The 230,686-nt window shown below is 37.1% G+C and carries 186 protein-coding genes, 2 tRNA genes, 1 other RNA gene and 3 pseudogenes (1 of these 192 running past the window's edge); 98 read left to right on the plus strand and 94 right to left on the minus strand.

The window, feature by feature from the left end; translation table 11 throughout:
• Window positions 1-209 precede the first annotated feature (209 nt).
• The 3 genes from dxs to xseB form a co-directional block, all read right to left on the minus strand.
• Window positions 210-2,075: a 1-deoxy-D-xylulose-5-phosphate synthase gene (gene dxs / locus GWI59_RS16065; protein WP_006535111.1), complete on the minus strand. Its 1,866-nt coding sequence runs from the start codon at window positions 2,073-2,075 to the stop codon at window positions 210-212.
• A gap of 66 nt (window positions 2,076-2,141) precedes the next feature.
• Window positions 2,142-3,065 (minus strand): (2E,6E)-farnesyl diphosphate synthase, encoded by a 924-nt coding sequence (gene ispA / locus GWI59_RS16070; protein WP_109847881.1) that lies wholly within the window; start codon window positions 3,063-3,065, stop codon window positions 2,142-2,144.
• A complete protein-coding gene (xseB, locus tag GWI59_RS16075; protein WP_006535109.1) occupies window positions 3,066-3,329 on the minus strand; it encodes an exodeoxyribonuclease VII small subunit in 264 nt (87 codons plus the stop codon).
• Between the two features lie 201 nt (window positions 3,330-3,530).
• On the opposite strand from xseB, the gene thiI reads away from it, so the two are divergent.
• The gene (thiI, locus tag GWI59_RS16080; RefSeq protein ID WP_006535108.1) at window positions 3,531-4,982 is read left to right on the plus strand and encodes a tRNA uracil 4-sulfurtransferase ThiI; all 1,452 of its coding nucleotides are present in this window, start codon (window positions 3,531-3,533) and stop codon (window positions 4,980-4,982) included.
• Window positions 4,983-5,073: 91 nt separating this feature from the next.
• Here thiI and yajL read toward each other — a convergent pair whose 3' ends face one another.
• Window positions 5,074-5,691 (minus strand): protein deglycase YajL, encoded by a 618-nt coding sequence (gene yajL / locus GWI59_RS16085; RefSeq protein WP_006535107.1) that lies wholly within the window; start codon window positions 5,689-5,691, stop codon window positions 5,074-5,076.
• On the minus strand, window positions 5,660-6,580 hold the full coding sequence (gene panE, locus GWI59_RS16090; RefSeq protein ID WP_072063677.1) for a 2-dehydropantoate 2-reductase: 921 nt from the start codon (window positions 6,578-6,580) through the stop codon (window positions 5,660-5,662). Before panE ends, yajL begins: the two co-directional genes overlap by 32 nt.
• Before the next feature lie 225 nt (window positions 6,581-6,805).
• On the opposite strand from panE, the gene GWI59_RS16095 reads away from it, so the two are divergent.
• Window positions 6,806-7,297 carry a YajQ family cyclic di-GMP-binding protein gene (locus GWI59_RS16095; protein ID WP_072063676.1) on the plus strand — a complete coding sequence of 164 codons (492 nt, stop codon included), beginning with the start codon at window positions 6,806-6,808 and terminating at the stop codon, window positions 7,295-7,297.
• A 78-nt stretch (window positions 7,298-7,375) separates the two neighbouring features.
• Here GWI59_RS16095 and GWI59_RS16100 read toward each other — a convergent pair whose 3' ends face one another.
• The 7 genes from GWI59_RS16100 to GWI59_RS16130 form a co-directional block, all read right to left on the minus strand.
• Entirely contained in the window at window positions 7,376-8,746 is a 1,371-nt protein-coding gene (locus GWI59_RS16100; RefSeq protein ID WP_072063675.1) for an MFS transporter, read from the minus strand.
• Between the two features lie 173 nt (window positions 8,747-8,919).
• Window positions 8,920-9,804, minus strand: a complete 885-nt coding sequence (cyoE, locus tag GWI59_RS16105) for a heme o synthase (RefSeq protein WP_072069392.1) — start codon at window positions 9,802-9,804, stop codon at window positions 8,920-8,922.
• An 11-nt stretch (window positions 9,805-9,815) separates the two neighbouring features.
• Window positions 9,816-10,148 carry a cytochrome o ubiquinol oxidase subunit IV gene (locus GWI59_RS16110; protein ID WP_006535101.1) on the minus strand — a complete coding sequence of 111 codons (333 nt, stop codon included), beginning with the start codon at window positions 10,146-10,148 and terminating at the stop codon, window positions 9,816-9,818.
• Window positions 10,148-10,759, minus strand: coding sequence for a cytochrome o ubiquinol oxidase subunit III (locus GWI59_RS16115; protein ID WP_036932890.1), 612 nt, complete (start codon window positions 10,757-10,759; stop codon window positions 10,148-10,150). The genes GWI59_RS16110 and GWI59_RS16115 overlap by 1 nt, the downstream gene beginning before the upstream one ends.
• Window positions 10,759-12,741, minus strand: coding sequence for a cytochrome o ubiquinol oxidase subunit I (gene cyoB / locus GWI59_RS16120; RefSeq protein WP_072063672.1), 1,983 nt, complete (start codon window positions 12,739-12,741; stop codon window positions 10,759-10,761). Before cyoB ends, GWI59_RS16115 begins: the two co-directional genes overlap by 1 nt.
• Before the next feature lie 4 nt (window positions 12,742-12,745).
• On the minus strand, window positions 12,746-13,696 hold the full coding sequence (gene cyoA, locus GWI59_RS16125; protein ID WP_006535098.1) for a cytochrome o ubiquinol oxidase subunit II: 951 nt from the start codon (window positions 13,694-13,696) through the stop codon (window positions 12,746-12,748).
• Between the two features lie 496 nt (window positions 13,697-14,192).
• A complete protein-coding gene (locus GWI59_RS16130; RefSeq protein WP_161725096.1) occupies window positions 14,193-14,954 on the minus strand; it encodes a nucleoside-specific channel-forming Tsx family protein in 762 nt (253 codons plus the stop codon).
• Window positions 14,955-15,313: 359 nt separating this feature from the next.
• Between GWI59_RS16130 and dbpA the strand changes: the two genes are divergently transcribed.
• Complete coding sequence (dbpA, locus tag GWI59_RS16135) at window positions 15,314-16,687, plus strand: ATP-dependent RNA helicase DbpA (protein WP_072063670.1); 1,374 nt, start codon at window positions 15,314-15,316, stop codon at window positions 16,685-16,687.
• Window positions 16,688-16,771: 84 nt separating this feature from the next.
• On the opposite strand, the gene ampG is transcribed toward dbpA, so the two are convergent.
• Window positions 16,772-18,292, minus strand: coding sequence for a muropeptide MFS transporter AmpG (ampG, locus tag GWI59_RS16140; RefSeq protein ID WP_109847877.1), 1,521 nt, complete (start codon window positions 18,290-18,292; stop codon window positions 16,772-16,774).
• 55 nt (window positions 18,293-18,347) lie between these two features.
• The gene (locus GWI59_RS16145; protein WP_161671077.1) at window positions 18,348-18,926 is read right to left on the minus strand and encodes a YajG family lipoprotein; all 579 of its coding nucleotides are present in this window, start codon (window positions 18,924-18,926) and stop codon (window positions 18,348-18,350) included.
• A 340-nt stretch (window positions 18,927-19,266) separates the two neighbouring features.
• On the opposite strand from GWI59_RS16145, the gene bolA reads away from it, so the two are divergent.
• The 9 genes from bolA to GWI59_RS16190 all read left to right on the plus strand — a co-directional run bounded on the left by bolA (window position 19,267) and on the right by GWI59_RS16190 (window position 30,274).
• Window positions 19,267-19,581 (plus strand): transcriptional regulator BolA, encoded by a 315-nt coding sequence (gene bolA / locus GWI59_RS16150; RefSeq protein ID WP_115065101.1) that lies wholly within the window; start codon window positions 19,267-19,269, stop codon window positions 19,579-19,581.
• Between the two features lie 321 nt (window positions 19,582-19,902).
• Window positions 19,903-21,207, plus strand: a complete 1,305-nt coding sequence (gene tig / locus GWI59_RS16155; RefSeq protein WP_115065102.1) for a trigger factor — start codon at window positions 19,903-19,905, stop codon at window positions 21,205-21,207.
• Between the two features lie 256 nt (window positions 21,208-21,463).
• The gene (gene clpP, locus GWI59_RS16160; protein ID WP_004245088.1) at window positions 21,464-22,087 is read left to right on the plus strand and encodes an ATP-dependent Clp endopeptidase proteolytic subunit ClpP; all 624 of its coding nucleotides are present in this window, start codon (window positions 21,464-21,466) and stop codon (window positions 22,085-22,087) included.
• A gap of 140 nt (window positions 22,088-22,227) precedes the next feature.
• Window positions 22,228-23,499, plus strand: a complete 1,272-nt coding sequence (gene clpX, locus GWI59_RS16165; RefSeq protein ID WP_161669325.1) for an ATP-dependent protease ATP-binding subunit ClpX — start codon at window positions 22,228-22,230, stop codon at window positions 23,497-23,499.
• A gap of 260 nt (window positions 23,500-23,759) precedes the next feature.
• A complete protein-coding gene (gene lon / locus GWI59_RS16170; protein WP_072063666.1) occupies window positions 23,760-26,120 on the plus strand; it encodes an endopeptidase La in 2,361 nt (786 codons plus the stop codon).
• A gap of 214 nt (window positions 26,121-26,334) precedes the next feature.
• Window positions 26,335-26,610 carry a nucleoid-associated protein HU-beta gene (gene hupB / locus GWI59_RS16175; RefSeq protein WP_036911695.1) on the plus strand — a complete coding sequence of 92 codons (276 nt, stop codon included), beginning with the start codon at window positions 26,335-26,337 and terminating at the stop codon, window positions 26,608-26,610.
• A 473-nt stretch (window positions 26,611-27,083) separates the two neighbouring features.
• A complete protein-coding gene (gene ppiD / locus GWI59_RS16180; RefSeq protein WP_072063665.1) occupies window positions 27,084-28,961 on the plus strand; it encodes a peptidylprolyl isomerase in 1,878 nt (625 codons plus the stop codon).
• Between the two features lie 287 nt (window positions 28,962-29,248).
• Window positions 29,249-29,623 (plus strand): ComEA family DNA-binding protein, encoded by a 375-nt coding sequence (locus tag GWI59_RS16185; RefSeq protein WP_167426099.1) that lies wholly within the window; start codon window positions 29,249-29,251, stop codon window positions 29,621-29,623.
• 246 nt (window positions 29,624-29,869) lie between these two features.
• Complete coding sequence (locus GWI59_RS16190) at window positions 29,870-30,274, plus strand: acyl-CoA thioesterase (protein WP_072063664.1); 405 nt, start codon at window positions 29,870-29,872, stop codon at window positions 30,272-30,274.
• 149 nt (window positions 30,275-30,423) lie between these two features.
• On the opposite strand, the gene queC is transcribed toward GWI59_RS16190, so the two are convergent.
• Window positions 30,424-31,122 carry a 7-cyano-7-deazaguanine synthase QueC gene (gene queC, locus GWI59_RS16195; protein ID WP_072063663.1) on the minus strand — a complete coding sequence of 233 codons (699 nt, stop codon included), beginning with the start codon at window positions 31,120-31,122 and terminating at the stop codon, window positions 30,424-30,426.
• Between the two features lie 158 nt (window positions 31,123-31,280).
• Between queC and GWI59_RS16200 the strand changes: the two genes are divergently transcribed.
• The 5 genes from GWI59_RS16200 to amtB all read left to right on the plus strand — a co-directional run bounded on the left by GWI59_RS16200 (window position 31,281) and on the right by amtB (window position 37,206).
• Window positions 31,281-31,742, plus strand: a complete 462-nt coding sequence (locus GWI59_RS16200; RefSeq protein WP_072063662.1) for an Lrp/AsnC family transcriptional regulator — start codon at window positions 31,281-31,283, stop codon at window positions 31,740-31,742.
• 57 nt (window positions 31,743-31,799) lie between these two features.
• Window positions 31,800-33,545: a SmdA family multidrug ABC transporter permease/ATP-binding protein gene (locus tag GWI59_RS16205; protein ID WP_109847875.1), complete on the plus strand. Its 1,746-nt coding sequence runs from the start codon at window positions 31,800-31,802 to the stop codon at window positions 33,543-33,545.
• Complete coding sequence (locus GWI59_RS16210) at window positions 33,532-35,319, plus strand: SmdB family multidrug efflux ABC transporter permease/ATP-binding protein (RefSeq protein WP_109847874.1); 1,788 nt, start codon at window positions 33,532-33,534, stop codon at window positions 35,317-35,319. The genes GWI59_RS16205 and GWI59_RS16210 overlap by 14 nt, the downstream gene beginning before the upstream one ends.
• A 243-nt stretch (window positions 35,320-35,562) precedes the next feature.
• On the plus strand, window positions 35,563-35,901 hold the full coding sequence (gene glnK, locus GWI59_RS16215; protein WP_072063659.1) for a P-II family nitrogen regulator: 339 nt from the start codon (window positions 35,563-35,565) through the stop codon (window positions 35,899-35,901).
• Window positions 35,902-35,913: 12 nt separating this feature from the next.
• The gene (gene amtB / locus GWI59_RS16220; RefSeq protein WP_161669327.1) at window positions 35,914-37,206 is read left to right on the plus strand and encodes an ammonium transporter AmtB; all 1,293 of its coding nucleotides are present in this window, start codon (window positions 35,914-35,916) and stop codon (window positions 37,204-37,206) included.
• 42 nt (window positions 37,207-37,248) lie between these two features.
• Here the strand turns inward: amtB and tesB are convergent, their stop codons facing one another.
• The gene (gene tesB, locus GWI59_RS16225; protein ID WP_072063657.1) at window positions 37,249-38,124 is read right to left on the minus strand and encodes an acyl-CoA thioesterase II; all 876 of its coding nucleotides are present in this window, start codon (window positions 38,122-38,124) and stop codon (window positions 37,249-37,251) included.
• Between the two features lie 309 nt (window positions 38,125-38,433).
• On the opposite strand from tesB, the gene ffs reads away from it, so the two are divergent.
• Window positions 38,434-38,530, plus strand: an RNA gene (ffs, locus tag GWI59_RS16230) — signal recognition particle sRNA small type.
• Window positions 38,531-38,937: 407 nt separating this feature from the next.
• Here the strand turns inward: ffs and GWI59_RS16235 are convergent.
• The 4 genes from GWI59_RS16235 to GWI59_RS16250 all read right to left on the minus strand — a co-directional run bounded on the left by GWI59_RS16235 (window position 38,938) and on the right by GWI59_RS16250 (window position 44,542).
• Entirely contained in the window at window positions 38,938-39,141 is a 204-nt protein-coding gene (locus GWI59_RS16235; protein ID WP_006535062.1) for an HHA domain-containing protein, read from the minus strand.
• A 45-nt stretch (window positions 39,142-39,186) separates the two neighbouring features.
• Entirely contained in the window at window positions 39,187-39,549 is a 363-nt protein-coding gene (tomB, locus tag GWI59_RS16240) for an Hha toxicity modulator TomB (RefSeq protein WP_072063656.1), read from the minus strand.
• A gap of 635 nt (window positions 39,550-40,184) precedes the next feature.
• Window positions 40,185-43,334, minus strand: a complete 3,150-nt coding sequence (locus GWI59_RS16245; protein WP_109847872.1) for an efflux RND transporter permease subunit — start codon at window positions 43,332-43,334, stop codon at window positions 40,185-40,187.
• Between the two features lie 14 nt (window positions 43,335-43,348).
• Window positions 43,349-44,542 carry an efflux RND transporter periplasmic adaptor subunit gene (locus GWI59_RS16250; protein ID WP_072063654.1) on the minus strand — a complete coding sequence of 398 codons (1,194 nt, stop codon included), beginning with the start codon at window positions 44,540-44,542 and terminating at the stop codon, window positions 43,349-43,351.
• A gap of 124 nt (window positions 44,543-44,666) precedes the next feature.
• Here GWI59_RS16250 and acrR point away from each other — a divergent pair, with 124 nt between their 5' ends.
• The 3 genes from acrR (at window position 44,667) to mscK (ending at window position 49,242) form a co-directional block, all read left to right on the plus strand.
• A complete protein-coding gene (acrR, locus tag GWI59_RS16255) occupies window positions 44,667-45,311 on the plus strand; it encodes a multidrug efflux transporter transcriptional repressor AcrR (protein ID WP_006535057.1) in 645 nt (214 codons plus the stop codon).
• Between the two features lie 28 nt (window positions 45,312-45,339).
• Window positions 45,340-45,693: a DsrE/DsrF/TusD sulfur relay family protein gene (locus GWI59_RS16260; protein WP_006535056.1), complete on the plus strand. Its 354-nt coding sequence runs from the start codon at window positions 45,340-45,342 to the stop codon at window positions 45,691-45,693.
• A gap of 126 nt (window positions 45,694-45,819) precedes the next feature.
• The gene (mscK, locus tag GWI59_RS16265) at window positions 45,820-49,242 is read left to right on the plus strand and encodes a mechanosensitive channel MscK (RefSeq protein ID WP_229096504.1); all 3,423 of its coding nucleotides are present in this window, start codon (window positions 45,820-45,822) and stop codon (window positions 49,240-49,242) included.
• On the opposite strand, the gene rsmS is transcribed toward mscK, so the two are convergent.
• Both rsmS and priC read right to left on the minus strand, forming a co-directional pair.
• Window positions 49,243-49,407: a pleiotropic regulatory protein RsmS gene (gene rsmS, locus GWI59_RS16270; protein WP_072063650.1), complete on the minus strand. Its 165-nt coding sequence runs from the start codon at window positions 49,405-49,407 to the stop codon at window positions 49,243-49,245.
• 11 nt (window positions 49,408-49,418) lie between these two features.
• A complete protein-coding gene (priC, locus tag GWI59_RS16275; protein WP_072063649.1) occupies window positions 49,419-49,961 on the minus strand; it encodes a primosomal replication protein PriC in 543 nt (180 codons plus the stop codon).
• Between the two features lie 137 nt (window positions 49,962-50,098).
• On the opposite strand from priC, the gene apt reads away from it, so the two are divergent.
• The 11 genes from apt to yjiA all read left to right on the plus strand — a co-directional run bounded on the left by apt (window position 50,099) and on the right by yjiA (window position 63,284).
• Window positions 50,099-50,650, plus strand: coding sequence for an adenine phosphoribosyltransferase (apt, locus tag GWI59_RS16280; RefSeq protein WP_161725098.1), 552 nt, complete (start codon window positions 50,099-50,101; stop codon window positions 50,648-50,650).
• A gap of 254 nt (window positions 50,651-50,904) precedes the next feature.
• Window positions 50,905-52,878, plus strand: coding sequence for a DNA polymerase III subunit gamma/tau (dnaX, locus tag GWI59_RS16285; RefSeq protein WP_072063647.1), 1,974 nt, complete (start codon window positions 50,905-50,907; stop codon window positions 52,876-52,878).
• Window positions 52,879-52,932: 54 nt separating this feature from the next.
• Window positions 52,933-53,262 carry a YbaB/EbfC family nucleoid-associated protein gene (locus GWI59_RS16290; RefSeq protein WP_072063646.1) on the plus strand — a complete coding sequence of 110 codons (330 nt, stop codon included), beginning with the start codon at window positions 52,933-52,935 and terminating at the stop codon, window positions 53,260-53,262.
• Complete coding sequence (gene recR / locus GWI59_RS16295) at window positions 53,262-53,867, plus strand: recombination mediator RecR (RefSeq protein WP_069368552.1); 606 nt, start codon at window positions 53,262-53,264, stop codon at window positions 53,865-53,867. Before GWI59_RS16290 ends, recR begins: the two co-directional genes overlap by 1 nt.
• A gap of 243 nt (window positions 53,868-54,110) precedes the next feature.
• Complete coding sequence (locus tag GWI59_RS16300) at window positions 54,111-54,779, plus strand: vWA domain-containing protein (protein ID WP_196543904.1); 669 nt, start codon at window positions 54,111-54,113, stop codon at window positions 54,777-54,779.
• Window positions 54,779-55,534: a PP2C family serine/threonine-protein phosphatase gene (locus GWI59_RS16305; RefSeq protein ID WP_161725100.1), complete on the plus strand. Its 756-nt coding sequence runs from the start codon at window positions 54,779-54,781 to the stop codon at window positions 55,532-55,534. The genes GWI59_RS16300 and GWI59_RS16305 overlap by 1 nt, the downstream gene beginning before the upstream one ends.
• Window positions 55,528-57,003, plus strand: coding sequence for a DNA-binding protein (locus tag GWI59_RS16310; protein ID WP_161725102.1), 1,476 nt, complete (start codon window positions 55,528-55,530; stop codon window positions 57,001-57,003). The genes GWI59_RS16305 and GWI59_RS16310 overlap by 7 nt, the downstream gene beginning before the upstream one ends.
• A gap of 15 nt (window positions 57,004-57,018) precedes the next feature.
• Window positions 57,019-59,526, plus strand: a complete 2,508-nt coding sequence (locus GWI59_RS16315) for an energy transducer TonB family protein (protein WP_161671070.1) — start codon at window positions 57,019-57,021, stop codon at window positions 59,524-59,526.
• 337 nt (window positions 59,527-59,863) lie between these two features.
• A complete protein-coding gene (locus GWI59_RS16320; protein WP_006535035.1) occupies window positions 59,864-62,014 on the plus strand; it encodes a carbon starvation CstA family protein in 2,151 nt (716 codons plus the stop codon).
• Window positions 62,015-62,074: 60 nt separating this feature from the next.
• Window positions 62,075-62,281, plus strand: coding sequence for a YbdD/YjiX family protein (locus GWI59_RS16325; protein ID WP_004245057.1), 207 nt, complete (start codon window positions 62,075-62,077; stop codon window positions 62,279-62,281).
• 22 nt (window positions 62,282-62,303) lie between these two features.
• Window positions 62,304-63,284, plus strand: coding sequence for a GTPase (gene yjiA / locus GWI59_RS16330; protein ID WP_109399275.1), 981 nt, complete (start codon window positions 62,304-62,306; stop codon window positions 63,282-63,284).
• Window positions 63,285-63,469: 185 nt separating this feature from the next.
• Here the strand turns inward: yjiA and GWI59_RS16335 are convergent, their stop codons facing one another.
• The 3 genes from GWI59_RS16335 to pepT form a co-directional block, all read right to left on the minus strand.
• The gene (locus tag GWI59_RS16335) at window positions 63,470-64,792 is read right to left on the minus strand and encodes an L-cysteine desulfidase family protein (protein ID WP_161671069.1); all 1,323 of its coding nucleotides are present in this window, start codon (window positions 64,790-64,792) and stop codon (window positions 63,470-63,472) included.
• A 677-nt stretch (window positions 64,793-65,469) separates the two neighbouring features.
• Entirely contained in the window at window positions 65,470-66,837 is a 1,368-nt protein-coding gene (gene dcuC, locus GWI59_RS16340) for a C4-dicarboxylate transporter DcuC (protein WP_072063640.1), read from the minus strand.
• On the minus strand, window positions 66,834-68,087 hold the full coding sequence (gene pepT, locus GWI59_RS16345) for a peptidase T (RefSeq protein ID WP_109847866.1): 1,254 nt from the start codon (window positions 68,085-68,087) through the stop codon (window positions 66,834-66,836). The genes dcuC and pepT overlap by 4 nt, the downstream gene beginning before the upstream one ends.
• A 437-nt stretch (window positions 68,088-68,524) precedes the next feature.
• Here pepT and GWI59_RS16350 point away from each other — a divergent pair, with 437 nt between their 5' ends.
• On the plus strand, window positions 68,525-69,796 hold the full coding sequence (locus GWI59_RS16350; RefSeq protein WP_161725104.1) for a hypothetical protein: 1,272 nt from the start codon (window positions 68,525-68,527) through the stop codon (window positions 69,794-69,796).
• Window positions 69,797-69,984: 188 nt separating this feature from the next.
• On the opposite strand, the gene GWI59_RS16355 is transcribed toward GWI59_RS16350, so the two are convergent.
• Window positions 69,985-71,325, minus strand: coding sequence for an MATE family efflux transporter (locus GWI59_RS16355; RefSeq protein WP_109399270.1), 1,341 nt, complete (start codon window positions 71,323-71,325; stop codon window positions 69,985-69,987).
• Between the two features lie 200 nt (window positions 71,326-71,525).
• On the opposite strand from GWI59_RS16355, the gene GWI59_RS16360 reads away from it, so the two are divergent.
• Window positions 71,526-72,425 (plus strand): diaminopimelate dehydrogenase, encoded by a 900-nt coding sequence (locus tag GWI59_RS16360; protein WP_161671067.1) that lies wholly within the window; start codon window positions 71,526-71,528, stop codon window positions 72,423-72,425.
• Window positions 72,426-72,511: 86 nt separating this feature from the next.
• On the opposite strand, the gene GWI59_RS16365 is transcribed toward GWI59_RS16360, so the two are convergent.
• The gene (locus tag GWI59_RS16365) at window positions 72,512-73,339 is read right to left on the minus strand and encodes a phosphoenolpyruvate hydrolase family protein (RefSeq protein ID WP_072063635.1); all 828 of its coding nucleotides are present in this window, start codon (window positions 73,337-73,339) and stop codon (window positions 72,512-72,514) included.
• A gap of 16 nt (window positions 73,340-73,355) precedes the next feature.
• Entirely contained in the window at window positions 73,356-74,567 is a 1,212-nt protein-coding gene (locus GWI59_RS16370; RefSeq protein ID WP_109847863.1) for a Tm-1-like ATP-binding domain-containing protein, read from the minus strand.
• A gap of 232 nt (window positions 74,568-74,799) precedes the next feature.
• On the opposite strand from GWI59_RS16370, the gene GWI59_RS16375 reads away from it, so the two are divergent.
• From GWI59_RS16375 to GWI59_RS16390, 4 genes are all read left to right on the plus strand, one after another.
• The gene (locus GWI59_RS16375) at window positions 74,800-75,432 is read left to right on the plus strand and encodes a TetR/AcrR family transcriptional regulator (RefSeq protein WP_072063633.1); all 633 of its coding nucleotides are present in this window, start codon (window positions 74,800-74,802) and stop codon (window positions 75,430-75,432) included.
• Window positions 75,433-75,496: 64 nt separating this feature from the next.
• Window positions 75,497-76,129, plus strand: a complete 633-nt coding sequence (locus tag GWI59_RS16380) for a helix-turn-helix transcriptional regulator (protein WP_006535016.1) — start codon at window positions 75,497-75,499, stop codon at window positions 76,127-76,129.
• A gap of 224 nt (window positions 76,130-76,353) precedes the next feature.
• A complete protein-coding gene (locus GWI59_RS16385; RefSeq protein WP_161671066.1) occupies window positions 76,354-77,898 on the plus strand; it encodes a hypothetical protein in 1,545 nt (514 codons plus the stop codon).
• A gap of 74 nt (window positions 77,899-77,972) precedes the next feature.
• Window positions 77,973-80,744, plus strand: coding sequence for a hypothetical protein (locus GWI59_RS16390; RefSeq protein ID WP_161725106.1), 2,772 nt, complete (start codon window positions 77,973-77,975; stop codon window positions 80,742-80,744).
• Window positions 80,745-80,751: 7 nt separating this feature from the next.
• On the opposite strand, the gene GWI59_RS16395 is transcribed toward GWI59_RS16390, so the two are convergent.
• Entirely contained in the window at window positions 80,752-81,162 is a 411-nt protein-coding gene (locus GWI59_RS16395) for a GNAT family N-acetyltransferase (protein ID WP_161725108.1), read from the minus strand.
• Window positions 81,163-81,275: 113 nt separating this feature from the next.
• Here GWI59_RS16395 and GWI59_RS16400 point away from each other — a divergent pair, with 113 nt between their 5' ends.
• Window positions 81,276-82,313 carry an AbrB family transcriptional regulator gene (locus GWI59_RS16400; RefSeq protein WP_161725110.1) on the plus strand — a complete coding sequence of 346 codons (1,038 nt, stop codon included), beginning with the start codon at window positions 81,276-81,278 and terminating at the stop codon, window positions 82,311-82,313.
• Window positions 82,314-82,428: 115 nt separating this feature from the next.
• On the opposite strand, the gene GWI59_RS16405 is transcribed toward GWI59_RS16400, so the two are convergent.
• Window positions 82,429-82,779 carry a YacC family pilotin-like protein gene (locus tag GWI59_RS16405; RefSeq protein ID WP_072063629.1) on the minus strand — a complete coding sequence of 117 codons (351 nt, stop codon included), beginning with the start codon at window positions 82,777-82,779 and terminating at the stop codon, window positions 82,429-82,431.
• Between the two features lie 213 nt (window positions 82,780-82,992).
• Here GWI59_RS16405 and cueO point away from each other — a divergent pair, with 213 nt between their 5' ends.
• Both cueO and hpt read left to right on the plus strand, forming a co-directional pair.
• Window positions 82,993-84,573: a multicopper oxidase CueO gene (gene cueO / locus GWI59_RS16410; protein WP_109847858.1), complete on the plus strand. Its 1,581-nt coding sequence runs from the start codon at window positions 82,993-82,995 to the stop codon at window positions 84,571-84,573.
• 159 nt (window positions 84,574-84,732) lie between these two features.
• Window positions 84,733-85,275: a hypoxanthine phosphoribosyltransferase gene (hpt, locus tag GWI59_RS16415; RefSeq protein WP_036932823.1), complete on the plus strand. Its 543-nt coding sequence runs from the start codon at window positions 84,733-84,735 to the stop codon at window positions 85,273-85,275.
• Window positions 85,276-85,348: 73 nt separating this feature from the next.
• Here the strand turns inward: hpt and can are convergent, their stop codons facing one another.
• Entirely contained in the window at window positions 85,349-86,002 is a 654-nt protein-coding gene (gene can, locus GWI59_RS16420) for a carbonate dehydratase (protein WP_006534997.1), read from the minus strand.
• Between the two features lie 786 nt (window positions 86,003-86,788).
• Here can and GWI59_RS16425 point away from each other — a divergent pair.
• The 4 genes from GWI59_RS16425 to GWI59_RS16440 all read left to right on the plus strand — a co-directional run bounded on the left by GWI59_RS16425 (window position 86,789) and on the right by GWI59_RS16440 (window position 90,179).
• Window positions 86,789-87,724 (plus strand): ABC transporter ATP-binding protein, encoded by a 936-nt coding sequence (locus GWI59_RS16425; RefSeq protein WP_072063626.1) that lies wholly within the window; start codon window positions 86,789-86,791, stop codon window positions 87,722-87,724.
• Window positions 87,721-88,491 carry an ABC transporter permease gene (locus tag GWI59_RS16430; protein WP_006534994.1) on the plus strand — a complete coding sequence of 257 codons (771 nt, stop codon included), beginning with the start codon at window positions 87,721-87,723 and terminating at the stop codon, window positions 88,489-88,491. Before GWI59_RS16425 ends, GWI59_RS16430 begins: the two co-directional genes overlap by 4 nt.
• Before the next feature lie 185 nt (window positions 88,492-88,676).
• The gene (locus GWI59_RS16435; protein WP_109847857.1) at window positions 88,677-89,909 is read left to right on the plus strand and encodes an MFS transporter; all 1,233 of its coding nucleotides are present in this window, start codon (window positions 88,677-88,679) and stop codon (window positions 89,907-89,909) included.
• Window positions 89,910-89,996: 87 nt separating this feature from the next.
• Window positions 89,997-90,179 (plus strand): DUF2526 family protein, encoded by a 183-nt coding sequence (locus tag GWI59_RS16440; RefSeq protein WP_006534992.1) that lies wholly within the window; start codon window positions 89,997-89,999, stop codon window positions 90,177-90,179.
• Window positions 90,180-90,279: 100 nt separating this feature from the next.
• On the opposite strand, the gene htpX is transcribed toward GWI59_RS16440, so the two are convergent.
• The 5 genes from htpX to GWI59_RS16465 all read right to left on the minus strand — a co-directional run bounded on the left by htpX (window position 90,280) and on the right by GWI59_RS16465 (window position 95,882).
• Window positions 90,280-91,245 carry a zinc metalloprotease HtpX gene (gene htpX / locus GWI59_RS16445; protein WP_161671062.1) on the minus strand — a complete coding sequence of 322 codons (966 nt, stop codon included), beginning with the start codon at window positions 91,243-91,245 and terminating at the stop codon, window positions 90,280-90,282.
• A gap of 76 nt (window positions 91,246-91,321) precedes the next feature.
• Window positions 91,322-91,882, minus strand: coding sequence for a LemA family protein (locus tag GWI59_RS16450; protein WP_072063622.1), 561 nt, complete (start codon window positions 91,880-91,882; stop codon window positions 91,322-91,324).
• A 288-nt stretch (window positions 91,883-92,170) separates the two neighbouring features.
• The gene (locus GWI59_RS16455; RefSeq protein WP_006534989.1) at window positions 92,171-92,989 is read right to left on the minus strand and encodes a dimethyl sulfoxide reductase anchor subunit family protein; all 819 of its coding nucleotides are present in this window, start codon (window positions 92,987-92,989) and stop codon (window positions 92,171-92,173) included.
• Window positions 92,990-92,991: 2 nt separating this feature from the next.
• Complete coding sequence (locus tag GWI59_RS16460; RefSeq protein ID WP_109847855.1) at window positions 92,992-93,543, minus strand: 4Fe-4S dicluster domain-containing protein; 552 nt, start codon at window positions 93,541-93,543, stop codon at window positions 92,992-92,994.
• A gap of 2 nt (window positions 93,544-93,545) precedes the next feature.
• A complete protein-coding gene (locus tag GWI59_RS16465) occupies window positions 93,546-95,882 on the minus strand; it encodes a molybdopterin-containing oxidoreductase family protein (protein ID WP_115065116.1) in 2,337 nt (778 codons plus the stop codon).
• Window positions 95,883-96,113: 231 nt separating this feature from the next.
• Between GWI59_RS16465 and GWI59_RS16470 the strand changes: the two genes are divergently transcribed.
• Window positions 96,114-96,803 carry an IclR family transcriptional regulator gene (locus GWI59_RS16470; RefSeq protein ID WP_109399257.1) on the plus strand — a complete coding sequence of 230 codons (690 nt, stop codon included), beginning with the start codon at window positions 96,114-96,116 and terminating at the stop codon, window positions 96,801-96,803.
• A 64-nt stretch (window positions 96,804-96,867) separates the two neighbouring features.
• Here the strand turns inward: GWI59_RS16470 and efeB are convergent, their stop codons facing one another.
• From efeB to GWI59_RS16500, 6 genes are all read right to left on the minus strand, one after another.
• Entirely contained in the window at window positions 96,868-98,133 is a 1,266-nt protein-coding gene (efeB, locus tag GWI59_RS16475; RefSeq protein ID WP_170110788.1) for an iron uptake transporter deferrochelatase/peroxidase subunit, read from the minus strand.
• Entirely contained in the window at window positions 98,123-99,046 is a 924-nt protein-coding gene (locus tag GWI59_RS16480; protein ID WP_161725112.1) for an EfeM/EfeO family lipoprotein, read from the minus strand. The genes efeB and GWI59_RS16480 overlap by 11 nt, the downstream gene beginning before the upstream one ends.
• Complete coding sequence (locus GWI59_RS16485) at window positions 99,036-99,872, minus strand: FTR1 family iron permease (protein ID WP_006534979.1); 837 nt, start codon at window positions 99,870-99,872, stop codon at window positions 99,036-99,038. Before GWI59_RS16485 ends, GWI59_RS16480 begins: the two co-directional genes overlap by 11 nt.
• 2 nt (window positions 99,873-99,874) lie before the next feature.
• Complete coding sequence (locus GWI59_RS16490) at window positions 99,875-100,222, minus strand: cupredoxin domain-containing protein (protein ID WP_072063614.1); 348 nt, start codon at window positions 100,220-100,222, stop codon at window positions 99,875-99,877.
• A gap of 69 nt (window positions 100,223-100,291) precedes the next feature.
• Entirely contained in the window at window positions 100,292-100,849 is a 558-nt protein-coding gene (locus tag GWI59_RS16495) for an iron transporter (RefSeq protein ID WP_006534977.1), read from the minus strand.
• Between the two features lie 303 nt (window positions 100,850-101,152).
• Window positions 101,153-101,440 (minus strand): helix-turn-helix domain-containing protein, encoded by a 288-nt coding sequence (locus tag GWI59_RS16500; protein WP_072063612.1) that lies wholly within the window; start codon window positions 101,438-101,440, stop codon window positions 101,153-101,155.
• Between the two features lie 602 nt (window positions 101,441-102,042).
• Here GWI59_RS16500 and gss point away from each other — a divergent pair.
• On the plus strand, window positions 102,043-103,920 hold the full coding sequence (gene gss / locus GWI59_RS16505) for a bifunctional glutathionylspermidine amidase/synthase (RefSeq protein ID WP_109847851.1): 1,878 nt from the start codon (window positions 102,043-102,045) through the stop codon (window positions 103,918-103,920).
• 229 nt (window positions 103,921-104,149) lie between these two features.
• Here the strand turns inward: gss and dsdC are convergent, their stop codons facing one another.
• Complete coding sequence (gene dsdC / locus GWI59_RS16510) at window positions 104,150-105,094, minus strand: DNA-binding transcriptional regulator DsdC (protein ID WP_006534973.1); 945 nt, start codon at window positions 105,092-105,094, stop codon at window positions 104,150-104,152.
• A gap of 223 nt (window positions 105,095-105,317) precedes the next feature.
• Between dsdC and dsdX the strand changes: the two genes are divergently transcribed.
• Together dsdX and GWI59_RS16520 are read left to right on the plus strand one after the other, a co-directional pair.
• Window positions 105,318-106,655 carry a D-serine transporter DsdX gene (gene dsdX, locus GWI59_RS16515; protein WP_072063609.1) on the plus strand — a complete coding sequence of 446 codons (1,338 nt, stop codon included), beginning with the start codon at window positions 105,318-105,320 and terminating at the stop codon, window positions 106,653-106,655.
• Window positions 106,656-106,667: 12 nt separating this feature from the next.
• Window positions 106,668-107,996, plus strand: coding sequence for a D-serine ammonia-lyase (locus tag GWI59_RS16520; RefSeq protein WP_161725114.1), 1,329 nt, complete (start codon window positions 106,668-106,670; stop codon window positions 107,994-107,996).
• 240 nt (window positions 107,997-108,236) lie between these two features.
• Here GWI59_RS16520 and GWI59_RS16525 read toward each other — a convergent pair whose 3' ends face one another.
• From GWI59_RS16525 to sfsA, 16 genes are all read right to left on the minus strand, one after another.
• On the minus strand, window positions 108,237-110,606 hold the full coding sequence (locus GWI59_RS16525) for a TonB-dependent receptor domain-containing protein (protein WP_161725116.1): 2,370 nt from the start codon (window positions 110,604-110,606) through the stop codon (window positions 108,237-108,239).
• Between the two features lie 10 nt (window positions 110,607-110,616).
• Window positions 110,617-112,698 (minus strand): TonB-dependent receptor domain-containing protein, encoded by a 2,082-nt coding sequence (locus tag GWI59_RS16530; protein WP_161725119.1) that lies wholly within the window; start codon window positions 112,696-112,698, stop codon window positions 110,617-110,619.
• A 222-nt stretch (window positions 112,699-112,920) separates the two neighbouring features.
• The gene (gene fbpC, locus GWI59_RS16535) at window positions 112,921-113,961 is read right to left on the minus strand and encodes a ferric ABC transporter ATP-binding protein (RefSeq protein ID WP_115065120.1); all 1,041 of its coding nucleotides are present in this window, start codon (window positions 113,959-113,961) and stop codon (window positions 112,921-112,923) included.
• A 15-nt stretch (window positions 113,962-113,976) separates the two neighbouring features.
• The gene (locus tag GWI59_RS16540; protein WP_072063605.1) at window positions 113,977-116,055 is read right to left on the minus strand and encodes an ABC transporter permease; all 2,079 of its coding nucleotides are present in this window, start codon (window positions 116,053-116,055) and stop codon (window positions 113,977-113,979) included.
• 74 nt (window positions 116,056-116,129) lie between these two features.
• Window positions 116,130-117,161: an ABC transporter substrate-binding protein gene (locus GWI59_RS16545; protein WP_006534965.1), complete on the minus strand. Its 1,032-nt coding sequence runs from the start codon at window positions 117,159-117,161 to the stop codon at window positions 116,130-116,132.
• Between the two features lie 2 nt (window positions 117,162-117,163).
• Window positions 117,164-118,516 carry an MFS transporter family glucose-6-phosphate receptor UhpC gene (gene uhpC, locus GWI59_RS16550; RefSeq protein WP_337247390.1) on the minus strand — a complete coding sequence of 451 codons (1,353 nt, stop codon included), beginning with the start codon at window positions 118,514-118,516 and terminating at the stop codon, window positions 117,164-117,166.
• A 67-nt stretch (window positions 118,517-118,583) separates the two neighbouring features.
• On the minus strand, window positions 118,584-120,140 hold the full coding sequence (locus GWI59_RS16555) for an MASE1 domain-containing sensor histidine kinase (protein WP_115065121.1): 1,557 nt from the start codon (window positions 120,138-120,140) through the stop codon (window positions 118,584-118,586).
• A gap of 1 nt (window position 120,141) precedes the next feature.
• Entirely contained in the window at window positions 120,142-120,774 is a 633-nt protein-coding gene (locus GWI59_RS16560; RefSeq protein WP_161669626.1) for a response regulator transcription factor, read from the minus strand.
• Window positions 120,775-120,999: 225 nt separating this feature from the next.
• Entirely contained in the window at window positions 121,000-121,380 is a 381-nt protein-coding gene (gene panD / locus GWI59_RS16565; RefSeq protein WP_036932765.1) for an aspartate 1-decarboxylase, read from the minus strand.
• A 32-nt stretch (window positions 121,381-121,412) separates the two neighbouring features.
• Window positions 121,413-122,264 carry a pantoate--beta-alanine ligase gene (panC, locus tag GWI59_RS16570; protein ID WP_006534958.1) on the minus strand — a complete coding sequence of 284 codons (852 nt, stop codon included), beginning with the start codon at window positions 122,262-122,264 and terminating at the stop codon, window positions 121,413-121,415.
• Between the two features lie 43 nt (window positions 122,265-122,307).
• Window positions 122,308-123,099, minus strand: a complete 792-nt coding sequence (gene panB / locus GWI59_RS16575; protein ID WP_161725125.1) for a 3-methyl-2-oxobutanoate hydroxymethyltransferase — start codon at window positions 123,097-123,099, stop codon at window positions 122,308-122,310.
• 357 nt (window positions 123,100-123,456) lie between these two features.
• Complete coding sequence (gene folK, locus GWI59_RS16580; RefSeq protein WP_006534956.1) at window positions 123,457-123,951, minus strand: 2-amino-4-hydroxy-6-hydroxymethyldihydropteridine diphosphokinase; 495 nt, start codon at window positions 123,949-123,951, stop codon at window positions 123,457-123,459.
• Complete coding sequence (gene pcnB, locus GWI59_RS16585; RefSeq protein WP_109399245.1) at window positions 123,944-125,551, minus strand: polynucleotide adenylyltransferase PcnB; 1,608 nt, start codon at window positions 125,549-125,551, stop codon at window positions 123,944-123,946. The genes folK and pcnB overlap by 8 nt, the downstream gene beginning before the upstream one ends.
• 37 nt (window positions 125,552-125,588) lie before the next feature.
• Window positions 125,589-126,500, minus strand: coding sequence for a tRNA glutamyl-Q(34) synthetase GluQRS (gene gluQRS, locus GWI59_RS16590; RefSeq protein ID WP_115065122.1), 912 nt, complete (start codon window positions 126,498-126,500; stop codon window positions 125,589-125,591).
• A gap of 53 nt (window positions 126,501-126,553) precedes the next feature.
• Window positions 126,554-127,009, minus strand: coding sequence for an RNA polymerase-binding protein DksA (gene dksA, locus GWI59_RS16595; RefSeq protein ID WP_023580786.1), 456 nt, complete (start codon window positions 127,007-127,009; stop codon window positions 126,554-126,556).
• 196 nt (window positions 127,010-127,205) lie between these two features.
• Window positions 127,206-127,916, minus strand: coding sequence for a DNA/RNA nuclease SfsA (sfsA, locus tag GWI59_RS16600; RefSeq protein WP_006534951.1), 711 nt, complete (start codon window positions 127,914-127,916; stop codon window positions 127,206-127,208).
• A gap of 85 nt (window positions 127,917-128,001) precedes the next feature.
• On the opposite strand from sfsA, the gene hrpB reads away from it, so the two are divergent.
• On the plus strand, window positions 128,002-130,434 hold the full coding sequence (gene hrpB / locus GWI59_RS16605; RefSeq protein ID WP_115065123.1) for an ATP-dependent helicase HrpB: 2,433 nt from the start codon (window positions 128,002-128,004) through the stop codon (window positions 130,432-130,434).
• A 128-nt stretch (window positions 130,435-130,562) separates the two neighbouring features.
• Window positions 130,563-132,869: pseudogene (mrcB, locus tag GWI59_RS16610) on the plus strand (bifunctional glycosyl transferase/transpeptidase); the annotation flags it as partial.
• 72 nt (window positions 132,870-132,941) lie between these two features.
• Here mrcB and hemL read toward each other — a convergent pair.
• Window positions 132,942-134,228 (minus strand): glutamate-1-semialdehyde 2,1-aminomutase, encoded by a 1,287-nt coding sequence (hemL, locus tag GWI59_RS16615; RefSeq protein WP_109847843.1) that lies wholly within the window; start codon window positions 134,226-134,228, stop codon window positions 132,942-132,944.
• Window positions 134,229-134,502: 274 nt separating this feature from the next.
• Here hemL and erpA point away from each other — a divergent pair, with 274 nt between their 5' ends.
• Complete coding sequence (erpA, locus tag GWI59_RS16620; RefSeq protein ID WP_006534944.1) at window positions 134,503-134,847, plus strand: iron-sulfur cluster insertion protein ErpA; 345 nt, start codon at window positions 134,503-134,505, stop codon at window positions 134,845-134,847.
• Window positions 134,848-135,110: 263 nt separating this feature from the next.
• Here erpA and btuF read toward each other — a convergent pair whose 3' ends face one another.
• Together btuF and mtnN are read right to left on the minus strand one after the other, a co-directional pair.
• Entirely contained in the window at window positions 135,111-135,935 is an 825-nt protein-coding gene (btuF, locus tag GWI59_RS16625; RefSeq protein ID WP_006534943.1) for a vitamin B12 ABC transporter substrate-binding protein BtuF, read from the minus strand.
• Window positions 135,936-136,040: 105 nt separating this feature from the next.
• Window positions 136,041-136,736: a 5'-methylthioadenosine/S-adenosylhomocysteine nucleosidase gene (gene mtnN / locus GWI59_RS16630; RefSeq protein WP_072063593.1), complete on the minus strand. Its 696-nt coding sequence runs from the start codon at window positions 136,734-136,736 to the stop codon at window positions 136,041-136,043.
• Between the two features lie 126 nt (window positions 136,737-136,862).
• On the opposite strand from mtnN, the gene dgt reads away from it, so the two are divergent.
• The 4 genes from dgt (at window position 136,863) to GWI59_RS16650 (ending at window position 142,889) form a co-directional block, all read left to right on the plus strand.
• Entirely contained in the window at window positions 136,863-138,371 is a 1,509-nt protein-coding gene (gene dgt, locus GWI59_RS16635) for a dGTPase (RefSeq protein WP_161725127.1), read from the plus strand.
• A gap of 389 nt (window positions 138,372-138,760) precedes the next feature.
• Window positions 138,761-140,086 carry a 23S rRNA (uracil(1939)-C(5))-methyltransferase RlmD gene (gene rlmD / locus GWI59_RS16640; protein ID WP_161669632.1) on the plus strand — a complete coding sequence of 442 codons (1,326 nt, stop codon included), beginning with the start codon at window positions 138,761-138,763 and terminating at the stop codon, window positions 140,084-140,086.
• Between the two features lie 71 nt (window positions 140,087-140,157).
• Window positions 140,158-142,395 carry a GTP diphosphokinase gene (gene relA, locus GWI59_RS16645; protein ID WP_006534939.1) on the plus strand — a complete coding sequence of 746 codons (2,238 nt, stop codon included), beginning with the start codon at window positions 140,158-140,160 and terminating at the stop codon, window positions 142,393-142,395.
• Window positions 142,396-142,544: 149 nt separating this feature from the next.
• A complete protein-coding gene (locus tag GWI59_RS16650) occupies window positions 142,545-142,889 on the plus strand; it encodes a colicin E1 family microcin immunity protein (RefSeq protein ID WP_115065125.1) in 345 nt (114 codons plus the stop codon).
• Window positions 142,890-142,906: 17 nt separating this feature from the next.
• Here GWI59_RS16650 and GWI59_RS16655 read toward each other — a convergent pair whose 3' ends face one another.
• A complete protein-coding gene (locus GWI59_RS16655; RefSeq protein WP_237584691.1) occupies window positions 142,907-144,181 on the minus strand; it encodes a colicin-like pore-forming protein in 1,275 nt (424 codons plus the stop codon).
• A 243-nt stretch (window positions 144,182-144,424) separates the two neighbouring features.
• On the opposite strand from GWI59_RS16655, the gene mazG reads away from it, so the two are divergent.
• The 4 genes from mazG to GWI59_RS16675 all read left to right on the plus strand — a co-directional run bounded on the left by mazG (window position 144,425) and on the right by GWI59_RS16675 (window position 150,438).
• The gene (gene mazG, locus GWI59_RS16660; protein WP_161725130.1) at window positions 144,425-145,222 is read left to right on the plus strand and encodes a nucleoside triphosphate pyrophosphohydrolase; all 798 of its coding nucleotides are present in this window, start codon (window positions 144,425-144,427) and stop codon (window positions 145,220-145,222) included.
• Between the two features lie 510 nt (window positions 145,223-145,732).
• Window positions 145,733-147,370: a glutamine hydrolyzing CTP synthase gene (gene pyrG, locus GWI59_RS16665; RefSeq protein ID WP_072063587.1), complete on the plus strand. Its 1,638-nt coding sequence runs from the start codon at window positions 145,733-145,735 to the stop codon at window positions 147,368-147,370.
• Window positions 147,371-147,432: 62 nt separating this feature from the next.
• Entirely contained in the window at window positions 147,433-148,734 is a 1,302-nt protein-coding gene (eno, locus tag GWI59_RS16670; protein WP_036911952.1) for a phosphopyruvate hydratase, read from the plus strand.
• Between the two features lie 321 nt (window positions 148,735-149,055).
• Window positions 149,056-150,438: an SLC13 family permease gene (locus tag GWI59_RS16675; RefSeq protein ID WP_004247295.1), complete on the plus strand. Its 1,383-nt coding sequence runs from the start codon at window positions 149,056-149,058 to the stop codon at window positions 150,436-150,438.
• Window positions 150,439-150,672: 234 nt separating this feature from the next.
• Here the strand turns inward: GWI59_RS16675 and mltD are convergent, their stop codons facing one another.
• Entirely contained in the window at window positions 150,673-152,007 is a 1,335-nt protein-coding gene (gene mltD / locus GWI59_RS16680) for a murein transglycosylase D (RefSeq protein WP_109399234.1), read from the minus strand.
• A 75-nt stretch (window positions 152,008-152,082) separates the two neighbouring features.
• Window positions 152,083-152,838, minus strand: coding sequence for a hydroxyacylglutathione hydrolase (gene gloB, locus GWI59_RS16685; RefSeq protein WP_109399233.1), 756 nt, complete (start codon window positions 152,836-152,838; stop codon window positions 152,083-152,085).
• 38 nt (window positions 152,839-152,876) lie between these two features.
• Here gloB and GWI59_RS16690 point away from each other — a divergent pair, with 38 nt between their 5' ends.
• Entirely contained in the window at window positions 152,877-153,593 is a 717-nt protein-coding gene (locus GWI59_RS16690; protein WP_006534926.1) for a methyltransferase domain-containing protein, read from the plus strand.
• Window positions 153,594-153,599: 6 nt separating this feature from the next.
• Here GWI59_RS16690 and rnhA read toward each other — a convergent pair whose 3' ends face one another.
• Entirely contained in the window at window positions 153,600-154,085 is a 486-nt protein-coding gene (rnhA, locus tag GWI59_RS16695; protein ID WP_072063582.1) for a ribonuclease HI, read from the minus strand.
• A gap of 65 nt (window positions 154,086-154,150) precedes the next feature.
• On the opposite strand from rnhA, the gene dnaQ reads away from it, so the two are divergent.
• From dnaQ to fbaA, 7 genes are all read left to right on the plus strand, one after another.
• On the plus strand, window positions 154,151-154,903 hold the full coding sequence (gene dnaQ / locus GWI59_RS16700; RefSeq protein WP_006534924.1) for a DNA polymerase III subunit epsilon: 753 nt from the start codon (window positions 154,151-154,153) through the stop codon (window positions 154,901-154,903).
• Between the two features lie 123 nt (window positions 154,904-155,026).
• Window positions 155,027-155,103, plus strand: a tRNA-Asp gene (locus GWI59_RS16705).
• A 1,044-nt stretch (window positions 155,104-156,147) separates the two neighbouring features.
• A complete protein-coding gene (locus GWI59_RS16710) occupies window positions 156,148-157,371 on the plus strand; it encodes a hypothetical protein (RefSeq protein WP_109847836.1) in 1,224 nt (407 codons plus the stop codon).
• 786 nt (window positions 157,372-158,157) lie between these two features.
• A complete protein-coding gene (tkt, locus tag GWI59_RS16715; protein WP_072063579.1) occupies window positions 158,158-160,152 on the plus strand; it encodes a transketolase in 1,995 nt (664 codons plus the stop codon).
• A gap of 257 nt (window positions 160,153-160,409) precedes the next feature.
• The gene (gene epd / locus GWI59_RS16720) at window positions 160,410-161,429 is read left to right on the plus strand and encodes an erythrose-4-phosphate dehydrogenase (protein ID WP_161706577.1); all 1,020 of its coding nucleotides are present in this window, start codon (window positions 160,410-160,412) and stop codon (window positions 161,427-161,429) included.
• An 86-nt stretch (window positions 161,430-161,515) separates the two neighbouring features.
• Window positions 161,516-162,679 (plus strand): phosphoglycerate kinase, encoded by a 1,164-nt coding sequence (gene pgk, locus GWI59_RS16725; RefSeq protein WP_072063577.1) that lies wholly within the window; start codon window positions 161,516-161,518, stop codon window positions 162,677-162,679.
• Window positions 162,680-162,742: 63 nt separating this feature from the next.
• A complete protein-coding gene (fbaA, locus tag GWI59_RS16730; protein WP_006534914.1) occupies window positions 162,743-163,822 on the plus strand; it encodes a class II fructose-bisphosphate aldolase in 1,080 nt (359 codons plus the stop codon).
• A gap of 167 nt (window positions 163,823-163,989) precedes the next feature.
• Here the strand turns inward: fbaA and dtpB are convergent, their stop codons facing one another.
• Together dtpB and hpaC are read right to left on the minus strand one after the other, a co-directional pair.
• Window positions 163,990-165,474: a dipeptide/tripeptide permease DtpB gene (gene dtpB, locus GWI59_RS16735; protein ID WP_006534913.1), complete on the minus strand. Its 1,485-nt coding sequence runs from the start codon at window positions 165,472-165,474 to the stop codon at window positions 163,990-163,992.
• A gap of 596 nt (window positions 165,475-166,070) precedes the next feature.
• A complete protein-coding gene (gene hpaC, locus GWI59_RS16740; protein WP_072063575.1) occupies window positions 166,071-166,589 on the minus strand; it encodes a 4-hydroxyphenylacetate 3-monooxygenase, reductase component in 519 nt (172 codons plus the stop codon).
• A gap of 591 nt (window positions 166,590-167,180) precedes the next feature.
• Here hpaC and hpaR point away from each other — a divergent pair.
• A complete protein-coding gene (gene hpaR, locus GWI59_RS16745) occupies window positions 167,181-167,618 on the plus strand; it encodes a homoprotocatechuate degradation operon regulator HpaR (protein WP_006534911.1) in 438 nt (145 codons plus the stop codon).
• 65 nt (window positions 167,619-167,683) lie between these two features.
• Here hpaR and betT read toward each other — a convergent pair whose 3' ends face one another.
• Together betT and GWI59_RS16755 are read right to left on the minus strand one after the other, a co-directional pair.
• A complete protein-coding gene (gene betT / locus GWI59_RS16750) occupies window positions 167,684-169,690 on the minus strand; it encodes a choline BCCT transporter BetT (protein WP_072063574.1) in 2,007 nt (668 codons plus the stop codon).
• A gap of 365 nt (window positions 169,691-170,055) precedes the next feature.
• Window positions 170,056-170,625 (minus strand): hypothetical protein, encoded by a 570-nt coding sequence (locus GWI59_RS16755; protein WP_006534909.1) that lies wholly within the window; start codon window positions 170,623-170,625, stop codon window positions 170,056-170,058.
• Between the two features lie 270 nt (window positions 170,626-170,895).
• Here GWI59_RS16755 and GWI59_RS16760 point away from each other — a divergent pair, with 270 nt between their 5' ends.
• Window positions 170,896-171,570: a DUF421 domain-containing protein gene (locus GWI59_RS16760; protein WP_072063573.1), complete on the plus strand. Its 675-nt coding sequence runs from the start codon at window positions 170,896-170,898 to the stop codon at window positions 171,568-171,570.
• An 85-nt stretch (window positions 171,571-171,655) separates the two neighbouring features.
• Here the strand turns inward: GWI59_RS16760 and rnz are convergent, their stop codons facing one another.
• Together rnz and rtcR are read right to left on the minus strand one after the other, a co-directional pair.
• Window positions 171,656-172,573: a ribonuclease Z gene (gene rnz, locus GWI59_RS16765; RefSeq protein WP_109847834.1), complete on the minus strand. Its 918-nt coding sequence runs from the start codon at window positions 172,571-172,573 to the stop codon at window positions 171,656-171,658.
• Window positions 172,574-172,582: 9 nt separating this feature from the next.
• Window positions 172,583-174,172 (minus strand): RNA repair transcriptional activator RtcR, encoded by a 1,590-nt coding sequence (gene rtcR, locus GWI59_RS16770; RefSeq protein WP_109847833.1) that lies wholly within the window; start codon window positions 174,170-174,172, stop codon window positions 172,583-172,585.
• 550 nt (window positions 174,173-174,722) lie between these two features.
• On the opposite strand from rtcR, the gene GWI59_RS16775 reads away from it, so the two are divergent.
• Together GWI59_RS16775 and GWI59_RS16780 are read left to right on the plus strand one after the other, a co-directional pair.
• Window positions 174,723-175,856 (plus strand): slipin family protein, encoded by a 1,134-nt coding sequence (locus GWI59_RS16775; RefSeq protein ID WP_167426101.1) that lies wholly within the window; start codon window positions 174,723-174,725, stop codon window positions 175,854-175,856.
• Window positions 175,857-175,858: 2 nt separating this feature from the next.
• A complete protein-coding gene (locus GWI59_RS16780) occupies window positions 175,859-177,082 on the plus strand; it encodes an RtcB family protein (RefSeq protein ID WP_161725132.1) in 1,224 nt (407 codons plus the stop codon).
• A gap of 433 nt (window positions 177,083-177,515) precedes the next feature.
• Here GWI59_RS16780 and mrpI read toward each other — a convergent pair whose 3' ends face one another.
• Complete coding sequence (gene mrpI, locus GWI59_RS16785; RefSeq protein ID WP_006534900.1) at window positions 177,516-178,076, minus strand: phase variation DNA invertase MrpI; 561 nt, start codon at window positions 178,074-178,076, stop codon at window positions 177,516-177,518.
• A gap of 679 nt (window positions 178,077-178,755) precedes the next feature.
• Here mrpI and GWI59_RS16790 point away from each other — a divergent pair.
• From GWI59_RS16790 to GWI59_RS16835, 10 genes are all read left to right on the plus strand, one after another.
• Window positions 178,756-179,283: a fimbrial protein gene (locus GWI59_RS16790; protein WP_006534899.1), complete on the plus strand. Its 528-nt coding sequence runs from the start codon at window positions 178,756-178,758 to the stop codon at window positions 179,281-179,283.
• Window positions 179,284-179,366: 83 nt separating this feature from the next.
• Window positions 179,367-179,927 carry a fimbrial protein gene (locus tag GWI59_RS16795; protein WP_109399223.1) on the plus strand — a complete coding sequence of 187 codons (561 nt, stop codon included), beginning with the start codon at window positions 179,367-179,369 and terminating at the stop codon, window positions 179,925-179,927.
• Window positions 179,928-179,948: 21 nt separating this feature from the next.
• Window positions 179,949-182,564: an outer membrane usher protein gene (locus tag GWI59_RS16800; protein ID WP_161671318.1), complete on the plus strand. Its 2,616-nt coding sequence runs from the start codon at window positions 179,949-179,951 to the stop codon at window positions 182,562-182,564.
• Window positions 182,565-182,619: 55 nt separating this feature from the next.
• Window positions 182,620-183,378: a fimbria/pilus periplasmic chaperone gene (locus GWI59_RS16805; RefSeq protein ID WP_036911923.1), complete on the plus strand. Its 759-nt coding sequence runs from the start codon at window positions 182,620-182,622 to the stop codon at window positions 183,376-183,378.
• A 12-nt stretch (window positions 183,379-183,390) separates the two neighbouring features.
• A complete protein-coding gene (locus tag GWI59_RS16810; protein ID WP_006534894.1) occupies window positions 183,391-183,936 on the plus strand; it encodes a fimbrial protein in 546 nt (181 codons plus the stop codon).
• An 11-nt stretch (window positions 183,937-183,947) separates the two neighbouring features.
• Complete coding sequence (locus GWI59_RS16815; RefSeq protein ID WP_072063565.1) at window positions 183,948-184,433, plus strand: fimbrial protein; 486 nt, start codon at window positions 183,948-183,950, stop codon at window positions 184,431-184,433.
• A 10-nt stretch (window positions 184,434-184,443) separates the two neighbouring features.
• On the plus strand, window positions 184,444-184,992 hold the full coding sequence (locus GWI59_RS16820; RefSeq protein WP_006534892.1) for a fimbrial protein: 549 nt from the start codon (window positions 184,444-184,446) through the stop codon (window positions 184,990-184,992).
• A gap of 21 nt (window positions 184,993-185,013) precedes the next feature.
• The gene (locus tag GWI59_RS16825; protein ID WP_072063564.1) at window positions 185,014-185,841 is read left to right on the plus strand and encodes an MrpH family fimbial adhesin; all 828 of its coding nucleotides are present in this window, start codon (window positions 185,014-185,016) and stop codon (window positions 185,839-185,841) included.
• Between the two features lie 20 nt (window positions 185,842-185,861).
• Window positions 185,862-186,182 carry a helix-turn-helix domain-containing protein gene (locus tag GWI59_RS16830; protein WP_109399221.1) on the plus strand — a complete coding sequence of 107 codons (321 nt, stop codon included), beginning with the start codon at window positions 185,862-185,864 and terminating at the stop codon, window positions 186,180-186,182.
• 850 nt (window positions 186,183-187,032) lie between these two features.
• The gene (locus tag GWI59_RS16835) at window positions 187,033-188,607 is read left to right on the plus strand and encodes an AbgT family transporter (RefSeq protein ID WP_072063562.1); all 1,575 of its coding nucleotides are present in this window, start codon (window positions 187,033-187,035) and stop codon (window positions 188,605-188,607) included.
• A 61-nt stretch (window positions 188,608-188,668) separates the two neighbouring features.
• Here the strand turns inward: GWI59_RS16835 and GWI59_RS16840 are convergent, their stop codons facing one another.
• Window positions 188,669-189,058 carry a DUF1992 domain-containing protein gene (locus GWI59_RS16840; protein WP_072063561.1) on the minus strand — a complete coding sequence of 130 codons (390 nt, stop codon included), beginning with the start codon at window positions 189,056-189,058 and terminating at the stop codon, window positions 188,669-188,671.
• 132 nt (window positions 189,059-189,190) lie between these two features.
• Between GWI59_RS16840 and GWI59_RS16845 the strand changes: the two genes are divergently transcribed.
• Complete coding sequence (locus GWI59_RS16845; RefSeq protein ID WP_006534886.1) at window positions 189,191-189,529, plus strand: carboxymuconolactone decarboxylase family protein; 339 nt, start codon at window positions 189,191-189,193, stop codon at window positions 189,527-189,529.
• A 387-nt stretch (window positions 189,530-189,916) separates the two neighbouring features.
• Window positions 189,917-191,563 carry a lipid IV(A) 4-amino-4-deoxy-L-arabinosyltransferase gene (gene arnT, locus GWI59_RS16850; RefSeq protein ID WP_161725135.1) on the plus strand — a complete coding sequence of 549 codons (1,647 nt, stop codon included), beginning with the start codon at window positions 189,917-189,919 and terminating at the stop codon, window positions 191,561-191,563.
• A 489-nt stretch (window positions 191,564-192,052) separates the two neighbouring features.
• Here the strand turns inward: arnT and GWI59_RS16855 are convergent, their stop codons facing one another.
• The 5 genes from GWI59_RS16855 to GWI59_RS16875 form a co-directional block, all read right to left on the minus strand.
• Complete coding sequence (locus GWI59_RS16855; protein ID WP_202608858.1) at window positions 192,053-193,402, minus strand: TolC family outer membrane protein; 1,350 nt, start codon at window positions 193,400-193,402, stop codon at window positions 192,053-192,055.
• Between the two features lie 2 nt (window positions 193,403-193,404).
• Window positions 193,405-194,730: an HlyD family type I secretion periplasmic adaptor subunit gene (locus tag GWI59_RS16860; protein WP_161725137.1), complete on the minus strand. Its 1,326-nt coding sequence runs from the start codon at window positions 194,728-194,730 to the stop codon at window positions 193,405-193,407.
• 16 nt (window positions 194,731-194,746) lie between these two features.
• On the minus strand, window positions 194,747-196,480 hold the full coding sequence (locus GWI59_RS16865; RefSeq protein WP_161725140.1) for a type I secretion system permease/ATPase: 1,734 nt from the start codon (window positions 196,478-196,480) through the stop codon (window positions 194,747-194,749).
• Between the two features lie 167 nt (window positions 196,481-196,647).
• Window positions 196,648-198,072, minus strand: coding sequence for a serralysin family metalloprotease (locus GWI59_RS16870; protein WP_161725142.1), 1,425 nt, complete (start codon window positions 198,070-198,072; stop codon window positions 196,648-196,650).
• A gap of 369 nt (window positions 198,073-198,441) precedes the next feature.
• Window positions 198,442-200,238 (minus strand): M10 family metallopeptidase C-terminal domain-containing protein, encoded by a 1,797-nt coding sequence (locus GWI59_RS16875; protein ID WP_161725144.1) that lies wholly within the window; start codon window positions 200,236-200,238, stop codon window positions 198,442-198,444.
• 524 nt (window positions 200,239-200,762) lie between these two features.
• Here GWI59_RS16875 and GWI59_RS16880 point away from each other — a divergent pair.
• A complete protein-coding gene (locus GWI59_RS16880; RefSeq protein ID WP_161725147.1) occupies window positions 200,763-201,647 on the plus strand; it encodes a helix-turn-helix domain-containing protein in 885 nt (294 codons plus the stop codon).
• On the opposite strand, the gene GWI59_RS16885 is transcribed toward GWI59_RS16880, so the two are convergent.
• The 5 genes from GWI59_RS16885 to GWI59_RS16905 form a co-directional block, all read right to left on the minus strand.
• Complete coding sequence (locus GWI59_RS16885) at window positions 201,641-202,897, minus strand: Zn-dependent hydrolase (RefSeq protein WP_072063553.1); 1,257 nt, start codon at window positions 202,895-202,897, stop codon at window positions 201,641-201,643. The genes GWI59_RS16880 and GWI59_RS16885 overlap by 7 nt on opposite strands.
• Window positions 202,898-203,323: 426 nt before the next feature.
• Window positions 203,324-204,760, minus strand: coding sequence for an HlyD family type I secretion periplasmic adaptor subunit (locus tag GWI59_RS16890; protein WP_161671446.1), 1,437 nt, complete (start codon window positions 204,758-204,760; stop codon window positions 203,324-203,326).
• 18 nt (window positions 204,761-204,778) lie between these two features.
• The gene (locus GWI59_RS16895; RefSeq protein ID WP_161671445.1) at window positions 204,779-206,902 is read right to left on the minus strand and encodes a type I secretion system permease/ATPase; all 2,124 of its coding nucleotides are present in this window, start codon (window positions 206,900-206,902) and stop codon (window positions 204,779-204,781) included.
• A gap of 68 nt (window positions 206,903-206,970) precedes the next feature.
• Window positions 206,971-210,045 (minus strand): RTX family hemolysin, encoded by a 3,075-nt coding sequence (locus GWI59_RS16900; protein ID WP_161671444.1) that lies wholly within the window; start codon window positions 210,043-210,045, stop codon window positions 206,971-206,973.
• 12 nt (window positions 210,046-210,057) lie between these two features.
• Window positions 210,058-210,570: a toxin-activating lysine-acyltransferase gene (locus tag GWI59_RS16905; protein ID WP_006534857.1), complete on the minus strand. Its 513-nt coding sequence runs from the start codon at window positions 210,568-210,570 to the stop codon at window positions 210,058-210,060.
• 531 nt (window positions 210,571-211,101) lie between these two features.
• On the opposite strand from GWI59_RS16905, the gene GWI59_RS16910 reads away from it, so the two are divergent.
• The 4 genes from GWI59_RS16910 (at window position 211,102) to guaD (ending at window position 215,473) form a co-directional block, all read left to right on the plus strand.
• Window positions 211,102-211,662, plus strand: a complete 561-nt coding sequence (locus tag GWI59_RS16910; RefSeq protein ID WP_202608859.1) for a TetR/AcrR family transcriptional regulator — start codon at window positions 211,102-211,104, stop codon at window positions 211,660-211,662.
• 45 nt (window positions 211,663-211,707) lie between these two features.
• Window positions 211,708-212,133 carry a DUF417 family protein gene (locus GWI59_RS16915; RefSeq protein WP_161671443.1) on the plus strand — a complete coding sequence of 142 codons (426 nt, stop codon included), beginning with the start codon at window positions 211,708-211,710 and terminating at the stop codon, window positions 212,131-212,133.
• 300 nt (window positions 212,134-212,433) lie between these two features.
• Window positions 212,434-213,810: a YadA-like family protein gene (locus GWI59_RS16920; RefSeq protein WP_161671442.1), complete on the plus strand. Its 1,377-nt coding sequence runs from the start codon at window positions 212,434-212,436 to the stop codon at window positions 213,808-213,810.
• 289 nt (window positions 213,811-214,099) lie between these two features.
• Window positions 214,100-215,473, plus strand: coding sequence for a guanine deaminase (guaD, locus tag GWI59_RS16925; protein WP_161671441.1), 1,374 nt, complete (start codon window positions 214,100-214,102; stop codon window positions 215,471-215,473).
• Window positions 215,474-215,674: 201 nt separating this feature from the next.
• On the opposite strand, the gene rclR is transcribed toward guaD, so the two are convergent.
• Window positions 215,675-216,532, minus strand: coding sequence for a reactive chlorine-specific transcriptional regulator RclR (gene rclR / locus GWI59_RS16930; RefSeq protein WP_161725150.1), 858 nt, complete (start codon window positions 216,530-216,532; stop codon window positions 215,675-215,677).
• Window positions 216,533-216,760: 228 nt separating this feature from the next.
• Here rclR and rclA point away from each other — a divergent pair, with 228 nt between their 5' ends.
• The 3 genes and pseudogenes from rclA to GWI59_RS16945 all read left to right on the plus strand — a co-directional run.
• A complete protein-coding gene (rclA, locus tag GWI59_RS16935) occupies window positions 216,761-218,086 on the plus strand; it encodes a reactive chlorine resistance oxidoreductase RclA (RefSeq protein WP_161671440.1) in 1,326 nt (441 codons plus the stop codon).
• 410 nt (window positions 218,087-218,496) lie between these two features.
• Window positions 218,497-218,592, plus strand: a pseudogene (locus GWI59_RS17735) (ParA family protein); the annotation flags it as partial.
• Window positions 218,593-218,665: 73 nt separating this feature from the next.
• A pseudogene (locus GWI59_RS16945) lies at window positions 218,666-218,866 on the plus strand (phage integrase N-terminal domain-containing protein); the annotation flags it as partial.
• Window positions 218,867-219,127: 261 nt separating this feature from the next.
• Here the strand turns inward: GWI59_RS16945 and GWI59_RS16950 are convergent.
• The 4 genes from GWI59_RS16950 to mutY form a co-directional block, all read right to left on the minus strand.
• A tRNA-Phe gene (locus GWI59_RS16950) sits at window positions 219,128-219,203 on the minus strand.
• Window positions 219,204-219,463: 260 nt separating this feature from the next.
• Window positions 219,464-220,534 carry a membrane-bound lytic murein transglycosylase MltC gene (gene mltC, locus GWI59_RS16955; RefSeq protein WP_006534841.1) on the minus strand — a complete coding sequence of 357 codons (1,071 nt, stop codon included), beginning with the start codon at window positions 220,532-220,534 and terminating at the stop codon, window positions 219,464-219,466.
• A gap of 63 nt (window positions 220,535-220,597) precedes the next feature.
• Window positions 220,598-220,870 (minus strand): oxidative damage protection protein, encoded by a 273-nt coding sequence (locus GWI59_RS16960; RefSeq protein WP_161671439.1) that lies wholly within the window; start codon window positions 220,868-220,870, stop codon window positions 220,598-220,600.
• A gap of 29 nt (window positions 220,871-220,899) precedes the next feature.
• Entirely contained in the window at window positions 220,900-221,940 is a 1,041-nt protein-coding gene (gene mutY / locus GWI59_RS16965; RefSeq protein ID WP_115065137.1) for an A/G-specific adenine glycosylase, read from the minus strand.
• 216 nt (window positions 221,941-222,156) lie between these two features.
• Here mutY and trmB point away from each other — a divergent pair, with 216 nt between their 5' ends.
• The 5 genes from trmB (at window position 222,157) to GWI59_RS16990 (ending at window position 226,088) form a co-directional block, all read left to right on the plus strand.
• Window positions 222,157-222,876 (plus strand): tRNA (guanosine(46)-N7)-methyltransferase TrmB, encoded by a 720-nt coding sequence (gene trmB / locus GWI59_RS16970; RefSeq protein ID WP_161725152.1) that lies wholly within the window; start codon window positions 222,157-222,159, stop codon window positions 222,874-222,876.
• Window positions 222,876-223,202, plus strand: a complete 327-nt coding sequence (locus GWI59_RS16975) for a YggL family protein (RefSeq protein ID WP_161725154.1) — start codon at window positions 222,876-222,878, stop codon at window positions 223,200-223,202. Before trmB ends, GWI59_RS16975 begins: the two co-directional genes overlap by 1 nt.
• Window positions 223,203-223,276: 74 nt before the next feature.
• Window positions 223,277-224,203: a glutaminase B gene (gene glsB / locus GWI59_RS16980; protein ID WP_072063548.1), complete on the plus strand. Its 927-nt coding sequence runs from the start codon at window positions 223,277-223,279 to the stop codon at window positions 224,201-224,203.
• A 22-nt stretch (window positions 224,204-224,225) separates the two neighbouring features.
• Window positions 224,226-224,963: a DUF2884 family protein gene (locus GWI59_RS16985; RefSeq protein ID WP_006534833.1), complete on the plus strand. Its 738-nt coding sequence runs from the start codon at window positions 224,226-224,228 to the stop codon at window positions 224,961-224,963.
• 174 nt (window positions 224,964-225,137) lie between these two features.
• A complete protein-coding gene (locus GWI59_RS16990) occupies window positions 225,138-226,088 on the plus strand; it encodes a siderophore ABC transporter substrate-binding protein (protein WP_161725157.1) in 951 nt (316 codons plus the stop codon).
• 95 nt (window positions 226,089-226,183) lie between these two features.
• Here GWI59_RS16990 and hemW read toward each other — a convergent pair whose 3' ends face one another.
• The 5 genes from hemW to GWI59_RS17015 are packed head-to-tail and all read right to left on the minus strand — an operon-like array spanning window position 226,184 to window position 230,019.
• Entirely contained in the window at window positions 226,184-227,314 is a 1,131-nt protein-coding gene (gene hemW, locus GWI59_RS16995) for a radical SAM family heme chaperone HemW (RefSeq protein WP_109848516.1), read from the minus strand.
• A complete protein-coding gene (locus tag GWI59_RS17000; RefSeq protein ID WP_072063545.1) occupies window positions 227,307-227,900 on the minus strand; it encodes an XTP/dITP diphosphatase in 594 nt (197 codons plus the stop codon). Before GWI59_RS17000 ends, hemW begins: the two co-directional genes overlap by 8 nt.
• An 11-nt stretch (window positions 227,901-227,911) precedes the next feature.
• Window positions 227,912-228,469 (minus strand): YggT family protein, encoded by a 558-nt coding sequence (locus tag GWI59_RS17005; RefSeq protein ID WP_006534828.1) that lies wholly within the window; start codon window positions 228,467-228,469, stop codon window positions 227,912-227,914.
• A gap of 18 nt (window positions 228,470-228,487) precedes the next feature.
• Window positions 228,488-229,306, minus strand: a complete 819-nt coding sequence (gene proC / locus GWI59_RS17010) for a pyrroline-5-carboxylate reductase (protein ID WP_072063544.1) — start codon at window positions 229,304-229,306, stop codon at window positions 228,488-228,490.
• Window positions 229,307-229,320: 14 nt separating this feature from the next.
• Window positions 229,321-230,019, minus strand: coding sequence for a YggS family pyridoxal phosphate-dependent enzyme (locus GWI59_RS17015; RefSeq protein ID WP_109848515.1), 699 nt, complete (start codon window positions 230,017-230,019; stop codon window positions 229,321-229,323).
• Window positions 230,020-230,040: 21 nt separating this feature from the next.
• Here GWI59_RS17015 and GWI59_RS17020 point away from each other — a divergent pair, with 21 nt between their 5' ends.
• Window positions 230,041-230,686, plus strand: partial view of a type IV pilus twitching motility protein PilT gene (locus GWI59_RS17020; protein ID WP_072063542.1) — the 5' portion only. Its footprint extends 359 nt past the window's final position; the window shows 646 of its 1,005 coding nt (coding positions 1-646); it begins with the start codon at window positions 230,041-230,043; the stop codon falls past the right edge of the window.

Below are 230,686 nucleotides of genomic sequence, written 5' to 3' on the forward strand. Positions count from 1 at the left end.
GAATAAATTAACGCTGAATTGATTCAAGAGATGAAGTGGTTGTTTTCAGTGAATTTCATAAAAATGTGACATTCAACAAAGCTTGAAAAGAATGAAATATAGAATGCAAGCAAGGATAATTTTTTAAATAAAGTAAGATAAGAAGTGGCGAGTCTTTTTAATAATCGCTCCAACTCAGGAAAGTCGGAGCGATTTAAATGATAATAGAATTATTTAGCTTGATAAGCGTTAATTGATTTCTCAATACCTTCTGCATCTAATCCTAAGTCAGCTCTGATCTCTTCTTGTCCACCTTGTGGCACAAACAGATCAGGTATACCTAAGTTTAAGACAGGTACTAAGCAACGCTCTTGCATGAGTAACTCATTAACACCACTGCCAGCCCCACCCATAATGGCATTCTCTTCTAGTGTTACCAACATGTCATGCTGTTCTGCCAGAGAAAGGATAAGTGATTTATCAAGAGGCTTGATAAAACGCATATCCGCCACAGTTGCATCAAGTTTTTCAGCGACTTCTAATGCTTCTGGTAGTAATGTACCAAAGTTTAGGATCGCAATACCTTTGCCTTGGCGACGAATAATACCTTTACCCATAGGTAGTGGACTAAGTGGTTGCAATTGCGCACCAACACCAGAGCCTCTTGGATAGCGTACAGCAACAGGGCCATCCTGATAGTGATAACCAGTATGAAGCATTTGGCGACACTCATTTTCATCACTTGGCGCCATAATGACCATATTAGGAAGACAGCGTAAGAATGAGAGATCAAAAGCACCTTGGTGAGTTTGGCCATCTGCTCCCACAATACCGCCACGATCAATAGCAAATAAAACAGGCAGTTTTTGAATGGCAATATCATGGATAACTTGGTCGTAAGCGCGTTGTAAGAATGTTGAGTAGATAGCGACAATCGGCTTATAACCACCAATAGCTAAACCAGCCGCAAAGGTAACGGCATGTTGTTCTGCGATCGCAACATCAAAATATTGTGATGGGTATTCTTTTGAGAAGCGCACCATACCAGAGCCTTCACGCATAGCTGGGGTAATTGCCATCAGTTTTGGATCGGTTAAGGCTTCTTCACATAACCAGTCACCAAAAATTTTGGAAAATGTAGGTCGTGCATTAGGGCTTTTAGGTAATGTACCTGCTTGTGGATCAAATTTAGGTACAGCGTGCCAGCTAATAGGATCACGTTCAGCAGGTGCATATCCTCGACCTTTTTTAGTCATAATATGCAGAAGCTGAGGGCCTTTTAGATCACGCATATTTGCGAGTGTTTGTACTAGCGCAATAACATCATGACCATCAACTGGGCCGATATAGTTAAATCCTAATTCTTCAAACATGGTGCCAGGAACGACCATGCCTTTGATATGTTCTTCTGTCTTTTTCAGTAATTCTTTAATTGGTGGAAGGCCAGAGAAAACCTTTTTTCCGCCTTCACGCAAGGTAGTATACAGTTTGCCAGACAACAATTGTGCAAGGTGATTATTCAACGCACCAACGTTTTCTGAAATCGACATCTCGTTATCATTAAGAACAACGAGCATATCTGGTTCAATATCACCTGCGTGGTTCATTGCTTCAAAAGCCATACCCGCAGTAATTGCACCATCACCAATGACACAAACTGTTTTTCTATTCAGTTTTTCTTGTTCAGCGGCAACAGCCATACCTAAACCTGCACTGATAGAGGTTGAAGAGTGACCGACACAAAGTTTGTCGTATTCGCTCTCTTCACGCCAAGGGAAAGGATGTAATCCATTTTTTTGGCGAATTGTATCAATGCGGTCACGGCGACCTGTTAAGATTTTATGAGGATATGCCTGATGACCCACATCCCATATAAGGTTATCAAAAGGGGTTTTATAGACGTAATGAAGAGCAACTGTTAACTCAATAGCACCTAAACCTGAGGCGAAGTGACCACTTGAGCGGCTGACACTGTTAAGAAGAAATAGCCTTAGCTCATCACAGAGTTTAGGTAAACTCTCTTTTGGTAATAGGCGCAAATCTTCTGGTGTTTCAACCAACGCCAATGTGGGATATTTTTCGATATCAATGCTCATGTGATGCCTATTAATTAATCACTTGTAATAGGGAAAGAACAGGTAAGCTGCTCTCTTTATTTGTTATTAGTTTTTCCGTTCGACGATAAAACTCGCTAATTGTTTAAGCGTGGTTGTATCGTACTCGTATTGCTCAAGAAACGCTAAGGCATCCAGTGCTTCGTTATACAATTCCTGTGCTTTCTTTTGAGCTTGCTCTAACCCAAGGAGTGCAGGATAGGTGCTTTTTCCTGATTCTTGGTCGCTACCTTGACGTTTTCCTGTTTCTTCAGTACTGCCAATGACATCTAAAATGTCATCTTGCACTTGAAAGGCAAGGCCAATGGAATGAGCATATTTATCTAATGCAGGTAATACATCATGGCCTTTAGAGCCTGCACTAAAGGCGCCTAAACGAACAGCCGCACGAATTAACGCACCTGTTTTGTGTAAATGGATTTTTTCAAGAGATGCGAGATCAATCGATTTATCTTCTGCTTCAAGATCAAGAGCTTGACCACCACACATACCTGCAAGCCCGCTAGCTGTTGCTAATTCAGCAATCATTGCAACGCGATCAGTTATTGCAACATCAGGCATTGGATTTTTTGCTAAGATCTCAAAAGCCAGAGCTTGTAGTGCATCACCTGCTAAAATAGCGTTGGCTTCACCGAATTCAATATGACATGTTGGTTTACCGCGGCGCAAATCATCATCATCCATCGCAGGTAAATCGTCATGAATAAGGGAATATGCGTGAATACATTCTATTGCGGCAGCGGGTGCATCAAGGTTTAGTGCAGGGACTTTAAACATTTCGCCAACAGCATAAACAAGAAAAGGGCGTAAGCGCTTGCCACCTAAAAGAGCGCCATAATGCATGGCTTTACCTAGAGGCATGTCAGTGAATGGTAAAGCTGATAGCGCTTGGTTTAATGCATCATCAACACGCTGGTGGGCGGAATCTAATTTATGACGGAACGCATCCGTACTTGAAGTTGCGTTACTCAATTATTCTGCCTCTTGGATAAAATCATCAGGAGTTGCATTATCGTCTTCTTTTAGAAGAATACGAACACGCTGTTCAGCGTCTTGTAATGTTTTTTGTCCAACACGGGCTAGACGAACGCCATGTTCAAACTCATTAAGCGCTTCTTCTAAAGGGAGTTCACCGGATTCTAAACGGTTTACGATTTGCTCAAGTTCTTGCATGGATGCTTCGAAACTTGGTGCTTGTGAGATGTCTTCGTTAATTGGAGTCGTTTTCTTAGCCATAATATTTTTGATAATAAAGCATGTTAGCGCTGAATAATAGTCATCATCTTACTACAAGTAAGATGAAAATTTCTTATTCAGTCGATGATTTTTGCGGGTGAGCCCTAAATATTGGTGATATACTTTGTGACTTTTATAAACTCCAGTCAATTTACATCACTGTAGTTTATGTTTCTACTTAATAACCTATGACCATTGACTATGAAGTTTATTATTAAATTATTCCCCGAAATTACGATCAAAAGCCAATCAGTTCGTATACGTTTTATCAAAATTCTCACTAGCAATATCCGTAATGTATTAAATTCAATCGGCGATGAAATCACAGTTGTCCGTAATTGGGATAACATTGTGGTTGTGAGTAAAGACGAAAGTAAAAGTGAAGCAGTATGTGATGCATTAACACGCATTCCTGGTATTCATCACATTTTACAAGTCGAAGAACATCCTTATACCGACTTACATAATATTTTTGAGCAAACTTTTGCGGCATTTAAGCATTTAGTTGAAAACAAAACATTTTGTGTTCGTGCCAAACGTCGTGGTAAGCACAGTTTTACTTCAAATGAAGTTGAGCGTTATGTTGGTGGTGGTTTTAACCAACATGTTGAAAGTGCAAAAGTGAAATTAACGCGTCCAGATGTCACCATTAATTTAGAAATTGAAGATGATAAACTTATTTTAGTCAATGCGCGCTATGAAGGTATTGGTGGTTTTCCAATTGGTACGCAAGAAGATGTCTTATCACTGATCTCTGGTGGCTATGACTCAGGTGTATCAAGCTATATGTTAATGCGTCGTGGTAGCCGAGTTCACTATTGTTTCTTTAACTTAGGCGGTTCTGCACACGAAATTGGCGTTAAACAAGTTGCGCATTATTTATGGAACCGTTTTGGTCGTTCACATAAAGTGCATTTCGTTGCTGTTGATTTTGAACCTGTTGTCGCAGAAATCTTAGAAAAAGTCGATGATGGTCAAATGGGTGTTGTATTAAAACGTATGATGGTACGTGCAGCATCAAGAGTGGCAGAGCGTTATGGTGTTCAAGCAATTGTGACTGGCGAAGCATTAGGCCAAGTTTCTAGCCAGACCTTAACTAATTTGCGTTTAATTGATAATGCGACAGATACGTTAATTTTACGTCCTCTTATCACGCATGATAAAGAGAACATTATCAATATTGCTCGCCAAATTGGCACAGAAGATTTTGCTCGCACAATGCCAGAATTTTGTGGGGTAATTTCAAAAAGCCCAACAGTGAAAGCCGTCAAAGCGAAGATCGAAGCGGAAGAAGAGAAATTTGATTTTTCTATTCTTGATAACGTTGTTGAAAATGCCAAGAATATGGATATTCGCCGTATAGCCGAAGAAACTGTACAACAAGTGACAGAAGTTGAAATGGTCTCTGAGTTCGGTGCAAATGACGTTATTCTTGATATTCGCTCCCCTGAAGAACAAGAAACATCACCATTAAAAATGGATGGCATTGATGTTAAAGAATTACCTTTCTATAAATTAAGCACTCAGTTTGGTGATTTAGATAAAACTAAAACCTATTTACTGTATTGTGATCGCGGTATGATGAGCCGTTTACAAGCGCTTTATTTACGTGAGCAAGGTTTTGAAAACGTAAAAGTGTATCGTAAAAAGTAGTGCGATAATCTTTAGTTATCAGGAATAAAAAAAGCCACTATATTGAGCAGTCTAATATGTTAGAACAGTTCAATATAGTGGCTTTTATTATCTATCTATCCCCGAACCCAGTAAATTCATCTTGGTAATTATAAATACCGGGTGGTAATACGAGTTGTTTGGCGACATCAGCAGCAGCTTCTTTACCTTTTAAGCGTTCGATAATTTTTAGTGCAAAATCGATAGATGTTGCGGGTGCTTGGCTAGTAATTAAATTGACTCTTTCATCAAAATAGACTCGATAATCAACCCATTTTTTCGGTGATATTTTATCTTTTAATGCAGGAAAACCTGTCATGTTGCCGATGGGAAAAATATTATGAGACTCAAGGATCATTGCCGGTGCTGCACAGATGGCTGCGACAAGTTTATTTTCACTGTGCATGCGACGTACTTTTTCGACCACTAAAGGGCTATCTCTCAATGTTTCAGTACCTTGTAATCCACCGGGGAGAATAATAACGTCATAGTGATGATCAACAACACGAACTAGAGGCGCATCGGCGACAAGTTTAATACCACGAGAACAAGTGATAATAAGATCATCAACATCATTTTCTGCACTTGCAAGTACGACATTAATCCCAGCCCTTACCAGTAAATCTACGGTAGTGACGACTTCGGTCTCTTCGCTTCCATTAGCTAGGCAGATGAGCGCTGATATGGTCATAATTGCCTTCCTGTTGTTTAATAAATTGAAAAAGGCGGTTATTTTCTGGCAATACAAGCCCTTGTTCTGAAGCTCGACGTAATAAATAACCCGTAATATAGTCAATCTCTGTATGGCGTTGATATTTCACATCTTGATACATAGAAGAATAATTATTTGCAGTTTGTTCTATGGTATCAATAATATAGCCATGAAGGTGAGCTTGAGACGTTGGTACGACTCCCTCACGTTCCATCACTTGATAAACTTCGTCGCATACTTTTTGAATATGCTCAGGATAACGCAATAAATCACCATTACGGCATTGATAATAAACGGTAAGAGGATTGATAACACAATTAACTGCAAGTTTTAGCCAACTAATGGTATGGATATCATTATGCCAAGCGACATCAGGCAATGCATGATGCAAGGTTTCTGCTAAATAGCTATATTGTTGAGCCGCATGATTTAATGGACCTATATGTGTTATTCCTGTTGCTGTATGAATAACATCTTGCCCTTGTTGATAAGCACCATGAGTAATAATGCCTTGTAATATAGGTCTGATAATGGGGTGTTGTGTTGCTGTTAATTCATCGGCAGTACCCATACCATTATGAATGAGTAAAATCGGACATTGTGCAGAAAGATAAGGTAATAGTGCATTAACAGCATCTGATACTTGCCAAGATTTTAAGCAAACAATTAATAATTCGCTCTGCTTTAACCATTCAAGTTGATTTGCAGTAATACGCTGATAAAAAGGCTCACCATTAATGTTATCAACACTTACGTCTAAAAAAGGCTGTGGCACTCTTAGCCAACCTTGTACTTCATGAGACTGAAGTGTTAAAGCGGCAACCCAAAGTTTACCAATCGAACCACATCCTAAAACGGTAATTTTCATTGTGCCTCTTTTTGCAAATCGTAATAGCGCAAGATGGCTACTGACGCTTATTAGACTATTAAGTTAAAATTATAACATTGATTACACTTTCCTGTTTAATGTATGTTTGCGCTTTACTATAAGAGGAAATAAAAGGGATAAATTTGTTATTGAATGTGCAATGCTTTTTTGCAACTCTAAAAGAAGCTATTATTCGGGTTGTATTTATTTATTGAGGAAGAAAGAATGCCATCTTTTGATATCGTATCTGAAGTTGACTTACATGAAGTGCGTAATGCAGTAGAAAACGCGCAACGTGAACTGACTACTCGCTGGGATTTTCGTAACGTTGAAGCAAGCTTTGAATTAAACGAAAAAGCAGAGTCAGTGAAAACGACCAGTGTATCTGAATTTCAGGTTCAACAATTATTAGATATTCTGCGTGAGAAAATGGCAAAAAGAGGGATTGATGGTGCGGTATTAAATATCCCTGAAGAGATGACTCACAGTGGAAAAATGTACAGCGTAGAAGCCACGTTGAAACAAGGTATTGATACAGCCTTAGCAAAAAAAATTGTTAAGTTGATCAAAGACAGTAAATTAAAAGTTCAGGCTCAAATTCAAGGTGAGCAAGTCCGTGTTACAGGTAAATCACGTGATGATTTACAAGCCGTAATGAAATTAGTCAGAGAAGGTGAGTTAGGGCAGCCATTCCAATTTAATAACTTCCGTGACTAATTGTTTATCTATTGAGTCATATAAAAATGCGCTGTTAAACCAGCGCATTTTTATTTTATCCCGTCAATTTATCGACCTTTAAACTAAAGAGATTAGCGACTCTAATGTTGCTCTCGGTGTCTGTTTAGTATCAACCTTGATATAAGCACTTTGTTCATCAGCCATAATCACAACTTCATTAACCCCCGGTTGTTGATTAAATAATTGTTGTAGTCTCTGTTGTTGGCTTGAAGATAGGTTTTTAGGTAATTCAACGCGTAAGCTACTGACATAAGCGGGTTGGCGTAATGTTAAGCTAATCAAAAACCAAATAATGCCGATCACTAAACAGCCCAGAAATACGATTTGTGCATCATAATGCTGATAAAGCCATCCCCCTAAAATACCGCCTAATGCCACACCTAAAAATTGGCTGGTGGAATAAATTCCCATTGCTGTACCTTTATAGCCAGCAGGTGCTTCTTTACTGATTAATGAAGGTAGTAGTGCTTCCATAATATTAAAGCCAATAAAAAAGACCTGAATACCAGCAATAATTAGCCATAAACTAGAGCCAGAGCTTATTAAAATAACTTGAGCGATAATTAGTAAAAAGATACAGAATAAGAAAACCTGTTTCATTTTACGTTTTTTTTCTGCATAGATAATAAAAGGGAGTACAGTAATAAAGGCAATTAGCATGGTGACTAGATAAACAATCCAATGCTTTTCTTTTGCTAAACCAGCGCTACTCATAACTAGAGGAAGGGCAACAAATGCAGCCATTAATAAAGTATGTAGTGAAAAAATACCCGTATTCAACTTAAGAAGCTGTGCATCAAATAAGACTTTTTTTACACTGCCACGGACAAAACCAGATTCTCGATTAAGAATAGGGTGTTCGCTATTTGGCACAGTAAAAAGCGTAATAACAATGCCACCCAAGGCGAGTAGAGCAATTCCCCAAAACAGGCCATGTAAACCAAAAATATGCGTTAAAATAGGGCCTAAAACTAAGGCTAAAGCAAAGGTTATCCCAAAGCTAATACCAATAAAGGCCATTGCTTTTGTTCTATTTTGTTCTCGAGTTAGATCGGAGAGTAAAGCCATAACTGCGGCTGATATAGCGCCAGCACCTTGTAGTGCCCGACCAATAATAATGCCGTAAATATTGTCGCTAAGAGCTGCAATAAGGCTCCCGACAATAAAAATAATTAAGCCAAAAACAATCATAGGTTTTCGACCAAATTTATCAGAGAAAATACCAAAAGGAATTTGGAATATAGCCTGTGTTAATCCATAAATACCGATGGCTAATCCAATGAGAGATTCTGTTGCGTGTTGTAGCTGAAGCCCATAGGTGGTTAAAACTGGGAGTACCATAAACATGCCAAGCATGCGAAGAGAAAAGACAGTGCCTAGTCCCCATGTAGCTTTGCGCTCTAATGGGGTCATTTTATTATCATTCATGGATTACCTCGTATTACTGATACCCCATTGTAATGACATTTTATAACGAGGTTAATCAATAAATGGGATGTAAAAAAGTCAAAACTGTACTGATATCTTCTTTAGTCGCGAAACAGGATAAAAAAAGACCAGTCAGAAGGCTGACTGGTCTTTCGGTTACTTTAGTAAATACATTATCTTAAATAAGCAAAAACAGTTTCTGTTGAGCTTGTTGGATCAACCGACATCATTACACTTAATGAAGTGATTGCCACAATAGAGAAAATAAATAATTTTCGTGCCCACACTTTATCATTGGTTGCTTTATAACCGGATAAAGCCATGCCCAACCACCAAATACTGACGGCAGAAGCAACTATTAGATATTTATAGCCCGCATATCCAACTAATGTCAGCATTAAGGTTGCAATCATAAATGCCAGAATATAAAGAATGATATGGCGTTTAGCGACTGAGATCCCTTTAATAACGGGTAATACCGGAATATTAGCTGCTTGGTAGTCTTTAAAACGGAAAATAGCAATGGCATAAGAGTGAGGCATCTGCCATAAACTAAAGATAAGTAATAGGATTGCCGCGCCTGCATCAAACTCACCGCTAACGGCACAATAACCGATAACAGGGGGAGCAGAGCCAGATAAACTTCCAATCAGTGTGCCATAAACAGATTTACGCTTCATATAGAGGCTATAAACCCCAACATAAATAATAAAACCAAATACAGCGATAAACATTGCAAGCGGGTTGGCTGCTACATAGAGCAGCACAACACCTGCAATACCTAATACTGAGGCATAAATCAGGCTAATTCGAGGGTCAATTAATCCTTTAACTAATGGGCGGTTCTTCGTTCTTTCCATGATACGGTCAATATCACGGTCAATATAGTTGTTAAAAACACAACCAGAAGCAACGACCAGAGACACCCCAAGTAGAGTCGCGACAAATAGGGGGTAGTCAATCTCACCTTTAGAGGCGAGAAGGAAACCACCTATTACAGAAATTAAGTTTCCGAAAATAATTCCTGGTTTGGTGACTTGTAGGTATTGCTTAATCATAGCGACAACTCTTAATCCATCATCATATTGATGTTCAGGTTGTACATAATCCACAACGAGCCTACGACAACAATGCCGATAATAAGCAGTGTGAACAGGAATGCGACGACGTTCCAGCGCTCTTCTGATGACGTATTCATATGCAAGAAGCAGACTAAGTGAACCACAATCTGCACAACTGCCATACCGACAACAGTCCAGAGAATTGTTGCTGGTGTCGCTGTTCCTTCCATCACCATCCAAAATGGAATAACGGTGAGGATAACAGACAGAATAAAGCCGATTAGGTAAGACTTCATACTGCCGTGGCTTGCGCCTGAAGGAGAAGTATTTGGATGACTCATTACATCGCTCCCATCAGATAAACTACGGTGAACACACAGATCCAGACAACGTCAAGGAAGTGCCAGAACAGACTTAAACAGCTTAAACGAGTACGGTTAACTTCAGTTAAACCACGGCGTGATACTTGGATCATCATAATTACAATCCAAATTAAACCCGCAGTGACGTGAAGACCGTGCGTTGAAACTAATGCGAAGAATGCAGATAAGAATGCACTGCGATCTGGGCCATAACCTTCTGCGATTAGCTCATGGAATTCGTAAACTTCCATGATGACGAAACCTAAGCCGAATAAGAAAGTAACAAATAACCACAGATTAACTTGGCTAACGCTACCTTTATTCATGCTCAGCATAGCGAAACCAAAAGTGATACTACTAAATAGCAGTAAGAAGGTTTCAACTAAAACAAACGGTAAGCTAAAAATCTCTTTACCTGAAGGACCATCTGCAATCCCGTTAACAAGCACCGCATAAGTGGCGAATAAGCTGGCAAACAGGATAAGGTCGCTCATTAGATAGATCCAGAAGCCGAAAACTTTCGTCGCTCCTGCATCGTGGTGCCCATGATGTTCATGGGCGTTTGTGTTATTTACAGTTTGAGTAGACATTATTTCACACCTGCTTTTTTCAGTTCTTCATAATGCTTATTCTCGATAGCTTCAATTTCAGGTACTTGGACATAGTAATCCACATCTGTATCAAAGCTTTTCACGATCCAAGTGACAATCATGCCAGCGAAACCAACAATAGCTAACCACCAGATATGCCAGATCATGGCAAAACCAAGGACTAAGCTGAATGCTGAAATAATCACACCTGCGCCAGTATTTTTAGGCATATGGATCGGTTCGTATTTGGTTGGACGCTGATAGGCTGTGCCTTTTTCTTTCTGATCCCACCACTCATCACGAGTTTGAACATTAGGTTCAACGGCAAAGTTATAGAAAGGAGCCGGTGAGGAAATTGACCATTCCAGCGTACGTCCGCCCCATGGATCGCCCGTTAAGTCACGGTTTTGATCACGGTCACGGATACTTACGTAGATCTGGATAACTTGACAAGCGATACCGATAGCAATCAATGCAGCGCCACCCGCAGCAACCATTAACATTGGATGGAATTCAGGGTTGATATTTTGGCTGATACGACGAGTCATACCCATAAAGCCAAGAATGTACAGTGGCATAAAGGCCATAAAGAAGCCGATAAACCAGAACCAGAATGCACGGATACCCCATTTCTCATTCAGTGTGAAACCGAATGCTTTAGGGAACCAGTAAGTCATCCCTGCGAAACAGCCAAATACCACACCACCGATAATAACGTTATGGAAGTGGGCAATTAAGAATAGGCTGTTATGTAAAACAAAGTTTGCACCCGGAACGGCTAACAGAACCCCAGTCATCCCCCCAACAGAGAAGGTGATAAGGAAACCGATAGTCCACAACATTGGGCTTTTATATTCGATACGACCTTGATACATCGTAAACAGCCAGTTAAAGATTTTAACTCCTGTTGGTATAGCGATGATCATCGTGGCGATACCGAAGAAGGCGTTTACGTTAGCCCCCGAACCCATAGTAAAGAAGTGGTGTAACCAAACGATAAATGACAATACGGTAATAACGACAGTCGCACCAACTAAAGAGGTATAACCGAATAACCGTTTTTTAGAGAATGTTGCTGTAACTTCAGAGAACACACCAAATACAGGCAGAACAAGGATATAAACTTCTGGATGACCCCAAGCCCATACAAGGTTGATGTACATCATCATGTTACCGCCCATATCATTGGTAAAGAAGTGCGTACCAAGATAGCGGTCTAAAGTTAATAGCGTAATAGTAACTGTTAAAATTGGGAATGCAGCAATAATCAGGACGTTAGTACATAAAGCAGCCCAAGAGAATACTGGCATTTTCATCATGCTCATACCCGGCGCACGCATACGCAGAATAGTCGCGAAGAAGTTAACCCCAGTTAGAAGCGTACCAATACCGGATATCTGTAAGCTCCATATCCAATAATCTACCCCGACTCCTGGGTTATACTCCAAACCAGAAAGTGGTGGATAAGCTAACCAACCTGTTTGTGCGAATTCACCAATACCTAAAGAAATGTTGATGAGTACTACACCAACGACAAAGAACCAGAAGCTCAGTGAGTTAAGGAAAGGGAAGGCCACATCACGGGCACCAATTTGTAAAGGTACAACAAGATTCATCAGACCTACAACGAAAGGGGTCGCCATGAAGAAAATCATGATAACGCCGTGTGCGGTAAAAATCTGATCATAGTGATGAGGTGGTAAGAAACCAGCTTCGCCGGCAGAGGCGAGAGCTTGTTGGCTTCTCATCATAATTGCATCGGCAAAGCCACGGAACATCATGACCATTGCAACGAGGATATACATAATACCAATTTTTTTATGGTCAACGCTGGTTAACCATTCGGTCCACAACCATTTCCATTTACGAAAATAAGTTAGTGCGCCAACAATAGCAAGTCCACCAAGAACAATACCGAGTAAAGTAACTACGATAATTGGTTCATGTAGAGGGATTGCATCAAGAGTTAATTTTCCGAACATGCCTTTATTCCTCTGCTCCTGCATGCGCCGCATGGCTCATGTTCATATTCATTGTTGCATCAGCATGTGCTGTCTGATTGCCACCTGTGTGAGCGCCATGACCTGTATGACCAAATTTAGAAATAGTTTCTTGGAATAACATTGGCTTCACGCTTGAATAGTAGGTCACTGGATTTTTCTGGCTTGGTTTAGCAAGTTCATTAAATGCAGCGGTCGTATTTAACGTATCTGGCGATTGTTTGACTTTTTCAACCCACGCATCGAAACCGGCACGATCAGGTGTCGCAATCGCTGTAAATTTCATATCAGAGAAACCGTGTCCACTATAACTTGCAGACATACCTTGATATTCACCAGGTTCATTCGCAATTAAGTGCAACTTAGTTTGCATTCCTGCCATCGCATAGATTTGTCCACCTAAGCGAGGGATAAAGAATGAGTTCATGACAGAGTCAGAAGTGATTTTGAAATTAACAGGAACATTAGTAGGGAAAGCCAGTTCATTAACTGTTGCAATACCTTGTTCTGGATAGATAAATAACCATTTCCAATCCATTGAAACAACTTCAATGGTGACAGGTTTTTCTGTGGACTCTAAAGGTTTGTAAGGATCAAGCTCATGGGTTGTTTTCCATGTAATGCTCGCCAAAATCACAATGATGATAATTGGCACAGTCCAAACGACGAGTTCAATTTTATTTGAGTGAGCCCAGTTTGGGCGATAGGTGGCTTTAGTATTGGATTCACGGTAGCGAAAAGCGAAAACAATCACCATCAGTATTACCGGTATCACAACAATTAACATTAAACCAAGCGCAATGAGGATTAATGTTTTTTGCTCAGCGCCGATAGCGCCTTTGGGATTCATTAACGCCATATCACAGCCACTTAAGAGAAGAGCTGCTGCTAATAGCGAGAGTGTCCCAATACTTTTTATGTATTTCATAAGTCTCATCCAACGACCCAAATGACAAAGGTTCTATTGTTGTTTCATCAGTATCAGTAAGGACATTTTACGGTAAGGTTGCGACAGTGTAAACAATTGTAATGGTAAGTAAGTGGTTGGTTGGTCTTTTGTGTTAATGTGATCACAAGTAATCAAAATATTAAATAAATGTTAATTTAATTATTGCGTATTAACTATAATTTCATAAAGTACCATGTTTTTAAAATAAATACATATTTTTACAAATAAAAATGCAATAAAAAGTGTAAGAAAACGTATTGTGATTAAAAAAGTAACAGATTAGAGGTCGGAGGAGAGTTGATAGGTGAAATCCTTTTTATATTAATGTTTAATATCCATATTTGATGTTTGTGTAATTTTTAATATGGTTAATTAGTAATTTGATGAATATTTATATCCAATGAGAAAACTTTTCATTAAGTGGTAAAAAGAGGTTACAGCGAATAAAAATGCTTTCGCTGTAATAAAAATTAACAATTAGCGATCAAAAATTATATTTCAGGCTATATACAATGCCGTCTTGCAAAAAATCTTCGCCTAACTTTTTATAAGCATAACGATATTGAATACCCGTAGTAATAGAGGTCGTTGGATGCCACCAAAAAGCTAAAGCGCCATTAAATCCATCTTTTCCCTCATTGCCATAACGCTCATGACGGTTAAATTCCATTTCATGCCAATTGCTAATGCTAAATTTTTGAGCGCTAATCGAAAAATCATATCCAGCAACCCAGCCAACAACGTAGCCATTATTTCCTGAATAGTAAGTTTGATCGACATAATGAAGCGCAATAAATGGTTTAAACCATAAATTATCTATTTGTGTGTTATAGCCTAAGCCGTAAAGTGTATTAACTTCATGGAAGTTGCCGTTGTTTTCTTTACCGGGAAGTGACCATGTACCGTAAATATGTCCGTATAAATTAACATCACTTTCACCTAAGTAAATGCGACTTGTTGCTTTAACAGTATAACGTTGATTATCACCTGGTTCTGTTTTTCGAGGATTAAAGGGATTTTCTAGATCAAAAAAACCGTAAAATTCACCCCATGAAAAGTTGGCACCACCTTCAAGTTCTAGATAGGCAAAATCATCTTTATGAGAAGATTGCCCTGTTTTGTGTGTTGTATGAGTAGTCCAATCAAGATAATTGATGCTGGTATTAGCGAAGCCACCTAAATAGCTAGCTTGAGCAGATAAAGAAAGTGTACTTGCGATGGTTAATAAAAATGTTTTTTTTATCATGAATAATCTCAATTTATTTTAATGAAATAATTTTGCGGTGAATTTATATTTTTATATTTTTTGAAACTATAACCTATAAAATTGTAATTTGCAGATTATGATGTTGAAAATAAGATCTATTTCTAGAATATTAAATTGATAATTAAAAATGAGAATTTTAGTATTGTTTAGTTTATTTTTATTATTTGAGATGCTTTGAATGGATTAAGCGCTTAATCACTGTTTTTGGGCAAAAAAAGAAAGCGGAAGAAGAAAGAAAAATATGTGGTAACAATCGCGTAAAAATACCTCACGACACAGGAATCAAGGGATAGTATCATTAGCCAATATTCGTTTTTATCTTACTTGGAATTTTCATTGTGACCTCATTTGCTGAACTTAACGCACTTCCTGCTGAACAACTCGCTAACCTTAATGAATTGGGTTATCTCACTATGACTCCGGTTCAAGAAGCTGCTTTGCCCGCTATTCTTGAAGGAAAGGACGTTCGCGCTCAGGCAAAAACAGGTAGCGGTAAAACGGCTGCTTTTGGTTTGGGGCTTTTGCAACACATTGATGCAAAACAGTTTAATACTCAATCACTTATTTTATGTCCAACGCGAGAACTTGCTGATCAAGTTGCAAATGAATTACGTCGTCTTGCTCGTTATCTTCCAAATATCAAAGTATTAACGCTGTGTGGCGGAGTTCCATTTAGTATCCAGCGTGATTCATTAATACATGCTGCACATATTATTGTTGCAACACCGGGCAGATTGCTTGATCACCTAAAGAAAGAGACTGTCACTTTAGATGATGTGAAAACATTGGTGTTGGATGAAGCAGACAGAATGTTGGATATGGGATTTTTTGATGATATCAACGATATTATTTCTCGTATGCCAACGGCACGCCAAACATTGCTTTTTTCTGCAACTTGGCCAAATGAGATCGCAACAATTAGTCGTAAGATCCAGCAAAACCCAATCACTATTGAAATCAATTCTGTTGATGAACTTCCGGCTGTTGAACAGCAGTTTTATGAAATATCTCGTCATGGAAAAATAGGATTGCTGCAAAAACTGTTAAGTCGTGAGCAACCAGCTTCTTGCGTCGTGTTTTGTAACACAAAGCGAGATTGCCAAGATGTGTATGAAACACTGACAGAAAGCAATCAAAGTGTGCTTGCTTTACATGGCGATATGGAACAAAGAGAGCGTGATCAAACGCTTATTCGCTTTGCTAATGGGAGTTGTCGTGTATTAGTCGCAACAGATGTTGCAGCTCGCGGGCTTGACATTAAAGCGTTAGAAATGGTGATCAATTACGAATTATCATGGGATCCTGAAGTACACGTTCACCGTATTGGGCGTACAGCCAGAGCGGGTGAGAGTGGATTAGCAATCAGTTTTTGCGCACCAGAAGAAATTCAACGTGCCAATGCTTTAGAAGAAATGCTTCATATGAAGATAAATTGGTTGCCTATTCCTACAGGCCTACAAATTACGCCACTTGAAGCAACGATGGCAACATTATGTATTGATGGTGGTAAAAAGGCCAAAATGCGCCCTGGTGATATTTTAGGGGCATTAACGGGTGATATGGGGTTCAATGGTACCGATATTGGTAAAATTATGATTAACCCAACACATGCTTATGTTGCTGTAAAACAATCTATTGCAAAACAAGTCTGGAAACAGCTGCAACAAGGTAAAATCAAAGGTAAATCAGTAAAAGTAAGATTATTTAGATAAATTTTTTACTCAGAACATAAGAATACAAAAAGGACAGTTTAACCTGTCCTTTTTTATAGTTCATATCTTGAGAAAGTAATAAAACTAATGTGTTGTTTTCTTAAGGGCTAAATAATCTAGGATTGTGCCAAAGATAAGGCTTATCGCACCAATAATAACACCATATAAAAAGAGTGTTGAAGCCCAAGAACTTAATCTATCAGTATCTATTTTTTGAATAAAATCGACAGATTGGAATATTTCTAATGTTGGTAGTGAATTTGTAACAACAAGAATTAAACTACAAATAAAGAAAAGAGTCGTTAGCATCAAGCCATAAATAGCAAAACGGTACTGTTTAATAAACAAGGTTCTTCTAAGGAATTCCCCCGTTTTTTGCGTATAAATAAGTGTGTTTTTCGAAACCAACAGCAAAATAAGGCCAGGTACAGAAGCAACGATAGAAAAAAGATAAAATGCTTCCCAACCATGACTTTCAACATACCAGCCTGCAACCGGGCCAACATAAACACGACCAATTGCAGAGAGAGCCGAGAGCAACGCAAATTGTGTTGCTGAAAAGGAGAGATGACAAAGTGTCATTAAGAGGGCGACGAATGCGGCTGTTCCCATTCCTCCACAGATATTTTCAAAAGCAACTACCGCACCCATGCTATAAATACTTTGTTCAGAAATAGCTAAATACCAATACCCGATATTTGAGCCACCTTGCAAAATACCAAAAATCATCAGTGCTTTAAATAAACTCCAACGGCGCATTAATAAACCACCTAGCAATGCCCCAATAATAGTGGCTGCAAGCCCAAGTGTTTTATTCACTAATCCTACTTCACCTGCATCGAACCCCGCACCGCGAATAAGAAAAGTGGTACTTAAACTTAAGGCAAAAGCATCTCCCATTTTATACAGCACAATAAGCAGTAAAATTAGCCAAGCATTATTACGAGAAAAGAATTCATATAAAGGTTCAATAACGGCTTCATAGAGTGTACGCGGTGGTTTTACGGTGGTTTCTGGCTCTTGGGCAAGTAGTGTGGCAATAATACCAATTCCCATTAAGGCAGCCATTAACCAGTACATATTTTGCCAACCAATATACTTATCAGCTAACCAAAGTGCCATTCCTCCAGAAACAAGCATGGCTATGCGATAACCTAGGACAGAAACTGCAGCACCTGTACCACGCTCATCTGCTTTTAATATATCTGTTTTATAGGCGTCAAAAACAATATCTTGTGAAGCAGAACAAAAAGCAACAATGACAGCTAGAGAGGCTAGCCACCATAAATGATCATTAGGATTTAAAAATCCCATTCCTGCAATACCAAGTACTAACCCTATTTGAGTGAGTAACATCCATCCTCGGCGTCGACCAAGAAAAGAGGGGGTATAGCGATCCATAAAGGGTGACCAGAGGAATTTAAAAACATAGGCTTGTCCCACCAATGAGAAGAAACCAATGGTTTTTAAATCAATGTTTTCTACTGTCATCCATGCTTGTAATGTACCCGCGGTTAATGCAAGTGGTAATCCAGAAGTAAAGCCAAGTAACAGTAAAATAAATGATTTGTACCAAGTGGTTTGTTTGAAGGCAGGCTGAACCATGCAAGAATTCCTTTCGACGACCTGTTTAAGATAACAGGTCGTTTATTCTAATAAATTAACGGGCGTTAGATTTGATAAATTGACTGACTGAAGCGTCTTTTGCCATATCGCTAACGAGCTCACTTAAGACATTATTAATCGCGGCGGCAATTTTCTCATTAGTTGCGCCAAATGGGCCTTGGACATTGTAGCTAGTACGGAATGTTTTGGTATTAGAGCTGCCATTTGGTAGGGTAACGATAACTGAAATATCCGCTTTTGCACTGATATTATGACGAATACTACCTTCGCCAACATCTGCATTGAGTTTATTGATAACAATAATTACATCAGCAGAAGCAGGAGAACCCATCATAAAACCACGAGCTGTCATTTGCTTTTGCAGAACTTCTTGCATTAAAAATGCAATGTCACGAGTTGGAACAAGGGTTTCTAATTTACCGTTACGGTTGATTTCCGCTAGGTTTTTTGATGCGCGTTTGTCTTGGCTTGAAATATTCAGTGAAATAGGGCGCATTGTAGGGTCGGCCGCAGGAACTGACATCACTGGCTCAATGGATAATTTGTTACTTGGAGTTGCACAACCTGAAAGTAGTGTTAATGCAAAAACAGCACAGAGTAAATTTTTAATCATGAGGTAATCTCGGTTAAATAAGTCTGTTGTGTTAATAAGTAGAATAGGCTTCAAACTTTAGCCTATCATACCACTGCTAATAGGTTGCTAATATCCCCTTAAAGAACGAAATTATCTGATTTTATCAATTGATTTTATTTCAAATTACTCTCATTTTTACTCATGTATTTGCCAATATTTGGTCAATGGTTTTACTCAAGATGAAAAATAAGCGATTATCATCAGCAAAATTAAAAAGAATAAGCTCATCATTTTGTATTGATAAAGACTAAATCAATATAGGCTGGTTGACTTATTTTTTGTTCAGCATGGTATAAAGGCTAGAGTATTAGGGGTAGAGATGATCCGTGATGATATTGAGAATAAGCTGATTTCGCGCTTTTCACCGCATTTTTTACAAGTAATAAACGAAAGCCATCGCCATAATGTGCCCGAAGGCTCTGAAAGTCACTTTAAAGTCATTATCGTTAGTGATGATTTTAATGAGAAACGTAGTGTTACGCGCCATCGTGATGTGTACCAAACATTAGCTCATGAAATGGAAAATGGTGTTCATGCATTAGCATTACACACTTTTGCTTTGAGTGAATGGAATGAACAGCAGGATAAAGCATTACGCTCTCCTGGGTGTCGTGGCGGAAGCCAAGAAGATTAACAACCTTATCGTTAATCGTGAGTAAATAGATCCTAAGATGCGTATTTTTTGTTCTTTATAGAGGAAAAAAGGGTGGAGTTGCTCGATTTTATGAAAAAATTGAGGAATAAAACGGCTCTTTCTCGACTCAACCCCTCTAGATCGTTATAATGTCGCGTCTAATTTTCAGTAAGGTTTCGGGATGCTTCTGATATCAGGGATCCTCGTTTTTTTAAATGTGGCGGCCCCGGTTCTGAAAGGAAAATAAACCTAAACATGTCAATATCATGTTAGTTTCCTTTAAAGTAGACCGAGCACTAAAACTTATTTTGAGGTAACAAGATGCAAGTTTCTGTTGAAACGACTCAAGGCCTAGGGCGTCGTGTCACAATCACCGTACCAGCCGCTGATATCCAAACTGCTGTAGACAGTGAACTGAAAAAAGCTGCTAAAACTGTTCGCATTGATGGTTTCCGTAAAGGTCACGTTCCAATGTCTATGGTTAAACAGCGTTATGGTATGTCTGTACTGAATGATGTTCTTGGTGATTTAATGTCGCGTAATTTCATTAACGCTATCATCGAAAACAAAGTAAACCCAGTTGGCGCGCCTGAATACAAACCAGAGCAATACAAAGAAGGTGAAGACTTTGTTTACTCTGTAGAATTCGAAGTTTTCCCAGAAATCGAACTGAAAGATCTGGAAAGCATTGAAGTTGTAAAACCCGTTGTTACTGTTAAAGACGAAGACGTTGATAACATGTTAGAAACACTGCGTAAGCAACAAGCAGAGTGGAAAGACAAAGACGGCGCAGTCGCAGCAGAAGATCGCGTAACTGTTGATTTCAACGGTTCTATTGACGGTGAAGAATTTGAAGGCGGAAAAGCTGAAGATTTCGTACTGGCAATGGGTCAAGGTCGTATGATCCCAGGTTTCGAAGAAGGCGTTATCGGTCATAAAGCTGGAGAAGAATTCACAATTGATGTGACTTTCCCAGAAGATTACCACGCTGAAAACCTGAAAGGTAAAAAAGCACAATTCGCTATCAACCTGAAAAAAGTTGAAGAGCGTGAACTGCCAGAATTAACTGAAGAGTTCATCAAGCGTTTTGGTATTGCAGATGGTTCTGTTGATGGTTTACGTGCTGAAGTACGTAAAAATATGGAACGTGAACTGAAAAATGCAATCCGTACTCGTGTTAAAACACAAGTTATTGATGGCTTAGTTAAAGCAAACGAAGTTGACGTACCTGCAGCTGCTGTAAACAGCGAAATTGAAGTTCTGCAACGTCAAGCTGCTCAACGTTTTGGTGGCGATGAGAAACAAGCTCTGCAATTACCACGTGAACTGTTCGAAGAACAAGCTAAACGTCGTGTAATCGTTGGATTACTGTTAGGTGAAGTGATCAATAGTAATGAACTGAAAGCAGAAGACGATCGTGTGAATGCACTGATCGATGAAATGGCTTCAGCTTACGAAGATCCATCAGAAGTTGTTGAGTTCTACAATAAGAACGAACAATTGATGAACAACATTCGTAATCTTGCGTTAGAAGAGCAAGCGGTAGAAAAAATCTTAGCAAATGCTAAAGTAACTGAAAAAGAAACTAACTTCACTGAACTAATGAACGAAGTTCAAATGGGTTAATTCTTAACCGCGATATCGGTTTTAAGCAAAAACCCGTGGTTTTTACCACGGGTTTTTTTCAGTTTGTATATATTTATCAAAATTAGCCTTGAAATCTGAGCGATTATCTCCAGATAATTCTATATTCTCTTTATTACTCCTCGCGAGGCGCCTTGAATGTCTTGTGAGAGATTAGATCATTAGAAATGGTCATGATCAATTATCTCAAGTAAAATTGTTGTCATTGGCACCAATAAGAATGCAATAGGAGACAGACATGTCATTTAACGACACACAGGAACAATTCGCACCTAATATGGCTCTGGTGCCGATGGTTATAGAGCAAACTTCGCGAGGAGAGCGTTCTTACGACATTTACTCACGTTTATTGAAAGAACGTATTATTTTCCTGACTGGCCAAGTTGAAGATCACATGGCTAATCTTATCGTTGCTCAAATGCTATTTTTAGAAGCAGAAAATCCAGAGAAAGACATCAACCTGTATATCAACTCACCAGGTGGTGTAATTACTGCGGGTATGTCTATTTATGACACCATGCAGTATATCAAAGCAGATGTTAGTACCATTTGTATGGGGCAAGCGTGTTCAATGGGCGCTTTCTTATTATCTGCTGGTGCGAAAGGTAAACGTATTTGCTTACCTAACTCCCGTGTGATGATCCACCAACCATTAGGTGGTTATCAGGGGCAAGCAACAGATATTCAAATTCATGCTCAAGAAATTTTGAAAGTAAAATCCCGTATGAATGAGCTAATGGCTCAACATACAGGTAAATCTATTGAAGAAATAGAAAGAGACACTGAGCGTGATCGTTTCTTATCTGCTAACGAAGCGTTAGAATATGGATTAGTGGATAAAGTCTATACTCAACGTAGCTAATTATTACACGTTGTAATAGCAACTGAATTAATACGTTTTCTTTGTTAGTCAATAATGCAAAGGAAACGGCTATCAATATTTATGTAAAAAAGACTTTCTTCTTATAAATAATAAGAAGAATAACTAAGTGAGGTTGACTGATGACAGATAAGCGCAAAGATAGCTCTGGGAAGCTTCTGTATTGCTCTTTCTGCGGTAAAAGCCAGCATGAAGTAAAAAAATTGATCGCTGGTCCGTCGGTTTATATCTGTGATGAATGTGTCGATCTATGTGTTGATATCATTCGTGAAGAAATAAAAGAACTGGCACCTCATCATGAACGCAGTGAATTGCCAACGCCGCATGAAATCCGTAAGCACCTTGATGACTATGTTATCGGTCAGGAATTGGCTAAAAAAGTTTTGGCTGTTGCCGTTTATAATCACTATAAACGTCTGCGTAATGGCGATAAAGCCAATGGTGTTGAGCTAGGAAAAAGTAATATTTTGCTGATTGGTCCTACTGGTAGCGGTAAAACGTTACTAGCAGAAACATTAGCACGCTACCTTGATGTTCCTTTTACTATGGCAGATGCCACAACGCTGACAGAAGCGGGCTATGTGGGTGAAGATGTTGAAAACATCATTCAAAAACTGCTACAAAAATGCGATTACGATGTGCAAAAAGCACAACGTGGTATTGTGTATATTGATGAAATTGACAAGATCACCCGTAAATCTGAAAACCCATCAATCACCCGTGATGTGTCTGGTGAAGGTGTACAGCAAGCATTATTAAAATTAGTTGAAGGCACTGTCGCTTCTGTTCCTCCTCAAGGCGGACGTAAGCACCCACAACAAGAATTTTTACAAGTTGATACTTCTAAAATCCTCTTTATTTGTGGTGGTGCATTTGCAGGACTCGATAAAGTTGTTGCACAGCGTTTAAACACACACTCAGGTATTGGTTTTGGCGCAGAAGTTAAAAGCCAAAAAGAGAAAGCCAGCGAAGGTGAATTATTAGCCCAAGTTGAGCCAGAAGATCTGATTAAATTTGGTCTTATCCCTGAATTTATTGGTCGTTTACCTGTTGTTGCAACGCTAGGCGAATTAAACGAAGAAGCGTTAATCCAGATCTTACAAGAACCTAAGAATGCATTGACTAAGCAATATCAGGCATTATTTAAATTAGAAGGTGTGGATTTAGAATTCCGTAAGGAAGCGCTGACTGCAATAGCGAAAAAAGCCATGGTACGTAAAACGGGTGCTCGTGGTTTACGTTCGATTGTTGAAGCTGCATTACTTGATACGATGTATGACCTTCCTTCATTTGAAAATGCAGAAAAAGTGGTCATTGATGAAGGCGTTATTAATGGAAACTCTGAGCCGCTGGTTATTTATAGTCAGCCAGAAAATCAGGCTTCAGGTGAATAATGCATCGTAATTTGGCAGTGTCCTTTGTCTGACATTATCTCGTTTTCTCTCAAAAGTAAGAGAGAAATTCAAGATAAAGCGTGCCAACGCAATAAAAATGAGGGAATTTTCCCTCATTTTGTTTTTTTAATGCGTAATGCTATTGAATGTCAGAAAAGTGCCCTTATATATTTTGACAATCCGTGGAATTAATTTTATTTGGTGACATGCGAATAAAATTACCTGTAAAAGCGTTAAGCTAAAAACGAAGAGAGAGCTCTATGAATCCTGAGCGTCCAGAACGTATTGAAATACCTGTATTGCCATTACGTGATGTCGTTGTATATCCGCATATGGTGATCCCGTTGTTCGTTGGTCGTGAAAAATCTATTCATTGCTTAGAAGCCGCGATGAACGACAACAAACAAATTATGCTGGTTGCGCAGAAAGATGCATCTACTGACGAACCAGGTGTGAATGATCTTTTTTCTGTTGGTACAGTTGCGTCTGTTTTACAGATGCTAAAACTGCCTGATGGAACAGTAAAAGTACTTGTTGAAGGTATTCGTCGTGCCAAAATTACGACGCTATCTGACAATGGTGAATACTTTCAGGCGAAAGCAGAATACCTTGAAACGCCAGCCGTTGATGAGCGCGAACAAGAAGTCTTAAATCGTACAACGATTAATCAGTTTGAAGGTTATATCAAGCTGAATAAAAAAATTCCGCCAGAGGTATTAACCTCATTACATGCTATCGAAGAATCAGCGAAATTAGCAGACACCATTGCTTCACATATGCCGCTGAAATTAAAAGATAAGCAAGCTGTGCTTGAAATGTCTGATGTGACAGAACGCCTTGAATATTTAATGGCGATGATGGAATCAGAAATTGATCTGCTACAAGTTGAAAAACGCATTCGTAACCGCGTTAAAAAGCAGATGGAAAAGAGTCAGCGTGAGTATTATCTCAATGAACAAATGAAAGCGATTCAAAAAGAATTAGGTGAGATGGATGATGCGCCTGATGAAATGGAATCGCTGAAGCGTAAAATCGATGCGGCTAAAATGCCAAAAGAGGCAAAAGAGAAGACAGAAGCGGAACTTCAGAAATTAAAAATGATGTCGCCAATGTCAGCAGAAGCCACGGTTGTACGTAGCTATATTGATTGGATGGTTCAAGTTCCTTGGAATAGTCGTAGCAAAGTTAAAAAAGACTTAGTGAAAGCGCAAGAAGTTCTTGATACTGACCATTACGGTTTAGAACGTGTTAAAGAGCGTATTCTTGAATACCTCGCAGTTCAGTCTCGTGTTAGCAAAATTAAAGGGCCAATCTTGTGCTTGGTAGGGCCTCCGGGAGTAGGTAAAACTTCACTGGGTCAATCTATTGCTAAAGCAACAGGCCGTAAATATGTTCGTATGGCGTTAGGTGGTGTACGTGATGAAGCTGAAATCCGTGGTCACCGTCGTACTTACATCGGTTCTATGCCAGGTAAATTAATTCAGAAAATGGCGAAAGTTGGCGTCAAAAACCCACTTTTCCTATTAGATGAAATTGATAAAATGTCATCCGACATGCGAGGTGATCCAGCTTCTGCTCTGTTAGAAGTGTTAGATCCAGAACAGAACATCGCATTTAATGACCATTACCTGGAAGTTGATTACGATCTGTCTGATGTTATGTTCGTGGCAACCTCTAACTCCATGAATATACCCGCACCGTTGTTGGATCGTATGGAAGTTATTCGTTTATCAGGTTATACCGAAGACGAAAAACTGAATATTGCTAAGCAACATTTGTTACCAAAACAGATTGAGCGTAATGCGTTAAAACCAAGCGAGCTGACAATTCATGACAGCGCGATTATGGGCATTATTCGTTATTACACGCGTGAAGCGGGTGTACGTAGTTTAGAGCGTGAAATTTCTAAATTATGCCGTAAAGCAGTAAAACAGCTGCTAATGGATAGCACAATCAAACATATTGAGATTAACGAAGATAATCTCAAAGACTACTTAGGTGTTCGTAAAGTTGACTACGGTCGTGCTGATACAGAAAATCGAGTAGGTATGGTAACAGGACTTGCATGGACAGAAGTGGGTGGTGATCTACTGACTATTGAAACTGCAAGTGTACCGGGTAAAGGCAAGCTAACATTCACTGGCTCTTTAGGTGAAGTGATGCAAGAGTCTATTCAAGCGGCAATGACTGTCGTTCGTGCTCGTGCTGATAAACTGGGTATTAATAGCGATTTCTATGAAAAACGTGATATGCACGTACACGTTCCTGAAGGGGCAACACCAAAAGATGGTCCAAGTGCCGGTATCGCAATGTGTACTGCGTTGGTATCAAGCCTAACAGGTAACCCTGTACGTTCTGATGTTGCAATGACGGGCGAAATTACGTTACGCGGACAAGTATTGCCAATTGGCGGACTAAAAGAAAAGTTACTTGCTGCACATCGCGGTGGAATTAAGACAGTTCTTATCCCTGATGAAAATAAACGTGATTTAGAAGAAATTCCTGAAAATATTGTTGCTGATCTGGATATTCACCCGGTGAAAACAATAGAGGAAGTTTTAACGCTAGCCCTGCAAAACTCACCGTTTGGCATGGAAGTTGTTACTGATAAATCACACTAAAGAGTGATATTAGTCATAAATTATAGCTAAAAAAAAGGCTGGATAAGTAATAAAAGCTTGCCAGCCTTTTTTTGTGTCGCTAATTTAATGGCGATTTTAATTAAAAATGCTGTTTTATCGGTCTTGCTATATCTAAAAAGGCTTGATATAACGACGTTTGCAAAATTTGCCATTAATGGTGAAAAATAACGCATAAAATTATGGGGATGAAAGCGTGAATAAAACTCAACTGATCGACAAAATTGCTGCAAATGCAGATATCTCAAAAGCGGCAGCAGGTCGTGTTGTAGATGCTCTGGTTGCTTCTATCACTGAATCTTTACAAAAAGGTGATGATGTAGCATTAGTAGGTTTCGGTACTTTTACTGTACGTGATCGTGCAGCTCGTACGGGCCGTAACCCACAAACTGGTAAAGAAATTCAAATTGAAGCTGCAAAAGTTCCTGCATTCCGTGCGGGTAAAGGCTTAAAAGACGCAGTTAATCAATAATAGTTGAATGAACTTTCTGCCAAAGAGTTATTAACTTAACGTTATGGGTAAACAGAAAACAACTCAATTAAAAAATGAAGCGCATCTTTTTGAGATGCGCTTTTCTTTTTTGATTATAAATCACGATTAAACCTTGTATTCTCTGGCGATAAAACGTGAAACTGAAGTGGTCATTTGATAGAATGCTCCGTTGTTCTATAACTAAAATAGACAACAATGAATGATTTAGTGATGAGTTAACTGCTATCGTAATCAATGAATCAAATAATGCTGTTTAGTTTTTTCTTAGTTATAGAAAGTGCGTGTTAAGACTGTGCATTAATATGGGACTGGCTGTTTTTAATGATTGTCGTGTGTCGCGACATTTTGATATTTAGCCAGCATGAGCATATTATCTTTTTGCTGTGCTCAAAATAGTCGTGTAACACCCATAAAAATAATTTTTATTTCACCAAACGGAGCCTCGTCTCGTTATGATGGACAACATTCGTTCCACTGCTAATAATCCATTTATAAAAATATTATTAGCTGTGATCATCCTCTCCTTCGTCCTAACTGGTGTGGGCGGATATCTCTTTAGTTCAGGCGTCAATGATGCAGCTGAAGTTAACGGGTATAAAATTAGCCGTTCTCAATTAGAGCAAGCTTATCAACAACGTCGAGCTCAATTACAACAAGATATGGGTGAAAATTTTGCTGCTCTTGCTTCCTCAGAAGAAGGCCAGAAACTCATTCGCCAACAAGCGCTTGATTTATTGATCAACCAAGCATTACTTGATCAATTTGCACAAAAGCTGGGTATCTCAGCCGGTGATCAGCAAATTAGAGATGCTATTTTTGCACTTCCTTACTTTCAAACTAACGGCAAATTTGACAATAAAAAATATGTCGATTTATTGAAAGGCAATAATATTGATGCGGATGCCTTCGCAGAAGGCATTCGTCAAAACCTAATTAACCAGCAATTAAAATTTTCTATCCAAGGCACTGATTTTGCCTTAGATAGCGAAGTTAAAGAATTTGCTGGATTAATGCTACAAAGCCGTAATGTACGCTTAGCATCATTAGACATTCAGCCATTCCTCGAAAAAGAAACGGCATCTGATGAAGAAGTGAAAGCGTTCTATGAGCAAAATAACCAAATGTTCATCGCGCCAGAGCAATTTAAAATTAGCTATATCCAATTAAATGCTCAAAAAGATTTTAATAATATCAACATTACTGATGAAGAAGCGAAAGCTTATTACGATAGTAATATTGATGAGTTCACTACGGCAGGGCAGAAACAGTACAGCATCTTAGTATTAGCTGATGAAGCTTCGGCTAAAGAAGCAGAAGACGAGCTGAAAAAAGGCGCTGATTTTGTTTCGTTAGTGAAAGAAAAATCTATTGATAGTTTCTCTAAAAAACAAAATGGTTCTTTAGGTTGGATAACTATCGGGCAAGAGTTACCCGAGCTGGCTAATGCAAGTTTGACAGAAAAAGGCCAAATCTCTGAACCTGTTAAAATCAGTAATGGCTACGCAATTTTCCGTCTTGATGATGTCAAACCCTCTGTTGTAAAACCATTTGATGACGTGAAAACAGATTTATTGGCAAAAATGCGTGAAAACAAAGCGATTGATGATTTCTTCGCATTACAACAAAAGGTGAGCCAAGCTGCATCTAATGACAACGACACATTAGCTCCCGCCGCTAAAGCGGGCAACGTGACGGTGGTTAATACTGATTGGTTTGATGAAAATAACGTTCCTGCACCATTAAATAATGAAAAACTCACCCAGTTAATTTTTGGGGGGTCATTGGTGGATGAAAATGGCCCAACTGGCATGAATTCAGACATGGTGACGTTAGGTAATGACAGTGCATTTATCGTGCGTGTAGAAGGTTATAAGCCTTCAGCAAGCCAACCATTAGACAAAGTGCGTGATCAGGTCGTTATGCTGGTTAAACAGCAAAAAGCATCACAAGCCATGAATGCGGAAGCCCAAAAACTTTTAGCTGCATTGAAAGAAGGTAAAGGCGAAGAAGCACTGAAAGCTGCTAATGTTTCGTTTGGTAGTGAAGAAAGCATCGTTCACTCATCTGCAACAGATGTCGTACAAACTGCTATTTTCTCTATGCCAAAACCTGCTGAAGGTAAAAAAGAGTATGGTATGACTAATGTACCTGGTACTAAAGTTGTCCTTATTCAATTAGATAGCGTAACAGATGGTAAACCAACATCTGAACAACTTGAGTTTATGACTAATCTCTATCGTGCTCAGATGGGCGAAGAAGCGTTACAACTCATGTTACGTGACTTAAAAGATAACGCTAAAATTGAAATTTTTGATAAAGATTATCAATAATTGAATTTGAGTTATTACATTGAAAACCCAGCTTAAAGCTGGGTTTTTTTATGCCGATTCACTTTGGTAACTTAAACCAATAACTCCGTCTCTCAAAAAAATCATATTTGAGAGCAAGCTAGACAACTTTTTGTAATGCTTCTTTTTTACATTTTTATTTTTCCTACTCTCTCGTAGTTTTATTTTTATATAATTGCTTGTTTATCAATATGTTGTCATTATTTTCCTGCATTCAGAACTCTTTGTTTGCGATTAAATTTAAAATTATTGAATAAAAGGAAATTATGATTATGAAGATGGATAAAAAAGTATTGTCAGGTTTTATGGCTTCTATCTGCCTAGCTTTAGGATTAGGGCTTTCTCCTCTCTCTTATGCAGAAGAAACACCCGCCTCAACCCCAATGGTTTCTATTGAAACTCACTCATCTGTTGAGCGTGATGCTAAGGAAAATAAAGCCAGTACAGTAGGTAAAGTTAATTTAAATACGGCAACAGTAGATGAATTAATGGGATTAAAAGGGATCGGAAAAGCAAAAGCGCAAGCCATTATTGATTATCGCGAACAGCTAGGGCGCTTTACCACTATTGATGAACTTGAAAAAGTCTTTGGAATTGGTATGAAGTTAGTTGATCAAAATCGTGATTTTATTGTTATTAATTAACGTATTCATTCTTATACGATATTGAGTATAAGTGATAGCAGAAACGTGAATATTGATTAAAAACTCCGTGTTTCTCTTTGATTTTTTTGATAAGAGAAACACGTTTTCTTAGTGTTTTCTTTGTTAAAAGAAAATGAAATAAACCTATATCAGAAATTACTAAATTTATTTTTTTGGCTATATTTATGGTATTGCAAAAAAATCTATAAGAACTTTATTAGAATAATCAAGAGGTAATAAATTGATATGAGTACATTAATTAAAGTTTATGGTTTTCATTTAGATGTTTTTGAACATGTGAATAATGCACGTTACCTTGAATTTTTAGAGCAAGCTCGATGGGATTGGATTGAGCAACATTTAGATTTTGATTGGTTTAAGCGCAATGGCTTGGCATTAGTGGTTGCTAATATCAATATTAATTACCGCTTACCTGCAAGTTTAGGTGATGAGTTACTCATTGATTGTGATATTGCTGAAGTGGGGGTTAAAAGTGGTGTGCTTTCTCAAAAGATTGTCAGAAAAAAAGATGGTGCACTTATTTCTGATGCATTAATTACTTTTGTTCTTGTTGATATCAATACAAAAAAAGCACTGACATTAACAGAACAGTTAAGAGAGAAGCTTGAATATGTACGTCAATCATCCTAATACATAGAGAGTATTAAAAATTTATCACTAAATATGCCTAGGCTAATCTAAGATGATTTAATGCAGTGATAATGTTTTTGATGAATTATCACTGCATAAGTGAATAGAATGGCAGATAGCAGTGATAATAAGTAAGGTAATTATGATAATTATTTAAGACCTACTTTCTGTTTCATTGTTTGCATAATGAGTGTTTTATCAGCTAAGTAAGTGTTTAATCCGCGTTGCCTTAAATGACAAGCCGCACATTCACCACAGCCATCACCTTGAATACCGTTATAACAAGTTAACGTTTTATGACGAACGAAATCTAATTTTTTATAGTAATCAGCAAGCGCCCACGTTTCGGCTTTATCTAGCCACATTAATGGTGTGATAAATTTAATATCACGTGCAATACCTAAGTTGACAGCATGATTCAGTGCTTTTACAAATTCATCGCGACAATCAGGGTAACCCGAGAAATCTGTCTCACAAACGCCAGTGATGACACTCTCAGCGCCAATTTGATAAGCATAAATTGCTGCTAAAGTAAGGAATAGAATATTTCTACCCGGTACAAAGGTACTAGGAATATCACTTTCTTCACTTTCTTTGAAATCAGGAACAGGAATATTGTCGCGAGTTAAGCTACTAATAGCGAGTTCATTGAGTAAACTTACATCTAAAACTTTATGCGCAGTTGCCCCCAGTAATTGACTTACTTTTTGTGCTACCTCAATTTCTTCTTTATGGCGTTGCCCATAATTAAACGTAATGCAATGTACTTCATCGTACTTTTCCAATGCTTGAATAAGGCAGGTTGTCGAATCTTGCCCACCACTAAAGACAACGACCGTTTTTTTCATCAGAATACTCCTGAATATTGAAATTTTATAAGGATTAGTACGCATAAAAGTACAGATATTATGGCAATTTATTACCGATTTATCATTAGATGATTACTCTTATAGTAAGGGGCAGATTATCATTATTTTTTGTAGGGGCATATTTTGAAGGAGTATCTATGTTAGATAAGATTGACCGTAAACTATTAGCGCTGTTACAGGAAGATTCAAGCCTCTCACTGAATACTTTGTCTGAGGCTGTTAACCTAACTTCAACGCCTTGCTGGAAACGATTGAAAAGACTAGAGGATGAAGGGTATATTCGTAAGCGCGTTGCTCTGCTTGATAGTGAAAAAATCGGGCTAGGTCTAACAGTTATTGTTATGATTAGAACACAGCAGCATAATAGCGAATGGTACGAACAGTTTGTTTCATTTGTTAAGCAAATGCCAGAAGTACTGACATTCTATCGAATGGCGGGTGAGTGTGATTATCTAATGCATGTTGAAGTAGTCGACATGAAAAGTTACGACCTATTTTATAAGCGTATGGTAAATGGCGTACCGGGTCTTATTGATGTGACTTCTAACTTCGCAATGGAAAAAATTAAATACACAACGGCAATGCCGATACCTGAATAAGGTTCATCTTTACCAACTGGCACTTTTATTTTTTTGTATAACCTTAGGATTTAAGGCGTGGCTCTATTTTCACAGCTCAGTTGGTATTTTCTCAGTGAATGGCGTCGTTATGTCGGTGCTATTTTCTTATTGATGGTTATCGCAGTATTACAGGTGATCCCGCCAAAGATTGTTGGGATCATTGTAGATGGTGTTGATAACCATAGTCTGACGTTTAGCCAAGTGATGAATTGGATTGGTGTGATGGTATTAATTGCCCTCGCAGTTTATCTTTTACGTTATTTTTGGCGTCTTTGGTTATTTGGTGCATCTTATCAATTAGCAATAAAACTGCGGATGCAAATTTATCAACAACTTAATCAACAATCTTCCTCATTTTATCATCGCTATCGTACAGGCGATTTAATTGCACGGACCACTAATGATGTTGATAAAGTGGTTTTCGCAGCTGGTGAAGGTGTACTAACCTTAGTGGATTCTATGGTTATGGGGCTTGCGGTACTCGTCATGATGAGTATTCAGTTAAGTTGGGAACTGACACTGATTTCATTATTACCGATGCCACTCATGGCGATTTTGATTAAACGTTATGGTGATAAGCTACATAGTCGCTTTAAAACCGCACAAGCACTTTTCTCTTCACTTAATAATCAAGCACAGGAAAGTTTGAGTAGTATTCGTATGATCAAATCATTCGGACTAGAGCAACAGCATGCATCCCGTTTTGATGATGTGGCAAAAGAAACTGGGCGCCAAAATATGCGTGTTGCAAGAATTGATGCGCTCTTTGATCCTACTATTTTTATGGCTATTGGGTTTGCTAATTTACTCGCGGTTGCTGGTGGGAGTTATTTGGTACTCAATGACAAAATGACATTAGGTGAATTAACCAGTTTTGTTATGTATTTAGGTCAAATGATTTGGCCAATGCTGGCTTTAGCATGGATGTTCAATATTGTTGAGCGTGGCAGTGCAGCCTATAGCCGAATCAATAGCTTATTGAATGAAAAACTCGATATGATTGATGGTGATTTATCACCAAAACAAGGTCGAGGGATATTGTCTGTTGATATCGACCGCTTTCAGTATCCTGAACAAACAACGGATGTGCTTAAGAATATTCATTTCACCTTATCTCCCGGTGATATGTTGGGAATTTGCGGAATGACTGGAAGTGGAAAAAGTACACTACTCACCGTTATTCAACGACTTTACGATGTAACTGAAGGTGAAATTTGTTTTCAATCTATACCCATTTATCAATTGAAGCTTGATGAATGGCGAGCACGACTGGCTGTTGTTAATCAAACCCCCTTCCTATTTTCAGATACTATCGCAGGAAATATTGCATTAGGGCGCCCTAATGCAACTAAAGACGAAATTGAAGCAGTCGCTAAACTGGCCAATATTCATGACGATATTCTGCGTTTACCTGAAGGGTATCAAACACAGGTAGGCGAAAAAGGTGTGATGTTATCCGGTGGACAAAAACAGCGTATTTCTATTGCGCGAGCGCTACTCTTAGATGCGGAAATTTTGTTATTAGATGACGCATTATCTGCCGTTGATGGACAAACTGAATATCAAATTTTACAAAATTTGTCGCAATGGCGAAAAGATAGAACGTTGATTATCAGTGCTCATCGTTTATCTGCATTGGTTGGTGCTACGAATATTTTAGTTTTAAAACAAGGTGAGATTATAGAGCAGGGTACACATCAGCAGTTAATTTCAATACCAGGTTGGTATCAAGATATGTACCATTATCAGCAATTAGAGGCCGCGCTGGATGACGATGAATAAAAATAAATCCGTTAAAGCGCTATTGCCTGCATTAAAGCGTCTTTTGACTTATGGTAAAGCTTATCGTAAATCCATGACATGGGGTGTCATTATGTTGTGGGTAGCCGCTATTGCAGAAGTGGGTGGCCCATTAATTGTAGGTTATTTTATTGATGCAAAAGTTGCCACGAATAATGTGGAATTAATGTCATCATTAGGCCTAGCATTGGCTTTTATTCTTTTGCAAGTAATTGCTGCCACACTTCACTATTATCAAGCCATTGTGTTTAATCATGCTGCTGTTGGGGTGGTACAACAATTACGTACTGATGTAATGAGTGCGGCACTAAAACAGCCATTAAGTGCTTTTGATAATCAGCCCGTGGGGCAGTTAATCTCTCGTGTAACGAATGATACCGAAACAATTAAAGATTTGTTTGTTAATGTCTTACCGACATTATTTCGAGCGATTGCGTTAGTGGTTGTTATGTTAATTGCCATGTTCTTATTAGAGTGGCAAATGGCATTGGTAGCGATGACTATCTTCCCTGCAGTTATTGGTGTGATGATGCTTTATCAGCGACTGAGCACGCCGATTGTACGCAATGTACGTCATTTTCTTGCCAATATAAATGATGGTTTCCACGAAGTTATCAATGGAATGTCAGTTATTCAACAATTTAGGCAACAAGCTCGATTTGGTGAAAGAATGTCAGATGACAGCTGGCAGCATTACCAAGCGCGTATGAAAGCGTTAAAACTTGATGGTCTGTTATTACGCCCTTTATTAAGCATGCTCTCTGCGTTAGTTCTGTGTGGCTTATTGATGCTCTTTGGTTATCAAGGTAGTGCGGTTATTGGAGTTGGGGTGATTTATGCATTCATTAGTTATTTAGGTCGATTAAATGAACCCTTGATCACATTGACATCACAGCAATCGATTCTACAACAGGCGGTTGTCTCTGGTGAGCGTGTTTTTGAACTGATGGATGCACCTTTACAGCATTACGGTTCATCAACACATTCTATTACTCAAGGTAATATCGAGATTAGCTCTCTTTGGTTTGCGTATCGTAATGAGCAATGGGTATTAAAAGATATCAATTTAACTATTCCTGCTCGTCATTTTGTCGCATTCGTTGGGCACACAGGAAGTGGTAAAAGTACTTTAGCCAGTTTATTAATGGGTAATTATCCTTGGCAAAAAGGGAGTATTTCTTTAGATAAGCAACCATTAGAAGCGTATTCTCACGCTGCATTGCGTAGTGGTATTGCAATGGTACAGCAAGATCCCGTTTTATTATCGGGTTCACTGCATGACAACATTACGTTAGGGCGTGATTGTGATGAGTCACATTTATGGCAGGTATTAGAAACAGTTCAACTCGATCAATGGGTTAAAGCGTTACCAGAAGGGCTGCAAACAAAACTTGGTGAACAAGGTAGTCGCTTATCTGCTGGTCAAAAACAGTTACTTGCATTGGCGCGTGTATTATTAATACCTCCTCGTATTCTTATTCTGGACGAGGCAACAGCAAATATTGATTCAGGAACAGAACAAGCCATACAGAAAGCGTTAAAAGTAGTTAGGGAAAAAACAACATTGATTGTTATTGCTCATCGACTTTCCACTATTATTGAAGCCAATGAAATTGTAGTACTTCATCGTGGTGCAATTGTCGAGCAGGGCGATCATGCTAAGTTACTCTCGCAAAAAGGCCGATACTATAATATGTATCAATTACAGCAGGTCAGAGAATCTTTACAAGAACAAACTCCTCTTGAAGTAGAATAATAACCTTAAATAAAAAAATATAATTTTAGAGGGCACATCATCTTAATGTATGTGCCCTTTTTGATTTCCCATTTATCTTGCTTTTATCAAAATAGCTATCGTATTTTTGCACCATTTCGGTGAGCTTTTTCATTTTTATTATTCGAGAAGTTTATTTTTTCTTAAATATCAATCAATTAAATAATGGCATGTCTTTTGCTTTTCTATTTAGGGTTTGTTCTTTCAAATATCGACGAGGTTTATATGAAATATATCATTGCCATTATTAAACCATTTAAATTAGAAGAAGTGCGAGAGTTGCTCTCTGAGTTAGGTATAAAGGGAATGACAATCAGTGAAGTAAAGGGATATGGGCGACAAAAAGGACATGCGGAGTTGTATAGAGGGGCTGAGTATGAAGTTAATTTTCTCCCCAAAGTAAAAATAGAACTCGCTATTTGTGATGAGCAACTTGAGTCAGTTATGCAAGTGATTATGCAAGCGACTGATACAGGAAAGGTAGGAGATGGAAAAATTTTTGTTTTTGAATTATTGCAGGCAGTCCGTATTCGTACTGGTGAGTCTGGTGATGAAGCACTTTAAAGGAGATATTCGATGAGACGCTTACTTTCTTTACTATTAATGTTAGTGCTTACATACTTTTCTTCATCTGCATTTGCAACTGAAACAGGGGGGGTTGATAAAGCTGATAATAGTTTTATGTTGATATGTACCGCTTTAGTCTTTTTTATGACGATGCCCGGTATTGCTCTGTTTTATGGCGGGTTATTGAGAGGAAAAAATGTACTTTCTTTGATCACTCAAGTGATGATGATCTTCAGTATCGTTGTTATTCTTTGGGTTACATTTGGCTATAGTTTGGCATTTACCGCCGGTAATAAAATTTGGGGTGGGTGGTCACTTACTTTTTTGAATAACGTATCACTAGATTCACTCTCTGGCTCAATTAATCAGTATGTACATATTGCTTTTCAAGGATCTTTTGCTGTTATCACTGTTGCATTAATTGTTGGGGCACTAGGAGAGCGCGTTCGCTTTTCTGCACTGCTCATTTTTACGATTATTTGGTTCACACTTTCTTATATTCCTATTGCACATATGGTATGGGGAGAAGGTGGTTGGTTAATCGATGATGGGGCATTAGATTTTGCTGGGGGAACCGTTGTCCATATTAATGCAGCGATTGCGGCACTTGTTGGTGCTTACTTACTTGGCAAACGGCGTGATAGTCAGCATACAGCGCTTAAACCTCATAATTTACCAATGGTCTTTACTGGTACAGCGGTGCTCTATATCGGTTGGTTTGGTTTTAATGCAGGCTCTGCTGGCAGTGCAAATGCAATCGCAGCTTTAGCATTTCTAAATACAGTAATTGCAACGGCAGGAGCCGTGCTTTCTTGGACTGCATCAGAATGGCTCACCAGAGGCAAACCTTCTATGTTAGGTAGTTGTTCTGGTTGTATTGCAGGATTAGTTGCGATTACACCGGCAGCTGGCACGGTCGGAGTAATGGGCGCTTTATTTATCGGTGTAATGGGTGGGATCATTGGGCTTTGGGGCGTCGTTGTTTTAAAACGCTGGTTAAAGGCTGATGATGTTTGTGATGTTTTTGGTATTCATGGTACTTGTGGTATTGCTGGTTGTTTATTAACAGGGGTATTTACGGCTTCATTTTTAGGGGGAGTGGGATATAGCGATGGTATGACACTCAGTAAACAAGTTTTAATTCAATTAATGAGCGTTGTGATCACAGTGATTTGGTCTGGTGTTGTCGCTTATATAGGTTTTAAAATCGCAGATAAGCTGGTGGGCTTGCGAGTTTCAGAAGAGGAAGAGCATGATGGGTTAGATTTAACGACTCATGGTGAAAGAGCTTATCAACAATAATTGTCTATTCCCCCTCAATTGAGGGGGGAATATGCCAAGGTATTATTTTGAATGTTTAGCTCGTTTTTGACGAATAACCCCTTCTTGAACAGAAGATGCAACGAGTTGACCTTTTGTATTAAAGAATTTACCTCTAACAAACCCTCTGCCCCCTGATGCGGAAGGACTTTCAATCACATAAAGTAACCAATCATCCACACGGAATGGGCGATGAAACCACATAGAATGGTCAATCGTAGCGACCTGCAGGCTTGTATCCATAAAACCTAATCCATAAGGTTGGAGAGCAGTTGGTAAAAAGTCAAAATCAGAAACATAACCAAGTAAATATTGATGCAAGAAAGGATCGGTTGGTATTTCACCTCGACTACGATACCAAACATAACGTTCAGCAGGCGCTTTAGCGTAGCCAAACGGGCTAAAGTATTGCACAGGGCGCGCTTCAAACGGTGTTTCTCGAAGTGCTAAAGATTTAATCGGCTCGGGTAATTTGGGTGCTAAGTTCTTTAAAATCTCATCTTGTGAGATAAGCTCATTTGGAAAAGGAACATCAGGCATTGTATCTTGATGTTCAAAGCCTTCTTCAAATTCTTGAAAAGAAACGGTCATATAAAAAATAGGTTTACCGTGCTGAATAGCACTGACCCTACGAGTACTAAATGATCCACCATCACGAATAAATTCCACATCATAAACAATAGGCTTATGGCTATCACCAGGACGTAAAAAGTAGCTATGAAATGAGTTGATATAGCGGTTATCAGCTATTGTCTGTTTTGCAGCATATAGTGCTTGTCCTACAACTTGCCCACCGAAAACTTGCGGTAATCCCAAATCCTCGCTTTGGCCTCTAAATAGGCCTTCTTCTATTTTTTCAAGTGCCATCAAATTGATGAGATCTTTCAATGCTTGACTCATAGTGTACCTGTATCATTAGATCTGGTGATTTTTTATAAAGTTGATTATATACAATCCTAGGAATATAAAAAAATAATCTCCCTTTTTATCTTGTAGCAATCTAATGATAAATGAACAGAGTTGATGAGATTATTGTTTGAGTGCGCTTTGATAAATTTATGGCAGGTAAAAGAGCCTTAGAGTCAATTGAATAATTAGTGAGCACGGATTTGGGTAATTAGTAATCACTTAGTCTCGCTTTCCTTGCTATTTGGATCAGTTTAAAACATAATGCGTGACGTCTTAGCAATAAGACAATCTATGGGGTCTTGTTGGTTCTCCCGCAACGCTAACTTGTTAACTCGGTCAGGTCCGGAAGGAAGCAGCCATGGCAGGTGTCGCGTGTGCCGGGATGTCGCTGGCAAGGCCCCACCCAATTTTTAGCCCTTCATGATTTTTAATCTCTCATCATTTCGAATCTCTTATCACTATTATCTTCTTAGATTTATTTTTCCTTATAATTTTACTCTCTATATGTGTTTTTTTGAGTTCTGTTTTCTTTGAATTTGAGAGTTAATATTATTGAATAGAAAACAGTACGCTCAATGCATTAATTTATTATGAGAAAATTTACGGTAGTGTTTATAAATGAGAGGAATATTTGGGTAAAGAAATGCAGTCATGCCGTAATAAGTTAACGGCATGATGGTGTGTAATTATTCTACTGATAAGAAAACGTGAATAAAACGATATCTAAATTAAGAACTAATAACCCTACTACTATAAAAAATAAAAATAGCAAAAATAAAACTAAGGTAATTAAATAGAACTAGATTATCTTACAAATTTCCAAACAGATGCTGGGATTTTATCATATAGCTTGTTCATTGTGAGTTCTGCTAAACGGTGGTCTGCTGCTGAATAAAACAGTTCCAGTTCATCATCAGAGAGTTCATATTTGTTTTTTTCAATTACACGTTCTAATGTTTCGATTGAAGTACATTTTCTTAAACGCATTAGATAGTCTGTCTTAGTCATGTTGTCTTTTCTCTATAATTAAAATAAAACTAAAGATAATTAAAATTACTTAATATAATTTTTTGGGTTTTTGGCAATAAGAGTTAGAAGTGACTGGTTTAACTCTTTCCAATTATTGATATCTGAGTAAGAAATTGATGTATTACCAAATAAACGATAAGTCTCTTCAAGATACTCTTCTATAAGCGTATTAATTACATGTTTATCTGGGTACTTAATCTTAAATTTCCAACTAAAGTCCATAATGTGTTCAATTAGGATATTAAGGTCAACGCTTTTTGTGCTACTCAGATCGTTGTGCCAAACCGTGCTGCCTTTATCTAATGAGTCTAAAGCTTGCTGTAATAACTCTTCGCACAAAAACGACAATTCGGCTAAATCTACTTTTTCTGGTGAATATTCGTCCATAACATATCGCAATTGAATTAATAGAAAATATTCATTAATAAAGATAAATACTTAAAGTTGAGCTTATTAATGAGATACATCACATAATTCATTAATGGATTAATAAAAACATAAACTTGAAAATAGGTGTTTATATTTACTCGTATGCTAAAAGGGTTTAATAATTATATTTATTATTTCTAACAAAGTAATAGCATATCGAAAGACAATACTAAATTGTATACGGAATTATACACGAATGAGTTTAAAACTTATACAATAAGTATTTCTTTGCTTAATATAGCACTATTATTACATAAGTCACTATCTGAACAACATAATTTTGTCTATTTTCGTAAAAATCAAGAAATCCCAATTGAAGAATATTCTCTTAACATAATGATTATATTGGTTTTTATTATATTTTCAAATGCTTAAGCGTGTAAATGAGGTATAAATATCGTTGTTATTTATAAATAACAGAACTACCTCATTTTGACAAAAAGTCACATATAAGAAAAAAAATAAAATGAATTTATTGATTAAAGAGATATTACCTAGAAATAATATAATGAAACAATTTTTCATTTTAAACAATACATCAATAGCTAAATAAAAAGGCCGCTTTCGCGACCTTTTTGGCATTATCACTTAAATTAGTGTGAATGATTTGGATGTTCTAAATCTTCATTTTTCTTCGCAAACCGTCTACGGATCACGACGAAGAAGATAGGAACGAAGTAGATAGCAAGGGAAGTCGCGGCAATCATACCACCGAATACACCTGTACCTACTGAGTTTTGAGCACCAGAACCTGCGCCGTTACTTAATACCAGAGGAATAACCCCTAACATAAAGGCCAGTGAAGTCATTAGAATTGGACGTAGACGCATTCTAACAGAGTCTAACGTTGCTTCTATGAGTCCTTTACCTTCTTTCTCCATCAAGTCTTTGGCGAATTCAACAATCAAGATTGCGTTTTTCGCCGATAACCCAATGGTTGTTAAGAGCCCAACCTTAAAGTAAACGTCGTTTTCCAGGCCTCTTAGTGATGTTAATGCAAGAGCACCAATAACACCTAGTGGAACGACTAACATGACAGAGAATGGTACTGACCAGCTTTCATAAAGAGCAGCAAGACAAAGGAATACAACTATCAAGGAAATGGTATACAGCGCAGGCGCTTGGTTACCAGATAAACGTTCTTGATATGACATTCCTGTCCACTCATAACCGATACCGCTTGGTAGTTTACTTGCAAGATCTTCCATCATAAGCATTGCATCACCACTACTTTGACCTGGTGTTGCACTACCTTGAATTTGAACTGCTGGTAAACCGTTATAACGCTCTAAACGAGGAGAGCCGTATAACCAAGGATCTTTACTTGTATCAATGAACGATGAGAATGGAACCATCTGACCGACATTGTTACGAACATAAAGATTACCAATATCTTGTGGCAACATACGGAATTGTGATTCAGCTTGAACGTAAACTTTCTTAACACGACCACGGTCGATAAAGTCGTTTACATAGCTACCACCAAACATCGTACCTAATGTTGAATAGATATCACTAATTGCAACACCTTGAGCTTGTGCTTTCTCTAGGTCGATATAGAGGCGATACTGTGAAGTATCTTCCTGACCGTTAGGACGCACGCCCATTAACATTTGAGGTTGTTGCGCTGCCATTCCGAGTAATTGATTTCTCGCTTCCATGAGTTTTTCGTGACCAAGGTTAGCTTTATCTATCAACTCGAATTCGAAACCACCCGCAGAGCCTAACTCAACAATCGCTGGAATATTAAATGAATAAACAAAGGCCTCCTTAATTTGGGATAGTGCCATGTTGGCACGTCCTACAATCGCCGGAACTTTGTCTTCATCCGCTTTACGTTCATCCCAATCATTCAATACAACGAAGACCAGACCCATATTTTGTCCTTGACCACCGAAGCCGAAGCCACTTACGGTAAAGACAGATTTAACGAGCTCTTTTTCATCAGTATTGAAGTAGTCGTTTACTCTTTCTAATACGTCCTGAGTCTGTTCTTGTGTTGAACCCGCAGGTAACTGAACCATTGTCAGTAATACCCCTTGGTCTTCTTCTGGTAAGAACGATGCGGGTAAGCGAATAAACATTAACGCCATACCTGCGACTAATAAAACGTAAATTAATAAGTAACGACCAGTACCACGAAGTGTACGGGATACACTATCAGTATAGTGATGGCTGCTTTTTTCAAAGGTACGGTTAAACCAACCAAAGAAGCCCGTTTGCACACCATGGCTGCCTTTTGGTATTGGTTTTAACATTGTTGCACAAAGTGCAGGTGTTAAAATCAATGCAACGAAAACAGACAGGATCATTGCTGATACGATGGTGATAGAGAACTGGCGATAAATCGCACCTGTTGAACCACCAAAGAATGCCATTGGAATAAATACCGCAGAAAGCACAAGGGCGATACCGACCAGCGCACTTTGGATTTGTCCCATAGATTTACGTGTTGCTTCTTTAGGCGATAAACCTTCTTCTTGCATAACACGTTCGACGTTTTCTACCACAACGATGGCGTCATCCACCAGAAGCCCGATGGCAAGCACCATCGCAAACATCGTCAAGGTATTTATCGAATAACCGAATGCCGAGAGTACGGCAAAGGTACCTAATAATACAACTGGTACTGCAATTGTTGGAATTAACGTAGCACGGAAGTTCTGTAAGAACAGATACATCACTACGAATACCAGCATGATTGCTTCAATAAGCGTTTTTACCACTTCGAAAATAGAGATCTTAACGAATGGCGTTGTATCATAAGGATAAACGACCTCTAATCCCGCAGGGAAGAATGGCTCCATTTCAGCTAATGCAGCACGTACCGCGGTTGCGGTATCTAATGCGTTAGCACCTGTTGCTAATTTAATACCGATACCAGAAGCAGGTAAGCCATTAAAGCGAGCAATAGTACTGTAGTTTTCTGCTCCCATTTCAACTATACCGAGATCTTTTAGCTTAACCTGAGAACCGTCGGTATTAACCTTCATCAGGATATCGCCAAATTGCTCTGCGGTATTGAGTCGAGTTTGAGCAATAATAGATACGTTTAAACGCTGACCAGGAACAGGAGGTGTGCCCCCTAATTGACCTGCTGCCACTTGGTTATTCTGTGCTCTAATCGCACCGATAACATCAAGTGTGGTCATGTTGTATTTCACCAGTTTATCGGGATCTAACCAAATACGCATCGCGTATTGAGTACCAAATAACTGGGTTTCACCCACACCGGTTACACGGCTTAATGGGTCTTTAATCGTTGCACCCACATAGTCTGCGATATCATCTTGTGACATTGAACCGTCAGCAGAGATAAAACCTGCAACCATCAAGAATGAACTTGAGGATTTATCAACACTAATCCCTTGCTGTTGCACTTCCTGAGGTAATAGCGGCATAGCAAGTTGCAATTTATTTTGCACCTGTACTTGCGCGATATCAGGATCAGTACCTGCTTCAAAGGTCAGAGTGATATTCATCATACCCGCTGAGTCACTGGTCGCAGACATATACACCATGTTATCGATACCATTCATATTCTGTTCGATAACTTGGGTAACTGTATTTTGCACAGTGGTGGCGTCAGCACCAGGATAAACCGCAGAGATAGAAATCGCTGGCGGTGCAATCGTTGGATACTGGGCTACAGGCAGTTTGATGAGTGCCAGAAGACCTGCGAGCATGGTAATTATCGCAATTACCCACGCAAATATCGGTCTATCTATAAAAAACTTAGGCATGGATCACCGACTCCTTATTGAGGATTCTTAGCTGGCTCAGTTTGTTCAGGTGATGGCTTCGCATCTAAATTCTCTTCTTGAGGCGTTACTGTCATTTTGGGTTTTGCTTTTTGCAATCCAGAAACGATAACGCGTTCACCAGCCTGAACACCACTATTAACGAGCCATTTATTACCAACAGCTTGTGACACATCGATGGTACGAACTTCAACAACATTGTCTTTATTAACAACCATTGTTGTCGCTTCACCACGAGCAGTACGGATCACAGCTTGCTGTGGGATCAAAATTGCATTTTGACGAATACCATTTTCTAATTTAGTGCGAACAAACATACCTGGTAATAATTCCCCATTTGGGTTAGGTACGATAGCACGCATCGTAATTGAGCCTGTTGTCTCATCAACAGTCACATCAGAAAATTCTAAATGACCTTTCTGTGCGTAAGCTTGCCCATTAGTCAATGTTAAATGAACAACAGGTTTGCCTTGCTCTTGACGAATAACGCCACTTTCAATTTCATTTTTAAGTTTCAGGTAATCTTCACTCGACTGCGTCACATTGACGTAAATCGGATCGATTTGCTGAACAGTTGTCAGTGCCACTTGCTGACCTGGAGCGACAAGTGCGCCTTCAGTCACAGTAGATTTACCTGAACGACCTGAAATAGGTGCTGTTACTTTTGTGTATTCAAGATTAATCTTTGCAGTTGTTACCGCGGCTTCGCCTGCTTTAACAGCAGCTACAGCTTGTGCATATTGAGATGTTGCAGTATCAAAATCTTGTTTACTGACGTAGTTTGTACCTAGCAGAGGCTTATAACGTTCCACAGTGAGACGCGCTATTTCAGCATTTGCTTTCGCTTTCGCTAATTCAGCTTTCGCACTATTTAAAGTTGCTTCAAAAATAGCTGGATCGATTTGATACAAAGATGTACCCGCTTCTACATAGCTACCTTCAGTATAATTGCGCTTTAAAATAATGCCGCCAACTTGAGGGCGAACTTCAGCAATACGGAAAGCTGATGTACGACCTGGTAAATCAGTAGTGATTGTCAGAGCTTCTGCTCCTAAAGTCACAACACCGACAGCCGGTGCAGGAGGTGGACCTCCAGCAGACTGTTTAGCTTTGTCGTCACATCCAGCAAGAACCAAGCTGCCTGATAGCACTAACAGAGCCAGAGGCAAAACCCCTCTGTTTTTTCGCATAAGAAAACCTCTATTCAAACGTTGTTTCCCGGGATAAAAATAATTAAGTTGATGATTGATTGCGATGTATAGTACAAACATACATGAATGTATGTAAATTAACTTCAGTCAAAATCGAGGATTAATGGCACGAAAAACTAAACGGCAGGCACAAGAAACAAAACAGCAGATTATTGATGCTGCACTTAGGTTGTTTACTGTGCAAGGCGTTTCTGCCACATCACTTTCAGATATTGCATCCGCGGCAGGTGTTACCCGAGGCGCAATATATTGGCACTTTAAAAATAAAGTGGATTTATTTACTGAAGCGTGCAAACTCACCGACTTAAAAATAGAATCTTTAGAATTAGAGTATCAAACAAAATATCCAGATGATCCACTATTTGTATTAAGAGAATTGCTTATTTACATATTGACATCCATTGTCGAAGATCCTAAACATAATTCACTTTTAGAAATATATTTCCATAAATGCGAATTTGTCGGTGAAATGACGCCAATTGTTGAAATTCGCAGAGAATTGTGTGCAGCGGATTATTCTAGAATAGAACAATCTTTATTTCGTTGTGTTGAGAAAAAACAGCTTCCTGCCAATCTTAATTTAAGAAGAGCTGCCATTATGTTAAGAGCCATGATGACGGGTCTTGCCGAAAATTGGTTATTTTCACCAGAAAGTTTCTCTATCAAAGATGAAAGTCAATATTTGGTTGATAGCTTTATTGATATGATAAAGCACAGCGCCAATATGAGAATATCAGCGTCATCTTAATTTATTATTAGACTTGAGGAAGAGGTTTATGAGTAAGATATTAGTTATTGCTAATGGTGCGGCTTATGGCAATGAATCATTATTTAACGCACTGCGTTTATCAATAACATTGAAAGAACAGCATCCAGAAACTGAATTAAATATTTTTTTAATGTCAGACGCAGTGACTGGGGCTTTAGCGCGTCAACAACCTAAAGAAGGTTATAACTTACAGCAAATGCTGGAAATTTTAACAGCACAAAATGTGCCTGTTAAACTATGCAAAACCTGTACAGACACTCGTGGTATCAGTGAGCTACCGCTTGTTGATGGTGCAGAATTAGGCACGTTAGTGGATTTAGCTCAGTGGACACTAGATGCTGATAAAATCCTGACTTTCTGATCATCATTTCGTTTTCTCGGGCGAGAAACAGACCAAGCAACTTGTGCTGTTTACAATGCCAATTTAAAGCAATTGGATTATAATAATAAACAGTTTTTCAATATTAATTGAACAAGTTGCTTAACTATGCGTACTCAAACTTTTTTTTCTCAGTTCGATAATCGAATAATGACGACTATTTTCGCCACGATTATTATGTTTGTTTTTTTGAGTTTCTCCATTAACTCAGTTTTAGCTGCAGTACCCAGTAATTTACCCACTCAAGAAAGTATTCAAAACCAGCTTAATTTATTAAACAAACGTAGCGAGTTAAGTGCAGAAGATAAATTAACGATTGCTGACTTAGAACAATCACTTTTATTACTTGATAATATTCAACAGCTAGAAAAAAAATTAGCAAGCTATGATAAAACCGTAGAGCAATTACCTGAAAAGCTGCGTAATGCACAATATCAACTTAATCAGTTAAAACAGAAAGTCGCTAATAAAGAAGTAGGCGACTATCAAAAGTCACTAGAAGCATTACCTTTAGCAACATTAGAATCACAATTAGAGACTGTCTTACAATCATTACAAAAAGCGCAAGACGATTTAGCCAATTACAGCAATGAACTTATTGTGTTACAAACACAACCAGAAAGAGCACAATCCGTTTTATTTAATAACTCAGAAAGACTGCAACAAATAAGAATATCATTGAATAAAAGTAGTGCAGATAAAGCACAAATGCGACCTTCAGCAGTACAATTATTGCAATTAGAACAATATTATCTTCAACAACAGAATAATTATCAAAAACGCACCTTACAATTTAATGTGCAGCTACAAAGCCTATTACAACTCCAACGTGATTATAGTTCTGCTTACATCGACCTTTCCCAAGAACATGCTCAACTCATTCAAGAAGAGATTAGTGATAAGCGTTTAGATAGTTCAGAAGAAACGGCGAAAGAAGCGCAAAGTACAGGACTTGAAAATCAAGAAATTAATAGCAATCCTTTTTATTTAGCACAAACAGAAATCAATAAACATCTTAGTGATAAGTTGATTGTTACAACGCAAAATAATAATGAGTTAAATCGCCATAGTTTAATGGTCAAAAATCGTTTAGACAGAGCTATTCAATCTGAACGAAATTTAAAAGAACAAATTGATGTTCTCAAAGGAAGCTTATTGCTTTCTCGTATCTTATTTGAAGAGCAAGTTGATTTACCGGATGGTATTTTTATTAATAACCTGCCCGATAAAATTGCGGACTTACGCTTAGAGCAGTTTGAAATAAACAAACAACGCGATCAAATAATACAGCCCAGTGTTTATATTGATCAGTTGATGCATGAATATCAAGTTGCTCATCCTGAAGCATCCGATCCTAATGCACAAAAAGAGTTACGTAGTGCATTAGAATTACTTGTTGATGCTAGACGTGAATTACTTGATAAGCTCAATAACCAATTGGGTAATCAAATTTCAGGTTCGATTAACCTACAAATGGATCAACAACAATTGCGTAGTGTGGTCAGTTCACTCGAAAACACATTGGCTCAGCAAATTTTCTGGGTAAGCAGCAATAAGCCTATTAATCTTAATTGGTTTTCAGCATTCCCCTCGCAGGCTGTTGCTGAGTTTCAAGGTGTTAAACTCAATTGGTCAAATGAAAATCTGCTGATCGGGGCTAAGAAATCACTTCCTGTTCTTATTGGGTTAATTTTGTTCGGTTCAATACTGATTTGGCAACGTAAAAAACTTGATATTCAGTTTGAAAAACTGAACGGGGATATAAATAAACTCAATAAAGATTCTCAGTTACATACACCGCTTGCTCTGGGAATTGTTTTTCTTAAAACTTTACCTCTGTCTTGTTTTGTTTTAGCGATAGGATATTGGCTAATAAATAGCTTTAATGTACAACAAGAGTTTATCTGGTCCTTCGCTTGGCAATTTGCGGTATTTTGGCTGATGTTCGAATGGTCTTATCGCTTAATGTCTGACAATGGTGTTGCAGTAAAACATTTTAAAATTCCTGTAGAGCGAGTCCAACAAAACCGTAAACGTTTATTACGGCTTTCTTTTCCTATGTTGCCGATTATTTTACTTTCCGCTTATGGCATTAATAATCCATTATTGCTGGTGGGCGATGTGATTGGGCAGTTGGTTGCGATTATTTCACTGTTTTGCATTAGTTTATGTGCATTGCCGTTTTGCCGCGAAATGTGGCAAGAAAAGGGGAATCATGTTGTTAGAACGGTTGTGATCACCCTATTAACATTTTCGCCTTTAATTTTAATGGGATTAGTCATTTTTGGTTATTACTATACGGCGTTGCGTTTAGCCAATCGCTGGATTGATAGCTTATATCTGCTTATGTTGTGGTTTATTGCTTATCACGCCAGTTTGCGCGGATTAACTGTTGCGGCGAGAAGGCTTGCATATCGTCGAGCGCTTGAACGTAGACAAGCTATGTTAAAAGAGAAAAAAGAAGGTGAAGATAACAGCCTTGAACCGATTCAAGAGCCGCCAATGGATATGGATCTAATCAATCAGCAATCATTAAGACTGACAACGATGATCTTATTTATCATCTTTGCTTCTAGTTTCTATGGAATTTGGTCTGATTTTATTACTGTTTTTACCTATTTAGATGGAATAACGCTCTGGAATTACACATTACCGACAGAACTCGGTAATGTGGTTAAGGCCGTGACTGTTGCCGATCTCTTATTGTCTGTTTCTATCATGGCAATCTCTTGGTTTATGACGCGAAATTTACCGGGTTTATTAGAGGTATTAATTTTATCGCGTATCAAACTGCAACAAGGCGCTTCTTACGCTATTACGACTATTTTAACCTACGTTATTATTGCTATTGGAACCATTGTCTCTCTGGGAATATTAGGTGTGGCATGGGAGAAATTACAATGGTTAGCGGCGGCTTTAACGGTAGGGTTAGGGTTTGGTTTACAAGAGATCTTTGCAAACTTTGTGTCTGGCTTAATTATTTTGTTCGAAAGACCTGTCAGAATTGGTGATACGGTTACTATTGGTACTTATTCTGGTACGGTTAGCCGAATTCGAATTAGAGCAACGACAGTGACTGACTTTGATCGCAAAGAAGTGATTATTCCAAATAAAGCGTTTGTAACCGAACGGCTTATTAACTGGACATTATCTGATACTGTCACACGCATTATTATTCAGGTGGGGGTGGCATATGGCTCTGATCTCGAGAAGGTCAAAGCGATCTTAATGAAGGCCGCTAAAGATAATATCAGAGTGATGACTGAACCAGAACCCGTGGTGCTATTTACTGAATTTGGGGCAAGTACCCTGAATCATGAATTGCGTTTTTATGTCAGAACATTAGGTGATAGAAGTATTGCAATAGATGAAGTTAACCGCGCTATTGATAAGCTATGTAATGAAAATAATATCAATATTGCGTTTAACCAACTTGATGTCTATTTGCATAATAAACAAGGTGATGAAGTACAAGAGATAAAACGTCCTCTTGATGGCTCAACACCTGATGCTAATACGCCTTTCGCTTAATTAAAGGGATGAATGAGTAGATTGTGTCGCTAATTTTTTTTCATAATCTTGGCGCACAATCTCGAGGGCTTCTAATGCTGTTTTAGGATCAATATGGTGGCTTTCAAGTAAATAGATAAGATCGACAGCCAATTGAACAGACTCTGGCGCTTCGTTTAAACTCATAATCACTTCCTTTAAAATTTATCTTCTTGTTTCTCAATGTTTTTTTCGATAGAAAACAAGGCGTTTTTGCAGCGCGCAAGGCGATTTTCAAGAGCAGCAATCTCTTTTTGTAACTCTTGTTGCTTCATAAAGCTCTGTGCTTGCATTAATGAAAGTTCTCTATCTTGGATCATGGCCTGTAATCGACGTTCATAATCCTGATGTTGGGCAAGTTTTTGGTATAAATCGACACTTTTTTTTCGTTGAGTAAGCTGGTTCTCTTGCTTTCTTAGTGTTTGTGTCGATAATTCACGAGTTAATGCTTCTATTTGTTGTAGGATTTGTGTAGCCAGAAATTTAACCTGCTGGCTTCGTTGTGCTTCAACACAAGCGATTAACTGGGTAAAATTATCGCGGATCTGTTGCATATAACCGTCAAGAGAATCACTTCGGCGGTGGAACAGTGCTGTGTCGAAGCAAGGTGCTGCAATTTTTTTGTTTGCAATAGGCGCCATTGTTTCGGCTAGATTGTCTATCTGTTTTTTAAACAAGCTTAAAGGATCGGGTTTAGTCATCTGGTTCTTGTCCCTGTTTTGATAAAAACATGAATTGACTTTAAGCAACAAAAAAGAGTTGTTAACTGGCTTTCTGTTGCATTTTAACGGCATATTGCATAGATTCTATCGTTTCGTTTTTTATTATGGCACTGATTATGACTGCTAACGCGCAACAACTGCAATTTATTAAAGACAGTATTGAAACCATTCCTGATTATCCAAAAGAAGGGATATTATTCCGTGATATCACTACATTATTAGATAATCCTGCTGCATATCAGACAACCATTGATTTATTGGTAGAATACTATCAAGGTCAGGGTATCACTAAAGTCGTGGGTACCGAAGCTCGCGGTTTCTTATTTGGTGCTCCGGTTGCTTTACGCCTCGGTGTTGGTTTTGTTCCTGTTCGTAAAAAAGGTAAATTGCCTCGCGAAACGCTCAGTGAAACTTATGATTTGGAATATGGCACAGATACTTTAGAGATCCACAAAGATAGCATTACGGATCAAGACAAAGTATTAATGGTTGATGATTTACTGGCAACCGGTGGCACCATTGAAGCAACTGCTCGTCTTATCCGCCGTTTAGGCGGGACTGTGACAGAAGCTGCATTCATTATCTGCTTACCTGATTTAGGCGGTATCCAACGCTTAGAAAAACAAGGTATTCACAGCTTTACGCTGGTTGATTTTCCAGGACATTAATTTCTTCACTGTTTAGAAAAGGGCTAATGAAGTTCTTATCGTAAACACAAGTAAGAGTGCGGGTGCTTATATATCGTTTATAAGTTTTTCTATTTTTATAAATGTATATTGCCCGCACAATTGTTACCTCTTACTTTATCTTTTATTTCAGCTGGTTCTTTCATTAATATCTCATTTGTTTCTTACAGATCTCGCTCAATAGGTCGCCCCTGTGTTAGCATAGAGATAAATCTTGTTCAAATTTAGCGGAATCAATGAGCTATCAGGTACTTGCCCGTAAGTGGCGCCCACAAACTTTTAACGATGTTGTCGGCCAACGTCATGTGTTGACGGCTTTAGCTAATGGTCTTGATCATCAGCGACTTCATCACGCCTACCTTTTTTCTGGCACTCGAGGTGTCGGAAAAACTACTATTGCCCGATTATTTGCCAAAGGGCTTAATTGTGAAACAGGTATTACGAGTAAACCTTGTGGTCAATGCGCAAATTGCCTTGAAATAGAACAAGGGCGTTTCGTTGATTTAATTGAAATCGATGCTGCATCTCGAACCAAGGTAGAAGATACCCGTGAACTGCTGGATAATGTGCAATATGCACCAGCTCGTGGCCGTTTTAAGGTCTACTTGATTGACGAAGTTCACATGCTTTCTCGTCACAGCTTTAATGCGTTACTAAAAACATTAGAAGAGCCGCCTGAGCACGTTAAATTCTTATTAGCGACGACAGATCCACAAAAATTACCTGTCACGATTTTATCGCGTTGCTTGCAATTTCATCTGCGAGCATTAGATATTGACCAAATAGCAACACAACTCGAAAAAGTACTTTTAGCAGAACATATTGAAAATGATGTAAGAGCACGTCAACTTATTGCACGCGCTGCTGATGGCAGTATGCGAGATGCATTAAGTTTAACAGACCAAGCCATTGCAAGTGGCGAAGGTGTCGTCAGTACGGAAGTGGTTAGCCAAATGCTTGGCACTATTGATGACGCTCAACCTTTAGCATTGATTGAAGCGTTGGTAAAAGCGGATGGTCAACAGGTCATGTCGCTGGTGAATGAAGTCGCTTCAAGAGGGACTGACTGGGAAAATTTCCTAGTGGAAACCCTCTCATTATTACATCAAATTGCCATGTTGCAGTTATTACCTAGTGAAGAAAATCCTCAAGAGCAATTTACTCAAGAGCGTCTACGTTTATTGGCTAAATCTGTTTCTCCACAAGATTTACAACTCTATTATCAAACTTTATTAGTCGGGCGAAAAGAACTGGCTTATGCACCAGATAGACGCATGGGGGTCGAAATGACCCTGCTACGTGCGCTTGCTTTTCATCCTAAAACAGTGATTGATGAAATACCTTCAGCGCCATTAGCACAAACTCTACCTTCAGCATCATTACCTACGAATAGAATGTCTGAACATTATGCTCCGCAAACTGTACAGACTCACTCGCCTCAAATGGCTCACCAATCTTCTTCGCCTATAGAAAAGAGTGCGTCATTAGGTAACAGCCCAGCAGCTCAACTTTTAAGAGCAAGGCAGGCAATCAAGGGGACGGAACAACAAACCCCGCCAAAAAAGTCTGAACCGGCGACGCCTAATCGGGCTAAGCCGGCTGCTAGTGCATTAGAGCGGCTAGCAGCCGTGAGTGAAAAACGCCAGCAAGTTGTGAAGCGTCAGACTAATGCGCCTGAAAAAAAGAAAAAAGAAGAGTATCAGTGGCGTCCGCAAAACCCTGAAATCATGTCAACGGAACAGGTTGTTTCTTCACCCAAAGAGATCAAAGAGGTTCTCGAATATGAAAAAACACCTGAATTAGCAGCGAAAATTGCTAAAGAGTCGCAAGAAAGAGATGCTTGGGCGGCTGAAATTGACAAAATGCCACTACCTAAATTAGTGCAACAACTGGCCTTAAATGCATATAAAGAGACAGTAAGCGAAGAAAACGTTATTTTGCATTTACGAACTAAACAGAAACATTTAAATTCAGCAAATGCGTTACGTACGCTGACTAATGCGTTAAGTGAATTGCATGGAAAAGCAATTTCACTCACAATTATAGAAGATGATAATCCAGCGGTAAAAACGCCGTTGGAGTGGCGACAAGCCATTTATGATGAAAAATTGGCGTTATCGCGTCAATCGATTATTACGGATAAAACGATTCAAACATTACAGCAATATTTTGATGCTGAATTGGATGAAGAGAGTATCCGACCTGTTTAATCGCAACATGTTGTATGACTTCATACTGTGTGGCTTTTACAAAGAGAGACAATTATGTTCGGAAAAGGTGGTTTGGGTAATCTGATGAAGCAAGCCCAACAAATGCAAGAAAAAATGCAACAAATGCAAGAAGAGATCGCAAACTTAGAAGTGACAGGTGAATCTGGCGCTGGCTTAGTTAAGATCACTATCAATGGTGCTCATAATTGCCGTCGTGTTGAAATCGATCCTAGCCTGCTAGAAGATGACAAAGAGATGCTAGAAGATTTGATTGCTGCTGCCTTTAATGATGCTGCACGTCGTATTGATGAAACACAAAAAGAAAAAATGGCTTCTGTTTCTAACGGTATGCAATTGCCACCAGGCTTTAAGATGCCATTCTAATGCAAACCAGCCCACTTCTTGAATCATTAATGGAAGCGTTGCGTTGTTTACCCGGTGTCGGGCCTAAATCAGCGCAACGAATGGCTTTCCAACTACTTCAACGCGATAGAAGCGGTGGTATGCGACTTGCACAAGCTCTCACACGCGCAATGTCTGAAATTGGTCATTGCTGTGATTGCCGAACTTTTACTGAAGAAGAGCGTTGTACCATCTGTGCCAATGTTCGCCGTCAGCAAAATGGGCAAATTTGTGTTGTCGAAAGTCCTGCGGATATTCATGCTATCGAGCAGACAGGGCAGTTTGCGGGTCGATACTTTGTTTTAATGGGGCATTTATCTCCTTTAGATGGTATTGGGCCTATGGATATTGGTTTAGATAGACTGGAAGAGCGCTTAAGCCAAGAAACTATTTCAGAAGTGATCTTGGCGACAAATCCGACTGTTGAAGGTGAAGCAACAGCCAATTACATTGCTGAAATTTGTGCTCAGTATGATATTGCTGCCAGCCGAATTGCCCATGGGGTTCCTGTGGGAGGTGAGCTTGAAATGGTCGACGGTACAACGCTTTCACACTCTATTGCTGGACGCCAAAAAATCCACTATTAACATCATAAATAGTTTATTAAAAAAGCACCTCTTTACTTAATGTATGAGGTGCTTTTTTTATCTTAAACTTCGAAAAAAAGTGCCGTTTTAACTAAAAATTAGTCCATTAAGCTGTAAGACGGTTTTTTTTAAGAAATATCTTTTATCTTCACTTTATTGCTTTTTTCTTTCTGATGAATTTTGCGTCTTTATGTTACATTAACCATTATCATGAAAAATAATAACTGAATGATGGAGCATCTTATGATCCCTGACGTAGCCTTGGTTGATAATAGTGAACAAAGAACCCCTCTTATCTTAGTGCTAGATAGCTCTGGTAGTATGTATGGGCAGCCTATCCAACAACTAAATGAAGGTCTTAAGTTACTTGAACAAGAACTAAAAAATGACGTTATTGCTGCAAAGCGTGTGCGTATTTTAGTGATTGAGTATGGCGGATATGACCAATGCACTATTCATGGTGATTGGAAAGATGCTATGGATTTTACGGCGCCTGTTTTAGAGGCAAATGGCACAACGCCGATGGGGCAAGCTATCACGCTGGCACTTGAAGAAATAGAAGCGGAAAAACAGCGTTTTAAACAAGCCGGTGTTGCTTATACTCGTCCTTGGCTATTCTTAATGTCTGATGGTGTACCAACCGATCAATGGGAACAGGCTGCACAGCTTTGTCGTCAAGCAGAAGAAAGCCAAAAAACAGCAGTATTTCCTATCATGGTTGATGGTGCATCAGCAGAGGTAATGGGCAGTTTTAGCCGTAATGGTGTTAATGGGGTGAAAATGCTTAAAGGGTTACAATTTAAAGAGTTGTTCTTGTGGCTAAGCGCCAGCATGCAAGTGGTGTCTCAATCAACACCGGGCGGCACGGCACAATTACCTTCTACGGATTCTTGGGCGAGTGTACCTGTTTGATGAACGATTGGTTAGCATATGGGGCATCGGTGACAGGAATTGCCCATCAAGAACGTCAAATTCCCTGTCAAGATGCTTATTTTATTCGCCGTAAAGGTGAATATCTTATCGCCGCTGTTTGTGATGGTGCAGGCTCCTCTCGTTATAGTGAACAAGGCGCTCAGCTTGTCGCTCGGTTATTTACGCTACGCATTACAGAGTGGCCAAACATTGATTTGTTAACCGAAAAACAGATAACACAAGGGGCTAAACAGCTTATTGAAGATATTCGACTGCAATTGGCTGAATATGCAGAAATAAAACAGTGTGCGCTTAATGAATATGCATCAACACTGGTTGCATGTTGGGTTGGTGATGATGGTGGTTATTTATTCCATTTAGGTGATGGCATTGCTGTAGTGGAATACTGCGATGGTACAAGTTATGTATCACAGCCTGAAAATGGGGAATATGCAAATCAAACTTGGTTTGTGACGTCAGAAAATTGGGATGCGCATTTACGCGTAATTCCTCTAAATAAACCAGTAAAACAAGTTATTTTGATGTCTGATGGTGTACAGCCTTTTGCCATGAATAAAGCGTGTGATGCACTTTATGAACCGTTTGTCACCCCTGTGATCCGTTATTTAAAAACAGTTTCAGAAGATAGCGGAAGTGAGGCATTAGCAGGGACTTTAGCTGATCCTCGAACGCATTCAATCACAGGCGATGACAAAACCTTAGTTATTTGCATCAGGGATGAAGAGTTGTGGTAAAAGCAAGAAAGAAAGGGATAGCTCAGTCAGTAGCTAGGCAATTACAAGATGAAAACGGTAAGATTTATCAAATAGGTGATTTGATAAAAAGCGGTGGTGCAGGTAGCGTTAGCCACATTAATAATGTCCCTTCTCAAGTCTCAAAAGTTTATCATGACAAAATTGATAAAGCCTATTATCTGAAAAAGATCACGGCAATGCAGAAGTTAGAACCTGCATTAAAGCCTGTTTCTGTTAACGGTACGCCTATTATCCAACTCGCATGGCCTCAAGCACGTTTATATAATAGCCAAAAGCAATTTGTTGGCTTTGTGATGCCGGAACTTGATGTCAAAAATACGATTGAGTTGGAATACATTCTTCAAGAACGCCAAGCCAAAGCTCATGGTTTACCTACTGGGATGGGTGCGAAAGTCAGTCTCGCATATAACCTTTGCTCATTGATTGACGCTTTACATCAGCAAGGGCATCGTATTATTGATATGAAACCGTTGAATTTGCGGTTTTATAAATCAAGCTTGTATATGTCTCTTCTCGATTGTGATGGATTTAGTATACAAGGAGAAAATACACGTTATCCTGCAGGGCAATTTACCGTTGAATATTTAGCGCCAGAATTTCAAGCCAAGCAAACTATTCCAGAAGCAGAAGAAGAGTGGCAAGATCGATTTGCTTTAGCTGTAATTATTTTTCAGTTGCTTAATTTTGGTATCCACCCTTTTAGTGGTCGCCCTAAAAATGACACTGTACCTACGGATATTCCAAGACGTATTGCTGGGCGCTTTTATGGTTATGGCATAAAAGCACATAATTTAATTTCACCCAGTGTAGCGAGTGGGCATAAACAATTACCTGATACATTAAGAACACTCTTTGATAAAGCATTTTCAGGAGCCCCTTCATTAAGACCCAGTGCTAAAACATGGGCTACGGCACTGTATGAATACGCACAACCTGAAAAACAGCAAATGTTGGTTTGCCAGAAAGATAAAAACCACCAGCATTTTGCGGGTAAAGCCTGTGCAGCATGTGCAAGGCAAGCTCAGTTACAGCAAGTTGCAACAACTCAAAAACAAAATCAAACGCAACAAGAACAGGTACGCCAAACAAGAGTACAAAATACTATTGCTAGACAAGCGACAATACGTACAGCTCCGTCTAAACCGATGCAACCTCCTGCCATTTTTATTGCTATAAAACAAGCTATAAGCAAAGTACCTAAGGTTATTTTACATACCGCTATTGCTATGACAGTCCCAGTAGTTTTGGGTTTATTACTGATGAACTTTATTCCACAAGGAGCCAGCGGTAGTTTAGGCTCTAGTTGGGTCGCTGATTTAATCAAAGCGGATTATATTGAACAAATACTCATAACGATGTTGAGTGTGATGTTTTTAATGGTTTCAGCCATTATTTTGTTAGTTATTTTTGTTTTCCCTTCAATGCATATTTTGAAAAGAAAGCCATAGTTTAGGGAAAATAACATGAAAAAAAGAATAAAGCTGATCCTGATTATTATTGGCGTTATAACATTACTGTTCCCTTTTTGGTTGCCAGCCTTCTTGGTTTCCACTTTTAGCTTAATTGATGGTTTTAATAGTCAAATTCTCCCCTCATCGGTTCGCTTTGATGAACGTAATTTCTTACTGGGATTGTGGCTAGGTTCTCTTATTATGACGATTGTAATGTTATTGCAATCGTGGAGAGCTAAAAATATTTACTATTTATTCGGTGGGGGACTCGTGCTTTTAATGGCGCTGGGTGTGTCATTTTCGGTGATCCCAAAGAATGAATTAGAAGATCGTCGTCGTTTTGTTTTACAAAATATTGAGCAGTCAGAATGGCAAAATTATCATTATTTTGTTGTTAATAGTGAAGATGATATTCGTAAAGTTATTCGGTCTAATCAAGCTAAAGCATTGGCATCGCTTAGCGCGATTGAAAAAACACGAATAGCTTTACCAGGATTAGATTATTTTAGTGATGATGTGGTTGCTGCGACAAAAGCGAAAGACGCTTATTTAGTTCATGCAAAAGGCACACCAGAACGTACGGACGCTTTAAAAACACTCAATTTTTATGGCGACTGGCTATTAAATCAACCTGAGATTATGGTTGCTCAGGCGTTAGCTTCCCTTTCAAGTAGTCATGATGCTCAATTAACGCAATCAGGTATTAATGTTATTGCTGTTGCACCCTTATCACCTGAAGCATGGCAAGTTTTAGCACTGACTTATATTGCTCATCGTTCTCCCGATGCTCAAGTTGAAAAAGCGATGTTAGCGTTAATGGTAGCGGATACACTGACACAGGCTAAACAAGCTCGTCATGATGTTTCAGCACAACAATTATTGAAAAAAGCAATTTCAGAGCTTACTGAAAATCAGCGTCAGATTTATCAGATATTACAAGCGCGTGTTATTGAAGATCGTTATTATCGACAAAATAGCTCTCCTCCTGAAGATGTCACAACGTTGGCAAATCAACGATTACCAGTGAGTAACGCAATAAATAGTGATTTAACCACTTATCTTGAAATGCAATCAATGATGGAAAAACAGTATCCCGGAGAAGTGATAGTTGAATCACCTAATGAAGTAAAAAACTTAACTGAGATCCGTTATCCGACAATTAGAAGATATATCCCTCGTGCAGAGGTTATTTTATCCATTGATGTCGATCCTCAAGGGCGTATTTCAGGGCTTTGGGTGCAAAACAGTAGTGGTGTTGATGCTTTTGATGATCAAGCCGTGAGCGCAGCTCGTCATTGGCGTTTTATGCCAAATAAAGACGGATATCGCCAACGTGTAACAGTGCGTTTTGAAAGCACTCGCCTTGGTTGGAAAGAGTATGCTGTTAAGTTGCAATCAACATTGATCAAACTGGTTAAAGCTTACGCAAGACAAGAAGCAAAAGGGATAACACTTAGCGAAAATATTTATTCAGAATTGAAAAAACAAGCGCCAGAATTAGACGATGAAAGAGAACTAACTCGCTCTAGCTATGATCCTTATGCTTCTTATTACCCTAGACTATCGCAAAAGCAGCAAGAAAAGCGAGCTGCGCTACAAGCAATCTTAAAAGAGTTGCAGGCATTGCCTAATAGCGAGAATAATCATGAAAATTGGGATAACAGTATTCGCTTTTTAAATGAAAAGCTCGCTCTTCATCAAGATAATGCCGATATTGTGAGAACAGTGGCGCGTTTTGAATTGCAATATTACAACATAGGAACAAATAATTTAGCAAGATCGCCTAATATTTATCCTCAAGAAAAAAGATATTGGCAAACCTTATTACTTAATGCACGTACACATTTTGAACAGGCTATTGCATTAGATCCTGATCGTGAAGATGTCTGGTTAGGTTGGGGAATAACATGGCTCGATGAAGATCCTGAAATTGCAGCGGGTGCATTTGCTAAAGCCTCACAGCAGAAGTCAACAGAAAGTATTGGTTCTCTTATGCAACTGTTAGAAATGCGTATGGTGATGGATACACTTGAAGGCGTGCGTTTAGAGCGTTATCAGACCTTGCGCGCAAGAATGGATATGCGTTATTTACCTGAAGATATCGAAATTAAGCCTGAAGATGATTATCTCAGTGTTGATTTAACTCAGATTCAATTAGCTCAACGTGCAATACCCGCATCAGATCCGAATAGCAAAGTTGTTCGCTTACCATTGAATACCGATAAAATTGAGCAATCAAATCGAACATTTAGTATTGATTTCTCATCAGCCAATATCAATGGCGGTGATCAGGTATTACCGAAAGTGAAGGCACCTAGCACAGCACCTAAAACAGGGGATATGATCTTACAACTTGATGTTGATCCTCAAGGTGTTCCTACCGTGGTTTTATTGAAATCTGGCAGTGGTGACATGAGCATAGATAATGCTGTTATTGATGCTGCATATCAATGGCGTTTTAATGGTTCACCAGTTCGAAAAGGTAGTGTGCTTTTGATATCAGTTCAATTTAGCCAATAATTACCATTTAATTAAATAATTGTTATAAAAAACCTCCTTTTTTGTTGGTGAAAAGGGGGTTTTCTTCTTTTTAGTGATTTTCTAACTTATTGAAAGTCATAAATTTGTTATCTTGATCACAAAAAAATCACCATTTAAAAATAGTAGAACCACTTAACTCAGAAAACAGACCGCTTAATTCTTTATACAACCGCTAAGAGATTTAATCACATCATTCCAATGTAAGAATTCTTATTATGTCGCTGCGGGTAGTTATCTTTTAGATTCGCTCAAATAATTTTCTGCTGTCCCGCATTACTCTTTGGCTGTTCGGTCTTGCCTGAAAAAAAGGTGTCTCATGAACAAAAATGCATTTTTAAAGCACGTACCTTGGGTGATCCTCGGGATTATCGGTGCTTTTTGTCTTTCAGTGGTTGCACTTCGCCGTGGTGAACACGTCAGTGCACTATGGATAGTTGTTGCTTCTGTTGCTGTCTACTTAGTTGCTTATCGTTACTATAGTCTTTACATCGCTCAAAAAGTGATGAAGTTAGATCCAACTCGAGCTACACCTTCTGTTGTTAACAATGACGGTTTGAACTACGTTCCAACTAACCGTTATGTTTTATTTGGTCACCACTTTGCTGCTATCGCAGGTGCGGGTCCTTTAGTTGGACCCGTTCTTGCTGCTCAAATGGGGTACTTACCGGGTACACTTTGGCTATTAGCTGGGGTTGTGCTTGCTGGTGCAGTACAAGACTTTATGGTGTTGTTTATTTCAACGCGCCGTAATGGTAACTCACTTGGTGAGATGATAAAGAAAGAGATGGGTCCAGTTCCGGGTACTATCGCTTTATTCGGCTGTTTCCTTATCATGATCATCATTCTTGCTGTGCTTGCACTTATCGTTGTTAAGGCATTAGCAGAAAGCCCATGGGGTGTATTTACTGTTTGTTCAACAGTACCTATTGCCCTGTTTATGGGTATCTACATGCGTTATATCCGTCCAGGTCGTGTCGGTGAAGTATCTGTTATTGGTATTGTCTTACTGATCGCAGCGATTTGGTTTGGTGGTGTTATTGCTCACGACCCATTCTGGGGCCCAGCGTTAACCTTTAAAGATACAACAATTACTTTTGGTCTTATTGGTTATGCTTTCGTGTCTGCATTATTACCAGTATGGTTAATTCTTGCACCACGTGACTATTTAGCAACTTTCCTGAAAATTGGTGTTATCGTTGGTTTAGCTGTAGGTATTGTGATTTTAAACCCTGAACTGAAAATGCCAGCAGTTACTCAATACATCGATGGTACTGGACCATTATGGAAAGGGGCTTTATTCCCATTCTTATTTATCACTATCGCTTGTGGTGCCGTTTCTGGTTTCCACGCCCTGATTGCTTCAGGTACAACACCTAAGCTTATCGCAAATGAAATGGATGCGCGTTTTATTGGTTATGGTGCAATGTTAATGGAATCATTCGTTGCGATCATGGCGCTAGTCGCTGCATCTATCATTGAACCAGGCCTGTATTTTGCTATGAATACCCCACCATCAGGTTTAGGCATTACAATGCCGAATCTACATGAATTAGGTGGTGAAAATACAGCTGTTATCATGGGGCAGTTAAAAGAAGTTACCGTACATGCAGCTGCAACAGTCAGTTCATGGGGCTTTGTTATCTCTCCAGAAGAAATCTTACAAACAGCGAAAGATATTGGTGAACCTTCCGTATTAAACCGTGCTGGTGGTGCGCCTACCTTAGCGGTTGGTATCGCGATGGTGTTCCATAAAATCATTCCTGCTGCGGATATGGGCTTCTGGTATCACTTTGGGATCTTGTTTGAAGCGCTCTTTATTTTAACCGCATTAGACGCAGGTACACGTTCTGGTCGCTTCATGCTTCAAGACTTATTAGGTAACTTTATTCCTTACTTGAAGAAAACAAACTCGTTCATTCCGGGTGTGATTGGTACAGCGGGTTGTGTCGGCTTATGGGGATATCTGTTATACCAAGGTGTTGTTGACCCATTAGGCGGCGTTAAGAGCTTGTGGCCACTGTTTGGTATTTCAAACCAAATGTTAGCGGCGGTTGCTCTGGTATTAGGTACTGTTATCTTAATTAAGATGAAACGTACTAAATATATTTGGGTGACAGTTGTTCCGGCAGTATGGTTATTAATTTGTACAACATGGGCATTAGGTCTGAAACTCTTCAGCGATGATCCACAAATGGAAGGTTTCTTCTACTTAGCAAATGAATACAAAGCTAAGATCTTAGCGGGTGGTGCGGACTTAACTGCGGTTGAAATTAACAATATGAATCATATTGTAATTAATAACTACACCAATGCTGGTTTAAGTATTCTATTCTTGTTAGTTGTTTACAGCATCATTTTCTACGGTTTCCGTACCGCAATGAAAGCGCGTAAAAATCCAGAAGAAACAGCACAAGAAACACCGTATGTTCCTATGCCAAAAGATGTAAAAGTGTCCTCAGGTCACTAATTTAGGTAAATAGGTTAAACCCCCGCGCTGGCTTACTAGTGCGGGGCTTAGGAGAAACTTATGTTTGGTAATTTAGGGCAAGCTGGTAAATATCTAGGACAAGCAGCACGTATGCTAATAGGTATTCCTGATTACGATAATTATGTGCAGCATATGAAAGATAACCATCCAGATAAGCCTGTTATGACCTATAACGAGTTTTTCCGTGAACGTCAGGAAGCCCGTTATGGCGGTGGTGATGGTAAAGGCGGTTTTCGCTGTTGCTAATGATCCGTAAAGGAGATAAATGATGGAACCTATTGCAGTGACAATACTGACCGGTTTTTTAGGTTCAGGTAAAACAACACTTTTACGCCATATGCTTAATGAAGAGCATGGATATAAAATTGCCGTTATTGAAAATGAATTTGGTGAAGTACCTATCGATGATGAAATCATTGGTGATAGAGCCACTCAAATTAAAACACTGACCAATGGTTGTATTTGTTGTAGTAAATCGAATGAATTAGAAAACACGCTATTAGACTTATGTGACAGTCTAGATCGCGGTGAAATTGAGTTTGATAGATTAGTTATTGAATGTACTGGCATGGCTGATCCTGGTCCTATTAGCCAAACTTTCTTTTCTCATGAGATCATCTGCCAGCGCTACTTATTAGATGGCATTATCACACTTGTTGATAATGTTCATGCTCAGCAACAACTGGATCAATTTACGATTGCACAATCACAAATTGGTTATGCTGACCGGATTCTGTTAACAAAAACAGATATCACTCCAGCCTCTCCTGAATTAATGGCACGATTAAGACGTATTAATGCCAGAGCACCTGTACATACCGTTATTCATGGACAAGTTGATTTAGGACTCCTGTTTAACGTAAAGGGTTTTATGTTGAACGATAATCTTGATGTAAAACAGCCCCTGTTTCGTTATCAGGCAGAAAAGCAAGATGATATCAATTCGATTGTGTTAACTTTTGACTATCCCGTTGAGTTACAAGAAGTTTCAGACGTAATGGAAAAATTATTATTAAGCTTTGCTGATAATCTTTTACGTTATAAAGGGATATTAAATATTAAAGATCAACCTAATCGCTTGTTATTCCAAGGTGTACAACGCCTTTATAGTGCGGATTGGGATAGACCGTGGCATGAAGATGAAACTCGTCAAAGCACATTGGTCTTTATTGGTATTCAATTACCAGAAGATGAGATAAGAGCTAGTTTTGATGCATTAATGCCAAGTACGCAAGAAAATGCACATTAACCCAATACCCTGTAGTGAGTGTTAGAGAGTAGTACGAAGTAAGTAGTAGAAGTAACCGTAGTATAGTCGTAAATAGCAGTAACGAATATTGATAAGCTCCTGACTTGAGGAGGATCCTGTTCCTAGGATCTTATGTTTCACCCCATAATAACCAACATTATGGGGTGTTTTTTTAAATGCTCAAATTAGCCATTAGCAACGGCTTTATATTCCATGATCTCAATAATTTGAACATCAGTATGTTGCATTGCACGGCTTGCTAGTGCACATAGATTTTCAATTGTAGAATCAACATCATGAGCGACAATACCATCATTACCTGTCACATAGGTGTTGTCTAGCGCCATTAACACAGCTTTATAAGCTGCGCTTGCTCCGGTTGAGACTTTCATCGCACAGCTATTAGAAGCGCCATCACAGATCACACCGCTGATATCACCAATCATGCTACTAATTGCCATAGCCATGGATTCATAGCGTTCATCCATTAGCCATGCAATTGCCCCAGCCGCGCCCATTGATGCTGTTGTTGCCGCGCATAATGCAGATAGAGCAGGGAATTTATGGTGAATATAGATAGCCAGTAAATGAGAAAGCATTAATGCTCTTGCCATTTTTTCTTCGCCAACTTGTAAATATTCAGCAACTACGACAACCGGCATCGTTGCGGCAATCCCTTGGTTACCAGAGCCAGAGTTACTCATTGCGGGTAAAACAGCCCCCCCCATACGTGCATCAGATGCAGCAGATGTACGGATCATGATTTCTGATAATAAATCTTTTGCTAATAAACCACGCTGTTGTTGGCGTTGCAAAGTTTGCCCAATATGTAAACCATAAGTATTGTTCAAACCTTCTTTTGATAATGCATCATTTAAGTGCGCTGACTCAAGAATAAAAGAAATTTCTTCTACAGGTATTTGGGTCACAAACTGGTAAATTTCTTGAGTATTGGTTTGGGTTAACGTTTCTTTTATTTCGCAAGGCGATGCTGATTGTTCTGCACCATCACAAGTGTTATCAAGAACAACTTTACCATTATGAATGATTTTAACGATATTGGTGTGATTGCCCGCAATAATGACTGTTGCACTGTTTTCGCCATCTTCAACAGTCACTTCGCTATATAGAACTTCTTTGCACGCTTTTTTAATCGAAACATTTACAATGCCAGCAGCTAATAGTGCTTTACTTTGCTCAATGTGTTCTGGTGTTGCATTCTTTAATACTTCAAGACCTGCTTCACAATCACCACCTACAGCACCTAAGCTTGCGGCAATAGATAATCCCACCATACCCGTGCCTGGTACGGTTACGCCCATACCATTTTTCATTAAATTAGGAGAGACTTCTGCACTAATGCGGGTAATAGCATGTTGTAAGTAACTTGCAGCTGTTGCAGCTGCTAATGCAAGCGAAATAGGTTCTGTACAACCTAAAGCGGGTTTTACTTGTTGTTTAACTGCCGCTATTAATATTTTCCAACGAGCAGATAATTGTTCTTTCATTGCATGCATCCAATAAACAGTGTGAGAATTCAAAGAGATATTCTATTTTTAATATCAACATCATACTGAATTTATTGGAGAAAGTTTTTTCTGAATTTACTATCACTATAAAAAATTTTAGAAAATATTACCCTTTAAGGCTTTTATATTGGTATTTTTTTCCACACAAAGTGAAGGCAATCATTTTGACTTATTAATGTAATTTATCAGCAAAAGAGATGATGGTTTGTATCCAAAGATATAAATAAGAGGGGATGAAAAATGCAGGTGAATAAGATAATTTAAGACATTAACGGTGAAGTAAAATAAAAAGGCAATAGAATGAATACACAATTCTATTGCTAGTATAATTATCATACTTAATGTGGGCTAACTCAAAATAGTTAAAATAAATGGCAATGAGTGAGTGGGGTTAATATCATGTCATCATTTTAACGAAATAAATAATAGGCGTTTTATTTTCTGGTGTATAAGAATAATACCTTATTATTTTGTTAATATTTTCATTGACTTATTTGTTTTATTTCTATTTTAAAAGTGAGTATTAAATATATTTTTAATAAAATATAACTAATTTTTTATTTATAAAAATAACAATAAAATATCTCTTCCTATTTTTAATATGTTTATTATTTGAAAATAACCTGAAGCAACCAATATTGCTTCAGGTATATTTATCAATAATAGAAGATAGCAATAATAGCACTGTGGAATACAAAACCTACCATAAGCGGTATTGCCGTCCTTTTTACAACATCAAACGGTTGTAATTTTGCGCCACTAGATACAGCAATAATAACACCTGCCACTGGAGACATACCTCGGCCCATATGTGACGCTTGTTGCATTGGTAAAATCATCGCAATGGGGTTTACACCCATGCTATGGGCAATTTGTGGGATCAGTTCAACGAATGCAAGGAAAGGAGCATTACCTGACCCCATAATAATCGCGGCAGCTAATGTTACGATAGCGAAGACCAATGCCATTGCAAATGGTGGTAGGCCAACAGATTCTGCCATAACGATCAGGCTGTCTATTGCACCACTGACTTTAATACCATGGGCAAAAACACCTGCTGCGACTAATAATCCAACAACATTACTAAATGCAGAACCCATCCCTTTTAAGAAATGCTGGAAGCCCGCACATACTGACTTAAAATCACGTAAACGTAATGTTTCAATCAGCATACAAATCGCCATTGAAATCAATACAATTGTGACGACATCAAGGTGAATACCTTCAACAAATAGGCTCGATGAACTTACTGCCATAATGATAGGTAACATTGGCAGTAAGGCATAAAAGCCGGGTACATTTTTATCACTCTTTACTTCTTCAGACAGTTTGCCTAATTGAGGTACAAATCCGGCTTTGCGGTCACAATGGCGCTGCCAGAAGATATGTGTAATACCAACCGCGAATACGGTAGCAATCGCCGCAGGTCCTTGGTAATAAAGCACATATTCAACAACGCCTAAGTCAACTGCCTTTGCACCACGAATAGCATCAATTGCCGTTGGGGTGTAAGCAACGCCTAATGAAGTTGCAATCACACCCGCAGCAGATGCGGGAGATAAACCAAGTCCTATCATAATTGGGAACATCGTACCCATTAATAGAACGGCCAACCCTGTTGCTGAAGGAATAGCAAGTTGCAAAATACTCGCGAGTAAAAAAGAGAAGAATAGCAACACGTAAGGTGAACGCATATTTTTCAATGGGCGAGTTGCAACACGTACAACGGCCTCATTGGCGCCAATATGATCCATATAATGCGCAAATCCCATTAATGCCATGATCATTAAACCCAGATCAGCAGCACGACTACTAAAGAGATCACGCATGACTTCAAAAGGATCTAGCCAGCCAATACCCGTTGTTTTGACATTTTTAGGAAGAATATCTCCCCAACCAAACACCATGGTTAGTGCCATTAAGGCTAAACCAGCAACGAATAAAACAGGCTCGGCTTTATATCCTTTCAAGATCATTCTAGCGACAATAACAACGACAATTAAGACCGCAAGAATTTGGATCATGCTTTAACTCCAGGTGCAAAGCGTTCAGCAGTAATTTTCACAACAGATTTTAAGACATCACTGGCAGCATAAAGCGATTTAACTGGCAGATATTCATAAATAGAGTGGAAGTTATGCGCACCTGTAAATATATTCGGGCAAGGTAAGCCATTTTGAGAAAGGGCTGCGCCATCATAACCACCACGCATTGGAATTGGGCGAGGAGTAATACCATTCGCTTCATAAGCCGCTACAGCGATATCGATAGGGTAGCGATTATCACCTTGTAGGCTATTAAACACGTTGGCATAACGGTCAGCGAGTTTACAAGTAACGGAGCCTTCGCCCCATAAACCTTCGCAATAATTTGAAAGTTGTTTTAAAAATGCCATGCGATGCGCATAACCTGCTTCGGTAAAATCACGTACATCCATTTTTAATACGGTACGCGCACTATTACCGGCTAACTGTTTAACCCAATAATAACCTTCACGGCCTTCGGTATATTCAGGCGCTTCACCACCCGGTAACATTGCAACAAACTTGTGCGCCATTAACAGTGAATTTTTTAATTTACCTTTTGCTGACATTGGGTGAGCAGATGCGCCAGTAAAGGTGATTTCAACATCGCCTGCATTCCAGTTTTCATACACTAATTCACCAATACCACAGCAATCTAAGGTATAGGCAAAATCAGCACCAAATTCTTTAGTATCAAAGACTTTTGCACCACGTAAACCTTGTTCTTCATCAGGAACAAAACCAATTTTAACTGTTCCGTGTTTAATTTCGGGGTGCTGTTTAAAGTACTGCAACATATCCATAATAGAAGCGATAGCGGCTTTATCGTCAGCACCTAATAAGCTAGTACCATCGGTTACGATAATATCGTCACCAATATAGTTTTCTAATTCAGGGAATTCACTCTGACGTAAAAAGATCTCAAGTTCTTTATTTAAGCAAAGATCGCCACCTTTATAAGGTAGAATTTGTGCTTTAGTATCATTAGTTTGTTCAGCACTAGTGTCTAAATGACCAAAAAAGGCAACGGTTGGAACTTCATAATCAAGGTTTGAAGGAAGTGTTGCGGTAACAATGGCGGTATCTCGAATTTTAATATCTTCAACACCTAACGCTTTTAACTCTTCAACCAATTGTAGTGCAAGCACTCGCTGACCTTCTGACGAAGGCATAATGCCAGCAGCGCCATTTTCCCTATTAGTGGTGGTGTTAACTTTTGTATAAGAAATAAACCGTTCAACGAGATTCATAACAAGACTCCATTGTGTTTGATTTTTTGTATTCTCTCTATTAAAGCTTAGTTGTCTCATTTATTGGAAAGGGCAACACCTACTTTTACCATAAAAAAAACAATATGGAATTATAGAAAAAGTATTATTTTTACAATAAAAATTTAATGTTGATGATTATTTAATTTTTGGTTTTTTATTTATTAAAAAAAATCATGCTTTGTATTGGGAGGGGTATTTTTGTTACTTTGTTGTTTCTATTTTTAATAAAGATAATCATAAAAAATCAATTTATCTATAGTTATATCTTTATCATAATTAATATATTTTATTTAAAATGATTAGAGTCTTTTCTGAAAATTAAGGACATTTATTAAAAAATATCAAATAAAAGTGATAGATGGAAAAAAAAGCGAGGATAAAATATCATTTATAAATAACTTAACGTAAATTTTAAAATGATGGATATTATCAATGAAGTCAGAGAAAAAACACGTTTTATTACTAATAAATTAGACTCTATAAATGAAAAAATAAAATTATCTATTTCTAAATTATCTATTAAAATAAAGAATTCAATAAATGAATTCATTTATCAGAATAGTTATGAAAATAAAATTAGATTTGATAAAAAGACTACATTTTTAAAATCTAAACAGTTAATCATTCGAAATCAAGAAGAAACTAATGTAATTAATGAAGAAATAGATGCTAATATTACAAATAATAAAGAAAATCTTTTAAAAGAAAAGTGGGAAATTTTGAATAATATTGAACTTCCAAATGGAGATTTAATTCCAATTGACAAGGCTATTAATAATATTCATTTAAGTAAACAAGATAGTATATTGAAAAGCAAATTATCACTAATTGATTATATTACAGATATACAGTTCAAATCATCAGTAAATAATAGAATGAAGTCTTCGAGTGAATTCAATGGTCATTTGAATTCATCTAATTTAGATAATAAAAATGAATCTGCTTATGTAAAATTTGGTGGTTATGAAAATGTATCTCATTTAGATAATAAAAATGAATCTGCTTATGTAAAATTTGGTGGTTATGAAAATGTATCTCATTTAGATAATAAAAATGAATCTGATTATGTAGAATTTGATGGTTATGAAAATATATCTCATTTAGATAATAAAAATGAATCTGATTATGTAGAATTTGATGGTGATGAAAATATATCTAATTTAGATAGTAAAAATAAATCTAATAATGTGGAACTTGATGGTGATGAAAATACATCTAATTTGAAATCTAATAATATGAATGACGGTTATTTAATAATGACTAAGCCAAAAAGTACCAGTGAAAATATGGGCGATAAATTTAATCCTAATGTCATTAAAAATGAAATTCTCTCTGAAAAAGAAGATTTTAAGTCTTTCTTGCTTGAAATTACAAAAAATATTTCATTGTTAGATAGGTTATCCGATGGGGAGAATAGTTATGGGTATGTATTTCTTGCTAAAGTTGCTAATTATTTAGAAGATTACAATAAATATAAAGAACAGAAAAAAATAGATTATTTTAATAAAGAGAATTATTTAAAAAAAATGGAAACCTCAGGTTATTTTTTTAATTTAAATAAAAGAATTAATAATATTATTTATTTGCAATATTTTAAAAAAGAACAAAGTACTCATGAAAATGGTGTTGTAGACAAAATTACTGTCACAGCTAACAATACTTTAAATGAAGTTGAAAAGTTAAAATAGGCAGAGAGGCCGAAAAAAGCTTTTGATGCGCATAATAAATTAAATAAAAATAATATTTTAAATGTATAGTGTTGTTCATAATAAATGGCAGATAAATGAGAAAAGGATTTAGTACAATCTATGATAGAGAAGGTTTAAGTAGAGATCTCCTGTTAAAGCCTGATAATGATTTATCAGGCTTTTTAAGATTAAATATCCAAACGTTTAGCTTGCCATTTACGAGAGCGCCAACGCCATGCGTTAGTTAATCCACGTAGCCATTCATCACAAAGGAAACCAATCCAGATACCAATTAATCCCATTTCCATCTTAATACCAAGGAAATAACCGACAGGGATCGCAATACCCCACATAAAGCAAATTGCTGTCATCAGCGGGAATTTAGCATCGCCTGCAGCACGTAAGGCATTTACCATAACGATATTAAAAGTACGCCCTGGCTCTAAGAAGACAGACAAAATAAATAGAGGAATTAATTGGTCAATAATGCGTTGATCTTCTGTAATGGAATACAAAATAGGATCACGCATAAACCAATAAACAATCACGACTCCGATGGTAAATATCACACCCGTTTTTAAGCTTTTCCAGCCTCTAGTAAAAGCATCATCAAAGCGTTTAGCACCAACTAAGTGACCCACTAATATTTCATTACCAATACTAATCGCAATACCAAAAAGCATTAAAAATAATGACAGTTGGAAATAGAGAGTCTGTGCTGCAAGAGGGACTTCGCCCATTAATCCAATAAAGGCTGATGCAGTCATATAATGTAAAATCCAAACCAAGTTTTCTCCCGCTGCGGGTAAACCGATATGTAGGATTTTCCCTAACATATTTTTAGACCACACGACGAGTTGTTTGGCTTCGAATTTAATACGCAAACCGTAGAATAGTAATCCACACAGTAAGATAACAGCAATAATACGGCCGACAACGGTTGACCAAGCAACGCCGACTAATCCGTATTGTGGTAAGCCAAAAAAGCCATAAAGCACAATCATATTACCAATAACAGTAATAATATTGGCGATCAATGTGACATACATGGCAGCTTTAGACTTGCCATAAACTCTCAGACAAGCGGCAAGAATAATTGAAATAGCCTCAGGAATAAGGCAAATACCAATAATATGTAGGTAGTTGTAGCCATCTTGCACTAAATGCTCAGGCGTATTCATAATATGTAGAATATTGTAGCCAAAGAAAAGAATGATTAAAGCACTACTAATGCCAAGTAACGCGTTAAAAGCGATAGAAATATGAATTGCTTGGCTGGCTTTTTCTTTTTTACCTGCGCCTAAGTATTGGGCAATAACGACGCTACATCCCACACTAATAAAGCTAAAAATGGTGATAAAAAGATCAAAAACTTGGTTACCAACGCCCATGGCGGCTAAGTAAGCGGTGGAAACGTGGCTTACCATGTAAGTATTAATTAATAGTGTGGCTAGATGTAGAAAAATATCTATAAATATTGGCCAACTAAGGGAAAAAAGTGAGCGATCCGCTACATCAGACTGATGCATTGAAAACCTTCTTAAACACAGAGTGAAATCGATATTATTAATAAAACGCGTAGGAAGATAAGAGATTCTACAAGGTTTATTTATAAGGTAATAGTGCAAATAATGTTTATCTGGCAAAAAAGATATATATATGGTTTATTCATTGATAACTAATCACTATTATCATTAAGTGATGATTAACGTTAAAGTCAGGGGAATTAATGAATACTAAAATAAAAGTGGCTATTGTTGGCTATGGCAATATTGGTCGATTTGCATTAGAAGCAGTTCAAGCTGCTCAAGATTTTGAATTAATGGGGGTTGTTCGTCGTGATATCAATAATATTCCAGAAGAACTGCAAAATATTACCGTGACTAACGATATTAAAACATTAGGTAATGTTGATGTTGCTCTCTTATGTTCACCGACTCGTGCAATTAAAGAATTAGCTAAATCTATTCTAAGTTTAGGCATTAATACAGTAGATAGTTTTGATGTTCACAGTGAAATTGTGTCATTAAAAACAGAACTAGATGACGTTGCAAAAAAACACGATCGTGTAGCGGTTATTTCAGCCGGCTGGGATCCGGGTTCAGATTCTATTATTCGTACGTTAATGTTAGCCATGGCACCAAAAGGGCTCACTTATACTAACTTTGGGCCTGGTATGAGCATGGGGCACAGTGTAGCAGCTAAAACGATTGATGGCGTAAAAGATGCGCTTTCAATGACTATTCCATTAGGGACGGGGGTTCATCGTCGTATGGTTTACGTGGAATTAGAAGCTGGAGCGAATTTTAATCAAGTAGAGCAAGCCATTAAAGCTGATAGCTATTTCTCTTCTGATGAAACCCATGTGAAGCAAGTCGATTGTGTTGATAGCTTAAAAGATGTTGGACATGGTGTTCATATGACTCATAAAGGTGTTTCAGGTAAAACGCATAATCAATTATTTGAATATTCAATGCGTATTAACAATCCTGCATTGACATCTCAATTTATGGTCTCAGCAGCAAGAGCTAGTATGAAGCAACGTGCGGGTGCATATACGGTTATTGAGATCCCACCTGTTGATTTCTTAGCGGGTGATTTAAATACATTGATTGCAAAATTGGTCTAATTTTCATTAGTACTTTCTGCATAAAATATTGCCCACATAATGTGGGCAATATAGGTTAACGCTTAGGCAAACTTGATGATTTTGAATTAGCGTTTAATATTTTTAAATTCTTTGGTCGTTGCGGTTAATGCCACTTCTGTTGGTAAACGTTCCATTGAACTTGCACCATAGAAGCCGTGACAATCAGGGCAATTATCTAAGATATATTGTGCATCTTCTGGCGTTGCAATTGGGCCACCATGACAAAGCACAATGACATCAGAACGTACAGCTTTTGCCGCTTTGGCCCAGTCATTAATTAAAGGAACACAGTCCGCTAATGTTAATGCTGTTTCAGCACCAATATTACCACCCGTAGTTAATCCCATATGTGGCACAATAATATCAGCACCCGCCTCAGTCATTGCAATGGCATCTTCACGACTAAACACATAAGGTGTGGTTAGTAGATCTTTTTCGTGAGCTTGGCGGATCATATCTACTTCAAGCCCATAACCCATACCTGTTTCTTCTAGATTTGCGCGGAAATTGCCATCAATTAAGCCAACAGTTGGGAAATTCTGTACGCCAGCAAAGCCTGTTGCTTTAACTTCATCTAAGAATTTATCAAAGTTACAGAAAGGATCTGTACCATTAACGCCAGCAAGTACAGGTGTATGTTTAACAACAGGTAATACTTCTTTTGCCATATCCATAACGATCTCATTAGCGTTACCATAAGCTAATAAACCCGCTAAAGAACCACGGCCAGCCATACGATAACGACCAGAGTTATAAATAACGATAAGGTCAATACCACCGGCTTCTTCACACTTAGCTGAGAGCCCTGTACCTGCACCACCGCCAATAATTGGTTCGTGGCGTGCAATCATTTCATTGAATTTTTTTAGTAATGTTTCACGTGAATGAGTCATTCTTCTTTCTCCGTGGTTAACAAATAAGTTCCTGGTGTAAATCATAAATTTGCTGAGTAAATTCAGCAGAGTTTATGTGATAAGGACTGATGACTAATTGACGAGTCTCTGTCTCTTTAAATGTTGTTATAAATGCATCAAAAAACGCTTGGTTTGCTTTTGGATCCCAAAAAGGACCCCCTTTAATATCCAGAGCTGAAAAACCGCCCTGTGGTAATACAAACCGCAAAGGTCCTTCACACTGATTCATTTTTTCAGCGATCCAAATACCTAATTGACGGTTTTCCTCTGGTGTTGTACGCATTAAGGTGACTTGCGCATTGTGGTGATAAAATTGACGCCCTCTATATTTCTCAGGAACACTAGACGGGCGACCAAAATTCACCATATCTAATGCACCGCAAGAACCTATATAAGGGGTTTTGGTACGGGCGATTGCACCAAAACGGTCTTCATCACAAGCAAGCACACCGTCAAACAAGTAATCACAGACTTCGGTTGTTGTCAGATCGAGCACGCTATGAAGTAAGTGACCATCTGCCAGTTTTTCCATGGCTTTGCCGCCACTTCCTGTTGCGTGAAAAACAAGGCAGTCATAATTATTTTCGAGTTTTTGTGTAAGCTGTTGTACACAAGGCGTCGTTACACCAAACATTGTTAATGCAACAGCCGGTTTATCAACAACTTGTTCTTCTTGGTAAAAATAAACAGCGCCGGCGATTTGGTTCGCTGCATTTCTTAAAACTTTACGAGAAATGCGATTTAAGCCGGATACATCTGTGACGGAGTACATCATTGAGATATCACTTGCACCGATATAGCCTGAAATATCGCCAGACGCCATCGTTGATACCATCAATTTAGGTACGCCAATTGGCAGAGATTGCATTGCTGGTGTAATCAGTGCCGTTCCCCCTGAGCCGCCTAGTCCAAGAATGGCTAAGACATCATCACAGTGGGTTAAATAGTGTTCAAATGCGATTGACATCGCTTCTATTGCTTTCCCTCTATCGCCACAAAATACCGCTTCTGGGCCATTTGGGTGAAAGCGTGCAACTTCTAGGGCGGTGACATCAGCTTCTCTTGCTAATGCCGTGGGTTTGGTTGTCAAGTCAACGGTTTTAACAGGAAGGCCTGCTTTTTTAATTAAATCACTGACATAAAAAATCTCAGCACTTTTAGTATCAAGCGTTGTGGCAATATAAATAGAACCAGCATACTGTTTCATAAGCCTTCCCATACCTTTTATGATTATCGACGAATAGATTATAATCATAATGAGACTCGAGTTTCATTTATCATAGCACCGTTTTGAGACTCTTGTCTCATTATTTTTGTTTTTTGTACATTAGAGGTCGATAAGATGTGATTAATCACCTAAAGTAAACGTCAAATATTGTGAATATTTAGCTTAAGATAAGCTTGGCACATAAAAGTGTAGAAATAACGAAGGATCTTCTATGAGTTACAGTGATGAAACGGATGCAATGTCCGGTACACGAAAAAGAACCCATCAATTATTGGTGACAACGGCGTTGGGACTTTTTGAGCAAGGAATGCTACCGACAGTGTCAGAATTAGCCGCACATGCAGGTGTTTCGAGGGCAACTGCATATCGTTATTTTCCCACACAAAGTGATTTAATTAGTGCCACTGTTGATGCAAGTTTAGCGCCGATCATTGCATGGACACCCACTCCTGAAGATAATACGCAACAACGCATTACTGAGTTGCTCAATCTTGCCTATCCACAAATGTTTAAACATGAAGGTGCATTGCGTGGTGCATTGCAAGTCTCATTACAACAATGGGCAAAAGAGAGACAATCAAGTGAATATGCAGAAAAACGATTTATTCGCGGTCATCGTAAAGAGATTTTACTCAAAGTTATTGAACCATTAAAATCACACTATCCTCAAGAAATGTGGGATAAGGTGATTAAATCGTTCTCTTTAATTTACGGGTCTGAAGTCTTTTTGGTAATGAAAGATATCTGGAAAATGGATGATCAACAGGTCATTGATATGACTCAATGGATGGCAAAAGCTATTCTAAATCAGGCAAAATCTGATTATCCTGCAGATAACGATTAATTATTTGAATAAATCAGTTAAAATTGTATAAATCATTTACGTTTTAGCTATTGCAGGGATCGTTATGTCACACAAAACAGAAGACCAAGAGTGGCTGGTAGAACAACTACAATTTATTGCACAAGGCATTGGTAAAACATTATCGCCTTTTTGTGAAGTTGTACTTCATGATCTAACTGATAGTGAAAATACCATTATGGTCATTGAAAATAATCTATCAGGTCGAAAAGTAGGGGATAGAGCAACAGAATTGGGAATGGCGCGTATTGAATCGTCGGACTTTCCTCAGATTGTGGCAAATTACCCGAATCAATTTCCTGACGGTAGAACCGCAAAAAGTACCTCTATTGGTATTAAAGACAAACAAGGCAATTATGTTGCAGCGTTATGCTTGAATATTGATATTTCAATGATCAAAGGATTACAAATGGTGCTTAACCAATTTGCAACCCTTGAAGAAGGTAATGACATTATTGAAACCTTTAGTTCAGTGACGGAAGATTCGCTGAAAAAACGTATTGATGAGTTTTCTGCGACTTATTCAGTCACACCAAGAGCGCTAAAACCGCATCAAAGGCGCGAGTTGTTACTCTGTTTACAGGATGAAGGTTATCTTTCACTGCGTAAAGCAATGGAAATTACCGCACAATACCTCGGTGTTTCAAGAGCTACGGTGTATAACGATTTAAAAGAATGATTAAGAAATAAATTATTTTTAAATTCCAGCGGAATATAAATTAGTAAACTAAAAAAAGATATCACTTATTGATATCTTTTTTTTACTTCTATGCTTAATTATAAATTATATATACTTTTTTTATTGAATGTGATTGGTTTATTATTATTGTGCGATTTTTTATAAACTTAAAAAAATAAGCGGAATAGACTATCTATAATTATTCTTAAATGAGGCATTAAAAAATGGACATTTCTAAAATAACAAGTGAGTTTAATGCTAATATCAGTAATGTAAAGACTAAACTCAATAAGAAATGGATTAATTTAAAAAGTTTAAAATCTATTAAAAATACAAATTTAACAATTAATTATAGTTATAATAATAAAGGTCAACATATACCTTTATTGCCTATTTTTGAATATATAGATGCATGTACCAATTTATTAAATAAGACTCGGGAGAGCCAATTAGTATCTAAAGAGAGTAACTTGAGTAAATTTGATGATTTAGCTAAAGAATTGCAAGAATTAGCTAATGATAATAAAGAAGATCAACCCATTGAAGAAGAAAATAAACTCCCTAATTGGATTACTAACTCAGGAAAAGAAGCGCTAAATACAAATCAAAAAATTTATTTTAAAACAGAGAAGACAAGAAGTTTTAAAAACTTATTAATCTCCTTTATTTCCCCATTTAAATTTATAAATAGATCATTATTACCTGTAAAAATAAATTTTAAAAATAAAGATGTAAATAAAGCATTAAGTGAATTTAAATTTGATAATGCATTAAATGGTAAAGATGTTTTTAGTGATTTTTCTAATAAATTAAATAATCTAAATAAAACATTTACTGATAATGTTAATCAGATCATAACTAAAAAAATAAATAACCATAAGAAAATAGATGTTATGATTAAATATCAAACTTTAGAAAAGGCTTTGGAATGTAAGCTTATTAATGATATTAAATTGATAAAAAATGAATTAAAAGCTGATTTAGCTAAGAATAAATTCCAAGAAAACTATTATGATTTGCCTGATAATATAGTGAGTAAATTAAATTTTATTGTTATTTCAAATATAGATGAATTGTTTTCTTCTAATACAATTGATGATTTGAAAAATTTAATAAAAGAAAAAGTTAAGTTTCATGATAAGGATGTAAAACTTGGGGAGGGGGTTGATAATATTTTCGATTCTATTTTTAATGAAAAAAATAAATTAGCAATGAATCAAAATTTCGATGGTAATTTAAACGATGCTAAAAAAGAATTGTCTTTAAATATAACAAAAGCGTTATTTAACTACTTATCAAAAAATGAAAAGTTTATTGGTGAAGAAGAGTCTCTTTCTAAGGTAGACAACTTAATAAGAATGGTAAGTAAAGATATTTATAAAAACATGTGGGAGCCAACGGAGAAAATAATAAATTCTCTCAATAATAGTTTTTATGAAAACATAAAGAAAAATGATAATGGAAATAATCTTTTTTATCGATTATTTAAAAATTCAAGTAATAACATTAATTATAAATGGGCGCAAGATGCTATTGTTTTATTAATTAGCTATGAAACTTTTGAAAATAAAAAAAATGTAACAACTGATTACTATAATCAAGGTGTAGTGAAAGAAGGGGGTAATGGTACTATTAATACACAAAACACAGTAGTAGAAAACAAACTAAAAGGAGTTTTTAGTCGACTAGGGTTAAGTATTGATGATTTAGATAAATCGAAAGATGAAGTACTTAGAAAATACTTTTCAAATTATTTTGAACATATATGATTTTTTTATTAAATCATTTTTTATTTTCATGGTTAATAATTAATTTGTATATAACTTATATAGGCGAATAATCTATGATTATTAAACAAAATATATTTGAACAAAATATTTTATTTTTAAATAAACAACATTCTTTTCCCAAAAAAGAATGTTATATTTTTACAAAAAATATAAGCAAGATAAAGAATACCCCTGTTGCACCTTCTTTTGCTAAGAGATTTATTCATGGGGTAATTTCTCTATTCCATAAATTAGAGATTTTCTTTCTTATAAAGGATATAAAAAATAATAAACTGTCTGGTGTCGTTGATATAAATCAATATAGTAATATTTTTAATGAAATAGATAAAAAAAACACTGAAATATATAGTTTAATAAAAGATAAGGAAGGAATAAAATATAAAAATTTAAATGCTATAAATAAAATAATTTCTCATGCAAATGATAAGTTTGATTTTTACAGTTTCTGTGATTATTTAACTGAAGTAAAAAGAGCTAAAGATTTTTTCTCAGGACTAGATGATATAAAGAATGAAGACTCTAACAATAAATTAATTGTAGAGTGTTTAAATGAAATTATGAAGCTTAGAATAAGCTCAATAGATGATGAAAGTATAAAAAATATTTTTAAATTAATATTTTTAAAATTTAAATTTGAAAATATTCATTTAAATAAAAAGTATGACTTTATGAGTAACTTTTCAACGGAAAAAGAAAGAGATAATTTTATAAAATCAATGAATTTTTTACTTATAAGTATTGAAGAAGTTCAATTGTTTGATAAGTTTGATAATAATATAAAAAATGAAGTGGAAAATAAATTATCAGCTATTATGATGATAGCACTTAATAAAAATATGGGTAGTGAATATTACTTTAATGACTTAATGCAAGAATGGATAGGGAAATATATTAGTGATAACCATAATACGATAAAAACAAATACGATAGTAGATACAGGTAAGCAAATAGATACATATATAATTAATGATGTAGCTGGGGAAAGTGAAAATGAAGATTTGAATACATTATTGAATTATGATTTTTTTTTAAAAATGGACGAAGAATTAGAAAAGGAAATAGACGAGGGAGTAAAAATAGACGAGGAAGTAAAAATAGACGAGGAAGTAGAAATAGACGAGGGAGTAGAAAAAGAAATAGACAAGGGAGTAGAAAAAAAAATAGACAAAGAAGTAGAAGAGGAAAATAGAATCAAAAAAAAGGCAGAGGAAGAAGCAGATAAACTAATTAGCGAAATAAAAGTAAATGTAGAAAAGGAATTAAAGTTAATAATTGATAAGTTAGAAAGTAAACATAATGAAGAAGATATTATTAATATATTAATTGAATATTCCAATGATTCGGAAAATAAAATTTCAAATATTATTTCATCTATGGATGAAATAGTGAAAAAACACAATGAAATTAATTTGATAGAGGAGGAAATTAAGGAGATTTTATCTGGTGATGATAAGAAAGTAAACACGGATTTTGATATTCATGCAAATGAAGCACAAGAAATAATGACCTCTATGCATAATATTTTAGCTTCTATAAACCAGTTAAAAGAGAGAGGTAATGCAGAAGCTGATGAAAGTGATTCTTATAATGAAATAAAAGATCTTTTAACTAAATTAAAAGAAAATATAAATAAAAAAAATGAAATTGATGAAAGCTATGAATTGCCAATAAAAAATAATATAAAAGAGCTAATGAATGAATTTGAAATTTCCATTTCAAAGATGGAGGAATTGCTTTTAGATGATGATCTAATTAAATTAGATAACACATCGAAAAGTGAGAATGTTTTAAAAAATAATATCTCTGAGTTAAATCAATTAGAACCGATGAAAGAAAAGATTAATGAATCTGTTCCAGAAGAACCAATGTCAATAATTTTTGACGAAAGTTATTCTAAAATAGATAATTCAGTTTCATCATTGATGGAAAAAATAAATAAAGAAATTAATAGAGAAGTGTTAGATAAAAAAGACACCTATAGTTATAGTATTAGTTCAGGCTTTGAATTTGTAAATAAAGTAAGAGAGAAAATGGAGGAAAATAGAAAATCAAGAAGTACGAGAAATAATCTTATAAAAAATAAAGTATTAGATAAAATTATAAATGATTTTATGGGAAATAATATTGGCAAAAAGTATGATTTTGACTTTTTGAAAAGTGAAATTGAAAGGGTTGAAAAAAGAAATAAAGAGAGTAAAGAGTCATTAGACAATGAAAGAAAAATATCGATAATAGAAAGTAAAATAGAGAACGCTAAGGATTTAAAATTCAATGAAAACAAATCAAAAGATAAAATAGCTTCAATTGGTGAATCCTCAATAAATTTAAATATAGGTGAAAACTCAAATGAAGTTAATATCGATAATGGAGGGGATTTTCAATCTAATATTATTTTTGAAAGTAATCTGGATGACATCTACTTTGATGATTATAAAAATATGAAATATTTTAAAATAGAAAGTCCCTTTATAATTTTTGAGTTTAATAAAAGTGAAAATAATAATGCAAAAATTAAATTTAACTATTCTAATAGTAAGGTTTTCTATTCTGGGTTAAATTTAAAAAGTAAAGAAATAAAATGTAATAATTTTTTAATTAAAGACTATATAAATAGTGAAGTTGGAAAAAATATAAATGAGTTTATTAATGCTAAAATAACGAAAAGTGAAAAACTAGTAGATAAAAAAACATCCGATAATTTTAAGATGGCAATAAATAGCATAGTAATTGAGATTAATAGAGATCTAAAAAATAAGAGTAATGAAAAAAATAAGAGTAATGAAAAAAATAAGAGTAAGAAAAAAAGTAATAGTAAGAAAAAATAAAAAATAATTATAAATCTTTCCTTAAGTGATATTTTTTATCACTAATTGGGTAGTTTTCTAGCATGCCAAATATTTCAAACCCCTGCTTTTGATAAAAAGGCAGGGCTTGAAAGCTAAAGGTATCCACTTCTGCATATTTGGCGCCTTTCTCTTTTGCGGCAAGTTCCATTGCTTGCAGTAATTCTGTTCCTATATCTTTTCCACGATAGGCTTTATCTACCCATAAATAACGAATGCGTAGCCAATTTCCTAAAATATCTCCTGTGATCCCACCTATTTTTTTACCGCTCTCTTCCTTAAAAACGGCAAGTGGTGTGTATTGTTCTATCTGAATATAGTGAAGATTGTGGGTTAGCAATCCTTCATAAATCTCATTGTTCTCATTCGATGTTGGGTTTGTGGTGATCTTTAACGACATATTTGGCTCTTAATATTAAGAAAAATAATAATTACATTATCACTATTTGGTTATTAAATATTTATACAAGTGCTAGGATGGAAACAATAATTAAAAAAGCTGGATATCACAACATGTCGTTTTTAAAAACTTTACCAGGTATTTTATTTTGTGCATTAATTGGTGGTGTACTAACCCTTTCTAGTTTACCTATGGCTCTGATGTTTGGACCGATCCTTGTTGTTATTATTGCTTATCGCTTTAAATGGGAGCTTGCGGTTCCTAAACATACATTAACGTTTATTCAACTCACTTTAGGCACTTCGATTGGTTTAATGTTTAACCAAGTTCATTTAGGTAGTGCTGATAATTTAATTATTCTATTACTCACTCTTGTTGTTTGCTTAGCCATTCAATTTTTTGTGAGCTATTTTTGGTTCCATCGCCATATTGGCTGGACAAAAGAAGAATCAATGTTAGGTGCTGTGCCAGGAGCTATGGCTGCTATTTTAGCATTAACTGATCATACGAAAACACCACCGCAAAAAATTGTTATTTCTCATACCATTCGTTTAATGGTATTGATTATTCTGGCGGGTTTTATTGTGGGGGCTGATAAAGCTAATATGCCAGAATTTTCTATACCTGAAATGACCGTTATTTCATTGTTGTGGTTATTATTGATTGTTATTTTAGGGTTAGGTTCAGGGCTTTTATTGCAGAAAATCCGATTTCCGGCACCCTTTATGTTGACTTCATTAGGTAGTGCAATATTGGTTCAATCATTTGTTAGCGAATCTATTGCTTTTCCCATGTTACTTAATGAATTGAGCATGGTGTTAATTGGTATGAATATTGGTGCTCACTTTGTTGTTTTCCCGCTTTCATCATTAATTAGAAATGCTTTTTCCTCTGTGCAAGTCGTTATTATTAATGTGATTTTAACCGTGATTGTGGCGTATGGAGCAGCTTATTTGACAGGAGTCCCTTGGGCTACATTAGTATTAGCTTGGGCGCCGGGAAGTATGGAAGCGATGACATTTGCGGCGATAACTATGAATGTGGATGCGGCTTTTGTTATGTCGAATCATATTTTTCGAATGCTGATTATTCAAAGTATTCCATCAGTTGCTTTGTATTGGAACGAATATAGACAGAAGAAAAATAATTAGCATAAAGAAAGGTAAAAAAATCTTTTGATAACCTCTCTATCAGTCATTTTATATCTCGACGGTATTTAAAGAGGTTATCCCGCTTTATTTATCCAATTGTGAGTTAACACAAGTATTAATAATTTAATAAACTTAGCGATTTATTGGCTAATAGCTGGCATTTTTTACTGTGTGTCACTTTAATGCCTTTTAAATCATTGTAACTATCTTCATTCAATTGACTCATTGGCAACGTCGAGTAATTACTGACATCCCATTGTTGTGAGCGAGAAAAGACCATTAACGCTCTTTCAATTTTTGGTTTTGATATCTGCTCATAACCACAATCTTTATTTAGGAAAAAGTAGATGGCGGTTAAATCTGCCAAGTCTTCTGCTTGCGTGTAGGTTAACGCTTTTGCACTCGAAGAAAAGAGCATAGTAAAAGAAAGCGCTAGTGTGCAGAACAAGGCGAACATTTTTTTCATTAGGTGTGCGTTCCTCAGTGTGATGATTTCGCAAGTTTTGTTATTTGATTTAATAAAGTTAAAAGTTTTGCAAAGACCTGATGTTTTGTTGGGTTTTAAATTGACCTTCCAGTAAGGGGAAACTTTAGCATTGGTAATAGTTTACAAATATTCTTAATACATTTTATTTCAATAGATAAAAAAATAACTCATTTTTATTCAAAGGAATACATTATGCAACGTCGAGATTTTTTAAAATTAGGCGCCACATTAAGTGCTGCCACATTATTACCGAGCTGGAGTCGTTTTGCGTTCGCCCAAAGTAACACGCCTTCATTGGCGATTCCACCTCAAATTATCCCAGACGCTCAACAAAAGATTGTTCTTAATATTCAACAAGGTGTTTCTCAATTTATTCCTACGGCAAGCACAACCACATGGGGTTATAACGGCAGTTTATTAGGTCCTGCACTAAAGCTGAAACGGGGCCAACCTGTCACCATTAATATCAATAACCAATTACCAGAAACAACAACTGTTCACTGGCATGGACTTGAAATTAGTGGTGAAGAAGACGGCGGTCCACAAGCCATGATTGAACCAGGAAAATCGCGTACTGTTACTTTTACACCAAATCAAGCTGAATCAACGTGCTGGTTCCATCCTCACACCCATGGTGTTACTGGTCAACAAGTCGCAATGGGATTAGGCGGACTAGTGATTATTGAAGATGATGAAACAGCAAACCGTAAATTGCCTAATCGCTGGGGCGTTGATGACTTACCCGTTATTTTGCAAGATAAACGTTTAGACAGTGAAGGACAAATTGATTATCAACTTGATGTAATGAGTGCCGCAATTGGTTGGTTTGGTGACATGATGTTAACCAACGGTGCTATTCAACCACAACATATTGTGCCAAAAGGCTGGATCAGATTACGCTTCTTAAATGGTTGTAATGCGCGGAGTTTAAACCTTGCCACAAGTGATGGCAGACCCATGTATGTGATTGCCAGTGATGGTGGATTATTAACAGAACCCGTAAAAGTAACAGAACTCCCTATTTTAATGGGGGAGCGCTTTGAAGTTTTAGTCGATACGTCTGATGGGCGTGATTTTGATATTGTCACTTTACCTGTACGTCAAATGGGTATGGTGTTAGCACCATTTGATAATGTACTCCCTGTGTTGCGTTTATTACCGTCAGCAGAAAAAGCACAAGGTACTTTACCTGATCAATTAGCATTAATTCCGGCATTACCAACACTCAGTAATATTTCAACGCGGACATTACATTTACGTATGGATATGCGTTTAGATATGCAAGGTATGATGCTATTAACAGAACGTTATGGTGATAAAGCATTAGCGGGTATTCATCATGGGATGAGTCATATGCGCCAAGGTAACGGTAATGGCATGATGGGCGGTGGGATGAATTGCGGTCATGGAAATGGTGATTTAGATATCTATAATGCTAATAGTATCAATGGTATTCCATTCTCAATGACAGAACCAGCATTTGATGTGAAGCAAGGTGTTTATGAAAAATGGGTTGTATCCGGTCGTGGCGATATGATGTTGCATCCATTCCATGTACATGGTACACAGTTCCGTATTCTATCTGAAAACGGTCGAACACCAGAGAAACATCGCCAAGGTTGGAAGGATATCGTGAAAGTTGAAGGACAATTTAGCGAAATTCTTGTGAAATTTGACCATTTAGCGACAAAAGCGCACCCATTTATGGCACACTGTCATTTATTAGAACATGAAGATACTGGAATGATGGCGGGTTTTACCGTTAGTAAATAATCAATCACTACAAAAACCATCAATATCAGTAAGATAAATTGATAAAGGGCACGGGATTAATATTTTGTGCCTTTATTTTCATTAAATCAGATCATCGCATGATGAGGGAAGTTCTGGTACAATCGTTTGCTTTCCCCGTTAACCCAATCGAAATTAATCATGAAACATATTGTTGATGTCATGATCTCTGAAGAAGAGATCAAACAGCGTATTGCTGAGCTAGGTCGTGAAATCACAGAACATTACCGCCCACGCCAAGGTCAACATGATCTTGTCTTAATCGGCTTGTTAAAAGGTTCTTTTATTTTTATGGCAGATTTATGTCGTGAAATTGACGTGAACCATGAAGTCGATTTTATGACTGTATCAAGTTACGGTAATGGTATGACGTCAACACGTGACGTTAAAATCATTAAAGATCTCGATGAAGATATCCGTGGTAAAGATGTTCTGATTGTTGAAGATATCATTGACTCAGGTAATACCTTAAATCGTGTTAAAGAGATTTTAAGCTTACGTGAGCCAGCTTCTATTTCTATCTGTACTTTATTGGATAAACCCTCTCGCCGTGAAGTTGATGTTCCTGTTGAGTGGATTGGTTATTCCATCGAAGATAAATTTGTTATTGGTTACGGCATCGATTACGCACAGCGTTATCGTCACCTGCCTTATATTGGGCATGTAACGTTATTAGATGAGTAATATATCTAGTTATCATAGAAGCCAAAAACCCGCTATTTAAGCGGGTTTTTGTTCTTTAACAGCAGGTGCGTTATTAACGTGGATGACTCAATTTAGCCATCGCTTGACGATAAGAAAGTTCAAGTTTTTCACGACTGTCTGAAGTAACATCAAGAACGTGTAGCTCACCATTATTTAAACCGTAAACCCAACCGTGGATCATCACTTTTTGTCCACGTTTCCACGCTGCTTGCATAATCGTTGAGTGGCCGAGATTGTACACTTGCTCGATAACGTTTAGTTCACAAAGTCGGTTTAATCTATCTTGTGGTGCAAGTTCACCTAACATTGAACTGTGTTTGTACCAGATATCGCGGATATGCAGTAACCAGTTATTGATAAGTCCTAATTCGGTGCCTTCAATAGCTGCTTCAATACCACCACAACCATAGTGACCACAGACAATAATGTGTTCAACTTGTAATACATCAACAGCATACTGGATCACAGAAAGACAATTTAAGTCAGTGTGGATAACTAAGTTCGCCACATTACGGTGAACAAATAAGTCCCCCGGTGCCGCGTTGATTAATTTTTCTGCTGGAACGCGGCTGTCGGAGCAACCAATCCATAAAAAGTGAGGTTTTTGGCCTTTGCAGAGATCTTTAAAAAACTGAGGATTTTCTTCAGTAACAGATTCTGACCATTGCTTGTTATTGGCTAACAGCTCTTCAATCTTTCTCATCATGATGTGACTGCCTGTAAATTCGGTTTCCCACCATTTGCGCTGACAGTACGCCAACACGAAATAGCTCTTGTGTTAATGTTGGATGCGAGAGATCCATTAAGAAAGGGTATTTTTATACCATTACTTTTGAATTTATCAGAAGGCTTTTTAAAGCCAAGTGACAGATAATTGCTTGTAATTTTTCGCTTTCAAATAAGATAGAACTTTTTATAGCATTTGTTTAATGAATTTATCAATACATTCTTTGATGTAAATCAAATATGTAAAAAGATAACTATTTGTTAAATCTAATATTGTATTATTAAAAAATAGACGCTGATAAATGTTATATAAATAAAATTAATGATTGTGATTGTTGGTTTTATTTTTACACTGAAAGCGAGAATGATAAAAAATAAAAGACATTATTGATTGAAGGTGATAAATGGTTAGATGATATTCATCAGTAAACTTGAGAAACAAAGGCAATAATTTTATTGGTATCAATTAGGCTAAATGATTGCACTAAGGGATAAAATGATTAAAACATCAGAATATTGGTAAGAAATAAAAGAATCTTACATCTTGATGGCTAATTTACTTTCTCTTTATCTTTTATTTTTTATTCTTGTAATAGTTAAAAAATATTTATTTATTCGTTTGTGTCATAAGTCCTAAAACGGTTTATTTGCCACGGAATATTCTCTAGAATACCTTATTCCATTCTGTTCTTTGAACTAAGCTTATTTTCTGATTTCAGCTCAGTCAATGCTGAATAATGCAGTTGATAAAAGGTAATTCCCACTTATGACGTATGCATTGGAGTTAACGGAGTTAACGAAAACTTATCACAATGGCGTAAAAGCGCTAAAAGGAATTAATCTCACCGTTGAGGCTGGCGATTTTTATGCTTTATTAGGCCCTAATGGCGCTGGCAAATCGACCACGATTGGTATTATCAGCTCTTTAGTTAATAAGAGTAGCGGTAAAGTCAAAGTATTTGGTTATGACACCGATACCGATATGGTTAATGCAAAACGTCAATTAGGATTAGTGCCACAAGAATTTAATTTCAACCCTTTTGAAACCGTATTGCAAATTGTACTCAATCAAGCTGGTTATTATGGTGTTCCTCGTAAGTTAGCATTAGAACGTGCCGAAATTTATTTAACCCAATTAGATTTATGGGAAAAACGTGACGATAGAGCGCGTTTTTTATCTGGGGGAATGAAACGCCGTTTAATGATTGCTCGTGCATTAATGCATCAACCGAAATTACTTATTCTTGATGAACCAACAGCAGGTGTTGATATTGAATTACGTCGCTCAATGTGGACGTTTTTAAAACAATTAAATGCTGAAGGTACTACCATTATTCTAACCACACACTATTTGGAAGAAGCCGAAATGCTGTGTCGGAATATTGGTATTATTCAACGTGGTGAACTGGTTGAAAATACCAGTATGAAAGGGCTATTAAGTAAATTGGAGTCTGAAACCTTTATTTTAGATTTAGCACCCAAAAGCCCACTACCTGAATTACAAAATTATCAATATCGCTTGGTTGATACATCAACATTAGAAGTTGATGTTAAAAGAGAGCAAGGACTAAATGGTGTGTTTGCTCAACTTAATGCACAAGGTATTCAGGTGTTAAGTATGAGAAATAAAGCCAACCGACTTGAAGAATTATTTGTTCACTTAGTTAATGAAGAACACACAGTAGAAGGAGAGGGGGAATGATTCAGCTGTATTGGGTAGCCCTCAAAACAATTTGGATTAAAGAAGTTACCCGATTTGGTCGTATTTGGGTACAAACATTAATTCCACCAGTGATAACTATGTCTCTCTATTTCGTTATTTTCGGTAACCTGATTGGTAAACGAATTGGCGATATGGGCGGTGTCGATTATATGCAGTTTATTGTTCCTGGCCTGATTATGATGGCAGTAATAACAAACTCATATGCTAATGTTTCCTCTTCTTTTTTTGGTGCTAAATTTCAACGTAGTATAGAAGAATTATTAGTCTCACCTGTTCCAACACATGTTGTTATTGCCGGGTTTGTTGGCGGTGGTATCGCTCGTGGTATTTGCGTTGGTATTTTAGTGACTTTAGTTTCACTATTTTTTGTGCCTCTGGAAATACATTCTTGGACAATGGTCGTGGTGACATTACTGATGACCTCAATTGTGTTTTCTCTCGCCGGATTATTAAATGCGATTTTTGCGAAAACCTTTGATGATATCAGTATTATCCCAACCTTTGTTTTAACGCCATTAACCTATTTAGGTGGCGTGTTTTATTCACTGTCACTCTTACCTGAATTTTGGCAAGGTGTGTCTAAATTAAACCCTATTGTGTACATGATCAGCGGCTTCCGTTACGGTTTTCTGGGTATCACGGATGTCTCTTTAACGGTAACTATTAGTGTTCTATGCCTTTTCATTGCTGTGTTTTACGTTATTGCATGGTATTTAATTGAAAAAGGTCGCGGTTTAAGAAGCTAATCAAAAAACTAAAGAGAAAGTGATAAAAGTTTAAATCGGTATCTTAATTAGAGATACCGGTTTTTTTTAACTGTTTTTTCAGCATAAATGTTAATTTTTCTTTAAATTTTCGCCGAGGTATTAACAAAATGATTTTTCTTGTTTAGTATACTAAACACTTTGATAGGGGATAAAAAGGATATGTAATGACAACGGCAAGCCAAATAGGTAAAAAACCTGAGGCAATCTCTCGTAATAAGCTTTTATGTATTGCAGGCATGGGATGGACTTTTGATGCAATGGATGTGGGATTACTCGCATTCTTACTCACGGCATTAAAAGAAGATTGGGGATTAACGGCATCACAATTGGGTTGGATTGGTAGTATAAATTCAATTGGAATGGCTGTTGGTGCGTTTGTATTTGGCATTATGGCGGATAGAAAAGGGCGAAAACCTGTCTTTATCTTTACTTTGTTGCTGTTTAGCTTGGGATGTGGATTAACAGCATTAGCCAGCTCTTTGATGGTAGTGCTTGTTTTACGTTTTTTTATTGGCATGGGATTAGGTGGGGAATTACCTGTTGCTTCCACACTTGTTAGTGAAAGTGTAGAAACCCATGAACGAGGGCGCATTGTCGTTTTATTAGAGAGTTTTTGGGCTGTCGGTTGGCTAATCGCGGCTTTGATTGCTTATTTTATTATTCCCGATTATGGTTGGCGTATGGCTATGCTATTAAGCGCCTTACCTGCGGTATATGCTCTCTATTTACGTTCAAAATTACCTGAACCTACCTCATCGCATATCTTACAGAGAAAAACACGTTTATCGATTCGTCAATCAATGGCATTAATTTGGTCGCCGCAATATCGTCGCTCAACGTTAATGTTGTGGATCTTATGGTTCTGTGTGGTTTTCTCTTATTACGGTATTTTCTTGTGGTTACCAAGTGTTGCCATGTTAAAAGGCTTTAGTTTAATTAAGAGCTTTCAATATGTGCTTATTATGACATTAGCGCAGTTGCCTGGTTATTTTACGGCAGCTTGGTTAATTGAGCGTTATGGGCGAAAATTTGTGTTAGTTACTTATTTAGCGGGAACTGCCATTAGCGCATATTATTTTAGTATAGCGGATACCACAACAACGCTACTTATTTTTGGCATGTTGCTGTCATTCTTTAATTTGGGGGCTTGGGGGGCTTTATATGCTTATACGCCAGAACAATACCCCGATGGAATTCGAACAACTGGTGCCGGAACAGCAACAGCGGTAGGACGTATTGGTGGAATATTAGGGCCTTTAATGGTCGGATACTTAGTCCAATATCAATTTGAAATAAGCTCTATATTCCTTATTTTCAGTTTTTCAATTGTTATTGGAATATTAGCGGTGATGTTATTGGGTAAAGAGACAAAGAATAAGCCGCTTAACTCAATTTAATCACACTTTATGTGACTAAAAATACAGAAATCCCCTTACTTGTAATATGATAGCGATTAAGAATTTTATGAAGAAAGGGGATAAAAGATGTCTCATTATGATGAAGTGGTTAAACAGGTGGATGATGCTATTGCGACAACCAGTATTGAAACCATGAATGAACTTTTAGTGGAATTAGGTAAAGATAAAACGATTGAATTTCCACTACGTTATGAGCAACAAGAGCGTTTACGCACAGCTATTTTCCATCACGGTGAAAAACATCATTAATCGGATTCTTGTTAAGAAATAAGAATTAAAAAAGCGTTTTTACCGGTTTATTAAAACGGTGTAAACGCTTTTTTCTTTTTACTGCATTGTATCATGCGGATCAAAAAGTCTTTTTACCTTCAAGTACCGCAATTCTATTTTCAATGGATGGATGTGTTGAGAAAAATGAGTCTCCTTTATTAAAAATAAAGGCCGCTTTACGATAAGCACGTCCCGTTGAACCATCTTCAAAATTTTCAGCATCATGCTGTGCTGAAATTTTTTTTAATGCGTTGATCATCGCTTGGTTATCTTGGGTTAAATCAACCGCGGCAGCATCTGCCATATATTCGCGGGTACGGGATAAATAGAAATAGAGCACCTGTGTAATGATTGGCAAAACCAAGTTTAATACAATTAAAATTAATCGCGCTTTGCTTGCAGCATCATTACTTTTACCACCACGGTTACCAGAGGCAATATATAAGCGACTACCAAAGATATTTGTTACCGTCAAAATAACGTTAGCTAATATGCCAACATATAACGTCAGTCGTGAATCACCATGAATAATATGCCCTGTTTCATGGGCTAATACAGCTTGTACTTCTTGGCGATTAAGACGATTTAATAAGCCTGTTGTTACACCAATAAAGGCATTTTTCTCAGACCAACCGGCGGCAAAGGCATTCGCTTCTGGTGTATCAAGAAGATAGAGTTTAGGAATGTAGCCAAGAGTTGCACTTAAGCTAAGCTCTTCAACAATATTAAGGAGTTGGTGTTCTTGTGCATTTAATGTTTCATCTGGGCTAATTAATCTTGCATTCATTCCTGTTAGCATAATTTTATGCCCCTTAAAATGAATAAAGATAAGCAATAAAACCGAGATAGCGAGAATAATTAATGTCGCAATGGGAAGAGATTGAAACGTCAGAAATGCCAACATATTATCAGTAATATCTAAATAAGGATTGGCGCCAATAGCTGTATCCACCAGCAAACCAATCATCAGCATTAAGAGTAAATATGTTGCTATAACAAAACGAGTTCGAATAGCGTTTTTTCGTAGAACATTTCTGAAATCCATTGGTGACTCCAAACAGCACGGTTAAGTGCTATTCTTATCAAACTAGAAGTAATAAATATCTTTTATTACTATAAAATTAATCAAAATTAATGCGGCGCGCTTCTTCCGTTTTAATGGTTCCTTCATCAAGGCGCCAGTACTCTTTATCAATAACTAAGCTTGGGAAAATCTTGACAATAAACACCGCAGGAATAGAAGCAATAAAAGCGCGATATTGTTCTAAAGTACGGTTATAACCGCGTTTTGCAAAAGAGAGTTTATTCTCTGTTGAAACAATCTCTTCTTGTAAATTTGCCATAATAGTGTCGGATTTTAATTCAGGGTAATTTTCAACTGCAACATTAATGGCGCCACTTGAGACAATTTTTGATAATTCATCTTCCGCCGCTTTGGCTTCTTTAGTATTTGCGCTTTGAGCTTGTGTTCTTAATTCAGTGATTTTAGTAAATACTTCAGACTCATGGCTAAGGTATTTTTTAACGGTGGCTAATAAACTATCAAATACTTTGCCTCGACGATCTAATTGCACTGAAATTTCGGTTTCGCTTGAGATAACCGCTTCTCGCATAGAGATAATACGGTTGTAATAATAAAAAATAAGACCCAATAACGCGATGGTAATAATTAATCCAGTCATGCGAAGCGCTCTCTTATCTAGTCGTAAACAGGGAATTGTGCTCAATCATTAATGTTAATTTTGCCTATTATTGATAAAGATAGCTAGATGATTATTTCATCAAAAATAAAAAGAGTGCTGATAAAGTAAAATCAATAATATTGGGTAAGATAAAAAATACCCCGAATAAATTCGGGGCAAAATTAAAGGTAATGCTAGGGTAAATAAAAAATACCAAGTGAAACATAAGGGATGAATCTGAGTTAAATAATTGTGTTAACGAGACTATTTAACTCAGAGGTAAAATATTTAGAACCAAGGTGCTTGCGCCATTACATTGCCATAGAACAACATTCTTCCTGTGATCTCGCCACTAAAGAGGATCAAAATAGAGATGATAGAGAGCGAAGTTTTGGTAAATGACGTGTTGTGAGACAACGTAACAATGCAGATACCAATAATCAGACTCGCAATCACTTGCCACCATAATAATAGGCTTGCAACATCTGCTCCGGGCACTTGTGTTCTCATAACCAAACCAACGAGAACTAAGAATGCACCAACTAAAGTTCCTACTTTTAATGAATTACTAATGATTTTACCTTGTAAACGTAACCAAGGGATCATCGAGCCAAAACCAAGCAATAACGCTGTGCCAATAAAGCTAATTTGTGTTGCTGGTGTATGCCAAAGAGGATGAGCCTGCATTTGGTAATAGATTTGTGCTGTAATTAAAATAACAGGTAAACCAATAACGCCACAAAACAATCCAAACAGACTATTACGGCGAATAGCGTGAGGTTGTACCCAACTGGCTAGCGCCCATAATGAAATTAAACCATTTAGCATTACAAAGGCAATCGCTTCGCGACTTAACCAAGAATGCGCAATACCTAATACAGAACGATAAGCACCGAGCGGATCACCTAAGTGTCCCATCGACATTGATGAACCCACAACTTCGATCAGCCAAATGAGTGCAATGGTTGTTCGTAATGCTTTGGTACTTAACATTGCAGCGTTTTGAGTTTGGTTTTGCCATTGATACAGTGAAAGTGCTAATACCGCACCAATGCCCCATTGACTCATCACTGTAAACAGGACTAACGGCAGTTGATAATCATGCATGATTAATCCTCCATACCAATAATGACAATATTAGGATGACTGATGGTGTGATCAGGAACCCCATAGCGTTTTTCTAATAAAGCCCAATTTGTCGTGTGTTTTTTACGGAGATCTTCAATTTCACCAAACTCAATAGCGCCAGTAGGGCAAGATTCAACACAACGGGGTTTTAGGCCTTCATCAAGTCTATCCGCACACATATTGCATTTACTGGTTTTTCCTTCTACTGGATCGTAAACCGGAGCGTTATAAGGGCATGCCATGATGCACATTTGACAACCGATACATTTGTCATGATCTTGCACAACAATGCCGTCTTCACGCTTAGTATAAGTGTCAGCAGGGCAAACTTTTAGACACTGTGGATCGTCACAATGGTTACAAGACATGGTAATAAAAGCTTGTGCATTAGGTTGGTCTTCGTTGAATTCACGAACTCGGCGCCACAATACACCTGGAGGCGTGGCGTTTTCGGATTTACAGGCCATCGAGCAGGTGCGGCAACCATAGCAATCTTTGGTATTTATTAGAAAACCATACTGTTTCTTCGCCATGATCATGCCTCCCGTCTTACGTTAACTAAGGTGCTATTACAGCAATGACCGTTACCTAAAGGTTCAACGTGATCATTGGTAACATGACTACTGCTTCCGCCTTGTTGTTCCCACCATCCATTATCTAATGAAACGACTCCTTGCTTAATATGTGTGGTCACAACGGCAATCGCACGGTGCTCTCCTCGATCATTAAATGCAATAGCCCATTCACCGTCTTTAATTCCTCTGGCTAAGGCATCATTAGGATGGATAAGGATATTAGGTTGATTACGCTGTACTTCTAAGATCCACTCATTCATACCATGGCTAGAGTGAACACTACGAGCGAGTTTGCGTTGCACTGCCATTAATGGGTATTTTTTAGCAAGTTCAGGTGAGCCTTTTGTCGATTCTTTTACGGGATAATAGGTGACAACAGGAGAGAAGTTTTTATCCTGCCACTCTTCAATAAAGAAGTGTGCTTTTTTTGTTGAAGTACGGAAAATGCCATCTTTAAAGGGGATCCAGTCGCCTTCAACTGGACGTACTGGGCCCTTTTCTAACATGTCACGCGTAATGCCGGAGCCTTTAAGACAAGCATCAATATAGTGTTCAATTGGTTGGTTAAACACGTCACCAAAACCAAAACGTTCAGCAAGACGAGCAAAGATCCAATAATCAGGTTTTGCTTCTCCTGGCGGTTCAACCGCTTTTTCCATTAATTGTACATATTGACTACGAACCCCTGCCATTAAACTGGTATCTTCAAAAATAGTGGTAACAGGGAGTACAAGATCGGCATAAAGTGCCGTGGATGACATCAAGTTATCAGCGACAACGACGAAAGGCACTTTTTTCAGTGCATTACGCACCATATTCGTATTAGGAAGTTGTGTCATCACGCCCATTGTCATGATCCACCAAAAGTTAATTGGGTGTGGTCTTTCATTGACAATCCAATCACCCACTTTTGCAACGGGGATAGGTTTGATGGGTTTTGCATTAGGTGCTGGTGGAATAATCGGGCTAAATTTTGCCATTTGACGAGCGCCACCCGCATCACAAATTCCAGCGCCTTTTTTACCGATATTGCCAGTTAATAATGCAAGATAAAATTGGCTAGCAGCAACATAAGCACCAAATTCAGTGCGTTGAGCGCCTGACATATTTTGTACAATCATCGCCGGTTTGGTGGTGGCATAATCACGCGCTAAACGGATAATAGTTTCTTTTGGGATATCCGTTTCTTGGCTGGTTTTTTCGACAGTCCAAGGTTGTGCTTGTTGGTAAATTTGCTCAAAGACAGTCACATAATCAGCATTAGCAGGTAGTTCATCATGAGTTAACGCAGGAACAATGTTGGGTGTCTCATGGTGAACAAGCTGCTGGCTTAACGTATCAAAAACGAGATAACTATCTTTATCATCATCAGATTGACGTAATAGTTTTTGTTGTGGGTTAACAAGGTAAACGGCACCAGTATGCGCACGCAAAAAAGGCTTATCAGTGAGATTTTCTTCAATGATAATTTTGATCATACCTAACGCAAGTGCCGTATCAGTTCCGGGAACGATAGGGATCCACTCATCGGCTTTAGCTGCAGTTTCATTAAAGCGAGGATCAATAACCACCATTCTGGCGCCATTTCTGCGAGCTTGGTTGTAGTTTTTAAAATACGCTTGCATAGTAACTGCGGGGTTATTTCCCCAGCAAAGAATATAGCGACTGTCCTTTACTGTATCGCGAGTATCTGCATAACGTAGACCCACCATTGGGATCATTGCCGCGGTTACCGCAGAGCAACAAAGAGAGCCAGCTTGTTTTGTTGAACCGCCTAAGTAATCGAAAAAGGCTTTACCCATATCATTTTTAATTGAGTCCATATTGCCCGCATGAGTGGAAATAAATAATCCCTCATTACCAAACTTATCAATGGTTTCTCTAATATTCTTTTCAATGAGATCTAACGCTTCATCCCAACTAATAGGTTTGAACTCCGCTTTTCCTTTTTCACCCACACGCAATAAAGGTGTGGTTAAACGATCTTTATGGTATACCCACTTAGTTCGACTCATACCTCGTAAACAGCATTTCACATTAAAGCCTTCAGTGGCTTCAACTTTGATAAGTTGCCCCTTATGTGTAAAAGCTGTTAGGTTACAGTGCAAACATTCCATCGCACAGGTTGAACGAAAGGTTTTATATTCGGATAATTTTATCCGTGGTTTTTGGTTAAATATGGGTTTATTTTCATTAACTAGACTGAACGCGTTAGGAGAAAAGGCTGCTACGCCAATGGCACCCATTCCTTTTAACAACGTTCTTCTATTTAATTCCCACTTTTGATTTTTAGACATAGACATTCTCACGCACAAGAAAAGTTAACTATATATAAACTCAATTCATATATAGTTAACATTGAGGTAGATCATCTAAAAATAGACAAAGAAAATAATCGACAGAAAATGGCTAAAAAGTCATATTAAAAATGAGGTTTTAGTGAAATAAACTAGTAAAAATGACAAAAAAAGAATAATGGGATATCGTCATAAAACAAAGTAAACAACGGATAGGTGTGGGAAAAATAAATGCAGAATTCTCAAGGAGTTAACTCGGTTGATATCGCTATTACCATTCTTGAATTTATTGCTTCGAATGGAGGTATTGCCCGATCGTCAGATATTGCAAAAGCCTGTTCGCTTTCAAAAAGTCGCTTACATAAGTATTTAGTCTCACTTTGTCGCTCAGAAATGTTGTATCAAGAGAGTGGCGGAAGTCAGTATTGCTTGGGGAGTAAAATTCTTTTATTAGCTCAGGCGACACCAAAACCGCAATCCATTATAGATGAAATTAATCAATTATTATGTGAGTTTAGAGATGAACATAATATGTCCACAGGATTGGTGATTGCACAAGGTAACCAGCTTTTTTTAACACGATATAATCGCAGTTTTAAACATGTGGATATCGATTTTTTACCAGATACGCCGGTTCCTCATAAAGTCAGTGCCGCGGGGGCTGTTTTTGCCACCTTTAGTGATTTACTGATTGAAGCAGAGTTATCACAAAAGCAGCGAAATGCTATTCGCCAACAAGGTTTTGCTATTCGTCATGAGCCAGCAGAAGGCATTCCTGGCGCACAATCTATTTCATGTCCTGTACTGAATAAAAAAGGGGAAATGGTGGCGGCTGCATTGACGATGGGATTTATTGAACCTGAAAGGCAAATGGAGTTAGGTGATGCATTAAAAGCAAAAATGGCGCATTTCTGCCGTTAATTTGCTAAAAAACTTATTTAGGCACTTTGGCATTCAATGCCAAGTGCCTAAAATCGAGTGTTGATTAATCGAATAGTCCTTTTGCTAGAATGTCACCTTCTTGAGATATACCGGGTAACACGAAGTAATAACCACCACCGAAAGGTTTGATATAGCGCTCTAATGGTTCACCGTCTAAGCGTTTTTGGGTATCAATAAAGCCTTTTTTAAGGTTATTTTGAAATGAGATAAAAATAAGTCCCATATCTAGTTGGCCTGAAGGTGTTAAACCTAATGAATAGCTGTAACTGCGTCGGCGTAGTTTTGCACTGTAACGCTCTGGATTTCTTGGTTCGGCTCTTCGCATATGAGAATCAAACAGCACTCGGTCGCCATGGGGATCTTTTTCAAACTGTGGATCGTCCATCTCTTGCTTCATACCTATTGGGGCACCCGTTGATCGATGACGACCAAAGTTATTCTCTTGATCTTCAAGCGGTGTTCTATCCCAAAATTCCAATGCAAACCGAATAAGACGCACTGCTTGATAGCTTCCGCCTAAACACCATTGTGGCTCTTTTTGTTCTTCCGTGATCCAGACTAGCGCGTTCATCAGGCTATTATCAGATGAAGGCGCGTTGCCTGAACCATCTTTAAAACCAAAAAGGTTAATCGGTGTTTGGTGATTATCAATATCGCGAGCAGGAAGAAAACCATCAATTTTCCATATCGCATAAACTTGACCAGAAAGATATTTTAAAATATCTCTTAACGCATAAATGACGCTTTCTTGGCTATTAGCACAAAACTGGAGTAGAACATCGCCACCACACCATTTTGGATCTAATCGGTCATTAGGAAAGGGTTTCATAGGCTCTAAGCGTTTGGGTTTTTTAGGCTGGAAACCAAAACGATTATCAAAAAAACTATCACCTAACGCGACAGTGACGGTTAATTCATCGGGGTATAATTGTGTTCCTAAAATACCTGATTCAGCAGGAGGAAGATGTGGGTTTGCTCTCTGCTCTAGTTCACGAGATTGTGTTAAAAACGCAATTCGTTGTGTCAGAGTTGCGAATATATTTTTCACTTCATCAACAGTAGTGACTGTTAGATTAAGAGCAATAAATGAGGCGTGTTTTTGTTCTGGAGTAATAACTCCTGCTTGGTGTTTACCTAAATAAGCAATCGTACGTTGATAACGGGGCACCGATGAAGCACATTGTTTTTGTTGTGCATTAACCCCTATACTGGCGAGTAATAAGCTCCCACCTAACCACTTTAACGTTGTACGTTTATCGAGGTTCACAGGACTTTTTAATAATGGTTTAAAGAGAGTTTTATTTTTCATCACTTGCTTCTTTATAGTGATAGTAAACATCAATATCGAGGGTGGCACGTAAGTTTGCCACTTGCTCTGCTAATTGTGTCACTTGAGAGAAAAGCCAGTTTTTTTCTGTTTCAGGAACGGCACTTAAAGGTTGGAATAAACCTTCATCACGCTGATATTTTAAAAGCAGAGCACCAATATCGTCATATTGTTTGATAAGCCGTTGATATTCAGTAGGGGGAATATGATTAGATAAGATCGCTACGATTAAGCGTGATCCAGATAAATTGGCATAAGCATCACCCAGATCGCTGTTTGAATATTGATTTTCAATACCCGCAAGTTTGTCAATTAAAATCAATTCTAAGCAATCACCCGCCGATTGGACTAATTTGGGAATGGGGATATCTTCAATAGCTAAACGTTTTTTTAGATCACTAATACCGCTTAATAGTACTTTTGCGGACTCTGTCGCTTTTTGCGTATCTTTTAATTTAAAGAGTTGATATTCAACTAAATGAAACCCTGAAAAACGAGGTGAGTTTTCTCTTTCAAGGAAGAAATCAGCTCGGTTATTTAATAAACGTTCGCTTGATCCAAAAAGCGCAATAATTGGGCGAATAACTTCATAGTGATAATGTGCTTGTTGATAAGCATTTTGAGCATTCATAAGCTGATTTTTTTCACTATATTCGATTAATTTATCGAGTGATTTTTCAACTAGCGTTAATTGCTCAACGGCCTTTTCTCGGTACTTTAAAATATCAGTTTTAAATTTTTCAGGGGTAGGAATATCCCCTTTGGCAATAACGATAGTCTCGCTATCTTGAATAATACCTTGAATAATTTTCTCGGCATAAACGGGAAAAGAAAATAACAAGATAAATAGAGAAGCTATGATATTTTTACTTTTCGATTTTGCATTATTTAGCATGGCGAGCACCTCGCTTAAATAACAGTGCAACAACCACCCAAAACACAATAAATGTCACCACGCTTAAACCTATGGGTTGAGAGCGATAAGCAAAAAACGAGACTAAAAAATTACCAAAGACACTGGAATCATCCAGAATATGGCTAATATCCCAAAGTGGGTAAATAAAGAAATCAGGTAATTCGAAATCTATTTCAATGAGTAAATTTACAATTTCTTCTACGGCTTTTAATAGCAAAGAAACGGCAAGGAATAGCAGTAAAAATCCTGTTACGGTAAAGAAATAGCGCCATGAAATAACTTTTGATGTCAGTAAAAATAGCCATAGAGTGAATGCTGCGACAAGTAAACCAATAAAGACTTCGATAAAGAAAGGCAGTGCTGTTTGTGCATTGAGAGCCATAATATGGCTAGAGAGGAAGACAACAACTTCACTGCCTTCTCTGGCAATTGCAATAGCAATAATCAGTAAAATACCCCATGCACTTTGTTGCTGTGTTTTTTGGGTGAGTTCATTTTCTATATTTGCTTTTAATGATTTTCCTTGCCCATTCATCCAATAAACCATCTGTACAATAAGTACACAAGCGATGATCTCCATTGCGATCATAAATAGAGATTGCCATATATCTTCAAGTGAGCTAAATACGCCATATATACTTAGCGCTAGAATAATGGCAAGAAATAACCCAAATACCACGCCACCCCATAAATATTTCATACCTTGTTGTGGTGCAGGTGAACGTTTTATCCACGCATAAATAATGCCTACTACTAATAGCGCCTCAAAACTTTCTCGCCAAACAACAAACAGAACTTGTCCCATATTTACTCTGCCTTTTCAGTTGCAACAATTTCACCTTGAGGATGAGAAAGGTGAAAATCATCAAAGAAGGTGTAACGACCCGGTTTTAGCGGTGCGATGACAACGACAGAATTTGCGCCCGGTGCTAATACTTTTTCTTTACGCAACTGTGTACTTTCAAATTCAACAGGGCTGGTGCCTGTATTACGAATTTTTATTCTAATGGGGGTTTTAGCGGGTACTTCGAGCACTTGAGGAATAAGTTCACCATCTTTCATTTCTAATTCAACGGTGTATTTCTCTGCTGCCAAAACAGAGGATGTCACCATTAACAGTAGCAATAATGTGTATCTAGAGAGAATTTTGATCATCAGCGTTTCACTTAAAAAAAGAGAAAAAGGATAAATCCAAATGGTTGGATTTATCCGTTATCAAGCTAATTAGTAACTACCTTTACGGCCAGTACCGCTATAGGTGAAATCCCATGACACTTCAAAGGGTTCAAACCAAGGTGCAACACCCGTTTCTTTATCGATATGGCGACCAAAAACGATATCTTTGTTGTATGAAGGTGGGTAAATCTTATAGGTCACATTATATTGACCATTTCCATCCAGCTTCAGGTTTTCACCATAGTGAGGACCATCGTTGGCAACCATCGCCATAAATGTACCTTGCTGTTTTTTCGCAGGTGCATCGGATTTTGTTACGGTATATTCAATGGTGAGGTACGGGATCCAATCGCCTTCAGCAAATCCATTCGGATTATCTTCTGTGGCATGAATATCGGCTTCTAAATGGATATCTGCCTTATCAGCAGCCAAGTGATTCATCGCATGATGGCCTTCTTCAACATCCATGGTGATAGGTTGGAGATAAACTCCTTGAATTTCCATACCATTTTTAATAATAGGATGACCAACTGGATATTCAACAGCTAAAGCGGACGCAGAAAGAAATGAGAAAGCAGTGAGAGAGAGTGCATAGCGATATTTCATGTTTAACCTCTATTATTGAATGATAATTGTTATTATTCTTGTTAAGGTTAGCATGATTTGTATTAGAAATAGGAGATAATTTATACGAAAAATATCGCTTAAGTTGGTCGGAAAGTGAGTAAAAATAGTGATAACATTTTCTTTTATAAAAGAAAAAAATTTGTTGTTTTGAAGGAAATATATAAATGGAATTAATCGCTTCAGATGATAATATCCCATAAAATCATTCAATTAAGAATGATATATGGAAATCCTATTTACCTTAATGAAATGATAAGACAGAAGATTTCCATACTAAGAATATTAAATTTGACTTTGAGCACTCCAAAACTGTTTGGACTGTGTCAGTGCCACAGCAGAAACTTGCTCTTCATTTGGCGGTAGGAAAAATGCAGGCGTGACTTTTAGCTCTTGTGCAATATGAAAGAGCATATCAACATCAATTTTACATAGCCCATTCTCATAACGTGAAAATTGTTGTTGGCTAATACCAACTCGTTCAGCGACAACCTTTGCTGATAAGCGAAGTTGCTGGCGTTGCTTACGAATTTTATGCCCAATAATTTGAGAAATGGGATAAATCTTTGACATTAGTGACCTCATTCTTCCTATCAACCACCAATAATATTCAATAATTCGAATATCAAGTTTCTGGGATGGATCTTCAAAGTAAACAAGCACTCCGGCTTGAATGAGTAAAATCCATTCTATAGTGTTATCGGTTAATGGGATGAATTATTTATACCCGTCAGGCTATAAGATGATATTAATTTTTATTAAACTATTTTGATATCCTTCCTTTTTCTAGCAGGATAATCGAGAAAATTTTGATAAACAGTGCTATATATTGCCTAAACACCATTTTATTTATTATTTGTGCTCGCATTTATGATTAATAAAGAGTAAATAATGAGGCTATAACAAAAAAGACAAAACCCTCTTTGACTGTGTTTATACTCGAAAATACCTTTTATGTATTTTTATAATGGGTTATTTTTGAGTTTTTTTTTATATCAGTAAGATTTCTTTTCTTAAACTCGTGTTAAATTTAAACGACTCTCTTCACTTTATTGACTTTTATAAAATTACATTCACATCTAATAGGCTACGGCGTTAAGATTGTTAACTATAATACTTAGGCAAGATTATAAGTGTTGCAGGGTAATTATTTATTTATCGTCAAGGTCGAGATTATGAATGTAAAAGATGTCATTCGTCATGAACCATTTGGAACATTACTAGGTTATGCGCCCGGTGGTGTCGCGATTTACTCTTCAGATTACAGCAGTATTGATAAAGAAGACTATGCTGCTAATGATTCATTCCGTAGTTATATTGGTAATGAATATATGGGGCACAAGTGGCAGTGTGTTGAGTTTGCTCGTCGTTTTCTTTATCTGCATTACGGTGCTGTATTTACTGATGTGGGAATGGCTTATGAGATCTTCTCATTGCGTTTTTTACGTAAAACCATAGACGATGATATATTACCATTACAAGCCTTTGAAAATGGTAGCAAACAACCTCCAGCTGTGGGCGCTTTGCTAATTTGGCACGAAGGTGGTGAGTTTAAAGTAACAGGGCATGTTGCTGTTATTACTGAAGTGCTTGAAGATAAAGTTCGTATTGCGGAACAAAATGTTATCCACACTAAATTACCTATGGGGCAACAGTGGACTAGGGAATTACCTCTTAAAGTGACGGATAATGGCTACTTTATTCAAGATACCTTTGATAATACAACTCTTTTAGGTTGGATGATCCAAACAGAGCCTAATGTTTATAGCCTTCCTCAACCTAAAATCATGCCTGAGCTGTTAAATATTCATGCTGCAAAGCTTGATAATAAAGGCCAATTCGATGGGAAGTGGCTAGATGAAAGCTCACCTCTGGAAAAAGCCTATGTTCTAGCTCAGCACGGTCATATTATCAATCAAAATAGCTATGAATATTTCACCATTTCAGAAAGTGCAGAACAGGAGCTTATTCGCGCAAGTAATGAAATGCATTTGATGTATTTGCATGCAACTGAAAAAGTGTTGAAAGACGATAAGTTACTGCGTTTATTCGATATCCCTGAAGTGCTGTGGCCTCGTATTCGTTTGTCATGGCAAAACAGGCGCCATCAAATGATCACGGGACGATTAGATTTTTGTATGGATGAGCGAGGAGTCAAAGTTTATGAATATAATGCCGACTCAGCCTCTTGTCATACCGAAGCGGGCTTAATCATTGAGAAATGGGCGCAGAAAGGTGGAATTAAAGAGGGCTTTAACCCTGGAGAACGCTTACTTGATGCATTAGCGGATGCTTGGAAACACTGTGATGCAAAACCTTTTGTGCATATTCTTCAAGATGATGATAGTGAAGAAGATTATCACGCTCTCTTTATGCAACAATCACTGACCCAAGCAGGTTATCACAGTAAAATTCTACGTGGATTGGATGAGCTTCATTGGAATAGCCGTGGTCAATTGATTGATGCAGATAAGCGCATTGTTGAATGTGTATGGAAAACATGGGCTTGGGAAACTGCGTTAGAGCAACTAAGAGAAGAGAGTGAGCAACAAGCGCTGATCCCTATTCGTACAGGGCATCCTGAAGGTGAAGTTCGCTTGGTTGATGTACTTTTACGTCCTGAAATTACTGTTTTTGAACCTCTTTGGACACTTATTCCAAGTAATAAAGCAATTTTACCTATCTTATGGCAATTGTTCCCTGATAACCCTTATTTGTTAGACACTGATTTCACTGTAACACCTCGTCTTGAACAAAGTGGTTATGCTATTAAACCGATAGCGGGGCGCTGTGGTAGTAACATTGGTTTAGTCGATCATAAAGAGAATGTGTTAGATGAAACTTATGGTCAATTTGATCACCAAGAAAATATTTACCAAGAATTATGGTGTTTACCAAAAGTAGCAAATCGTTATATCCAAGTTTGTACTTTCACCGTGGGTGGGCATTATGGCGGTTGTTGTTTACGTTCAGATCCAACGCTAGTGATTAAAAAAGAGAGTGATATTGAACCTTTAATTGTGATTGAAGATAAACACTTTTTAGCTAAATAAGATCATAGACGTTTAGAATTAAGAAATAATAAGCCCGCCTAATTGGCGGGTTTATTTTAAGAATAACTAGTACTCTTGGTGGGAAATAAAATGACACAAAAATTCAAACAGTTAGTGAGTTATTAGCATCGCTTTCAACGTTTGAATTTGATGAGTGGATTTATACGGAAATTGCAATAAGTTGTTGTGTTGTGAATATCATTTCTTTCATCGGATTTTCCTTAAAAAATTACATATTTTCCTTGATTTGTTTTTTTAGCCACTGAATGAAAAGCTGTACTTTAGCATTATTCTTTTCATTTCGAGTGACAAGGTAATAACGCTGAGCACAAAAAAGCTCACTATTATCAAAAGGGATAATTAATTCTTTATTAGCCAGTTGTTTTTGCACTAAACGCTTTCTTCCCATTGCCACTCCTGAGTGGTTAACCGCAGCAATAACAGCAAGATCAGAGCGGTCAAAACAGATATTGCTACGATTAGGAAAAAGTGAAATCCCCATATATTCACCCCAAGCTCGCCATTCATCGAAATCAGAGTTATTGCTCCAAGCTTGCCTATCATGTAGCAAAGTACAATTAGAAAGATGATGAATATTGCCAATAAGCTCATGTTTTTTCGCATATTTAGGACTACATACAGGAATAATAGATTCTGAGATTAAATCTTCACAATAAAGGTTTTGCAGTTGCTTATCATCAAAATAGATTGCGAGATCAATACCATAACCTCGAAAGTTAATATCATCATTTCCTGTAAACAGATTTAATTCAATAGATGGATAACGCTCAGTAAAATCTGAAATACGAGGAACTAACCAACATTGGGCAATAGAAGGTCGAGAATAAACAGTGAGAACGCCCGAAACTTCTTGGTTATGAATATCTAAAATTTCTTGGTTAATATCTTCTAGCGTTTTTTTAAGTGCCCAATAAATTCGTTCACCTTCTTCTGTTAACTCTATTCGGCGATGAAAGCGGTTAAACAGCTTAATGCCCAGCTCTTCTTCTAATGTATTAATACGGTGGCTAATGGCGCTGGGGGTTAATGACAGTTCTTCTGCCGCTAAAGCGAATGAAAGGTGGCGACCTGTTGCTTCAAAAGTGTGAAGTCTTGCTAATTGATAACTGGATAATCGTTTATTTCTTAAAATCACGCTAGAAGATTCAAACATTCTTTTATTCTCGTTTTGTTATTGATAGTAACGCAAGTTAATAATCAAGCTAATGTTAAGATGAAATATCATGCTACTACTTATCAAAATGTAATTATTTGTGCTTTATATCACTTATTTGAATTAATTGAGTTCATCTTAGTGTGATTTTTCATCATTTGTAAGTGCTTAATGATTAATATTCAATATGAATAACAATAAATAAAATATTTGGGATGGATGTATGGACTCAACGTTATGGGTGCTGGGTACCCTTATAATTAGTATTTTGCTCATTGTTTTTACTATAATAAAATTTAAGTTTCATCCGTTTTTAGCCTTACTATTGGCAAGCTTCTTCGTGGGTACAGCAATGAAGATGAATCCTTTAGAAATGGTAAATGCGATTGAAAACGGCATTGGCGGTACGTTAGGATTTTTAGCAGCAATTATCGGTTTAGGAACCATTCTTGGTAAGATGATGGAAATATCAGGTGCCGCAGAACGCATCGGTATTACATTACAAAAATGTCGTTGGCTATCTCCAGACGTTATTATGGTATTAGTTGGTCTTATTTGTGGTATTACACTCTTTGTTGAAGTGGGTGTGGTATTACTTATTCCTCTTGCTTTCTCAATTGCGAAAAAAACAAATACTTCATTATTAAAATTAGCTATTCCATTATGTACAGCATTAATGGCTGTTCACTGTATTGTTCCTCCTCACCCTGCTGCACTATTCGTGACTAATGAATTAGGGGCAGATATGGGAACCGTTATTGTTGCGGGTCTTGCTGTTGGTTTAGTCGCATCTTTAGTGGGAGGGCCTTTATTCTTAAAAATGTTAGGCGAGCGCTTACCATTTAAAACTGTACCTGAAGAATTTTCTGACATGGAAATTCGTGAAGAAAAAGATTTGCCTTCGCTCGGTGCCACTCTCTTTACAGTATTATTGCCAATTTTTCTGATGCTGATAAAAACAGCTGCAGAATTAAATATGACTAAAGGCACATCGGTTTATACCGCATTACAGTTTATTGGTAATCCAATTACTGCGATGTTTATTGCTGCCTTTGTTGCTTATTATGTATTAGGTATTCGCCGTAATATGGGCATGAATACTTTATTGAAGAAAACAGAAGATAGCTTTAGCTCTATTGCCAACATTTTATTAATTATTGGTGCGGGTGGCGCTTTTAATGGCATTTTAAAAGGCAGTGGTTTAAGTGAATCTTTAGCGTTAATTCTTTCTAATTTAGATATGCATCCTATTTTATTGGCTTGGTTAGTTGCCATTATCCTTCATGCTGCAGTAGGTTCTGCAACGGTTGCAATGATGGGGGCTACTGCAATTGTTGCACCATTAATGCCTTTATACCCAGACATTAGCCCTGAAATTATTACATTAGCAATTGGTTCAGGTGCTATTGGTTGTACCATCGTCACAGACTCACTGTTTTGGTTAGTGAAACAGTATTGTAATGCAACTTTAAGTGAAACTTTTCGTTTTTACAGTGTCGCGACCTTTATTGCCTCCTTTGTCGCATTAGGCGGTACATTTATGCTTTCTTTTGTCATATAAAAGAGAACGACTATGAGCCATATAGATATAAATAAATTAATCAGTCATTTTCCACTAGTGCGTGACTTAGTGGACTTAAAAGAAGTGGTTTGGTTTAACCCAAACGTGACCACCACTGACCAGGGACTTCCATATGTTGGTTTAACGCAAGATGATGTAATTGACGCACAAGCACGGTTACAACGTTTTGCACCTTATTTAGCTAAAGCATTTCCAGAAACGGCGGTGACTCAAGGGATTATCGAATCTGAAGTGATTGATATTCCTAAGATGAAAGTTGCTCTTGAAAAGCGCTATAACACATCCATTAGCGGTCAATTGCGTTTGAAAAAGGATAGCCATCTACCTATTTCAGGTTCAATTAAAGCGCGTGGTGGGATTTATGAAGTATTAACGCACGCTGAGAAATTGGCAATCAACGCGGGATTACTGAGTACAGATGATAATTATGAAAAATTATTCTCTGATGAATTCCGTAAATTCTTTAGCCAATACAGTATCGCGGTAGGCTCAACAGGCAACTTAGGTATGTCTATTGGGATCATGAGTGCGAAATTAGGCTTTAGTGTGAGTGTTCATATGTCTGCTGATGCACGTCAGTGGAAAAAAGATAAATTACGTTCTCATGGCGTTAATGTTGTTGAATATAAACAAGATTACAGTATCGCGGTAGAAGAAGGTCGCAAACAAGCAGAGAAAGATCCCAACTGTTTTTTTATCGATGATGAAAATTCAAAAACATTGTTTTTGGGTTATGCGGTAGCGGGATTACGTTTAAAACGTCAATTTGAAGAACAAGGTGTTCGTGTTGATAGTGAACATCCTCTGTTTGTTTATTTACCTTGTGGTGTTGGTGGTGGCCCTGGTGGTGTTGCTTTTGGGTTAAAACTGGCATTTGGTGATGCAGTGCACTGTTTATTTGCTGAGCCAACACATTCACCTTGTATGTTATTGGGCGTTTATACCCAATTACATGAAGGTATCTCTGTACAAGAGATTGGTATCGATAACGTCACTGCCGCTGATGGTCTGGCTGTTGGCCGCGCATCAGGCTTTGTTGGTCGAGCAATGGAGCGCTTAATTGATGGTTATTACACTATTGATGATCAAGAGCTTTATGACTTACTTAGTTTATTAAATAAAGAAGAAGAAATTAAGTTAGAACCTTCGGCTTTAGCAGGAATGGTGGGAGCTGTACATGTCACTCAAGCTAAAGATTATCTACAAGGTTTATCACTAGATAGCCAAAAAATGCAAAATGCCACACATTTAGTATGGGCGACGGGTGGTGGTATGGTTCCTGAGGATGAAATGCAAAAATATTTCGCTCAAGGAAAATAGAGTGTAGAGCGGGGGGGTTAGTTTTTTTGATCGCTTATTAAATTAAAAAATAAAGGGAGTCGTGCCAGTATTTTGAATTGTTATCTAAAACAATAATAGCGTAGCAATGTGTTACACCAAGTGTTACATCAAACATTCACACCAGGATGTCACACCAGGGGAAAATGTCGTAGTATTATTATAAAAAAGAGGCACCCATTGGGTGCCTCGTTACTTTATATCTTGCTAAATCATAATATATTAAAAATCAATTTTAACATTTACCCCATAGTTTCGACCCGGTAATGGGGCTAAATATTTTAATTGAGAAGATGCAGGCCTTGCTTCAGTATTAGTGAGATTATTAATCATAAAATCAACGGAGACATCTAACTTATCAAGATGATATTTTTTACCAATACCGGCATCGACTAAAGTATAGGAAGGAAAGGTAATATCTCCACCATACATTAATCCACCACTCTCTTTCTGTTTTTTATAGTAAGTTGCGCGACTAAATGCTGTTAATTCGCCATGCTGATAATTAATGCCAATACCATGTTTTTCATTAGGTAAGTTTGGTAAATAATTACCTGCAATAAATAACTTTCTTTTACTTTTATTTTCGACAAAATCCCCGAATAGTGTAAATGTAAGATTATGATCGTGAGGCATTTCATATAAATACTTAAATTCGTATTCTAATCCTTTTGTTTCGAGATCAGTTTCATCCCACTCCATAACGGTAACACCACCACGACTGATCCCCGTTAATCGCCTAAATTTAAAATCACTGTAGTCTGTTTTATACAAATTAATCTTATTAGAGAAATTGCCAATCTCAATAACAGATGATAATTCAATACTTTTGCTTTTTTCGGTATTAAATTTACTGTTTCCTTGTTCTTCAATTAAATAAGCATAATGAGGGCCATGTGTATAAAGTTCATTAATTTCTGGTGCTCGATAAGAAATATTTTGTTGTAGTTTTAATGTCCATTCATCAATTGGTGTAAAAGATAGGGCGAGTGTATTTGCACTTGTATCAAAATGACGGTTTTGTAAATTAGAACCTTGCCCTCTACCACGATTATAATTCGCTGGAATATTGAGATTATGTTGAGTGTAACCTTTACGATATCCAGCAGTGAGCTCAAAAGGAGATAAATTTAGCGATTCAACCCAATATATTCCGTACTCTTTGGTTAATACACTGGGTAAATAAGCATCATAACCAGACGTTTTCAGATCACGATAATTACCGTTAACGCCAATAGCACCGTTTAACCGATTAAAGAGTGGAGCATGTGCCGTTTCTAATGCTAATTGGTGATTTTTGGTCTCAAATACGGATGATGCAATTTGTCCCACTAATTCTTCATCTTTCGATTCAGAATAAGAGTAATAAAAAGCGCTGTCTCTTAAAAAAGGTGTTAAGTGATAATGTTTTCCTTGTATATCTATTCGCCGATTATGATTTGAAACCGAAACAGGCTTATACATTTCTCGACTTGTTTTTGTGGTGAGATAAGCATAACCCGGTACACCGTAAGAAGTCTGAAAATCAGTAACAGATAAACCTATATAGCCTTCATCTCTAATATAAGAAAGAGATGCATTGCCACTTTGGCTTTTTAAAAAGCTATTTGGGATCTCTTTATTATTATTTTCAACATAATGTTTAGGTGGAGTCACATGTTCAATCGATGTGGGACTACCCGGTTTATATTGTGAATTGGGTTCGTTATCAACATAGCCAACACCTGAAAAATAGTCTTTATCTTTAAAGGTATATTTTTCATCTTCACTTAGCTCATATTCAACCTGATATTTTTTCCAAAACTCACTAATGTAAGGATAAGCTTCAGGATTACGGCTAGTAAATACTTTCATATCCACTTGGCATTGATCACGTAATGCAAAATGGTCTTTTAGTTGTTGATAGCTATAACAAGCCCCCACTTTAGAGCGTGTTGGAATTTTATATCGAGAGACGCGTTTAGTGGCACCTGAAATATTAAAAATCCAGTTTTCTTCATCGCTGAACTTAATATTTGCAGAACCTCCATTACCGTTATTGGTACTTCCATTAAAAGTCACGGCACCTGAAATCGCTTTTTCAGGTAGCTGTGTCATTATTCGGTCATCCCACAAATGAATAGCTCCACCGCTTGTACTACCACCATAAAAGAGTGCTTCAGAGTTTTTGCTAATCGATATTTCATTAATTCTATTCATATCAATGGGGATTGGCATATTTCCACTAATAAATGAAACATCATTAATTGGTAGATTATTGACTAAAATGCCTACACGATTTCCTGATAAACTTCGAATAACAGGTCTTGCAGCATTAGGGCCAAAGCCTTCGGCTTGTACACCAGCAACTTTTGCAACGGTATTACCAATCGTATTTGTTTTTATTTGTTCAAGTTGTTTTCCTTTTATCTCTTCTCGATTATTGAGTAATAAAGAGGAGAATGTCTCTTTGTTTTTTATTGATGTTGCTTTAACAGTAATAACATCGTTTGATGTTTCTTTTTCTTGGCTTTTATCTTGATTATTCTCTTTTCCATATAAAGGAGACGACAAAAGTATAAGTAAAATAATAGAGAGTTTACTTTTTTTCATGATATTCATATTAGAATGTAAGAGTAGCGCCTAAGATAATATTACGACCAGGTAAATACATTTCATCTTTAATATAAGAGGTGCTGTCTTTCCCTTTTGCATCAAAGATATTATTAATCTTGGCGTATAAGGTATAATCTGTGTTATCTAAATAACCAATATATTCACTACCTAAACTAACTGTGTTATAAGCCTCTGTGGATGTTTCATAGTCTGCTGTTTTATTCTGTTTTCCAAAATGATCAATGCGGATTTGTCCAATTACGTTTTCTGTAAAACTATGTTTAATATAAGTACTTAAACGATAAGCCGGTATTCTTGGTATATTTCCCTTATTGTGTAGTAAATTTGCTCTAACATAATCACCAGAAATACCAATTAAGCTATCTTGGTTATAGTAATAATCAATATTTCCTTCTATACCTTTAAACTGTGCATCATTTTGAACATATTGTAATGAACGATAGCCATTATTTAATTCAGTCCCCGTAAATTGACCGTAAATATAATTATTAATACGGTTATAATAGGCGCTCATATTGAATTGAATATCACCTGTTACTTTAGTTATTCCAATATCAATATTATTTGCAGCCTCTGCGGTTAAATTAGGATCGCCTTTTTCAATAGTTCGACTTGCAGCATGAACACCATTCGCGTAAAGCTCTTCTGCAACAGGTAATCTTTTCGTGTGTGAGAGTGATAAATTTAAAAAATAGTCTTGTGTAAAATTCCATGCTAATCCAGCAGAAATAGAAGATGCACTCTGCTTATTATTTTTTTGAGTTTCTCTATTTAACAGTGATTGCCACTCTTGGCGAAATCCTAATTCATAGCGAAAATCACCTAATTGGTATTCTTCTAATAAAAAGAGTGAGTGATTTTTTGTTTTTGTTGACGGTACATAAGCTTCTTCTCCTTGAGCACTAAAATCACGCTGATTAAATTGCCCGCCAATAACACCATGCCAACCCCAAATAGGTTGATGTGTAAATGTCAGTCTTAATTCATCGCCTTTGTTTTTAAATGAGGTACTGACTTCATTTCCTTCTTTTTCATCATGATGATAATCGGTTCTGGCCGCACTGAAACGTATTGATTCAATACCAGTAAATGGATTGTTTTTTTCACCACGAAGATCCCATCGTTTGCTATCCATAACAATATAAGGAATACCATGTTGATGTTGTTCATCAGGGTATTCATGATTGTGATTATGATGATGATGGCCGATTAGCGGAGGGCGAATTGGGGTATGATGATGGTGTTCCTCTTCATGATCATGAAAATGCGTATGCCCAGGTAATCCATATCGGCGATGTTGTTCACCATAGCCAATTCCAATATAGCCATCATCTAAGATCCAAGATGCACCGATATTTGCCGATTGGTTATCTTGATAAGATCCGGCTAAACGGCTAGGTTCTCCTTGATGCAAAGGTGCTGGCTGTTTGTAATCGCTTTGATAACGTTTAGTCCCTTCAAGGTGCAGAGCTAAATTATCTTCTCCTAATGTTAATCCGATTGATCCTGTATTTCCCTTAGAAACGGAATCGTATTGATACTGTAATTCGCCCTCGTAGCCTTTTTTAGGCACTGACATAGGAATCTTGCTATCAATAACGTTAATTGCACCACCTATTGTCCCCCCTCCATAAAGTAATGTTGCAGGGCCTTTTAATACTTCAATACGCTGGCTTAAAAAGGGTTCACTGGTGATTGCATGATCTGCACCAATCGACGAGACATCCATAAGATCACTACCACTGTGTAATACCTTGACTCGATTTCCAGACATTCCCCGAATAACCGGATGTACCGAACCGCCACCAAAAAAACTGGCATGAAAACCGGGTAGAGATGTCAATGTTTCAGCAATTGAGGCACTACGATTAGCGCGTAGCTCTTCTTGTGTCAAAACTGCAACAGGTATTGCCATTTTTTCTTGTGGCGTATGTAAAGGTGTTGAATAGACTTTTAATACCTCATTAGTCTGATTTTCTTTTGATTTTATTGCAGAGCTTGCATTGGCAAACAAAGAGTAACTTATTGAAATAAAAAGCGTTGTATAACTAAAAATGGATTTCTTCATACCGTTCACCCTCCTTTTAAGTAATGTTATAATGTAACATTTTAAAAAGTATTGTAAGTAAGTATAATTATCATTAGCAAGTAATGATTTTTTAAAAATAATAAAAAACCTATAACTGTATGTAATTTAATAAAAAATAAATTGAGAAGATGAAAAATGAGGGTGTGAAAAAGGCGTCATAACGACGCCTTGAAGATAAATGAGAAAATAGGGTAAAACTATTTATTCTAAAATAAACATGCCATAAGGATGAATTTGCAGATAATAGCTATCACCGACATTTGGTTGAAGCTGTGTGGCATTGACTTGTAATAGCAAAGTCTGATTTTGCCATTCCACGGTTACCTCATACTGAGGACCCATATAAGCGACATGGACGATTTTGCATTGCTGACAGGCATCGCCTTGTTGAGATAAGGTGATAGCTTCTGGTCTAACTCCAACTCTAACGTCTGTTTTAGTGGTGTTAAATGTATCTGGCTTTGGTAGACGATATTGGAAAATATCAACATAATCAGGGCCTAATGTGGCTGGGAATAAGTTTGCATCTCCCATAAAGCTGGCCATAAATTCAGAAGCTGGTTGGCGATAAAGCGTTTGCGGTGAACCTAATTGCATTATCTTGCCTTTATTCATCACCAATACCATATCAGAAACCGCAAATGCTTCACTTTGGTCATGGGTTACGTAAAGAGAAGTGATATTAAACTGTTGTTGTAATTCACGAATTTTTTCTCTCATGCTACGACGTAAATTAGCATCAAGGTTACTGAGTGGCTCATCAAAAAGCAGTACTTTAGGTTTTAAAATTAAGGCGCGAGCTAAGGCAACCCGTTGCTGTTGTCCCCCTGATATTTGGTCAACAAAACGATCTTCAAAGCCCGCTAAGTCCACCAGCGCTAAAGCTTCAGAAACACGTTGTTTGATTTCTGCTTTAGGACGCCCAAGCATTTTTAAGCCATAGCCAATGTTTTCCCCTAATGACATATGAGGGAAAAGGGCATAAGACTGAAACACCATACAGATATCACGTTGTTGAATTGAGCGTTCAGTGACATCTTCACCATCAATAAAGATCTTACCTTCTGTTGGTTTTTCTAACCCAGCAACTAAACGTAAAACGGTTGTTTTACCGCAACCTGAAGGGCCTAATAATGAAACCATTTTGCCTTGTGGAATAGATAAACTGAGATCTTCAATAACCGTGTTAGTGCCAAAACGCTTAATGACATTTTTCAGTTCAACGAAATGTTGTTGTGTCATGATTTATACTCCGTATTACTGTGCATTTTTGGCTTTAGAGCGTGAAACACGGGCTTCGCCAATCAAATAGTCAAATAAGAAAATAATTGCCAACATGACGACGATTAAAATCGAGCCATAGGCAATTGCGACACCGTATTCTCCATCTTCAACACGGTTTAAAATATAAGCAGTTGCAACACGTGTATCAGGCGTAACAAGGAAGACGATGGCGCTGACTGTGGTAATCGCACGCACAAAGCTATAAATCAGCGCAGATAAAATAGCAGGGCGTAATAACGGTAATAGCACATAGAAAATCGTTCTCATTGAATTTGCTCTTAAGCTTAGAGAAGCTTCATCAAGCGATTTATCAATTTGCCCTAATCCCGCAATACCCGCACGTATTCCCACAGGCACGTTACGCATAGTCATTGAGATAATGACAATTGCCGCTGTTCCCGTTAAATAGAAAGGTGAGTCGTTAAACGCAAGAATATAAGAGACACCGGCAACAGTTCCCGGGACAGCAAAACAGAGCATTGTTGTGAACTCAATACTTTTCTTACCTTTAAAGTCTTGGCGCACGACGATATAGGCGATTAATAGTCCGAGAATAGCGGTAATCGGTGCTGCAATACCTGCATATAACAAGGTATCTAATAACGACGGCCATGCACCATCACTCATTCCTTGACCAAATAACTTGATAAAGTTATCCAGCGTTAAGGTGTAATCAACTCCCCAGTTAACGGTGAAGCTACCATAGAAAATACTGCCATAGAGCAAGATATTAAAGACAACCCAAATAGCTAAAACTGTTGTCACAAATGCAATTAGCGACGATGGCAAAGGTTGAACATCACCACGATAGGATTTCCCTGATACGGTGACGTAAGAGCGTTTACCAATCCACATATACTGCACACAGAACACTAATAGTGAGAAAACTAACAGTGACGCCCCTAATGTACTGGCAGATTGATAATCCAGTTGAGAGCCGGTGATATAGAAGTAAATTTGTGTGGCGATAACGTCAAAGTTGCCCCCTAAAACCAATGGGTTACTAAAGTCAGCAAGAGATTGCACAATCACAATTAAAAACGCATTGGCTAACGCCGGCTTAAGTAACGGCATAAAGACGTTAAAGAAGGTTTGATAACGGTTAGCTCTTAAGGTGTAAGACGCTTCTTCTAATGAAGGGTGAATGGTTTTAATGGCACCGTCTAAAATCATAAATGACATAGGCGTAAAGGCGAGCACTTGCGCTAACCAAATTCCAGTAAAGCCATATAACCAGTTGGTATTTTCAAGCCCTGCATAAGTGGCAAGAAACTCTGTCACATAACCAGAGCGCCCCATCATAAGTGTGACGCCTAAACCAACAACAAAAGGAGGTGTTACAATGGGTAAGATAGAAAATACGCGACCAATAATGGCTGAGCGCACCGCAATACGAGAGGTATAAATTGCTAGAATTAAACCAAAGAAAGTACAACCTATCCCTACTGCAATAGAAAGCGCAATAGAATTGAGCATCACTTGCACAATATGAGCTTGACTTAAAATAGCGATAAACTCAAAAGGTGCAAAATTGCCAGCACTATCTTTAAACATAGGAATAAAAATAGCGATGCTAGGAAAGATAATAAAGGCACCAATCAGTGCAACAACGGCTATCAAAGAGCCAATAACAAAGCTATCACCACCAAGCCATTCCAAGCGTGTTAAGGCGGTTTTCATGATCATTCCCAGAGCAATAAAGAGGATGATCGCAGAGTAACCTAAACCTCGTCCTTCAAGCGTTGCACTAACTATCGTAATAACCGCACAAAGTAAGGCAAAACTTGCATCAAAATAGTGGCGAGAACGATTTTCACGCTTAGGTTCGTTAAATGAACGAAAGAGCAGTAAACTTGGTAATAAAAACCAGAGCCAACTGATATTGACGCTACTCCAACCGTAAGAGGTGAGTAATTCATCTGCTGTTGAATCTAAAAGACCGTAATCAAGGCTCCATGATGGCAATAAAGCAAATGCCATCCATGCAATTAGGATCCATAAAAATATGGGATCCCGCCTCTTTTTTTCAGGTAAAGCGAGTGTGTGAGACATAAATCCCCCGAAAGTAAATGTATTTATTATTATGTGAAAAAGAGAGCGAGAGATTATCTCGCTCTGTTGATGATCTATTTACCCATTTTTACTTCGGTTACCCACTTATTAATCAACTCTTTACGCACATCACTATCGCCATATTTATCCATGTCGTAGTTAATGAGTTTTAAGTCAGATAATTTCAGTGCCATTGGTGAAGACTCTGCTGAGGTATTTGTTAGGATTTGGTAAGATTTACCTTCTTTCCAGCTAATTTCTTGCGCTTCTTTTGAGAGTGTCCAATCTACGAATAATTTTGCGTTATCCATATTACGGGCATTTTTAATGATACTGACACCACCGATTTCATAGCCTGTACCTTCACAAGGTGAAATCAATTCAAGCGGTGCACCATTTTCAACTTCTAATGAGTAATCATGTAAGAAACCAATACCAATGGCTGCTTCACCACGAGCGGCGTTTCGCGCTGGGGCAATACCTGATTTGGTGTATTGAGAGATATTAGTATTGATTTTCTTCAGATAATCAAAGGCTTGTTCAGTACCCCATAACTGGTCAAAGGTTGCCAGTGCGGTATAAGCAGTTCCTGAACTTTGTGGATCGGCGATTTGAATTTCACCTTTATATTCAGGTTTGATTAAATCTTTCCAACAAGTTGGAATAGCAATCCCTTTTTCTTTTAAGCGATCTTTATTGACGCCGAAGCCTAAGATACCGACATAGACCGCAGAAGAGTAGTTACCTTTACGTTTAGCGGGATCACGGAATTGTGGCATGATTTGATCGAGATTAGGAGAAACATAAGGTTCTAGTAGATCCATTTCACCTGCTTGTGAGTGGGGATCCATTGTACCACCATACCAAACATCAGCTTGTGGATTGCGTTTTTCAGCTTCGATTTTGGCTAAAGTACTTCCTGAACCATTACGAACGAAGGTGGTTTTAACATCATACTTTTCGGCAAAGGCTTTTGTTTCAGCTTCACACATTGCATTTGTCGCACTACAGTAAACCACTAAGCGACCAGCCGCATTTGTTGATAAGCTAACAGCAGACAGAGCCAGACCAGCAGCAACAAGTGTAGAGAGGGTTTTCAATTTCATGTTCAGAACCTTTTAAATGTGTCGTCATCGGAAAATGAAAGTGGGCCAACTAAATGCTCTTGTTTGCTAACATCAGCAATCAACAATGGCATTAGTAAGAGTCCCATTAAGGCCGCAGCACTGGTTAATAATGCAAACATCCCAGTCCAACCATAATGCGCCATGACCTGACTTAATGGCCAACCTGCCATTGCTGCCCCTAAGTAGGCATACAATCCCAAGTAGCCAGTTACCGTGCCTGCTGCGTTTTTATGACAATATTCTGTTGCAGCAAGCCCGATTAACATCTGTGGTCCGAACACGAAAAAACCGATACTAAAAAAACAGGCTGCGAGTAACGCATAATGATGAATTGGAATTAACCAAAGCGCTGCTACTGCGGTAAAAAGCCCGAGTGAAAACAGCAATATCATTGGTGCTCGTTGGCCACGGAATAATAAATCCGAGCCCCAGCCTGAACATAACGCCCCGAGTAAGCCACCCACTTCAAATAAAGAGAGAATGGCGTTAGCACTCAATAAGTTGGCGCCATGTGTTTCTGATAACCAGATATTTCCCCAATCGTTAATTGCCATACGTATGAGATAAACCAAAATATAGGAAAAACCTAGTAACCAAATCATTCGGTTAAATAAAATGCTATCTTTCAAAATAGTTAGCATAGGTTTAGGGGGAGAGGCTTGCTCTTGACGTAATTCAAAAACATCTCGCCGCCACACACCCACAGTAGGAAGCCCTTCTTCTGCGGGAGTTCCTTTTAATCGTACACACAACCACAGCCCGATGATGATGCCGATAATACCGGGAATAAGCAGTGCGACTTGCCAACTATAATGCGTCGCTAGCCACGCAGTTAAAATGGGAAGACTCATCCCGCCAAGGTTGATTGAGATATTCCATAATCCCCACCAGAAACCGCGTTCATTGCGTGAATACCAGTGTGTTAACAACCTTGCACAAGGGGGCCAGCCAAAACCTTGAAAGAAACCATTTAGTGCCCAGACCAAAAGCAGTGCTGGAAAAGAGAGACAATAGGCAAAAATAATATTCATAACGCCAGTCATCACTAATCCCACACCCATAAACCAGCGATATCCCCATCTATCATGGAAAATACCGGAAATAAATTTAGATAAACCGTAAGTGAGATAAAAAAGGCTGGCTATCCAACCGATATCTCCTTTATCTAAATTCAATTCAACTTGCATAACGGGCATCACAAAGTTGACGCTTTTACGTGTGAGATAGAAAGTGGCATAACCGATAATCATCGACAGCATTAAGTTTTTGCGCCAAAAGTTATAGGTCTTATTTATTGATGCCGAATTTTTACCTGACATAACATCCTCTTTGATGTTGCAAATGTAAAAAAAATGTCGAGAAAAAGAATGAGATAAGGTTGTAGATGACTAAGACTTATTCTTAGTTTTCACTGTTTTCTTTTGAATTTGTGGGTAAGTTAACAATTATTTTCGTGCCGTGATGATTTATCACTTCCCATTCTCCGCCTAAAGCACGAATGCGTTCTTCAATGCCACGTAATCCAAAACCGCCACTTTGTTGTGTTGATAATGATGTGGGGAGCATACCAATACCATTATCGCTAATGATCAGCCGTAGACGGTTTTTGTTTTGGGTTAACGAAACTTCAATATAGGTTGCGTTGGCATGTTTACTAATATTATTTAATAACTCTTGTACTAAACGATAGAGGGTAAAAATTATGGTTTCGTTTTCAGGCTCTTTATCTAATGAATAATTAAAATTACAGGTGATGCCATTGTCATTGAAGGCAAATTCATTGATTAAATGATGAAGGGCTTTTTCAAGCGACATTTCTTCTAAAACAGGTGGGCGCAATTGTCGTAGCAGTTGACGTGTGGATTGATGAATTTGTAGCGCGAGCCGTTCAATTTGCTCTCCGGTTTGGCGTGTTTTGTCGTTATCTGCGGTTCTTTTAATTAGCATCGATTGAATTTGGATTGCGGTAATATTTTGTCCAATTTCATCATGTAATTCGCGAGCAATGGCTTTTTTCACATCTTCTTCGGTATGAACCAATTGCTCCATTAATTCACGTCTGGCTTGAAGTTCTTGCTCTAGGCGTAATCGATAATGACGTAAATTATGGGCTAATTGCTGTTGACGACTTATCGCTATCCCTAAACCAATACCAATAATAGCTTGTGTGGTTAAGAACATTTCTAATTCACGCAAGTCATTAAATGCGCCGTTTACTTGGCGGGCAAAGGTAATCATTAAGCTTCCGAGTAATGCCGATAATACGCCACCTTGCCAGCCATAACGATAAGCCATAAAGACGTTAGGAATAAAAACGAGAATAACTAATAAGCGCTCTATTTCGGGGGTTAAGAAAACCTGTGCGCTTAATCCGATAAGACAAAATAGAAATCCCCACATTAGCAAGGAAGTTCTTAATGGCGGATCAGGTGTTCCAACAGAGATCAACGCTCGACTTTGTAATTCACGAAGATATTCATAAAGTAAAAAAACAAAAGGCGCGAGTAATATGCCACCAGTGACTGAGGTCAGAAAAATTCCGCTGGTGGTATTAATAAAAAAGCCAAGAATAAAGGCTTGTAGCAGGCTATTAAAGCCAACAGCGCCAATTAATAGAGTTAAGCGTTGCCAGTAGAGAGGATACCGCCACCAAATACGTTGCACTTCTAAGGCGATAATTAGGCTTAATAATGGAGAAAGATAAATAATAGCATGGGTAATTAACTGCTCTTGCGTTAGCCAGTAATAAAGCCCCCATTCTGCAAATAACATCGGTAGCCAAAAGCGACGCCAAAGTAAAATGATTAGGGCTAATCGCAGACCTTGAGGTAAGAAAAGGGCGGCTTGTTGCCCATTTTTACTTAAATAGAAACCAATCACCCAAAGTGATAGCCAAAGTAAAGAATAGGTGAGTAATAAAAAGAGGGATTGAAGAAGAAAACGCAGTCCCCTTTTCATGTTACAACGATCCTGTGATCAACTGATTTTTTAAGGCGAAATGAACTAAATCGATGGTTGTTTCACAGCCTAATTTACCGAGTACATTGGCTCGATGAACGTGTACGGTTTTATGGCTAAGATTAAGTTGTACTGCAATTGTTTTGACATTAACACCTTGAATTAAAAGATTAAAAATTTCTCTTTCACGAGGAGTTAAAGAATGTAATGCATCTTCTTTTTCAGGGGTATGTCGCAATGCTTTCATCGCATCAGAACAAAGATAACAGCCACCTTGATGTACAGCGCGCACGGCTTGTACTAACTCTTCAGGGCCACAACGTTTGGTTAAATAACCTCGAGCACCAGAGTCTAGTGCACTTTGAACAAAAGCAGGGGTGTCATAGATACTTAAAATAATAGTTCGAAAATCAGGGCGCTTTTGTTTTAAGCGGTTTTGGAGTTGTAGACCGCTTTCGCCGGGCATAGAGAGATCCATAACGGCAACATCAATATCATCATGTACTAAATAAGGCCATGCTTCTTGCCCATTAGAATACTCACCCACAATGTGAATATCGGGTTCTAGCATTAACAGTTGTGCAAAACCAGAACGCACAACAATGTGATCATCTACTAAAGCAACTTTTATCATAATTTTTTATTAGTCAGAGAGTAGTCAGATAATACTTATCTGATTTATAACAAGCTACAGGAAGATAAGCGAGGAAAAATGGAGAAGAAACTCGGTTTTGAATCTTATATCTCGTTTTATCAAGGTGGATCGTGACAAGCCAATAATACCAATAGGTTATTTATTGTTCTTATTTCCCATAAGCAGGGAACCTCTGCCTATGGGAAGTAGGTAATATTTTATTAATTAAGCAACTTGAACTGGCACGGCTTTGGCTATGCGCTTCATTTCATTGTTGTCTTCAAAATAGGCGATGTTGGGTTTATGGCTACGCGCATCACTATCAGGAATTTGCACATAAGAGCAAATAATTAAGCGATCGCCAACGGCGGCTTTACGCGCAGCTGCGCCATTGACTGAAATAATTCGTGAGCCTCTTTCCGCACAAATGGCGTAAGTTGAAAAGCGTTCACCATTATCTACGTTATAAATATCAATCGCTTCATTTTCAAGAATACCAGCGGCATCCATAAAATCCTGATCAATCGCGCAAGAGCCTTCATAATGAAGATCGGCTTGTGTGACTTTTACGCGATGAAGTTTGCCTTGTAACATAGTGCGTAGCATTGTTGTGTTTCCTATTTTTCGAATAATGAATATTAAACAAGGTTAACTTGTTGGTTATCAATAAGACGAGTATTACCTAGCCATGCTGCCATTAAAATCACTGCTCGACGACTCTCTTCATTTAATGGTGTGAGTGTATCTGCATCACAAATAAAGCATTCATCTGCACGAAAACCTTTTTGTTCTAAAGTGTTTTTTGCATTTTGCAGTAGGTGATTAACATCATGATCCCCCAACTTTAATTGTTCTGCGATTTCTTGCATTGCTTGGTAAAGTGCAGGGGCTTGCTGTTTTTCATTATCAGATAATAGACGATTGCGCGAACTGAGTGCTAAACCATTTTTGTCACGTACGATAGCAACAGGAACGATGCTGATATCCATACATAAATCGTTTATCATTTTTTGGATAATTTGCAGTTGCTGGAAGTCTTTTTCACCAAACATCGCGACATCAGGTTGTACAAGATTAAATAGTTTACTGACGACTGTTGTAACACCACGGAAATGACCAGGACGGCTTGCACCCTCCAATACAGTAGAAAGTACAGGTACATCAACCGTTGTTTGGTTTTCCATGCCATGTGGATACATCTCTTTCGCAGAAGGCGCGAAAATGATATCGACATGTTTATCACGCAGTAACTCGCAATCTTCTTGTAAAGTACGAGGGTAGTTTGCTAAATCGGCTTCTCTATCAAACTGAAGTGGATTAACAAAAATAGATGTGATAACCACATCTGCATGAAGACGGGCTTCTTCAATTAATTTTAGGTGGCCTTCATGAAGGTTACCCATAGTTGGAACCAATGCAATGCGTTTACCTTCTTGCTTTAATCGCTTGATTTCTCTGCGTAAGATAAGCGTAGTTTCAATAATTAGCATGGCGTGACTCCTTTAAACGATGTTTATAAATTAAGATAATAAATCAGTTAAATGTATGTTGTTCTTGTGGAAATAGGCCTTGCTCTACTTGCTGAACATACAGGCTAACGGCGCCTTGCAAAGAGCCTGCTTCTTGCAAGAAGTTTTTAGAGAATTTTGGAGGCTGTGGCGTTAATCCTAATAAATCATGCATAACGAGAATTTGGCCATCAGTAACATTTCCCGCACCAATACCAATAACAGGCATCGTTAGCGCGTCTGTAATCGCTTTTGCAAGAGCCACGGGAACACATTCTAAAACAGCCAGTTGCGCACCTGCCTTTTCAAGTGACATGGCATCTTGTTTTAATTGTTCTGCGGCTGCTAGTTCTCTGCCTTGAACTTTATAGCCACCAAAAACATTAACGGATTGTGGTGTTAATCCTAAATGAATACAGACTGGAACAGCACGTTCGGTCAGCACTTTTACTGTCGGTATTAACCAGCTACCCCCTTCAATCTTTACCATATTCGCCCCTGCTTGCATCAAAATGCCGGCATTAAGGCAAGCTTGCTCAGGTGTTGAATAAGACATAAAGGGCATATCTGCAATTAAAAAGGCATTAGGCGCACCAGCTCTTACGCAACGAGTGTGATAGGCAATTTGCTCAACAGTAACGGGTAAGGTGCTGTTATGACCTTGTAGTGTCATTCCTAAGGAATCACCAATCAACATGGCTTGAATACCTTCTTGTGCAAAAAGGTGAGCAAAACTTGCATCATAAGCAGTGAGTGTGGCGAATTTTTTCTTTTCTTGCTTATAGCGGTTTAGCGTTGAAAGCGTAGTGGGTTTCATTGTAAAAAACTCCATCAGTGTCGTTTTTGGTGTGTAGATAAAATTAATTACTTCACATAATCATTTGTTTATTAAAGAAAATATTAGATTATCAAAATAAAGCCGCTTTCGATTGTAGCATTTAAGGACTAAAAACGAAGAAAAAGTAATTAAATGAGTAATAAAAAATAATAAATGATGATTTTTATTTATATTTATCAGTTTGTTATATGTAAAAATAAATATAAAAGAATTCAAAAATAGAGAGGAAGAGCTGAATTTGAAAAATTGAGGGAAAGCAAAAGAGAAGAGATAGGCTGATACTGTGTCTATTTTTACGGTATCAACCTTTAGCATTAAGGGCGTATTAGCGTGAAATTACCACTTTTCCATGCCATTTTCAGGCACTAACGCCAATCTATCTGCTAATAACTCACCATCAGGAAAACGAAGTTCGGGGGCTAATTCCGCTAATGGATAAAGCATAAATTCGCGGACTTTAAGCCCGTAATGGGGTACCGTCAATCGCTCGGTTTGGATCACATCATCACCAAATAGCATAATATCAATATCAAGCGTTCTTGGCCCCCAACGATTGCCTTCTTTTCTGACGCGACCTTGTGCTAATTCAATTGCTTGAGTGTTATTAAGCAACTCTTCGGGTGCTAATGTTGTATCAACTACAACAGCGACATTAAGGTAATCAGGTTGATCTTGTGGTCCCATAGGGCGAGTACGATACCAAGATGATTGTGCAATTAATGTTGTTTGTGGGATCTCACTGATTGCCTTAATCGCTGAATTCACCTGATTTTCAGGTGAATCCAAATTACTTCCCAAGATGATATAAACACGTTTTTTCTGCTTATTCATGGGTGTTCTCTTGTCTGGATGCAGGTTTTGCACTTGGATGGCGAGGGCGTTTACGTGGACGTGGACGTCTACGAACCGGCGCTTGACCTAATTCAGAGACCATTGAGCGTTGTTGTGTATTGTTAGATGCTTGGAAATCAGCCCACCAACTTGCTAACGCTTCAAGATCTGGATTGCGTTGTACATTGGCACGTAATTCCAGTAAATCGAATGCGGCACGGAATTTAGGGTGCTCAAGTAATTTATTCGCTCGACGACCTTGGCGTTTCGGTAAACGTTGTTGCAATAGCCAGATATCACGCATGGTTGTGGTAATGCGTTTGGGTATCGCAATAGTACGACATTGCTCATCTAAAATATCGTTCATCGCCATAGAGAAAGAGTCATAGTAAGAAAGACCACTTTCTTGGACTAATTTTTCGGCATGTTCAATTAATGGATACCACAACATCGCCGCAAATAAGAACGCCGGATTGACTCGCATCTCTTTATTGATGCGGTAGTCCGTATTTTTGAGAATTTGATCTATCATTCTCTCCATCGGCGTATCATGTTGCTCTGTCATTTTAGAAGCAATTAGCGGAAACAGTGGTTCAAGTAATTGATGACGGCACATTAACTTGTAAGTTTTGTAGCCTTGCCCTGTTTGTAATAATTTTAGCGACTCTTCAAAAAGACGAGCCGATGGAATATTACGTAATAAAGGGGCTAATCTGCTAATAGGCTCTGCCGTTTCTGGTGCAATTTGCATATCCAATTTGCTGGCAAAGCGAATTGCTCTAAGCATTCTGACAGGATCTTCGCGATAGCGCGTTTCAGGATCGCCTATTAAACGAATAATACCAGCTTTCAGATCCGCTAAACCGCCAACGTAATCACGTACAGCAAAATCATCAACGCCGTAATAGAGACTGTTTAATGTAAAGTCACGACGAATGGCATCTTCTTCAATTGAACCAAAAATATTGTCGCGCAGTAACATGCCACTTTGTGCTTGCTGGGATTGGTTGTTGTCTGAAACTTCATGATCTTCATGAGAACCACGGAAAGTCGCAACTTCAATCACTTCGGGGCCAAACATAATATGAGCAAGACGGAAACGACGACCGACTAAACGACTGTTGCGGAATAATCGACGTACATCTTCAGGCGTTGCATTTGTGGCAATATCAAAATCTTTTGGTTTTTTTCCCAGTAATAAGTCACGGACACCACCTCCCACTAAATAAGCCTGAAAGCCAGAGTTATTTAGTCGATAAAGTACTTTTAAGGCATTATCACTGATGTCTTTACGTGAAATTGGGTGTTGATCTCTTGGGATCACAGTCATTGGCAAATCACTCCCGTTCGCCTTTTCTTTGTTACTCTTTTTCTTACGGGGACGGTCTGCGGATATAGCAGGACGCCGACGCACAGGTTTCTGTGTTTCTTGTTTTGGTCGGTCAGATGCAGTGACTGGCCTTTCACTTGCTACCGGTTGTGTGTCTGATGACGGTGTTTGTCGCCCTAGCAGATTACGGCAGAAATGTGCTACTCGATTAAAAATATGACACCTCGAATAATAAATTCTAATAATTAAAAAAATTAAGCGGCTAATCATAGCCTACTGAACATTTTTTGAGAATGCTTTGTGTGGTTTATTCATACCTTTGTTGCTGATGATTTTGTTTTAAAATCTCAGAAGGTGACCACTGTGCTATCGCAATCTCTAGCAATGATGTTAACGAATAATCTTGCCAACCTGCAATAATGGGCTGATTAAGAAACCGTAAAGCATCGATAATGACCGGTCTTGGATCAGTATCTGGTAACGCATTCGCGTGATTTTGTTTTGATAATTTATTACCGTCATGATTTATTACTAAAGGTAAATGAGCATAACGCGGAATAGGTAAATTCAGTTGTTTATGTAAACTGATTTGTCGCAATGTGGGATCAAGTAGATCGGCACCTCTAACAACTTCTGTTACACCCTGATAACTATCATCAATCACTGTTACTAGATTATACGCAAATAAGTTACCTTTTCTGTGAATAATCATATCTTCTAATACGATAGACGTACTCTTTGAATAATATGTACCTTGAATGCTATCTTCAAAATGATAAACGGGATGCTGTTGGATTAATCTCCATGCACTCTCTTTATCGAAAGGTGTAACATTATTCGTTAGCGGTTCGCGATGACGGCAGTGGTTATCATACACGCCCCCTAAGTCATGTAAACGATGACGGCTACAATGACAGTGGTAGCAAACACCTTCTTTCCAAAGGGTGTGTAAAATTTCACGGTAAGCATCATGGCGTTGCGATTGATAGAGGATCTCTTCATCCCAGAACAAACCATAATGTTCTAATGTGCGAATAATTTGGAGTGCAGTACCAGGAGGTTCTCTAAGAGGGTCGATATCATCAATGCGTAGAAGCCAACGCCCGTGGTGTGCACGAGCTTGAAGATAACTGCCAAGTGCAGTAACCAATGAGCCAAAATGAAGTCGACCCGTTGGCGATGGCGCAAAGCGCCCAATATAGTCTGTAATCTCGTGCATCGAAAGATTCAGATTAACGCCTCAACGTATTAGGTTGAGGCGTTTGCTCATTATTAGCCAGCCATCTGCTTTTCACGGATTTCAGCTAAGGTTTTACAGTCGATACATAAATCGGCTGTAGGGCGAGCTTCTAAACGGCGAATGCCGATTTCTACTCCACAAGATTCACAGAAACCAAAGTCATCATCTTCGACTTTTTTCAGTGTTTTCTCGATTTTCTTAATGAGTTTACGTTCACGATCACGGTTACGCAGCTCAAGACTGAATTCTTCTTCTTGTGCAGCTCGGTCAACGGGATCAGGGAAGTTTGCCGCCTCATCTTGCATATGAGTAACGGTGCGGTTGACTTCATCCCTGAGCTGATTGCGCCAAGATTCAAGTATTAGCTTAAAATGCGCTAATTGGGCTTCGTTCATGTACTCTTCGCCCGCTTTTTCCTGATATGGCTCAACGCCAGCAATAGCGAGAATGCTCATGGACGATGTTTTACGCTTTTGCCCTTCTTGCATAATGCTTCTCCTACATACGCATTTCTGAATAATCCCCACCTTAAAAACAGGAAGGGGAAAAAATAGGGCGCTATAAATAGCAGATGCCCGCGAGGATAGCAATTATTCCTTTAATAAGTTTTCTCATGGTGTGAAGGTACGCAAGTAAATATCCCTTTTTAGTTAAAAAATGATTAACTAACACCATGGATTTCAATTAACCATTTGAAATAAAAGGTAATTGCTGTCCAATTGTTAAATTGTATTCACTAATATTGATGCGATAACACAAGATTTCAACCCCTGCATCACATGCTTCTTTTAGTAGTGAAGCATAGTTAGGATCAATCTCTTTAGCAACAGTCACTTCCGTAATGCCAGTATGGGGAACTGCGTAGAATAAGACAGCCCTTAAACCCAATTTTGCGATAGCGGTCAACTCTCGAAGATGTTTCTGACCACGTTCTGTTTTTGCATCAGGGAAATAACCCATACCGTTGTCGAGCAAAGTGACTGACTTCACTTCAATATAACAGTCAACTTTATGATTTGATTTAAGTAAAATATCAATACGGCTATTCTCACTACCGTATTTCACTTCTCGTTTTATCTCGTCATACTCAGATAATTCTGGAATGTCACCCGCCTCAATCGCATCAGCAATAATCCCATTCGCTCTTAAGGTATTTACACAAATCCAATCATCGGTTTGAGTTTGAGTCAGTTCCCAGCTGTGCGGATATTTTCTTTTTGCATTCAAAGAGGTGGAGTACCAAACAGTATCACCCGGTGTCGCACATCCCGTCATTGCACCTGTGTTGGCACAATGGAGCGTGAATTCTTCCCCATTAGGGGTAACAACGTCTGCTAAAAAACGCTTATATCGTTTTAGTAAAGTGGCAGATTGTAGCGGTTGCTCAAATTTCATGATCACTCCGATGAAAATATGACCTTTAATAAAGCGCTAATGCTACAATGCCAAGCCGAGAAAGTTAATGAGTCATGGAGCCTGTGTGCATTTATTGCCAATCTTTGATGTAACAGAAAAAATCGTTACTGCGTTAAAACAATCCCCACAAGTTTTGCTTCATGCACCTACAGGTGCCGGTAAATCCACGGCGCTTCCTCTCTATTTACTGGAGCAAAATTACTTTGATGGCAAAATAATTTTATTAGAGCCAAGAAGAATAGCGGCTAAAAGTATTGCTTATCGTTTAGCAAATCAACTCAATGAGGAAGTTGGAAATACGGTAGGTTATCGTATGAAAGCGGAAAGCAAAGTCAGCTCAAAAACTCGACTTGAAGTGGTAACAGAAGGTGTATTAAACCGCATGTTACAGCAAGATCCAGAGTTGACTGGCGTAAGCCTTGTAATGTTAGATGAATTTCATGAACGCAGCTTACAAGCGGATTTAGCTCTAGCGCTATTGCTTGATGTACAGATGGGATTACGCGATGATTTGCGTGTTTTGATTATGTCCGCGACCTTAGATAATCAAAAAATTACCTCACTACTACCTGATGCCCCTATGATCAGTGCGCAAGGGCGCAGTTATCCCGTCGAAAGAGTGTATTTTCCTATCAATACGCATCAACCCTTTGAACAAGAAATTGCCACAATGGCGTTGCGATTATTGGCGCAAGAAACCGGCTCTATGCTGATATTCTTGCCGGGAAGTGCAGAAATAGTACGCGTTGCAGATATTCTAAAAGATAAAGTGGATGACAATATTTTACTATTTCCACTTTATGGCGCCCTTTCATTAGCAGAACAACAAAAAGCGATTGAACCGACTGAAAAAGGTTATCGAAAAATCGTACTTGCTACCAATATTGCAGAAACCAGTCTGACTATTGAAGGTATTCGCTTAGTCCTTGATAGTGCTATTGAGAAACGCGCTCAGTTTGATTTAAGAAGCGGTGTCACTAGCTTAGTGCGTCAAAGGATTAGCCAATCGTCACAAACACAACGAGCTGGGCGAGCTGGGCGTCTTGAAGCAGGTATTTGCTGGCATTTAATCAGCCAAGAGCAGGCAGAGCGTGTTGCTTCTCACCAAATACCTGAAATTTTAACTAGTGATTTATCGTCGTTATGGCTTTCCGTCTTGCAGTGGGGATGTCGTGACATTAATCAATTGAGTTGGTTGGATACACCAACCCCACAAGCATTGAATGCAGCTAAAGATTTATTGTATCGTTTAGGCGCTATTGATAAGCAAGATGGATTAACACCGCGTGGTTTGCGTATGGCGCAATGGGGAATAGAACCTCGATTAGCCGCGATTTTAGATTATGCGAGTGAGCAAAGTGACAATCATCTTGCGACGGCAGCACGCTTATGTGCAATCTTAGAAGAGCCTCCACGAGGGCAGGAAATTAATCTAGAACGGGTTTCTCAACAAAAAAATATGTTCTGGACACGACGTGAAAAACAGCTTTCTCAACATCGGAAAGGGATTTTTTGTCCTGAATTATTAGGTTCATTATTAGCAGTCGGGTTTCCTGATAGAATTGCTAAAAATCGTGATAATCAAGGTCGTTTTCGTTTAGCCAATGGGCAAGGTGCCATGATGGATGATGCGCATTCTATGAGTAATGCACAGTGGATCTTAGCGCCGTTATTACTACAAAATGTACATTATGCCGATGTGCGCATTTTATTAGCGCTACCCATTGATATCGATGAAATATCAGCTATCTTTCCTGATCTTATTGAAAATAATACCACGGTTGAATGGGATGAAAAACGAGGTACATTAGTTGCATGGCAACAGCGTCAATTAGGGCGATTAACTTTAAGCCAGCGACAATTAGACAAACCCAATAAGCAACAAATGCAACAAGCATTATTGAATTGGTTGAGAGATAACGGTTTAAAGGCTTTAGCGCTGAATGAAGAGACTCAACAGCTTTTTATTCGCCTTTCTTTAGCGAAAAAATGGTGTCCAGAAGCCTTATTACCTGATTTAGCAGAAACGGTGTTACTTGAAACTTTAGAAACATGGCTTTTGCCTGAATTGGGGGAAGTTCAGACATTAAAAGCATTACAACAAATTGATATTAATACAATTATTAAAAACCAATTAACGTGGCATGAAAATCAGTTACTACAAAGTTTATTTCCAACGCATTATTTAGCACCAACAGGGACAAAAGTGGCGATCCAATATGATTTAGAGTTACCGCCAGTCATTGCGATCCGCATTCAAGAAGTTTATGGCGAACAACAAAGCCCTATTATTGCGAATGGTCAATTGCCTGTAGTCATGGAATTATTATCACCAGCCCATCGTCCCATCCAAAAAACACAAGATCTGGCGACATTTTGGGCTGGAAGTTATAAAGAGGTGCAAAAAGAGATGAAAGGACGTTACCCCAAGCATTTATGGCCTGATGATCCGGCGAATACGGCACCGACTCGACGAGTAAAAAAATATAGCCAATAAGTTAATTTAAGTTTTTATCGTAGATTATCCCTATTTGAGAGCTTTCTTGTGGGATCACACGGAAAAATAGCGACAATGTTAGGCTTCTTTATCCCGTGATAAAGGGGTTTTTATGAGAGATAGCGTTCATGAGTAGAAAGAAAAGACCAGTGAAACAAACCAAAAGAGGGCGTTCTTGGTTTTGGTTATTTGTCAAAATCGCCATTGTGGTTGCGGTTTTAATGGGGATTTATGGGGTTTATTTACATTCTCAAATCAAAGAGCGCCTTGATGGTAATGTTTGGGAATTACCCGCTGCGGTTTACGGACGTACCGTCAACTTAGAGCCGGGCATGAATTATAGCCAAAAAGAGATGGTGAGCTTACTCGAAGGTATGCAATACCGCAATGTTAACAAAATCACTCGTCCTGGCGAATTTGTGGTAAGAGGCAACACGATTGAAATGTTGCGCCGACCTTTCGATTTTCCTGATGGCCGTGAAGAGCAAATTTTAGCTAAATTAACCTTTGAGCAGAATTCATTGGTTAGTATTACTAACATGGATAATCAACGGCAGTTTGGTTTTTTCCGTCTTGATCCTAAGTTAATTACCATGATGCAATCTGCAAATGGTGAACAACGCTTATTCTTAGCAAGAGATAAATTTCCACAATTATTAGTGGATACATTAATTGCAACAGAAGATCGCCGTTTCTATGAACATGATGGAATTAGCCTTTATTCGATTGGGCGCGCAGTATTAGCAAACTTTACTGCCGGTAAAGCGGTTCAAGGTGGGAGTACCTTAACGCAACAGTTAGTGAAAAACCTATTTTTGACTAACGAAAGAACGTTAAAAAGAAAGCTTAATGAAGCCTATATGGCGATCATTATGGATGCGAGTTATAGCAAAGATCGTATTTTAGAGCTGTATCTTAATGAGGTTTTTTTAGGGCAAAGTGGTGATGAACAAATTCGAGGCTTCCCTTTAGCGAGCCTTTACTATTTTGGTCGTCCCGTTGATGAATTAAGCCTTGATCAGCAAGCTCTTTTAGTGGGTATGGTTAAAGGCGCGTCTGCTTATAACCCATGGCGTAACCCCAAATCTGCGTTAGAGCGTCGTAATGTGGTATTAAAACTACTGCAAACACAAGAGATAATCGATCAAGAGCTTTACAATGTACTGAGTGCGCGCCCTTTAGGTGTGAAACCACGTAGTGAAGCGTTAACGCCTCAACCTGCATTTATGCAATTGGTTCGCCAAGAGTTACAAACAACCCTAGGCGATAAAGTAAAAGATTTATCAGGTACAAAAATTTTCACTACATTAGATCCTGTTTCGCAAGATGCAGCTGAAAAAGCAGTTGAAGTGGGCGTTGCCGATATACGTAAAGTGCGTAAAATTGACGATCTTGAAGGGGCGATGGTTGTTGTGGATCGCTTAAGTGGAGAGGTGAGAGCATTAGTGGGAGGCTCTCAACCACAATATGCAGGCTTTAATCGTGCATTATCAGCTCGTCGCTCAATCGGTTCTTTAGCAAAACCGGCTACCTACTTAACGGCATTAAGTGAACCTGAGCGTTTTCGTTTAAATACCTGGCTTGCAGATGAACCTATTTCTGTGCCTATTCCAGGGGGCAAACCTTGGCAACCTCGTAACTACGATCGCGGTTATAAAGGTAAATTAATGTTGGTGGATGCATTAGCAACCTCACGTAATGTTCCTACTGTCAATCTGGGTTTAGAAGTCGGGTTAGATCGAGTGATCCAAACTTGGATTAACTTAGGTGCCCCCGCAGAAAATCTGGAAAAAGTGCCTGCGATGCTATTAGGTGCATTAAACTTAACACCAATGGAAGTCGCTCAAACTTTCCAAACAATTGGTAGTTTAGGTAATCGTGCAAAATTATCATCATTGCGTTCTGTTATTGCCCAAGATGGTACTGTGCTTTACCAAAGTTATCCTCAAGCAGAAACGACGGTTTCGCCACAAGCGGCTTATATGACGCTATTTGGTATGCAACAAGTGGTGAATTCGGGTACAGCATGGCGTGTATTAAAACCAAAATTTGGTAATTACAATCTTGCGGGTAAAACGGGTACGACAAACGATCTTCGTGATAGTTGGTTTGCGGGGATTGATGGCAAAGAAGTGACGATTTCATGGATGGGGCGCGATAATAATGGCCCAACGAACTTAACGGGTTCAACAGGGGCATTGTTGCTTTATCGTAATTATCTACAGAATCAGGCACCGCTGAAATTAAACCCACCAGCACCAGAAGATATTGCAGAGATGTCTGTTGATGCTCAAGGTAACTTTGCTTGTTATGGCGGTGGTGTTCGTACCTTACCTGTATGGACAGCAAATCCAGATGGATTGTGCACACCTGTTCAGCAAGATACTGATGAAAGTGGCGCACCAAAGTGGTTACAAGATCTGTTTTCTGAGTAAGTGATCACGTAGATTAGCTAAAATAAAAACGGCACGTGAGTGCCGTTTTTATTGATCTCTGAACAGCGCTAACTAGCCTTTCATTTTTCCAAATGCATATTCCGCTGCATCAATAGTGCGTTGAATATCTTCTTTGGTATGAGCAATAGACATAAAGCCGGCTTCAAATGCTGAAGGTGCAAGGTAGATGCGCTTTTCTAACATTAAATGGAAGAATTGTTTAAAACGTTCAACATCGCAGTTCATCACATCTTGATAGCAAGTCACTTCTTTTGCATCTGTAAAGAACAGACCAAACATCCCGCCAACATGGTTGATAACCATTGGAATGCCCGCTTGTTGTGCTTTTTCAAGTAAACCATCCGCTAGCATTGTTGTGAGTTCATCTAATGTTTGATGAACACCCGGTTGTGAGACTTCGTGTAAACAGGCTAAACCTGCTGCCATTGCAATTGGGTTGCCTGATAAGGTTCCCGCTTGATAAACAGGGCCAATTGGCGCGAGTTTAGACATCACTTCCATATGTCCACCAAATGCACCTACAGGCATACCGCCACCGATAATTTTACCTAAGCATGTTAAGTCAGGATCAACATCATAATAAGCTTGTGCGCCACCTAATGCCACGCGAAAGCCTGTCATTACTTCATCAATAATCAGTAATGCACCAAACTCATCACATAACGCACGTAAACCCGGTAAGAAGTCTGCTTTTGGTGGTACGCAGTTCATATTGCCTGCAACCGGTTCAACAATGATACAAGCGACTTCTTCTGGATAGTTTTCAAAGGCTTGGCGTACAGAGTTTAAATCGTTATAAGTGCAAGTTAAGGTGTGTTTGACAAAATCAGCGGGTACGCCCGGTGAATTAGGTTGGCCCATGGTTAATGCACCAGACCCCGCTTTTACTAATAGGCAATCTGCATGACCGTGGTAGCAACCTTCGAATTTAATGATTTTGTCACGACCAGTGTAACCACGAGCAAGGCGAATAGCGCTCATTGTCGCTTCGGTACCTGAGTTCACCATGCGAACCATATCCATTGAAGGTACCAGTTCAGTGACTAGGTTTGCCATTTCAACTTCAGCCGCTGTTGGTGCGCCAAAACTTAATCCTTTTTGTACCGCATCAGTAACAGCATCACGAATAGCAGGGTGATTATGACCTAAAACCATTGGTCCCCATGAGCCAACATAGTCCAGGTAAGCACGTCCATCGGCATCATAAATATACGCACCATTAGCACGTTCAATAAAAAGAGGGGTTCCACCTACACCGTTAAATGCTCTAACAGGTGAGTTGACACCGCCGGGGATCACTTGTTGTGCGAGATTATAAAGCGTTTCAGACTTGCTCATGTCAGACTCCTAATGATGGGTGAGCGTAAGATTAAGGCGTATTCTAAATCACCACGCTGATGAAGCCAAATTACGGCAACAAGATTTTGATTTCTCACTATTATTGTGGGTACGTGGTTTATCGTAAAAAGTGATAGGTAGCAAAAAGTGTATTTTGTCCACAACAAACTTGAAGGTTATGAGCAGGTATTAGATAATCATCACATTATATCAGCAAGAAAGATAAATTTTTGCTGGCTGTTTTTTTGCTGGAATACCCAGTCTGGAGTGAACAATGAGTGATGATATGGCTCTGCCGTTACAATTTACTGACGCGGCTGCAAATAAAGTAAAAGATCTGATTGCAGATGAAGAAAATCCAAATCTGCGTTTACGTGTTTATATCACGGGTGGCGGTTGTAGCGGATTCCAGTATGGTTTTACCTTTGATGATGCAATGAATGAAGGTGATATGACCATAGAAAAACAAGGCGTTGCTTTAGTGGTTGATCCAATGAGCTTGCAGTATTTAGTAGGCGGTTGTGTGGATTATACCGAAGGATTGGAGGGGTCGCGTTTTATTGTGACGAATCCTAATGCTAAGAGTACGTGTGGTTGCGGCTCTTCTTTTAGTATCTGATCCTTATTTAGCGTCGTGGCTGTGCAGTAGTGCCACGACGTTAAATGCTCACATACTAATGTATGCTCCGCTTACTGTGCGCTGTCTGCCTTGTTGCACTGCTTGCTCGCTCACGACTTTTGTTTGTGAAAGTTAAAGACAAAATCTGTCAAAATTCAAAATTCAAAATTCAAAATTCAAAATTCAAAATTCAAAATTCAAAATTCAAAATTCAAAATTCAAAATTCAAAATTCAAAATCTAAAATCCCGTCTATGCTTCTAATCAATGGTTCGCAATAGCCTCACAAATTTGTTTTGCTGCATTAATAACACGTGGAGCTGGTCGACTAAAACTGTCTTCATCAATAGCAATAACAGGTACAGGGAGTTGAGGTTGCCAAAATGCTTTTATTGTAGGTATTTGATCTGCCTTACCACTGAATATAATCAAATCAGGGTGTTTTGTAAGTACTTGCTCACGGCTTACTTGAGGCCATGCCACAGGGCTGTTAGCAAAGATATTCTCTCCACCGCAAAGTTCCGTAATATGGCTCTGTAATGTGCTATTTGATGTAGTAAATAATGGTTGCATTCCAAATTGAATGAATACTTTTTTCTTGGCGTGATCCGATGTATTTGATGCGTATTGTTGCTGTAATATCTGATATTGCTGGCGTAATTGTTGGGCATTGTTTAAAGCAATATCAGGATGATGGCTATAATTGGAAAGAGTAACGAGATCGTCTGCGATTTCTTCAATACTTTGTGGATCAGAATAAATAATAGGAATACCCAAAGCTTTTAACTGATCTAATGGACGTTGTGGATTACCGCCTTGCCATGCAATCACTAAATCGGGTTTTAATAATAGAATGCGTTCAATATTAATCCCCTGCCAATTAGCCACTTGTTCAATATTTTTAGCCTCCTCCGGATAATCAGAGTAAGCACTAACTCCGACAATATTATCTCCCATGCCCGCGGCATAAGCCATTTCAGTGGCTGATGGCGATAGCGTAATAACACGATCAGCAGGCGTGATAGCAATAGCAACATTAAGCCAAAATAATGGGTAGAGTAATAATCCAAGATTGATAAATAAACGCATTACTTTTCCAATAATAAAAAAATACCCACCTATTTTTTATCTTAGAATAAGTAAAAAATAAAGGTGAGGTATTGATAAAGTAGTTTTAAGATTATCTCGACTTAATTAGTCTTTTAATTTATCCAATATCGCTGTCACCATTAAGCTTGATTGTTCTGCGGCGACAGATAAAAATTCATCAAAACTTAAGTGTGACTCTTTATCAGCCACATCAGAAATAGCTCGAACTACAACAAATGGTGTACCGAACTGATGGCAAACATGACCAATTGCGGTTGATTCCATTTCTACGGCAACAACATCTGGGAATGTGCGACGGATACGAGCTAAAGGTTCTGCACCATTAATAAAAGCATCACCACTACAAATTAAACCACGAACAGCATTTAATTTTAGTGATTCAATACACGCTTCTGCGACGCTAATAAGTTTAGGATCTGCAATAAAAGCGGGGGGGCATTGTGCCATTTGACCTGGTTCATAACCAAACGCAGTTACATCTGCATCGTGATAGCGGACTTCCGTTGAAACAACGATATCACCAACATTTAATCTTGAGTCTAAGCCACCCGCAGAGCCAGTATTGATAACGACATCAGGACGAAAATGCTCAAGTAATAATGTTGTACCGATCGCAGCGGCAACTTTACCAATACCTGATTTTAGTAATGCAACATCAACACCATTAATTTTGCCTGTATAGATTTCACAACCGCCACGGGATAAGATTTGGCAATCTTCAATTTTATCACGCAGAAGTGTGACCTCTTGCTCCATTGCACCTATTACGCCAACTCTCATTGTGTCATACTCACTTGTAGGTTAAGAATAAATAAAATTTAAATAGAGTTTAACATCTATCGGAAAAACACGATATAACACAAAGGATAGAGAATTCGTTTTATTTAAGCCAGAAAGAGGATAGGAATGATCGATTTTAAGCTGAAGTTAAATTATCAACGCAAATATAACAGCAGTGACATCGATATTAATGATGAAACACAGGTTTCTCGACAATTTGAAAGTGATCGAGGACGTATTATTAACTCAGCTGCTATTCGTCGTTTACAACAAAAAACACAAGTCTTTCCTTTAGAGACAAATTCCGCAGTACGCAGTCGCCTTACTCATTCTCTAGAAGTTCAACAAATAGGGCGTTATATCGCTAAGCAAATTATTGGTGAGTTAAAAAAACAAAATAAGCTTGAAGTGTATGGCTTAAATGAGCGTATTGATAGCCTTGAAAGTTTAATTGAGATGGCGTGTTTAATGCATGACATTGGTAATCCACCTTTTGGTCATTTTGGTGAAGCAGCGATTAAGCATTGGTTTCAAAAAGTATTATCACCAGAGGCGACGGCTGAATTCGACAGTTGCCCATTTATCCCTATGCAGTATTCAGCTAAAGTGCAATTAAATGAATTGCGACAAACTTTACGCCAAGATTTATGCCAATTTGAAGGCAATGCTCAAGCTATTCGAATGGCGCATCATCTGCTTAAATTGAATTTAACCTATGCGCAAATTGGATGTGTATTAAAATATACTCGTCCTGCTTATTGGCAAGGAGAGATCCCCAAAGAATATAGCTATTTAATGAAAAAACCAGGGTATTACTGGTCTGAATTAGCTTTCGTAAAAGAAGTACAACAAAAATTAGATATGGGTGAATTTTGTCGCTTTCCTCTCACATATATTATGGAAGCTGCTGACGACATCTCTTATTGTATTGCGGATTTAGATGATGCAGTAGAAAAGGGGATTTTTGATATCAACCGTCTTGTTCAGCTTTTACGAGATGCTTGGCGTGAAAGTGGTGATGTAACTGAAGGCGATTTATTCGATATTACAGTTAATCGGGCTTATAAAAAAGTTGATCAAAACGAAGCCAAACGCAGTATGCAAGATCAGTTTTTTATGTATTTACGGGTTTATATTACAGGAAAATTAGTCCCTTATACTGCGTACCGTTTTATAAAAAATCTTCCTCAAGTTTATGAAGGGAGTTTTAACCACGCTTTATTGGAAGGGGAAAGTGCTGAACACCGTTTATTAACAACATTAAAAAGTGTGGCTAAAAAATGGGTGTTTAGCCACCCTGAAGTTGAACAACTTGAAATGAAAGGATATCGCGTGATTAGTGGATTACTTGATATCTATAAACCTTTGCTTTTATTATCAACAGAAGATTTTTTAAGATTGCATAAATATAACGAACATCCTAAATATGTTATTGAGACGCGTTTATATCATAAGCTTTCTGTGAAACATAAACTGGCTTATAACGAAATGTTAGAAAAGCTAAATGATATAAATGCTGAAAAAGGAAAAGTTTTAGAGTTTTATTATCGCACAAGATTAATTCAAGATTATATCAGTGGAATGACGGATCATTATGCTTATGAAGAATATAGAAAATTAATGGTTTGTGATTGATTTGTAATCATTAAGAAAAACGCTATCTAATTGATTGATTATAAATTTTAGACTTTTCTTAGTGATAATAAAAATTTATTAAAATAACAGAAAATAGATGTTATTAATTGTAAGTATATTCAATATAAGAGTTATATATAATATTTGTTAGTTATAGAACAATATAAAATTCATAAATCGAGGGCCTTAGGTTGTTATCATTAAAATATTTATCAAATTAACAAAAATATTGCTTATATCAGTTAAGTAAATAACTTGTTCGATGTTATACTCTCTTTATGTTTTCTTCTGAAATGCATAGTCATTCATGTCACGCTGAAAAGCATACAGCGTATTCTAAAACGATGTCATTTCACTGTTAATCCATCATTGATACTTAATTTAATACTATGGTGCAGTTTTATTCCCCTAAAAAACGTCCTGCGAAAAAACAGGCGATGATTCTGGAAGTGACCGCCAGTGCATTGGATGCAAATGGTCAAGGTATTGCTCATGCTGAGGGCAAAACAATTTTTGTAAAAGGACTACTCCCACAAGAAACTGCTCGTATTCGTTTAACAGAAGAAAAGCGCCAGTTTGCTAAAGGCGAAGTTATTAAGCGTTTAACGACCAGTGAACAGCGCATAAAACCGCATTGTGAATATTATGAGCGTTGTGGTGGTTGTCAGCAGCAACATGTCCCTATTGCGCTGCAACGTACAACAAAAGCCAGTGTGTTATCGCACCTTATTAAACGTGAAACCGGTGTGATTATTTCAGCTGAGCCTGTTATTGCAGGTGCCGAATATGGTTACCGCCGTAGAGCAAGATTAGGATTGCGCTATCAATCTGAAAAAGGGTTGGTGATGGGCTTTCGCCAAGAGCGTTCTAACGATTTGGTGATGATAAAAAAATGTCCAGTGTTAAAACCTCAATTAAATGATTTATTGTCTCCTCTTTGGACATGCCTTAACAAATTAACATCAGCACGTGATTTAGGGCATGTTGAAATGGTGCTTGCTGATAATGGGCCATTAGTTATTTTACGTCATTTATCGCCATTGTCTGAGCATGATAAACAGAGTTTGCGTGATTTCTCTCAAACTTATCAAGTTACGATGTATCTTGCAGGTGGTAATAGCGAGATAGCACGATTAACTTCAATTGAGCAGGAACCCTTCTATCAAATAGAAGGTCTAAATTTACGTTTTGCACCCACTGATTTTATTCAAGTAAATGATGAAATAAATTCTCAGATGGTCGCTCAAGCTATTGAATGGCTTGATTTATCGCCAGAAGATCGCGTATTAGATCTGTTTTGTGGTATGGGTAACTTTACTTTACCTATTGCAAAACGCGTCAGTGAAGTAGTGGGTATAGAAGGTGTACCTGCACTGGTTGAAATGGCGAAAAAGAATGCAAAACTAAACCAACTAGGTAATGCGCATTTTTGGCATGCAGATTTATCGGCTGATTTTTCTGCGATGTCATGGTCGAAAGAAGGGTTTAACAAAGTGTTGTTAGATCCGGCAAGAGCAGGGGCGTTGGAGGTAATGTCACACATAGTGAAGTTATCTGCAGAAAAAATCGTGTATGTCTCCTGTAATCCGACCACGTTAGCCAGAGATAGTAAGATATTATTAGATTCTGGATATCAGCTAACCGGTTTAAAAATGTTGGATATGTTTCCACAAACGGGTCATTTGGAATCAATGGCACAGTTTAGTCGAAAATAATTTGAGTCGATAATAAACAGTTAGCCAGTAAATAAGTCGCAAATAAGATTTATACCGTGTAGGGAGAGAATATGGTTGCAGTAAGAAGTGCTCACTTAACACCTGCGGGAGAGTTTGCTGTTGATAAATGGGTTAACAGCTTGAACTTAACTCATACCAATGCGGGTAGTGAAATCATGCAAACCTGGGAATACTGCCATCGTACTGTTCAAGGGCGTGAAGATGCTGAACGGCTATTGTGGCGTGGTGTTGAAATGGTTGAGCTTCTTTCGACACTCAGCATGGATAAAGACAGCATGAGGGCAGCGCTTCTTTTCCCTCTTGCTGAAGAAAATCTTATTGGTCAGGAAATTGTCACTGAACACTTTGGTGATGCTATTTGGAGTTTAGTGCGTGGTGTTATGGAGATGGACGCCATACGCCAATTAAAAGCGACACATACCAATGAAACAAGCTCCATTCAGGTAGATAACGTACGTCGTATGTTGTTATCTATGGTAGAAGATTTCCGTTGTGTAGTCATTAAACTATCAGAGCGTATAGCCCATTTACGCGAAGTAAAAGATGCCACAGAAGATGAGCGCGTACTGGCCGCTAAAGAGTGTTTTAATATTTATGCGCCGTTAGCCAACCGATTGGGTATTGGTCAATTAAAATGGGAATTAGAAGATTTTTGTTTCCGCTATCTTCATCCTGATGAATACAAAAAAATAGCAAGCTTGCTTCATGAGCGCCGTATCGATCGCGAACAGTATATTGATAATTTTGTCAGTACAGTACGTGGTTATATGAAAGAAGAGAATGTTGATGTAGATATCTATGGGCGTCCCAAACATATCTACAGTATTTGGCGTAAAATGAAGAAAAAGAACCTCGCATTTGATGAATTATTCGATGTGAGGGCTGTTCGTATAGTCGTTGAACGTCTTCAAGACTGTTATGCCGCATTGGGAATTGTGCATACGCATTTCCGCCATTTACCTGATGAATTTGATGATTATGTGGCAAATCCAAAGCCTAATGGTTATCAATCTATTCATACTGTTGTATTAGGGCCTGAAGGTAAAACAGTTGAAATCCAAATTCGTACTCGCCAAATGCATGAAGATGCAGAGTTGGGTGTGGCTGCGCACTGGAAATATAAAGAAGGTGCTACAGGTGCTGCGACGAAAGGCGGTACAGGAAGTTATGAAAACCGTATTGCATGGCTACGTAAACTGATTGCGTGGCAAGAAGAGATGGCGGATTCTGGCGAAATGTTGGATGAAGTCCGTAGTCAGGTTTTTGATGATCGAGTGTATGTCTTTACACCAAAAGGTGATGTGGTTGATTTACCTGCTGGCTCAACACCGCTTGATTTTGCGTATCATATTCATAGTGATGTGGGGCACCGCTGCATTGGAGCGAAAATTGGCGGGCGCATTGTGCCCTTTAGCTATCAGCTACAGATGGGCGATCAAATTGAAATCATCACGCAAAAACATCCTAATCCGAGTCGTGATTGGTTAAATCCTAATTTAGGTTATGTCACGACAAGTCGTGGACGTGCGAAAATTCACAATTGGTTCCGTAAGCAAGATCGCGATAAAAATATTCTTGCAGGGCGTCAGATTTTAGATAACGAATTGGCGCATATGGATATCAACATGAAAGAAGCAGAAAAACTGCTGATTGCACGTTATAACGTGCATAGTGTTGATGAAGTATTAGCTGGGATTGGTGTCGGTGATATCCGAATTAATCAATTAGTGAACTTTATTCAAAGTAAATTAAATAAAGCCACTGCAGAAGATGAAGATAAAGAGGCACTGCGGACACTCGAAAGCAAAACGCCAGCACCAAGAACCACTGGCTCAGGGAGTAGTATTGTCGTTGAGGGTGTTGGTAATTTAATGCATCATATTGCGCGCTGTTGCCAGCCTATTCCGGGTGATAATATTGTTGGTTTTATTACTAAAGGTCGAGGTATTTCGATTCACCGAGCAGATTGTGAACAACTTGCTGAATTACTTTCTCATGCGCCAGAGCGTATTGTTGATGCAGTATGGGGAGAGAATTATTCCAGCGGTTATTCATTGGTAGTACGTGTTGTCGCGAATGATCGTAGTGGGTTATTACGCGATATCACCACTATTCTAGCCAATGAGAAAGTGAATGTACTTGGTGTGAGTAGCCGCAGTGATGTGAAGCAACAAATTGCGACAATCGATATGAATATTGAGATTTATAATCTCCAAGTATTAAGTCGTATTTTGGCAAAACTTAATCAACTGCCTGATGTGATAGAGGCGAAACGCTTTTCTCACTAAAACATTAAAATGATAAGATGCCGAGACAATTGTTCTCGGCATTTTTTTATCTAAAAATCAGAAAAACTGTATATTTAGTTAGTGATTAAATTGCTATGGTTTATTTAAAGTAAATATGGTTTTAAATAAAAGGGATCTAGCAGATAAATATGAAGATAACTAAACAATATTATATTAATAATATGTGTTGGGGATGGTTTATTGGTTTATGTTTTTTATATCTATTTTGGAATGATGAATTTAGGTATAAGACTATTTATTTAATTATTAATATTTATGGAACTATATTCTTTTCCGTATCTAAATGGGCAGTTGAGAGTTTCTTTCTTAAGTTTACTACAAGAGAGTTTTGGAATAAGGGGTTATTTATGGATACACCAGGAAAAATGGGAGGGGTAGCGGTATATCATGGAGTCGTTTTTTTATTGACTATTCCAATTACAATTATTTACGTTATGGTTTTGTTAATGAAAGGTTGCTTATTAAATAAGTAACCTTTCATTATATAAAGTTAAATTCCCAAGAACTGGTTGGCTTTTTCAACTAAATCATCATTTATTAATGCACCAACACCAGCCATGATTAATCCATAGCCTAATATACCTATAGGACCACCTAGAAGCACACTAAATGTAAATCCAGCTACAGATGTAGCTGCCATTCCTACTATAAGCGTTTCTGTTTTGACAAAAAAAGGACGCCAGTCATCGGTTTGTATTGCTTTATGTAATTCGGTAGCCCAATCTGAAAAGTTAATAGCGTAACCAGTATAGGTCATACCTTTACTAAATTTTTTTAATTTTTGAGCTATATCATCGAGTTTGATCGATTCCAATGCAGTTGCAATAGCTTTACGATCTTTGGCATTAATTCTTCTATTGATATCTGCTTTGTATTTTTCGTAAGCTTTTAGCGCATCATCAACGTTACGGATGGCTTTTCCTCTGGCTTGTTGTGCTAAAGACTCTGCTAATTTCCTTGCTTTATCACCATAAGCATTAAACACTTCCTTATAAAAATCAGCCGTAAACTTTATTGAATCATGTAACTGATTAAAATCATTATCTATTTTTTCTTTTTTATTGGCTTGTTGAGCTAAAATATCAGCAATTTGGAAATTGCGATATGTAAACGTCATATTATTATGGAAATCTTGGCATGCGGATTTAAAATCTTGTTCTCTGATATATTTTTGCATCTCAGGGAAATTATTTATATTGTCTGCACCTTTATCCGCATATAAGGCATGTAAGGCTAATCGAACTGAGGGTAACCAGCGGGAATATTCCCCAAATTTTTCACCTATATTTTGTAACATAGGGTCTGGATGAGGACTAAAATGAATATCAAAGAGAAAACCATTTATATAGTTCATTTTTTGGTAAAACATTCTACTTAGATTCAGATCTGCTTCAAATATACGACCTATATTTTCATTATTTAATGGAATGTTATTTTCTTCCATATTTAATAATAGTAATGGAGAGCTTTTATTAAACTCGTTTGATCTATGCATTAAAGCACGGCCATAAGGTCGCATTATTAATGCTTTTTTTAATGCTAACTCGGTTTTCTGTTTTAAGTAAGATTTACATTCATTTTTAAACGCTGGACAATTTTTCTTTCCGCAAACAGGGCATTCTTGGTTTTTATCCTGCATAAAATTATTACAAATAATATTTGTAGCTTGATTAAAAGAAAAACCATTATTAAAAGCATACTCAGGAATATAAGCACTATGTGGCGTTACAGTTAATGAACTAAATTGAATTATATTTTCACCCATTTTATTAATCCTTTGATAAAAATGACGTATTTATATGATGTTGAAAAGTGGATTTATAGCGAGGAGTATATTTGTAAATAACAAATTTATAGTTCAATTTAAAATGTCATTATTCTTTCAAAAAAGTTATTTTTAAGATCTTGAGCTTGAAATGATAAGATGCCGAGAAAACTGTTCTCGGCATTTTTTTATCTAAAAATGTATTAAACAGGATAAACTCACTCTTATTTAAAAGGCAATATGATGTCAGAAAATCGTGAAATCTTTCGTTTATTAGAAATTATGGTACAGCTACGTGATCCTGAAATAGGGTGCGAATGGGATAAAGTGCAGACTTTTGACACTATCGCACCTTATACATTAGAAGAAACCTATGAAGTATTAGATGCCATTACACGCAAAGATTTTGCTGATTTAAAAGAAGAGCTGGGCGATTTGCTTTATCAAGTTGTGTTTTATTCACGCATGGCGCAAGAGCAAAAGTTATTTGATTTTAATGATGTTTGTGAAGCTATTAGTAATAAGCTAGAACGCCGTCACCCTCATATTTTTGCTTCTGAAAGCGAAAACAATTTATCAACAGAAAAACATCGTTGGGAAAAACTTAAAGCTCAAGAGCGTGAGGCAAAAGCACAATTTTCATTATTAGATGATATTCCCGCTACTTTACCAGCCTTAATGAAAGCAGAAAAAATTCAAAAGCGTTGTGCTTCAGTGGGGTTCGATTGGAATGAACTAGAGCCTGTCTTGGGTAAAGTTTATGAAGAAATTGATGAAGTGATAGCTGAGGTGAAAAAAGAGCCTCAAGATGCCTCTCGAATTGAAGATGAGTTAGGTGATTTATTGTTTTCTGTGGTGAATTTATCACGTCATTTAAAACAAAAACCCGAGCAAGCATTAAATCGAGCATGCCGAAAATTTGAACAGCGCTTTCGTTTTGTTGAAAAAACGCTCTCAGAAAAAGGCACTGGCATAGAAAATGCCTCATTGGAAGAGATGGAGATCTGTTGGCAGAAAGCAAAAAGACAACCGGTTGAGTGAATTGTGACACGCAAATTAACACCAATGTGACATAAAGTGCGATAAAAATAGTCTGTAACATCTCGTTTTTTCAGCTATTTTTATAAAAATATTTAAAAATCAAAATTATAAAATGTAATTTCGTTTTTTTGTTTTTGGGTGATTTAAAGTTTTGCATTTGCATTCTATTACATTAGAAGTGTGATTAATCTCAAAAAAATTAAACGTATGATCATAAGCAAAAGATCTCGCTATAAACCTGCTACACTTAATATTGTGAAAAAATAAAGCATCTCTTCTCTAAAAGTGATAGCTTAGCTGAAAGGATTAAGCTAAAATGCTTGTGAAATATTTTCACGGGTTTAGTTAATTGAATTTTTACTGTTTTTTCGTGTTTAAACGGATAAGTGGCGTGATGAAAAAGAACTTTATACTACTAAGAATGTTTGTAGCGAAAATAAGGTTCGGGTATACTGTGTTCCCGTCCAGTTATATCCATCATCCTAATACACCTAAACTTTCAGGTTCAGCATGAAAACGAATTATATTTTTGTGACCGGCGGGGTCGTATCCTCTCTGGGTAAAGGCATTGCCGCAGCCTCTCTGGCGGCTATACTCGAAGCCCGTGGACTCAATGTCACCATGATGAAGTTGGATCCGTATATCAACGTCGATCCAGGTACTATGAGCCCAATTCAGCACGGGGAAGTCTTCGTTACTGACGATGGTGCTGAAACTGATCTCGACTTAGGACACTATGAGCGCTTTATTCGCACGAAAATGACTCGTCGTAATAACTTCACGACAGGTCGCGTATACTCGGAAGTACTACGCAAAGAGCGTCGTGGTGACTATCTTGGGGCTACAATTCAAGTTATTCCTCATATCACTAATGAAATCAAAGAACGCATCATCCGTGGCGGTGAAGGTCATGATGTCGTTTTAGTTGAAGTTGGCGGGACAGTTGGTGATATCGAATCCTTACCATTCTTAGAAGCGATTCGCCAAATGGCAGCAGAAGTGGGCCGCGAGCACACATTCTATCTACATTTAACATTGGTGCCTTATTTAGCCGCTTCTGGTGAAGTGAAAACTAAACCAACTCAGCATTCTGTAAAAGAATTACTGTCGATCGGTATCCAGCCTGATGCGTTGATTTGCCGTTCAGACCGCGTTATCCCTGCTAATGAACGTGCGAAGATTGCGCTGTTCTGTAATGTACCAGAGAAAGCGGTTATTTCATTAAAAGACGTCGATTCCATTTATAAAATCCCTGCACTATTGAAATCTCAGGGATTAGATGATTATATCTGTAAACGATTCAGCTTAGATTGCCCAGTCGCAAACCTTGCAGAGTGGGAACAAGTTATTTACGAAGAAGCTAATCCTGAAGGCGAAGTGACCATTGGTATGGTTGGTAAATATGTTGAATTACCAGATGCCTATAAATCAGTGATTGAAGCATTAAAACATGGTGGTTTCAAAAGCCGTGTTGCTGTAAATATCAAACTAATTGATTCACAAGACGTTGAAACTCGTGGCGTAGAAATGCTTAAAGGGTTAGACGCAATCTTAGTACCAGGTGGTTTTGGTGAACGTGGTGTCGAGGGCAAAATTATGGCTGCTCAATATGCACGTGAAAATAAAATCCCTTACTTAGGCATTTGCTTAGGTATGCAGGTTGCTATGATTGAGTTTGCACGTAATGTTGCTGGAATGGAAGGTGCAAACTCCACTGAATTTGCACCAGATTGCAAATATCCAGTTATTGCGTTAATTACTGAATGGCGCGATGAAGACGGTAATGTCGAAGTGCGTTCAGAAGAGAGTGATTTAGGTGGTACGATGCGACTTGGTGCTCAGCCTTGCCATTTAAGTGGAGATAGCTTAGTTCGTACACTGTATGGCAAAAACACCATTACAGAACGCCATCGTCACCGTTATGAAGTAAATAATCTACTATTAAAACGTATCGAAGATGCGGGTTTACGTATTGCAGGTCGTTCAGTAGATAATAAACTGGTGGAAATTATTGAAAATCCAAACCATCCTTGGTTTGTTGCTTGTCAGTTCCACCCAGAGTTTACCTCAACGCCGCGTGACGGCCATCCGTTATTTGCAGGCTTTGTGAAAGCAGCCTTTGATAACCAAAAAGGCCTGCTGAAATAGGATATATGAGAAGAGATAGAATATCTCTTCTCGGAAATTTAACTTGTACAGAGGAAAACCGAATGTCCAAAATCGTTAAAGTACTTGGTCGTGAAATTATTGATTCTCGTGGCAACCCAACAGTTGAAGCAGAAGTTCACTTAGAAGGTGGTTTTGTTGGTATGGCTGCGGCTCCATCAGGCGCATCAACAGGTTCTCGCGAAGCTTTAGAATTACGTGATGGCGATAAATCACGTTTCTTAGGTAAAGGTGTTCTGAAAGCGGTTGCTGCTGTTAATGGTCCAATCGCTAAAGCGATCCTTGGCCAAGATGCAAAAGACCAAGCTAACATCGATAAAATCATGATCGATTTAGATGGTACTGAAAACAAATCAAACTTTGGTGCAAACGCAATCCTAGCGGTTTCTTTAGCAAACGCAAAAGCGGCTGCAGCTGCAAAAGGTATGCCTTTGTATGAGCACATTTCTGATCTGAACGGTACTCACGGTCAATATTCTATGCCTCTGCCAATGATGAACATCATCAACGGTGGTGAGCACGCAGATAACAACGTTGATATCCAAGAATTCATGATCCAACCAGTTGGCGCACCAACTCTGAAAGAAGCAGTGCGTATGGGTTCAGAAATCTTCCATCACTTAGCAAAAGTGTTAAAAGCAAAAGGCATGAACACTGCAGTAGGTGACGAAGGTGGCTATGCACCAAATTTAGAATCTAATGCTGCTGCATTGGCTGCTATCAAAGAAGCAGTTGAAAAAGCAGGTTACGTTTTAGGTAAAGACGTTACTCTGGCTATGGACTGTGCAGCTTCTGAGTTCTACAACAATGAAACAGGTAACTACGAACTGAAAGGCGAAGGCAAAACCTTCACTTCACAAGAGTTTACTCATTACTTAGAAGAACTGACTAAACAATACCCAATCGTTTCTATCGAAGATGGTTTAAACGAATCTGATTGGGATGGTTTTGCATACCAAACTAAAGTTCTTGGTGACAAAATCCAATTGGTTGGTGATGACCTATTTGTAACTAACACTAAGATCCTGAAAGAAGGTATCGACAAAGGTATTGCTAACTCAATTCTGATCAAATTCAACCAAATCGGTTCACTGACAGAAACTTTAGCTGCAATCAAAATGGCGAAAGATGCAGGCTACACTGCTGTTATCTCTCACCGTTCTGGTGAAACTGAAGATGCAACTATCGCTGACTTAGCAGTTGGTACAGCAGCAGGTCAAATCAAAACAGGTTCTATGAGCCGTTCTGACCGTGTTGCTAAATATAACCAACTGATCCGTATCGAAGAAGCATTAGGTAACAAAGCACCTTTCAACGGTCTTAAAGAAGTTAAAGGCCAAGCATAATCTGGCACCTTTGATTAAAAAAATTTATTAATCTGAAAGGGGAGAACATTGAGTTCTCCTCTTTTTTTTATTTTTTTACCGAAAAAATAGCATATTTATTTTTAACCGTTTTGAAAAAAGTGTGATGTGTAAGAGGAAATAGTGTTCAATTATTACTCTTTTATTAATAAATTGGTTAATTCTCGTGGATGAGATCCCAATTATTAGTTTTGCGCATTTTCAAGGACGAGAAATGTTTTTATATTTCACATATAACCTATTTCGTTAACAATTTAAGCTTAGTGAATCCAATGTTCATATCAGCTAATGTGGAGTATTATCATGGACGCATCCAATTTAGCCCCATCGGCGAAGTCTAGTCCGATAAACAAACGAGGGTTAATTATTCTGGCTATTGATGTGGTGTTATTACTACTTTTGCTAGAATTTTTACCTTATGATCCGAAGGCCAATGCAGGTTTAGCATTAATGGTGTTTGTGGGTGTGTTATGGCTGACAGAAGCTATTCACGTGACGATAACAGCATTATTTATACCTATTTTAGCCGTTGTGCTTGGGCTAATGAATACCAATGAGTCATTAAAATCATTTGCAAATCCTATCATTTTCTTATTCTTCGGTGGCTTTGCATTAGCGACAGCACTTCATATTCAAGGGCTTGATCGCTTAATTGCTAACCGCTTGCTGATGATTGCAAAAGGTAAACTGTCAATCGCTGTATTGCTGTTATTTGGTGTTACTGCATTACTTTCAATGTGGATCAGTAACACAGCAACAGCTGCGATGATGCTGCCTTTAGTATTAGGTATTTTATCTAACTTAGATATTCGTTCAGAACGTAATACTTTCGTCTTCGTATTACTAGGTGTTGCTTATAGTGCCAGTATTGGTGGTTTAGGTACGTTAGTTGGTAGCCCACCTAATGCGATTGCCGCGGCTCAACTGAACTTAGATTTCATTACGTGGATGAAGTATGGTGTTCCAATCATGTTGGTATTATTGCCTATCATGTTTATTGTAATGTACCTAATGCTGCGTCCTAACTTGAAACATAAGTTTGATCTGAAATTAGAAGTGTTAGAGTGGAATAACAAACGTGTTATCACCATGATTATCTTCTTAGTTACCGTATTTTGCTGGATCTTTAGCTCTTTCATCAGCAGTGCTTTTGGTGGTGTAAAAGATTTAGATACAGTTATTGCGGTTAGTGCAGCAATTGTAATCGGTGTAACAGGTGTAGCAAGTTGGAGCCAAATTCAAGAGAACACTGAGTGGGGTGTATTAATGCTGTTTGGTGGTGGTTTAACACTGAGCGCAATTTTACAATCATCTGGTGCAAGCTTGGTTATGGCTGACTTTATGAAAGATACCTTTGGTAATAGCCATTGGTTTGTGATCATCCTTGCAGTAACGACCTTTATCATCGTATTAACAGAGTTCACCAGCAATACAGCAAGTGCTGCGTTATTAGTACCTATCTTTGCAACCGTTGCACAAGCGTTAGGTATGCCAGTAATGGCGTTGACAATGATTATTGGTATTGGTGCATCTTGTGCGTTTATGTTACCTGTTGCAACCCCACCAAATGCGATTGTCTTTGGTTCTGGTTATATTAAACAAACTGAGATGGTACGTGTCGGTGGTGTGCTGAACTTAGTGTGTATCTTAGTTATCTCTCTGTTTGCTTGGTTCTTCTGGTTATAAGTGAATACGTTAAATTAATCTTGATGAGATAAAAATAGAGCGCTTGATAGTGATATCGGGCGCTTTTTTATTGCCTTGTTCTTATCTGTTATTTGGATTGGCATCCTAGTTATTATAGGGATTGCTCTAGAAAAAGGAGAGGTGAGATGACTTTTATGGGCTATAAAAAACCATCAATATTAAGACTAAAAATGTCATAACATTGATGGCTATTTAAAATAGAAAATAACTTAATTATTTTGTGTAAAGTGTAAGTTGTGTACCCGGTTTTAACATTTTAATGTCTGAGTTCCAACTCATTAATAATTTAAGGTTAATACCGTGACGACGAGCGATGCTGTAATAAGAATCTCCCTGTCGAACTTTGTAATAACTCGGAGACGGTTTTGTCGGTTTTGTTACCGTAGTATTACTGGCACTGCCCGCATTATGAATTTTTAATGTTTGTCCTACTAATAGGGTGCTTTTTGCATTTAATCCATTAATACGTTGTAAGTCTTTTATGCTCATATTGTAGCGACGAGCAATAGCGTAAAATGAATCCCCAGAGCGAACTTTATAAACACCTTCTTGCTTAATAGACTGATTTGTTTTGGCGACAGCTAAACGAATAGTCTCTAATACCGCTTCATCTTCAAAAGCGTTACGGAATTGATCAAGCTTATTGCGAGGCAACATAATCACATGAGGGCCATTAGGTGCGGTTATGCCACGTTTATAGCCTGGGTTATAATCTTTCACAGTATTAATAGGTAGCTGACTTAATTCAGCAACTTTATTTAATGTGATTTGTTCACCGACATCAATGGAAGCTAATGCTTTATCACGATAGTTACTTTTAGGAAAAGTAATGTTTTCTTCGTTTTCACGGATAACTTTACTTAAAGCGAGAATTTTAGGTACATAATTCATTGTTTCTTTAGGTAAAGAGAGTGACCAATAGTCTGTGGGTAGGTTTTTACTTTCATTTGCCTTTATTGCTTGCATAACACGGCCTTCACCAGCGTTATAAGCAGCAAGGGCAAGTGCCCAATCACTATCAAACATTACATACAAGCGTTCAAGTAAATCAAGTGCGGCTTTGGTTGATGCCATGACATCACGACGACCGTCATACCATTGGTTTTGTGCTAAACCATAGTAATTACCAGTTATTGGAACAAATTGCCATAAACCAGCAGCATTTGCAGAAGAGGTAACATGGGGATTAAACGCACTTTCAACCACAGGAACTAAAGCTAGTTCCATCGGTAATTCACGTTTTTCAATTTCATCAATAATCGAATACATATAAGGTTCAGCACGAGAAGCAACGCTTTGTATATGTTTGGGATTATTTAAAAAATATAATTCTTGCTGCGAGATCCTTTCATTTTCAGGGAGATCCATTTTTAATTCACTTATCACATAACCCCATAAATTGGTTTTGACATCATATTGAGGTTGTTGAGAAGTTGAAGTCCCTTTCGTTGATGTTGGTGTGATCGCAGACAAATTAGGTTTAATATTCTCAGATTGCTGGCAGCCCGCCAATAGCAATATGGAGAACAAAATCGCTTTTGTCTTCATAATATAAAAATTCATCCTGTGTGTTTTTTGAACCAAATGATACTTAGTGTGCCAAAATAAAACAATCAATAGAAATCAAAAGTTGTCTTTTAATTCTCTTAATTTTGTAAATGTCTTAATTGGAGCATATGTATTAGTGGTTATACCTAAAATCCTTTGCAAATCAATATCGTCAGATTTCAAAAAAAGATTAATATTCTTTTCGTTTTTCAGTGTTATTGGCACAGTAGGTTGCAAATTTTTACGCATTTCACTAACTTGGGCTAAATAATCGGTAATAAGTGCATTTTCTGGCATGATATGATGTGCAAAGGTCATATTTGATAGGGTGTATTCATGAGCACAACAAATTAATGTGTCATCAGGTAAAGCGCTCAATCTTTGTAATGAACTAAACATTTGTTGTGCGGTACCTTCGAATAAACGACCACAACCACCAGAAAAAAGTGTATCGCCACAAAATAAATAGGGTTCACAATAATACGCAACATGACCTAATGTATGGCCTGGTGTGCCAATCACATTAAAAGTGAAAGTGCCAACAATGATGCGCTCTTGATTATGAATAATATTTTCAGCCCCTTTACTTTGTGTTTCTTGTGGGCCAAAAACGTCAATGTTAGGATATTTTTTTACAAGTTCAGTAACGCCACCAACATGATCATCATGATGGTGGGTTAATAAAATCGCGATAGGTGTTAGCGAGCGTTGTGAAAGCATTTCAATAACAGGCTTGGCTTGTGACGGATCCACAATCACACATTCACTATTTTCATTACTTAATAGCCAAATGTAGTTATCGGATAAAGCAGGAATTCTGATAAGCTCCATATAAGTTACCTTACTTATAAAATATAAAGGGTTAAACGATGAAAGCAGCGCGTTCAGCAAAACCAATTATGATGCCAGATTCTTGGCGTGATATTCCATGGGGGGAATATTATCGCATGGCTATCGAACTGCGTTTACAAAATTGGTGGCCAAAAATGTATGGCTTTCATTTATTAAAACTCGGTCAACTCAGTGCTGAACTGGATACCAAATTAAGTATCGTTTCACATCAAGTCAATGTGACATCTAATAAAATAAATGCAGATGTTATCGCCTCTTTAGATTATTTACCCTTTGAAAATAAATCGATTGATGTTTGTCTTATGGCGCATGTGCTTGATTATAGTGCAGATCCCCATTGGCTATTACGAGAAGCAGATCGCGTTTTAATTGATGATGGCTGGATAGTATTAACGAGCTTTAACCCTATGAGTTTATTAGGATTGGGTAAATGCACGCCTTTTTTACGACAAAGGCAACCTTATTCAAGTCGTATGTTTTCACTTCGACGCCAAATTGATTGGCTAAGTGTGCTAAATTACGAAGTGATGACACAACAGAATTTCCAGATTATGCCATTTTCAAGACCAATAAAATGTGATGGCAGCCGCTATCACATCGGTGGCTGTTTAAATCTAATCATTGCACGTAAAAGAACGCTTCCTTTAACACCCACAGCCTTGAAATTTGTATTGCCACGCATGAGTGTAAAAGGTCGAGTTTTAGGCGCTACACGTAATCATCCAGAGCCATAATGCTTACTAATCTGTGGTTTTATCTTTTTGGCTTTCGATATAACCTGTGTCTTCTTGTGTAGGTGATTGAGCCGCCGTTCTTGCTAATTCATCACAACGTTCATTTTCATCATGACCTGCATGGCCTTTTACCCAATGCCATTCAATTTCATGACGAGTAATAGCACTATCTAAGCGTTTCCATAAATCGACATTAAGCACAGGGCTTTTGTCTGCTTTACGCCACTGGCGCTTTTTCCAGCTATGGATCCACTGTGTAATACCCTGTCTGACATATTGGCTATCTGTTGTCAGTGTGATTTTACAAGGGAATTTTAATGTTTCTAATGCTACGATAGCGGCAAGAAGTTCCATTCGGTTATTGGTGGTCATAAAAAAACCTTCACTTAGGGTTTTTTCATGTTGTTGATAGCGTAAAATAGCGCCATAACCACCAGGGCCAGGGTTGCCTAAGCATGAACCATCGGTGAATATTTCTACCTGCTTGTGCATAAAGGCGACTTATCCTTTTTGATTAATACGAAAAACTAACCCTAAGTCTGACATAAAAACGGATTATGAGCACTCCAATCACACGACAAATTGTACTTGATACCGAAACTACTGGTATGAATAAGCTGGGCGTTCATTATGAAGGTCATAATATCATTGAAATTGGTGCTGTAGAGGTTATCAATCGTCGATTAACAGGGCGAAATTTCCATGTTTATATTAAGCCCGAAAGATTAGTTGATCCTGAAGCGTTTGAAGTTCATGGTATTAGTGATGAGTTTTTAGAAGATTGTCCTTCTTTTGCTGATATCGCTGACGAGTTTTTAGAGTATATTCGTGGCGCAGAGCTGATCATTCATAACGCATCGTTCGATATTGGCTTTATGGATTATGAGTTTAGAAAACTTAACCGTGATATTCCGCCTACTGAAACGTTCTGCCAAATTACCGATAGCCTTGCAATGGCAAGAGCATTATTTCCCGGTAAGCGAAATAACCTTGATGCCTTATGTGATAGATACTTAATAGATAACTCTAAACGTACTCTTCACGGCGCGTTATTGGATGCTGAAATACTTTCTGATGTCTATTTGGCAATGACCGGTGGACAAACAGCATTAGCATTTTCAATGGAAGGTGAATCAAATAACGAGCAAGAGCAAAATGATATCCAGCGTATCGAGCGCCCTGTTTCAGGATTAAGAGTAATAAGAGCAACCGCAGAAGAACTTGCTGAGCATGAGTCTCGATTAGATTTAGTTGAGAAAAAAGGCGGGCATTGTTTGTGGCGTCCAGCATCAAATGATGAGGCTGTTTGAAGATAAAAAATGCAGAAATGGTTAACTGAGATTAAAAACTATCCAAATGCATCTTTTTGTTAGAAAAACAGTTGACGACAAGGCAAGAGATTCGTAATATTCATCTCGTCCGAGAGGATACGCGGAGCGGTAGTTCAGTTGGTTAGAATACCTGCCTGTCACGCAGGGGGTCGCGGGTTCGAGTCCCGTCCGTTCCGCCAAATTATGATGCCATGCTATTTATTAGCATGGCGTTTTTGCTATTGAGGTTTTATCATTATGCCATACCTGCAGTATGCCACTTTTCCGACCTTCTACCCGTAAATAAGCCAAATATTCACGTAAATCACGCTGTAATGTGTGTTCATATACATTGAACTCTTTGGGCTAAACATAAGAACACAAGGCTTTCTCCTACCATTAAGCGGGCAACTCCAGTACTGATCCCCGTTGATATCCAAACTAGCCCCAGCTAGCCAGTAACACCCTGTTTATTAGACCCGAATAGCCGTTTAATTGAATATATAAATAATTACTGGAAACCAATAAAACAGATTTTAACATTGCCTCAATTAAAAATATAAATATATTTTATGTATATGCTTCTCGGACTTGTGATTGATGACGGGGTATCTTTAATTGTTACCCTTCGAAAAATTACCGTTAAAATAATTAAAGCAATTAGAATAATAAAATAAATCATAATAACAAAGTGAACTAAAAGACTATAATAATGCAAATTATCACTTTTAATTAGCTTTAATTACTCTTTTGCGGATTAATTTAAAGGATTTTCAACCTATATAATAAAATTATTTTTCCTTTAACTTGATTGATTTTGTTTATGTAATTCCAGTAAATATGTCTTTTTACAGTTAGGGTTGTTGGTTCAACGTTAAATTATTGTTGGTTTTAATGACTGTTATATTGTATAAATACATTCATATTGCTAATGAATTTTTCTTTCAGGTTATACATCAATCCACATAGCGATGGTTGAATCTTCAACAAAATGAAGAGTTAGCTGAAGCAGCAAGTGAATTGAGTGCTGAGCATGTAGCGAAGGCAACAGTATTAGTGAAGCGCGGGATGGAATATATAAAACTACTCGCCCAGCAACTTGAAATCCTGACATTTATGCAACAAAGAGGAATTTGCGTAATAAGGTGTTAAGGATCGCCATCCATTATTTTATACAGCAAGCCGACGTAGATTTTTTTGTGGACAGTTACTGATTTATCGAAACAAAGAGCCGGGAGCTAACTATGGTTGATAGAATATCAGAGCAAGAGCATCTTGATGGGGCTGATTCAAAACGTGAAAAGAGTTATAGAGTGACCACCGAAGACAGTCTATTGAATAATAGTCATCGATGTGATGCCAGAGAAATTCTTTCTGAATTTCATAAAGTTGGAAAACATTTTGTTACCCACCAAAAATTACAACAACTGGCAGTATATCGAGATGAATTAGCCCGCAATTCCGCTGGTGATTGGATGTTAAGTTTTCTCAACGTCGTCTTGGATAAATTTGATGACACTTATAGTTACCGATCTTATCTAGCACTGGATTTATTACATTGGCAGAATTACACAGAAAATAGTGCTGATTATATTGATTGGCAACTGACTATTATTACTATGGATTTAATCCGTTTTGAGCTAGAGGCATTGCGTAATAATGGCAGTTGGCTCTATGAAATGGCACCAGATCAGCGACTTGTTAATATGCGTTGCCGACGACTGATAAAGTGTATGGGAAAAGTATATCAACGAATGAATATACAGTGGGAAAATAATGAGCGGGATATGATAGCGATCTGCGACACAATTTGTTCCGCTGTGTTTTTACGCTTATCTGATAATGAAAAATTACGCTTAGAATACTCAATGATACCCGTTTATATTAATCATGATGAGTACATTTTTTTACGTATATTACAGGCTTTTGAAACATTGTTTGATTGGCTGGCCTCTTGTTTAACGGAAGTTATTGCCTTTGCTAAATCGGATCTGAAACAAGCAACTGAACTCTTGTTTCTCAGTGCTAATCGATTGAATGAAATGGCAGCACTTTTTCCATTGCTATCGACGTTGCGGGTTGATGGCTTTCATAGGTTCAGAGACTATACCGAAGGTTCTAGTGCAATCCAGTCACGCAGTTATAAAAAAGTTGAATCATTGTGTAGTAGACCTGATGCTGAAAGATTCAATTCAATAGCCTATCGAGCGGTACCGGAGGTAAGCGAGGAGATTTTATGCAACCCTGAGACGATTGATGATGTTTTTAATCTTATTCCTCAGGATAATTTGTATAAAGATGATTTTCATCAAGCGATGGAGTCGTTTGGATTAGGCATGAAAATATGGAGGCAGTCGCATTACGGTATTGCTGTAAAAATGCTGGGCGCCTCGCCAGGTACTGGCAATACTGAAGGTACTGCCTACCTTAAAGAAGTGAGAAAAATACCTATCTTTAAAAATATCTGAACAAGGTTAGTTATAACCACATTAAATGATAATCCAATTCGGAGGGATGCCTTTCATTACTAAACCCCAGCATTTATGCTGGGTTTTTTGCTTTGTAAACTTTCGCGTATTATTAAATAAGCTGTTTTCTGAAACTATTTTCTGCAAAAATAATAATGGAAAAAAATATTCAATTAACACAGAAAAAAGAAACTTTAGGCTTATTGAAAGTCAAAATACGAAAAATATATTCTTTATTGTAATAAAATTTATAAAAACCATTCTTGGAATAACCTAATTACTTATTTTCTCACTCATTTTGCTAAGGTGATAAGTAACATTTACGTTACGCTGACTTTCCCTTTTAGTTATATATGATGTAAATAAGATTTTTATTACTGAATCAGTGGGTTATCTGCTTTTTATCTTTTTTAATCTCTTATAATTCTACGTCCTTGTAACAAGTTTAGTCAGTTATTAGGTTATAATTAAAACAATACAGTATTTATTTGATTTGATGGATAATTCAGCAATGAAATTTTATCTTGATTAGTCATATCAAGCTAAGGTTTAATAGCACGCTTCTCAATTGCGCAAATCATTGTCTTTTTTGCTTTTCGTTGCGCAACAATGCGGTGGTGTAATGTTATTTTCCGCTTTGATCGTAAAAAATGCCGTGCAAATCAAAGAATTATTGCTTTAAGCTAATTACGATAGCCACCTTGGTGGATTTTTTATATTGCGGTTTTTTGCCTGCATTGAGAGAATCAGCTATCTAGATGCTTTTTATCCGACTTGGAGTAGAAAATGACCACTCGTAAAACCCTTGCTAATGCGATCCGTTTTTTAAGTATGGATGCTGTGCAAAAAGCGAAATCAGGACACCCTGGCGCCCCTATGGGTATGGCTGATATTGCAGAAGTATTATGGCGTGATTTTTTAAATCATAACCCGACTAACCCTAACTGGGCTGATCGTGACCGTTTCGTATTATCTAACGGCCACGCTTCAATGCTGATTTATAGCTTACTGCACCTGTCTGGTTATCAAGTTTCTTTAGATGATCTAAAAAACTTCCGTCAATTGCATTCTAAAACGCCGGGTCACCCAGAATATGGTTATACCCCTGGTGTTGAAACAACAACGGGTCCTTTAGGTCAAGGTATTGCAAACGCAGTGGGCTTTGCTATTGCAGAACGTACATTAGCGGCTCAATTTAACCGTCCTGGTCATGACATTGTTGACCACTACACCTACGCCTTTATGGGTGATGGTTGTATGATGGAAGGTATCTCTCATGAAGCGTGTTCTTTAGCTGGAACATTACAGTTAGGTAAACTGATTGCATTCTATGATGACAATGGCATCTCTATTGATGGTCAAGTGCACGGTTGGTTTACTGATAACACAGCAGAACGTTTTGACGCTTATGGCTGGCATGTCATCAGTGGCATTGATGGACACGATGCAGCAAGCATCAAAGCCGCGGTTGAAGAAGCAAAACAAATTACTGACAAGCCTTCACTGTTGATTTGTAAAACCACTATCGGTTTTGGTTCCCCTCATAAAGCAGGTACTGCTGATTCTCACGGTTCCCCATTAGGTGATGCAGAAATTGCTGAAACACGTAAAGCGTTAGGTTGGGAATATGGCGCATTCGAAATTCCACAAGAAATCTATAAAGAGTGGGATGCGAAAGAAGCGGGTAAAGCAAAAGAAGCTGCATGGGATGCTAAATTTGCTGCATACGCAGCACAGTTCCCTGAATTAGCGGCTGAATTCAAACGTCGTGTTTCTGGTGAATTACCCGCAAACTGGGAAAAAGATGCCAAAGCATTTATTGAAAATCTGCAACAAAATCCTTCAAGCATCGCAAGTCGCAAAGCGTCTCAAAATGCATTAGAAGCATTCGGTAAAGTATTACCAGAATTCATGGGCGGTTCTGCGGACTTAGCACCAAGTAACCTGACCATGTGGTCTGGTTCTAAAGCACTGAACGAAGACAAGGCCGGTAACTACATCCATTACGGTGTGCGTGAATTTGGTATGTCTGCAATCATGAACGGTATTGCATTACATGGCGGTTTTGTTCCTTACGGCGCAACCTTCCTGATGTTTATGGAATATGCGCGTAATGCAGTGCGTATGGCTGCACTGATGAAGATCCGCAGTATCTTTGTTTATACTCATGACTCTATCGGTCTGGGTGAAGATGGCCCAACTCACCAACCTGTTGAGCAAATGGCAAGCCTGCGTGTCACTCCAAACGTGAGCACATGGCGTCCATGTGACCAAGTTGAATCAGCTGTTGCATGGAAATATGCTATTGATCGTAAAGATGGCCCTACAGCGCTGATCTTCTCTCGTCAAAATCTTGCACAACAACCACGTACTCCAGAGCAACTGGCAAATATTGAGAAGGGTGGTTACATCCTGAAAGATTGTGCTGGTACGCCTGAATTAATCTTTATTGCCACAGGTTCTGAAGTTGAATTAGCGGTTAGCGCTTATGATCAACTGACTGCTGAAGGCCGTAAAGTACGTGTTGTTTCTATGCCAGCAACAGATGCATTTGATAAGCAAGATGCAGATTACCGTGAAGCAGTATTACCAACATCAGTGAAAGCACGTGTTGCTATCGAAGCTGGTATTGCTGACTATTGGTTCAAATATGTTGGTTTAGAAGGCGCGATTGTTGGTATGCATAGCTTCGGCGAATCTGCACCTGCAAACGAATTATTTGAAGAGTTTGGTTTTACTGTTGAAAATGTGGTCACACAGGCAAAATCTTTACTTAAATAATCAATAAGTGTTAACAAGAGCACATTTTTGGGAAGAATTTCTCAGATGTGCTCTTTTTTTATCCTTCCATCTTTGTTTACTATTGCGATCTTCTCTCATTTCTCGTAATCTGATTATCAATAAGCTGAACCGTTTCAGTTAATGCTAAAATGTCGGTGACTGCACAATTTCTAGATTTACTTGATTTATCGTTGTTGATTAGTATCTTGCTCTATTATTCTAAGCGGTTGCAAATCACAAGTTATCAAGGAAGTCACATGACAATCAGAGTCGCTATTAACGGTTTTGGTCGTATAGGGCGTAATGTGTTAAGAGCGCTTTATGAATCAGGTAAACGGGCTGAAATAACGGTTGTTGCAATAAATGAATTGGCTGATGCACAAGGCATTGGGCATCTTCTCAAGTATGACTCCAGTCACGGACGTTTTGCTTGGGATGTACGAATTAATAACGATTTATTGCAAGTAGGTGATGATAGCATTCGTCTTTTTCATCATGCTGATATTGCTGATTTACCTTGGGGTGAGCTTGGTATTGATGTTGTGCTTGATTGTAGTGGTGCTTATGGCTCTCGTGCTGATGGTGAAGCTCATATTGCACAAGGTGCAAAAAAAGTGCTCTTTTCTCATCCGGGGACAACAGATTTAGATGCAACAGTGGTTTTTGGTGTTAATCAACATGAACTTAAAAAAGAACACCGCATTGTTTCAAATGCATCTTGTACAACAAACTGTATTATTCCCATCATTAAAATGATGGATGATGCGTTTAATATAGAGTCAGGAACAGTAACAACAATCCATGCAGCCATGAACGATCAACCCGTGATTGATGCATATCATAAGGATTTACGCCGTACTCGTGCCGCAGGACAATCTATCATTCCTGTTGATACGAAATTAGCCGCAGGAATTACTCGGATTTTCCCAAAATTTAAGGATCATTTTGAGGCAATTTCTGTACGAGTTCCTACAATTAATGTGACGGCAATTGATTTAAGTATCACTGTAAAAACTGCTGTAAATGTGTTAGATGTCAATCGGTTAATTCAAAAATCAGCAACTGGCGCATTTCGTGGTATAGTGGATTACACAGAATTGCCATTAGTCTCAACTGATTTTAACCACGACCCTCATAGTGCTATCGTTGACGGCACTCAAACAAGAGTCAGTGGGCAACACCTGATCAAGACGTTAGTCTGGTGTGATAATGAATGGGGCTTTGCTAATCGGATGCTTGATACAACGTTAGCAATGGCTGCAACTGGTTTTAAATAATCATGTTTTAATGACGGTGTCGCGTAAAATACAACACACTGAACAGAAGATTACTAAATTTTAGAGAATCAATGAGAGGATTCATCATGTCTGTAATTAAGATGACCGATTTAGACCTAGCGGGTAAACGAGTTCTTATCCGTGCTGACCTGAACGTTCCAGTAAAAGATGGTAAAGTGACTTCAGATGCGCGTATCCGTGCTTCTTTACCAACAATTGAAGCCGCGTTAAAACAAGGCGCTAAAGTGATGGTAACTTCTCACTTAGGCCGTCCTACCGAAGGTGAGTACAACGAAGAGTTCTCTTTAAAACCAGTTGTTGACTATCTGAAAGACAAATTAACTGCACCTGTCAGTCTTGCTAAAGACTATTTAAACGGTGTTGAAGTTAATGCCGGTGAATTAGTTGTTCTTGAAAACGTTCGTTTTAACAAAGGCGAAAAGAAAGACGACGAAACACTGTCTAAACAATACGCTGCATTATGTGATGTATTTGTAATGGATGCATTCGGTACAGCTCACCGTGCTCAAGCATCAACTCATGGTGTTGCTAAATTTGCACAAGTTGCTTGTGCTGGCCCACTGTTATCAGCAGAACTTGAAGCATTAGGTAAAGCATTAGATAAACCAGCACGCCCAATGGTTGCAATTGTTGGTGGTTCTAAAGTTTCAACTAAACTGACTGTATTAGATTCTTTATCAAAAATCGCTGACCAATTAATCGTTGGTGGTGGTATCGCAAATACCTTTATCGCAGCAGAAGGTCACCCAGTAGGCCGTTCTTTATATGAAGCTGATCTTGTCGATGATGCTAAGAAATTAATGGAAAAATGTGATATTCCAGTACCAAGCGATGTTCGTGTTGCAACTGAATTTTCTGAAACAGCAGAAGCTGTATTGAAATCAGCAAATGACATTAAAGATGATGAACAAGTATTGGATATCGGTGATGTGACTGCTGAACGTTTAGCTGAAATTCTGAAAAATGCAAAAACTATTCTGTGGAACGGTCCGGTAGGTGTGTTTGAATTCCCTAACTTCCGTAAAGGTACAGAAATCGTTGCTAAAGCAATCGCAGATAGTGAAGCATTCTCTATCGCTGGCGGTGGTGATACGCTAGCTGCTATTGATTTATTTGATATCGCAGACAAAATCTCTTACATTTCAACCGGTGGTGGTGCTTTCCTAGAATTCGTTGAAGGCAAAAAACTTCCTGCTGTTGCAATGTTAGAAGAACGCGCTAAACAGTAATTAAGTCAGCTCATACAGGTAGAAAATTATTTTCTACCTGTTCCAAATATAGGATCTTATTACATGTCTAAAGTTTTTGATTTCGTGAAACCGGGTGTCATCACTGGTGATGATGTACAAAAAGTATTTGCAGTAGCAAAAGAAAATAAATTTGCTCTGCCTGCGGTTAACTGTGTAGGTACTGACTCAATCAATGCTGTGTTAGAAGCTGCTGCGAAAGTTCGTTCTCCTGTTATTGTACAGTTCTCTAACGGTGGTGCTGCATTTATCGCAGGTAAAGGTCTTAAATCTGATGTACCACAGCAAGCTGCTATTTTAGGTGCAATTTCTGGTGCTCATCATGTGCATCAAATGGCTGAATATTATGGTGTTCCTGTTATTCTGCATACTGACCACTGTGCGAAAAAATTATTACCATGGATTGATGGTCTGTTAGATGCAGGTGAAAAACACTATGCTAAAACAGGCAAACCACTGTTCTCTTCTCATATGATTGACTTATCTGAAGAATCATTAGAAGAAAACATCGAAATCTGTGCTAAATATTTAGCGCGTATGGCTAAAATCGATATGACTTTAGAAATCGAATTAGGCTGTACTGGTGGTGAAGAAGATGGTGTTGATAATACAGGTATGGACAGCTCTGCTCTGTATACACAACCAGAAGATGTTGCTTATGCATATGAAAAACTGAGCGCGGTAAGTCCTCGTTTCACTATCGCAGCCTCTTTCGGTAACGTTCACGGTGTTTATAAACCAGGTAACGTTCAATTAACGCCAAAAATTCTGCGTAACTCACAAGACTACGTATCACAGAAATTCAATCTACCACACAATAGCTTAGATTTCGTTTTCCACGGCGGTTCAGGTTCCTCGGCTGAAGAAATCAAAGAAGCTGTTGATTATGGTGTTATCAAAATGAATATCGATACAGATACTCAGTGGGCAACTTGGGATGGTATCTTACAGTTCTACAAAAAGAATGAAGCCTATCTGCAAGGCCAGTTAGGTAACCCAGAAGGTGCTGATAAACCTAACAAGAAATACTACGACCCACGTAACTGGTTGCGTCACGCACAATCATCTATGGTTGTTCGTTTGGAGCAAGCATTTAAAGAACTGAATTCAGTTGATGTTCTGTAATTGATCACTCTTAATGATTAAATTAAACCCGCTTATTTGGCGGGTTTTTTTATATATCAAGAAAAGTGGAAAATCATGGTAACGCTTAAACGAAAGAATGTTTTTTATTGCAAAATAAAAGCGCCTATTAAAAGCGCTTTTATTAATATTTAATTTAGATTGAAAGATTAAGCAACTTTAACGTTTTTGCTTTCTTCTTTCATCATTCGGTTTAGTAGGGGGACTGTTGCCCACATAACCAAGCCCACAATTAAGGTTACTATGCCAATTTTACCAAATACATCGGTATAAATAGGTAAGGTTTGTAGTGGATCTGTAATACCTTCTGGTGCGGCTGTGAACGTCGCTACATAACCCCCTAACAGATAGGCTGTGGCTTGTGTTAAGAACCACATACCTAAAATAAAGCCCATCATGTATTGTGGTACGAATGCAGCAACCATTGCTAAACCTAACGCACTGATCATCAGTTCACCTAAACTCTGGAATAAGTAAACCAGAACGATAAACCAAGGAGATGTTAAGCCTTGAGCATCGGCAAACCACATACCTGATGCTGCCGCTGTAAGAAAACCTAATGAGCATAGAAGCATACCTGCGGTAAACTTCGCTGGCATTGAAAGGTCTTTACCTTTTGCGCCAAAATGACTGTAAGCGATAGCAAGGATTGGGCTAGCAACAATGATCCAGAATGGGTTTAGTGCTTGGAAGCTTACAGGATTAATATCAAAGCCTAAAAGTGTGTGATGAACGTTATGAATAGCAAAAAAGTTCAGTGAAGTTGGCATCTGAGCATACAGAATGTAGAAAACAACTGCTTCTAACATCAGAACAAATGCAACATACATTTTATTACGAGCAACTCTGTCTTTTTGTTTAAAAGCTTCACGGAAATAAATGAAAACAACAATAATGGACAGGCTGACTAAAACGATATTTGCAATCATCACGTTGTGCAGTAACCATGCACAAACAAATACCATCGCAATTGAACCAACAATAACTAATAACAGTTTGTTAAAGCTCATTGGTAAATGGTCTGGTTCAGAACCAATATTGGCAACCATTTTACGACAGAAGAAATAAACTAATAACGCCATGATCAAGCCAATACCACAGATATTATAAGTCAGTGCATATCCGTAACGTTCTGCAAGTACAGGGGCGATAGATAAAGAAATTAATGAGCCGATATTAATCGACATATAAAATAGTGTAAATGCACCATCAAGACGTGGATCTTTAGGTGGATAACATTTTGCTAATAGGCTGGCTGGGTTAGCTTTAAATAAACCATTACCTACCGCGATAGTGCCTAATGCGTAGAAAATTAAATTAGGATACATAATTGACATACCAGTCATAAAATAACCGATAGCCAAGACAATAGCACCTAAAACAATTGTTCGTTTTGTTCCTAATAAGTGGTCACCAACATAACCACCAATAGAAATAAGCCCATAAACCAGCGCAGAGAATGCACCAAAAGTAATGAAAGCCTGTTCTTGAGAGAAACCGAGTTTACTAACAAAATAAACGGCAAGAATACCTTGTACGCCGTAGTAACCAAAACGTTCCCATAATTCTACAAAGAAAATCATAAAGAATGGTTTAGGCTGTTGTAATAAACCGACTTGAGCGGGTTTATCCATATCTGTAATGCCCCTAATTATTATTTATTTTCAACAACGATGTTATTTACTCACATTCACGAGGAATGTTACACGACGGTAACATTATCTGTCGTATTTAGAGTGATGTTTGCAAATTTAAGAAGGTAATCAGCAAGTCGAGTAGACTAATATATTGATGAAATGACTTCTCAAAGGTTGATCACACTGTGGGTAAGATTAATACCAGATTGAAAAAAATATTCATTAGTTTATTTTCAAATAAAGTCATTTAATTGATTTTTTGTATAAAATACAATCAATGGAATTATTATTTGTTTATATTTTAATCTTAGTAAATTAAATAAAGATAAAGGGGAAAGGTAGAGAGAAAATATTTTTGATTATGTGACTGATTGATTCTAGAAAGAAATTTTTTATTATAATTAAAAATTATTCTTTTATAACAAACAGATGTTAATAAATGTTTAATAAGTGTCTAAAAGTTAGCTAATGCTATCCTATTAAATAAGTATTCATTTAATATAAATAAATATTTAATTTTATGGTGTGATTATAGTCAATAAAAACGCCCTTATTAAAAGTGCGTTTTTATCGTGAGGTAAAATAAGTGAAATTTAAGCAGGGATAGGGACTTGTTTATTTTTAACAGAATGGAAACGACGTTTGAAATAAATAAGTCCATCACCATCTTCACGTACTGAAATAGTCTTAATTTCGGTCATATAAACAAAATGAGTACCGATTTGGCGTACATCATGAATATCACCTTCTAGGCAGGCAAGTGCATTTGTTAATACAGGTTGTTGTAATTGTCCATTTTGCCATCCTGGTTGGGTAAAGCGATCTGCCATCGCGAGCCCTGTCATTCCGGCGAAATGACATGCCATTTCTTCTTGCTCATGATTTAATATATTGATGCTTAATTTTCCATTTTCTTGAAAAATAGAGTTCATCTGACTTTTACTATTGATGCAAACCATTACGGTAGGTGGGTTATCAGTAACAGAACATACCGCAGTTGCTGTTAAGCCACAACAACCCGCATCGCCATTTGTTGCCACGATATTGACTGCAGCACCTAAGCTTGCCATTGCATCCCGAAAAAGTGGGTTAGCCTGTTTTTCCTCAGACATTATTTACTCCTACTGCCAGACTTCTCGTCTGTGGGCGTCTTCACTTAAAATAATTTATTAGTTAGATAACTATAAAAATCATCTGACTACTCCGCTAACAAAGTTGTAATGCTATTGCCGGTCTCTTTGTTGCGTTGTTTAAAAGCTGTAACGCTACCGCGCATGAACAAAGATAGCAATCTTTCTTTGTTACAACCCATTAACTTTATCTCAAAAACTGTGAGACAACCTTATCGCTAAGCGACATTATTCCTAATTTAGAAGTAGGATAATAGGCAAATCAAGCTACTTTTTTGGGTTGATAAAGAGATAACACAAATTGCCAATTTATAAAAATTGTGAATAGCTCAAGATGTTGTGGAAGATGAATTTAGCTCTGAAAAGGGGCATGGGTGATAAATTGCAGAAAGGGAAGAAAATTGCAAAAATTGAGTCAACTTTATTTATTTGTTAATATGAATAATTGTAACAATTAGTCTATTCTTAGAATATAGCCATTTATAAACTATAAACAGCGGTATTTTTTCACTGTCTATATTGAGTGATATTTTGTCATTTCACCTATAACACCATATAAAGAGCTTCTTGATTATGCATGAATCATTAACTATCGCGCTATTACAAGCACGGGAATCTGCGATGGGTTTTTTTCGACCTGTTCTCAAAGAGCATAATCTGACAGAACAGCAGTGGCGTATCATTCGTGTACTTGCGGATAAACGTTCTATTGATTTCCACGAATTAGCGCAAAAATCGTGTATTCTTCGACCAAGTCTAACGGGTATTCTTATTAGAATGGAAAGAGACGAGCTAATTTGTCGTTTAAAACCGATAAGTGACCAACGTAAACTTTTTGTTTCACTTTCTGCTAATGGGCAAAGTTTATACGATAAAATTCAGCCTAAAATTGAAGAAGGTTATCAATTACTTGAGCAAAAGTTTTCGACTGAAAAACTACAACGGTTATCCGGATTATTAAAAGAGCTGATTGCACTTAACTTAGATGATATTGAACAATCAGAGAAATAAATTATTTGATAAGAAAAAAGGAGATGTCATAGCATCTCCTTTTTGTTGCTGTCATGCAGATAAAATTATTGCTTACCTAATACATGCAAGAAGTGAATGTGTTTTTCATACTGATCAAGAATATCGTGAATGATTTGTTCTTTCGTCCAACCCATTACATCATAATCTTGCCCACCTTCTTTTAAATGAATTTCAGCACGATAATATTTATGCTCTTCGTCTCTTTCTTCATCACTTAATCCTGCTAAAGCAAAGGCCGGTTGAGTATAAAAACGCAGGCGAACTTCATAGAAGAAATTCATGTCATCGCCTAAATCGACTTCGAAGCCAATGCGATCATCTTCTTCGTTATGGATATAGCATTGTGTTGCTTGTTTACTTAACTCAGCAGAGACCATTTCCATTGAGGGTTGAATGACTTCATCCATAAAACGTTTTACATGAGAGCGTTTAGGAAAATAGGCAATATTTCTTAAACGACGTTGCCAAGGGATTGGATTACGACTGGCTGGTGGTGCAATCGTAGTTAACTGTTGACTATCACGTTTATATACATCCACTCGCAATGCTTTTATCAGTCCATAAATAGAAGCAAGCAATACTATTGAGAAGGGGAGTGCACTTGCAATAGTTACTGTTTGTAGTGCAGTCAAACCACCCGCTAATAATAAAGTAATTGCAGAGATACCCATTAAGGCAGCCCAGAAAATACGTTGCCATACTGGCGTTTCGCTATCACCGCCAGAAGCTAAAGTATCAACAACCATAGCGCCTGAGTCTGCTGAAGTCACAAAGAAGACGATTACCATCAACATCGCAACGAAGGATAAAACAGACGAGAATGGGAAATAATTTAAGAACTCAAATAAAGCCAATGACACATCTTGTTGTACGATATTGGCGAGGACTTCTGCACCTTTATCTTTGATTAAATGGATCGCAGTGTTACCAAAAACGGTCATCCAAAGTAAAGTGAAGCCAGCGGGAACAAACAGGACACCGACAACAAACTCACGAATAGTACGGCCTCGAGAAATGCGGGCAATAAACATCCCTACAAATGGAGACCATGATAACCACCATCCCCAATAAAGCAGTGTCCATCCCCCTAACCAATCACTCGATTTGGGTTCATATGCGTAAAGATTAAAAGTTTTACTGACAATTTCGGATAGATATCCCCCCGTATTTTCAACAAATGATTTTAATATCAATACGGTTGGGCCGAGAGTAATGACTAATAAAAGAAGAATAACCGCCAATCCTAAGTTAAGTTCAGATAAAAAGCGGATCCCTTTCTCTAACCCAGATACAACAGAAATGGTTGCAAGCCCTGTTATCACTACAATCAATATTACTTGAATGGTTGGATTAATTGGTACATTAAAGAGGTGATTTAAACCCGCATTAACTTGCAGAACACCAAAGCCAAGGGAGGTTGCGACACCAAATACGGTTCCCATCACAGCGAAAATATCAACAGCATGACCAATTGGGCCATATATGCGATCACCAATAATTGGATAAAGTGCAGAGCGTAGTGTTAACGGTAAACCATGGCGATAAGAGAAGAAAGCTAAGATCAATGCGACAATGGCGTAAATTGCCCATGCATGTAATCCCCAGTGGAAAAAGGTTAATCGCATCGCTTCTTTCGCGGCTTCTACGGTTTGAGCTTCGCCAGTCGGAGGCATTAGGTAATGCATAACAGGTTCGGCAACACCAAAGAACATTAAGCCGATCCCCATACCTGCTGAAAAGAGCATGGCAAACCAAGCAAAGTAACTAAAGTGAGGGCGAGCATGATCAGGCCCTAACTTGATTTCACCAAAGCGGGAAAGCCCTAAATAAGTCACACTCAGCAAAACCAATGCAACGGCTAGAATGTAGAACCAGCTCGCGTTTCTGAAGAGATTTTCCTGAAGATGACCTAATTTATCATTAGCTAACTCAGGAAATAACGCAGAGAAACCAACGACCAGTAAAATTAACAACGCTGATGTATAAAAAACGGGAGGATTAATTTTCATCCTAACTTTTTTTTGAGGGGTTATATCGTTTTGTTGACTCATAGTTAACCTATTTATAGTTATTTTCTTAGAAAGAGACTTTTCGCTACCCATTATCTGATTGCTTGTATTACCAGAAAAGAAAAGTTCATAAGAAAATTTGAATAAAACACAAAATTGGATAAATGTTTTATAAAAGAACGGAAGTAAATTATTTTTTCCGCAAGATGAAGAAAAATACAATTAAATCAATTTATTAATAACTTTATATTCTAGATGCTTTCGCTCTTTAATAGGTTTCTCCTGTTGAAAAAAGGAGAACATGGTTACATTTTTTGCTTAAACGATCAACCCTTGGCTTTTTTTTATACAAAAAAAGCCAGTGAAAGTTCACTGGCTCTCAATTCATCAAAAAAACTGAAATCGGATTATTTGTTTTCAGTTTTTAAATCATCAATTTTTTGTTTGGCTTGATCAGTTAATTGATCCGCTTTATCAATTGCTTTATTTTCAGTCTCTTGAGCTTGTTGTTTTACATCATCGCTGGTTTTTGACGCGTCACCTTTCAGTTGATCAATCTTTTTATCTGTTTCTTGCATCAGGTTATCTGCTGCTTTGCTTGCATCTTGTTTTAGCTCTGCGGCTTTTTCAGATAATTTATTACTTTCAGCTTCTAGGCTTTGCTTTATTTCTTCAGCTTTGTTAGCACTCGCATCTTTTAACTCAGCGGCTTTTTGTTCAGCTTTATCTTTTAGCTCTTGAGCTTGTTGTGTCAATTCATCTGATTTTGCTGATGCATTTTCTTTCAAGTCGGCAGCTTTATCTTTGGCTTGTTCAGTCAATTCATTGGCTTTATCTTGCGCTGTTTCAGTGACTTGAGTAGCGGTTTCTTTTGCTTTATCAATGCTATCATCGACTTTCTTAGATGAATCATCACAACCTGCTGTAATAGTGACAAGACCCGCTAGAACCAATGAAGTAAGTAGTTTTTTATTCATTTTTTTCTCCAAAATGTGAGTTTAAAAACAATTCAGTGAAATCCCGCGTAAGAAATAGAAAAGGCGAGAAGCTATTGAGTTCTGAATCCGAATAAGATTTTACGGATAAGCTATCCTAATAAGTATAGTATGAGTCTTAAAATCAACAAACCTAAGTATATTAAGTGTTTTTTCTTAGTCAAATATCATCAAAAATAATTTAAATTTTTATCTAGGTGAGATTTTCTGCTTTATAATAAGTGCAGAAGTTATTGGAAATGTGAGACAAAAATGGAATATTACTTTCTGGTTATTATTAAATTTATTATTGGTTTTACTATCATATTAGCCCATATGAATTTATCGGGTAAAACACAACTCTCTCAATTAACACCTATTGATTTTATTGGCAATTTTGTCCTTGGTGGCATTATGGGAGGGGTAATTTATACCGATGCAATCCCTCTTTATCAATATATTATCGTCTTTTTAATTGGTGTCTGTTTTATCTCTTTGCTTAATTATATTAGTAAGCGATTCAACTTTTTCCGTGCGGTGACGATTGGCAATCCTATTCCTATTATAAAGAACGGCGAGTTTATAATGGAAAACATCATGGAGAAAAAGAATAAAATAGATATTTTAAACATAACGTCTCGTCTTCATGCTCAAGGTATTCATTCGTTTCAAGAGGTCAATTATGCGCAAATTGAACCTGATGGACAAATTACGGTAGTGTGTGACGGTGCTAAAATGCCATCCTTGATAGTGATGAAAGATGGCGTTATCCGTACTTCAGAATTAGTACAAATAGAAAAAGATGAAGCATGGTTACAAGAAGAAATGAAAAACCAGCATATTGATAAGCCTGAAGATGTTTTTTTAGCTGAATTTTGGGATGGGAAAGTGAATTTTATTTTGCAAGATGGCAAGATAAAACGTACCGCACCACTGCAGAATAATTAATTAAAATACAAATCGATGATTAGGTGAATGCTGTAGAGTAACAATGGCGACATAATGTCGCTATTGTTACTTTCTAGTCGTAGAACTATAACTTAAACACAGCAAAATCAGACGCAATTTCAGTATGGCTAAAAACGTGTTGGCATTCATTGAGTAACTCAACGCACTCTTCGGGTAAATAGCGGCTACTAAGATGGGTAATAATCAACTTTTTGACATTAGCGTCTTTTGCTAATGTTGCAGCTTGTACTGTAGTTGAATGCCCGCGACTATTGGCTTGTTCTGCCATTTCATGCTTAAACGTTGCTTCATGCACAATAACATCTGCATTATTTGCTAGTTTTAATGCATCCGGAGTGGGTTGTGTATCACCAAAAATAGCAATACAGCGTCCTTTTATTTCAGGGCCGATATATTCTTGGCCATCAATGACTCTGCCATCGGGCAACGTAATAGTTTTGCCTTGTTTTAACTCTTGTAACCAAGGGCCGGTCGGAATATTTTCAGCTTTTAGCTTCTGAGCATCGAGTTTACCGGGGCTATTTTCTTCTTCTAAGCGATAGCCAAAACAAGGTACTGGATGAGAAAGCGCTTCACAACTGACTTTCATTCCTTCTTCTTCAAACAGAAAACCAGCTTCGTCAATCTCAATAATATTAATAGGGTAAGTTAAATAGGATTGACTTAATGTCAGCGCTGTTTCTATAAAAGCTTTTATACCCGTAGGGCCATACACTGTTAAAAGTGTTTCTGTTCCCCCCATTGAGCGACTACAAAGTAATCCTGGTAAACCAAAAATATGATCGCCATGCAAATGGGTAATAAAAATTTTATTTAAACGCGGTAGTTTCACGCGGGTATGCAGTATCTGATGTTGTGTCGCTTCACCACAATCGAACATCCACATACTTTTTTGTTTATTTTGTAAATCAAGCACCATACTTGTGACGTTCCGATCTTTAGAAGGAACACCAGCATTAGTGCCTAAAAAAATGAGCTCCATAATGAAATATTATTCTCCATGTTGAATTTGTTCCCAGCTTAAATCAAATTTCGCAAGGTATTTGCGTAGGCGATCGGCATCGTTGGGCTGTTTTTTATTTTGTCTTGATACTGCGAAAAGTTTTCTACCGGCTTCTGAGAGAGTTGATGATTGCTGGCAAGTTTTGATAACCGTATTCAGTTGGCTGAGATCGAAAAGATCGATATCCTGATCTTTTAATAAAGAAGAAGTTATTCCCCAATTTTGTCTTAAACGGCTAATTTCTTCCTCAACAAGTGCTAGAGTAATACGACCATTTTCGGCAAGTGTTGCCATTCGCGTTATACTAGCACTAAGTTCACGAAAATTACCACGCCATAATGCCTGTTCAGATGTGGCAAACCGAATATAGTGAGATTTCGCATCAGAGTTAAAACGGATTACCTTTTGATGGCGTTTTGTAAAGTGATGCAATTCATAATCGATATTAGGCTCAATATCCTCTTTACGATCGGCTAGACCAGGTAGTGAAAAAGACCATAAGTTGATCCTTGCATAGAGATCTTCACGAAAAAGTCCTTTTGCAATTTGCTTGTCCATATCACGATGTGTTCCTGCGATTAGCTGAAAATCACTTTGTACCTCAGTATCTGAACCATAAGGATAAAAAGATTTTTCTTCTATTGCTTTAAGTAGCATCGCTTGCTCATCAAGTCCTAATTCTGCAATTTCATCAAGAAATAAAATCCCTTTATCTGCTTCTCTTAATAAGCCATGTCTGGCTTGTAATGCCCCTGTAAATGCACCTTTTACATGTCCAAATAAAGTGGACATCGCATTGTCTCCTCGCAAAGTGGCGCAGTTAACAGCGATAAAACGCCCTTTTACAAAATGGCGTGATTGTCGTAATTCATAAATACGTTGAGCAAGAAATGATTTTCCAGCACCAGTGGGACCAGTTAATAGAATAGGAGCAAAAGAGCGCAATGCGACTCGTTCAATCTGAGCAATTAAAGTATTGAAGCGTTCATTACGTGTGGCAATCCCCGATTTTAAAAAAGAGAGTGACTCATTATGGTAGTGCTCAAACCGGCTCGTTAATTTTGTATAACGACTTAAATCAAGGTCAATAATGGCATAACTGCCCGTAGCTGACTGTATGGTTTTCACACCGTCTTTATTTTCTATTTTAGATGTGGGTGAGGTTTGTAATAGTTTTGCTGGCAAGTAGTGTGCTTCTGTCAGTAGAAACCAACAAATTTGAGCAATATGTGTTCCCGTTGTGATATGCACATAATATTCTTCATTTTCAGTATCAAATGGATAATTCACGGCAAAATCAAGAAAATGGCTGTAAACTTCTTCAAGATCCCACGGATCACAAATATCAATTTCATAAGGCCACACCTCAGTATCAGGTGAAATGGTATGAATATCTTCAGTGATTTTTGACGCTAACATTGAATCATTAGGCTGGTGGATCATCACTAATCGGCTAACAGGAAAATCCTTTTGATGACAAATGGAAATAGTTGGGCGCCATGAATTCCACCTTTTATGGCTTTTACCTCTTTTATCTAATGTTGTGCCTAAAACACCAATCACTACTTTGCGTTTCATTAAGTTATCCCTACTTATTTTTTATCTATTTTTATAAATATATAGATAAAAAGATAGGGTTCTGTTGTTTTTAATTTAATGGGTAAATATCTAAAAATAACACTAAAAATAATTTAATTAATAAAAACAATGAATTAAAAATATTTTTGGTGTTTTTTTAAAACTTGGCACGATATTGGCAATGTTATTACTGTCTTGAGCAGATTTTAAATCTGGTAGGCACATAAAGAACACTCTGTCGTGTTATCTAAATGTGTTCCTCCACATCGAGACTCTGTAGGTGAAGAGGGTTATTTTCAGGTTCGATTCCTGACACCAAAACCATTACAAATCCAAATGTAAAATTAAATAAAAAAATCGTTGTGACAGCTGCACCGTCACCTTACTTATCCACCAGCAACTGAGCTGGATTGATAGCAGAAGAAGAGACAAACAAAGTATCGTTCCTCTCTTGTTTTCCTTTCAGTTTCGCAAAGCTTGCCCGTGGAAAAGTAAGTCACGATAAATTGCACTATATAAAGAAGAATAAAAGAAGAAGGAACGAAAAATGATAAAAACAACAATAGTGGTAAAACAGGGGCAGTTAGCACTTTTAAAGAAAAAAGATGAGTACATTGATGTGCTAACAGCAGGTGAGCATAAGTTTTTTGATTTTGGGCGTCAGCTCAGTGTAGATCTCTTCCCTTTAAATGGGGGGGCATTAGAAAGCGAGAAAGCCGAATTTTTACGTCAATATTATCCTAAATGGGTAGCTGAGTATGGTTTTGATATTGTGTTATCGGATGAAGAGATTGGCCTTTTATATGAAAACGGCTCTTTAAAAGAGATCTTAGCACCAGGAACACGACGTTTATATTGGCGTTATGCCGACCGTTCTCTAGAAATAGTATCTATCGATGAACTTGAAGTATCTTCAATGTTGATGAAAAAACTCCAGCATCCTAAATTACGAAATCAAGTCATAAAAGGAAGTGAAGGGATCCTCAATGTGGATATTCCTGCTTGGCATAATGGTGTTATTCGGATCAATGGGGAAACACAAGCGTTATTGCCACCGGGATTAAAAGGCTATTGGCGTTATCAGCATAAAGTGGATGTTGAAGTAGTCGATATGCGTTTACAAACACTGGATGTGAGTGGACAGGAGATCTTAACAAAAGACAAAGTGACACTGCGTATTAATTTATCGGCTAACTGGCGTTATAGCGACGTACTTTTAGCATATCAACAATTAGCTTCACCATTGGAGTTTTTATATAAAGAGTTGCAATTTGCTTTACGCGAAGCAGTAGGAACAAGAACGCTGGATGAATTATTAGAAAATAAAAGCCTGATAGATAGTTTAGTCAGTGAAAAAATCAGTGAAGTCACTCAAGGATATGGTATTGAAGTGGCTTCATTAGGGGTAAAAGATATTGTTTTACCGGGTGAAATGAAAACGATTTTAGCGCAAGTGGTTGAGGCAGAAAAATCAGCTCAGGCTAATGTTATTCGTCGAAGAGAAGAAACATCCGCAACGCGTTCTCTATTAAATACGGCAAAAGTGATGGAAAACAATCCTGTAGCCTTACGGTTAAAAGAGCTAGAAACCGTAGAACGTATTGCAGAACGTATTGATAAGATTTCCGTTTATGGCGGTTTAGACCAAGTATTAAACGGGTTAGTACAAATTAAAGGAGCATAAGCATGATATTGGATCACCAAATAGTAAAAGAAGTAGGGACTGCTGAAATTAAAATGTGGACAAATGGTGTGCCTGTTGAGGCTGATGCTCTAAAGCAGCTTATCAATACCGCTAAGATGCCTTTTATCTTTAAACATATGGCGGTCATGCCTGATGTTCACTTAGGAAAAGGTTCAACAATAGGCAGTGTTATCCCAACCCAAGGTGCGATTATTCCGGCAGCTGTTGGTGTGGATATCGGTTGTGGAATGATAGCGGTGAAAACATCATTACACGCAAATGATCTGCCTGATAATTTATTTGCCATAAGAACGGCAATAGAAAGAGCAGTACCTCATGGAAGAACAAGTTATCAATCAGGGAACGATCGTGGTTCATGGAAGAACCCGCCTAAACTTGTTGATCAGCATTGGCAACAACTTGAAGGGCGTTTTAAGGTGTTAACTGATAAGTACCCACGTTTGCGAAATACGAATAACTATCATCATCTTGGAACATTAGGAACAGGGAATCACTTTATCGAGTTGTGCCTTGATGAATCAGATAATGTTTGGGTCATGTTACATAGTGGCTCTCGTGGCGTCGGTAATGCTATCGGTACGCTATTTATACAAATGGCACAAGAAGATATGAGGGAACATATCGCTAACTTGCCAGATAGAAACTTAGCATATTTAAGAGAAGGGACACTTTTCTATGATGACTATATAGAAGCCGTAGAATGGGCACAGGATTTTGCCCGACATAACCGTGAAATTATGATGGAACACGTGTTGGCGGCATTATCAACACAAATAGCTAAGCCTTTTACAACACAACAACAGGCGGTAAATTGCCACCATAATTATGTGCAAAAGGAAATGCACTTTGGTGAAGAAGTGCTGGTGACTCGAAAAGGCGCTGTTTCGGCTCAAAAAGGTGAAATGGGAATAATCCCTGGCTCAATGGGCGCTAAAAGTTTTATTGTGAGAGGAAAAGGAAATGCTGAAAGTTTCTGTTCATGTAGTCATGGTGCAGGACGCGTAATGAGTCGAACAGCAGCGAAAAAAACCTTTAGTGTTGAAGACCAAATGAGAGCAACTGCACATGTGGAATGTCGAAAAGATAAAGATGTGATTGATGAAATTCCCATGGCTTATAAGGATATTGATGCGGTTATGAAGGCGCAGTTATCACTTGTTGAGATAGTTCATACACTACGACAGGTTGTTTGTGTAAAAGGATAATGGTGTTTTTAAGGTAATTCATAACTATCCCCTAACGATAACGCTGGGGATAGTGAGATATGAAAGCGTGTGTATGGTATGCAAATGAATATAAGTTAAAGAATTAAAGTTACCTTTAAATTAAGTCATTATTTCTCGCTCAAAATTTGAACGATAAATGTTTAGTATTATTAATAAATAATTACTAATATCAAACTTATTACTAACCAATAAAGATAATCAAAAAAAGAATACCTATATTAAGTCATTTCATAATTGAAAAGTAATTATTAATAATCTATTAATATCTATAATCGCAGTTATTTATTTTAGTATAAAACAATTCCTAATTTTATTAATTATATAAAAATTAACTTTATTCTTATTGAAAAAATATAGCTTATTCTATTTAGAGTATTAATCCTCATTGTATATATTAATAAAAAAGTAATTGTTAATTTATTGCATCCCAAATGTGAAAAAAACGTTTTGAATTACTTGCAGTATAGATAACAGTATGTGAAATATTACGATGTCCTAAATAATCTTGAATTAGACGTGTATCTCGCCCCAAATCAGCTAAGGCATAGCCACACGCATGGCGTAGCATATGAGGGTGAGGAATAATAGATACATTAGCTTTTTTACCTAAACGGCGAAGTAATCCATAAACTTGTTGACGCGAAATTGGGCCTGTTTTTTGAGATAAAAACACCCATTCAGAATCAGCTTCTCTCCATGTTTCCCGTTTTTTCAACCAGTTAACTAACGCTTCATACTCATCTTCTATAATTGGTTGTGTTGTAGATAGCCCTCCTTTCAAACGTCTGACATAGAGTATCCTACTTTCCAAATCAATATCGCTGAGGGTTAACTTACATAACTCACTAACGCGAAATCCATGTAAAAAACACATTAAAAACATGCAGTAATCTCTTTCTGGATACCGTCCTTCCTTTGCTTGTTTCAAAATAGAATTGATCTCAAAACGTGTAAGAAACTTGCGTTGCTTCATTTTTCATAACCTTTTCAATGAGATAACAAGGAACAAAAGTCAATTGTTGCATAACTATAACAAGTAATATGCATCAATAAAGGATTATATTTTTTTTATGCTTTCACTTTTACTTGTTCATTTTAAACAAGTTTATCGAAAGATTATTAATTTTTGAAAAATAAAAGCTATTGATTGAAAAAGTGAAAAATAAATAAAGAGAGGAATTCAGACATCTTTAGAGAAATAAACAGAATACACCAAATTGTTTACTATTATTCTCTGGCTTCGCACTTAAGTCAAATTTAATATTAACTATATATCTTACTTTAATTAACATATTGATATTTATCATTATTTTAAAAAACAAACATGATTGGTTACTTTGTTTAAAATCCTGAAATAAATTTTTTTACTTTTTTCACAAATTATAGTATTTGCACTTAGAATTATAAACTCTTTTTTTTGATATTTAAAGAAAGATCATCTAAATAAGTCTAGTTTCGAGATGAAAATTTTTAACAAAACAATTTGGTGTATTTTGTTTTGTTTCTAACGATATTTAATTGCGTTTAGGACAGGCATCAATATACCAAAATTCAAAAACTCAATAAATGAGTCATTCAATTAGGAATAATTCAATCCTAATGAATTTATTATTTTTAATGTCTTCATCCTTTATATTTTAGGAAACAAAAAGATGAAATTAAATAAATTAGCGTTAGTTCTTGGCTTAGGTTTATCTGTTGCTGCAGGTTCTGCATTTGCTGCTGATCAAGGTCACGGTACTGTTAAATTTGTTGGTTCAATTATTGATGCACCTTGTTCTATTCATCCTGATTCAGAAAATCAAACTGTTCCATTAGGTCAAATTTCTACAGCTGCATTAAAAGATGGTGGCCGTAGTAATTCTCGTGATTTTAAAATCACTTTAGAGAATTGCACAACAGAAACTTATAAAACTGTTCAAACAACTTTCACTGGTTCAGAAGATGCAGACATCTTAGCAGGCTCTTTAGGTATTGAAGGTATCGCTAAAAATGCTGCTGTTGTTATCACCGATGCAGGTGGTAAACAAATCAAATTAGGTACACCAAGTGCTGCTCAAACATTACGTGATGGTAATAACGATCTGAACTTTGCTGCTTACTTACAAGGTTCTTCTGCTGCAGCCGCTGTTCCTGGTGACTTCACTGCAATCGCAACTTTCGCACTGACTTATCAGTAAGAAAAAATAAGTTCTGTACAAGGATGTACAGAGCTTTATTTCCTGTGTCTATTTTTAACGATTTTTTTCTTACGGAGAAAAATATGAATCGCAAGATGACACCACTATGGCTAAGCCTTATTGCCAGCTTACTGATGACAACAGCAGTAGCGAGTGATGTAAAACAAGATAAAAACATGCATCAGCGATTTGGGGTACTTAATCTTTCAGGCTCGATCTTAGAACCATCTTGCACGATTGCAGCAGGAAGTGGTGAACAAGTTATTCCACTGACAATCGTTTCTATTCCAATGCTAGTAACTGAAGGGCAAGGACCTATTGAGTATTTTTCTATCAGATTAACGGAATGTACGCTAATTGAACAAAAAGGTCAGGAAGCGGACAACCCTCGTTTTATTGCAACGTTTGAAGGTCCCTCTAGCGAGAATGGTAATTTTGCACTTTTTGGTGAAGCAAAAGGTGCGTCATTAGCGATAGCTGATCGTTATGGTAGGAGAGCAATTCCAGGTAAGCCATTACCTCCTGTTGGTATTGATTCCAAATCAATGGCGTTACTTTACCAAGCGCGAATAGTCAAAAATAACGAAATACCCAAAGCTGGAAATTACAGAACAACGCTGCGATTTAAGCTGGAATATTATTAAATGGATCGGGTTGGATAACTTATGGTTAGAACATTCAAAACCGTTGGTTTAGGGACGGAAAAAAAGAAAAAACAACATACTATTCGGCCTGTTGCTGTACTGATCTATTTAATTATTACTGGCATTTCCGGTATTTCAAGTTCAGCTTTAGCAAATAGTGATATTGAATTTAATGCCGATATTTTGGATCTAAAAGATAAGCAAAATATCGACTTATCAGATTTCTCTCGTGCTGGCTATATTATGCCCGGCCGATATGAATTTGTTGTTCGCGTAAATAATAATGAACTTCCTGAACTTTACAACATTAACTATGTTGTACCAGCCAATGATCCCAAAGGCAGTGAGGCTTGCTTACCGCCAGAATTGATCCATCAAATAGGGCTCAAACCTGAATGGGCTGAAAAAGTTAAATATCAAGATAATGGAAGTTGTCTTGATATCTCTTCTATTCCCGGAATGACGGTAAATGCAAGTCTGGGAAATGGCAATCTTATTCTTACGATCCCTCAAGCGTATCTTGAATATTCGGCACCAAACTGGGATCCACCTTCTCGGTGGGATCATGGTATCTCAGGAGTACTGTTTGACTATAACGTTAATGCTAATGTGACCGATCCCGCTAATGGAAAACAGCGCCAACAAGTTACAGGCTTAGGAACCGTGGGAGCAAACCTTGGTGTTTGGCGTTTCCGTGCCGATTGGCAAGCAAGTTATCAGCATACAACGGGGCTTCCTGATAGCACTGAAAATAGTTGGAAATGGAATCAGCTTTATCTTTATAGAGCAATCACGCAATTAGGGGCTCGCCTAGTGATGGGGGAGACTTACTCACGTTCTGATATTTTCGATAACTTCCGTTTTACTGGGGTTAACTTGTCTACGGATGACAATATGCTGCCACCTAACTTAAGAGGATATGCCCCTGAAGTAACGGGTGTGGCAAAAACGAATGCGAAAGTGACAATTAGTCAGCAAGGCCGTGTGATCTATGAAACTCAGGTTGCTCCAGGACCGTTTCGCATTCAAGACATCAATGATGCAGTGAGTGGCAAATTAGATGTACGTATTGAAGAGCAAGATGGATCTGTTCAAGAATTCCAAATGGATACAGCAAGTATTCCTTATTTAACACGTCCTGGCCGAGTGCAATATAAATTATCTGCGGGTAAACCGTCGGATATGGACCGTAATATGGAAGGTCCTATTTTTGGTATGGGTGAATTCTCATGGGGGATCAGTAACGGTTGGTCACTTTATGGTGGTTCATTAGTCTCGGGCGATTATAACTCGGTTTCTGCAGGTATTGGTCGTGACCTAATGGTGCTGGGGGCTATCTCTTTTGATGCGACACATTCTTGGGCCAAAATACCAAATGATAACAAGCGTTATCACGGTGGTTCTTATCGCTTAAGTTACTCAAAACGTTTTGAACAAATAAATAGCCAAGTGACGTTCGCAGGCTATCGATTCTCTGAACGTGACTTTATGAGTATGAATCAATATTTAGATCGCCGTTATCGTGACGGTGAAGAAGATAACAATAAAGAGCTTTATACCATTATGTTTAGTAAGCAGTTCCCTGAATGGGGATTGAGTGCTTACTTAAACTATAGTCATCAGACTTATTGGAATAAGCCTAATAACGATAACTATAACTTGTCATTAGCTAAAACGATGGATATTGGTAGCTTTAAAAATATCAACCTTAGTCTGTCGGCGTTTCGCAATAAATTCAATGGCACCAATGATAATGGTGTTTATATGAATGTCAGCATGCCTTGGAGCGATCGTGCAACCATTAGCTACAACACGGTGATTAATAAACACGGTAATTCACATAATGTCAGTTATTACGATCGTATTGATGACAATAGTAGCTATCGTGTTGGTGCTGGTTTAAGCAGTAACGGTAAACCATCTGCAGATGCCTATATCATGCATTATGCTGATGCTGCATTGGTCACTGCTAGTGCGAGCCATATTAATGGTGAATACACATCAGCGACATTATCACTACAAGGTGGGGCAACTTTAACACCAAAAGGTGGTGCATTACACCGTACAAGTCGTACTGGTAGTACCCGTTTACTGGTTGATACTGATGGTATTTCAGATGTACCAGTGAAAAGTATCGGCGCGATTACTCGTACTAATGCTTTTGGTAAAGCGGTACTGCCTGATATCAATGATTATTACCGTAGTAGTGCCAGCATCGACCTTGATCAGATGCCTGATAACGCTGAAGCATTACGCTCAATTCAGCAACTTACCCTAACAGAAGGCGCAATAGGCTACCGTCACTTTGATGTGATATCGGGACAAAAAGCCATGGCTGTCATTCGCTTACAAGATGGAACTTATCCGCCATTTGGTGCCAGTGTCACAACCGAGAAAGGGCGTGAGCTTGGTATTGTCAATGATGGAGGGAATGTCTATCTGACTGGGATTAACAGTGATGATGTATTGAGTGTACGTTGGAATGGGCAAGATCAGTGCAAAGTCCGTATACCAACATTAGTTGAAGGGGTATTTATGTCTTCATTATTACTGACTTGTAGTGATGGTGAATCAACACCTTCGACAATTAATCAAAGAACAGAGCCCTTACCTAAACCTCAACTGATTACGAAATAAGGTTAGGAAAGAAGGGAAAGATAAAAATAATTTCAGACAAAAAGAGTAATTTAAGATGATGTTATCAAAGCGCTTATTCATTGTAACAACCACTTTATTGACTGGAATGGTCTTTACTAGTCAAGCCCTTGCTGCGATTGCTTTAGATAGAACGCGTGTCATTTTTAATGGTGCTGATAAATCTATTAGCTTAAATGTCAGTAATCAAAATAAAGAGCTACCTTATTTGGCTCAAGGCTGGATGGAAAATGAAAATGGAGAACGTATTGACAGTCCATTATTAGTTTTACCGCCTATTCAGCGTATTGAGCCGGGTGATAAAAGCCAAGTAAAAGTGCAGTCCTTACCCGATATTGCCAAATTACCACAAGATAGAGAAAGCGTTTTCTATTTTAACTTGCGTGAAATTCCACCTCGTAGTGATAAACCTAACGTGTTGCAAATTGCATTACAAACACGAATTAAGTTGTTTTATCGCCCAGCATCGATTTATGCCACACAAACGGATCTCACCCATCCTTGGCAGGAAAAAATTACCTTAATAAAGAAAGGTGATCGCTATGAAGTGAATAACCCAACACCTTATTACGTGACATTAGTGGATGGGTTAACAGGGTTACAAGGAAAAAGCCTCGATGGTTTTGAACCGATCATGATTGCCCCTAAAAGTACAGGAACGATAAATCTGCATGCTTCTGCGTTTGGGGCATCACCTGTACTCAGTTACATCAATGATTATGGTGGACGTCCACAGATGAAATTCACTTGTAATGGCAATGAATGCAAAGTTACAGAAACATCAGCAGGAAACTAATAGGTCTATTTTATGAAAATGGAACAGCGGTTTAGCCTAAGCAAAGCAGTGTTGATTCTTATTTTGGCAACGTTTACTGGAGGCCTAAGTTTTACTGCTGTTGCGAATTTACCCGCTAGAGCGGTGAAAGATGTTATTCCTGGAATCGTTTATATCAATATTTCAGGGAATGTCATTGCGCCACCGCCTTGCTTAATTAATGACGGCAAAATGATCGAAGTTAATTTTGGTGAGGTGATGAGTACACGTATTGATGGTGTTCGTTATAAAGAGCCTATCCACTACACAGCAACTTGCCAAAAAATGCCAACCAATGCCATGAAAGTTTATATTACGGGTGGCGCAACTGGATTCGATTCAAATGCGCTACAAACAAATATTACGGGGTTGGGGGTGCGCATTCTGTATCAGGGAAACTTATTAGATTTAGGTAAGGCGGTGAATTTTACCTATCCCAACTTACCTGAATTAGAAGCAATTCCAGTTCGTGATCAGAATGAAGTCTTAGTGGGTGGTGATTTTGTCGCAAGTGGCACACTGCATGTGGATTATCAGTAAGAGGTCAGAAGATGAATAAATTAAAGTACATATGTCTGATTGCATTACTGAATTCTTATTCTGTCATGAGTGCAGACGCACCTAATATGAAATTATATGGCACTTTATTAGTACCGCCTCCTTGTGTCATTAGTAACAACGAACTGATTGATGTCTATTTTGGGCACAATGTAGGTATTCATAAAGTAGATGGCATTAACTATACCGAATCAGTGAATTATCGATTGGTCTGTGATCCAAATTTAAAAGGTTGGGATTTAGGGCTTTCTATTATTGGCCCTAAAACACAGTTTGATGAAGCTGCGCTACAAACCAATATTCCAGATCTAGGTATTCATCTAACGCAAGATGGTAAGCCTTTTAAATTAAACGAGCGTATTGCGATATCACCGGATAATCCACCTGTGATCCAAGCGGTGCCCGTTAAAAGACCCGGTAGCACTTTGCCTGAAGGTGCATTTGAAGTTTCGGCAACACTACTTGCTGAATACCAATAGGAGCGTATTGATGAATATTAAAAGATTATCGATCCCGTTCATATTGGGTCTAGTTACATTTACGGGATTAACATCAACTGCTTTTTCAGCGCCGGACAATATGCGTTTTCACGGCATATTAGTTGACGAGCCTTGCACCATAAAACCCGGTGACGAAACTGTTGAGTTAGATTTTGGCAATATTCCGGACAAAAACCTTTATGCGTATCAAAGAACACCAAGCAAGTTGTTTCAAATACGCTTGTCTGAATGTGATTTAACGATTGGTAAAAGTGTCAAGATCACCTTCAAAGGTGATGAAAATCAAGCCATGGCAGGGCAAGGTTTTTTAGCAATTAGCCCAAGTAGTCAAGCGTCGGGTATTGCTGTTGGTTTGGAATCTGAAAATGGAAATGCGCTACCTGTTAATAAAGAAACAGACAAAATGTCATTAAATGCGGATGACACGATTTTAAATTTTTATGCCTTTATTCAAGGGGAGCCAGATGCGATTGCTAACCAATCCATTAAACGCGGCCCATTTAGTGCGATTGCCACATTCCATTTGAATTATGACTAATTATTAGGGTTGAGGTTTTATATGTCCATATTAAAGCGACTTCCAGCTTTATGTATTGCAATAGGTTTGCTGTTTTCAGCGCCTGCGATGGCATCCATCTTTTCTTATATAACCAAATCAACAGGAACACCAGCAAATGCAACCTATACCTATGTTATTCAACGCTGGGATCCTGAAGATCCTTACACTCCAAATCCTTGTTATGGTTGGAGTCAATGCTGGATAACAATTAACCATAAGCATGATGCTAATGGTTCTCCAGGATCGGCGGTAAGAAGCATTGTCCGTGTTGAAAAAGAGCCTTATTTAGCTGGCGTTCGTGATGCGGTAATGCGAATGGAAAGTTTTCCAATACAAGGCACAGCACGACATGTTGGTGATCCGCTTACCTCAAATCAAGAATGTGTCGGGCTATTTTATGAATCTAAGGAAGGAGGCTGGTCACCAAATGGACGTTTATTACCGGGATCACTATGTGGGATTGCGCCACCACCTGTTGGTGCATGCAAAATAACAGAAGGAGCTGTAAACCTTAATTATGGTGATATTGACGAAGCGAGTTTAGAAAATGCAACACGAGCTAAAAATATTAATGTGACTTGTAATTTAGCTATGAAAGTTCTGGTTATTGCATCAGGCTCAGACAGTGGCCGAGTACCATTGCGACCTGATAATAGCCTTTATGCCGATTTGTTTCTTGATAATTATCCTGGTGAAAAAGGTACAGTAATTAATGTTCCTGCAAATGGAACCATACCTGTAGAGGTTAAATCAATTTTACACACGAATGGTCGCGTTGCACCGGGCTATTTCTCTGGTTCGGGCTCAATTATTTTAACGATGCCTTAATCATGATAATAGGTGAATATATGATGAATTACGATTTTACAGATATTAATGTTAATGCGTTAGTTGGAAAACGAATTCAGAAAAAGCGTAAAGAATTAGGTTACACCGGTATGCAAATTGCTAAAAAAATTGGTGTAAGCCAACAGCAATTCTCTCGATATGAGCGAGGCATGAATAAAATTGATTTAAGTTATCTTGTTTTATTAGCCAATTATCTTAATACACCTATTTATTGGTTTTTTGAAGATTGTTTTATACCAAAATCCTCATCAGAAAATTCGCGCATTGATAAATGTAGCAATATCATCGCTGAAGCAACACCTGATGTTTTTTCATACTAGTGCATATCGCTAGAGGATACTCAAACTTGGTGTTTTAATGCGTATTTTTATTCTTTGATTGATTACCAAATTGGTAAGGCAGGGACATCCCTGCCCTTTTTTTGTTCATAGAAAACCCCTGCAAGGCTGGGGGAGCCCGTAAAGCTTTCAGCTTTGAATAAGCTATTAACTCCTTTTTAATTTGTTAAAACATCTTGCGGTCTGGCAACTGCAAGAGTCAAACAAAAAATCAGAAAGGGGTTCCATGGGGGACGAAAAGAGCTCGGCGCGCACATGCACGATGGAATTGTAAATATCACATTTTATCTTTCAAATATCTGCGACATTCTTTCAAATATTTATTTTACGATTTCTAATTTTCTTTTTTAGATCAGCAATTCTTCATTTATGTATATTAATACGTTTAATATCTACTGCAAAATCACTTACTAATGTTACAAATAATCTAAAGTTTTAACCTAATCTGACTGTTTATTCGTCATTATTTTTTCTCTTATAGTAATTACGACCGTTACTATCAGGTTTGCCTGAGTGTTTAATCGTTTCTGATTATTAATTTAAGGTGTTTTTATCTGCTTTAGGTTAATAAATAATCATAATTATGTTAAAAAATGTTACCTTATGCACATTTTTTAATTTTAGATATTATAAATTAATTTTAATGTAAGTGATTTGTAATTGTGTAATTTTCTTTTATTTTGTTGTTTATTAAGGTAAAAAATATTTAACCTGATAATTTTATACTGATATTTATCCTAAATAAGATGCTTATAAATAGGATTAACAGATAGTCATAACAAAAAGGGTTGTGTACTGTGCATTTTCTGTTTTTTTATAAAAAGGATAAATGATGCAAACAAAAAAACAGGGAGGCAGTCGCTTTCTACGCACAGTGGAATGGCTAGGAAATGCGCTACCCCATCCCGTCATTTTATTTATTATTTTAATTGCTATTTTACTTGTCTCTTCTGCCGTTGGCGAATACTTCGGTGTTACGGTACAAGATCCTCGGCCGGAAGGTGCCAAAGGACGCGCAGAAGATGGCTATATCCACATTATTAGTTTGTTAGATGCAGATGGTATTCGTCGTATATTGGCAAATGTTGTCACAAACTTTACAGGGTTTGCACCATTAGGTACGGTGCTGGTGGCATTATTAGGTGTCGGTATTGCTGAACGTGCAGGTTTATTATCTGCGGTTATGCGTTTAGTGGTAATGAAAGCACCTCGTAAAATGACCACTATGGCAATTGTTTTTGCAGGTATTATGTCTAATACTGCGGCTGAATTAGGTTATGTCGTACTGATACCGTTATCAGCAATTATCTTCCATTCGTTAGGACGGCATCCTCTTGCTGGTCTAGCGGCTGCATTTGCAGGGGTTTCAGGTGGTTATTCTGCTAACTTACTCTTAGGAACGATAGATCCGTTATTATCAGGTATTACGCAACAAGCAGCGCGCATTATAGATCCAGCTTATATCGTTGGTGCTGAAGCAAACTGGTACTTTATGTTTGTCAGTACATTCCTTATTACTTTCTTAGGTTACTTCATTACAGAAAAAATCGTTGAGCCTCAGCTAGGGCCTTATAACGGTAACGAACTTGATGATGAAGAAAATGATTTAAGGAATGCTGCTGAAGTCACGCCCCTAGAAAAGAAAGCATTATGGGCTGCAACAGGAACCTTTATTGTTATGGGGGTGATTTTAGCGTTAACGGTTGTTCCTGAAAATGGCATATTGAGAAACCAAGAGACAGGGTTAATTGGCAATTCTCCTTTCTTAAAATCTATTGTTGTCTTTATTTTCTTATTCTTTGCAATTCCGGGTATTGTTTATGGATGGATTGCTAAAACAATGCGTACAGATAAAGATATCGTTGATGCTATGGCTAATTCGATGAGTACGCTTGGGCTCTATTTAGTCATTATTTTCTTTGCGGCTCAGTTTGTTGCATTCTTTGGTTGGACAAACATCGGTCAGGTTATTGCTGTTAAGGGTGCAGCACTACTTAATAGTATTGATATGCCGAGTGGATTACTATTTTTAGGCTTTATTTTAATCTGTGCATTTATTAACTTAATGATTGGTTCAGCATCAGCACAATGGGCGGTTACAGCACCTATCTTTGTACCAATGTTAATGCTTGCAGGCTATGCGCCAGAGACAATTCAAGCAGCCTATCGAATAGGAGATTCTGTTACTAATATCATTACACCAATGATGAGTTATTTTGGTTTGATATTAGCCGTTGCAACAAAATATAAGAAAGACACGGGGATTGGTACTATGATCTCTATGATGTTGCCATATTCTATTATTTTCTTAATTGGTTGGTCATTATTATTCTACTTATGGGTATTTGTATTTAACTTACCTGTAGGGCCTGGCTCACCAACGTACTATTCTCCAACAGCAGGTTAATTTTCTGCGATGAAAAAAGCTTATACAAGGATGTATAGGCTTTTTCTATTCTGATATTTCATTATTTTTGATCTACTTCTTTTTTATGATTTGCCAATTTTTCTGTTAGTTGTGTAGCATAGTCTGCATGTAAAAACTGAGTATCTAAACCTGCTTGTTGTAATTTTAATTCAAGCAATACTAAACGCTTTTGTAGTGATTCATGCTCTTCTCCTGCTTCATTCAGCGTACTTAGGATTTCGGCTAGAGATAATGCTTCTTTTCTATCTTGCATTTCAGGAGGTAAGAAACCTGCATTTTTTAACAAATGATAGCTAGCTCTAAGTGACTCAGGTACATGACTATTATCATCAATGATCAGCGGTTTACCTTCACCTTTAAGTGATGATAGCTCACCTTTTTGTAGTGCTTGTTCAATATGGCGTTCAGCCCATTCATCAATAATTGACATTGTAAACCTCGTTATTCTGAGCTTATTTTAAGCAGAAAAGATCACTATGCTTAATTTATCTTGATCAAATTATATAATTTGATATTATATTTTTATATTATATAAAAGTATATATTAATAAAGGGATATCTAATGAGTAAGTACAAAGAAATAGTAACAGACATTGCTAGTAATATGGGGGCATTGTCTCAAAATATTCCAGAAGTAATGAAAGCTTTTATGAGCACGACAAAAGCGGGTGGTAAAGAAGGCGCTTTAGATGCAAAAACAAAAGAATTGATCGCTATCGCCATTGCTGTTGCCAATCGTTGTGATGGTTGCATTGGATTCCATACTAAAACTTTAGTCGAACTCGGTACAACAGAACAAGAACTTGCAGAAGCATTAGGTGTTGCTATTTATATGGGCGGAGGGCCTTCAGTTATGTATGCATCCAACACCATGGGCGCTTTTAAAGAGTTTAGTAAATAAGATCCTTATATATCATATAATTTAATAAAATAATCAAAAACCAGAATAAGTTCCTTCTGGTTTTTTGTTTATCTGTTGTTTATGTTTAATTTTTCACCTTCTACCTTCTATCTTTATTTCAATACTAATTAGATTAATCTTTTGATAAAAACTCGCTGCTACTCATAAAAGATTAATAACGCAATATTTAACTTTCCAACTGAATTACAGTTTATCATATTGATTAATATTGAAGATCTTGGTTTTTGATACTCTTTTTTGGTTAAAAATAAAGCAATATAATAATTAATTATAATTTAATAAATAATAATTGAATCTTTTATAGGATAGCTATTCTAAGTGAATGGTTTGTATAAAGTGATCTTGTTTTATTTTAACGAGGAATATATGCGTGTTGATTTTGTAGAAAGATATAAATGGTTTCTACTTTTTATTTTTATATTTTTAACTTATTTCATTCCTCTCGAAACTCGACTGCTCTGGCAACCAGATGAGATCCGCTATGCTGAAATTAGTCGAGAAATGCTTGTATCAGGTAATTGGTCTGTACCTTATATGCTGGATATTCGCTATTTTGAAAAGCCAGTGTTGGGGTATTGGCTTAACAGTATTGCACAATGGTTATTTGGTGAGGGGAATTTTTCTGTTCGTATTGTCGTTGTCACTTCAACTTTATTAACTGGCTTATTTGTTTATCGTGCCGCTATGCTAGTTTGGCATAATCGTAATTTGGCGTTTAATGCACTAGTGGTCTTTTTATCCTCGTTTCTGGTATTAGCTATTGGTACCTACAATATTCTTGATCCTATAGTGACAATGTTTGTCACTATTGCGATGTATTATTTTTTAAGAGGATTATCTGCACAGAATAGAAAATCAAAAATCAGTGCTTATATTTTAGTTGGTGTCTTCTGTGGATTAGGTTTTTTAACTAAAGGTTTTATTGCTGTTGTATTACCTGCATTAGTTTTTGTTGTAACTGCAATTAGCTTATCTCGTTTTAAAGAAGTCCTTTGTTATGCACTAATCGCGCTTATTTCTATGCTTATTATTGCTGGTCCATGGGTTATTTCGGTTGCACTTCAAGCTTCTGATTATTGGCACTATTTCTTTTGGATTGAGCATGTTCAACGCTTTGTTGAAAAGGGGTCTGCAAGATCACAACCTATGTGGTTTTATTTACCTATTATTATTTTAGGTATTTTGCCTTGGTTAGGATTCTTATTTGGGGCTATTAAATCAGCTATTTTATTGAAAAAAGGGACGCTTTATTTTTCATTTTGGTTCTTTCTATTTTTTTCTTTTTTTTCTGCCTCTAGCGGTAAGTTATTAACCTATATGTTACCTTGTTTTGTGCCACTTTCTATTTTGATTGCACATTACATAGAAGAGCTAAGAAATAAACAAAATGAAAAAATTCATAATATTAATGCGATTATAAATACTGTTTTTGGGCTTGTCGGCATTTCTATTATTATTTATTCACTTTTCTCTACACGATTTACGTTATATGAAACAGATGAACAATATAAAGCATTGCTGGGTATTGTTGGTTTTTTATGTTGGAGTGTGATGGGAATTGCTTCATTCTTTAAACCTACTCGGTTACTGACTTTATTTTGCTCAATAGGATTAAGTCTAGTAATTGGATATGTTATTCCTCATAAAATAGAAAGCAAAAGCACCCCTGAAAAGGAAATTAATCATTATTATAATGAGTTAGCAAATAAGCCTTATATTTTAACTGATGAAGTTGGGATTGGAACGTCTTTAGCATGGGGGTTAAAACGCACTGATATTCGTTTAACAGAGACGAAAGGAGAGTTGGCTTATGGTCTAGCATATCCTGATGTGCAAAATAAATATTATGATATTAAGCAGCTAGTTAACTTAATTGAAGCGAATAACTACCAAGGGATTGCAATTGTTTTGGTTCGTCCAGAGCGGAAAGATATATTATCTATTATAAGCCAGTTAAAGGTAAAACCTATCGTAGAAAAGCAGGGTGATTTAACATTTGTTTTCTTTAATTAACTGATTTTAAAATTATTTCTTTCTTTAAATGCGGTTATAAAAGAGTAAATAAATTTAACTTTAAAAATGACATTGATTTGATTTTTTGTGTTGTTTTTATGTGATCAAAGTCCAAAAATGGATTTTGTTGAAAAATATATTTTGCTCTTTTGGGTTTTAATGATAGGTTTAAAATGTGTCCATTAAATCGGAGTTAGCTAAGCATTATATGACAAGTCACTTTACTTTATCAGAACCCCCGCCCAAACAAAATGTACTTATGAATGGGGGTAATTTATGCTGATTTTCCTAGCTGAGTGTTTTATCGGTCTGGCATCAATTGCTCTTACTCACCGTGTACTAATGTTGTACGGTAATAAAAAGAAGTGATGATACCCGCTAGCTAAAATAAGTAATTAACGATTGCTTATAACTAAAAGTCCTATATCTATCCACGATCTAGGACTTTTATAGTTATATTCATATCTGTTATCAAAGAAATTAACAATCCTATTGAAAATAGTCTTCAATTAATTTTATTTTTTCAATATCTAATGTATTAGTATATTGATGCAATAATGCCCAAGCCTGAATGTAATCATATTTAGCTTTAATTAAATCTTGTTGAGAACGATATAATAATTCTTCAGCATTAAGAACATCAACCATTGTTCTTTGTCCGCCAATATAACTTTTTTGAGTTGCATCTAATTGCAATTTAGCAGAGGAAACGGATTGCTCATAGGCATTCAATTTAATATTACTGGTTGTACATATTTGGTATTGATGACGTAATTCTTGCGTGATTTTCTGGATGATTGCATCTCTTTCAAAAGCACTCATCTGATACAAGGCAGTAGATTGGCGCATTGAGGCTGTTGTTTTTCCGCCATTAAGTAAAGGCAAGCTGACATAAAATCCAACGTTTGCTGATTGATATTTTTGATTTACGGTATTATTGCTATCAGAATCACTATTAGAATAAGAAGCATAGAGTTGCACTGTTGGGAAAAATTCACCTCTATTTTTTTCTATTTCTTGTTTTGCTATTGCCATTTCATAACGAGCGGTTTGAATATTGAGGTTGTTTTGCATAGCCTCATTTTCCCATGATTCATAATTATTGGGTGTGATTGGTTGTAATATAAAACTATTATTATTTAATCTTGCTATATGTTCAGCATCAGGTAGTGGTGTACCAATCATTGAACTTAGTTTATTTTTAGCGTTATCTAATTCAAGCTGGATATCTGTATATTGCGATTGAGTTAAATATAATCGTGTTTGGATCTCTGAAATATCTGTTTTTGTTCCTTCTCCTAATTCGAATAAACGCTGGCTTGATATTAGCTGTTGTTTATAAATTTCTTGCTGTGATAGATTTAATAATAATTTATCCTGCGCATAAGCCAATTCTATATAATTATCCACTAATCTGATCACTAGTTCGGAAAATTTAACTTGATAACGACTGTCTGATAATAATGTTTTGATTATTGATGATTTGTAATCACTAAATGCCGTGTAATCAAAGAGTGGTTGGCTAATAATGGCACTGACAGAATGGCTTTGGTAATTTTGATATTCTATTCTTTCCATTTCTCCTTTACTTGTATTAATAGGATAAACTTTTCGTTGCCAATTTCGTGGGTTATTTTGATAATTGACATGTACGCTTGGGAGTAATTGAGATAATCCAATATTTTCATACTCTTTACCTGCAATCTGCTCTTTAATCGCAGCATTAAATGTAGGATCATTTTTTATTGCTAAGAAATAAAGATCAGACAGAGTGATCGCAAAAGCGTGAAAACTTAGCATCCATATAAATAAAATGGCAGAGAGTTTTTTTATTCGCATTATTATTCTTCCGTCAATGAAGTGTGGATCCTATCTAAAACAGGCTTGAAGAGATAATTTAGTAATGAGCGATCGCCTGTGTTAATGAATACATCAACTGGCATTCCTGCCTTTAATTTATTTTTATCGTCTGTAAGGAGGTCATTATCTTTAACATTAATAAATACTTGGTAATAAGGTTCTGTTGTTCTTTCATCAATCAGTCTATCTGCTGAAATTAATGTTACCTCTCCAGGAATTTTAGGTGTTGTATTTTGATTGAATGCACTAAACATTAAATCAACAGGAAGACCAAGAGTAACTTTATCAATAAGGTGAGGGGCTAAGCGTGCCTCAATAATTAATTGATGATCTTGAGGAACGATATCCATTAATGTTTGACCTGTTCTTACAACACCACCTTGAGTAAAAACAGATAAATCCATTACTATTCCCGAAATAGGCGCAGTAATTTGCATCTTTTTTAGTTTATCTATTTCAATGATAAGTTGTTTTTCTGTTTCACTTATTTGTAACTGAACTTGGTTAAGTTCAGTACGAGCTGATTGGTAAAAATTAGCATTACGCTGCGATATTTTTTGCTGATATTCCAATTTTTGTTTTTCTAATGTACTTATTTGCCCATATGTATCATTAAGATGGTTATTATTTTCAGCGAGTTCTCGCTCAATTTCTTGATAACGATGACGAGGAATATAGCCTTCATTAGCAAGTATGTATAAATCTTTGATTTGAGTTTTTAAACTATTGATTTGATGCTGTTTATTTATCGTAGATTTTTTTAAATGAATTAAACGATTAGAAATACCATCAATAATTGCATTATAGCCATTTATTTCACTATGCAATTCAATATACTTTTCATTAAGTAATTTATTTTGTAGCTGGGATAATTTATTTAAATTCTCTGAATGAGAATAATATTTTTCATTAGGATCTAAGATAAATTCTGTTTTTTCATTTAATTGAGCATATAAGCGTTGTTGAGTAACCAGTAAATTATCATATTGTTCTGATAAGGATTTTACTAAGGCTTTTGATTGAATAGGGCTTAATTGAATAAGAGTTTGCCCTTCAATTACGCTATCGCCATTCTTCACTAAAATGTCAGTAATAATACCTTCTACTGAAGCTTGAACACTCTTTTTATTACCTGAAATTGAAACATTACCTTTCGTAGATACGCCTTTATCTAAAGGTGCAAAGGCAGCCCAAAAAATAAAAATAGCAAGACCTAAAAGAATAACTGACCATCCTATTATTAAGAATTTTCTAGGATCATCTGAAATACCATGAACAATATCGATTTCATTTTTTTTTGTGATCATAATAATCTTCTCAATATTAAATATTGCTTTGTGTAATAGGTGTGGTTGTCGGCGTACTTTTGATTACTGATGATTTATTTAACTCTGCAATAACTGCTGTTGTAGAGCCAAATAATTTGGTGTGACCATCGAACAGAACTAAGAGTTTATTGGTTACTGAGAGCAATTGTTTTTGATGAGTAATTAATATAACGGTTTTTTTATTTTTTTTAAGTATTTGAATTGCTTGTATTAAAGCTTTAATGCCTAAATCATCTAAATTAGAATTGGGTTCATCTAAAACGACTAGAGCAGGATCACCATACAATGCTCGAGCTAATGCAATACGTTGTTGTTGTCCTCCTGACAATCCTTCGCCATGAGCGCCAATAACGGTTTCATAGCCATCAGGAAAACGTAAAATCATTTCATGAACATTTGCCATCATTGCAGCTTGAGTGACTTTCTGAGGATCTATTTCAGAAAATCGGGCAATATTTTCGGCAATTGTACCGGGAAAAAGGGCGATTTCTTGAGGAAGGTATCCAATATATTGTCCAACTTCACTTTTATTCCATTGATATATATCTGCATTATCAAGACGTATGTCTCCAGTTTTAACTTCCCATATTCCAACAATAAATTTAGCTAAAGAGGATTTTCCTGAAGCACTAGGGCCAATAATGCCAAGTACATCACTGGGACTTAGTGAAAAATGAATATTATTTAATAGCGTGCGTTCTGTTTGAGGGTATTGAGCTTGTTTAATATTTACTGTTAATTCGCCTTTAGGAGCAGGTAGCGCCATTTTTTTATTTTCTTCCGGATACGTTTTTAATAGTGTGGTTAGCCTTTTGTATGCTTCTTTACTACTATCCCAGTTTTTCCATACACCAATAACTTGTTCGATTGGCGCTAAAGCACGACCTAGTAGTATTGATCCAGCGATCATCATTCCTGGGCTAATTGTATTATCTATTGCTAGCCATCCACCAAATCCTAGCATTAAAGATTGCAGTGCCATTCGAGTCACTTTTGTTATTGCATTAACACCAGCTGCACTATCACTTGCATGAGTTTGTGCCTGTAGATATTTAAAGTGAGTAATTTGCCATTGATTACGTAAATAACCCAACATTCCCATTGCTTCAATAGGCTGTGGATGTTCAAAATGATGACCTTGTATTACTTGTGCTTGATTAGCAAACTCATTGGCTTTTTTTAATGATGATCGAGATAAATATTCATTTAGAATTGCCAAAGAAAATAAAATGACTGCACCACATAATGCAAATAATCCTAACCATGGATTAAATAATGCAATAACAAGAAGATAAATAGGGAACCATGGTAAATCAAAAAAAGTAAAAATGGCGTGACTTGTAATAAATTGCCTAATAGTCACTAAGTCATTAAATGCTAAAGAAGAATTAATTCCGGGGGTTTTGTTTAATTTTGCTTGATATGCAGCAGTATAAATTCTTGAGCTTAAGGATAAATCAAGTTTATTACTCATTCTAATGACAATAATACTTCTTAAGTATTCTAATCCTCCCATAAAAATAAATAATGCTAACATAATAAGTGTCAGCATTAATAAAGTCATTTCATTACCTGAAGGTAATACTCGATCGTAAACTTGTAACATATAAATGGAAGGAACTAACATTAAAATATTTATTAAGGCTGTAAATATTCCAATGGAAAAAAATACTTTCTTTCTCTCTTTTATAATATTGGTTATTTCATTATAGTTTTCGCTTACTGACATAATGTTATTCCTGATTTTATTCCTATCTGTTTTATTGTTATTTACTGCATTTCTTCTATCAATACGGAGTGATAACTCTATCTTTTTTTTAATAAGATAATATAAAAATAACTCCTTATAGGTAAAAGAAAGGTAGGAGAAATATCTTTCTCCTACTCGATGATAAATTAAACAATAAAGTCAGTTTCGTAATTAACAAATCCTACAATGTCAATTTTGAAATCAGGGCTATATCCATAACCATAAGCGTTAATAGCGAGTTCGCTTGAGTTTGTTGATTGATCATATTTAACGGTTGCTTCACCCGAGCGACCTGTAAAGTTGTCAACAAAATTAAGGAATTTATGGCTAAAGGTATTTTCGATTAATTCTGATAAATCAATCTTATCAATACCCGATTTGAAGTCCATTATCTTGTCAGCAGCAGAGACTAGAGAGTCGGAGATCTCTTTATAAACAAAGGTATTGCTACCTGTATCGCCCCATAATGTATCTTGACCACCGCCACCATACAGTATGTCGTTACCACCGCCACCGATGAGAATATTATCAGCATCATTTCCATAGATAATATCATTACCAGAGCCACCGATTGCATTTTCTATTGTAACACCTTGTGCAATCGAAACGTTTTTCTGTAGGCCGCCAACATCAGAGAAATGACCCTCACGTAAATCAATAATTTGATCTTGATAAAATCCTGAGAAGTCGAAAGTATCGTTACCACTGCTATCCCAAACTGAGAATATTAATTTATCATTACTGCTTGTTGCAGTGTAATAATCAATACCTGTATTTGAGTTGAAACCGTAAACATCATCACCTGTTCTGGTCGTTGTATTTGCGCCATAAAGGTATTGCATTGCTGAAATATCATGAAGTAGAGGAGCACCCGCATAAGCACCTTGGAAATGTGCGCCCGTTTCATATTCATCCCAATAGCTCATCACTGTATATTGGCGACTATCTTCAGCGTAATCAGATTTTAAATAACCAGGTACATTTTGGCCTGCGTTATAATCACCAGGATGCATTAAACCAAGTGTATGACCAATTTCATGGATAATAGTTAAACGACCATAATTACCTAATTCAGGTGTTGTGTTACCTGCATAATAATAGTCACTAAACCAAGCTTGGCCTGAAAGATCACGGCCATAACTATAGGTATTTGGCAAAGTTGCATAAGCTTGGAATTGACCATAAGGATCAGTAATATTTCCAAAAGTAATATCTGATTTTGTGCCTGGTGCTACTTCTGTAAATTTGATATTTGCAATATCAGACCATGCATCTAAAGATTGTCTTGCATGATCTTTTTGTGTTGAATTAAACCCATAGGGATTTTTATCACCAAAATCATTAAATTTTTTACCAGCCCAAGTTGGAAATGAATATGTCACTTCTGCTGCTTGCCCAATAATATATTTCCCATTCCATGTGGAATTTTCGCGTGCAATATGTTTTCCTGCGGTATCATAATCAAAAGAAGGAAGAGTCTTAGCTGAGAAATTATAAAAAATTCCACTTTTATCTAATAAATCGGAAACATTAGATAATCCTACTGCTTTTTTTAATAAAGAAGAACCCATAATATCCTCCGGATATCAAGTTTAGGTTAAGTTTATTTTCATATTGAAAATAGTTTTATTATCTGGTGAATGCCAGCGATAATAAAGATAGCCACTTATTGATATTAATCTAGAGGGGGAAAATATGTTTTTAAATAATTGTGAAGTGAGGTGTGTTTTAAGTCAGAATAATTTAATGATGTAAATAAATCCAAAGTTATATTTTCTACAGCGATTTTTTTTATTGTTATTATTATTTTGGATAAGAAAATTTTATACCTTTATAGAATATCCTATATTTTATAAAGTATTTATTTATAACTGAAGTAATTTACTATATTAATTGATAATTACTCATCAAGTAATATAGTAAATAATAGAAATGGTTAATTAACAGAATAAATCTTCATATTCGTATTTTCCTATGAGGTAAATATTTAAATATTTAGGTGTTAATGTTTCTGTTGTATTTATTTTTAAATTTGTAATGTTATTATTATTGTCATAATAAAGTTTACCTTCATTGTTATTTAGATGATTAGAGTTAACAATATTAATTTTTTCTATAAAACTACGATCATCTGTTTTTTTATAAAAAAATAATTTATCAATACCTGATTCAAAATCAGTAATTATATTTGAGGAATCATTATCTTGAGTATTAAAACTAAAAGTATCATAACCTGTACCACCTTTTAATGTGTTATTACCCATTCCAGGATCTAAATGATCATTGCCTTCACCGCCATTAAGTTCGTCATCACCGTCACCACCAAATAAAACGTCATCACCCAACCCGCCATCAAGAATATTATCTCCCTCAGAATCCCAAAGATAATCATCTCCTTGTCCACCATATAGGTGATCGTTGCCATCAGAATCCACTAGAACATCATTATCTTGCTCTCCATATAAGTAATCATTACCTTTTTCTCCATAAAGATGATCATTTCCTTGTCCACCATATAAAATATCATTGCCTCCTTTACCATATAAAGTGTCCTCACCGAGTTTACCAAAGAGGCGGTTATTAGCATCATTTCCAGATATAATATCTGTTTGACTACCGCCTATTGCGTTTTCAATAACAGCATCATAGGCAATAGAAATATTTGCACGTAGTCCTCCTACATCAGAAAAGCTCCCTTCATTCAGATCTATTTTTTGGTCAACGGTATATTTTGAAAAATCTAATGTATCTATTCCACCAGTATCCCAAATACATGCAACAATTTTATCTTCAGATGTTTTTAATGAATAATAGTCTTTTTTTGTATTAGAATTAAAACCATAAATGGTATTACCAATGCGTGTAGCTTTATTCTGTCCATATGTTTCTTGAATAGCGCAAATATCCATTAACTGTGGTGTTAAAGGATCCATACCTTTAAAATCGGCATGTTCATATTTAGGTACGCTATATGCCATTACTGAATATTTGTGGCTGTTTTCTTCACAATTAATTGATTCTTTACGCTTGAATGTATGATGTAGACCAAGAGCATGGCCTATTTCATGATTAATTGTTCGCTGAAAATCGAGTTTATCTTCAAATATATTTTTTGTATTATTAATATGAGACCAAGCATTACTGTTTTTCATGATTAAATAATAGTCATCAATTTCTTCAACCACATGATAAATAATATTTGCTGTAGATTTAAATTGATTTACTCTTATTTGTTGCTCTGGAGTTATTTCTGATTTACGAATATATTCAATATCATCCATTTTAGACATGTTTATCCAAATTTGCCCATTACTACTATAATCTTCAGCTTTCTCTATTTTATTCTTTTTTTTATACTTATAGTACATATTGTATGGAGAATAGGCAAATCCGTTCGTTGAATAGCTTTTATAATTTGCGAGCTCATTAATATTATTATACAGACCAAATTTAATATCTGTATCTTGTTCTCTACTTACTTCAATAAATTTAATATTCGCAACATCTTCCCATTGCTGGAGTTTTTCTCTAACTAAATCTTTTCCTTTTTCTGTAAATGTTGTAATTGTTGTATATTTGTTACCTCTTAATGCAGACCAGTTAGGAAAGCTATAGGTTATTTCAGTATAACCCTTTTCAATATTATAATTTTCCCATTTACCAGTATATTTATTGGTTTTCATTATATTGTAAATATAATTAAATTGAGGTGATGTATATTTTAAATACTTATTCATAATTAATACTCCTTTATTATTTGAACGGCGGGTAGTTTATCAATAACCTGCTAAATACCTTTCAAAAAAAGAAATATTTAAAATTATTTTGAAGCTAATTAATCTTGTGAATTGGTGTTTCAATGAAAGGTGATAAAATTTATCATTATGTAATTCTCTATTTATGTATTTACATCACAGGCTTATTTAATGAGTAATTTATATGGTTTCATTGATTTTATGGATTAATAAATGTTAGTCAATGGATAATAGTGAATAATAAAAAAGTGCTGTTATATCCATTAACAGCACTTTTTGTTTTTTTATTGTTAATTTTTACTGCTTTAACCCTGGTGAGGTTACCTGCTAAAAGCAGGTTTATTGATATAGACTAACTTTTTGCTGCAAACTACTTTTATTTACTTCATTGTGAGGAAGGTGATTCTTTTTATTTTTGGTTTAATTTAAACTATCTGAACTGACGCCTTATTATTGTGCCGTTACTTTACCCTGGTACTTTGTGCATTTGGGAGCCAATTATAAATATGCCTTACATACTTAGAGAAAAAATAGATTACCAATCCATTGGATATCGCTTGCGTGCTTACCGTATAGCCTCTTCATTAAAAGCTGAAGATGTGGCTGAAAGCTTGGGTATTTCTCGTGCTGCTGTATATCGGTTAGAAAAAGGCGAAATTGTTAAAATTGAAACACTTGATAATCTTGCTAAATTATTAAATACCTCGTTAACCAGTTTGTTGGGTATTAATACTGAATATTATTCAAGTGCAAATGGCTTTTTTGAACGAATGCGCCAACTTGAAACTCAATCTTCACATATTTACACCCACTTCGAACCTTTCTCTTACTTATTAACTTCAGATTGTTATGACAAAACATTGGTTGAAATGCTAACTGAGGCATCACCTTTAAACCTTCTGTCTGAGAAACAACAAGAAGTTTTGTCTATTTTAAAAGAGCGTAAGAAACATCAGTCCTTACATTCACCTCATATTTATAACCTTATTAGTCAACAACAAATTGAGAAATTTCTTTATGTTGGCATGTTAGGTTCGGTTAATTTAACTAAAACACTTCAACAAGAAAGAAAAGAACGAGCAAAAAATGAAATTCTTCATTTAATTGAAAAGTTAGAACAAAAAAATAGTTATCTTAATATTGCAATCATTTCAGATACTATGCCGTCTTTAACTTTCCAATTATTCTATCAAGATAAAGTACCGCTTTCTTTAGCTGTTAGCCCGTTCCGCTTAGGTGAATTCCCTAATGTCAGTACGGGCATTGCCACTGTAACCTCTTCAACTGAGGCGATATTTCAATATCAATCTCTTTTTGATAAATTATGGTTAAAAGCGACCAAAGGGAGTGATGCAATTAACCTTTTAAAACAAATAGTCAGTCATTATTGATTTGCTAATGTACCTAATGTTTCTGCTAATAAATCTGCAGCGACAGCAATATCACTAAATTCGGTAAATTCATCTGGGTGATGACTAATACCAGCAACTGAAGGTGTAAAGATCATTGCTGTTGGATAAAGTGGCGCTATATTCATTGAGTCATGACCTGCGCCACTTAGCATTGTCATATAGCTGATATCGTGTTTTTGGCACAAACTTTCAATAACTTGGCAAATTGAATCATCTAATTTTACTGGCGATTCAGCAGAAATCGGTTGAACGTCAATAGCGACACCAAAATCTTTTTCTGCTTTTTCAACACTATTATTTAGGCGCTGTACAACACGTTGAATACTTTCTATATCAATACCTCGAATATCAACCGAAAATTTTACTTGCCCTGGAATGACGTTCATGGAGTTCGGGATAACATTGAGTTTACCCACTGTACCTACTGTGCCATAAACGGATTCAGTACATGCTGCACGGTTAATATCGGTAATAATCCCAGCGCTTGCTACTAGAGCATCTTGACGTTGATACATTGGCGTTGCACCAGAGTGATCCGCATGACCATTAACAGTAACTGAAAAACGTGTTGGTGCTGCAATACCGTTGACAATACCAATAGTTTTTTTGTCATTTTCAAGGCGTTTACCTTGTTCAATATGAAGCTCAACAAAGGCACTAAAACGATCTTTTGTGATTAAGCAATTATCAAAATTATCATGCTGATAACCTAAAGATTTTAGCACTTCAAAGAAGTTATTACCGTCATCATCTCTATTTTGTTCCCAACGAGCTTTATCTATTTTTCCTGTTAATACTTTACTGCCAATACACGAAAAGCCAAAACGACTAGATTCTTCTGCGCGGAAAACAACTAGTTCAAGGTCACGTTTAAGTTGTTGTGGTTTGTATTGCATTAAGGCATAAAATCCTGCGATAACACCTAAAGCTCCATCATAAGCGCCACCTTGAGGAACGGTATCAAGATGAGATCCTGTACCTACTGCCGGTAATGAGCGATCTTGACCTGGTAATCGTGCGTAAAGTGTACCAATACCATCACGATAAACTTCAAGACCCGCTTCTTTCATTAAACTAGCAAGATACAGATGTGCGGCTTCATCTTCTTCGCTATAGGCAATGCGAGTGATCCCCTTGCCACTGTTATCTTTTTTATAAATTTGCATTGTCTCGATTAATGCTTTCATATCATCAATCGAATAATGAGTTGCTGTATCTTGTTTAGTCATAAGGTAATTCTCCCGTGGTTTCTGTAATATCACTTTGTCTAAAAAATGAGACAATTTGAGGATTAAAAAAGCCATCTTCAAAGATGGTCACTGTTTTTATGATCATTGCTTATTATATTTACTGCTGAAGTTATATTTCGTCAATGATAATTAGGGTGAATTTCATATTCTGTGAGGTAGGTATTAATTAAAAGGAGATATATATCTGGAGTATTTCTTAAATGAATTTAAATTGTATGATAAATGTTATAAAACAGATCGCTTTTATTTATAATGCATTAGGCTTTATTTTTTATTTCACTTATTAAAAGTGAAGAGGGGAAGTAGATAATGCATTTAAGAAAGAAGATAGATAAATGACGCCTCTATAGTTTAGAAGGCGTCAATTTATTATATTTTTATATCGAAAATAATGGTAAATATAAATTATCGTTCACGTAAACTCTCTTTTACGGATTCTTCTAGAGGACTGAGAAGATAACTTATTACGCTCCGCATACCTGTTTTAATTTCAGCATTAACAGCCATACCTGAACTTAATGGAATATTTTTATTTCCAATTGATAAATTATTTTCTTCAATAGAAATAATAACATTAAAAACAAGTCCTAATTGTTGGTTTTCTATAGCATCTAAATTGATATTTTTTACTTTACCAACTAAATAACCATATCGAGTATAAGGAAAAGCTTCTACTTTAATAATAACGTCTTGCCCAACATCAATAAAACCAATATCTTTATTTTGTATTAATGCTGTGACTTCTAATGTATCATTTTCTGGCACTATTATCATTAGTGTCTCAGCGGTTGTTACAACACCACCTTCTGTATGTACTTTCAATTGTTGAACTTTCCCAGAAACTGGTGCTGTTATTACTGAAGCTTGTTGACGTTGTTCATTTTTCTCTAATTCTAGTGCTAATAACTTAACACTATCTGTTGTTTGTCTTATTTTATCTAAGATTTCATTTTTAAATAACTGAGTGACTAGTTGATATTCTTCTTTTGCTAATAAAATTTCACTTTCAATCTGCTCTAATTGAGTTTTATAAATACGTAGTTCATTTGCTGCCTCAAGGTATTTATTTTCCTGCTCAAGTACAGCATGTTTTGAAATAGCTTGCTTTTGCAATAAATTCTTAAAATCATCTAAACGACTCTTTTCAATTTGTGATAATTTTTCATAGCGATTTATGCGTGCAAGTATTGTTAACCTTTCTGCTTTTTTCTTATCTAAATTTAATTCTTTTTGATATTTCTGATTTTGCCAAGTTGAAAATTGTTCTTCAATTAAAGATGTTAAACGTAACATTTCATCTTCAGAAATATTTTGAAGATCGGGATCATTAGGTAATTTTATCTCTGGTAATTTATTTGATTCAATTGATTTAGCCAGCATTTGATAACGAAACTGTTCCAACTTCGCTTGTAGTAATGACGATTGCGATTTTAATGTATCAGCTTCGGCGCCTAATGCTGTAAGTTTTAATAATACATGACCTTTTTTAACTAACTCTCCTTCTTTTACCATAATTTCTTGAACTATTGAGTTTTCAATAGGTTTTATTTCCTTACTTCGCCCGCTTAATGCTAATTTTCCATTTGCAGTGGCAACAATTTCAACTTTACCTAAAATTGATAAAATAATAGCAATCACTAAAAAAGCCATAATAAAATAAGCGATTAAACGTGGGCGCTTAGATACGGGAGTTTCAATTAATTCCAAATGTGCAGGTAAAAATTCATGTTCATCTTTTTCACGTATAGGCGCATCTAATTGTTGGCGGATCTTCCAAGTTTCACTCCAAACTACTTTATAGCGTAAAAAAAATTCATAAACACCCATTAACCATGTTTTCATATTATTCTTCTCTTTTTATTAATCTGATTGTAATTGATGTAAATAGTGATATAGGCTTTCAGGATCAGAGAGAAGTTCCTTGTGTTTGCCTTGTTCGATAATTTGTCCTTTTTCCATGACTATAATGCGATCCGCATTTTTTACTGTAGATAAACGATGAGCAATAATAATGACAGTTCTACCTTGGCAAATTTTGTGCATATTACGCATAATGACATGCTCAGATTCATAATCTAAAGCACTGGTTGCTTCATCAAAAATTAAAATCTTGGGATTGTTGACTAACGCTCTCGCAATAGCGATTCGCTGGCGTTGCCCACCAGATAATCCCGCACCTTGTTCACCAACAATTGTGTTATAACCTTCACGTAATTCTGAAATGAAATCATGAGCACCGGCTAATTTTGCAGCATAAATAACTTTTTCTACTGGCATACCTGGATCTGCCAACGCAATATTATCAATAATACTACGGTTAAGTAGTACATTATCTTGTAATACAACACCAACTTGACGACGTAACCAGTTGGGATCGGCTAGTGCAAGATCATGTCCATCAATAAGTACTTGGCCATTTTCAGGAATATAAAAACGTTGAATTAGTTTAGTTAATGTACTTTTCCCTGAACCTGAACGTCCCACAATACCGATGACTTCGCCTTGTTTAATATCTAAGTTAATATTATTTAAAATAATTGGTGCGTCAGGTTTATAACGAAATCGAATATTACGAAACGAGATATCGCCATTAATTTCTGGTAATGCTAATTTTCCTTGATAACTTTCAGTTGGATAATTAAGTACATCACCTAAGCGAGTTACAGAAATACCGACTTGCTGAAAGTCTTGCCAAAGTTGAGCGAGACGGATCACTGGTGCAACAATTTGCCCTGCTAGCATATTAAAAGCAATTAATTGACCAATACTTAAATCACCAGAAATAACCAAATGTGCACCTAGCCAAAGATTAATAATCATAACGGCTTTTTGTATTAATTGGATCCCTTGTTGGCCTATAGTTGCTAATACCGTTACTTTAAATCCAGCTGCAACATAACCCGCTAATTGTTTATCCCATATATTTGTCATTTGAGGTGAAACAGCCATGGCTTTTATTGTGTTAATTGCTGTTACAGACTCAACTAGAAAAGATTGATTATCTGCATTACGAGCAAATTTATCATCTAAACGACGGCGTAAAATTGGACTAATAAAAATAGACCAGGCAGCATAACAAGGTAGTGAAAATAAAATCACTAATGTTAATTTGGGACTGTAATACCACATTACAGCAAAGAATATAAATGAAAATAATAAATCTAAAATGGAGGTTAATGCCTGGCCAGTTAGAAAATTACGAATTTGATCTAATTCTCTTACTCGAGCAACAGTATCACCTACACGACGACTTTCAAAATAAGAAATAGGTAGTGCTAATAAATGTCGAAAAAGTTTTGCACCAAGTTCAACATCTATACGACTTGTACTATGCGCAAAAATATAAGTACGTAAGCCACTTAATGTAATTTCAAATATGACTACGACAGCTAATGCAATAGTAATAATATTGAGTGTTGAGAAGCCTCTGTGTACTAAAACTTTATCCATAACCACTTGAAAAAAAAGTGGGGTAATTAAAGCAAATAATTGTAAAAATACAGAAACGATTAATGTTTCAATAAATATTTTTCTGTATTTAATAACAGCAGGAATAAACCAAGTAAAATCAAACTTTGCTAATTTACCTATGACAGAGGCTCTTGAGGTAATTAAAATAACTTTATCTTGATATAATTCGCAAAACTCATCCTGAGTAAGAACTCTTGGGTTTCTCTGTTCTAAATCATAAATTAAATAACGATTTGAGTCTTTACTTACTTTAGTTAAAATAAAATGCTTTCCATCTTCACGCCAAATTAATGCTGGAAGATAAATAAATTCTAATCTGTCTATTGTTTTTTTTACTGGCTTTGCTTTTAATTCCAGTGATTTTGCTGCAAGTAGCCATGAAGTTAAATCTAATCCTTTTCCACTAATATCAAATTTATGTCTAATTTCTTCAGGATTAATAGCAATGTTATGGTATTGGGCTAATATTTCTAATGCATATAACCCATAATCATTTTGATTATTAAAATCCATAGTGACTCCAAAAAAATAGCAATCCTATTTGACATAGTCTTATAAGATTGCTATTAAAAATTAAAATATTATGCTACAGAAAGAGCTAAATTTATTGCGTTACTAGCAATATTTATTCCATTATTAGAAGACATTAGTAACGAAGCAGCTGCAGGTTTTTCTTTATTGGTATCAAAATTACCAGCAGATAAAATAATTTTGTTAATCTCATTATTTAATGGATTTAGGTTATTTTTATCTGCATAACGGCTTAATGCATTATGCCCATACACATAATTAAGGCGATTCTTGCTTTGGTCTTTTAACGCATTTTCAAGAGATTCCGCTGTAATGACCCGACCATCTTTATCAAAGAGTTGCTCTATTTTATAGTTATAAGCACCTTTTTGGTCTTTTTTGAACCAATTTTTAAATGTAATACCATTTTTATTATTAGTTGAAATGATATTATTTTCTGCTTTATACATCACTAGATCATCGCCTTCTTGTTTAAATACAACATTCTTGAAGTCAATGTTTAGTAAGCCAAGTTTATCGTTATTTCCACCTTCATCTTCGATGATATGATGGCCATATTCAGCAAAGTAGCGGTAGATATCATCGCCATCGCCACCTTTTAGAATGTCATCACCTTCTCCGCCATCAAGTAGATCAACGCCTTCACTACCGTATAATTTATCGTTACCTTTACCCCCTAGTAGTATATTGTAACTTGTCTTATTACCTTGTACTTGTAACTCATCGTCACCATCTCCGCCACTTAGGTAATTATTACCGGTGCCTCCTATTAATTTGTCATTGCCATTACCGCCATATAATCGGTCATTACCGTGCCCACCTCTTAAAGTATCATCGCCATCATCACCATATAAACGATCGTGACCATCATTGCCTTCAATTATGTCATTACCTTTGGCGCCATGGAAAATATCATTGAATTTACTACCGAGGAAAGTATCGTTACGGTCACTACCAATAATTTCTTCAACTGAATACAAATTATCTATAGCTTTTAAATTTTGAGCATAAGTATGTTTAAATTCATAATGACGATATTGTATTTTTTCAGTTCTTTTCCCAACTGAATCTTGGCGTTCTTTCACTGTTTCTTGCAAGATTTTAACGTCACCACCTAGCAGTCTCGTAACGGTATACTGACCAGCTTCAGTTGCTTTTGTGCCATCAATAGTTAAATAGCCTGTGTCTGTTTTATCATAATAAACAATATCGTGACCTTTACCTGCAAAAACATCGGCAGAACCAGCAGCTAAGAAAACTTTGTCATCCCCATTACCTAATCTTGATTCAATACGAATTTCGCGATATTGGTTATTCGCAATATCTGCATGCTGGATTAAATTAGAGTAATCATATACAGAACCTTTATCTTTAGTTCCTTTTACAATCCATCGATCAACACCGTTGACTAATAATTCAGTCATATACTGATATTTCCCCGATTGTTTTCTGTGACGAATTTCTTCACCGGGTGTTAATATTGGGTTGATAAATTTAAGTAATGCTGATTTGTCAATATCAGAGATATCTACATTTCCTTTTAATGGATCAAATCTTTTTTTCTCAAATTCATCAGATTTTTTTTCTAAAAGTTTGCCTTCCTTATAATAATCAACATAAGCTTTACCACTAAATACTCTTGCTCCATTTTTAGTGACACTCGCTAATTCACCAATGAGGTCATCCCAATGTTGTTGTGTGATAAGAACAGATAATTCAGTAGAATGTTCTTTACTGTATTTAGATAATAATTTGACGTTATCTTCTAAGAATGCAGAGTGGCGGGCATCATATCCATTTTCAAAATAGTTTTTACCATGTTTTTTCTCCCATTCTGCAATGGTATTAGCCATTTTGTTTGCAACATGTTCAAACATAGACTGTTTTGACGCTTCTAAAATACCAGTAATAATACCTGATACTGCACCGACTAATGCACTGATTGGTGCACCAACAAGACTAGCTGTTGCCGCTGCACTGACACCCGCAGACACAGAATTTAATACTGTGCTAATAGTTGTTAATGCTGCATCAATAGCACCAGTTTCTTTACGGAAAGCAGCAAGTAAGCTATCACCTTCATAACCAAATTTTTTAAAGCGTTCAGAATATTCTTCGATTTTTTGGGCTCGCTTAAATTGATCTGAAATAGCTAAGAATGATAATGGGCTAATTGCTAATGAAACCGCGGAGGCAATTAAACCAAAACTTGCGGTCGAGGTTGATAACCCTTGAGCTGCGCGTTGTGCGATAATATATTGAGAAAAAGCTTTACCTAAATTACCTAATGTTTTTGCTGTCAATTCAAAGCCTGCAGCAACTTTTGTACTCGTATCGGCATTAGCATTACCTAAAATGAAACCTGCTGAAACAGCAGATAAAATACCAGAAATAGTATCTAACCCTGTGCCTATTTTTCCTAAATCAGGTAAGTTTTGTAATTTATTACCAATACCATTTAAATGTTTTGTATTAGATAATATGCTACCTAACTTATTCAATTGTTGTGAAAAAGCATCAATATTATTATTGATACTTGAGGCTGTATCTATGAGTTGATTAATGAGATCGATACTTGCTTTTGCTAGTTCTGTTGAGCTGACATCTTCACCATTTCTTTGTTTTTTTATTAACTCATTTATTTGCATTGACGAAAGTGCAGTCCCTAAAAAGTTTTGAAGGGTTGAAAAAATCCCGCCAACTTTACCTAAGTGACTTCCTAGATTTTCTGCGCTTCCACCAAGTTTATTACCCACGTTTGGATATTTCTGCAACAATTTATCTAATTGTGGTGCAAATATAGCGACTCCTCGTTCTGTTAATCCAAGTAATTTTTCGCCTGTTCCAAAAAATTGTTTGGCTATCTCTGTACTGTCTTTTTCTTCATACTGAACTTCAATACCAAGTTCATCTGCGGCTTTAACTAGATCATTCAGACTTGAACCTTGTCCTTGATAATCTTTAGGTATCAATAAAATAAGCTTATCACCAGCTTTGCGTGCTTGACCTGCTGCTTTTTTTAACGCGTTTTTTGTTGATTGTCCTGCGGACTGTAATTTTTTCGTCGCTGATTGTTTAGCTGATTGAAGCGATGTTTTAATTTGAGTGGTTGTTATTGTTGGCATTATAATTTACCTTTAACTTATCAATGAAAATTTAAAGTCGGGATAGTTTTTAACTTCAGTTATTAATTCATGGTGATATTGTTTAAATATTTTATTTGCCAATTGTTTATCTATTTTACCTCCGTGAAATTCTGACACTTTACCAATCTGAGTTTCAGGATCTACTCTGATTGCCCTAAATAATTCATTAGGAAAGTTTTTTCGCATATATTTATATAGTGCTCCGTTATCCCCAAAAGGGGCTATCCAATCAATGAACCATTTACGATCACCAGAAGTCCAGTCCTCTGCAATTAAAGAAGTCACATCATTTAGATATTTAACTTCATTTTCTAAATTTAAATTAGCCCAGCTACAATATGCGACAGGGAAACCATCTCGAGTTAATAAAGCATATTGGTTAGCTTGTATTGCGGGTAATACATTTATTGCGAATAAAGATACAGGCCAATTTCTATGTAAAGGGGAGCTTGCCCATAACCATACAATATGACCAAGAATATCTAATGAATTATTTCTATTCATTTTTTTTCCATGAAATATGTTTGATTGATAGATTTTGATAATAACTTTTCCGCGATTCTATAAAAAAAATAAAAATGAAAAAATGGAAAATTTTACGATTTAATATTTCTTTAATATAAATTTAATTTTTCTATGAAATAAAAAAATTCACATCGCTATTTGTTAGATGTTTGTTACTTCTGTGTATCTGTTTAACTTTTTTGTTTTCTTAGGATTTTTTTTATTTTATTGTTTTTATTTGATTTGTTTTTTTATTTTTTTTGTTTTTTTACTTTTTGTATTCATTTTTTTAAACTGATTTTGTTTTTTTAATGAATGTGATTTATTTTTTATTGACAGCCTACCTTCTGGTAGGTAAATTTTTTCTTTAAACTTAGGTTATATTATTTTTTATAGAAAGAATTTGGAGTAATTAACTTTTTGAAATCTCTCTAAAATAGAATTGATTTGATGATATGGCTTTATTTCTATAATGATAGAAGAATAATATTCTTATGTAATCGCATTATACCTATAAAACAAGGATTATTAATGACAACATATGATAAGATATTGCATCAGGCGAATATACTTATTCAACAACGCGGTTTTTTAGGGTTTAGTTATGCTGATCTAGAGAAGAGAATAGGTATTAGGAAAGCAAGCATACATCATTATTTTCCGAGCAAAATAGATTTAGGATTAGCATATTGTCAATATAAAAAAGAGGGATTTATCCGACTTGAAGGATCTTTATATAATATACCCTCTGGATTACAACGATTAAAAACGTATTTAAATGCTTTCTCTGATTGTGCAAAGAAAGGAGAAATGTGTGGTGTCTATGCGATGTTATCTGATAGCCATCAATTCCCGTTAGAGTTGCAAGAAGCCGTTAATTTATTGGCTGATTTTGAATTAAATATATTGAAGAATATTTTAATTTTTGGTCAAGAGAATGGTGATATTCGGCTTTTTTCTGCGGCTAATGAGCTAGCTGTAATTGTTTGTTCTTCATTGAAAGGAGCATTAATGCTTAATCGAATACCTCCGCATAATGCTTATTTTGAAACAGTAAAAATATTACTTACGATGCTTGATTCAAAGCAATAGATTTATCGTTATCTCACATCATTATTATCATTTTTAGAGGTTCTAATGAAAAATTTTATTAAACGTTTTATTAATTCAGATTACGATATCGTTTTTCTTCGATTATCCGTCATTGGCATACTCATGTTATTTGGTACTTATAAATGGTTTGATTTTGAGGTAATGGCATTAGAACCTCTTATATCTAAATCTTGGTTGAATATTTTATATACTTTATTTGGTGTGTATGGAGGAAGCTATTTCCTTGGTATAGTAGAAACCCTCACTTTTCTCGCTTTAATTGCAGGCTTTTATAAACCTGTGATTGGTATGATGGGAGATATCATCGTTATTGGTATTGGCGTTATTACTCTCAGTTTATTACCCCAGTTAGGAAAAGTTGATAGTTTTATTATAAAAGATATTCTTCTCATTGGTGCTGGTATCGTTTTACTTAAATATGATTTAAAACGTAACTTAACTATTTGTTAATAAATGTATTAAATATAAAATTATTCTAATTAAATGAATAATTATATTTTATACACTCAAACTTAATAATTATGATGTTAGTTTATCGCGTGATTATTTGTGTTGGTATTTTTGTTAGGGAAATTAAATAGACAATATACGATTTAATAAAAACAAATAGTTAAATATAAATTAAAAACATTTAATATATTTTTAAGTTAAATTATTGACAGGATTTTATTGAAAAAATAAAATCTGCCACCTTATTGTTCTAGTCATTTTTTATTTTCATTTACATTTATATATTATGGGTTTGTGATCATGAAGAAAACATTAATCGCTTCTTTAATTTTTACTTCTTGCGTAGCAAATAGCTATGCCGCAGATGCAACATATAATGCAGGTGATCATAGTAAAGCAGACAGTGATTATGCTACTGCTATTGGTGTATCGGCGAGTGCAACAGGAAATTCATCGTCTGCAATAGGTGCTAATTCATCAGTTAATGGCCATAATTCTGTTGCCATTGGTTCATTTAGTAAAGCTTCAGGTCATTCAAGTTTAGCTAATGGGGCAGCGAGCGAGTCGGCAGAAAATTCTACGGCTGTTGGTGCCGTTGCAAAGGCGACAGGAGAAAACAGTGTCGCTTTAGGGACTTCTACATCATCAAAAGGCCAAGATTCTATTGCTATTGGTGCAGGTGCTCATTCTGATATGGAAGGTGCTATCTCTATTGGATCTGATAGTCAGGCTATGCATATGGGAAGTGTTTCTATTGGCCATGCAAGTACTACTGATAGAGAAGATTCTGTTTCTTTCGGAAATGAAAACACAACAAGACAATTAACGAAAGTTAAAGCAGGTACAATGGATACTGATGCTGTAAATGTAAAACAACTGAAAGATCATACAGCACTAGAAATCACAAATAATAATAAAGTTATTAACCAACGCATGAAGGAAGTTGTGCAATTAGGGCAAAAGGCGGCTAACAACGCTGAAAGAAATGCAAATGACTATACAGATAGTCAGATAAATAAAAATAATATGGAGATTAATCAAAATATTGAAACTTCAAAAAATGAAGCGATGCAAGCTGGACAAAAAGCCGCTAATAATGCAGAAAAAAATGCAAACAATTATACGGATAGTAAAATCACTAAAAATAATATGGTGATTAATCAGAATATTGAAACTTCAAAAAATGAAGCGATACAAGCTGGACAGAAAGCCGCTAATAATGCAGAAAAAAATGCAAATAATTATACGGATAGCAAAATCAATAAAAACAATATGGTGATTAATCAAAATATTGATAATACAAAAAAAGAAATTATTCAACTAGGTGAGAAATCTATTAATAATGTAAAAAAAGAATCAATTGCATATACAGATGCAAAATTTAACCAAATTGATAATAGAATAAATTCATCATTTCAACAGTTGAATGACAAAATCGACGAGAATGCAAAGAAAGCTAATGCGGGAATTGCATCTGTTGCCGCAATGACTAATATTCCTTATGTAAATTATCAAAAATTTAGTGTTGGTGCTGGGCTTGGTAATTATAGAAATGGGAATGCTATTGCTGTAGGCATGCAGTATAAATTAAATGAAAATACACATGTGAGAGCATCTACATCATGGAATAGCTCAGATAGTGCAGTATTTGGTGGTGGTATTGCCATTGGTTGGTAATATACTGTGATAAAATGATTTCTATTTAGAATGATAATTCTAAATTTCATCTTAATTGTAAGAGATTTAATTGTTTTTTGTACACTGCTGTTATGGCAGGTGACTGTTTTTATTATTATTATCTCTATTATTATCTCTATTATTATCTCTATTTTTTCCCAAAAGTTGGGTTTCGATCCAACTTTTGTTTTTTTATATTTATAATTAATAGCGATGATGGGTATTAGGTTTTTCTCTAGTTTAAAAAAGAGAAAATAAGGATGGTATTATATATTTTTAGGAGAACGTAATGGTTAAAAATATTATATTTAGAGACTATGAGAAAGTAATTAAAGCAAAAGCTTTTACTTCATCTTCTGCAGACGAGTTGCATTTTATTGAACATTCTCTTATTTGTATTGATAAATTAGGTTTTATTGCAAAAATTTATCATTCTAATGAAGAAGATTATTTGCCTCTTCTATCTTGGGCTAAAAATAATAATATTCTTCACGAACTTAAATCTGATCAATATCTATTACCTGGTTTTATTGATTTACATGTGCATGCACCACAATGGCCTAACCTTGGTAAAGCATTAGATCTTCCTCTGGATCAATGGTTACAAGAATATACTTTTCCACTTGAAGCTCGTTATTCAGATTTAGAATTTACCCGTAAAACTTATCAGCATCTAGTGCAAACATTATTAGAAAATGGAACAACAACAGCTGTTTATTTTGCGACTATTCACAGAGAGTCGAGTGTAGAATTAGGGCGGATCTGCCTTTCTCTTGGGCAACGAGCTTTAATTGGTAAAGTGGCTATGGATGATCCTAATTCTTGCCCAGATTATTATCGTGATAAATCAGCTAAAAGTGCAATTGAAGAAACACATCTATTTATTGAGGATATAAAAAAATTATCGGGTAATGAGAATAATCAAATATTACCTGTTATTACTCCTCGTTTTATACCTAGTTGTACAACAGAGTTACTCAAAGGATTAGGAGAACTTGCACAAGAAACACATTGTCATGTTCAGACACATTGTTCGGAAAGTGATTGGGAACATAATTATGTATTAGAGCGGTATGGTGTAACAGATGCTCAAGCTTTAAATAATTTTGGCTTAATGACTCGTAAAACTATTTTAGCACATAGTAATTTAATTTCTGATGATGATATCAATATCATTAAATCTAAATCAGCAGGGATCGCACATTGTCCTTTATCTAATTTCTATTTTGCGAATTGTGTTTTTCCTTTGCGTAAGGCACTTAATCGACATGTTCATGTTGGATTAGGAAGTGATATAGCTGCGGGACATAGCCCTTCAATTTTTGATGCTTGTCGTCATTCAATTACAGCAAGTAAGGCGCTTAATGATGGTGTTAATTCACAATTATCAGCAGAACAACGAGGATGTTCTGGTTCTGAAATTACATTTAAAGAAGCTTTTTGGTTAGCAACAGGTGGTGGTGGTGAAGTGCTTGATTTGCCTATTGGCCAATTGAGAGAAGGATATTTATTTGATGCAATGGTTATTGATACCAATGTAACGAGTTCTGATATTCTTATTCGTGAAGAAGACTCTAGCCATGATATTTTACAAAAGCTTATTTATAATACTCAGCGAATTAACATTACGGATATTTGGGTTGGAGGAAAAAAGGTTTATTAATTATCAAAAAAATTAATATAGAGTATATGCAATAAATATATCGATTTTTTATTTAAATAATAATCCCAATTAATCGTTAATTAATTGGGATTGCTATTTATATAGAGTGAAATAGAGTTCTATAAATAATAGTGAAGCATTATTTTTTATTCAACATTTTATAAGGCAAAGCACATAAAGTATTTTTATATTTTATTGTGTTTATTCAGTCCCAAGTAATTTTATTTTTTTACGATATTCGCCAGGAGTACAGTTAAATTCACGTACAAAAGCCTTATGAAATGATGATTCATTGGCATAACCTACTGATTCAGCTATCACCACTATTGGTAATGTTTCACGAGATAAAGTTTGTGCAGCTATTTGTAGTCGTAACATTGTTAATACAGACATCGGTGTAGTGTTAGATATTTTACGAAAGAGTTGTGCAAAACTAGCTCGTGACATATAGCTCTGTTGAGCTAGCTCTTTAATTGTCCATGGGTGTGATGGATTTTCTATCATTTGTGAAATAACTAGACCCAGTCGAGGATGTAATAGCAAATTGAGTAGATTCTTCTCAGTAGTAACTTGAGTTAGCCAATTACGAATTGCAAGTGTGAATAATGTAGAACATTGCTGGCTACACAATGCATCGGACCCTAACATACTCGTATCAGATTCTTGTTGTAAAAAACAGATAACTTCCTTAAGCCAATAGAACTCTAAGCTATTATTTGATGGAGCTAGATATAGCACTTCAGGCAATGTGGTTAAAAAATGACGTGCTGAATATTGTAATCGTAGACTGCCACAAATAATGTGTGTTGGCTCATCTTCTAATTGATTTAAGCAATGAGCGGAATTATGAGGTAATAATACAATCCTTCCCGGTCTTAAGGTAAATGTTTGGCCTGTCGGTGTTTCTATTTTTGCGGCACCTTGAGTGACAGTATGCCAGCGAACCACTGAAAATTCCCCTGTTGTATGATGAATTTTCCAGCTATCACCTAAAAGGCAATTTTTATCGATTGCTCCTTCTAGTATATTCAGAATTAGCAAACGGCTAAGCGTATCCATATAAAGCTCCCGAATATCATATAGGATATGATGTTATATCTTCTTCATTGTATTTTGATTTTTCATTATCATAATATTGAAATTACTATTTTTTCAGTACTTTTTATGTTGACTTCAATATTTTAGACTCTAAGACAAAAATAGTCATTTTATGGAAAATTCGTATTTCTTCTTGTTCAACTATCATAGAGTAAATTAAATAAATATTTACTGATAGGTGGAATTAATATGAATAAATATCAGGCAGTAATTATTGGTTTTGGAAAAGCGGGTAAAACGCTGGCTACCACATTGGCTAAAGCTGGATGGCGCGTTGCTATTATTGAACAGTCAAAGAGTATGTATGGAGGTACTTGTATTAATATCGGCTGTATTCCAACTAAAACATTAGTACATGAAGCGCAATTACATAAAGATTTTTCTTCCGCAATGCAACGTAAAGCTGATGTTGTTAAGTTTTTACGTAATAAAAATTTTCACAATCTTGCTGATATGGATAACATTGATGTTATTGACGGTCGTGCTGAGTTTGTTGATAGCAATACGATACTTATACATCAGTCTAATGGTGAGTTGAAAATAGTGGGTGAGAAGATATTCATTAATACAGGAGCACAAACAGTGCTACCGCCTATTTCTGGATTAACCACAACTCCTGGTGTATATGATAGTACGGGAATACTTGATTTGGACTTTTTACCAACACACTTAGGTATCCTTGGTGGTGGGTATATTGGAGTAGAATTTGCATCTATGTTTGCTAACTTTGGTAGCAAGGTGACAATATTTGAAGCAGCCCCATTATTTTTACCTAGAGAAGATCGAGACATTGCGGATGCTATTGCCAATATTTTGAGTGAACAAGGGGTCGATATTATTCTCAATGCTAATGTGAATAGCATAAATCGAAAGGATGATAAAATTCAGGTTCACATGACTCATGGTTCACAGGATGTTGATATATTGTTGGTTGCTTCTGGTCGTAAACCTGCAATTGAACAATTACAGTTACAAAATGCGGGTGTAGCTGTAAATGAGAATGGCGCTATAATTGTTGATAAACATTTGCATACTACAGTAGATAATATCTGGGCAATGGGGGATGTTACTGGTGGACCTCAATTTACTTATATATCCTTGGATGATTTTCGTATAGTGAAAGATGAATTATTAGGCGATGGCAAACGTAGTACAGATCTACGGCAAAATATCCCTTATTCTGTTTTTATGACACCACCATTATCACGTATAGGAATGACAGAAGAACAAGCTGTGGCAAGTGGCGCTGAAATTGAGATTGCTACTTTGCCTGTTGCTGCGATCCCAAGAGCTAGAGTTATGAATGATACTCGCGGTATATTGAAAGTAATAGTTGATCGCAAAACACGGTATATTCTTGGTGCTTCATTACTATGTATTGAGTCTCATGAAATAATTAATATTATAAAAATAGTAATGGATGCAAAATTACCATTTACTGTGTTACGAGATCAAATATTTACCCATCCTAGTATGAGTGAATCGCTTAATGATTTATTTTCATTAATAAAATAAGAAATATATTTATTTGTTTTGAATTTATATAATTGTTTTTTGATTGTTTACCACCCTCCTAGAGGGTGGTGTTATTAAAGAGTATATTATCAAAGCTATCGGTTATGAGAGAGATATTTATATACTTAAAATTTAATAAATTGATAAAATAATAGAATGTTTCGATATTTTTTGATTTTTTGATTTTTTGATTTTTTGATTTTTTCTTATTTTTTTGCACTATTATTATAGTGTCTTATATGTGTCGGGCGTTTTCATTTTACATAAACCTCAGAAAGCAAAAAACTAGCTCTAAGGCTGGTTTTTCTAAATAGAGGTGTTCGAACTCGGAATCGAACCAAGGACACGGCGATTTTCAAGCTTAAAGCATAAATAAACGTAGGTTATCTGAACTAATTCAGGTGGCTTATATGCAGGTAATTTCAGTTATTTCTACAAAAGGTGGGGAAGGTAAATCCACTTATTCTGCAAATCTCGCAGGAATATGTGCTGATGCAGGGTTAAAACACTACTTATTGATGCAAACAGTGGATCTTAATCATCCAGAACGATTAATTTTCCATACTTGTATTCGTAATCCATATCGAGCTTCATATCAAAAGTCGTCAGGAAGAAGGTATTTCAAAAAGAACACTTCAAAACGAAATGGCAGGCATTCGGAGTATTTTAGCAGTTGCTGGCAGAACAAAGCCTGCCTCACCTCAACATGAAAAGCTAAGTAATCATGCGCTTGGTTTATCAAATGCGAGCCGTGATGGCACGAAAGTAGCTATTAGCGAAAGAAGCACAAAAGGTAGGAGTAGAACCGACAGATCAAGTGTTCAATGTTGGGTGGCTTGATGTGATGAAAATAACAGGAGGAGTATCAAGATTTGACAGTGATTAGGAAAGAAAGTAAAAGGTACAAATAAAAAAACAGCCTTGATTTGAGCAAGACTGTTTAGTTTAAGAGTTTCAACATAAAGTGACAGTGCCAAATTATATTTTTCCACTCTTGTTTGCCCTCTCAGTGATTTAAGTCACTGACGAACAAAAGAAAGATGGTGCCCGAACTCGGAATCGAACCAAGGACACGGGGATTTTCAATCCCCTGCTCTACCGACTGAGCTATTCGGGCAACGGGGCGTATTAAACCCGATATCGCTTTGCTCGTCAACGTTATTTATCACAAAACCGTTTGATTGCTGTTTTTTTAAACTTATTGATTAATAAAACGCTATTTTTCATAAAAAAAGAGCAAAAGTGAAGTTAAAAAGGTTTAGTGGTATACATAACAAATGATGATAGAAATGTGATAAGACGAGCTATCGCATCGTAATTATAGAAAAGCTTCCCCAAACTTATTGAGGAAGCTTTATTTTTTAGACTAATTATTAACTAACGATAGTTACGTTGAGCTGTACTGACCTTCTCAAGATAGCGACGAGATTGGTCGGCAGGGTGCTTATTACGTAATGTGGTATACACTTGCGTTGGTTCTAAGTTGTTAATCATGGCAGCTGCTTGTTTCTTATCGTTATGGAAGATCCGTAACACACTACCTGCACCACCGTTATAAGCCTGTATAACGGCATAGCGGCGGGAAATAGGATCTTTGATATCACCAAGATAGCTGTTTTGTAGTATTGAAATATAAGCAGCACCTGCATCGATATTATTAGCAGGATCAAACAAGTAACTGCGGCTTGGTTGTCCTGATTTACCTTGCATACGGAATACATCTCGACCAGCCGTTGCTGGCATGATCTGCATTAAACCTAGAGCATCAGAACTACTCACGGCATATGGGTTAAAACTTGATTCAATTTGCATAATAGCTAGGATAAGCGAAGGCTCAACACCATATTTAGCTGCCGCTTGTTGAACTAACGGTAAATATTTATGAGCACGTTTATCAAGGTGGTTAGGAACAAGATTAATGGTGACATACCAAATTGTATTTATACCAGATTGGCGTTTTTGTAATTTATTAGCAATCAGGTAATCAGCAAACTTATTGGCTCTCCATTCCCAGCGTATAGGTTGCCCTGTATTATCAAGAACCTGCCCAGATAAAAAAGGTTCTGTACTGTGAGGGATGTTATTGACATCAGAATAGAGATCGATAGAGCCTGGATCTTCGCCCATCAATAACGTTGTGACAATCGCTTTATGTAATTGAAATTGAGGAGCATCACCACCTAATGTTTCTATCGTGATGGTACCCGCTTCAAAGTTAATATGACTACGGGTTTTATAAGCGTCAGTATATTTTACGTAGTCTTTAGGACCGGCTATTAAAACTTCCTTCATACCCCAAATCATTTCGATATTATTGGCAAATTGTCCCATAAGAATATCGAACGCATTGGTGTCCTTTGCATAATCAGGTTCAAATGTCTTAGAGGGTTGGCTACTACATGAAATGAGTAGTGGGGCGATAATTAGCAAGAGAAGGATTTTTTTCATGGTCAATTGAATCGCTATGGTGAATAAAATACCAGAGCCTTAAAGACTCTGGAAAAGTGAATATTATTTTTCAGGTGGAGTGTAGCCGTCAATATGAACATCATGGCCTTCAAATAAAAATCGTACCATTTCTTGTTCTAATAGTTTGCGATCATCAGGGTTCATGGTGTTAAGTTTTTTCTCATTGATAAGCATGGTCTGTTTTGCCATCCATTGGCCCCATGCTTCTTTTGATATCTCATTGAAAATGCGCTTTCCAATTTCTCCTGGGTACAACTGAAAATCAAGTCCATCAGCTTCTTTGTTTAGGAAAGTACAAAAAATAGTTCTGCTCATAATAAATCCTCAATATCGCAGGGATTAGCTTAGGCTAATTGTCTAAGTAAATTCTCTACAGGTGCTGCTAACCCTATGTTTGCAGGAGCCTGTAAGTTATACCAAAGTCCTTTTTGCTCCTCCATCATAGAGGTAAACGCTGAGAGTTTTACGCAAATTGGCACAATATCTAAATGAAAGTGGCTAAAAGTATGCCTAAATGAAATTAGTTGTTCTGATTCATTATTATCGAGCCCATGCTCAGTTAACCACTGTTCTAAAAGCGCTTTTGTTTCAAATTGAGGAAAGGCAAATAATCCCCCCCATATTCCTGCTGGCGGTCTTTTATCTAACCAAACCAGATTATCATATTGTAAAATAAGAAAATAAGTTATTTTCTCTGGGATAACTTTTTTAGGTTTTTTCCCAGGATAATCCGCCCAATTGTTTTGAGCATAAGCGATACAACCTGTATTTAGTGGACATAGTTCACATTTAGGTTTGCTTCTAGTACAAACCATTGCACCTAAATCCATCATTGCCTGATTAAAATACTCGACACCTACAGTTGGGGTAACGTTTTCGCTGATCTCCCACAATTTTTTTTCAACTTCTTTTTTACCCGGCCAGCCTTCAACGGCATAACAACGAGCTAAAACACGTTTCACATTACCATCAAGGATTGGGTAAGGTTTTTTCAGTGATAACGATAAAATAGCACCAGCAGTTGAACGCCCAACACCCGGTAAAGCACAAACGTCCTCAAAGGTATCAGGAAACTGTCCTTGATGTTTATCTACAATGTGTTGTGCTGCTTTATGTAAGTTTCTGGCTCTTGCGTAATAACCAAGGCCCGTCCATAAATGAAGCACTTCATCTAATGGTGCTTTAGCTAACGTAGCGACATCAGGAAAGCGTGAAATAAAACGCTCAAAATAAGGAATAACCGTTGCAACTTGGGTTTGTTGTAACATTACCTCAGATAACCAAACGTGATAAGGCGTTTTTTCTTGCTGCCAAGGGAGCGTTTTACGCCCATATTTGTGATACCAATTAAGTACGACTTGCGAAAATTGCAGTGCTTCCATCATGTTTTATTTTATTAACTCATGTTCTGATTAAGATAAGATTGCACCACAGAGAGAATAAACTGTAAACACTCTTAATATTTATCTTATAGAGTGATGCTTCTATAAACGACTCTTGCTAAACTTAGTGATCTTTGGATAATGTCGGTTAAGTTGCACTATAGCGACATTATCACGGTTTTAAGTAAATAATTGGCCTAACGACTGACAGTATTAGACATGATCAAAAATGTAATTTCTCCGGAATTCAATGAAGAAGGGCGTGCCTTACGACGCGTTCGTAGTTTTGTTCGTAGACAAGGCCGTTTAACGCCTCGTCAAGAGCAAGCATTAGAAACACAGTGGCCTGTCTTTGGTATTGAATATCAACCGGAACCCATCGACTTCAGTCAGGTTTTTGGACGCGAAGCGCCTGTAATTTTAGAAATTGGCTTCGGCATGGGCGCATCGCTCGTGACTATGGCAAAAAATACACCAGAAAATGATTATTTCGGTATTGAAGTACACGCACCGGGTGTGGGTGCTTGTCTGGCAAGTGCTGAAGAAGAACAAGTAACTAATTTGCGAGTCATGTGTCATGATGCGATTGAAGTACTCAATCACATGATCCCAGATAATAGCTTAAAAATGGTTCAGTTATTCTTTCCTGATCCGTGGCATAAAGCGCGTCATAATAAACGCCGTATTGTTCAAGTGCCTTTTGCAGAATTAATTTTAAAAAAATTAACGTTAGACGGTGTTTTTCATATGGCGACAGATTGGGAACCATATGCAGAACATATGTTTGAAGTGATGACAAGTGTTGAAGGTTATCAGAATTTGTCAGAAACTCAGGATTATGTACCACGACCAGCAACACGCCCAGTGACTAAGTTTGAGAAGCGTGGTCATCGTTTGGGGCATGGTGTATGGGATCTTATGTTTAAGAGGGTAAAATAATGGCTAAACAACGTAGTCGCCGTTTACGCAAAAAAATGCGTATCGATGAATTTCAGGAATTAGGTTTTTCAGTTAAATGGACTTTCCCAGAAAATACCCCTATTGAGGAAGTGGATCGCTTTGTTGATGAACTGATCCTCAAAGTCATTGAGCCAAACGAGCTGGCATTTGATGCAAGTGGTTACCTGAGCTGGGAAGGCCTAATCTGCTTACAACAAATTGGTAAATGTACAGAAGAGCATCGCCAATTAGTCGAAAACTTCCTAAAAGAGAATAAAATGCAAGATGTACAGACCTCTGAACTATTTGATGTTTGGTGGGACTGATAGAAAGTTATACATTTAGCAAATAATTACAAGGGCATCCAAAAGGATGCCCTTGTCTGTCTGGGGAAGGGACTGTGACTACAACGTTATCTAACGCATTACTGTCAGATATTTTGCAACAAATTCGCCCATTAATCGGGCAAGGAAAAGTCGCGGATTATATCCCCGCGTTAGCCCAAGTATTGCCAGAACAGCTTGCTATGGCTGTTTATACGGTGGATGGTGAACTCTATCAATCGGGTATGGCAGACAAACGTTTTTCTATTCAATCTATTTCTAAAGTACTTAGTTTGACACTCGCCTTAACTCGTTATGAAGAAAATGAAATTTGGCAACGAGTAGGAAAAGAGCCTTCAGGTCTGCCTTTTAATTCCTTAATACAATTAGAGATGGAAAAAGGGATACCTCGGAATCCTTTTATTAATGCAGGTGCTATTGTTATCACTGATATGTTGCAGTCTCGATTAAGTGCACCAAAGCAAAGAATGTTAGAAGTTATTCGCTTTTTAACGGATGCTCCTGATATTTGTTATAACTCAGTGGTTGCAAAATCAGAGATGGAACATCTTAATCGAAATGCATCAATTGCTTATCTGATGAAATCTTTTGGTAATTTTGAGAATGATGTTATTACGGTGCTGGAGACTTATTTTCACTATTGTTCAATAGAAATGAGTTGTACTGAATTAGTGCGATGTTTTAGTTATTTAGCTAATCAGGGGGCAAGTGTTGGGAATAAAAATCAGATTATTACGCCAAGACAAACCCGCCAAATAAATGCGTTAATGTTAACTTGTGGTATGTACGATGGTGCCGGTGAATTTGCATTTCGTATTGGGATCCCAGGAAAATCAGGTGTTGGAGGTGGCATTATTGCTGTCGTTCCTGATGCTTTTACCGTTGCAGTTTGGTCACCAGAGCTGGATAAATCAGGTAACTCATTAGCAGGTTGTGCAGCACTTGAATTATTAGCAAACAAAGTTGGGCGTTCGATTTTTTAGCCATGTTTTCAGGAGAGTTGTTATGAATTTAAGAAATGTTGCTGTTGCACTGTTTTTTGTTGCAGGCTCTGCCAATGCATCTCCCAGTTTTGATTGTGCTGTAATGCCAAAAGATGATTTACGCATAACCTCTGAATTTGTTGAAGTCGCTGGTTCAAATGGTTTAATGGTAATTTATCCTGACGGGTCATTATTTCAAAATGAAAAAAGCGCCACATTGACACCACAGCAACAAGAATTAGCCAAAAAATATCAAGCTACAGTAAGACGAGACGTACCTTGGTTAAGAACTGAAACAGGGGCAAAACTGCAAGATTCTCGCAAAGTACTTGATAAAGTAGTAATCGAAGCTTTTGGTAAAGAAAGCAATATCCTCAATAGATTAAGTAGGTTAGAAAAAGATCTTAATCAACAAATGGATAGAGTGGTTAGCATAGAACCAAATAACATCACCTTTCATGCTCAAGCGATTAAAGAAGTTGAAGCTAAAGGCCGTGAAATCGTAGAGAGTAGCCTTGGTGGTATGTTGCAAGACAGCATTAATGAATTGGGGAAAAAACAGTTATTAGCAGCTGCTGGTGGTGACAGTAAAAAAGCATTAGGTGGGTTATTAGGAAGCTTAGATGGTTTCCAAAAGATTATAGATCAGGAGTGGAAGCAACAAGAAGCAGCGTTTACTCAATTTGGTCAGCAAGCTTGTAGTAAGATAACTCAAATGGAAAATCAGCGAGTTGAATTAATTAATGCATTAAAGAAGTAGCTGCTCCATTTCTCTAATGATTGAGTTATTAACCAGATAGTTAATAAGCTTTATAAATGACGAATTCACAATAATTGAAAATAACAATGAAAATCATTCTTATTCAATTGACTTGTGAAGGGAGCTGTTTAGAATGCCCTGTTTGAGTATTCCACTTAAACAGGGCAAAAATTAATGAAGAAGATCCTTCCTTTAGTTATCGCATCTATCCTTTCTGTAACGAGCTTCTCTGTGTTAAGCAAAACGCCAATTGAATATCAACCTAACCAAGTTATTAGTCAGCAGAGTGACAAGATGGTGATTAAACATCAGTTGGGTGAAACAACGGTCGCTAAGAACCCATCAAAAGTGGTTCTATTTGATTTTGGTCTCTATGATTCTTTAGTTCAGTTAGGTTTAGCCGATAAAGTGGTCGGGTTACCGTTAGGTAATGCGCCTGCTTATATTAAAGGAAGTATTGCAAGTAATGTTGCTAATGTCGGTGGCATGAAAGCACCTGACTTAGAAAAACTAGCTGAAATTAAACCTGATTTAATCATTATTACTGGTCGACAAGGTGCCTCTTATGAGGCTTTAGCGAAAATTGCACCTACTGTTAATTTAGGTACTAATAGCGCTAATTATCTCAATTCAGTTGAGTCGAATATCAAATTATTAGGTGAGTTATTTGATAAACAGCAAGCGACTCAAGAACAAATAGCTAAATTAAATGCCGTTATTGAGCAAGCTCAGAAAAAAGCCACTGGATCTGATAAAAAAGTATTAGTGTTATTACACAATGCTGGCAATTTAATGCCTAATAATCAAAGTGTTGTTTATGATGTTGTTAAAGCAAAAAGAGCAGAATTACCACCTGTTGCCGAGGAAGATAAAGGTAAACGTCGTGTAGTTACATCAGAAATGATCGCAAAAGCTAATCCAGATGTTATTTTTATTGTGGATCGTAGCGAAGCGATTGGCGCGGATAAATTAGAAAAAAACGCATTTGAAGATGATGCTATAAAAACAACTTCAGCCTATAAAAATGGAGATATCGTTTATCTGCAAGCTGATCTTTGGTATCTCTCTGGTGGTGGTTTAGATAGTTTAACTAAACAAATTGAAGCAGTAGAGAGTGCGCTTTAATTGATTAATTTTTAAGGTTTGTTATTAAAGAGAAATGCCCAACTGAGAATAACAGTATGGGCATTTTTCAAGCGAACTATTTGAAATCGGTAATATTATAGAAATAGTTCAAGCAATGAGTTGAGGAATAGCTTGCCATGAGGCGTAATTTGCCAGTGTGTGTCTGTTTCACTGATATAACCTAAAGCCAAAGCTTCATCTATCTGATGGCGAATAACCTCTTCAGAAAGCCCAGTATAATCGCTGAAATCCTGTCTTGGAAATGCTTCTAATAGACGAAAACGGTTCATAAAAAATTCAAATGGACGGTCATCATTATCAACAAAATGTTGCTGGTCAAGATAACGGCCTTCCATAAAACCTTTAGGGTGCTTGGTTTTTACTGTTCGCATGATGCGACCATCTTCAAAGCTTATTTTTCCATGAGCACCACAACCGATACCTAAATAATCCCCAAAACGCCAATAGTTTAAATTGTGTTCACACTGAAAGCCCGGTTTGCAATATGCCGATGTTTCATATTGTTGATATCCTGCGGCTGTCAATAATTTATCGCCTTCTGAAAAAATATCCCACAGCATATCGTCATCAGGTAATTTAGGCGGACGGGAACCAAATTGTGTGTTGGGTTCAATGGTTAATTGATACCAAGACAAATGGGGTGGCGATAATTCTATTGCTTGCTGTAAATCCGAAAGCGCTTGAGATAATGATTGGTCTGGTAAACCATGCATTAAATCTAAATTAAAGCTCCGTAAGCCTAATTTTTTGGCTAAACGAGCCGCATTTTTAGCTTCATCTGCATCATGAATGCGCCCTAAGCGAATAAGTTTATCATTACCGAAACTTTGCACACCAATAGAAATACGATTTACGCCAGCACGTTGGAATCCAGCAAAGCGCTCAGCTTCTACGGTTCCTGGATTCGCTTCCATGGTAATTTCTGCATTCGGGCTAACAGCTAGGCGTTCTTTAACGCCATAAAGCAAATCAGCCATTGATTCAGCACTTAATAAACTTGGTGTTCCACCACCAATAAATATTGTTTGAACTTCACGAGAACCAACATGAATAAGATCAGCATCTAAATCATTGAGTAAATGTTGCACATATTCCTGATGCGGTACTTCACCCTTTAAGGTGTGTGAGTTGAAATCACAATAAGGGCATTTTTGTACGCACCAAGGAATATGAATATATAAACTTAATGGGGGCAACTTAAGCATTCTTAAGGGCATCCAACATTAATTTAAGTGCTTTACCACGATGCGAATGCTGATTTTTTTGCTCTTTAGTTAATTGCGCAGCAGTGCAATTTAATTCAGGAACAAAGAAAATAGGATCGTAGCCAAATCCTCCTTCACCGTGCATTTCAGTGCTTAATACGCCGTGCCAAATACCGTGGAAAATCAGCGGAGTGGGGTCGTTCTCATGGCGCATATAAACCAATACACAGTTAAATTGTGCTTGGCGTTTTTCAGCAGGAATATCTTTCATTGCATTAAGCAATTTATCCAGATTTTGCTGATCGCTTGCATCAATACCTGCATAGCGTGCTGAGTAAATACCCGGAGCACCGCCTAACGCATCTACCGAAATACCTGAGTCATCAGCAATTGCTGGAAGACCTGTCACTTTTGCCGCATGACGTGCTTTAATCAGTGCATTTTCAACAAAGGTTAAGCCAGTTTCTTCAACTGAATCAACACCAAGTTCTGTTTGAGCAACAATATCTAAACCAAAATCAGAAAGCAAAGAGGCTAGCTCTTTGACCTTTCCCGGATTTCCTGTTGCGAGAACAACTTTTTGCATGAGTGTCATCCTCAGTAAAGCGTTACGCTAAGTAACCATTGTAAAACGTCTACGCGCAGATAATTTAGAGCGTAAAGCACAAGAATAACAATCATTGCAGAGAAATCTAAACCGCCCATTGCCGGAATGATACGACGAATGGGTGCCATTAAAGGTTCTGTTAATTGAAATAAAAGATGATCAATTGGGTTACGTCCTTGGCTTACCCAGCTAAGAATTGCGCGGATAATGATCAACCAAAAAATCATCTTACCTGCTGCTGTGAGCAGTTCAATAAAGGCAAATGGGAACATTAAAGAGAAAGGAATTGATGTTCCTGATAAGTAAGATGGAATAATAATACCAAGCAGAATGAGTATATAGGCTAATAAGACTGAAGCAGTATCAATAGGGCCAATAGAAGGAATAACGCTTCTTAATGGGCGAACAATTGGTTGTGTGATCTTGACGATAAATTGTGAAAAAGGATTATAAAAATCAGCTCTGACACATTGCATCCAAACACGTAATAGAAGGACGGATGTGTAGAGTTGAAGAAGAGTCAGAATGACGAAATTTAAAAAATTCATTAGTTGGCCCTGATGAAATTAAAATTGTTTTTCCATTTCTTGCGCACGTTTAATCGCAGCTTGCATGGCAGAAGCGACGTTTTCAGGTAATTTACCTTCATAAAACTGCATAAGTGCAGCCGCTGTCGTTCCACCTTTTGATGTTACCTGTTCGCGTAAAGTTGAGAAAGGTAACATATGTTGTTTTTCAGCTAAGGCAGTAGAACCACTTGCTGCTTGTTGCACGATGGCTCTTGCTACATCAGGTGAAAAACCTAAACGTTCAGCTTCTTGTTGCATTGATTCCATAAACAAGAAGAAATAAGCAGGTGCACTACCAGCAACGGCGATAATATCATTGATGGCAGATTCTTGCTCTACCCAAACAGTTGTTCCGACACTTTTCATTAATTCGTCGGCAAACTGTTTATCTTGAGATGAAAGTGAATTGTGCGCGAACATACCACTTAAGCCTTTACCTACCAGTGCTGGAGTATTTGGCATAATACGAACGAGTTGTAATTGAGTTGCAAAATAGTCGTTATATCGTGTAGCAGGAATACCAGCCGCGATAGTGAGGACTAACTTTTTACTCATTGCGATATTTTGTAAGGGCTTACAAACTTCTTCCATCATTTGTGGTTTTACTGCCAGTACAATAACATCTGCTTTTTGAACAGCATCAATATTGTCATTAGTACTATGAATGCCGAACTCTTTTTCTAAAGGTTCACGGCGAACGGAAGAAGGTGAACTGACGGTTATCTTATGTGCAGGATATCCACCTTGAACCAACCCTGCAATAATGGCCTGAGCCATATTTCCAGCGCCAATAAAAGCGATGTTACGATGTTCCATATAAACCTCTATTTTTACTTAGTCGCGTAATTCCTTGCGCCAAAAATTGCTGTACCAATACGAACGAGTGTTGAACCACAAGCAATAGCTGCTTCCATATCACTCGTCATTCCCATAGATAACGTATCGATATCGGGATATTGAGATTGTAATTGCTTAAATGCAAGATGCATTTTTTCTAACACTTCAACTTGTTTGTCATACTTGCTTTCAGGTGCTGGGATAGCCATTAATCCGCGTAATTTAATGCCTGAAAGAATAGAAATTTGTGCCGCTAACCCATCAAGTTCAGTGAGACTAATCCCTGATTTGCTGTTTTCATCACTGATATTGATTTGAATAAGTACATTTAATGGTGGCAATGAAGCCGGACGTTGATCACTTAATCTTTGCGCGATTTTTAATCTATCAATGGTATGGCACCAATCAAAATTCTCAGCAACAAGGCGTGTTTTATTTGACTGTAAAGGGCCAATAAAGTGCCAAACTAAGGTGTGGTTATCAGCAAAATAATGGATTTTATCAACGCCTTCTTGGACATAATTTTCACCAAATTCAGTTTGTCCACACGCGATTGCTTTTTCGATGTCGCTCGCAGGTTTTGTTTTGCTCACTGCAAGTAGTGTTATTTCTTCTGAAGAACGGCCGCATTTCTGCGCTACTGTGTCAATGTGAGACCTGACATTGACGAGATTCTGTTTAATAGTATTCATGGCAACTCAGGAGATAATAAGATGAAAATGGAAAATTTAATTGCGTATAGTGTAAAGCATAACGCGTCTGATCTGCATCTTTGTTGTGGCGATGTACCACGATTACGGATCAATGGAATACTTTATCAACAAAATCAATGTAAACCTATCACTTCAGATAGTTTACTAACGTGGTTCAGGCCTTTTTTAAGTGATGTTCAAAAGCAAACTTTTGAAAATGAAGGGCAGGTTGATACCGCGCTTACACTGTCTTGTGGACAACGACTGCGTGTTAATTTATTTCGTCAACAAAAAGGTGTTTCTGCAGTATTAAGAATAATTGAAACACAAATTCCTTCTTTAGATAAACTTCGAGTACCTAAGTCGGTTTCAACATTATTAGATAATTATTCTCATGGGCTTATTTTAGTTACTGGGGCTACAGGCAGTGGCAAGTCATCAACATTAGCCGCGATGATCAATCATTTAAATCAATATCAACGTCAGCATATTTTGACATTAGAAGATCCAATCGAATTTATACATAGCAATAAACAAAGTGTTGTTCAGCAACGAGAGATTGGACGTGATGTGCAAAATAGCGCAAGTGCAATAAAGAGTGCTTTACGTCAAGATCCAGACGTTATTATGCTAGGTGAGTTAAGAGATGTACAAAGCATTAAGTTGG

This window comes from Proteus sp. G2673 (genome assembly GCF_009915125.1).
Classification (GTDB): Bacteria; Pseudomonadota; Gammaproteobacteria; order Enterobacterales; family Enterobacteriaceae; genus Proteus; species Proteus penneri.

Coding starts and splice junctions, on each gene's coding strand:
- guaD (WP_161671441.1), top strand. CDS start 214,100: ATGGTTAAAAATATTATATTTAGAGACTATGAGAAAGTAATTAAAGCA.
- GWI59_RS16300 (WP_196543904.1), top strand. CDS start 54,111: ATGATCCCTGACGTAGCCTTGGTTGATAATAGTGAACAAAGAACCCCT.
- betT (WP_072063574.1), bottom strand. CDS start 169,690: ATGAGTCAACAAAACGATATAACCCCTCAAAAAAAAGTTAGGATGAAA.
- lon (WP_072063666.1), top strand. CDS start 23,760: ATGAATCCTGAGCGTCCAGAACGTATTGAAATACCTGTATTGCCATTA.
- GWI59_RS16840 (WP_072063561.1), bottom strand. CDS start 189,058: ATGTCAATTATTGATGAATGGGCTGAACGCCATATTGAACAAGCACTA.
- htpX (WP_161671062.1), bottom strand. CDS start 91,245: ATGGATTTCAGAAATGTTCTACGAAAAAACGCTATTCGAACTCGTTTT.
- GWI59_RS16115 (WP_036932890.1), bottom strand. CDS start 10,759: ATGTCTACTCAAACTGTAAATAACACAAACGCCCATGAACATCATGGG.
- GWI59_RS16490 (WP_072063614.1), bottom strand. CDS start 100,222: ATGATCAAAATTCTCTCTAGATACACATTATTGCTACTGTTAATGGTG.
- GWI59_RS16245 (WP_109847872.1), bottom strand. CDS start 43,334: ATGCCTAAGTTTTTTATAGATAGACCGATATTTGCGTGGGTAATTGCG.
- cyoA (WP_006535098.1), bottom strand. CDS start 13,696: ATGAGACTTATGAAATACATAAAAAGTATTGGGACACTCTCGCTATTA.
- GWI59_RS16890 (WP_161671446.1), bottom strand. CDS start 204,760: ATGAAAACATGGTTAATGGGTGTTTATGAATTTTTTTTACGCTATAAA.
- queC (WP_072063663.1), bottom strand. CDS start 31,122: ATGAAAAAAACGGTCGTTGTCTTTAGTGGTGGGCAAGATTCGACAACC.
- GWI59_RS16790 (WP_006534899.1), top strand. CDS start 178,756: ATGAAATTAAATAAATTAGCGTTAGTTCTTGGCTTAGGTTTATCTGTT.
- GWI59_RS16800 (WP_161671318.1), top strand. CDS start 179,949: ATGGTTAGAACATTCAAAACCGTTGGTTTAGGGACGGAAAAAAAGAAA.
- xseB (WP_006535109.1), bottom strand. CDS start 3,329: ATGGCTAAGAAAACGACTCCAATTAACGAAGACATCTCACAAGCACCA.
- GWI59_RS16555 (WP_115065121.1), bottom strand. CDS start 120,140: ATGAAAAGGGGACTGCGTTTTCTTCTTCAATCCCTCTTTTTATTACTC.
- acrR (WP_006535057.1), top strand. CDS start 44,667: ATGGCACGAAAAACTAAACGGCAGGCACAAGAAACAAAACAGCAGATT.
- GWI59_RS16385 (WP_161671066.1), top strand. CDS start 76,354: ATGGACATTTCTAAAATAACAAGTGAGTTTAATGCTAATATCAGTAAT.
- GWI59_RS16985 (WP_006534833.1), top strand. CDS start 224,226: ATGAATTTAAGAAATGTTGCTGTTGCACTGTTTTTTGTTGCAGGCTCT.
- mltD (WP_109399234.1), bottom strand. CDS start 152,007: ATGAAGACAAAAGCGATTTTGTTCTCCATATTGCTATTGGCGGGCTGC.
- yjiA (WP_109399275.1), top strand. CDS start 62,304: ATGGAACCTATTGCAGTGACAATACTGACCGGTTTTTTAGGTTCAGGT.
- cueO (WP_109847858.1), top strand. CDS start 82,993: ATGCAACGTCGAGATTTTTTAAAATTAGGCGCCACATTAAGTGCTGCC.
- dsdX (WP_072063609.1), top strand. CDS start 105,318: ATGGACTCAACGTTATGGGTGCTGGGTACCCTTATAATTAGTATTTTG.
- gloB (WP_109399233.1), bottom strand. CDS start 152,838: ATGGAGCTTATCAGAATTCCTGCTTTATCCGATAACTACATTTGGCTA.
- GWI59_RS16095 (WP_072063676.1), top strand. CDS start 6,806: ATGCCATCTTTTGATATCGTATCTGAAGTTGACTTACATGAAGTGCGT.
- GWI59_RS16855 (WP_202608858.1), bottom strand. CDS start 193,402: ATGCGAATAAAAAAACTCTCTGCCATTTTATTTATATGGATGCTAAGT.
- GWI59_RS16485 (WP_006534979.1), bottom strand. CDS start 99,872: ATGGGACAAGTTCTGTTTGTTGTTTGGCGAGAAAGTTTTGAGGCGCTA.
- amtB (WP_161669327.1), top strand. CDS start 35,914: ATGAGACGCTTACTTTCTTTACTATTAATGTTAGTGCTTACATACTTT.
- GWI59_RS16440 (WP_006534992.1), top strand. CDS start 89,997: ATGTCTCATTATGATGAAGTGGTTAAACAGGTGGATGATGCTATTGCG.
- dksA (WP_023580786.1), bottom strand. CDS start 127,009: ATGCAAGAAGGGCAAAAGCGTAAAACATCGTCCATGAGCATTCTCGCT.
- hpaC (WP_072063575.1), bottom strand. CDS start 166,589: ATGTCTGAGGAAAAACAGGCTAACCCACTTTTTCGGGATGCAATGGCA.
- GWI59_RS16320 (WP_006535035.1), top strand. CDS start 59,864: ATGAACAAAAATGCATTTTTAAAGCACGTACCTTGGGTGATCCTCGGG.
- GWI59_RS16880 (WP_161725147.1), top strand. CDS start 200,763: ATGCCTTACATACTTAGAGAAAAAATAGATTACCAATCCATTGGATAT.
- GWI59_RS16425 (WP_072063626.1), top strand. CDS start 86,789: ATGACGTATGCATTGGAGTTAACGGAGTTAACGAAAACTTATCACAAT.
- GWI59_RS16495 (WP_006534977.1), bottom strand. CDS start 100,849: ATGAAATATCGCTATGCACTCTCTCTCACTGCTTTCTCATTTCTTTCT.
- GWI59_RS16870 (WP_161725142.1), bottom strand. CDS start 198,072: ATGGGTTCTTCTTTATTAAAAAAAGCAGTAGGATTATCTAATGTTTCC.
- sfsA (WP_006534951.1), bottom strand. CDS start 127,916: ATGAAATTTGAGCAACCGCTACAATCTGCCACTTTACTAAAACGATAT.
- tesB (WP_072063657.1), bottom strand. CDS start 38,124: ATGAGTCAAGCATTGAAAGATCTCATCAATTTGATGGCACTTGAAAAA.
- can (WP_006534997.1), bottom strand. CDS start 86,002: ATGATGAGAAAGATTGAAGAGCTGTTAGCCAATAACAAGCAATGGTCA.
- GWI59_RS16375 (WP_072063633.1), top strand. CDS start 74,800: ATGAGTTACAGTGATGAAACGGATGCAATGTCCGGTACACGAAAAAGA.
- GWI59_RS16455 (WP_006534989.1), bottom strand. CDS start 92,989: ATGCATGATTATCAACTGCCGTTAGTCCTGTTTACAGTGATGAGTCAA.
- GWI59_RS16810 (WP_006534894.1), top strand. CDS start 183,391: ATGAAAATGGAACAGCGGTTTAGCCTAAGCAAAGCAGTGTTGATTCTT.
- GWI59_RS16905 (WP_006534857.1), bottom strand. CDS start 210,570: ATGAATAGAAATAATTCATTAGATATTCTTGGTCATATTGTATGGTTA.
- gluQRS (WP_115065122.1), bottom strand. CDS start 126,500: ATGCACGAGATTACAGACTATATTGGGCGCTTTGCGCCATCGCCAACG.
- GWI59_RS16360 (WP_161671067.1), top strand. CDS start 71,526: ATGAATACTAAAATAAAAGTGGCTATTGTTGGCTATGGCAATATTGGT.
- ampG (WP_109847877.1), bottom strand. CDS start 18,292: ATGGTTCAGCCTGCCTTCAAACAAACCACTTGGTACAAATCATTTATT.
- GWI59_RS16260 (WP_006535056.1), top strand. CDS start 45,340: ATGAGTAAGATATTAGTTATTGCTAATGGTGCGGCTTATGGCAATGAA.
- GWI59_RS16380 (WP_006535016.1), top strand. CDS start 75,497: ATGTCACACAAAACAGAAGACCAAGAGTGGCTGGTAGAACAACTACAA.
- GWI59_RS16350 (WP_161725104.1), top strand. CDS start 68,525: ATGATGGATATTATCAATGAAGTCAGAGAAAAAACACGTTTTATTACT.
- dgt (WP_161725127.1), top strand. CDS start 136,863: ATGATCGATTTTAAGCTGAAGTTAAATTATCAACGCAAATATAACAGC.
- clpX (WP_161669325.1), top strand. CDS start 22,228: ATGACAGATAAGCGCAAAGATAGCTCTGGGAAGCTTCTGTATTGCTCT.
- GWI59_RS16315 (WP_161671070.1), top strand. CDS start 57,019: ATGAAAAAAAGAATAAAGCTGATCCTGATTATTATTGGCGTTATAACA.
- rnhA (WP_072063582.1), bottom strand. CDS start 154,085: ATGCACAAGCAGGTAGAAATATTCACCGATGGTTCATGCTTAGGCAAC.
- panE (WP_072063677.1), bottom strand. CDS start 6,580: ATGAAAATTACCGTTTTAGGATGTGGTTCGATTGGTAAACTTTGGGTT.
- mtnN (WP_072063593.1), bottom strand. CDS start 136,736: ATGAGAGTTGGCGTAATAGGTGCAATGGAGCAAGAGGTCACACTTCTG.
- GWI59_RS17000 (WP_072063545.1), bottom strand. CDS start 227,900: ATGCAAAAAGTTGTTCTCGCAACAGGAAATCCGGGAAAGGTCAAAGAG.
- arnT (WP_161725135.1), top strand. CDS start 189,917: ATGCGTGTTGATTTTGTAGAAAGATATAAATGGTTTCTACTTTTTATT.
- GWI59_RS16525 (WP_161725116.1), bottom strand. CDS start 110,606: ATGAAAAAAAGTAAACTCTCTATTATTTTACTTATACTTTTGTCGTCT.
- GWI59_RS16335 (WP_161671069.1), bottom strand. CDS start 64,792: ATGAAAGAACAATTATCTGCTCGTTGGAAAATATTAATAGCGGCAGTT.
- GWI59_RS17005 (WP_006534828.1), bottom strand. CDS start 228,469: ATGAATTTTTTAAATTTCGTCATTCTGACTCTTCTTCAACTCTACACA.
- GWI59_RS16915 (WP_161671443.1), top strand. CDS start 211,708: ATGAAAAATTTTATTAAACGTTTTATTAATTCAGATTACGATATCGTT.
- dcuC (WP_072063640.1), bottom strand. CDS start 66,837: ATGATCCAAATTCTTGCGGTCTTAATTGTCGTTGTTATTGTCGCTAGA.
- GWI59_RS16820 (WP_006534892.1), top strand. CDS start 184,444: ATGAATATTAAAAGATTATCGATCCCGTTCATATTGGGTCTAGTTACA.
- GWI59_RS16305 (WP_161725100.1), top strand. CDS start 54,779: ATGAACGATTGGTTAGCATATGGGGCATCGGTGACAGGAATTGCCCAT.
- GWI59_RS16865 (WP_161725140.1), bottom strand. CDS start 196,480: ATGTCAGTAAGCGAAAACTATAATGAAATAACCAATATTATAAAAGAG.
- GWI59_RS16975 (WP_161725154.1), top strand. CDS start 222,876: ATGGCTAAACAACGTAGTCGCCGTTTACGCAAAAAAATGCGTATCGAT.
- GWI59_RS16100 (WP_072063675.1), bottom strand. CDS start 8,746: ATGAATGATAATAAAATGACCCCATTAGAGCGCAAAGCTACATGGGGA.
- fbpC (WP_115065120.1), bottom strand. CDS start 113,961: ATGACACAACAACATTTCGTTGAACTGAAAAATGTCATTAAGCGTTTT.
- pgk (WP_072063577.1), top strand. CDS start 161,516: ATGTCTGTAATTAAGATGACCGATTTAGACCTAGCGGGTAAACGAGTT.
- pcnB (WP_109399245.1), bottom strand. CDS start 125,551: ATGATTAGCCGCTTAATTTTTTTAATTATTAGAATTTATTATTCGAGG.
- GWI59_RS16805 (WP_036911923.1), top strand. CDS start 182,620: ATGATGTTATCAAAGCGCTTATTCATTGTAACAACCACTTTATTGACT.
- ppiD (WP_072063665.1), top strand. CDS start 27,084: ATGATGGACAACATTCGTTCCACTGCTAATAATCCATTTATAAAAATA.
- GWI59_RS16200 (WP_072063662.1), top strand. CDS start 31,281: ATGTTAGATAAGATTGACCGTAAACTATTAGCGCTGTTACAGGAAGAT.
- GWI59_RS16540 (WP_072063605.1), bottom strand. CDS start 116,055: ATGTCTCACACACTCGCTTTACCTGAAAAAAAGAGGCGGGATCCCATA.
- GWI59_RS16545 (WP_006534965.1), bottom strand. CDS start 117,161: ATGAAATTGAAAACCCTCTCTACACTTGTTGCTGCTGGTCTGGCTCTG.
- rclR (WP_161725150.1), bottom strand. CDS start 216,532: ATGGATACGCTTAGCCGTTTGCTAATTCTGAATATACTAGAAGGAGCA.
- epd (WP_161706577.1), top strand. CDS start 160,410: ATGACAATCAGAGTCGCTATTAACGGTTTTGGTCGTATAGGGCGTAAT.
- GWI59_RS16780 (WP_161725132.1), top strand. CDS start 175,859: ATGATATTGGATCACCAAATAGTAAAAGAAGTAGGGACTGCTGAAATT.
- mazG (WP_161725130.1), top strand. CDS start 144,425: ATGTCAGAAAATCGTGAAATCTTTCGTTTATTAGAAATTATGGTACAG.
- GWI59_RS16110 (WP_006535101.1), bottom strand. CDS start 10,148: ATGAGTCATCCAAATACTTCTCCTTCAGGCGCAAGCCACGGCAGTATG.
- glnK (WP_072063659.1), top strand. CDS start 35,563: ATGAAATATATCATTGCCATTATTAAACCATTTAAATTAGAAGAAGTG.
- GWI59_RS16395 (WP_161725108.1), bottom strand. CDS start 81,162: ATGTCGTTAAAGATCACCACAAACCCAACATCGAATGAGAACAATGAG.
- hemL (WP_109847843.1), bottom strand. CDS start 134,228: ATGAGCAAGTCTGAAACGCTTTATAATCTCGCACAACAAGTGATCCCC.
- thiI (WP_006535108.1), top strand. CDS start 3,531: ATGAAGTTTATTATTAAATTATTCCCCGAAATTACGATCAAAAGCCAA.
- rtcR (WP_109847833.1), bottom strand. CDS start 174,172: ATGAAACGCAAAGTAGTGATTGGTGTTTTAGGCACAACATTAGATAAA.
- hpt (WP_036932823.1), top strand. CDS start 84,733: ATGAAACATATTGTTGATGTCATGATCTCTGAAGAAGAGATCAAACAG.
- bolA (WP_115065101.1), top strand. CDS start 19,267: ATGATCCGTGATGATATTGAGAATAAGCTGATTTCGCGCTTTTCACCG.
- GWI59_RS16365 (WP_072063635.1), bottom strand. CDS start 73,339: ATGACTCATTCACGTGAAACATTACTAAAAAAATTCAATGAAATGATT.
- tomB (WP_072063656.1), bottom strand. CDS start 39,549: ATGGACGAATATTCACCAGAAAAAGTAGATTTAGCCGAATTGTCGTTT.
- mutY (WP_115065137.1), bottom strand. CDS start 221,940: ATGATGGAAGCACTGCAATTTTCGCAAGTCGTACTTAATTGGTATCAC.
- hpaR (WP_006534911.1), top strand. CDS start 167,181: ATGCATGAATCATTAACTATCGCGCTATTACAAGCACGGGAATCTGCG.
- GWI59_RS16815 (WP_072063565.1), top strand. CDS start 183,948: ATGAATAAATTAAAGTACATATGTCTGATTGCATTACTGAATTCTTAT.
- GWI59_RS16355 (WP_109399270.1), bottom strand. CDS start 71,325: ATGCATCAGTCTGATGTAGCGGATCGCTCACTTTTTTCCCTTAGTTGG.
- GWI59_RS16470 (WP_109399257.1), top strand. CDS start 96,114: ATGCAGAATTCTCAAGGAGTTAACTCGGTTGATATCGCTATTACCATT.
- dsdC (WP_006534973.1), bottom strand. CDS start 105,094: ATGTTTGAATCTTCTAGCGTGATTTTAAGAAATAAACGATTATCCAGT.
- GWI59_RS16530 (WP_161725119.1), bottom strand. CDS start 112,698: ATGAAGAAATCCATTTTTAGTTATACAACGCTTTTTATTTCAATAAGT.
- pyrG (WP_072063587.1), top strand. CDS start 145,733: ATGAAAACGAATTATATTTTTGTGACCGGCGGGGTCGTATCCTCTCTG.
- GWI59_RS16755 (WP_006534909.1), bottom strand. CDS start 170,625: ATGAATAAAAAACTACTTACTTCATTGGTTCTAGCGGGTCTTGTCACT.
- GWI59_RS16145 (WP_161671077.1), bottom strand. CDS start 18,926: ATGATTAAAAATTTACTCTGTGCTGTTTTTGCATTAACACTACTTTCA.
- GWI59_RS16655 (WP_237584691.1), bottom strand. CDS start 144,181: ATGGGTGAAAATATAATTCAATTTAGTTCATTAACTGTAACGCCACAT.
- dnaQ (WP_006534924.1), top strand. CDS start 154,151: ATGAGCACTCCAATCACACGACAAATTGTACTTGATACCGAAACTACT.
- GWI59_RS16825 (WP_072063564.1), top strand. CDS start 185,014: ATGTCCATATTAAAGCGACTTCCAGCTTTATGTATTGCAATAGGTTTG.
- GWI59_RS16435 (WP_109847857.1), top strand. CDS start 88,677: ATGACAACGGCAAGCCAAATAGGTAAAAAACCTGAGGCAATCTCTCGT.
- GWI59_RS16190 (WP_072063664.1), top strand. CDS start 29,870: ATGAGTACATTAATTAAAGTTTATGGTTTTCATTTAGATGTTTTTGAA.
- GWI59_RS16885 (WP_072063553.1), bottom strand. CDS start 202,897: ATGACTAAACAAGATACAGCAACTCATTATTCGATTGATGATATGAAA.
- GWI59_RS16460 (WP_109847855.1), bottom strand. CDS start 93,543: ATGGCGAAGAAACAGTATGGTTTTCTAATAAATACCAAAGATTGCTAT.
- proC (WP_072063544.1), bottom strand. CDS start 229,306: ATGGAACATCGTAACATCGCTTTTATTGGCGCTGGAAATATGGCTCAG.
- GWI59_RS16675 (WP_004247295.1), top strand. CDS start 149,056: ATGGACGCATCCAATTTAGCCCCATCGGCGAAGTCTAGTCCGATAAAC.
- trmB (WP_161725152.1), top strand. CDS start 222,157: ATGATCAAAAATGTAATTTCTCCGGAATTCAATGAAGAAGGGCGTGCC.
- GWI59_RS16370 (WP_109847863.1), bottom strand. CDS start 74,567: ATGAAACAGTATGCTGGTTCTATTTATATTGCCACAACGCTTGATACT.
- efeB (WP_170110788.1), bottom strand. CDS start 98,133: ATGAAAAATAAAACTCTCTTTAAACCATTATTAAAAAGTCCTGTGAAC.
- GWI59_RS16520 (WP_161725114.1), top strand. CDS start 106,668: ATGAGCCATATAGATATAAATAAATTAATCAGTCATTTTCCACTAGTG.
- btuF (WP_006534943.1), bottom strand. CDS start 135,935: ATGCGTTTATTTATCAATCTTGGATTATTACTCTACCCATTATTTTGG.
- GWI59_RS16235 (WP_006535062.1), bottom strand. CDS start 39,141: ATGACTAAGACAGACTATCTAATGCGTTTAAGAAAATGTACTTCAATC.
- GWI59_RS16760 (WP_072063573.1), top strand. CDS start 170,896: ATGGAATATTACTTTCTGGTTATTATTAAATTTATTATTGGTTTTACT.
- cyoB (WP_072063672.1), bottom strand. CDS start 12,741: ATGTTCGGAAAATTAACTCTTGATGCAATCCCTCTACATGAACCAATT.
- GWI59_RS16500 (WP_072063612.1), bottom strand. CDS start 101,440: ATGTCAAAGATTTATCCCATTTCTCAAATTATTGGGCATAAAATTCGT.
- folK (WP_006534956.1), bottom strand. CDS start 123,951: ATGAATAAGCAGAAAAAACGTGTTTATATCATCTTGGGAAGTAATTTG.
- GWI59_RS16465 (WP_115065116.1), bottom strand. CDS start 95,882: ATGTCTAAAAATCAAAAGTGGGAATTAAATAGAAGAACGTTGTTAAAA.
- GWI59_RS16560 (WP_161669626.1), bottom strand. CDS start 120,774: ATGATAAAAGTTGCTTTAGTAGATGATCACATTGTTGTGCGTTCTGGT.
- GWI59_RS16910 (WP_202608859.1), top strand. CDS start 211,102: ATGACAACATATGATAAGATATTGCATCAGGCGAATATACTTATTCAA.
- GWI59_RS16480 (WP_161725112.1), bottom strand. CDS start 99,046: ATGCTAAATAATGCAAAATCGAAAAGTAAAAATATCATAGCTTCTCTA.
- rclA (WP_161671440.1), top strand. CDS start 216,761: ATGAATAAATATCAGGCAGTAATTATTGGTTTTGGAAAAGCGGGTAAA.
- dtpB (WP_006534913.1), bottom strand. CDS start 165,474: ATGGATAAACCCGCTCAAGTCGGTTTATTACAACAGCCTAAACCATTC.
- panD (WP_036932765.1), bottom strand. CDS start 121,380: ATGCTACGCACTATGTTACAAGGCAAACTTCATCGCGTAAAAGTCACA.
- GWI59_RS16830 (WP_109399221.1), top strand. CDS start 185,862: ATGATGAATTACGATTTTACAGATATTAATGTTAATGCGTTAGTTGGA.
- mltC (WP_006534841.1), bottom strand. CDS start 220,534: ATGAAAAAAATCCTTCTCTTGCTAATTATCGCCCCACTACTCATTTCA.
- GWI59_RS16900 (WP_161671444.1), bottom strand. CDS start 210,045: ATGCCAACAATAACAACCACTCAAATTAAAACATCGCTTCAATCAGCT.
- GWI59_RS16650 (WP_115065125.1), top strand. CDS start 142,545: ATGAAGATAACTAAACAATATTATATTAATAATATGTGTTGGGGATGG.
- GWI59_RS16430 (WP_006534994.1), top strand. CDS start 87,721: ATGATTCAGCTGTATTGGGTAGCCCTCAAAACAATTTGGATTAAAGAA.
- priC (WP_072063649.1), bottom strand. CDS start 49,961: ATGACTAAACCCGATCCTTTAAGCTTGTTTAAAAAACAGATAGACAAT.
- yajL (WP_006535107.1), bottom strand. CDS start 5,691: ATGACCATATCAGCGCTCATCTGCCTAGCTAATGGAAGCGAAGAGACC.
- GWI59_RS16920 (WP_161671442.1), top strand. CDS start 212,434: ATGAAGAAAACATTAATCGCTTCTTTAATTTTTACTTCTTGCGTAGCA.
- GWI59_RS16960 (WP_161671439.1), bottom strand. CDS start 220,870: ATGAGCAGAACTATTTTTTGTACTTTCCTAAACAAAGAAGCTGATGGA.
- GWI59_RS16690 (WP_006534926.1), top strand. CDS start 152,877: ATGAAAGCAGCGCGTTCAGCAAAACCAATTATGATGCCAGATTCTTGG.
- dnaX (WP_072063647.1), top strand. CDS start 50,905: ATGAGCTATCAGGTACTTGCCCGTAAGTGGCGCCCACAAACTTTTAAC.
- GWI59_RS16400 (WP_161725110.1), top strand. CDS start 81,276: ATGTCGTTTTTAAAAACTTTACCAGGTATTTTATTTTGTGCATTAATT.
- GWI59_RS16845 (WP_006534886.1), top strand. CDS start 189,191: ATGAGTAAGTACAAAGAAATAGTAACAGACATTGCTAGTAATATGGGG.
- GWI59_RS16450 (WP_072063622.1), bottom strand. CDS start 91,882: ATGACTGGATTAATTATTACCATCGCGTTATTGGGTCTTATTTTTTAT.
- rnz (WP_109847834.1), bottom strand. CDS start 172,573: ATGGAGCTCATTTTTTTAGGCACTAATGCTGGTGTTCCTTCTAAAGAT.
- GWI59_RS16290 (WP_072063646.1), top strand. CDS start 52,933: ATGTTCGGAAAAGGTGGTTTGGGTAATCTGATGAAGCAAGCCCAACAA.
- GWI59_RS16405 (WP_072063629.1), bottom strand. CDS start 82,779: ATGAAAAAAATGTTCGCCTTGTTCTGCACACTAGCGCTTTCTTTTACT.
- panC (WP_006534958.1), bottom strand. CDS start 122,264: ATGCTAATTATTGAAACTACGCTTATCTTACGCAGAGAAATCAAGCGA.
- GWI59_RS16875 (WP_161725144.1), bottom strand. CDS start 200,238: ATGAATAAGTATTTAAAATATACATCACCTCAATTTAATTATATTTAC.
- GWI59_RS16895 (WP_161671445.1), bottom strand. CDS start 206,902: ATGGATTTTAATAATCAAAATGATTATGGGTTATATGCATTAGAAATA.
- relA (WP_006534939.1), top strand. CDS start 140,158: ATGGTTGCAGTAAGAAGTGCTCACTTAACACCTGCGGGAGAGTTTGCT.
- rlmD (WP_161669632.1), top strand. CDS start 138,761: ATGGTGCAGTTTTATTCCCCTAAAAAACGTCCTGCGAAAAAACAGGCG.
- GWI59_RS16710 (WP_109847836.1), top strand. CDS start 156,148: ATGGTTGATAGAATATCAGAGCAAGAGCATCTTGATGGGGCTGATTCA.
- clpP (WP_004245088.1), top strand. CDS start 21,464: ATGTCATTTAACGACACACAGGAACAATTCGCACCTAATATGGCTCTG.
- GWI59_RS16210 (WP_109847874.1), top strand. CDS start 33,532: ATGACGATGAATAAAAATAAATCCGTTAAAGCGCTATTGCCTGCATTA.
- tig (WP_115065102.1), top strand. CDS start 19,903: ATGCAAGTTTCTGTTGAAACGACTCAAGGCCTAGGGCGTCGTGTCACA.
- hemW (WP_109848516.1), bottom strand. CDS start 227,314: ATGCTTAAGTTGCCCCCATTAAGTTTATATATTCATATTCCTTGGTGC.
- rsmS (WP_072063650.1), bottom strand. CDS start 49,407: ATGAGTTTAAACGAAGCGCCAGAGTCTGTTCAATTGGCTGTCGATCTT.
- GWI59_RS16130 (WP_161725096.1), bottom strand. CDS start 14,954: ATGATAAAAAAAACATTTTTATTAACCATCGCAAGTACACTTTCTTTA.
- GWI59_RS16860 (WP_161725137.1), bottom strand. CDS start 194,730: ATGATCACAAAAAAAAATGAAATCGATATTGTTCATGGTATTTCAGAT.
- dxs (WP_006535111.1), bottom strand. CDS start 2,075: ATGAGCATTGATATCGAAAAATATCCCACATTGGCGTTGGTTGAAACA.
- panB (WP_161725125.1), bottom strand. CDS start 123,099: ATGAAACCCACTACGCTTTCAACGCTAAACCGCTATAAGCAAGAAAAG.
- GWI59_RS16795 (WP_109399223.1), top strand. CDS start 179,367: ATGAATCGCAAGATGACACCACTATGGCTAAGCCTTATTGCCAGCTTA.
- tkt (WP_072063579.1), top strand. CDS start 158,158: ATGACCACTCGTAAAACCCTTGCTAATGCGATCCGTTTTTTAAGTATG.
- mrpI (WP_006534900.1), bottom strand. CDS start 178,076: ATGAAGCAACGCAAGTTTCTTACACGTTTTGAGATCAATTCTATTTTG.
- GWI59_RS16325 (WP_004245057.1), top strand. CDS start 62,075: ATGTTTGGTAATTTAGGGCAAGCTGGTAAATATCTAGGACAAGCAGCA.
- recR (WP_069368552.1), top strand. CDS start 53,262: ATGCAAACCAGCCCACTTCTTGAATCATTAATGGAAGCGTTGCGTTGT.
- gss (WP_109847851.1), top strand. CDS start 102,043: ATGAATGTAAAAGATGTCATTCGTCATGAACCATTTGGAACATTACTA.
- GWI59_RS16835 (WP_072063562.1), top strand. CDS start 187,033: ATGCAAACAAAAAAACAGGGAGGCAGTCGCTTTCTACGCACAGTGGAA.
- GWI59_RS17015 (WP_109848515.1), bottom strand. CDS start 230,019: ATGAATACTATTAAACAGAATCTCGTCAATGTCAGGTCTCACATTGAC.
- GWI59_RS16250 (WP_072063654.1), bottom strand. CDS start 44,542: ATGCGAAAAAACAGAGGGGTTTTGCCTCTGGCTCTGTTAGTGCTATCA.
- fbaA (WP_006534914.1), top strand. CDS start 162,743: ATGTCTAAAGTTTTTGATTTCGTGAAACCGGGTGTCATCACTGGTGAT.
- eno (WP_036911952.1), top strand. CDS start 147,433: ATGTCCAAAATCGTTAAAGTACTTGGTCGTGAAATTATTGATTCTCGT.
- apt (WP_161725098.1), top strand. CDS start 50,099: ATGACTGCTAACGCGCAACAACTGCAATTTATTAAAGACAGTATTGAA.
- GWI59_RS16390 (WP_161725106.1), top strand. CDS start 77,973: ATGATTATTAAACAAAATATATTTGAACAAAATATTTTATTTTTAAAT.
- GWI59_RS16990 (WP_161725157.1), top strand. CDS start 225,138: ATGAAGAAGATCCTTCCTTTAGTTATCGCATCTATCCTTTCTGTAACG.
- pepT (WP_109847866.1), bottom strand. CDS start 68,087: ATGAATCTCGTTGAACGGTTTATTTCTTATACAAAAGTTAACACCACC.
- mscK (WP_229096504.1), top strand. CDS start 45,820: ATGCGTACTCAAACTTTTTTTTCTCAGTTCGATAATCGAATAATGACG.
- erpA (WP_006534944.1), top strand. CDS start 134,503: ATGAGTGATGATATGGCTCTGCCGTTACAATTTACTGACGCGGCTGCA.
- cyoE (WP_072069392.1), bottom strand. CDS start 9,804: ATGATTAAGCAATACCTACAAGTCACCAAACCAGGAATTATTTTCGGA.